Raw genomic sequence first — 230,686 nt, 5'->3', positions numbered from 1 at the left:
TTTAATTGCTTGATAGACCTGAATTTGCGAAGGAGAAGCAAACACATCTCCGCACACTGCCGCATCCAGCATTCCTTTTCCGACTAGACCTGCATGCGCTGGCTCATGACCACTACCGCCGCCACTAATTAACGTTACTTTATTTTCATTCATTTCTTTCTTCTTAATAACTTTATATTTTTTCAAAAGCTCAAGCTCTGGATGAGCCATAACCATTCCGTTGCACATTTCCATTACTAATGTTTCTGGTTTATTTATAATCTTTTTCATTGTGATTCTCCCTCAATTCCTTTAATATATTGTGATATATTTGAAATCTTCTTCTTACTACTCATGTTAAAATGAAAGCGTTTTATAGTAAACGGACAAAATGGACAATTTGTCTAAAGACACTTCTTTCATTTGTAGATAGGATTTTCATATTACTACATTCTAGGGATGATTCAGATGACCTCTTCTATAATTTCTAAAAAGATAATCGCGAACTCATTGAAACATTTAATGGAAACAGAGTCGTTTCATAAAATATCAGTAAGCGATATTATGTTACACTGTCCAATGCGTAGGCAAACTTTTTATTACCATTTTAAAGATAAATTCGAACTATTAAGCTGGATTTATAAAGAAGAAACGAAAGAAAATATTATAGACTTTCTTGATTATGAAACATGGGAAAACATTTTCGATTTATTATTTGATTACTTTTACGAAAATCAAAAATTTTACCGAAATGCATTTAAAGTCATTGAGCAAAACTCGTTTAATCACTATTTATTTGAGCATACGAAAAACTTATATATGAAGATTATTGATGAACTATCGATGAGCTGTGGATTCAGCCTTTCTGATGAGACAAAAAATACGATTGCCTCTTTTTATAGTCACGGCTTCGTTGGGACGATAAAAGATTGGATTGAAAGTAAATGTGAAGTAGATCCATCCATTATGTCTTCTCTCATGAAAAATATGATAAACAATCAATTACTACTTTTACTTGAGCAATCAGCAAAGTAATTAAAGGGTGGCAAAAGCAATGAAAAAGATTATGAATGATGTAGAAAATATTGTTCAAGATATGCTGCATGGCTTTTATTTTGAACATAACGACAAAGTAAATTACGACGAAACACATAACATCATTTATGTAAAAGATATCGCAGAAATGGAGCAAAACGTTGTCATTATAAGCGGCGGTGGTAGCGGACACGAACCAGCTGATATTGGCTATGTAGGAAACGGTATGCTTACGGCGGCAGTAAACGGCAGTATCTTCACTCCCCCTACAGTCGAACAAATTGTGGCGGCAACTCGCTTAATGCCAAAAGATAAAAGTATTTTATTCATCATAAAAAACTTTAAAGATGACGTAGAAAACTTTTTAGCGGCAGAACAAATCGTAAAAGAAGAAGGAAGACAAATTGACCACATCATCGTAAATGACGACGTTTCAATTGAAGATGATGCTTCTTTTAACAAAAGAAGACGCGGCGTTGCTGGCACTGTTTTCATTCAAAAAATAGTAGGCGCGGCCGCTGAGAGCGGTCATTCTTTAGAAGAACTAACAGCACTTGGACAAGCTGTCATCCAAAACTTACACACATTAGGAGTCGCCCTTTCACCTGCAAATGATCCAGTACAAGGAAAAGCTTCCTTCACATTAAACGACGATGAAGTGTTTTACGGCGTCGGCATTCATGGCGAAAAAGGTTACCGTAAAGAAGCACTATCCTCTTCTGAAATATTAGCGATTGAACTAATGAACAAATTAAAAAGCATTTATCGCTGGCGAAAAGGAGACAACTTCTCCATCCTCATTAACGGACTCGGTGCGACACCATTAATGGAACAATACATTTTCGCAAACGATATTCGCCGTTTATGTGAGCTGGAAGGCTTACATGTGAAGTTCGTAAAGGTTGGTACCCTTCTCACTTCTTTAGATATGAAAGGTGTTTCGCTCAGTTTGCTTAAAATAGAAGATTCGGATTGGGTGAAGTGGTTGAAGGCGGATGTTAGAGCGAGTGGTTGGTAACAATAAACTAAACATTATGATGATTGAACGTTTAGTAATCAAAAGTACTGACTTATATGAAGAATGTATAAATCTTAGGTATCTTTAAATAAATAGAAGCATACATACTATTTGCAAGTTATCCACCAGTTTCGAAATGCGGTTATCCAGTCGGAGAAAGGCACCTTAATGTGTCTTTTTTTTATTTTCAAAAGGACCTGCTCAATTATTGCGTAAAAAACATAAAGTAAATTGAATCCGTTAAAATACATGAGTGACCCCTTGTTTTCCCCTCTTATTAAAGGAGGAACTATTATGGGATTTGGTGGTAGTTGTGGCGGCTGTGGATTTTCTGGCGGCTTTGCTTTATTAGTAGTATTGTTTATTTTATTAATCATAGTTGGAGCTTCTTGCTTCTGCTAAACAAACTATCGGAAAAGACACTCTTATATGGGTGTCTTTTCTTTGTAATAAAAAACTCTCCATAAAGGAAAGTTTTTAGGTTTATACATTCAAGTCATCCAAATTAGTTATTTATACAGCACCTTATCACTTTCGGTCTTTAGTGTGACATACAAATAATCCTTCTCCTACACAAAGTTGCTCAACTAACTTTAATTCCTTAGATCCAAAACTTATATAATTAAAACACTCATCACCAATTAATACACCTATTCTTAAATCAGAAAATATTAATATCAGTTTATCAACTTCTCTACTTGGTAAAAACTTTAACACATCATCATTAAATTCATTTTCTTACATCAATAGTTAGCTCATCTGTAATCTGCTCAAGATGAAAAAATCTTTTTATATAATGGATATGTGACCATTTTTCTTCTCCGCCAATAATAAATAATTCTTGCGCATCATACATAAATGAGAAGCTTGGATAGAAACTGTCCGCTTTTATTTCAATCTCACCAGTATGATTACTAATCATCTTACAGTCTGCTGAATAGCTTAATAACGTATAGAGAGAATCTTGTGCTGATTGGAAGAAATACTTCATAAGTGTAGTTATATCATCACTATTGGTAATGCACACTTTAAAAAAGTTCGTATCCTTTTTCTTATTAGTAAAAACTAGCTCAAAATGAAGTTTATTCTCTTCTAAAAACCCTTGAATAAAGTCCCTACGTAAATAAGTTTCCAATAACATATACATAGGAAATTTGTTATTTGCACTTATAAATCCTTTAATGATTTCTTCAAATCCTGTATGCTGATTCCAATTCGTTCCTACTCCTATCATAATAGGGTGATTGAAATAGATAGAATACGGTGAGAACCCTTCATCTTTTAACATATACACTCGTTTTCCATCTGTATGAAGAGCTGTTTGAGACTCTTTTAGTAAGTATTGAAATAATTGAACATTTAACACATTTACACCTACCTATCATGTAATACATAAACTGTATCTATTAAGTTAGAAAAAGGGATGAATCATTCACATTTTACCGTGTTTAAGCGAGGAGAACTAGAATCATTTTATAAACGAGGTCGTATCTCATTGGAGGATTACAGGTCTCCAGGATAATAAATTAACATCGCACCTACAAATGAACACACTAAACAAAAAATAGCCTCGTATTTTATGACTAGAGAAGAATTGTTATCAAGCTTTTCTTCCTCTCTTTTAAATATCATTTTAAATAAAGCTCTATATAATAAATACCCAACAATCGCCCCGAGGGTGTTCGTAAATAAATCATCAATATCTGTAATTCTATTATTTAGTAATTGATTTAACTCAATTGCCAATGAAAAAAAGAATCCCGCACATACGGTGTTTTGCATTTTTCTAAAATGCGGCCAAATAGTCGGTAATAAAAAACCTAACGGCATAAACAGTAAAATGTTCAAAAGATACGTAGTACTACCTGCAGTATCAAATAGAGTCAAGTTGATTTGACTTACACGAATCCACGTTTCATATCTACTTATATCCCATACAGTCGCGATTTGCGTCACCTTATACACTAGCGAAAGGTAGAACAGAAAAACATATACCCATAGAAAATGCCGAATAGATATAGTTCTTTTCGCTTTAAAATAAAATCCAATTTGAAACACAATACAAAAAATAATAGTAAAAAAATAAGTATACAAATAACTAATCCAAACTCCTGTATGCATGTAGAATCCCCTAACTTTACATTTTCATCTATGACTTTTTCGTTTTTAGTCTTCTTCTTGATGTAACTCATTTATAGGATAGGAAAAACTTTTAAAATCAAGAGCGGGGTAAACATTAAATTTTTCTTAAATCTTCACATGCAACTCTTGTAGTATTTTCATCAATACAGTATATAATCATGTGAATCGTTTGTTCAGTTAAAGTCTGACTCAATCAGATATACTTATTCTGACCAGAGGAAAGCAGTAAGCATGAATGAAAAGGTACTTGATGAAATTAGATGCTTCTAATAAAATCGCGAAAGAAACGATTAATGAATTATATTAATTAAGGGATTGCCATATGGCAATCCCTTAATTTTTTTCATACAACACAAAAGCGAGGAAAGTAGCTACTTTCCTCGCTTTTAAAAACGCCGATTGATGTGCGCTGATTAAAGTTTCACTTTATTCCTTCCCATCTCTCATACTGTAATACCCTAAATTAATAATAATCAAGAAATACCCACCCATAATTCCAGCAGCAAATGTCCACATGAATTCATGGTGTTCAATTTCATACATAATAATCGCGCCGAGTATTGCAGCTGCAAACCGATTCATCATTCCAAGCATCGGTGCTTTTTCTTTTTTTACAATGCTATCTCCGAACTTTTCAATACGCCTTCCTAAAATCCAGGCGCAGTACATACTCACTAAAAGGCCAATGCTTATCCCTACAAACTGGGCTGAAAAAGGTGTCAGCAACCATCCTAATAACATCACACCTAGCAAACAATATATTTGTATGTTAAATGATCTTAATGCCATACGAATCATGTTATGCTCCTTATCTTTCTCGATATATTTCCGTATCATCAATCCCATCTTTCGGACTTCAAACTTTCCGATATATCTTTTTTAAAATGGGGGAATTTGATTTTGCTCACCATTAAATAAGCAAGTACGCATGTGCCAAACGCCACGGAAACTGGATTATTCATGAGGCATAAAATGAGGAGGCACATTGCCGCGAATGGAATTGGCATGCCTATAAATGTCGGGAGTTTGCTTTGCTGCGTGTTAAATCTCGCAAGCCGCAGCATTCCACAAACACTGTAAGCAAGCGCACATATCATCCCGATAGACGGCAAATCTTTTAACACGATACTATATGCAAGAATAGAAGGTGCCACACCAAAGGTAACTAAATCCGCAAATGAATCTAGCTCCCCGCCAATTTCCGAAACAGAATCAAGTTTCCGAGCGACCATGCCATCAAAAAAATCAAATAACATACCTGTAATAATAAAAACTGCCCCCAAATACATATCGTGAACGAGGACAGCGTAAATAGCCAAAAGCCCACATACAAAATTTGCTATCGTAATCATATTTGGTATGTAACTCATAACAGGCTTCTCCTCCTTTCTACTAATTGCTTCATCAAGGTTCTTACTCATTACAATCAAGATCCTTCTGTTTTTCTTCCAATATCACTTTATTTATTTTCGTTAACGTATCCGTCATTTGCTCTAAAGCATTTATGTCGATTTTAGAAAAGTATTTCTCAATTAATACATCATCTAACTCAGACAACCGCTCTATATACTTACTACCGTTTGGACCAAGTGTAAGGAAATACTCCCGTTTATTATTAGGGTTTACTTGTTTCGAAATCATCTTCTGTTTTTCCAATTTCGATAAAACTTGGCTCACAGCACTTTTCGATATATTAAAAGTAGTCGCAATGTGATTTGCTGTCGTATTTTCATTTAAATTAATATGAAATAGCATGCTCTCTTGCTGTCCTGTAAGACCGAACTCATCCTTTAACTCCTGAAATAGTAAAATGTAGAATTCATTATAGGCTCGGTTCATTTCATTAATTACTTCTTTATATGATCTAGTCATAGCATTCTTCCTCCAGTTATGCTGTTATTTCGTTTTGTTAAATAGTTAAGTTTACTTAACTTAACTATATTATACCGTTATGTTCGTGTAAAGGAAAATATAGCCCCATACTTTATTCACAATGAAAAAAAAGAAGACATCTTAATTGATGTCTTCTTTTTATACTTAAGATTTCAAACTCTCACCATTCGTCTCAATTACTTCTTTATACCAATTGAAACTGTTCTTCTTCGATCTTTTTAATGAGCCTTTTCCTTCATTATCTTTATCAACGTATATATATCCGTAACGTTTTTTCATTTCTCCAGTAGAGGCACTTACAAGGTCAATCGGGCCCCAGCTTGTATATCCGATAATATCTACTCCATCTTGGATTGCTTCTGACATTTCCGTCATATGTTTTTGCAAGTAATCAATACGGTAGTCATCGTTTACTTCGTCTTCAGCATTTAATTGATCGATTGCGCCAAGACCATTTTCAACGACAAATAAAGGTTTTTGATAGCGATCGTAAAGTTGGTTCGCTGTAATACGGAAGCCTTTCGGATCAATCGTCCATCCCCACTCTGATTTTTCAAGATACGGATTTTCAACAGAACCAAATACATTTCCGCTCGTTATACTTTTTAGCACTTCCGGATCTGTACTTGTTGCTCGGCTTGAATAGTAGCTAAATCCGATATAATCAACTGTATTATCTCTCAAGATTGACTCATCGTCTTTTTCCATTTCAATCGTCAAATTGTTGTCTTTAAAGAAACGTTTCGCATACCCAGGATATGCTCCTCTTGCTTGTACATCAATGAAGAAGAATGATTCACGGTCTTGTTCCATCGCGCGTAAAACATCATCCGGATTGCATGTATATGGATACGTTGCACCAGCAGCAAGCATACAACCGATTTTTGCATCTGGAATAATTTCATGACACGCTTTCACAGCTAACGCACTTGCGACAAGCTGGTGATGCGCTGCTTGATACTGAATTTGTTTTTTATTCTCACCTTCTTTAAATGTTAACCCTGCACCCATGAAAGATAAATGTAAAAGCATATTAATTTCATTAAATGTCATCCAATATTTCACTTTATCTTTATATCTATTAAAAATCGTTTTTGCATACGTCTCAAAGAAATTGACAAGCTTTCTACTTCTCCAGCTTCCGTACTTTTCAACTAAATGAACAGGAACATCAAAATGAGCCATCGTAACTACCGGTTCAATGCCATGCTTCAACAGTTCATCAAATAAATTATCATAAAACTGTAACCCTGCTTCATTCGCCTTTTCATCATCACCATTTGGGAAAATACGTGTCCAAGCAATAGATACGCGTAACGCTTTAAATCCCATTTCTGCAAAAAGAGCAATATCCTCTTTATAACTATGGTAAAAATCAATTGCTTCGTGTGATGGATAAAACTCCCCTTCTACCGGTGTAAAGGAATGAATATTCCCCTTCATAATATCCCAACGCTTTTCACCAGTTGGCAATAGATCAACTATCGTCAATCCTTTTCCATCTTCTAAATATGCTCCTTCAGCTTGATTGGCAGCAATCGCGCCGCCCCATAAAAATCCTTTAGGAAAAATAACTTTAGACATATAGAAAAACTCCTTTATATAAGAATTAACGAGGAAAGGTATTACAATTTTTAAAGAATACCTTTCTTCGTTTGAACCTGTATGAAATGTAACTACTATTTAACTGCTAACTCTAGTAATGAATCTCCTGCTTGAATCTTTTCTACTTCCGTTTTTTTAATGCTATATTTATCATAATTTGTAACAACAACTGGTGTTGTCACAATATAACCCGCCTTTTGAATTTCAAATATATTAAACTCAATAAGTAATTGCCCTTTTTCTACTCTCGCTCCTTGTTCAATATGAGAAGAGAAAAATTCGCCATTTAGTTTCACAGTATCCATCCCAATATGGATTAAAATTTCAGCGCCTGAATCCGCCGTAATTCCTACTGCATGATTCGTCGGGAAAAGCGCAGAAATCGTACCTGATACTGGTGAAAACAACTTTCCTTCTGAAGGCTCAATCGCAACTCCTTCACCTAACGCACCTGATGCAAATGCAGCATCATCAATATGTTCGAGAGGCTTAACTACACCATGAAAAGGACTAAAGATTACTTCATCATCGTTTGATGCAGCAATTTTATTAATTGTTTCAACTGTTTCTGTAGAAGCTTTCTTTTTAGTAAAACCAAATAAGTAAGTAAGAACAAAACCTAATATTAAGGAGACAACCATCGCAATAATCGCTCCCCAAAATCCAGCCGTGATGCCTTCTTTCGGACTAATAAATGTTGGAATCGCAAATATCCCAAGACCACCTGTCATATAAGCTTGCGTACCGAATACGCCAAGTATTCCGCCGCCAATTCCTCCCGCAATACAGCTCATAATAAACGGCTTTTTAAGAGGAAGTGTAATACCATAAATCGCTGGTTCTGTAACCCCGAAAATACCCGAAATAAAAGCTGGAATACTAAGTGTTTTTAATTTCTGGTCTTTCGTTTTCATCCAAACTCCAAGAACAGCCCCAATTTGAGCAAATGAAGTAGCGAATATGAGCGCTAATATAGGATCAATACCGTGCACTGCTAAATTATTATAGCCAATCGGGACAATTCCCCAATGAAGTCCGAAAATAACGAGCACTTGCCAGAAAGCACCAAGTACTATCCCTGCTACTAATGGACTTAAATTATAAACCCAAAGTGTAGCCTGTCCTAAAAATTGACCTGCCCACGTCGCAATCGGGCCAATCACAAGAAATGTAACTGGTACAACGATAAGTAATGTGAAAAATGGTACTACAAATGTTTTAACAACATCTGGAATTACTTTCTTTAAAGTTCTTTCTACTTTCGATCCAAAATAAGTAGCGAGAATAATTGGAATAACTGATGACGCATAATTCATTAAAATAACTGGTATTCCTAAAAACGTAATATGAATTGGTGATTCAAACATCGTTCCAGCAAATAGCGTATATAATGGCTCGCTTGCTTTTAAACCTGATAAAGCTGGATAAACTAAAGCTCCCCCAATTGCCATACCAATGAACGGCGAACCTCCAAATTTCTTACTTGCTGTATATCCTAGGAAGATTGGGAAGAAATAAAATAACGAATCCCCAACCGCGTTTAATATTTGATACGTTCCTGACTCATTACTTAACCAGCCTAACGCTAAAAATAGTGCATTAAATCCTTTAATCATCCCCGTTGCAGCTAACACCCCTAAAATAGGAGTAAAAATGCTAGAAAGAATATCTATAAGACTACTCTTTTTCTTCTCACTCGTAGCTTCCTCTTCTGTTTCTTGAAATCCTCCGGCAACAATAACCGCTTTATACACGTCAGATACATGGTTACCAATAACAACTTGATACTGTCCACCGCTTTTCATAACAGTCACAATATCTTCCATACTTTTCAGTATTTCCGTATTTGCTTTCCCCTCATCCTTTAATTGAAATCTTAAGCGAGTCACACAGTGAACAACACTATGTACATTTTCTTTTCCACCTACGTTTTTCAAAATATCCTTTGCTAATTTTTCATATTTCATAATAGGTTCCCTCCTTATAATCATCCCATTTATCATTTATAAAAGAAAAAACCTAAACTAACTCTAATGACGTGATACATACGAATCACTCCATTAAAAGTCAATTTAGGTTTTGCCTGCCAAACAGTAACAATCCCGTTTATTCAATTACATAGTTCATTGCGTTTCGTTACACGATGAATGTGCAACGTTACATACACTTTTTCATCTTTTGAAAGATGACTATTATGCGCTTTTCGTAAGTATGCTTCAATTTTTTCTGTACAACAATATGCTTCATGATACTTACTTTTCACTTGCTCATATAAAAAATCATCATCTGCCGAATTTAATTCCTTCTGCATTAAACGCTGAGCAAAATATCGTAAATGCGTTACAAACCGACTATAATTAAATGAATTTTCATCTAAGTTCATCTTATAGTGGTACTTAACAACATTTAAAATATCTTGGACGATTTTCGTCATCGCCACCGTTTGCTGCATCGCCGGCTCTCCTTGCTGCGCATTAACGAAATGTAGTGCAATTGACCCTGCTTCATCTTCACAAAGTCTAAACCCAGTCTCTTCTTCAATAATATGTAAAGCTTGTAGACCGATTTCAAACTCTTTCTGATAAAATCTCTTAACTTCCCAAAGCAAAGTATTTTTGAGATCCATTCCTTCTTTATGCCTAGTTAAGGCGAAACTTAAGTGATCAGTTAATGTAAGATAAATATAATCACTTAACTCCCCCGGCAAAACTGTCTTAGCAAACTGAATAATTCTCTCTGTAATTTCTAAATTCTGCACAGGAATTTCAGTTAACAATCTAGCAAGTTTCTCTGATAATTCTTTTGTTTCTAGCACAAAGGTCTTTTCTATCTTAGATTCATCAATGGTATCGCCTACTTTTTTCTGAAATCCTAAACCTCTGCCCATAAGTACAACTTCTGTCTCATTATCCTTCATCGTACAAACAACATTATTATTTAAGATTTTATGGATTCTCATATTGTTCCGCCTTCTTTTTCTACTAAAGTCACAAAGGGTAATAAAAAAACCTAAACTGATTCCAAAAGCCACACTACACCCGTAGCCTCTAGATCAATTTAGGTTTTGCCTGCCGAACAGTAACAATCCTTTTAATTATTAACTTACCTTTATTATACACAAGCAGTAAGCGTTTGCAACAACGAATTATTGAACATTTTTTTACAAGGAAAAACAAAGGCATAATAATCTTTCAGTTTTTTCAAATTCCATATAGACCCATTATTAGTTAAAATGTTGTAATTAAATTACCCTACATAGTTACTCATAGTCAGACTGAGAAACTAGCGTCTTATTAAGCAATGCGCATAACTCAAATAAAAAAGACACTCTTATATAGGTGTCTTTTCTTTATCAATTAAAAAGGATGCGAACCCAAGCCTTTAGCCATAATTACAACTAAGGCTTTTTCTATATAAAAAATAAAACATAGTAAAAATAGAATACTCACTTAAATTGTCTTTCACTTTACAAATTATATCCAAAAAGTTGGATAGCTTCTTTTACTACTCATATTATTAATGAATAAAGCAATAACCACAATAACCACGGAACCAACTAAAACTGGTGTTACTAAATAACTCCAACTGTTTGCCCCTAAAATAACGATAATTGGATCGGCCCCTGCCGGAGGATGCGTTGTTCTCGTTAACATCATAACGGCTATTGCCATCCCCACTGCTAAAGCAATTGTCCAATAATCATTCCCAAACAAATGATATATTGATAGACCAATGAAAGTTGAAATTAAATGTCCTCCAATAATATTACGCGGCTGAGATAGCGGTGCATTCCAAACTCCAAACGCTAATACACAACTCGCTCCAAATGGAGCCATTAGCAATTCTGTAGAGGTTATACTCGTTAAATATGTTAAGGTGAGAATTGTTAAAAATCCCCCCAGTAGTCCCGTTAAAGAATCCTTTATATTTACTTGTAATGGACTTCTCCCTTTCCCTTTCATTTTTGAAAAATATCGTACACTTATTGGCTGAGCCTCTTTCTGCTTAGCTGCTGTTATATTATCCATCGTTTCCTCCTTTATCCCGCTATTCGCGGGGATGGACACCCCACTAATTAAAGTTTCACTTTATTTACCTACAATTATAACCCGAATTAACTAACCTGTAAATATTAATTTTAGGGGTTAGTTTAAAGGTCGAAAAAAAAAAAGAATCAACTGTTATAAGTTGATTCCCTAAACCTCTTCAGATTTTCGATCCTGAAATTTTGCCACCTTTTTCCGGTTTCCACATATTTTCATAGAACACCATTTTCGTTTTCCACTTTTATCTATAAATAATAAAACACAATCAGGGTTTGAACATCTTTTAAGAGAAATAAGCTTATTCTCTGCTATTAACGTTAAAGTATCAAATGCAATTAACGATACGAGAACATCCTCAATTTCTCCAACTGGGATGGGTACGAGACGCTGTTCAATGACTTTATATGTAAATGGCGCCTTCTCAATTTGTTTTTCTAAATACACAATAAAATCATTAGAAATTTCGTGCTGATCAGCAATTGCTTCGAACTGTTTTCTCAGTACCTCTCTTATTTCTAATATGCTAGATGTAACTTGATTCATGCGCTCTTGGAGCACCTTTTCATTGTCAAAAGGAATATTCTCCTTTACTACATGTAGCCATTCTAATACATCTTCATCTGTTATTAATAAATCATAACGTTGTCCACGCCTAACTAACTCTGTATTCACTAAATCTAATGAGAGATTTCCAGATATAAGCGGGAATTGTTTTGTTTCCTGCATGTACTCATCACCTACTCTTTAACCAATCATATTCTAAAGCAATATGACGGTGCAACTTTTTATAAATTCACATCCAGAAAGAAAGCCCCATGGCTAAAGCACCCCATTCACATTTAAAAGGATCACGTATACCTTCTCCCCTAAAATAACCAAAACCCATTTACAAATCTGTAAAAGTAGATATAATATCCTTATGGAACCTTTATTAATTTATAAAGCATTGTCAAATGAAACAAGATGTCAAATTTTATCATGGTTGAAAAATCCGGAAAACCATTTCGATGAAAAACCTTATCTAGAGCAAGGCCTTAACTTTCAAGTTGGAGTGTGCGTAGGAGATATCCAGCTTAAAACTGGCTTAGCCCAATCGGTTATTTCTAGTTATTTATTAACAATGAAAAAGGCAGGATTACTAGACTCTGACCGAATTGGAAAATGGACATACTATCGCCGAAATGAAAAAACAATACGAGAGTTTTCTGAATACGTTCAAAACGAATTATAAAATGAAAGCTAATAATCAATCTACATATCAATTGATTATTAGCTTTCACACATTCTGCTTTTTTACAGGTATCCAATTACTTTTTTATAAAATTGCACTACCTATAAAAGCAAGAAACATAGAAAGGAGAAAATTTTTTAATATATCATATCTAGTTATTTAGATATCTGTTATTGTATTTAAAATTACATAGTCCAGATAAGATTGGCATCCAATCATACTTGTAATAATGCTTCTTTGTTAATGAATTTACTTTCAAAATACTGATACGAATGGAGAGTTTTATAAATGAAAAAAGTAAATCCTTTACTTATTCTGACACTCGCAATAGGTGTGTTCGGAATTATTACTACCGAGATGGGTATTGTCGGCGTATTACCACAAATCACTCAAAAATTCGGAATTTCAACTACACAAGCTGGATTTTTAGTAAGTATATTTGCACTAGTTGTTGCTATTTCTGGTCCGTTTTTAATTCTGCTCGTCTCTAGTATTAATCGCAAAATAATTTTATTAACAGCAATTTTTGCATTTGTTATTTCAAATATAATCTACGCTTATACAACACAATTTGAAATCATGCTTATTTTTCGTATTTTACCGGCAGCACTTCACCCACTCTTCTTTTCAATTGCTCTTGTAACAGCTGCTAAACTTGTCCCTCCAGAAAAGAGCGGTCAAGCGGTTACAAAAGTTTTCATGGGAATTACTGTTGGCTTTGCTTTAGGTGTACCACTAACCTCTTACCTTGCAGACCAATTTTCACTCGAAATTGCTTTCTTATTCGGAGCGCTTGTTAACACTCTTGCATTCATTGGAATACTAATCCTACTTCCTTCTATGCCTGTTAAAGAAAAAATGTCTTTCGGCAAACAAATTCGTATACTCGGCAAACCAGGATTATGGTTGAATATTTTAACCGTCACATTCCTTTTTGCAGCCATGTTTTCCGTATACAGCTACTTCGCTGAGTACCTTGCCAAAGTAACTTCCATGAATGGATCTCTCATCAGTATCATGCTATTCATATTTGGCATAGTTATGATTTTAGGCAATCATTTATTTGGTAGTCTCCTGCAAAAAAGTATAGTAAATACAGTAATATTATTCCCTATCCTATATTCTATTGTTTACATATTGGTTTATTATTTAGGTTCCTACCTTGTTCCAATGATTTTTATCGTATTCATTTGGGGAATCGTACATGCTGGTGGATTAATTGTTGGTCAAACATGGTTAATAAGCGAAGCAAAGGAAGCGCCTGAATTCGGTAATAGCCTATTCGTTTCATTCTCAAATCTCGGAATTACTTTAGGAACAACTATTGGAGGCTGGTTCATTTCAAACTTAGGTATTCACCAGCTTATTTGGAGCGGATTCATTTTCACACTACTCTCATTTCTGTTAATTATAATAAAACTAAAATTTTTCAATTCTAATAGCGAAGCTTCATTATCAAGCTAGTACATTTTCAGTTTCAAATTTTATAAACTAAAAAGTATAATGATCAAAGCCTTTAGCCATAATTACGACTAAAGGCTTTTTTGTATATAAAGTGAAACTTTACTCAGTGGGAGGTTTTGTTCATCCCCCACTGAGTATTAGCCTTCACCAATCGGGCGTTTACGGGCAGCAGGGCTCCCACCTAACTTCTTTGCTCCAGCTGAATTTTGAGGTGGGAGTTTTACTGCCCACAAATAGCGGGATAAAAATAAATCTAAAAGGAGCTAATTTTATGGAACATAATCAAAATGGAGTACTTGCTTTAATTGTTTTGTTTTTAGGATTAGTGTTTTTTGTTAGTGGAATGGTTTATCATTTATGGGGTTCTTATTAATTTCAACTTTTAGAAAGATAAATAATTTAAAAACTAAAACGTATATTGTAATTATCGATATGGCATATTTCCAAAAACAACTTAACATGGTAAAATAATATTCGGACGGGAGTCCAATATTATTAAAATTAAGATGGTTCAAGTCGGAGAAAGGCACCTTAGGGTGTCTTTTCTTTTTTGTTAATTAATAGCTTGTTCTCTTCTAGGTAACTCTTTAAAATATAAATTTTAATAAAAAAGACGCTCATGCAGGATCCTTTCTATCCTCTTCATTATAATCAAGAAGACACTCTTTCATTATTTTCGTATCTCTCGGTAACCTTTTTTCAAACTTTGACCATCCGTCGAAGATCATTTTGTTTGGCAAAGGACACACAAATCCTGTAATACAATCCCAAAAAGCATCCCAGTTTTCCCCGTACAAATTAGGAAACTCAAGCTTCTCTTTAAGAAGTAAATGCAATTCTTTTGCATTATAAATGTTGCTTACATCTATGACAATAATTGATTCATGTTCATTACTCAATTATATATATAAATCATACTTAGTTAAATTGGGTTGATTTTATAAGGAGTCAAAAACCTCTAAATGTTTATTTTATAATTATATAAATAATCCTAACATCTTCAAAAATTGATATAATGATACAGTTATTTATAGCAATCAGGGAGATGTACAGCATGAACTATACACATATGCCAAAAGAAATAGGAATGATTAAGCGGACTCCATTCGCTTCAATACCGAAGAAATTCATCGGTATTGGTAAGATTGTTAAAAAACAAACAAAAGTGGAGCGCCCTACATTAACCCAAGACAAACAAGAAATTATTGAAAACAAGTTACTATGTTCATTTCTTTCTGAAGAGAAGGTATTGATTACTTATTATAGAGATGGTCATTTACTTACTAGATATGTGACTGTAACTGACATAAATCCGATAAAGAATTTAATAACTTGCACTGATGCATCTTATAACAGAGTTTTCCTTAAATTTATAGATGTAATTGATTTGAGATAAAAAACATACAGTTTTTCAAATATATCCAGGAATAAAAATGAAAGAATCTTGTATTCTAGGTTAAATACAGATAGAGAAAAAGTGTAAGTTCTTGTGAGAATTAGCAAGATAAAGGCTGTTTGTTTAGGTTTTGGACTGTCTGTTATGGTTATCGAATTTACAAATACAAAAGAGGAACAGAACACAATAGAGAAAACTAAAGAAGCATTTAGATAATAGTTGAAAACGCCCGATTAAGGAAGGCTTCAACTATTATCTAACTTTGATATATTCATACCACCATTTACCACCTGATCAAGTATCCACCCACCAAGTAATCTTATCTAACTCTGTATTAGGTAGGACATCGGTTTGGATATAACACAGTCCAGAAAGTGAATCAACATTAACGCTACCTTTTATTCCTCGTTCTGCCATAGCTTGAATAGCTTCATCTAAGGAGTTAGTATCGAATCCACCTGACTTAACATATTGATATCCACATTAGAACCGCCGTTTCCTTCACAATTCCCAACAGTTTGTCCCGTTAGAGCGTATAGTCATACCCCCCTCCTTATGGTAATTCCTTTTGTAAATCTTTTTATTTAAATGTATAATTGTATGAAAAGTTCTAAAACTTTGAATCGAGGTGAAAAGCATGAGAAGTTTTGGATCATTAATGATCTCTACTATCTGCTCAATAATCCTTATAATTTGGAATGCCTATTCCTTCTATGATGGATTCACGATGGGACATACGTATTACTGGGTTAATGGCATCGCAGCTGTTATCTTCTTTCTATTCTTTATCGTAAACATGCGAGAGATCTGCAAGAAAAACTATAGAACCTCAGAACAATAGGAGTTGATACATATGTGGAAAAAAATTAAGAATTATAGATTGAGCTTAAAAGATTTAAAGTTCATGTTATGGCTGTTCGGTATTACATGCTTTATATACAGCTACAATTTCATTGTAGGACTTGCTTTTGTCCACAAATTCCAAGTTTATGATTTAGGTGGTGCTATAGCGACATTCGCCGCATTTATGGATACTAGAAATAGGATTAAAAATAAAAATTATAAAGCAGCTTAATATAAAAAGGATCCTTTGCGGTTTCCTTTTTTCTATGTAAAATAAAAAAGCATCGAATTCGCTACTTTAATTGTTTGTTGTTTGCTTCTATTTCTTCTTCATTAAATGATTTTTGTACATTTCTTTTTAAATACAATCCTTTATAAACAAGTTCCTTGAACTCTTTCATAGATAATGGATCATTCAATACTTCCCATAATCCTATCAATTCTGTATATTTAGGTGTCTCCGTAACATACTCGTGTGATTTAACTGTTTCGAAGTGTCTATGGAATTCCCAATGACATTCTTCGCATAAATAGTAGAACCCGGAACACCTGTCATTTACACTCAATCTATTTTCTGTTCTATGGTTTCCTAGCCCCATTGTTATTCCTCGCTTTCTACTTGTAAACTTCTATTTCAATTGAATATGCAATATTTCATATTTTATTATTGTAATATTTCTTTATTAACTATCATTTTCTAGTTCATCATTAATATCCATTGATAAATCAACGTTTGTAATTTAATTCCTTATATTAAACCCCGACAAGATACTTTTAAACACTTTATTCAAATAATTATATTGGAATTTCTTGTTCTACACATCTATACGTATTTTGTGTATTATATAGCAGAAGAGTAAGGTAAGAGTTACTCTTTGCCATTTTAGAAAAGGTTCTGTTGGAGACAACAGGACCTTTTTTGTTCGAATTTCAATAAAACAATTCTTAAATTCCATCTCATTGGAAATAACTATATAATGAAACTGATTAAATATTCGGATTGCTATTAATGTCTGATATAATCCGTCTCTTAATTATCATGATGATTGCAACCTTTTTATTTTCTTCCATAATAATGGAGTTTAAAAAACCTCAAAAAAGCATGTTTTGGTTCTCAATTGAAGTCTTGTCTCTCCTCGGAGTTTTACTGCTAATAAAGGAATTTTTTATCAATCATATAACATAGATCCCTGAATAAAATTCAATATTCCGTCAATACTGAAGACAACCGATTAAGTTACTTTCTCCTTGTTCCCCCTTGGAGAACCGAGCAGTTAGCTTTTGCTGACTGTTCTTTTGTTTGAAATTAAAATAGCGTTTTTGTTCCAAATGATGCCCTCATTAATTCGGACACATTTACCAGTATTTTCACCAAAAAATTCATGATATCGTTAATTAGTCGAGTACGTCATTACTTGACGATTACCCTTAGGAGCCCCGCAGACAATCGGGATTTCTTTTATTTAAAGCTATTTTCTCTTTTAGGGTGATATAGTCCTTAAGATCTTGTTAAACCAGTGTAATTACGGTTGGAACTTCATTCTGTTTGACACATATCCCCAGGCTATCTGGACATGATAAAAGATGAGGTGACTGACATGAAGGATAAAATATTAGAATTAGTACCAGGATCGGTAAAAAAATTACTACAGAAAAAAGTTAAAGATGGAAACCGATGCATCATTGATTTGGTTGTGGATGATGCAACTGCTTATGGATTTGAACCGGAGCAAGTAATCCCCTGTATCATGGCGGGTTATTATGTTTATGAATCTACCACCTATCCCAGTGAAATGGAGGAAGAATTGAAGCTAAACTTGGTTTTTCATGCGGCCAATCGCTCGGCAATGAAGCTTCTGTCTTATGGGAAGTATAAAGCGAAACAATCTGAAAGTGGATGGATGAGATATACAAATCCATAAGGTTTACTTAACATACACTAACTAGCTTGGTGAGCATGAGGCAACGCCACATGCCCATCGACTTGAGATCTTGAAATACCCCAAAGTATTTTGGTGAAAAAAAGCAACATTTAAGTTCCTTATGACATTTTTCTAATATAAGTTGTAACATTGCCTAAACAACAACTACCTTGTGGATTGTTTACTTCACAACCACATCGATTTTCTCTTATGTTTTCGCGAATATGCTCTACTGGATTAGGAGTAAGTCCATTTTCTACATATTGTTTGATTTTTTCTTTTGTCCAATCAAAACAATAGCAAATTGGTGTAGTTGCTGAGTCATCTTTTTGATTTACAGCTACCTTTATGTCAGATACAAAGTATTTTTTATTATTCGTATCAAAATAGACTACATCACAATCTTCGTTTGAACAAAAATAGTGATTTTCTTTAGCATTTAATGTTTCTAATGCCGATGGTTTAAGCAATGATTTTAGTGTAATCAAATTTACATTCTTAGCTTTATTTTTACATGATGGACAATGACCATTATTTTCAATTTTTATTCCTTTAAGGTTACTACAACAATCTTCCATTATTCTCCCACCTTTACAATTTATTATTTTTATAAATATTCTTCTACTTTCTTTTCTGAATCTATTAAAGTTTCGATAATAAGATATTGCATCTGTCTCACCTCATATAAAGTATAAACCCTGTGCCATAGTACAGGGTCAAGGAAAGTATTATTTACTATATTATCGATTTACTTTCTTAAAATAAACTGTCATTATTCAATAAGCCTTTTTCAACAATATACTCCGATTGCGAAATTCTAAAACTACATTTAGGGCGATTAACCTTTATCACCTCGTAACTCTTTACTACAACGTTTCACAAAAAATACTGTTATTAAATATACTCAAAACAAGTAATTGATCGAGTGCAATCACATCACGAAAAATCCAACGAGAAACAAAACCGAAGCTAGACATGCACACACATATAAAACCAAAATAATTTAACCATCTATGTACATTTTTCATTCTTCCCCCTCCTTAAACTTGCATTTTATCATTCCATCCTGTTTTTGGGTGTGAGTGCTGGCTAGTCGTGTGGTGATACCCCTATATAGGGCTTTTTCTTTTTTCTCAATGACCAATATTATTAAAATTAAGATGGTTCAAGTCGGAGAAAGGCACCTTAGGGTGTCTTTTCTTTATTTTCAAAAGGACCTGCTCAATTATTGCGTAAAAAACATAAAGTAAATTGAATCCGTTAAAATACATGAGTGACCCCTTGTTTTCCCCTCTTATTAAAGGAGGAACTATTATGGGATTTGGTGGTAGTTGTAGTAGTTGTGGCGGCGGCTTTGCTTTACTAGTTGTATTGTTTATTTTATTGATCATTGTTGGAGCTTCTTGCTTCTGCTAAAAAACTATTGGAAAAGACACTCTTATATGGGTGTCTTTTCTTTGTAATAAAAAGCTCTTCATAAAGGAAAGTTTTTAGGTTTATACATTCAAGTCATCCAAATTAGTTATTTACGCAACACTTCATCACTTTCGGTCTTTAGTGTGAAATACAAATAATCCAGTTCCCCCAGCGCCCATATTCCACAGCCCCTTCTTTGTGCTTTTCTTTTCATTTATATTTCAATTTCAAATATAGTAGAAACTCATTACAAGGCTAGTTATATATACAATTATTATAGATAATATATACCTTTCACCACATGTATCATTCTGAATAATTAAAAACAACTATTGAGAATTCCATATAGACCCATTACTGGTTAAAATGTTATAATTAAACCACCCTACATAGTTACTCATGTTCAGGATGAGTAACTAACGTCTTATTAAGTAATGCGCATAACTTAAATAAACAAGACACTGCAAAGTGTCTTGTTTATTTGCATCAAGTTTCCTTTTTATTCCAAAAACAATATAATAAGATGTAGCATTTAATACATATAAAGAAAAATATAGATGTACTAAATCATTACAGCACCCATGAAAGTACTTCTATTTTGGAGGAACAAACTATGAACAAAAAGTTATTAACATCATTATTATGTAGCACATTCTTATTTGGATTATCAGCTTGCAGTTCACATGATACATCTAGTAATAACACGAAAAACGAGCATACGGCGCCTAAAGAAACAAAGAATACTGAACTTAGTAACAAGGATTCGCAAGAAAAGCTTTCCACTCAGGGAGTTTCTTCTGATGTATACATATCAATACCCTATGCAGAGTCATTAGATGCTATAGGTAGTGGAGAGGTTACAGCACAAGGTGTATTTAAAGTATTAGACGTCTCAGTTTATAATAGCCAAAAGGAACCCATTACACTACATAGTAACAACTTTAAATTAATTGACGGACTAGGAAGAGAATATTACATTTCTAATGAGTCTCAATTAGTACTTAAAGCTGCAAATACCTCTACATTTAAATTTGGTGTTCTTAATCCTAATGAAAATTCGGAAGGGAAAATTGTATTCGATGTACCGAAAAACACACAAGGATTAACTTTGAAAATTAATGGAGATATGCTGGATAAAGGGATCGAGTTAAAGGTGGAATAGTCAAAGAAAATATAAACCACCTATCACAACTTATACTAACATAACAAAAAGTACAGCCTCTGTATTAACTACAACAGTAGACTGTACTTGTATAACTCACTATAACAGGATTCCTTAGTTCTTTTGAGAAGATGCTCTCCAATCACGAAAAGATGTTGGAAACCCAGAATGTCCACGTTGCTTTGTAACAACTGGTTTCTCTTGAAGAATAGTTGATTTCTCTTCAGGAATAGTTGGTTTTTCTTCAAGAATACTCAAAGCTGTTTGCATTTTCTCCAGCTGTTCTTTTAAAGCTTGCTGCTCAATCTTTAAATCCGTAAGTAAACGTAATATCATCTCAGAATTAGCCATAACGATCTCCTTTCCCCCAATGCACAGAATAAAATACCATATGTAATAAGCGGAATACTCGTGACAAAAATAAGTTCGTCAACTCTTTTAAAATACCGAGTACTTTTATTTTTTCAAAAGGACCTGCTCAAGTTTATCCGTAAAAACATAAAGTGATATAAATCCATTAATATATGGACTTTATGGAAGGAGGAGTTAATATGGGCTATGGTGGTAGTTGTGGAGGCTATGGTGGTAGTTGTGGTGGAGGCTGTGGTTTTGGCGGTGGATTCGCCTTACTTGTTGTGCTCTTTATCTTATTAATCATCGTTGGAGCTAGCTGTTGGGGCGGCGGATTCGGCTGCTAATAAGAGGCACTCTTGAGAGTGTCTTTTTTTTATTTCTCAATATAGGGCTAACATATATGTGTTACTATCAAAAGGCGAGATTCCCTAAGCGTAATATAGTAGTTTACCAACTATGAAAGCCACTGTCACAAGAAAACAGTAGGCTTTTATTTTGTTATTTAACAAGATTAAAACATGAATTGCCATTTCCCCTCAGTAACATTTTAAAATTGACATAGCACTTCATGCACCATATACTGTTAACAACAGTATACTGTCATTAACAGTATATATTCCAATTCATTCTAGGAGGTATATTCATGAAGCATACAGGAAGACATACAGGTGCATTTCTTTTGTTATTTTTAGCAGAAGGCGATAACTATGGCGGGCAGCTACTTCAGAAATGTGACGAAGAACTTCCGGTCAATCCAATCGATAGTGCCATCCTTTACCGCACGCTGAAGAAATTAGAAAACGAAGGTGCTATTGAATCTTATGTAAGTACATCCGTTCCAGATAAGCCGAGAAAGATGTACAAAATTACTACAGCCGGAAAAGAACAATTAGCGGATTTTCAAATGGATATTGAGGAAAAAATGAAAAACTTAACCTTTTTCTTAAACAAATATAAAGACTTAAAGGAATCTAATCATGATTAATGGCGCTATCCTTTACACTTTGGCGATTATTCTTACGGGGATTTCTTTTATGAAAGATCGGAATAAAACGAAAGCTGCCCTATTAAAATCATGGAAAATATTTCGAAACCTCCTCCCTGCCATGCTCTCCATTATGCTTTTCGTTGGACTATCACTTTCTATCTTAACGCCGTCCTTCATCTCTTCCATCATTGGAGAACAGTCCGGATTGTTAGGTATTATTTATTCTGCAATACTCGGATCTGTGGCACTTATCCCAAGCTTTGTCGTCTTTCCTCTTGGTAATACGTTAGTACAGCACGGCGCAGGCCTTCCTCAAGTTGCGGCACTTATGTCTACACTAATGTCAGTAGGAATTACAACCTTGCCGATGGAACAAAAGATATTCGGACGAAGCTTTGCTTACGCTCGTAATGCATCTGCATTACTCATGTCACTCCTATTCTCATATATCATTTGGGTGGTGATGGTATGAATGAACTAAAAAGATATCGCTTCTTTTTCATTTTGCTGATTGGACTTATCATACTAACTTTTATAAACCAATCTTTAGGATGGAGCGCATTACAATTAACGGGGAATAGCATTTTAGATATGTTGTTTCTACTCCCCCCTGTCCTAGTATTTGTAGGGTTACTTGATCAGTGGGTGAAGAAAGAAACACTAATGAAATATATGGGAGAAAAGTCCGGCATATATGGAATATTATTCTCTCTATTATTAGGCGGAATTGCAGCTGGTCCCCTCTATGTTGCCTTTCCGATTGCAGCACTACTATTAAAAAAAGGCGCCAGCATTAGGTACATCGTATTTTTCTTAGGTGTTTGGACAACTGCGAAATTACCGATTATGGTCTATGAATTTTCTTCATTCGGAGCTACCTTCACGCTCATTCACATTTGCTTCGGTCTGTTGTTCTTCTATGTAATGGGCATCGTTTTTGAGAAGTTTTATGATCAACGGCAGTTGTTGCAGTATGATATTACGAAAGAAATGTAAAAAGACATCTTTAATCGTAAAGATGTCTTTTTTATATGAAGCTTAATTCTCATTCTGTAAAACCTGCGTTGCCTTTACTTCCTTTTTCTCTTCTTTTAAGAACAACGATACGATAAAAGCAATAACGATAAAGATTAACCCTAGTGTAAATGCACCTTGGAATCCAGAGGTTAAACCGTTTAACTTCTCTACTGGGTCCATTGGATTTGCTGAGCTTTCCATATACTTAGTTGTTCCTGACGACATTTTCGAAATAAAGATAGCCGTACCAATTGCGCCAGCTACTTGCTGTAACGTATTAAACAGTGCTGTTCCGTGCGGATATAAATCTGGTGTTAATTGATTTAAACCGTATGTTTGTGCTGTCATTACGAACATGAGTCCAACCATTAATACGCTATGCATGACAATAATTTGTACCATTGATGTGTCAGGAGTAATGCCTTTAAATAAGAACATTGCAATCCCTACTAACACAATGCCGGGAACGATAACAACTTTCGGGCTAAATTTATCAAATAGTTTACCTGCGATTGGTCCCATTATGGCGCTAATAATACTTCCCGGAAGCATTATTAGTCCTGATTTAAATGCTGTAACGAGTAAAACTGTTTGCAGGAACATCGGTAATAAAGTCATCGTTGAAAATAACGACATCATCACAATGACGATTAATCCAACTGATATTGTAAACATCGGCACTTTAAATGCACGTAATTCTAAAATTGGATTCTCAATTTTTAATTGTCGCACGACAAAAATACATAGTGATATAAGCCCAACAATTAAAGCGCCGTACACTTTAGCATCGGACCATCCTAAATCACCTGATGCACTAAAGCTATACACAAGCCCGCCGAATCCTAATGTCGATAAAAGAATAGATGGATAATCTACTTTTGGTCTTGTTAACTCCGTAACATTTTGAATGTACTTCATCCCAATCATAATTGAAATAATCACGATAGGAATAACAATGTAGAATAACCAGCGCCAATTCAATGAATCAACGATTACTCCTGATAATGTAGGACCAATTGCTGGAGCTGCCATCATCACAAGTGCGATTAATCCCATCGTGGCACCGCGCTTTTCAGGCGGGCAAATAATTAAAATCGTATTCATTAATAACGGTGAAATTAACCCCGTCGCTACTGCTTGGACGATACGGCCGACTAATAAAACGGAAAATGTCGGTGCAAATCCCGCAATTAATGTACCGACTAAAAACGTTACCATAGCGATCAAAAACATTTGTCTCGTTGTGAGCCATTGCTGAAGTAACGCTGTAATCGGGACTAAAACCCCAACCACCAACATGTATGCTGTAGAAAGCCATTGAATAGTTGAAGCTGTTACGTCAAATTCTTTCATTAATACAGTTAACGCATTACCAAGTAATGTTTCGTTTAATAATGCAACCATTGCCCCTAAAAGTAATGCAATTAAAATCGGGGTATGTTTCATATTAGAAGTATCAACTTTGCCACTTGCAGGGCTCTTAGTTGTTATATTCATTTGCAAATTCTCCTCCTGTTTCTTACTTAAAAAGCTTTAAATACAACGGAACACATGTAATATAATATACATATGTAGATTAAAAAGGGAGAATCAATTTTCAGCCATTGTATATTTAATCTACAAAAAAGGAGAATTGTAGATGAATGATAATGAAAAACAACTTGATTTACGTATTAGACGTACACATAAATTACTATGGGATTCCTTATTTGAATTAATGACGCAATCAAAACAGAAATATAGTACCATCACGATTAACCAAATTTGTGATCGTGCAATGGTACACCGAACAACTTTTTATAAACACTTTGAAGATAAAGATGCTTTATTAACATTTGGATTTAAACGCTATGGCAAGATGATTGCTGAAATACCGGTTTCAGATCGATTAAGTAAACCATTTCAAGTGATGGAACAATTTCTACACCATGAAGAAATCGGTAAAATATTAGAGACGCAAATGTCTGATGAACAATTTATTAGCCGGACACAGTATTTAAGTCACGAAACAAGAAAACAAGAAATAGAAGCGTTAAATCAACTGTGTAAAAACCATACGATGCCAAATGATTTAACCATTGAATTTTATTCAGGGGCAATCACCTCATTAAGTGCGTGGTGGTTTAAAAATGAAAGAAGCGTTTCTGCTGCTGAAATGGACCAATATCTTCACCAACTTATTAACCGGGATATTTTTCAGTTTGAGGAAGAATAACTTCACCATCAAAAAAACGCCTATATGAAATAGGCGTTTTTTACATACTATTACTTACCGATTTTCTTCAAATCCGAACTTTCTATAATTGAACGAGAATATCCATCTTTCCCAACTCGCACCATAGCTCTTCCCAACTGCTCAGAAGTTATAACACTGCCGAATCTCTTCAAAAGAGAGTTCAACGGCTTCATCACATCATACATCAATTGATATGATTTCGTTTTTGATTTCACACCATTTGCCGGAATGATCAATCCTGGTCTAAACATATACGCGGCTTTAAAAGGTAAACGCAACAATTCATTTTCCGTTCTTCCCTTCACTCTCGCCCATATCGTACGTCCTGATTCTGTACTATCTGTGCCGCTACCAGATACGTAAATGAACGTCATGTTTGGATTTAACTTCGCTAATGTTTTTGCGGTAGATAACGTTAATTCGTACGTAACTATAGAATAAAACGTCGATAAATTTTTGTTCCAAATATTCAGAATTAATATTAAAATAAACAATGGGGATAGGGGTATGGAATCATAAATTATACATAACGAGGGCCTAGAAATGAAAATACAATTAAAAGCTGATTTAATGCTACTACTAGTTACATTTTTTTGGGGTGCATCCATCCTACTTACAAAGCTTGGACTTGATGGCATAGAAGAATATAATTTAATCGCATTACGATTTATTATTGCCTTTCTTTTATCAGGTTTAATATTTTACAAACACTTATTCAAAGTCGATTTTAAAACTGTAAAATATGCTTTTATACTAGCTTCCGTTTTATTTATCGTTTACATTTTCGCGACATTCGGTACAAAGTATACTAGTGTCTCTAATGCTGGTTTCTTACTATGTCTCACAGTCATTTTCATTCCGATATTATCAGCTATATTTTTAAAACACATTCCTGAAAAGAAAGTTATATTAGGAATTGTGTTAACGATAATAGGAATTGGCTTATTAACATTAACTAGTGAATTCAAGATCGGTAACGGCGATATATTTTGCATACTATCTGCCTTATTTTATGCGATTCACGTCATCATTACTGGAAACGTAACAAAACATGTGAACTCGATTGCGCTCGGAGTCATACAACTCGGTTTCGTCGGCCTATTTAGTCTTATTTTTTCATTAGTGATGGAAACCCCAAAACTTCCTAGCACGATCAACTCATGGCTAATCATATTAGCCTTAAGCATATTTTGTACCGCAGTCGCTTTCATCGTGCAAGTTATCGCCCAGCAATACACTACGCCCACACATACAGGTCTTATCTTTTCATTAGAACCTGTCTTTTCCGCAGGATTTGCTTTCGTTTTCACAGGCGAAACGCTCACAGGGAAAGGCTACTTAGGGGCGACGCTTATATTGTTAAGTGTGTTGATTGCTGAGGTGGATTTTAAGGGGTTGTTGCGGGTTAGTTTTAAGAGGAATATAGAGTAAACATTTCACTATGATCAATAAACATACCCCAGAAAAATATGAGTTTATATTTTTTTCATTCTCTTCACTTAGATTTTCTTTTAAATGAGACTTTTTTAGATGCTATCTTCGAATAAGGTAGCATCTAAAAAATGTTAAAATAAATTTGCCCCTAGTATCTTCTTATATTTTATGTAGCCTTCATATTTGACCTTTTCTACGTTCTTTGAAGTGAAGATGTTCAAAATTACTTACCGAATATAGTCATACAGATTTTTCGCTAACAATAAACAGGTTACTGTAATGAAAAGGACACGAACATACCCGCTTCCTTTTTTTATAGCAAATTTGGAGCCAACGATCCCTCCAGCAATTTGAGCAATCCCCATTATAAAACCATACGCATAGTTTACTTGCCCTACATACATAAATATCAACAATGCACCAACATTACTTCCTAAATTAAGAAACTTCGCATTACCTGCTGCTTTTAAAAAATCATACCCAATAAATAAAAGAGAAAACATTAAAAACGAACCTGTGCCAGGACCTAGAAATCCATCATAAAAACCAATAGCAAAAACAAAAAAAGTAAAGATAATGACGTGTCGACCAGACAATTTTTTATGAGTGGAAATACTACCCCAATCCTTTTTGAAAATCGTATAAATAGCAACCACACCGAGCATTATTAGCATCAATGGCTTCAATACTTCTGGGTTCATTAAATGAACGGTCCATGCACCTATTATGGAACCTATGAACGTGAGTGGAAATAATTTAAACGCTGATTTCAAATCAAGGTTACCAGAACGATAAAACACAATATTACTAGTTGCACTTCCCATTGTCGATGCTAGTTTATTCGTTGCTACTGCACTTGCTGGATTCAGTCCTGTAAATAATAAAGCGGGTAAGGCAATGAGTCCTCCACCACCTACAACTGAATCAATAAATGCAGCTAAAAATCCAAAAGCAATCAAAATAATTAATACTGATGGGTCTAAATAAAAATCCATACTATTAACCTCCCCTTTAGTCACTATCAGAATAGTAACTAATAATTTGCTAAATGTAAACAGTTATTGTAACGTTGAAATATAAAAGCAAACATCGGAGGACGAAAAAAGTGGACTACATAGTGCAACAGCTTAAAAAAATTGGTTTTAATGAATATGAAGCTAAATCTTATGTATCTCTTGTTAAACAGGGACCTGTCACTGCCTACCAAGTGAGTAAGGATTCGGGTATCCCAAGAGCGCGAATTTATGAGATTTTGGGTAACCTTGTAGAAAAAGGAATTGTCATGAAGGAAGAAATAAATGACACCACTCGCTATTCACCTCTACCTGTTGAAATCTTTTTACAAAAGGCGCAATCAGAATGGCAGTCTACTTATGAAGTAATCAGTGATTCATTAAAAAAACTAGAAACTTTCGAGGAAAAAACGGATAATCGAGTGATTACTTTAAAAGACAATAAAACAATAATTAGCTACTGTCAGGCATTAATAAAAAAAGCCCAAAAACGTATTGTCATTTCTATGTGGGATGAGATGTATGAAGCGTTAAAAGAGGAACTATCTGAGGTAGCTGATACAGTTACAGTACAAGGTATTACCCTGCATGTTGAAAATCCCATTAAAAATCTAGAAGCCCATCGTATAACACCTTATACAGAAACTCTGTCTACAGAACATTGGTTTATTTTATCAATAGATTCTAAAGAGATGATTTATGGACCATCACTTGAGGAGCGTAATGTTGCTTTTTATACAGATGACCCTGTTCATATATACCTATTAGAGGATTATGTGTGGCATGATGTGTTAGTGAATCGACTTGTCCGACGTAGCCAAGACAATTTGGAGCAATGGATTACTACAGAGCGAAAATCCTTCTTTATGGAAAAATAAGAAACATATTGAAAGAATCAAAAAATAAAGCATAAGTTAATGAAATGGAAAACTTATGCTTTATTTTATTTGCAAATTGATACTCCAATCTTTTCACTATTTCCCCTCCACAAACCGCCCAATCTCCTTCAAAAATCTCAGTTTAAAACTACCCACAGGCCCATTACGATGCTTCGCCACATGGATCTCCGTCATCTCTTTCTGCATCGTTTCCTTATCATAATAATCCTCACGATACATAAGCATAATGACATCCGCATCTTGCTCAATTTGTCCTGTCTCTCTTAAATCGGATAAAAGCGGGCGCTTATCTTGACGTGACTCTACTGATCGAGACAATTGTGACAACGCTACTACACAAACATTCAAATCACGCACTAATAACTTAAGCTTACGAGAAATCTCACTAATCTCTTGAAACCGATTACCCTTATGCTTCGGATCGCCCGTAATGAGCTGCAAATAATCTACAATAACTAAAAGCTTTTTATCACTGTGCTTCCTCTTTAACTTACGAGTTTGCATCCAAATATCTTGCACCGTAACACCTGCATTATCGTAAATCTCAAGTGGTAATTCCCCGATCTCCGCAAACGCCTTACTCACCTTTTCCCAGTCTTCCATCGCAAAACGGTGCTTCGGATTTTTCAGCCTGCCTCCTGACACTTCACCTACGCAAGACGCCAGCCTTTTTAGCAATTGCTTACTACTCATCTCTAACGAAAACAATCCAACTGCCGCTCCAGACTTCGCCGCATGCAGCGCGATATTTAACGCAAACGCCGTTTTTCCCATAGAAGGACGCGCACCAAGAACAACAAAATCACCTTCCTGCAATCCGCACGTCATCTTATTTAACGATGTATAACCAGTCTCAATACCAGTATTCTCTTTCGTATCTTGATGAAGCTCTTCATACAAACCAACTAACGCATCCTTCAAATCAAACTCACATACACAGTCCTTTTCCTCTAACTCACAAAGTTCCGTAATCGTCTCACCAATAATTTTCTCATTCTTCTCCGTAATAAGACGCTCTCCCATCTTGTGCCCAAGAACACCAGCCTGATACATCTTCCAGGCACCTCGAACAAGCCCCTCATAATAAGAGAAGTTGCTAGTCGCAGGCACACCATCCATTAACCCTATAAAATACTCCATTCCTCCGATCCCCTTCAAAAAATTCGAATCTATCCTAGAAATGAGCGTCACAAGATCAATCGGTTGCCCCTCCTCTTCCATTTTTCGCATTAACTGAAATATAGACTTATGCACTGGCATAGAAAAATACTGCTCCGTCAAACGGCACTCCTTAATAAGCTCTCCATCAAGTAATAGAGAACCTAACACCGTCTTCTCCGCCTCCACATTTTGAATACTCATGGCCGCCACCCGCGTTCCGCTAAAAAGCGCTGCAACTCTTCCTCTGACAGTGCATTCTTCTCCCACTCCTCGCACCTCGTCAAAAACTCCTCCGTCTCCCCGGTACTAACAGACGACTCCTTCTTCCTAAACTGAGCCGTATCCGCCTCAACCTCAGACACTTTCGTAAATCCTTTCCCGTGCCACCCCCTCAAAATCCCCTTCACATAAGCAACCGTCCGCTTATTATTCTCAAACGCAATTTGAAGAGCCTTCAGCACAAGCTCCTCTGACAAATCTTCCATCCATGCACTCAATTCCTCTACCGCAAACGGAGACAAACTACCAAAATGTTGCTCGTAAAAAGAAAACACGCGACTTCCCGTCTCTTCCTCTATAACCTCTTCTGCCTCTGTCTCCTCGCAAACCGGCTCTACATCATCCACAGCCAAATCACTCGGCATACCGAAATGTGCTAAAAGCATCGGAACACTCAGCTCCTCCTCCGCACACTTCTGAAGAAACATATGTACAAACTCCTTATTCTTCACACCCTTCAGCTCACGAAGCACACACTTCTCCACATTCGTATTCGTCACAGGATTATAGCGAAGCCAATTCAAAACGAATAACTCCCTCGTATCCGCATCATAAAGAATCTTCCCATAATCAACAAAGCGCTGCACAAGCTTATCAACAGTCTCCCTGTTATAACCAGTCTCCATCTCAGCTAACCGCTTCGGAAACGGAAAAATCCCGCACTGCGTTGTCTTCGAACAAGTTAACAAATACACATAAAAATACCGCTCCTCCGGCGTCAAATCCAAAACAAAATCATCCTGCCAAAAATTCACCTGCACATTACGATACACCGCCATCCCAATTCCTCCCGTCCTGATTCAAAAATGAAAAATTCCTCTTTGTACTATATATAGGAAGGAGGGGTGGGTTTTTGGCGTGTTATTTCAAATTTTTTTTGACTACTACTACGGTGTTTGTTGGTGTTTTTGTTTTTGTTATGTTTTTTCTTAGTGATTTATTACTTGGTAGGGGCTTGTAAGGGGCTTAGGAGGGGCTAGTTATCGGTTACTTCGATTAGGAAGACGCGATCTGAAAAGCCACCTCGTTCTTCTGCTTTCTTTTTACGGATGTTGTTTATTTCTTCTAGTGTTGTGCCTTCGTGTTCGGCTAGGGCGTTTATTAGTTCTAGTAGGTCGGATAGTTCTTCGAGTTTATCGGGTTTTGTTTTTGCCTCAATGTATTCTGTTAGTTCTTCTTGTGTTTTTTTGCAGAGTTCCTCTATGTATTCACCTTCGTTTAGGATTCTTGTTGTGGGTATTTTTCCGCTAGTTTTTATTATTTTTGGGATTTTATTTTGGGTTAGTTTGTTGTAGGTTGGCATGGGATTTCCCTCCACTGATTTTTCTTCTATTATAATGGAAAAGCAGTTTAACTAGGTGTTAAACTGCTTCATTGCTTCTTTTATATAGTTTTCTTCTTCGGTTGTGAAGAGGGTTGGGAATTCGGATAGTGGGAGGTTTGATTTTCGGATTATATCCTCTATATCACTTTGAGGTGTATCAAGGTAGTTCATTACTTCTTCTATAACATTGAAAAATTCCTTCAAGGTAACTTGAACATCATAATGACTCGGATCCTTCTCTTCTTCCTTATACTTTTTCAAATTCCCTATCACATCCATAAAACGCCGATCAAACTTTTCTTTTAATTCCTTATTATTATAAAACGATTGGACACTCTCTTTTGAAAAGTGTTCCTCTAACCATTCTTTATTTTCTTTCTCCCATATAAAAGTTTGAAGAAATGAAGAGAACAACGCGACATCCACTCGTTCTTCCTTTTGAAACTTCTTCGTCATCTCATCCATATGCGAAAGTACCTTCGCAATTCTTTCTTGTTCTGCCAAAAGCAATTCCCTTTGAAAATGTATTTTCTTTAAAAACCCTTCGGTCTCAATATCACGCTGCAATATAATATTTTGAATTTCCCCAAGTGAAAAACCGAGATGCTTAAAGGATTGAATTTGCTGCAGCACATACAAATCATCTTTCGTATATAACCGATGCCCACCCTCAGTATAATCGCTCGGTTTTAATAAATTAATCTTGTCATAATAACGAAGCGTCCGCACCGTAACATCCCCAACACTTGCAAACTCACTAATCATCCACGCCATATCATCACCTACTCCGCGAACTTCTCTTTCACATACTGAAGCATATAAGAAAAGCTCATCTCATTCCGCCTACAATATTGAAACAAACCTACAACAAGCAATACAAAAGGAACATTCCTTCTATAACGATGTTCATACTCACTAATACCGTCATAAAAGTACTCATACTTTCTTTTTCGTAAAATAATATAAATCGCAATAAACAACACTGCGGCCATAATAAAAATTCGCTTTCCCCTTATCTCCACTTCTTGTTTCATCACCTATTCTCCTTCCACTATATACTTATCTTCTTTAAATAAAGGAACTCGAATGAAATAACGATATGGCTCGTCGCGTATTACTTTCCACGCAACAATGATCACTTGAACGACCTCTAAGGCAAATACAATCCAAAATAAAACATCACTAATACGCGAACTAATATTAAATAGAAGAAAGATTAAAAAATGAAAGTTGAACGCCTTTCGGCAATGGTATTTGTACACTTCATTTTTACGTGCCAGTGTGATGTACATGAATAGTGGTGAAAAAATTCCTATTGCGGCTGATAGTAGTAACATGATGATGGTATTTCTTTTTTCTTTTGTGGTGGTTTTCATGATTGGTTTGGTCCCCCCTTTTTGATTTGTCTTCTTTAGGTTAGGGGGTGACGTTGGGGGAGGTGCAAGAGGATTATATAGATTAAATTTAGTAACACCAATATAAATAAAATATGACCTTTATCTTGACAGGGTGGAGGTCATCATTTTAATTTTACATCCACTTTATTTACAAATAAAAAGAAGAGCATATACCTCATATGCTCTTCTTCCCATAGCTAACAATACACTTTATCCAACTAATATTTATCTATAATATTTAAATGTTTCTCCACTTCACCTAAAATCATTAGTTCCATGCAAAAATAAATTTGGCCTTTATCCATGACTTAATCACCTTTGTATCTAAGTGCTATTCCTTAACATTTAGCACTTCTAAAACCTCCCTAAACAACACCGAACTCCTACCAACAACCAACTCCAAAGCAACCTCTTTAACTAGCCCATCTCTCCCAACCATAACAACCCCACTCTCATAATCAACCCAAATCTGAACATCCTGCACATAATAACTCTTAATAGAAGAAGCCTCATCTAAGTTGTTATGGTCCAGCTCAACTTTAACTTGCTTCGTAAAACGACGCAGCGTTTTCCAAAGAATTCGTTCTTCTTTTGATTTCATGAAGAGTTCCGGGAGTTCTTGTACTTCTTTTAATAACGACATAGTTGTTATTGTGTATGTTTGAATGCCGTATCCTACTGGGCGGATGAGATGGTCTAGTTTTTTCCATGGCTCTAGTTCGAAATGTATATACTCATCGTTTTGTTGCATTTGAATGTGTTTGATTTTTGCTACGTATTGAATGCCACCATTTTCTCCGTGCCATTTTTTCGGTGCATATAATGCTATGTACTTTGCTTCTTGCCATCCTGGTTTTAGTTGTGTGACTGGTAGCTGATATAAGCCATTCTTTCTATATGTTTCATAGTCATTTTCAGTTTTCACACTGCCTACTAATACTTTTTCTTCTAATGAAGAGTGCCATTCTTCTTTTGTTCCTCTTGGAAGAATGCCTTCTCTTATAATTCCTTCTGGGCTTTTTTCAATGAGATGATCTAGAAATTGTTCGACTAGTCTTGTTGCGTTTGGTAAGAACGGGAAGCCACCGATATTTACTTTTTCTATACTTTTATAAAATGGATGATTCTCATATGCTTCCTCTTGGTTCCATGGGAACAATACGTACGCCCCGTAAGCAGTTCGTTCAAATGGTCCTTCTTGTTCTACTACTAGTGCGTCTCTGTAGCGATGCATTGTATTTATGTCTTCTTCCATTGGACCCGGGGTGCCATACTTCCTTTTGTAATGAGCTTTCTCAGCGAAATCAATTCGATATTTCGCATCAAAAATGTATTGGTATTGATAGCTCTTTCCCTTTTTCTCAATAGCGAGCATCGTATCTGGTTTTTGTGTAACTGTTGGCAGTCTACCGTTTCTTTTCTGGAAATACAGTTCTATTACTTCATCAGTGACTGGATGCTTGAACGTTCTTTTGGCGGTTTTACTTTCATCTAACGTTACGTACAAACCGTCTTGTTTAACTTGAATAACATCTTGATGGAGCGGTATATATTTTTTAGATAAAATTTGTCCGAGCCTTAAATATGTCCAGTATTCGTATAACCTTGCGACATCTTTTACCGACATTTTGAAAATTTGTCCTCGTAATGTTAAACCTCGCGATAACATTAAGAAGATTTGATACGCATCTCTATAGCCTGCCGCCATTTGGATAACGAGTGAAAAGACTGAGCGATCCAATTTTCCGATTCCTCTCCAAAATGGATCGTTCAATTCATTTTTCATTCGATACTTCATATTTTTCACACGTTCTAACAAGTCTTCATCAGTTACACCACGTGTATATCTAGACTTTGGTTCTAGCGCCTTAAGTAAGTCATCTATTTTATGTACGACTCTTTGAATCATCCATTTAACAAATCGATTTTCCAGCGTATCATATGACACTTCCTTGTAAGCTGTAATACCTTTAGTTGGTATATTGTTTTCTCCTTGCAGCAAGTGTGGTCGCTTTCGCAAATAGTTCATTCCGACAGAATCCAATTTACGAATTTTTTCTCCTCGTACAAGTTGATGTCTAGTCATAAGTGTATGATGCGGTTGTCTTTTGATATGAGAGATCGACTTCATAAATCGCTCAAAGGAATCATTTAAAATACGATAAAATTCACTCTTCGATGGATTTGTAGCGTAAATTACAGATGCTCCTAAGTAAGTTCTCTTTAGTAAATGAAACGCTAAATTATAAATTTCATCATTTACCTCATCTAATAAAGCTCTGTAATCATCCTTATAATCAAGCTTTGCCGGGAAAACTTCAAATGTAACAGTTAATAAAGTATCTTTATCATCTTTAATTTCAAACGTTGTATTTCCTACTTCATTCGGAAATGAAAGATTCCCCATTAACACATGAAGTGACCCCATTTGAATAGAACTAACTTGTTTTCGAAAACCCGGATGTTCATGATAAAAAGAAAACTGCCTATTATTTTTCGGAACAACAACAAGCTGATAACTTCTATTCTCAAAAAAGATTGGCGGGTGTTCGTTCCATTCGTCTAGCCTCTGCAATCTCGCATCAAATACAGAAACAGATTCTGCCTTCCCCTCTACATGAAAATACATCATCTCATCTGCGTTCATAGTGTGATATTCTTTTAAACTCTCATATTTCTCATGATAAGGATTTCCTTTAATCGTCAATGATAGCTCCTCTGTTTCAATCTTAACTAGCTCTATCTCATTATTAGATCCAGAAAGAGGTGAAACCATCATACTCGAACCTCCTTAACATATGAGAGAGCTTGTTAGCTGATCGAGGATACTTAGCATATGAAGCATCATTATTGCCGCTATCATATTCTTCATTTGCGCATAATACATACAACTGCTTTAATACCTCTTCTGTTCTTCCATCACTACCTGCAAGACGCGGTAAAATCTTTTGATATATTTGATAATCAAGTGCTTCATCGAATGACAATAACTTTCCTTTTTCGTTGTATGCCATATAGAAGCAAATTTCATCTCGTATACGATATCCAACTTGGGCTCCAACTGATTCAAGGGTTTTATTTATTTCTATTAGAATATTTGATATGTTTCTCACAAGATCTTCGTTTTCTTTAAAACATTCTTTTAAATGAAGATACTCGGTTGCTAAAGAACGATTAGAAACAATTTCAGCCTCTTTCTCTTCTATATCCATTAAGAAATTAAAATAATCTAAGTTAACGGTATTAAATTCAATTGTATTCGCACGATCTAATACTTTTTTACTTAACGGATGTGTCGTTTCATCCATATTTACAGTTCCAATAATATATACATTTGATGGAATCGTAATATGCTTATTCGTAATTGATTCTGGAAGTACTGGTGACGTAATAATTTTTCCATCTTTCCATTTACGACTTTCAATTACACTTAAAAAATCACTAAAGTAGTATTCCACTCGAGCTAAATTCATTTCATCCAACACTACAAAATAAGGTCTGTTTGGATTTGCATCTGCATTTTCAAGAACCTTAATTAACGGTCTTTCTTGAAACTCCCCTTGAAGGTTCACATACCCAAGCAAGTCAGAACTATCACTCCAATCAGGTCGAACCGGAATAAGCGTAAATTGTCCATTCTCTTCCGTTGCTCCTAAGCTCTCCGCAAACCACTGAACAATTTTCGTTTTCCCTGTACCTGAAATACCTGATAAAATCACAAACGGCTTCGTCTTTAATGAAAGGAAGAAATTAATAAGATCCTTTTTCTCATAAAAGAAACCTTTACTTTGAATATAAGAAGACACATGATCGATAATGGATTGTTGATCTAAATACACTTCTTTCCTCTCATAAATCATTTCATATTTCGTTCCTTCCTCTTTGTAAGCAATAAATCCCTCATAATAACGAAGCATTTCTTCTAGATCTTCTACTAACTCTTTTTCACTTGGCATTTTATTAGCATCGTACGCAATATAAGCCGCTGTTGAATTCGCATATCCTTTCGCTTTTGGACTTGTTCCTAGGAAAATCTCATCATCTTTTTTTACCTTTGGGGACATATGTATTTGTTCACGAATCTCTTCTTTAATCTTTTGCATCTCTTCTTTAGACGTTTCCGTCACACCTTGTGCCAACGTTAAATATAATCGCTCCATATCTTCACTAAATAAATAAACGATATAATATCCTCGCTGCGTAGATGTCGTAATATCTTTATTCATAATTGCAAGCCATGGAACAGCAGCCCAGTTTCCTTGTCCAATTGATCCTGTGACAACATACTGATTATGATCAATAAATGGTAACCTCGTTATTTCCGTTGTCATCTCATTCCTAACAACCGATCCCATTTTATGGCCCGCAAATCTTTCTGTCCTTGCCTGTAAATACTCATTCATAACCATTAAAAACTTTTCACGTAAATTACTGTTCATACTACCGCCCTTTTCTCCATCCTTTTTTATGTATTGTTCAGATGGAATCCATTCACTATTAACTAACCCTACTTGTTCAAGCCAATCTAGTAAGTTATTCGTACGCCGCTTCGCTACTGATTCAACCATCAAATTATCCCCTAATGAATTTCGGACAATCGCCATTCCTAAATCTACTAAAGCTTCTTTCTTTTCATCCTTTGAATAGTTCTCTAACACTCCAAGAACAAATAAAGCATGACGGAAATATTCCTGCTTTAAAACTAACTGGACAATGTAGACATTTTTATCTTCCGATTGAACATATTCATTTAATAGAAGCTTATTCATTTCATGGGATTCATTCAAAAAGCCCAGTAACCTTAAATCTTGACGCGCACGAGACTTCCTACTATATAAATTTTCATCCGTTTGTTCACGTAACTTAATCGGATTATATGTATCATTCATTACCTCTTCTAAAAAGAGCATAACTTTATCATATTTTTCACTCGGTAGATTATCAGTTTGGAATTCTTTAAATGTAATAGCTCGCGATCCAGTCACATTCACAAATGGAAACTGAGAAAAAAAAGCCACCAAGAAAGCATTACATTCTCCCGCTTGCCCAAAATCCTCATGCTTTACCTTACGAACATCAATAAGTTTTTCCCAAGCATTCTTAAGAATTTCAAAACTCACTTTAAAATAAGATATTGCTGTCTCGCCCTTTTCATATTGCTCAAGTGAAAGTTTAGTTTCAACGTATAATCCTTCATCATCCTTGTTTATAACCAAATAAGGTTTATTACCTTTTATATCTTCAACCTGCTTCGTTGATTTAGCCAATTCAATTATGAGTTGCTCTAACATTTTCATCCCCACCGTTACAATAAATTACAATTACTACTATTTTACCAAACTATGTGTAAAAGAAAAATCATACGCCATACCGTATGATTTAATAATTTCTATTATTCCCCACTAGCTCCCGATACTCCTGACTACTCTCCTCCAAAAACCTCCTACTCTCCCCACTATCCTTATAAAAACTCTCCCAACCCCGCTCCCTCAAAATCCCCTTCCAACTATCACTCTCCACCATCCTCTTAATCACATCATCCCAATAAGCAACCTCTTCCTCTGTCATATCTTTCGGGCCCATAATCCCTTTCCAGTGCTGGAAGATGACGTCGATTCCTTGTTCTTTCCACGTCGGGATTTCTGGTAGTCGGTCTAGTCGTTTTGGTGCGGATACGGCTAGTATTTTTATTTTGCCGGCTTTGTATTGTTTTTCGGCTTCGGATAGGGTCATTGTTGCGGCGTTAATTTGTTTGTTCGTTAGGGCGTTTATGATTTTTTCTTTGTTTTCGTAGACGAAGAATTGTAGTTCGGCAGGGTTTATGTCGAATGCTTTGCTTACTTGTACGAAGGATAGGTGATCGTCGTTTCCTAGGCCTGGGGCAACGCCGATTTTGAAGTTTTTCTTGTCTTGTTTTAGTTGCTCCATTAGTTCGTTTGCGTTTTCTATGCTTGATTCTTTTGATACGACAACGACTTCCCAGTCAGATGCAAGTAGCGCGAGCGGTGTGAAGTCTTTATATGTTAGTTTACTGTGGCCTAGTAGGTTGTTCGTTATGAGTAAGCTTGAGTTGATCGCCAGTACGTGACCGCCTTTTTGTTTCGTATATTTCCATCCGACGTCACCGCTGCCACCTACTTTGTTTGTGACAGTGATTGGTTTTGTGAAGATTTTTTCTTCCGTTAGTGTTTTTTGCATCGCGCGTGCTGTTAAGTCCCAACCTGCTCCCTGAACATTCGGTGCAACGATTTCTACTTTGTCTATGTTTACTGTATTCGTTTGAGATTTTTCCGTGGAACAACCTGCTATTACTCCTGTCATGATCCATATACATAGTAATAATCGTTTTTTCATAATCCTCGTCCTATTCGATATTTTCGTTCTGGTCGTCCGATGATTCCGTATGTGTACTCTACTGTGCATTCGTTTGTCGCTACTAAGTATTCTAAATATCTTCTTGCGGTTGTTCTGGAAGCCCCCATTTGTTCTCCCATTTCTTCTATTGTAATTCCCTCTTCAAATCCTTTTATAATTCCTTTCACTTTTTGCAGTGTTAGCGGATCAACACCTGTCGGCAAGTTTTTCATATCTTGTATTTGCGAAGTACCGAAGAAGTTATCGATTAGTGCTTGATTCACTTCATTGTTACTATGTAACAGTTGCTTCTTTCTTTTATAGTCTTCAATGGTGCGAACAAATTTTTCTAACGTGACCGGTTTTATAAGATAGTTGCTTACGCCATTTCGAATTGCTTTTTCTAACATATGGTTTTCATTCGCTGCTGTAACCATAATAACGTCAACGTTTGGAAAATCAGCATGAATTTGTGGCAATAAGTCGGTCCCGATTCCATCTGGTAAATAGTTATCTAATAGAAGCAAATCAATTTCTTCCCTTTGTAGTAGTTCCATCGTTTCTTTTGCGTTCAATGCTTTTCCGATCACTTTTACGTCCTTTATTTTTGATAAAAACTCTTCCTGAATTTGCGCGACACGGAAATCATCTTCCGCAATTGCAACCTTCAACATATGCCCATCCCCCTGTTTGTCATGTACTTTCTCTCAATGTTTTTGGAAGGTAAATTGTAAAAATAGCTCCCCCATTTTTCTCGTTTTGAATTTCAATTGTTCCCCCTAGTAGATCTACCATTTCTTTCACGTTTGCTAGCCCGTAACCACGATCGTTTCCTTTCGTTGAAAATCCTTTTTGAAAAATAGTTACGATTTTTTCTGCTGGTACTCCTATCCCGCTATCTATCACTTCAAAAACGATATCGTGCCCAATATCCGTAACAAAGAAGGAAACACTCTTTCCCTCTCGTTCACTCACCGCATCAAATGCATTGTCGATTATGTTTCCAAGGATCGTAATAAGGTGTGAAACTTTTATATGGTCTGGTAACGGTTGAAGCGCACTATCTCCTTCAATATGAAAATCAATTTTCTTCTCAGATGCTGTTCCGATTTTCCCTAATAAAATAGCTTGTACTTTCGCATCATGAATTTGATGGAATAAAATATGGTTTTGGCTTTGATGAATATTAGATTCTTGCTGGATAAATTCAATCGCTTCTTTGTAATGTCCTAACTGAAGTAATCCTGATAAGACAAAAAGCTTATTTGTAAATTCATGTGTTTGGGCGCGTAAGTCCTCTGAATACTTTCTTACTTCAGATATTGTATTAACTAAGTTTTGCAATTCTGTTTTATCTCTAAAACTACATACAACACCTACCGTACTTTTATTTTCAAGTATCGGTGTCATGTTTAAAATAAACACTTTATCTTGAAACGCTATTTCTTGATCGTTTTCTAGTACTCTCTCCATATTAAATTCTGGTAAAACTTTTGAAATGTGCTGCTGCATATAGTCATCACTTACATGCAACATTTCTTCTGCCGACGTGTTCATCATTGTAATAAAACCATTTTGATCAATAGCGATAATCCCTTCTTTTATGGATAGTAGTATCGCACTTCGTTCCCGGTATAACGCTGCAATTTCATTCGGTTCTAAACCGAGTGTATCTTTACGAATGCTACGTGCTAAAAGAATGCCGCCAACAATTCCAACTAGTAACACCGCTAAAGAAAAGAGTATAATTTCTTTCGTTCTGCTCAGTATGTTAGATTCAATACCCTTTATTAAAAACTCTACTGTCACAACGCCTACAACTTGATCGTAGTCTCCGTTATGAACAATAATGGGTGCTTTCGCCATTAAAGCCGGACCACTTACTCCCTTTCCTTCGAGCGTATAATAGCCACCAAAAGTGAGTGCTTCATAGTTATATGGATTGTTATTCTTTGTTCCAATCAACTCAGAATTAGAATGTGAATACATAACTCCATAGCGATCTTCTACAATTACATAATCTGCATCAGCTTGCTCACGAACTTGTTCCGCAATGGATTGAATGGTACTTTTATGCTCGTTATATTGAAAAGCATCTTTTATAGCTGGCATAAAGGAAAGGGATTTAGCTGTTTGCAGTGCTAACTGCTCCACTTGCCGCTTCGTATCAACGGACTGAATGTAAACAAATATTCCTGCTAACAGAAGAACGACAAATAAAATTAATGTAATAATTAAGCTTACTATTTTCGTTTGTAATGACACTTTACGTGATTTCTTCATACTCCATATCCTTTGATAAAATATTCAAAACTATCAATCTCCTTTTTCTATTATTATGACAAAACTAATAATGAAGCAACTATTAAAACTCTCCATGTACATAAAGTACAAAAAGAATAAAATTGTCGTAATATTGAGATTTCAATTAAAGAACAGTACAATTCAACTACATTGAACACGCTTTCATAATTATCATTTTATTTATAAGTAAGAGGAGGAATTAATATGGCTCAAGCAAAATCAAGCCGAGTCGCCGGCAATATCTTCAAAGGTTCAGTCGGCAATTTAATTGAATGGTACGATTGGTACGTTTACTCTGCTTTCGCTGTTTACTTCTCAGCAGAGTTCTTTCCTAAAGGAGATCCAACGAGTCAGTTACTGAACACAGCGGCTATTTTCGCAGTTGGATTTTTAATGCGCCCTATCGGAAGTTTATTAATGGGACGCTATGCAGATCGGCACGGACGCCGAGCAGCATTAACGCTTTCGATTACAGTTATGGCCGGTGGTTCTTTAATTATCGCCTGTACACCTAGTTACGAAAGCATCGGTATTATGGCACCAATTATTTTAGTTCTTGCCCGTTTACTTCAAGGATTATCACTCGGCGGAGAGTATGGAACTTCCGCAACATATTTATCTGAAATGGCTAGTAGTGGACGCCGTGGTTTTTATTCAAGTTTTCAATATGTAACGCTCGTTGCTGGACAGATGGTTGCGTTAGGTGTTCAAATTTTTCTTCAGCAATTACTAAGCGAACCAGATATGAAAGCTTGGGGATGGCGTATTCCATTCATTATTGGTGCGATGGGAGCAGTAGCTGTATTATGGCTTCGCCGCACAATGGATGAATCGGAGCAGTTCTCAAAAATGGAATCTAAAAACCGCGAAAACGCAGGAACCGTTCGCGCTCTTATGAAACACCCGAAAGCAGTATTAACAGTAGTCGGTCTAACACTAGGAGGCACTGTTGCATTCTATACGTACACAACATATTTACAAAAATTCATGGTAAACACAGTCGGTCTCCCGAAAGAAGTTGTAAGCTGGATTAACTTTGTCGCACTACTTATATTCGTTGTACTTCAACCGATTGCAGGGCTATTATCCGATAAAATCGGACGCCGCCCACTATTAATGGCTTTCGGTATTCTCGGAACGTTACTAACAGCACCAATCTTCTTCTTTATGGAAAAAACAACAGAACCAATCGTAGCATTTTTACTCATGATGGTCGGTCTCATTATCGTTACTGGCTACACTTCCATTAACGCAATTGTAAAAGCAGAACTCTTCCCAACTGAAATTCGCGCACTAGGCGTAGGTTTACCATATGCACTAACCGTTGCGATATTCGGTGGAACAGCTGAGTTCATCGCTTTATGGCTAAAAAGTATCGGAATGGAATCACTATTCTACTTCTACGTAGCTGGATGTATCGCAATAAGCTTTATTACGTATTGGCGTATGGATGAGTCATCGAAGACTTCGCAGATTGAGGCGGAGCTTAATGGTGGAGATAAACTAGCTAATAATAAATCTAGTTAAAATTACGTATTCTATGTTCTTCGTTTACCTGAACTCGATTTGCTTTATCTAAAAAAGCATAATTCATTCATATATAATTTAAAAACCTCTACTTATATGTAGAGGTTTTTGTATGACGAAAAAACACGTAGTTCCATTGTTATTTTACAAACCCCAAATTCCCCCTCATCTTAAAGTGGAACAAATTTATTACTTAGAGTGTCTAATAAGTGTATTTCTAATATGAGTTGTCCAGATTGGATACAACATATCCCGTTTGACATCTATTTTTATGTATTACAAAAAAATGAAAGGACTTATTATTCCCAAAAGTAAAAAATATGTATTGTAATACTACGGTTAAGTATTACAAGTTTAATACTTTCACAGGTGAACCATTACAAGTGAAAACAAAAAAGAAATAACCCAAACCGTGACTTATCAATCATATAAACGTTTTGGATGTCCTTTAACCTGTGAAATTTTAGCTGCAGTAGTATTGTTACCCTATGCCATCTTTAATTGCATTGGTATTTAGAATACCTAGACAAAATCCATATATTCTTGAAAGAGGTTGAAAATTTATGTTCGTTTTAAACAAGTTCTTTAACATTTTACATTACAAAAAGATTGTGCCTGTAGTATTACTTTCATGTGTATCACTTATAGGCTGTTCCAATAGTAACACTCAATCTGAACCACCTAAACAAACGAATCAAGCTAATCAAATTAAACAAGAAAATACAGGTAATCAATCTTTCGCTAAACTTGAAAAAGAATATGATGCTAAGCTTGGTATTTATGCACTGGACACAGGTACAAATCAAACTGTTGCTTATCATTCAGATGATCGTTTTGCATTTGCATCTACATCTAAATCATTAGCTGTGGGCGCTCTTTTACGCAAGAACTCATTAGAAGCTCTTGATCAAAGGATTACGTATACTCATGAAGATCTTTCTAATTATAATCCAATTACTGAAAAGCATGTTGATACAGGAATGACGTTAAAAGAACTTGCAGATGCTTCTGTTCGATATAGTGACAGCACAGCACATAATTTGATTCTTAAACAGTTAGGGGGGCCCTCTGAATTTGAAAAAATCTTGAGAGAAATGGGAGATACTGTTACTACTTCAGAACGATTTGAACCTGAATTAAATGAAGTGCATCCAGGAGAAACACATGATACCAGTACACCAGAAGCGATAGCTAAGACACTTCAATCATTTACATTAGGAACTGCACTCCCAATAGAAAAACGTGAACTATTAGTAGATTGGATGAAGAGAAATACAACTGGAGATAAATTGATTCGTGCGGGCGTACCAAAAGGATGGGAAGTAGCTGATAAAACAGGCGCGGGATCTTACGAAACAAGAAATGATATCGCAATTATTTGGCCACCAAATAAAAAGCCGATTGTTCTTGCTATACTTTCTAATCATGATAAAGAAGATGCTAAATACGATGATAAACTTATTGCAGACGCAACCAAAGTCGTGTTAAATACCTTAAAAGCTACGGAATAAAGGATAATAGGTTAAAAGTTTTCTATTTTAGGCGGGTGTTTTTCATCAACTAAAAATTTAATAGTGTCCCAAAAACGAAATTTGGTGCTAACTTGTAATAAAAAGCTCATTTTTATTGTTTGGGGATAAATCGTTCTTTAAGCTTGATGGCGATTTCGTGCTATCCCTAAAACATCTGGACTTTAATAGCCAACTAAAAAATGCAAACAAAAAGACCTTTAATCAGTCGTTTTGTTTGCATTTCCTTTTTCTAAAACTACAGAAAAGATAAGTACTATAGTTAACACCATAATAAACCTTACTTCACTTCCATCACTTACAAAAAATGAATACAAAGTATAAATTAAAATTAGTATTCCATAAATAACTTTGTGCAATGAACTCCCCCCTTTTTGCCGTATATATTTTAGTGTAAAAATTTAATTCAAGCCCTATATCAAAATGAAAATAAAAAGCACCTGTGATATACACAAAGTGCTTTTCTCTTGTCAATTTATCTATTTTCACTATATTTATCTATTTTCTTTTTATAACTCAAATTTCTTCGAATCGTACTTTTCTAGAGTTTGCTGCAATTCATTTTGTTCATATGGAATATGTTTATCTGTCTGTACATCTTCAACATTTTCTCCACCTGTTAATAATCTCCTGTACTTAAAAGAGTGCCCTGTTAATACTGTTGTAATCATTTTGTATTGCCCTCCTTTTGTTTGATTACTTGTATCATAAAACAAGTATCTGAAGTTGATATGTAGTCCATCTAGAGTGTATGTAAATTTAGAAAATCTCTAATAAAATGTTTATGTTGTAACGTTACCACCAAAACTAGTGCTTCCAACACCATGATTTGAAGAGACAGTAACCCCTATTCTAGCTTGAATTCCTCCTATAGTTCTATATTGAGTAAAACTAGTTAATCCCTACAATATAAAAAGAGCACCCCTTTTGGATGCTCTTCGTTATAACTATATATTATTTAATTTCCTTCTTTTGTTGGTACCATTTTTCCTTCTTGAGAGTCTGTACCTTCTGTTCTTTCAACAGTTTTTGCATGTTCTGGTTTTTCAGGGGCTCCCATTTCAAATCCAGATTGAGAATCTGTACCTTCTTTTGCTGGTACCATTTTTCCTTCTTGAGAACCTGTACCTTCTGTTCTTTCAACAGTTTTTGCATGTTCTGGTTTTTCAGGGGCTCCCATTTCAAATCCTGGTTGAGAATCTGTACCTTCTTTTGTTGGTACCATTTTTCCTTCTTGAGAACCTGTACCTTCTGTTCTTTCAACAGTTTTTACATCTCCTTTAGGAGTTGCTGGCACTGCATCTTTAGGTAAATCAAAGTTTTGTGAGAAAGACGTTGTTCCATCTGCACTTTGTGTAATTACTTGATTTGAACTACCTTCATTTGACTTTAAATTGTCCATTTTCGCATCATCTGCACCTACTGCACCTCCCGCTACCAATCCTGTACTTAAAAGTGCTCCTGCTAATAATGTTTTAATCATTTTTCATTACCTCCTGTTTATTTGTAATATTCATCAAAAAAGTATCTAAAGTTAATGCTTTAGTCATTATCTTTATCTACTTGCTTTTTGATTACATTTAGCATAAGACAAGAATCTATAATTGATATGGACTGTATCTGGAGATTATGTAAAGAAAAATAGATGATCAATTGTATATCCTAATGGATGCTTAGACAAGATTGAAACTTTATATGAGTTTGAACAATTGAGTTCCCCTTTGTTTTTGGGTGTGAGGTTTTTAGCTGGAGTGAGGTGAGGGACTAACCTTTTCTAATATGAAAGCAAACTTTTTATTATTAGTTTACTTTCATATTTTCAACTCTTTTATTTTTCTATAATAAAAATAAAAGAGTAATCGCAAAGACTACTCTTGTTTCTTTTCCTTCTCTTCTTTTTCAATTTCAGATACTGATTTTTCAGGTTTTTTTACAAGTTCCCCTAATTTTCCAGAACGTGAAAGTTTATCTTCAAAATTCTTCGTAGTACTAATACTAGCTGAGAAATTCAATTCTTTATCATTATTTATATATCCATCCACAGAAGGAACTCCCATCGGATTTACTTCATGTTTTGTGAAAGTAATCGATTGCACATCTTTAATATTATAACGAATATACTTTTCTACTCGTGCTTCCTGTACTTTCCAAAATTGTTCTTCTTTTTCTTTTTGTTTTAAGTATTCCATAGTAAAATACCCTCCTGCTATGAGCATCACAGCAGATACAATCAAAATCATTATTTTCTTCATTGGAAATCCCCTTATATTCAAAGCTAGTTAACATATACTCTTTCTAAAATAGGGTACAGAAATCAAGAGTAGTTGCAAGAACTACTCTTGATTTTTTGCTTTCTCTTCATTTTCAATTCCAGATACAGATTTTGCAGGTTTTTTTATCATTTTATCTAATTCCCCAGAACAACCAAATTTATCCTCAAAATTATCTGTAGTACTTATACTTGCATCAAACCATAATTCCTTATCATTATTTATATATCCTTCTACAGAAGGAACTCCCATTGGACTTACATCATTTTTTGTGAATTTAATAGATTTTACATCTTTAATATTATAGTGAATATACTTTTCTACTCGTTCTTTTTGTTCATTCCAAAATTTTTCTTCTTTTTCTTTTTGCTTTAAGTATTCAATAGTAAAATATCCTCCTGCTATAAGCATCACAACAGATATAACCAAAATCATTGCTTTCTTCATTGGAAATCCCCTTATATTCAAAGCTAGTTAACATATGCTCTTTCTAAAATAGGGTACAGAAGCCAAGAGTAGTTGCAAGAACTACTCTTGTTTTTTCGCTTTCTCTTCTTTTTCAATTTCGGATACTGATTTTTCAGGTTTTTTTACATAATTATCATATAATTCCCCTGAACACCCAAACTTATCCTCAAAATTATCTGTAGTACTTATACTAGCATCAAACCATAATTCTTTATCATCATTTATATATCCTTCTACAGAAGGAACACCCATCGGACTTATATCATGTTTTGTAAACGTAATAGATTTTACATCTTGAATATTGTAATGAATATACTTTTCTATCCGTGTTTCTTGGTCTTTCCAAAACTTTTCTTCTTTTTCTTTTTGTTTTAAGTATTCCATAGTAAAATACCCTCCTGCTATGAGCATCACAACAGATATAACCAAAATCATTGCTTTCTTCATTGGAAATTCTCCTTATAAAAAACACTTACCAATGCACTTTTCCTAGAATGGGATACAAAAAAAGAGTAGTTCAAAGACTACTCTTGTCTTTTTTCTTTCTCTTCTTTTTCAATTTCAGATACTGATTTTTCAGGTTTTTTTATAAGTTTTCCTAATTCTCCAGAACGTGTAAGTTGTTCTTCAAAATCTTTAGTTGTACTAATACTAGCTATAAACCATAACTTTTCATCTTGATTTATATATCCGTTTATATGCGGAATTCCCATAGGGGTTATCTCCCTTTTTGTAAACGTAATCGATTTCACATCTTTCACGTTATAACGAATATACTTTTCTACTCGTTCTTCCTGTACTTTCCAAAATTGTTCTTCTTTTTCTTTTTGTTTTAAGTATTCCATAGTAAAATACCCTCCTGCTATAAGCATCACAGCAGATACAACCAAAATCATTACTTTCTTCATTGGAAATCCCCTTATATTCAAAGCTAGTTAACATATGCTCCTTCTAAAATAGGGTACAGAAGCCACGAGTAGTTGCAAGAACTATTCTTGTTTTTTTGCTTTCTCCTCTTTTTCAATTTCGGATACTGACTTATCAGGTTTTTTTATCATTTCATCTAATTCTCCAGAACATCCAAAATCATCTTCAAAATTTTCCGTAGTACCTATACCAGCATCAAACCATAATGCCTTATCACCATTTATATACCCTCTTATATGAGGAATACCCATTGGACTTACCTTATGTTCTCTAAATGTAATCGATTTTACATCTTTAATATTATAGTGAATATACTTTTCTACTCGTTCTTTTTGCTCGTTCCAAAACTTTTCTTCAATTTCTTTTTGTTTTAAATATTCCATAGTAAAATATCCTCCTGCTATAATACAAATAATGGATAAAACAATTATCAATTTCTTTTTCATTTAAAATCCCCTTGCATTTGAATATAGTTAAAATATACCATGAAATGAGTTGAGACATATGAGTGAATTTAAAAAGAATCCAATTGCGACAGATGAAGATTATTTCAAACTATCAGATAACGTTTATAATAATGATTTTTTACATGAAAAGGCAAAAATCAAAGGATCTAATGGTCAAGAATGGAAAGTTATAGAAACGTTTAATGCAGATAAAGAAAAGGTAAAAAATGGATTACAAGCAATCGCTGTAGTGCCTGCAGATGAGTATAAACCAAATAAAAAACATTATGACAATGTAATCGTTGCATTCCGTGGTACTGAATTTGATAGATTCGATGGAGATAAAACTACAGATGTAGTTCAAATTACACTTGGACAGAAAAAGAACCTTGGTGTAGCAGGCGGAAAGTTAGCGACATCATTTGATAGTGCATTAGAATTTACAGAAAAAATTAAGAAAACATATAAACCAACTTCTATTCACACTACCGGACATAGTAAGGGAGCTGCGGAGGCTCAATATGTAGCAGCAGAAATGGATTGTTATGCAACAACATATGCTGCACCAAATATTTATAGATTACTAAGTGATAAAGCAAAAAAACGAGTAGATGAAGGCGTAATGGAAAATAAAGTAGTAGATTATACTCATAAAAAAGATGCTGTAGGAAATTTCGATCAATTTGGAGCACCTATGATTGGTAAACAATTTACAACGAAAAGTAATGGAACAGATAGTGTTCTCGCAGCGGTATTTATGGGACAACATCCAATGTCAACTTTTGGAGACATGTTCCACAATAATGGTAGTGTTCGACTAGAATTAGAACCAGATGATATCATTCGTCATGCAAAAGAGATACAAAAAATAAGTGATATATTATCTGATATTATTAGAAATATAGAAAGATTTCAACAACAAGAAGAGGAGGAAGTTGCGAAATTAAAGAGTCAATTGAAGCATGAGACAGGCCCTGGAGGAAAATATCATCTATTAGAAGAACATGAAGTAGATGAGGCAATTAGAGAGGTTGCGAAAATATCCCAAAATGGAAAAGATTATTTTCATGATGTACAACTAGCAGAAGAACTAATTCATCTTTTACGGAAAAAACAAAAAGAATTGATTCATTTTGGAGATGATATTGCTTATGCAGCCAATTCGTTACGAGATAAAGATAATCAATTAGGGACAAATTTTGAAGGGCTGGCGGTGAGATAATACGATGGATTTTATAGGGGAAATTCAAAAAATAGAGAAAGAAATAGAGAAAGCTGCTGTAGGTACAGTTGGAACTATTATGGATGAGTTGCAAGCTGTTAAAAAGCAATTAGAAAAAGAAATGCAACAATCATTTTTAAAAACTGATGTAGCATTCAAAACAAATAGCATAGTAACAAGTCAAAAACATGCCATTCAAAAAAATAAAGAAGCCTTTCATGATGTATGCAAAAGTTTATCTGAACAAGGAATTGAATTAAACAAAAGTTTTGAAAGTAAAACGGGTAATGCAATAAAAGAAACATTACATAAACATCTCGATCAAATTCGGAATGAAATGATTTCTAAACAATATGATTTAATTAATAGTTGTGGAAAGAAATAAAAAAATAAAGAATTGCTATTATTATTTTAATCTATATGCATACAAAAAAGTCTTCTTATGTAGGACTTTTTTGTTATTTCGAATGTAAACTTTTTATTATTAGTTTACATTCAAAACACTGTAAATAAAGATGTTAAAAATCCGTGAACAAAAAACAACATCTCATTGATGTCCAATCCATCCGTAGCAAAAAACAAATCGAAGATATGAAGTGGGCTCTTAAACGTCATTGCTCCAAACGAGATTATATTCTGTTCCTATCTACTCCCTCTCATAATTAAGTATGAGAATTATTCATTTTTAACCATTAAATTTTATAAAAAAATCCTCTATGAATGATAATTCATAGAGGGTAACATAACACACAATTATCAATATTTTTATTTATCTTCTATATTTTTAAGATAATTATCTAAAAACTTTTTATCAACTTCATTATCTGGTAAAATACCTAGGTTTTTATACATCCATATTATTTGTCTATCCATACCTCCTATTTATGAAGATAAAATATCTTCATAATTATATTCTATTTTGAACTTACCAGAATTATCTATTGTTAAAGTCAAATTCGTCCATAATTCCTGTTCGTTTTTTCTAAATTCTTCACGCAATTCTTCAAATTTATCAAATAGCTCAAATAGTAATTCTTTATAAATTTTTCTATCAACATTATAAACTTTTGGGATATCATTTGAATAAATGAATTCTTCTTTAGTAGGGATAGAAAAGTAGAAAAATACTTCTGTTGAGTCATTTAATACTTCTGCATATAGATAAATTTTTTCCCAATCACCTGGGATAATCTCATCAACCCTTGTTCCTATTTCTTGATAGATGATTTCCATTTCTTTTGTTTCCACGGTTTAACCCCCATTTTGATTTTTTATTCGCATTAATTTTTCTATACCATTAATTTCATATTCTATATCAAATGATATTGGCCGTATATTATCCCCTGCATATTTAGGTTCTATTTTTACTTTCACAGTTTTACCATCAGCTAAAGCTTTTGCCCACTCCTGTTCAAGACTATACCATTTACCACCAGAACGATTTATTTGTGAATTCATTGCTACTAAATTATCAATATCACCAGATCCCTCAAACATACTTGCGATTAAATGACCTCCATCATCATCTTGAAATCTATCATTTCTTCCATTTGGTCCATTTTGCCCAGCTTTTCGTTGTGCATAAGGATTTCTTTTAGCATCTCCTGTTTTTAATTCTCCTTCTACACTGGTAATGCGCCTCTCACTATCAGTTTTATAAGTATGACCTGATGATGATGTATACTCTACATCTGGCGCAAGTACTTTTCTGCGTTTAACTCTTTCATAATGATCTCCATCAACTTAAAAATTTAATAGTGTCCTCAAAACGAAATTTTGTGTTAACTTGTAACAAAAAAAAAGAGGAGTCATCTCCTCTTAATAAATAAACACTATTTAATTTGTTCCTTATACTCATGGTTAACAAGTACATACCATTTTCCTGTATCAAATTTTTCTTTATTAATCACGTAAACTTTATTTTGTCTCTTTACCTCCCCTGGTTTTAATTCCTTAGTAATAGTAGAGGTCTCACCTTTTTCAACCTCATAACTACTAGTTGCCCACACATCACTTTGGTAAGCATTATCATTTTCATCCACTAAATCCACTGATGGTAAAACAGCTAATTTCATCGATTCGTTTGTGATGTTTTTCCCTTCTACTTCTACAACAATAAAGACATGTCCATTTTCAGGTTCTTGGATTCCTATACTTTCTTTACCAACCTTATCTCTTTCTACAACTCTTTTTACAGTTACATCAAATTTAGGTGTATGAAAATCCTTGTTTACAGCATACTCTTTTTCTTTTACTTTTGATTTCTCTTTTGTTTGTTCTGTATTTTTCTGCTTTGCATTCTCTTTCGGTTTCGCCTCATCAGTTGTTTGCACTTTCTTTTCTTCTTGTTTAGAATTGGTTTCTTTAGATTCTGAAGAAGTTTTGTCGGATGTGTTGCCGCAACCAGATAAATTGAATACTAAAGCGCCCCCTAAAATACATGTAGTAAATTTTTTCAACATCTCTTTTTATCCCCCAATAACACGATATATAAATTCCTTACTTATCATAGCAAAAAATACGATCTTAAATTGTTGTATTTTGTCGAATGATTAAGAATAATCAATCGTTTTTATTGCATATAAAAAACATGATCTTGATGTAGTACCAAGATCATGTTTTACGTTGATGTTATTTATAAAATACTTTATCCACATTATACTTCGCTTGAAATTCGTTAATCATATATGTTTCGTAAATTTCTCTTTCCATCGGATCTTCTACAATACATACATCAATACAACACACTTCATCACGATGATTTTTAATTGGTGATACATTATCTTCAAAATGCTTTTTAATACGTTGTCTTACTTTACATGCTTTCCCAACAAAAAGAAGTTCGTCATTAAAATCATAGTTAAAAAATAAGGGGAATTATATGATAGGAGATGCAAATATAGACAGTCGCTGACCATTAGTCTACAACTAATCCCACACCCCCACACAAAAGAAAAAAGCACCAGGTCCCCCCAGTGCTTTCCCCAAACTCTAAAACAAATGACAAGCCACCTCATGCCCCTTCGCAATCTCGACCATCTTCGGTACTTCCTGCTCGCATTTTTCAGTGGCGAATTTGCAGCGCGTTCTGAATTTACAGCCGGATGGTGAGTTTAGTGGGCTTGGTACTTCCCCTTGCAGAATGATCCGTTCTTTGCCTGTGTTTGTTGGATCTGGTTCTGGCATGGATGAGAGTAGTGCTTGTGTGTATGGATGTGCCGGTTTTGTGTATAGGTCTTCGCTGTCGGCAATTTCTACTATGTTTCCTAAGTACATGACTCCAATTCGGTCTGATATGTGTCTTACCATGGATAGGTCATGTGCGATGAATAAGTATGTGACGCCTGTTTCTTCTTGGATGTCTTGCAGCATGTTTACGACTTGTGCTTGGACTGAGACGTCTAGTGCTGAGATTGGTTCGTCACATAGGATGAAGTCTGGTTTTACAGATAGTGCGCGCGCTATGCTAATGCGCTGGCGCTGGCCTCCGCTAAATTCGTGCGGGTAGCGATATAGGTGTTCTTCTTTTAGTCCTACTTTTTTGAGCAGGTCTAGAATGATTTCTTTTCTTTCTTCCGCTGTGTAAGAGCCATGAATGTTCATCGGTTCGCTAATAATTTGGAATACGTTCATTGTCGGGTTTAATGATGCGTATGGGTCTTGGAAAATGATTTGCATTCGTTTTCTGTATTCTTTTAGTTCACTTTCCTTTAGGTCCGCGATATCTTTTCCGTCAAATAGGATGTTACCTGACGTTACATCGTGTAAGCGAATGATACTTCTTCCTGTCGTTGATTTCCCGCAGCCTGATTCTCCTACTAGTCCGAATGTTTCACCCTTTTTAATTGTGAAGCTTAGGTCATCGACTGCTTTTAATTGCTCTGTTTTTCTGCCGAATAGTCCTTTTTTAATAGGAAAATACTTTTTTAAGTTCCGAACTTCAATTAAGTTTTCTTCATGCATGGGAATCACCTACTATTTCATCGTTTAACCAGCACATAGAGCGTCTTCCGTTTCCGATTTCAAAATATGGTGGACGTTCTTTTTCACAAATGTCCATTTTATGTGGGCAACGCTCTGCGAATGGGCAACCTTTCGGCGGGTGTAGTAAGTTGGGCGTTACACCTTGAATTGGTGCTAGTCTTTCTTTTACTCCGTTCGATATTTTTGGCAGAGAGTTTAATAGCCCTTTCGTATATGGATGGTTCGGCGATTGGAATATATCAAGTACATGCCCTTCTTCCATAATAAGCCCGCCGTACATAACGATGACGCGTGTACAGTTTTGCGCAACAATTCCAAGATCATGTGTGATAAGAAGTAACGACATATTCGTTTCGTTTTTTAAGTTTTTCATTAAATCTAGTATTTGCGCTTGTATCGTTACATCAAGTGCTGTCGTCGGTTCGTCCGCAATGAGAAGGTCTGGGTTACAAGACATTGCCATTGCGATCATAACCCGCTGCTTCATACCGCCGCTTAGTTCATGCGGATATTGTTTTACCCTTTCTTCCGGTGAAGAAAGACCAACTTGTTTTAGTAAGTTGACCGCGATATTTTGTGCTTCTTTCTTTTTCACTTTTTGATGCCGAATAATTACTTCCGTCATTTGCTTACCAATTTTCACAACTGGGTTTAATGCCGACATTGGATCTTGAGATATGAGTGAAATTTGATTTCCTCTAATAGAACGCAATTCTTTCTCCGATTTAGAAAGCACGTTTTCGTTTTGAAAAAGAATCTCTCCTTCTTTCACTTTCCCTGGCGACGTAACGAGGGCCATAACGGATTTCGCCATAACGCTCTTTCCGCTTCCCGATTCGCCAACAATCCCAACAACTTCACCCTTTTTCAAGCTAAATGAAACGCCGCGAACCGCTTCTACTTCGCCGTCTTCTATGAAAAAAGAAGTCTTTAAGTTTTTCACTTCTAATAGTTTTTCAGACACGCTTTTCACTCCCCCTCACTTAAAGCATTAGTTCTCATGATGAGCCCCTTTTGGCGCGAAAGCTTTTTTCAACGCTTCACCGATTACGTTAAAACTTAGTACAGTTAATAAAATAAGGAACCCCGGGAAGAGTGTTAAATACCAGGCTTCACCTATATATCCTTGCGCATTATTTAGCATGCTGCCCCAAGAAGAATCTGGTTCTCTAATACCTAATCCTAAGAAGCTAAGTGATGATTCCATTAAAATCGATGTCGCAATTGTTAATGTCGCTGCGATTATAATGGTTGATAAAATGTTCGGAATGATGTGTCTTACAATAATCATCAATGATTTTTGTCCCGACACTTTTGCGTATAAAACGTACTCACGCTCTTTTACAGATAACGTTTCTGCCCTTACAATGCGGGCGGTGTCCATCCATGTTAGTAATCCGATAATAAGAACAAGCGTTGTAATTCCTGGTTTTAAGTAAGCATTTAATAGTAGCATTAAGAAGAATGATGGAATCGACATAAGAACTTCAACAATTCGCATTAAGAAGTTGTCTAACTTTCCGCCAAAATATCCGCTAATTGTTCCTACTGCGGTCCCGATTGTAATGGAAACAACCATCGCTAGAAAACCAACCGCAAGGGAAACTCGTCCGCCATATAACGCTCTCGTTAAATAATCCCTTCCGTAATCATCCGTGCCAAACGGATGACTTAAACTCGGTTCTTGTAAACGATCTGGAATCGACATTTTACTAGGATCGTACGGTGATACGAATGCGAAAAGAGACGCGATTGTTAAAACACCCAGTATAATAACTCCCATTACTACAAACTTATTTTTCGTAAAACTATTTTTTATCGTTTGAAATCTCCTATTGTTCATTCCAAATCACCCCCTCATTCGAATGCGCGGATCTACTACGCCATATAAAATATCAGCAATTAAATTACCGAGAATTAACATGAACGATGATAATAATGTGATTGCCATAATAATTGGATAATCAAATCTAAAAATAGCATTTACCCCGAGTGAACCAAGTCCCGGCCATGAGAATACTGTTTCCGTAATGAACGCTCCGCCTACTAAACTTGGAATGGATAATCCGAAGATTGTAATGATCGGTATTAATACGTTTCGAAGTACGTGATTAAATAAAACTGTTTTCTGTGAAGCACCGTACGCATATTGAATTTGTACGTAATCTTCCTCTAATTGCTGAATTGTACTTGAGCGAATATATCTCATATAGACAGAGATGTTTTGGAACGCTAGCACCATGCAAGGTAAAATACCGTGCTGGACAATATCCCAGAAGGAATCTTGACCGACTGTGCGCATACCCATACTCGGAAGCATGTTCAATTTTAAAGAGAATAAATAGATTAATAGTAACGCGAACCAAAAGACTGGCATTGAGATTCCCACATAGGAGATGAAGTTCACAATGCGGTCAAAGAACGAGTTCTTTTTCACACCTGTAAATAATCCAAGCGGTATTGCGATTACAAATGAGACGAGTAAAGATGATCCCATTAACCCGATTGTTGCAGGTAATCTTTCTGTAATAAGTTCTAAAACAGGACGATGGTTTTGAAGTGAGTATCCAAAATTCCCTGTTAAAATATTTTTTAACCATAAAAAATATTGCACGTAAATCGGCTGATCTAGTCCTAAACTTTTGCGAATACGCTCGACATCAATTGGACTCATATTCGGCGTTACAAAGTTTCGAACGGGATCGCCCGGCGCTAGTTTTATTAATAGAAAAGAAATAATAGAAATAACAAATAAAAGCGGAATCGCATTTAAAAGCCTCTTTGCAATTACTTTATACACAAACTTCCCCCCTCAAGATAAAGTGAAACTTTAATCAGTGGGGGTTTTGTCCATCCCCACTGATTATTAGCCCGTTAAAGCGGGATAAAGAAGCTGATTTCCACCAGCTTCTTTACAGTTTCTTATTTCACTTCATAAATTTTCGATAGATTTTCAAACATTGTAACTGGAATTGCTTTTGCTTCTTTTAACCCATCAAACTTTTTATCTACTGCAATAACTGCTTTCGGATATGCGATTGGTAGATAAGGTAAGTCTTCTCTCGCTGTATCTTGGATTTTATGGTATAGCTCTGCGCGTTTTGTTTTATCTGTTTCAACCGCAGCTTCTTCCCATAACTTATCAAAGTCAGCATTTTTATAACGTGCATAATTGTATTCCGCATTGCTTAAGAATAAGCTCTTATATGAATCTGGCTCTGGTCCCATTATGTAACCACCAAATGTAATGTCATATTCTTTATTCTCTTTATCTAAGCCTTTTTCACTTGCTGCACTAGCATCTAATGCATTCAGTTCAACTTGTAAGCCAACTTCTTGTAATTTTTGCTGTGTATAAAGTGCTAGACTTTCCATGATTTTATTATTCGTTACATACATAACGCGGATTTTTTCTTTATCTTTCACACCAGCTTTTGCTAATAAATCTTTCGCTTCTTTTTGATCATACTCATACTCTTTAATATCTTTCGCATAATACATAGCGTCTGGCGTTAAGATTGAATTTGCCGGTTCTGCAAATTGACTAGAAACGAACGCTGAGTTAATCATTTCTTTCTTATCTAATGCATGCGCAATTGCTTGGCGCACTTCTTTTTTCTTCATAAGATCTGTATTAAAGTTATAAGCTAAGTAGAATAATCTACCTTCAGGGAATGTGACCATTGAGAAGTTCCCAGTGCTATCTAATTTCTTAAAGTCTTGCGGTTCGATCATCTTCATATTAATTTGACCATTTTGCAATGAAACGTTTGCTGTATTACGGTCTTTTACAACGCGGTACACGACAGAATCTAATTTCGCTTTACCAGCAAAATAATCATCGAATCGCTCTAACGCAACATATTCATCTGATTTAAACTCTTTTAACTTAAATGGACCTGATCCTACAGGTTGTAGGTTTTTCTTACTCTTCACTAAATCTGCTTCACCTTCAAATACATGTTTCGGAATTGGGAAGAAATCGTTCATAACCCCTTCGAAAGATGCACTTACTTGTGGTAATACAAATTGAGTCGTTAGCTCATCCACTTTTTTCACCTCAAGCGGCTTTCCTTTAAAAATAAAGTTTTCACGGCTTGAACTATTTTGCTTCTCATCTAGAATAGATTTGAATGTAAATACAATATCATCTGATGTAATTTTCTTACCATCATGCCATTTCAAATTATCCTTTAATTTTAAAGTCCATGTTAATTGATCCTCTGAAGGCGTAAAGCTCTCAGCAAGAACAAACTTTTTCTTACCGTCTTCCATATGATACAGCGGTGCATATAAAGCTTGCTGTATCGTTAATGACACTCGATCATTCGCATAAAGCGGGTTCATCGTATCTGGATTATCACTAACACCAACTGTTAACGTTCCTCCATCTTTCGGAGTCCCTGATTTACTAGTTCCTGCTTGCTTCGAAGAATCTTTCTCCCCTGAGCAAGCCGCTAATGCAATAAGTAATAGTAGGACAAATGGTAATGCAAACAACTTCTTCTTCATATTTCGACCCCTCTCGACTATTTACACCTATAAGAAAACTCGGAATTAATACCGAGTTTTCTTATAGGTTTTAAATTACCACTACCCGTATGTATTGTCAAACTTTTTCGCAAAGATAGACAGTTTGAAATCTATTAATGAATTCTTGCGATAAACTATATTTATGCGGGGGGTAAAATAAAAAGACCACGAATAGGTAGCCTCGTAAAATGAGTTGAAAAACTAGCAGTCTACAGAAAGTTTCTCTGAAATCGTTGTTATATATAATTGAAAATGTAGAATGAGATTAAAGATAAAAAAACATTTTTAGGAGGTTATCATGACGTTTGATGAATTGAAAAAAAACAAACCAACAACCCCATGGGTTGAGCATGATGAAGATGGGGAATTTTTCACTGAAGAAAATATAAGTGCAACAAATAAAGTTCTCGACACTTACATTAACAATTTAGAGCTATTGGGAGAGAATCCAACCGAAGTCGAAATAATGCAAGTCGTTAAAGAAGTAGTTGTTAATATAAATGAATTAAATGACGAACATGACTATTTTATCGAAACAATGGAAAGAGAAGATCTCTATGAATTTATCGATACAGCAGCACGAATAGCTGGCTTAGAATCCGAAGAAGACATAACAGAAGAATGGCGAGAATGGTAAAAAAGCTGCATACTTGGTGTCTAAATTGACTCCTTCATAAAACTTTGTCCCTTATTCTCCAATTGGAAAATAAGGGACAAATGAAGACAACTCCAATAGAGTCAAATACTGATATATATTAGAAATTTTATCATATTAATAATATGATTAGATGTTTTTCTAAGTTCTTCTTCTCTAACTAAAATTAACCTATTTCCCAAACTCATTTCTCTAATCAATTACCAAGGCGTTTTGAACATAAATATCTTATATTCTTTAAGCTGTATATCTTTAGAGTATTAAATAAACAGAAAAATAGCCGACTCTTTGTATAAAAATCGGCTACTTTCTTATCATTCAATATCTCTCTTGCGAAGGAGTTCAACAACTGCTTATGAACGTCATTTAACCCCTAGCTTTTGCATTGCATTTGAAGTGCAAAAGCTCATTATAAACAAAAAAACACCACAATCTCAACACACTTTCATATACAAAAATATTTGAATCGCCAAACAGAGTAACTTATCCCCCAAATTAAAAAGACCACCCAAAGGCAGCCTCACAACTGAATCGTAGTACCCACTCCACACTCCACCGCTTTTTCATACAAATACTTCGCAACAATTATATCTACTACTGCTAAACCTACTGATTTGAAAATAGTAATCTCTTCATCATTCTCCCTACCAGCCTTTTCCCCGCTTATAATCTGACCAAGTTCGGCGTGGATGTCGCTCGCTTCAAATAATCCTTCTTTTATAGGAACTTGAAGGTCACCCGTTTCTTCGAGTGCTGCTTCTTTTGATTCGACTACTACTTTGTTTGCGTTAGCGATGGCGTGAGATGGTAGTTCTTGCATGCTCGGTCTGAATGAACCGACGGCGTTTATGTGGACGCCTTTTTGTAGTTTTTCTGAGAAGACTGGTGTGGATGCATTCGTTGTTGTGACGATGATGTCTGCTTCGCTTATTGCTTCATTTGGATCCCTGTAGACGTAAGCCGGTTTATTGAATTTCTCTTGTATATATTGCGCGAATGCATAGGCTTTTTCTTCCGTTCGGTTGTATAAAATTACTTTTTCGATATCTCTAACCGCGAATACAGCTTCTGCAATTCCTTTCGCTTGTTCACCGGTACCGATAATGCATAAGTTTTTTGCGTTATGACGAGCTAAATGTTTTGTCGCTACTCCTGACAAGGCGCCTGTTCGGATCATCGTTAAGTACGATCCTTCTAAAAGTGCGATTGGTTCTCCCGTTTGAAAGTCTGATAGCATAACAATTCCGTTTATCGTTTTCTTTCCTACCTTTTTATTATGAGGAGCTACCGTTACTACTTTTAAACCGAGCGCTTCAAGCCCTTCCGCTACTGAAGGCATAATTAACGCAGTATTTTGCCCGTTCGCAAATGGTAATGAGCCGCGAATTGGTGTGATCGTTCTTTCTGCTGAAAATTCTTTTAAAGCAAGCGCCGCGTATTCAATGACTTCCTTCATATTTACTAAGTTTCGTTGTTCGTTCGCGCTTATGACTAGCATATCTTTCCACCTCCTCCTCTTATCCTAACAAAAATCCCCGATTCAAATCATCCCTCGGATCTACAACGAACTGATGAAATCCTGTAATAAATGCATTCCCCGTTACTTTCGGAACGACAGCTTCATATGTATCTACCGCTGTTACCGACAATACTTCTCCCTCAAATTGGCCGTCAGTAATGCATTCGTGGATGAACATCTCTCTTTTTTGTAAGGCATCTTTTTCAAAAAGAGTTGCGATTCTTGCGGATGTTCCTGTACCGCAAGGGGAACGGTCTACTTGCCCATCAGCAAAGATCGTTACATTTCGTAAAGTAGCGTCTTTTCCTTTCGGTTCATCTGAGAAAATAACGCCGTATATTCCTTTTAAATCTTCTTCAAGTGGATGTTTTACTTCCATTTGACTTTCAATGTAGTGTTTAATTTTACCGCCCCACGTTTGAATTGCAGCTAAATCTTTAAAATCGACTTTCAAACCAAACTCTTTACTATCCACTACAGCGTAGAATGCTCCGCCAAACGCGATATCTACTTGAAATTCATAGTCATCTATTTTGATAGGAACGTCTTTTTTGTATACAAACGAAGGAACGTTTTCAAATGATACTGACTCTACTTCGCTCCCGTCAAATGTTGCGTACGCAATGACTTCCCCAGCAGGGCTATCAATAATGAATTTTTGTTTTTCACCTGTCACTTCAAACATACCAGTTTCAATTCCTACTGTAATAACAGCGATAATTCCGTGACCACACATCGTACTCCAGCCTTCATTGTGCATAAATAATACGCCAAAATCAGCATGAGGACTTGCGGGCGGAGTAATGATACAACCGTACATGCCGTGATGTCCTCTCGGTTCATACATAAGAATTTCGCGAAGATGGTCCAAATGTTCCATACAGTATGCACGTCTTTCTAACTGCGTTTCCCCTTTAATTTCTGGCACTCCGCCCGTAATAATTCGAAGTGGTTCCCCAGCTACGTGCGCATCAATTGTTGTGTATATTTTACTAACCTTCATTCCTATCTCTCCCCTATATGTTAATACTATTTTCATTGCAAGTATCATGCCAACGCATAGAGTATAAAGTGAAACTTTAATCAGTCGGAGGGTCTTCATCCCCCACTGATTATTAGCCCACACCAATCGGGCTTTTACGGGCAGCCCGACCCACACCTAAATCCTTTGCTTTCGCTGAATTTTGAGGTGGGGGTCTTACTGCCCACAAATAGCGGGGTAAATCTGTATACATTTTTTAAAAAATACACACTACTGTCTATTTTTTTATACAGTAGGTGATTATTAACCCCCAAACAAAAAGATCCCCCGAAAACTCAGGGGGTGATTTAAGCCATAGCTTTGCGGGATTTGAGTTGAAAATCGAATTTATTCTTCACTCTCCAAGCTTTCCCACTCACTCAAATACATGACGTCTTGTTTTACTTTTTTCTTTTCAGGAAGTAAACATAGAAATTCTAAAGAATTGCCGTCAGGATCATAAAAATAAAGATTTGCACTAGGTGTCCAAGTTTGAACCATAGGCTCGGAAGGTTCAAGACCGAAAGCAGCCCTTGGGTTTATTCCTTTATTAAGAAGCCATTCTCTTGCATGAATGATTTCTTCATAGTTAACCTTGAATGCGAAGTGACTTGTATGGAATGCTTCTTCCGATACTTCCCAAATGCCCAGCATTTGTTCCTTCTTATTTTCTTTATCAAACCAAAAGAAAGCTACACGGCGTTCTTCAATAGTGCGAGCATGAAATAATCCAAGTTTAGTATAAAACTCTTTTGCCACTTCTAAATTTTTTGTTTTAACATGTGTTTCATATAAAGTACCTGGAAACAAAGCATCTCCCTCCTTTATATTTTTAGAAATCCTTACTATAAAGCCTACTTTAATAAACTAGAAATAGAAGTGATATCGTATTTTCTTTAAATATTTTTCAATTTCGTAGCCCTAATGCTGAAGAAAAACCATCACTGATTAAAGTTTTACTTTATGAGAAGGGGTTCTTCAAATTCATGATTTACGGTAATATTACGCTTCAAAACGAGGCGGATTTATGACTCAAATCACCCTGACCCATCAAACCCTAACCGCCACCACATCTGGCACTTGCTTAGCAATCTCCTCACCAATCTTTATACTAGCCGTTGCGGCCGGGGATGGTGCGTTGCAAATATGCAGAGAGTTTATGCCAGGGATAATACAGAAGTCATCAACCATATTTCCGTTCGATAAGATGGCTTGTGCCCTTACACCTGCATGGGTTGGCACGATATCTTTTTCTGTAAGTTCTGGTATTAGGTGCTGCAAGCTTTTTAGGAATGATTGTTTACTGAATGAGCGCACCATTTCTTTTATGCCTTCTTTCATATTTGGCATCGCCATTTTCCAAAATCCTGTGTATGTCATTGTTTCCATGAAGTCTTTCATATCAAAGTCTGTTTTCGTATAGCCTTCTCGCTTAAAGCTTAATACTGCGTTTGGTCCTGCATGTACGTCTCCGTTTATCATTCTTGTGAAATGAACACCTAGAAACGGGAATTCTGGATTTGGAACTGGATAGATTAAATGTTTTACGAGATGGCGTTTTTCTGGGACAAGTTCGTAATATTCACCACGAAACGGAACGATTTTCATATCCGTTAATATCCCTGTCTTTTTCGCAATGCGATCACTATGTAAGCCGGCGCAGTTAATGAGAAATTTCGTTTTAAATATCCCTTGATTCGTCTCAATTGTTACAGCGTCTTTCTTCTCAGTAATACGCTCTGCGGCTGTTCCTAAATGTACTTCTCCCCCGCTTTCCTGAATCAAACGAGCAAATGCATAACTTACTCCTTTATAATCAGCAATCCCGCAAGATGGAACACGGATTGCGCCAAGTCCCTTTACATGAGGTTCAATTTCAGCTAATTCTTCCTTATCTATTTTTGAAATATGTAAATCGTTTTGTAGGCCTCTTTCATATAAGTTATGTAAAAGAGGAAGTTCGTCCTTTTCTGTAGCGACAATTACTTTTCCGCACATGTCATAAGCGATGTCATTTTCTTTACAAAATTGAACCATAGCTGCGTTTCCTTCTTTGGCAAACTTCGCTTTATAACTCCCTGGTTTATAATAAATTCCAGAGTGAATTACTCCGCTATTATGTCCAGTTTGATGATGTGCAAGTTCCTTTTCTTTTTCAATGATCGCGATTTTCGCACGAGGGAATTTTTTCGTTAACGCCATTCCAGTTGAAAGGCCAACAATTCCTCCGCCAATAATTATAAAGTTATACATCCTACTTCCCCCTTAATATGATGAAAGGCAGGTCTTTTTTAAGACCCGCCGTACAAACTTATTTAGAAAAACAACCACGTTGACGCATTAGTTCTCTATATAAATCTTTATTTTTCTCAAACGCAGCTCTTCCGTGCATCCAAAATAAGTTGTTTAAAAGAACTAAGTCACCAATTGGTAATTTCAATGCATGTGTTGCTGGTGAGTTTTCAACAGAATATGATAAGTCTTTCAGATAGTTTGCTTGTTCAATATTATCTGGATAAGCGAACTGATCAATAAAGCAAATACATGGTGCGTTATTCACATCAAAAAACGTTTCACGATAGACGATTTCTTGCGCATTTTTACTTGGTGGCGCTTTATACGTAACCTTAACAGATGCGAGCGAATGATTTCTAAATTTATGAAGGTCTTCCCAATCGTCTAAATGTAGTAAACGGGATTCCCCTCCTACTGCATTTTGCTCTTCAATTTTCATCATAAGAAGCCAATCTGTCGGCTCATCAACGAATGTACCGTCTGTATGCAGTGTAAACAATCGGTACGCTTGACGAAGGTAAGAATCACTACTATCCGTATCTTTCACATTAAACCTAGCATAATACGTTCCTGTCATTGCATCAAAGTTTGGCTCCCCGATTAAATGTGTTAATGCTGTTGCAAATTTCACGTAGTCTGCTGGATCTGACGTTTCACCTTGTACCCCAATTGTAAATCCGCCCGTTTCACGGTTATGAACAATGCCGCGAATGTTATCCATAAATGATTGCCCAAAAATCTTTCTCATTCCATCCGCAAGATTAAACCGAGAATAAGGAATGTATTGTAATGACTGCTCTGAATGCTCTTTTACCTCTTCAAAAAACTGCTTAAGCAATTGCTGGTTTAGCGTAATATGATATAAACGTTTATGCTCTGGATGAGGAGCAATTTCATACCCCTCATATTTCTTTGCAAATTTTATCTTTGCATTTTTTTCGGTAATAATCGACATTTCAATTCCTCCCTAATTTAAATATGAAGAACGTATTGACGCTTTTTACAGACAGTTTTCCTTATCTTCTTATGCTGAGATTCGGTCTTACTGCCCTAACATCGAAAAAGCCAGTCATACGTATCCACGACATAAAATCGTAGAAACGTACAACTGGCTCATAATTACGAGTGTTCTTTAATCTCTTAAAGTACAATAATAATAGACAGTTTGTATGAAAATATTTGTAAAACAGGAAAGCAAGATCGAATATAGAGAAGGCTAATTTCTCGTATGGATCTTATTAATTAAATAATAATTCAAAATATTCTAACTGTCAATTCGTTTTTTATTATTTTCTCTACATACTTTATACGTTTTAAAAATCCCCTTACTTTCTACGCACCCTCTTTTTTTCATCTCTTGTTTTACAACTTACACTTCATTTAACTTTTTCATAGTTCTTGCCTCCTCAATAAAATAAGCCAGTCATATCTCTTTAAAAGAAATACAACTGGCTCTCGTTTATGGTTGTAAACTAGATAGTTTTTATGGTGTTGTTTCCTCGTACTCTCCCCTGGGCTGTTCATCATTTAAATAACTTACATATTGGCGATGTAAATCTTTCACCGCACTGACGATAGCATTTTGCGCTTTTCCTTGATAATGGTCCGTAATATCTTGAACGATTTCTTCAATACCATCTTGCAAACTATGTCCTCTCAACATTTGAGCGACGAAGTCTCTACCATGCTCTGTCGCAAGCGTACATGACGCTTCAATAATGACATGATATTTATGATCTGCCTCAATTGTAATTGTTAGTGTCTCGTACATACTGCGAACAGCCATCCCTTTCGGAAGTCTCGAATGTCCTGCCATAAAAAAAGTCCCTTTACGCATATTTCATCCTCCATTACTATGTTAAGAGCCAGAAAAACAATGTACACATTTGCATTGAATTTTACTACCCTTATCCTTATAGCTCGTACTTTTGCTAAAGAAGCTCAAGTGGAAAGAAGTTACTCTCTTCATTTTCAAACATAAATCTGGGCTTACAGCGAGGCTAATCACTGTCATCCGATAATAAGTTAATCATAATGAAAATAAACTGAATATTCAATATTAAACTCCGCGAATTTCATGAATAAACAAGAAAATTCTCTCGCCCAGGCACATATACTGTTCAAAAGAAAGAAGGAAGTGGTCTCATGTATTACGGAACGAAAGGCTGGTACGTAGCTGAACTAAAGAAATTAGGTGTTCGCTATCATGAAGGACGAAAACTAGAAAGTTACCGCGGACACGTATTACGCAATTTACTAATTGCACAACAAGAGAAGACGAAAGAAGAGTAATTTACTAACAAAACAACTCTCAAGATATATCGTCTATTCAACAAATCCCGTCAAATCTCCCATCTAAACTACCAACTAATCACACATTGATACAAACCAAAAAAAGGTCACCCACACAGGCATGCCCATCAACTTAAGAATTCAGAATCACCACAAAATGAAAAAATAAGCTTTTTTGTCACAAGTGTAGCTTTGTAAAAAAGATTGATTAAAAACATCAAACCTCTATAGATTTCTTAGAGGTTTGATGTTTTCTTGTTGGATATTTATGTTAATCTAACGATAAACATTGTGAAGAAATGTACTTCAACTAACGGGGCAGGTTAGTTGAAGATTGCTTTGACCTTTGTTCAACAATTGAGCCATTTAGTTGAAGATCTCATCAAATAAGTAATGATATTTAAAGGAATAATTCATTCTGATAAAGAACATTAAAAAACGTGATGATAAGGAGGCGATTGTATGGCAAATCATGTAGAAAATCTATATAACTATCATGTATGGGCAAATCAACGGATTATTGATCATCTTAAGACACTTTCTCCTGAGAAATATCAAAAGGAAATGAAAAGTGTCTTTTCTTCTGTTTCAAAGGTTTTATCTCATCTCTATTTGGTGGAATATGGATGGCTTCATACCCTTGAGGGTCAGAGTATGAATGAAGCAATGCAATCTTCATTTCAAATTCAAGAAAAGATTGAGAAACTGCCCATTGAAGACTTAGAAACGGAATTTCACACTTTAACATCCCGGTTTAAAACCTTTTTGAACAGACAGGAAGATATGGAAAAGAGAATAATGTTGGATAATCCATGGGCAGGATTAAGAGAAACAAGTATATCTGAAATGGTCTTACACGTTGTAAATCACGGAACCTATCACAGAGGGAATATTTCAGCTATGTTACATCAGTTGGGTGATTCTTCAGTTATGACTGATTATGCTTTTTATTGGTATTCTTGAAATGTTATTCATTAAGGCTCAGTAAAATAATCAAACTTTTTTATAAAAATCTCATACTTAGCTAAAAAGGGTAACTCCATTTTGATCAATCTTTATTCAAAATGGAGTTTTTGTATTTGTTGTTAAATAAAAAAGGATAATCAGCCTCATAATGGACTAACTATCCTATAATTTATTAATTTAATAAACGGGTGACCTTTCCTATTCACAAACAAGAATTTGTCTAGAAAATGATCCTTTTCTTGTGATACAGCGGTCTGTAATTTCAAATCCTGCTTCATGGATCATGTCGTCCATTGTTTCCATCGTGACAACGACTACCTTTTTTGCAATGCGGCGCGCACTTGAAAGAATGGAGAACTGGTCTTCTGGTGTTGCATGCGTAAATAAGTCGTAGGGCATATCGATAATTGCAACGTCGTAGTTCTCAGTAATTTCCTCGATTGGACCTTTTGTTACTGTTCCTTCAAACCCGAAATGTGCGATGTTTTTTCTCGTTCCAAGAACCACAAGTGGATTTATATCTCTACCAACGATGTTAATTCCCATAGAAAGTGCTTCTACTACTACTGTTCCAATTCCGCAGCACGGGTCAATCGCTCGTACTCCATCTGGGTTTGGTACAGCGATATTTGCGACAGCTCTAGCAACACGTGTGCTCAGTGATGTCGAATAGCTATGCGGTTTTTTTATGTGATGATACCAAACCGGATCACTTTCTACATAGTGTCCGAAGTACCAGCGTCCTCCAAGTGGAACAATCCCGAATACACGCTCTGGATTACGAACATCCGCTTCTCCTTCAATATGCATACCGAGGTCTCGTTCAATAAGGCGTCTTTCTCCATATTCAATTTTATTTTCTTTACCAAGATCATTGATTTTAACGAAGATAACTTTGAATGTCGCTCCCGCTAAATCAATTTGTTCCACTTGTTTTAAAATGCTTTCTAAGTCGTCCCCTTCATACATAACCTCGACGCGCTCTTTAATAAACGGACTTCTACTCGGAGCAATCTTGACTTCACTTTTTAAAATATTAACGTGAGACTCCATCCCAAAGAACGAGCGCATTTCCAAGTAACATAAAGCACGCTCCTCTTCGCGAAATGCATACGTATATATACATGCAGGTGTTTTACTATGATTACTCAATCTATTATCATCCTTTATCGTTTAAAATTGTTATGATCAAAATTACTCAAATACTTTTTTCATATAAAATTAAATGATATCATATGCCCGAAATAAAGAGAAACCTTTATAATTTGTTTTATAAATAAAAAGAGACTGCCTATGGCAATCTCTTTTATTCATTAACGGAAAGAAGATACGTTGTTACCCATTGCTTCGTAGTAATCTAAAATACCTTGATAAATAGCTTCTGCTGCACTTTGTCTCTGTTCTGGTGTAGCAATTTTATCAGCATCGCTTTTATTATCTACAAATGCTAATTCTGCTAATACAGCTGGCATCGTATTTTCTCTAATTACATATAAATCGCCTTTCTTCACACCGCGATCTTTTGTTCCAAGTGCATCTACAAGACGCTCTTGAATTTTCTCTGCTAATAAACGACTTTCTGATACATTCGGGTTTGTCCCTCTTGCTGTCGCTGATTCATAGTAGAATGTTTCTGTACCTTGTCCTTGTTTACTATCCGTACCATTACCATGAATACTTACAAAAATATCACCTTTATTTGCCTGAGCAAATTCTACACGTTTTTGTAAAGACTCAGCTGCAGTGTTTCCTGGACGTGTATCATTCTCACGAGTTAACAACACAGTAAACGGTGTCTTTTTCTCAAATATTTTCTGTAATCGTAATGATACATCTAATACGGTTTTACTTTCTTTCTCATAATAACCAGGGTTCCCCGAATCAATTCCACCATGACCTGGATCAATAATAATCGCTTTACCTTCTAGGAAGTTACCTTGCTTCACTGGGTTTAATTGATTTTTATCCACCCATTGGAAACCAGCCCCCATACGGATACGAATCCAGCTATCTTTTTCTTCAATAACAGTTACTTGTTGTGCTTTATGTGTGCCTGCCACTGTAGACGTATGTGAAGCTTCTTGATATGTAGTGAATTCTTGATTAATAGACTCTGTTTTTTCTTGTAATGGTGTCCACTTCTCACCTTTACTTGTTACAACCTTCAACCAACCGTCCGTTCTTTGCTCTTTCACTTCAATCATTTGTGGCTTATGTTGAACGTCAGTAATACCAGATGATAACGATGCTTGATGATATGTAATAAAGTTTCTATTCATATACATTCTTTTCGATGTATTTGTTTTATTTTTATCTGCCATCGCGATGAACTGAGCTGCTTCAGCACGACTTACAGTACCATCAGGCTTCCAACCATTTCCTGTACCTATTGAAATCTCTAAAGCTACTAAAATATTAGCTTGTTTCTTACCCCAATGAGGTTCCAAATCTTTAAACTGTGTTGGAAGTTCTCCAATAATTTTCTTATCTAATGAATATGCTTGTACAAGCATAGATGCCATTGATGCACGGTTAATTTGGCTTGATGGATTGAATTTCCCAGTACCATCTCCATTAATTACACCTGCTTTTTCTACCGCAGCAATATATGGTGCTGCCCAATGAGTTTGCGAATCTTTAAAAGATGGTTTCGCTTTTGGATCAATTGGTAAGCCAAGAACTGCTGCTAATATTTTTGCAGCTGATCCTTTATCTACTGCTTCAGATGGAGAAAACGTTCCATCTGGTTTTCCATCAAGCGCTTTTTTCCCTACTAAATAGTCAACCGATTCCTGCGCCCATGTAGGAACATCCGAAAACTTTTTCCCTGCTGCGAAACTACTTACTGGAGATGATAATAAACTTGCGGCTAAAATACCAGCCGCGACTGCACGATACTTCATAAAAAATAATACTCCTCTCAAAAATCATTTATAATAACGCGTAATCTTAATATGCAAATCATAATAAATCCGGACAAAAAAAATTAGTGCGCCTCTATCATTCTATAATACTAGAATTCTGTAGTAAACCTACTTTCTTAATATTGTAAAATAAAATACAATTTAAGTAGTTTTTATACACAAAAAAGTGGCTGATTCATAGAATCAACCACCCTCTCACTATTCTACTATCATTTCTGATAACACATATGCATAAACAAGTGCTTCTGTATGTGCAATTGAGCTTTCATGCGTACGCTCAAATGCGTGAGAAGAATCAATACCAGCTCCAATTAACGCATGTTTCACATCAAATCCGGCGTGAATCGCAGCTGATGCGTCTGATCCGTAGTATGGATAAATATCCACTTTATATTCAATAGCGTTCGCTTTCGCCAGTTCAACTAAATGCTTACGTAAAGCGTAATGGTATGGACCGCTAGAGTCTTTCGCACAAATGGATACTGTATATTCATCAGATGTTTGTCCATCACCTAACGCTCCCATATCAACTGCTAAATATTCTACCGTTTCTTCTGGAATATTTGAGTTTCCACCGTATCCAATTTCTTCATTATTAGAAATTAAGAAATGTGTTGTATATGGCAATGTTACCTTTTCATCTTGCAATCTTTTAATCAATTTTAATAGAATTGCTACACTTACTTTATCGTCTAAATGACGTGATTTTATGTATCCACTCTCTGTAATTTGAACGCGTGGATCAAATGAAACGAAGTCTCCTACTTCAATTCCTAACTCACGTACTGCATCTGCTGAAAAGACACGCTCATCAATACGCACTTCAATATTTTTCTCATCGCGCTTCGCTTCCCCTGCATCTTTGTACACATGGACAGAAGTTTGATGCATTAAAATTGTACCTGTATATTTCTTACCGCTTGACGTTTCAATTTCGCAATATTCCCCTTCTACAGAGTTCCAGCGAAATCCACCAATCATAGATAGACGAAGACGACCGTCAGGCTTAATTTCTTTCACCATCGCACCTAACGTATCAACGTGTGCAGTTAATAAACGATGCTGCTCATCATTCTTTCCTTTAACCGTTAAAATAAGAGCGCCTTTATTATTACGCTTCGTCTCTACATTCCATTCACTTACATAATTTTCAATAAAACTAATAATTTTCGCCGTGTTTCCAGATGGACTTGGAATAGAGACAAGCTCCTTAATAAGTTCCATCGTTTCTTTCGTATGATGTGCCATTGTCGTTTCCTCCTCATTTTCTCTACTATTTAGTATAGCGAAATTACGATAAAACCTCTACTCATATAGTTTAATTTTCTAAATTATAATAAAATTCACTTTATCCTAATCTCAATGACAAAAAAGCACCGCATTATCTCCATTAACACTGTGCTTTTTCTATAAAGTGAAACTTTAATCAGCCCGCATCAATCGGGCTTTTACGGGCAGCCCGACTCCCTCGCATTCGCCGAATTTTGAGTTGGGGGTCTTACTGCCCGCAAATAGCGGGATAAAACTACTCTTCCGAAACGTCCATCAAATAAATCCCTCTTGTAAATCCGCCGCGCTCTTCTTCTTTTTTCTTACGAATAAGCTCTATATCTCCCATTGTTGCACCTTCTGCACGCGCTAATGAAATAATAATTTCAAGTGCATCTGCAAGTGAATCTAGCGCATGTTCACGCTCTTTCATCGAAGCAAATTCACGAATTTCTTCTGTACCAATTTTCGCTAACGCTTGTATGTAAGCTTGTCCTGTTAATTTTTGTGCTGTATATGTTTTTCCAGACATCAAAATTTTCTCTGGGACACGATCTCTTACTAATCTGTTATAAGTTGACATCACTTTTCCTCCCACTTTTAATAACACCCAAGCTCTGCTTTATAGAAAAACCACTCTTTTCTCACACAAGCACTTAACATATCAATTCCTGATCCGTGCGCCTTTACTACCGGAAAGAAGTAATGCTCTGGTTCTTCTTTCTTATCGCCGTATAAGGTTTGGTACTCATCAGGAATCGCCTCTTTTTTCACATCCCGTTCTTTCTTCACTTCACCAGAGAAAGCAACAGTTGGATGTCCCTCAAAGAATAATCCAGTCCGTACCGCAAGAGATGGTGTACTATGCAAAGCATAATATGTAAGTAAAATAATAACGATAACACCGATAATTTTCTTCATTTATTACTCCTAAAAAAAGTGCTAACACAATTATACTAAAATGTGTTAGCACTTTCTTCCCTTTATCTCGAATTAACGGGCAGTAAAATTAATAATCCGCGGGGGATAAACAAATCCCCACGGATTAAAGTTTCACTTTATTCCCCTTTAAATGCTGGTAAACGTTTTTCTAGAAAAGCAGCAATACCTTCTTTATGGTCCGCTGTTTGTCTCATCGCATATTGACCACGCTTTTCGAGCTGAAGCGTTTGTTCTAAATTAGAACGATTTACTTCACATAAAATTTGTTTCGTTTGAATCATCGCCTTGATTGGTTTGTGTAACCATTCATTAATTTTTTGCTTCACAGCCATTTGGAAATCCTCACCGATTACTTCGTCAATTAAACCGATATCTAGCGCTTCTGTCGCTGATAATTTCTTCCCTTCCCAAATGATTTTCTTCGTCATATTTTCACCGACGCGCTTTTGAAGGAAGAAATGGCCGCCACCATCTGGAATTAAAGCGATTCCAATAAAGTTCATCGCAATAACTGATGATATATCTGCCATGACATAATCAGCTGTTAATGCAATACTTAATCCAAGTCCAGCAGTCGGCCCATGAATTGCACTAATAACAAGCTTCGGCATCGTATATAACGTCACAACGATTTCAGAAATTGTATTCATGATGCCTTCAAACTTACTTTCATCATTACTTGAAAGCATTGATTTAATATCTCCACCCGCAGAAAAACCACGGCCACTTCCACACAACACAACAACGTGAACAGAACTTTCCGCCACTTCTTTCAACTTTTGTAATAACTCTTTTAACGTTGGTTCATCTAATGCATTTAAAACCTCTGGACGATTAACCATAACCGTTGCTACGCGCCCTTCATATTTCACAACAACAGATTCCGTTTTACTTGTTACTTCCATTATATATACCCCTCTTTTCTACATAAAGATTATACTTATATAATTATAGAAAGCATGTTAAAAATCCTTCTTTTTTCTTAATTTTCTGTCTAATAACCTCATAATTTGTATATATCTCCGTATAAAACATACAATTTCGTTAAAAAATATAGAAATTAAAGTCGGTTTATCCATGCTTTTCATCTATTTACCATTACAATGAAATGGTGTATTCTTAAGTTTGATGCAAAAAAACAAATATTGAAATTCATTCGCCTTATTATGTAAATAAGGCTTTTATCCCCATCTCTTGGGTATTGAACTAAAGGAATGAAGAAATGGAGGAATATATGGTTAATAAGTTGAAACAAACGGATAACTACTTCCCGCATTTCCTATTGCTATTCATTGTGTTTCAACCAATTTTAGATTTATTAACGTCTTTTTCAATCTATGTATTACACATGAGCGCAACAGTTGGAATCGTAGTCCGTTTCGCCTTTATGCTTCTTGCATTAGGTTATCTACTTCTTCATAGAAATCAACATGGAGCGAAAAAGTACATTCTCTATTTATGCCTACTCGGTATCGTACTAGCAATTGGTCTTGCAAATAATATGATGATTAAATCTCCAATTTCATTTGGCGAAGAAGTGAAATTTATTTTAAAGAGCATATATCCAATTGTGCTACTGTTTGGATATATTATCGCCTTTAAAGAGTTAAAAAATAAAGAATATACATTTCATAAAATCATTACATATTTCTTATATGCAACTTTAATTTTAAGCATCACACTAATTGTTGCAATGCAAACTAGTACAGATTTCCCAAGCTACCCTCACTCAAAGATCGGTTCAAGAGGTTGGTTCTTTGCTGGAAATGATTTAAGTTCTATTTTTGCAATTATGTTCCCAATCGTAGTGTTATATTCGATTTATAAAACAACTTCTTTCTCGAAAATCTATTACTGGATTCCAACAATACTCGCGATGTATGCAAGTATTATGGTCGGAACGAAAGTAGGATATGGTGCAATTGTTCTAACGCTTGGCGTGGCACTTTTATTCTCATTCATTGAATATATGGTTCATCGCAAAAAAGAAGGAAAAGGATTCACATATCTCGTAAATACAGTTGTTGCCGCTATTATACTAGGAGGTTTAATTGCCCTTACACCGCATACTCCTATCGCAAAAAATATGGGCATCCACATGCAAATATACGAATACAAAAAATCAGTACAAGAAGAAAAGGATAGAAAAGAAGGAAAAATAATTAAAGAAGATCCTGACGCAGAGAAAAAACATGCAAAAGGTGAGCTAACAGACTCTGAGGTCAAAAGTTTAATTTACAGTGATCGCGATAAGTTTTTAAAAGTATACAAACAATACTATAAAGACGCACCACTATCACAAAAATTATTCGGAATGGGCTATGCTGGTAACTATACGGTTAAAATTAAATTAATCGAAATGGACTTCCATGACATATTCTTTGCATTCGGAATCATCGGTTCTCTTATTTACTTCATACCATTCCTTTACTTCGGTATTAAATTATTACTCAGCATCATAACAAACTTTAAGAAAATATTAACTGTGAAATATATGCTATTAGCTAGCACCGTTGTACTATCACTTGGAATCGGCTTTATGTCCGGCCACGTATTAACAGCGCCGTCCGTTAGTATTTTCTTCGTCGTAATACTCGCTTACTTAATTGTTGATTTAGAGGCGGAATAACGTGAAACCTTATTCAGTGGGGCTTTTGCTCATCCCCCACCATCGGGATAAATGAATAAAAAAACGCTTAGAGAAATAATTCTCTAAGCGTTTTTTTGTCCTAACACTCCCTTACCGCCTCTAGTATTCAAAGTACTAATTCTTTCTGCTCCAGTAATAAGTGGTTTTGCTCGTTTAATTAAATTTTGCGTAGACTCTAAAGTTAAAGATGCCTGGTGCGCATCTTCGCTATCCCATACCTCAAAAACATATACAGCATTCGGTTCATCATCAGAAGTACTTACACTATACACTTCACAAGTATCCCTAATGACTGCATTGATTCCTTCACCTCTAACAAAATGTCTGCTAATATATCTCGATTACTTTCTTCCACGATAAATTTGCCATACAATCCGAATTTACTCCCTATTCTCCTCCTTAGTTATGTCACTTCTCTTATCTCAAAATTAATAATCCCCATAAATCACTCAAATACCTTCTTTTCCATTAAAAAAAACACTGAATTGCCCACCTTTCTTATGTATTAAATTAGAATCTATTTATATAGAATAATTATTTTAATTGAATTATTAACATGCTAAAATATTAAAGGCACTATTATATAAAAGAATATATAATAGATATGTCGGTTTTTTTTGCACGAAATGTATTTTGAAAAAAGTGAGGAGAGTCCTTTGGTATTTAGTAGTTCTGTTTTCTTATTTATCTTTTTACCTCTCGTATTATTTTTCTATTTTATAGTGCGTGCCGAGCTACGTAATTTCGTATTACTTGCATTTAGTTTAATTTTCTATGCATGGGGAGAACCTCGATTCGTCCTCTTAATGCTCTTTTCTATTCTTTTAAACTACTGCTTCGGCCTACTCGTGCATCATTATGATAAACGAAAAAATATGAAAGTCACATTTTTAATTATGGCTGTGGTCGGAAATATTTTATTACTTTCTTATTTTAAATATATTTCCTTTTTCACAGACATTTTAAATCAAACTTTGCATTTATCTATTCATGTGGAACCTATTCCACTTCCGATTGGAATTTCATTCTATACGTTCCAAGCGATGTCATACGTCATCGATATATACCGTAAAGATGGCGCAGTTCAAAAGAATCCACTTAACTTAGCACTATATATATCAATTTTCCCGCAGCTTATTGCCGGACCAATCGTTCGTTACAATATCGTTGCTGATCAAATTAAAACGCGCATCCATTCTTTTGAACGATTTACAGAAGGTATCCAAATTTTCGTTTTAGGGTTAGCGAAAAAAATGTTAATCGCCAATCAAGTTGGATTTGTCGCAGATAAAATCTTTGCCTTACCACCGTCTGAAATGAGCGCTGGAACGGCTTGGATTGGTATTATCGCCTATACACTTCAAATCTATTTCGATTTCTCAGGATACTCTGATATGGCAATTGGACTTGGAAAAATGTTCGGATTTGATTTCCCGAAAAACTTCAATTATCCGTACATCTCGAAATCCATTTCAGAATTTTGGAGAAGATGGCATATTACACTAGGCTCTTGGTTCCGCGACTATATATACATTCCGCTCGGCGGAAACCGTGTATCCAAACTAGCAAATTACCGTAACCTCTTCATCGTATGGGGATTAACCGGTTTATGGCACGGGGCAAGCTGGACATTTATCGCCTGGGGATTATATTACGGCTTTATTATCTCGATTGAAAAAGCTGGATTCGAAAAAATATTAAACAAACTATGGAAACCGCTGCAACATGCATACGTATTAATAATCGTTATGATCGGTTGGGTCTTCTTCCGAGCTGATAACTTCGCCTACTCGTTCCAATATTTAAAAGCGATGTTTGGCATAGGGAGGCAATCTTTCATCGATGACAACACAATGCTATATATACATGAATACATTGTCATATTTATCATTGCCTTTATCGCAGCGACACCAATTTTAAAACGAATTAAAAACATACTAGAACTTGAGCCAAAAACGTATATGTTCACGATGCAATTTGTACGTCCTATATTATTACTAACATTATTTATGATTTCGGTTATGTACTTGATTAACTCAACATATAATCCATTTATTTATTTCAGGTTTTAACTTATCCCGCTATTTTCCGGGCTGTCCACCTCAAAATTCAGCGAAAGCAAAGAAGTTAAGTTGGGGGTGGGCTGCCCGGAAAAGCCCGATTGGTTAAGGCTGATAATCAGTGGTGGATGAACAAGACCCCCACTGATTAAAGTTTCACTTTATGTAGGAAGGAAAAGTTATTATGAAAAAATTGGGGAACCTCATCCTGTTTATCGGTTTTCTCACCATTATCTTTTCATTTGGCATATTATCGCTTCTCAAAACTGACCGAGCAGTTTCGCCCGTTGAAAATCGTCCGCTCGCTCAAAAACCAGCTCTTACAAAAGAAGTTGCCTTAAATGGTAGTTTCTTTAAAGACTTTGAGACATATACAAACGATCAATTAATCGGAAGAGATGATCTCATAAAAAACTATACACTTACCCAAATTAAAATGGGCAAGTCTCTCATTAACGATATTATTCTAACAGATGATAAATGGCTTCTAAAAAACCCTGCTTGGGCTACAAAATATAATGAGATTGACCAAGCTATGCCAGCTGTAAACGACTTATCTCAGTTTTTAAAAGAACAAAATATTGAGTTTTACTTTGCTTTACCACCGTCCAAAACGAATGCTTTATCATTTAAATTACCTTCTCATATTCACACATATGCACAGGAAAATTTAAATTACTTTCTAAATAAACTTCCTGCGGACGTAAAGCCAATTAAACTCATGGATTATTTTAAGAAAAACTATACAAATGAAGAAATACAAAGTATGTACTTTAAAACAGACCATCACTGGAATATGGATGGTGCCTTCTTAGGCTATCAATATATAATGAACACAATCGCGCAACAATCTTCTATATATAAAGGAAAAGAAATAAAAAAAGAAGATTACACTCGTACGTGTGCTCCAAATACACATCTAGTCGGAAGCTTTAACAACCAGCTTTACCAACTGATCGATGCGACTGGAGAAAAACTATGCTACTACACACCGAAAGACGGTTTCAACTTTACGAGCGTAGCCGCAAAAGATGTAAATGGCACAGTATATCGCACATTAGATGAACTATACGGCGTAGAAAAACAAAATGATACAACATCATACGCAGGTTATTATGCAAATGACTATCCAGAAATCGTCATCGAAAATAACAATGCACCAAATGAAGTACGCGCCTTAGTCCTAAAAGACTCATTCGCAAACGCAATCGTGCCACATTTAGCACAAAGCTTTAAGCATACATCCATCCTCGATCTACGTCACTATCACGAAAAGGATGTATATCAATACATTAAAGACAACAATATTAACATGGTATTGTTCGTGTATAGTGATTCGAATTTGAGTGGGGATATGTTTAAGGTTAAACAATAAAAGAAGCCTCTTGTAAAAATTACAAGAGGCTTCTTTTCGATATTTACGAAAAAAAATCAGTGGGGATAAATCCCCACTGATTTTTCACTCTATCTATAATCAACTTATAGATTTGGGTTGTTAAGCACGTTCACGTGTACAGCTTGTGAACCAATTTCGCTTGTTAGAACATCTTTCTCACCTAATACTTTGAATACTAATGTACCTTTGTCAGTGTACTTAGTAGTTAAAGTATTGTAAATGTCTGGATTGAAGTTTGGAAGTACAGAATCACTTGTTTGAGATACTGTTACATGACCAAGGTCTTGATCGAATAAATCGAAGTGAGCATTACCATTTGTATCAAGATAAAGTTTACCTTGGTTGTCACCAGATTTTACAACACGTACTTTATGTTGTGTTTCTTTCGTTAAGTTAATACCTTTAACGATATCATCAAGGTTACTGCCTTCAAGTTCTAACACAGTACCGATGTTAATTTTCTTCTCAACGAAGTTTTCTGTTTGAACTGGTTTGAAGTTTACAGATTTAATAGCGATTTTCTCTTGAACGATTTCGATTGTCGCTTTACCAGCAGTTGCACCATTTTTCGTTAAGTGGATATCAACTTTACCTGGTTTTAAACCTTTAACAACAACTTTATTTCCAACAATTTTAGCTTCAGCTACAGCTGGATTTTTAGATTCAACTACATAACCTTCTAAGTTTTCAGGATCAGAATATACGCGATCTGAAGTGTACTTAGATAATTGATATGCAACTGTGTTAGAAACATTTAGGTCAAGTTTTGTATCAGGTGATTGGCCATATTGACCTACTTTAGATACAAGCTCGAAGTTTTTGAATGCAACGTTACCTTCTGTTACGTTCACATATAATGAACCTAAAGTATCGCCGTTACCGTTTTGGAAGTGAACTGTACCTTCGCCAACTTCGTTACCTGTAATACCAACAGTTTTTGTACCAATTGAACCAGCATCAGTCGTTACTACATCTAATCCACCTTCTGCAACTACACCAGTTTTCGGAAGAACTTCTTTAATTGCAGCTGTGTTAGCACCAAATGGATCGCCATATTGGTCAGTTGTTACGAATGTAACAGGTAATGTTTTATTTTGAACAACTTGTAATTTGTCTGGGTTAGCTTTTACTGATTTTAATGTACGAGAATCAGTAGTTACTTTAAATTTAACGTCTTTCGTTACATCGCCTACTTTAATAGTAAGTGTAGCTTCACCAGCAGCCTCAGCAGTAATATAGTTGTTTACTACAGAAATAATACCGTGGTTTGAAGATTTAATGCTGATTGAGTTTGGATCAACAACTTTATCTTCTCCAGCAATTGTAGCAACTACGTTATGAATTTGTGCTTTTTCACCAACAACTAAGTTTTGGCTGTTTAGCTTAAAGTCTTTTCCAGTAAGTTTATTACCGTATACTACACCGTTTTTATCTGCATCTACCGCAAATACAGTGTTTTTAATTGCAGAAGCTGGTGTATCAAGGTTTTTCACTGTAATAATACCAGTGTTAGAAACTGTTAAACCACCGCGTTTTGTAACTTGTACTTCTACTTTTTGAGTTGTAACTGCTTTAGCAGATTCAACTGTTACTGCTTCTTTACCGAAATCTTTGTCAGTCTTAGCAATGAATTTAGCAGCTTCTGCACGAGTCACAGATTTATCTGGCTCCCAACCATTTCCAGTACCATTAGTGATATCTAAAGCAACTAGGATGTTAGCAGCTTTTTTACCCCAGTGTTTGTCTAAATCAGGGAATTTAGTTTCTAATTCTCCGCTTACTTTACTTTCTAATTTGTATGCTTTTACGATCATTGTTGCCATAGAAGCACGGTCAATTTGGTTGTTTGGATTAAACTTACCAGATTCATCCCCTTGAACCACACCAGCTTGTTCAACAGCTGCGATATATTTAGCAGCCCATGAATCTTGAGCATCTTTGAAAGATGGTTTTGCACCCTCTTTAACTTCTAAACCTAATGTAATTGCCATAATTTTCGCAGCAGAAGCACGGTCAATTGCTTCAGCTGGAGCGAATGTTCCGTCTGGTTTACCTTCGATTGCTTTTTTTGCTACTAAATAATCAATGTACTCTGCACTCCAAGAACCAGGTTCAACGTCTGGGAATGATTTACCTGCTGCTGCTACTGGAGATACAACACCTGCTACCATTGCTGCTGTCATTGTACCAGCGATTAATTTTTTGTAAGAGTTAGTCTTTGCCATTTTATATATTTCCTCCTTCAGGAATGTAATACTAGTTCCATAATGTTTTAAATAGATATTCTATTTAATGTTGAAACTAGTAAATATAAATGTAGTTAATATCCTACATATAGAAATGATTCCATAATATAGAATAATAAACATATTACACCGTTTTTACCCGAATTTAAATCCTTAAATTCGACAAAAAAGTGAATTTGCGTAATTCTAACGTTCACTTTTTTCGACTTTTAATTCAAATAACCCGATTATAAAATCAGAATATTTTAAATGTACGAAACAATTCGTCAGAACTACATTTGAGCAATATTTGTATAACCATTTACAACTATAGCAGAAAAACGTTTGCAATTTCAATATCTAATTATAAAGATATTACGACGTTAATCGACACGACGTTTTTATAACTTTCGGCATTATTCTTAAATTTATTTTTTTGAACAAAACCCACTTCATTATCCAAGTACTTTTATATAAAACGCTTTATACCAATATTCTTTATATGCTAATGTTAAGATTTTAAGATAAAAACATGCCTATTCCGGAACAACCAAACCTTTAATCTGTTATTTTTTTCGACATTATTCTACATTTTTGTATTTTTTGTCGGCATTTTATTTTTTCTTTCATACGCTTCTCTTTCGAATTCTTACTTACATAGCAAAAAAGAACAGGTGATCCCTGTTCTTTTTTCTACTCAATTATTGAATAAAAAGAGGAATGGCCTCTATTCCATTCCTCTTTTTATAGACTCTTTTGCATGTAAGTCATTAATAATATATTTGGACGCTATGGAAATTTGCTCTCGCAATTCCTCTACCCTTTGTCCTAACGTTTCCTGTACATATTCTGTCTGCTCTAATTGTTTAATCGCCATACTATGTAATGTTGCTGTCGTCCAGTCTCCATCCACATTCCCAATAATCGGCTGATTTACTTGTTGTAAAAACGAATCGATCTTTGGATCATATGAAATTCCAATCATAGGCGTGTTTGCAACTGCCGATAATATAAGAGCATGCAGTCTCATTCCTATTAAAAGAGAGCATTCTGATAAAATAGAGATTTTCTCATGAATATCCATTTTATAAGGGAGCATGTGCGCTTCTTCTCCCATCAAATTAATGATATCCCTTGATGCATTTTGATCAAATGGTCCATGCATCGGTACAAATAAAATATGGTATCCCTCTTGCTTAAGCTTTTTCAGCGTATCTGCTAACTTCTTCATATAATCTTCTTTTGCATCCCAGTACCTTACACTAACCGCAACGACCTTTCCTTGCAGCGCATGTTTTTGAAGCCAATCGGATTTCTTTTCTTCTGGCTGACAAGCTAATACTGGATCTGGAACAAGTTCGATGTCTTTCTTAATACCAATTTCTTTTAAGTACAAAAAAGAGTCTTCATCACGTACTGATATATATTCAGCCTTTGATACATGCCATTTCACTAATAAACGATTTTGCTTCTTCGTAATAGGTCCGATTCCTTGGGCGTAAATATAATACGGCTTTTTCAAAAAACGGGCAAGCCGCATAATACCCGTATAGTATAAAATACTCTTAATACTCGTCTTATCTTGTAAGAGACTTCCGCCTCCGCTAATTAAACCATTACTTCTCTTTATTTCTCGGTAAATCGCTCTTATATCCCATCGGTTTACTGCTTCTACACCGTACATTTTTCTTGTATAGTCGGGGTCATTTGAAAGTACAACAAGCTCAAGAGTAGGATCCTCTTCATGTAGCGCTTTAATAATTGATTGCAAAATTGCTTCGTCCCCAACATTATAAAAACCATAATATCCTGATAAAACTAACCGCACTCTTAATCTCCTCCAACATTTCGCAATCAACTCTTTTTGTAATTAAACAAATTGTTATCCATTCCTTGCCGAGAAAGGTTTGATAACTTCAAATTGATTTCTTTCACAAACATCTAACAAGTCATACCCATGTATAATATTGTTCATTTTCTATAATCAACGATTTTATTTACGTAAAAATGGAATTTGTTCTTTCGATATCCAGTTTAGTTTCAATGCACATATGCCATATAACACTGAAGCTATACTTAGCGCTACAGCACTATATATCATTGCTAAAATCCTGGAATCTGTCACATTGATTAATGTAGACCCAAAGTATAATGCTATACCTAAAATACTAGATACTCCAATCACAGCCAAAAATTTCCCTATAGCTATTGGATAGGAAAGATCTTTTCTAATATAAATATGATTTGCGATACAAATCATTATATAAATAATTAGAGTACTATACGCTGCTCCATTTATACCGAATTGGTTTACTAGCGCTATATTTAATACAATTTTTACAAAACTTACACCGATGACAATCCATGCTGCTTGCATCGAACGATTAATCCCTTGCAAGATTCCTATTGATAATACCATAAGTGATGTGAAATACGAGCTACCAATTAAAATAGCTAACATGCCACTTCCTTTTGTATCTGTAAATAATGCAACATTAAGCGGTACTGCAAGCGCCATAAGCCATATCGTTATCGGCATTGTTAAAACGTGCGCAAATTCATTTGTACGTTTTACTGTCAGTTTAGCTAAAGCTATATCTTTTTTTGTTAAAGCAGCTGTTAATAATGGAATTAACGGAAATACTATCGCACTTGCAAATACAACAATTAATTGCGTAAATGCAAAACCACGGCTATATATACCAAATTGTTCCTGAATAGTTGTAGAAGATTCATGTAGCACATGTGGAATTGTTACAGAATCAACTAAATTTAAAACAGGCATCGATAACGCTCCGATTGCAATTGGAATTGAAACACGAAGTATGTTTTTCGCATTTGTCTTAAAATCTTGTAATGAATATGTTTCGCTCTTATAGCGATACGTGCTTTTCACATATTTCATTCGCAAATATATGAGTGACGTAATAACACCAAAACAAGAACCAATCATTGCTCCGCCTGTTATGATATCACTACCTTTATTCCAATATACAAATATATAGGCTATTGTTAGCATAAAGAATACGCGTATCAACTGTTCAATTACTTGTGATACACCAGTAGGTATCATATCTCCGAACCCTTGGAAATATCCACGGTACACTGCCATATACGGTGCGATTAATAAAGCAAACGAAGTAACAATTAATGCTAGCCTCGTCTCTTGCCCACCAAGCATATTTGCAATGCCACTCGATCCAATGATAATAATTAAAAATCCGAGCACCCCAAATATAACACCGATAATAGATGCGGACGTAAACAATTTAGCTATTCCGTCACGATCATTCTTTTCATGAAGATCAGCTATTAACTGGGATATTGCTAGCGGGACTCCCGCTACTGATAAAGTTAAGGCTATCATATATACAGGAAAAACAAGGCGAAAAATTCCAAGTACTTCATCCCCTGCTATATTTTGCAATGGAATTTGAAAAAAACTCCCCACTACTTTCGATATAAACGTTGTAACGGTTAAAATCGCAGCGCCTTTTACAAACTTTTTATTCATCTTCTATCTCTTTTCTTTCAATATATAATCTACATAAAATATTAAATCCATATTATTCATTCATCTTGAGAATCATCACTTTATCTCATTTAGTTATCATACCAAATTTCTTATATATTGAATACTCTCTTTCTTTTTATGTTTTAAATATAATATGTGCCATATATATGTTTTTTTATCCAGTATTTTCTTCAATTTACTACTTCTACTTGTTCAAGATAAACATGTGCTATAATGTAGCTATTGTCAGTAAGAGGAGTGTTTACAACATGCTGAATTCGGTAAAGAAATTGTTAGGAGATTCTCAAAAAAGAAAGCTAAAAAAATATGAACAACTCGTTCAAGATATTAATGATTTGGAAAAACAAATGGCTGATTTACCTGACGAAGAATTACGTCACAAAACTGTCACATTCAAAAGTATGCTTAAGGATGGTAAAACAGTTGATGACATAAAAGTAGAAGCATTCGCTGTTGTACGCGAAGCCGCAAAACGCGTGCTTGGATTACGCCATTACGATGTACAGTTAATCGGAGGACTTGTATTACTAGAAGGTAATATTGCGGAGATGCCAACTGGTGAAGGAAAAACATTAGTCTCCTCTCTCCCAACATATGTACGTGCCCTTGAAGGAAAAGGCGTTCATGTTATTACTGTAAACGATTACTTAGCGAAGCGTGATAAAGAGTTAATTGGCCAAGTTCATGAATTTCTAGGCTTACAAGTTGGATTAAATATTCCTCAAATCGATCCTTCTGAAAAGAAACTTGCGTACAAAGCTGATATTACATACGGTATTGGAACAGAGTTTGGCTTTGACTATCTTCGCGATAATATGGCTGCTTCACAAAATGATCAAGTTCAGCGCCCCTATCACTTTGCTATTATCGATGAGATTGATAGCGTTTTAATTGATGAGGCGAAAACGCCACTTATCATTGCTGGGAAGAAATCAGGTAGCTCTGATTTGCATTATTTATGTGCAAAAGTTATTAAATCATTCCAAGATACCCTTCACTATACATATGATGCAGAATCGAAATCAGCTAGTTTTACAGAAGACGGTATTACAAAAATAGAAGATTTATTTGACATCGATAACTTATATGATTTAGAGCATCAAACTCTATACCATTATATGATTCAATCATTACGTGCCAATGTCGCTTTCCAGCTTGACGTTGACTATATTGTGCATGATGAAAAAATACTACTTGTAGATATTTTCACAGGACGTGTTATGGATGGTCGCTCTTTAAGTGACGGCTTACATCAAGCACTAGAAGCAAAAGAAGGTTTAGAAATTACAGAAGAAAACCAAACACAAGCTTCTATTACAATTCAAAACTTCTTCCGTATGTATCCGGCATTATCAGGTATGACAGGTACCGCAAAAACGGAAGAAAAAGAATTCAACCGTGTATATAATATGGAAGTTATTCCAATTCCAACGAACCGTCCTATTCTTCGTGAAGATAAAAATGACGTAGTATATGTAACAGCTGATGATAAATATAAAGCTGTGCGTGAAGAAGTTCTAAAACAGCATAAGCAAGGGCGCCCTATTTTAATTGGGACGATGTCTATCTTGCAATCTGAAACTGTTGCTCGTTATTTAGATGAAGCAAACATAAAGTATCAATTATTAAACGCTAAAAGTGCAGAGCAAGAAGCAGACTTAATTGCAACTGCTGGGCAAAAAGGTCAAATTACAATCGCTACAAATATGGCAGGCCGAGGTACTGATATTTTACTAGGAGAAGGTGTCCACGCCCTTGGTGGATTACATGTAATTGGAACAGAACGTCATGAATCTCGCCGCGTTGATAACCAGCTTAAAGGACGAGCTGGTCGCCAAGGTGATCCGGGAAGCTCTCAATTTTTCCTATCTTTAGAAGATGAGATGCTAAAGCGCTTTGCTCACGAAGAAGTAGAAAAGTTGGAAAAATCACTGAAACCTGACAAAACGGGACTTATTAATACATCTAAAGTTCATGATTTCATTAACCGTACACAATTAATTTGTGAAGGTGGTCATTTCTCAATGCGTGAATATAATTTAAAATTAGATGACGTAATTAATGATCAACGTAATGTTATATACACACTACGTAACAACCTTCTAAAAGAAGAAACAAATATGATAGAACTTGTTATTCCAATGATTGAACACTCTGTGGATGCAATTGCTAAGCAGCACCTTTTCGAAGGAATGCTTCCTGAAGAATGGGATTTCACTAGTTTAACAGCATCTATTAAAGAAGTTTTAGCGGTTGAAACTTTGCCGCCATTATCTGCGAACGACGTACATTCGCCTGAGGATTTACAAATCGTTTTAAAAGATACAATTTCTAGTTATATCGAACGTGTACAAGAATTAAATGACCATGTGGATTTACAACAATCACTGCGCTACGTTGGTTTACACTTCCTAGATCAAAACTGGGTAAATCACTTAGATGCAATGACTCACTTGAAAGAAGGTATTGGCTTAAGACAATATCAACAAGAAGATCCAACTCGCCTTTACCAAAAAGAAGGTTTGGATATTTTCTTATACACTTACGGTAATTTTGAAAAAGAAATGTGCCGATATATCGCGAGACATTTAGCAGTTCCAGAAAACGTACAATCATGAGGTGAAAATTTATGTTATCATTCCTGAAAAAGGCAAAGAAAAAAGGAAAAGATACTACTGTTTCTAGTAATCAATTATTTGGACAAGAAGAAACTACTTCTCAAAATAAAACGGTAAAGCCAGTTCTTTACTTCCATCCTAGCTGGGGTAACGTAGCACAAGAACAAAAATACATTTATCAATTTTTACATAAAGAATTACCACGTTTACAAGAATATCAAATTTCTTTATCAGGAATTGAAATTGAAAAACGTGATGGCGCATACGATGTAGCTGCATTCATTCGCAGCAGTGTCCCAAAACCAATTTCTTTCGAAGAAGTTACATTACTTCTATTAAACAAAGATAAAAAGCTGTGCGCACGTAAAACATTTAACCTATCTGCACTTGGCGATATTCCTGAAAACGTGAATATGCCTTTCGTATTTACATTTGAGCAAGAAACAATAACGGAAGCTGAACTATCTCAATCAGATTGGGAATTAGCTTTCGAACTTGAAAGTAAGCATCAACTAGATTTAGATCCATCTTGGGAATCTCAGTTACCTGAAGCAAGCAAAGATGCTTTACGTAATTTTGTAGACAATTTAACACCTCCAAATGAAGGTGAAATTAACTTCCTAGGTTTACAAGCCGCACTGAAAGAGAACGGTGATTTACATACAACACTTCTAATTCGTAACGGCTGTAAAGATAACATTCAACTAGAACAACTTCCTCTTCATATTGAAGATGCTTCTGGAGAAGTCGTTGTTAAAGGTGCTTTCACGTTACCGAATCTTGAAATTAAAGCGAATACTACAAAACCGTGGTCATTTGTTTTCCCTGCTTCATCCATCTTGAAACAAAATATGGATTTATCTAGCTGGAAAGCATTTGTACCACAAGACTAATATACAAAAAAGCCTATCCTAAAAGATGGTCATCACACCTTTAGGATAGGCTCTATTTTTTATGTAAAATCTACTTCGTTACTAATAAACGTTCAATATGATACTCAGCTTCTAGTTTACACATTTCATCTACATGCTTTACTTCGCTCTTGTTTAACAGCTCTAATTGTTCTTCGCTCGGCTGCTCACTAATAAGCTCATTAATTTTTTCATTTACTTTCATCGCTAATGCTTGATGGAAATCTGGATGTCCTTTCAACTCGTCATCTACTTTATTAATCCAAGTTGATTTTGTGTATAAATATTGTTTCCACTGTTCAACAAATTGCTGCATATCAAATTTTTCTTCATTCCATTCAATTTCTTTCATATATCTCTCAAAAGAAACAACAATTGATCGTGTAATCCCGATCTTCACTCCATGTGGTAACTGTTTGTACATCAAATATTCCCTCCAGCTTAAAGCTCTTCCTTCTGAATATAAAGGAATCTCAAAATTCATATACCTTCTTATAATAGCACATTGCTAATCTAAGATGTTACTATACTGTGTAGAAAATCAATTGTCAACAAACGTATAACATTTAGATATAATGATTTTATACATAGTAAGCACATATACAAATAATAAGAACCTTCACACTCTATAACGCAATTCATGTGAAGGTTCTTATTGTTATATTGCCTTAACTTTTAAAAACTGCAGTTTCTCTTTTTGCTCATCATTCGCCATCATTACTATCGTCTTTTTAACATGCGGATGTACATGTTCAAGTGTCACACGCACTCCTGCTTTATCCGATTGCTCAACAAAGTTTAATAACGCCATAGCTCCTGATACATCCATATAACGTACATCTTTCATACGCAAACTAACTGGTGACTTCACATCTTGTAAAGAAGCAAAAATACGATCTACTGATAGAAATGAAAGTGGTCCCTGAATCGTATACGTCGCTTCTTTTTCTTTTATAATAGAAGCTTTACGTTCTTTACACTTCACCATGTATATAATGAAGGAAAGAATAATGCCAAACGCAACAGCAACCATTAAATCGAATTTCACTGTCACAACCATCGTCACGAACATAACAATCACATCACCTCTTGGCGCTACATGTGCTTTCTTCATGCTTTCCCAATCAAACATCCCGATGCCAGTTAAAATTAAAATACCTGATAATACAGCAAGCGGAATATATTGTACCACTGAACCGAGTCCCATAATGAAAATAAATAATATGACACTATGCATACAAGCCGACAGTGCCGTCTTCCCCCCGCTTCTTATATTGACGATAGATCTAACAGTTGCACCTGCTCCTGCTAATCCACCGAACAAACCACTCGCAATATTGCCAATACCTTGTCCGATTAACTCTTTATTACTTTTATGACGTGTCCCCGTCACATTATCCATTACGACAGACGTTAATAACGAGTCAATTGATCCTAGTAAAGCAATACTAAGTGCTGGTAATACAAGTGCTAACATGCCATTTGCGTCTAAATTCGGTACGTGAAGAGATGGCATCGCCTCTGGAATTGCACCTATTTTTTCAATCATCTTATTTAAAGAAAGAGTTCCTACAACTGGTAAGTTTACCGTAATTCCTTGTAGCATAGAAGAAAATAACGGCAACGTTACTGTAACACCCACTAATGCTACTAAACTTGATGGAATGGCCTTAATCCATTTTCCAGAAACAATCATTACAATGATCGTTAATAACACAAGCAGAAAGCTATTTTGTACGTGCTTCATTTCACCTAAAATAATAATCAGTGCAATCCCATTCATAAACCCTGAAACAACAGGATACGGAATGTAACGAACGTAAGAGCCGAGCTTACATACACCAAATAAAATTTGAAATAACCCCGCCATCATAAATGCAATAAAACTTGCTTCTAATCCGTGAGTTGCAATAACGCCCGTTGCAATAACTGTAATCGGCCCAGTAGGACCCGTTACTTGCCCCGGTGTACCGCCAAATAACGCCGCAAACAAACCTGCAAAAATTGCACCATACAATCCGACAAGTGCTCCCTCAGACGTTCCCGTTGCAGCAATACCAAATGCAATCGCTAGCGGCAAAGCAACAATCGCAACAGTAAACCCTGCTAAACATTCCTTTGCTATTTTTTGAAACATATAAATAACCACCTTCTTATAAAGTCCACGTTCCATTGTACATCTAAAACAAATCATTCGTTAGCGTATTTATAAAAAACTCTTTACAGTCTCGTGAAGTAAGCGTCTACATTTACAAATAGCCTTCCCAAGTCAAACTAAAAAACAGCAATATGACGAATCTACCTTTGGAAACAAACTTGACTATGCTATAATGAACAAATTAAATCTTTTACTATATACTTGGAGGCACTATGCTAACTTTTGAAGAAAAATTATCGATTATTGAATCTTTCCCGGAATTAGAAAGAAAGAACGTATCATTAAAACGCGTAAACTTTCACTTTGAAGAAAGTCGTTTAGATAAAAAGAACGTTGTATATCATTTACACCCAAATGGAAACGGATTTGTATATGCAAACTTCATTAAAGGTTATAGAACAGATGATAAAGGCATGATTAACATCCGCGAGTTTTCAGAAGAAGAACTGCGTTCATTAATTGAAAAAGTAATTGAACGTCTATCACAGGAGCAAGAGGAAATTGTAGCACCAATGGAACCTGCTGCCGAAGAAGAATGGCGTAACGAAGACGGACATATCCTAACTCTTATTCAAGAGGATGACATGTGGAACGTTTACGCTGGCGTAAACTTAGACGGTACATTCAACTCTTATCCAGAAGCTGCGGAATACCTTGATGAAGAAGGTTTCTCACGCAAATAATACGTTCCTTACTACTAAAGAGGGCCGTCCCAGTTTTTTTGGGGATGGCCCTCTTTTTATTAATAGGTAGGCTATCATTGTCTTATTTTGTAGTTAAGCCGATATCCTTTGTCGAAACGTCGATATATGTAGGGTTGCGTTCGATATAATTTCATGCACTGTTGCAATTTAACCCAATAAGAACATAAATCCATTTTGAAATTAAGCTTTTTGGACAGTCCCATCCATAAAATTATAGAATCAAAATTTCTTATTTTCACTATCCCCTATAAAAATTTGAATTTGACAACTATAAGACTCCGTATTAAAAAAATCATTAACTAACTCTACTTCAATAAAACTCTCCACTTCTATATTATTTTCTTTTGTATATTTAATTAGCGTATTTCGGCGTTCTTCTTCATTTTCTTTACTATACGCTAATGTTACATATTTCCCGCCCGGTAATACTTTTATATTTGGCATCTCTTCCATATGTACATGATCTTGTACTTTATTAAAAACATACTTTGGTTCTACATCCCACTTTTCATTGACATTATATAGAATACCCATTTCCATTGACATCTTATCTTCATACTCTTGAATGATTTTCTCTAAATTAGAATAATACAGTAACTCTTGTAAACTCCCCACTTCTTTGCATGGCGCTACAATCACATTCCGCTGCTCAAAGAACTGAATACACACTTCATCACCTTTTAATATTTCCTGTGAACTCCCTACTTTCTCATTTAACCCATCAATCGTTTCAATTACCTCTTTCATTTTCTTTATATGCTCTTCCGCTTCCGCCCTCTTTAATTGTAAAAATTGCAACAATTTATCCATATCACATTCCTTAAAAATCTCTTGAAGTTCTACTATACTGGTATTCAACTCTCTACAGCTTTTTATAATATCAATGTGAATGAATTGATCTATAGAATAATATCTATATCCTGTTGATTCATCAACATGTTTTGGAATAAGAATCCCCATCTTATGATAGTACCTTAACGCTTTTATCGTAATATCCTTTATTTTTGCAACTTCTCCAATAGAAAATAATGTTTTCACCTGAATCTCTTCCTTTTTATTTTTTCGCATGCAACTATTGACTCTCCCCTTAGAGGAGACATTACTATTTATAATAAGTCATTTACATTAATAAAGGGAGTATACGATTATGAACACAGTAAAATATAGAAATCTTGTCAAAGAAGACTATGAGCCTATAAAACATTTAATTGGTGAGGCATTTGGATTTAATGAATTCATTACAGATAAAAAATTTTTAAATTCAATATTAAACTTCTACCTACACAGTTGCATTTTAGGAAGCTCCTTTAGTAAGGTAGCTGAAAACGATAATAAAATTATCGGTGTCATTTTAGGCGATTCCGAAAAAGATAAAAACCGTTTAAAGAGATTCCATAATACTGTTAGCTTTGCCTTTAACACGCTGAAACTATTCATGACGAATAAAGAGAATAGAGAGTTTTTAAAAGCATTTATAAAAGTTCAAAAAACATATAAAGAACTAATTCAAGGAAAAGAAGATCATTTTCAAGGCTGTATACAATTATTCATCGTATCCGAAGAATCTAGAGGTCTTGGAGTTGGGAAATCTTTATTAAATCACTTATTCCAATACATGACAAAAGAAGAAGTGACATCTTTATATTTATATACAGATAATGAATGCAACTATGAATTTTATGACAGACAAAACTTCCAACGTATACAAGAAAAAGCAGTGAATTTTGGACCAAAAGAAGAAGATTTCAACATATTTTTATACCGCTATGACTTTAACTAATAGTAACATTTACACTTCGATGCTCTTTGCTACTTAGCAAAGAGCTATATTAAGTATGATATCACTCGCGAGTGGTTGTCAAAAAGTCATACTAGCTTAAATCCTCCAGCCAAACTCTTCTACTACTATTGTTTCAGTTCGATTAGCGTGAAAAAGAGGAAGATGTGTAACAACTTCAATTTAAAAAGGAGCGCACAACATGGAATGGATTCAAGAATTATTTCAGCAATATGGGTATTATGTAGTACTTATTGGATTACTTTTAGAATATATTGCTCTTCCGTTTCCAGGAGAGCCAACATTAGCCTATGCAGGATTTTTATCACATCAAGGTGATTTGAGTTTACCAATTTTAATTATTTTATCCTTTATTGGGACAAGTGTAGGTATGACATTCCAATACTTTTTAGGAAATAAACTTGGCATGCCTTTCATTCAGAAATACGGGAAATATGTATTTTTAACAGAACGAAAAATTAATTTAACGAAAATGTGGTTTGATAAATACGGATATTTTCTAATCTTTATCGCCTTTTTCATTCCAGGCGTCCGCCACTTTACAGGATACTTTGCAGGAATTATCAACTTACCGTTTCGCCGCTTTGCGATGACAATTTATTCAGGTGCCCTATTTTGGGTATCCTTCTTCCTAATCGGTGGTTACTGGTTAGGGGAAAACTTAGAAGATATATTCATCGTACTTGAACAACACATTTGGAAAATTATCTTCGGTATTATTATCATTACGCTAATCACCCGATTTCGCAAAAAAATAAAACATGTGATTTTAAAAGGTATAAATTAAATCTTTCATCAACAAACTTATATGCGTACAAGAATAATAAAAAGCGGGGACACATAGTCTCCACTTTTTATATACAGCCCGTTCTCAAACTAAAAACACAAGAGCTTGACACTATTTCCTTATTAAAAAAGATAATCTTATTTGTAAAGATAGCTCCCTATTTTTTCGCGCCTTTCAACGACTCTCTCAACACAAATTTTTGTAATTTTCCGCTCGCATTACGAGGAAGTTCATCTACAAATAAGTAATGACGCGGACGTTTATAATCTGCTAATTCATCACTTTCTTTACAATACGTTTCTAAATCGACTTCTGAAATATTTTCATCTTTCTTTACAACGACCGCAACGACACGCTCTCCCCACAGTTCATCTGGCTCACCAAGTACTGCAACATCTAATACACCAGGGTGACTATGAAGGAAATCTTCAATTTCGCGAGGATAAATATTTACGCCACCGCTAATTACCATATCGTCAACGCGATCTGCAACGAATAAATAACCGTCTTTATCGAAGTAGCCTAAATCACCAGAATGATACCAGCCTTTATACATCGATTTTGCATTTGCTTCTTCTCGGTTATGATAACCAGCCATCATAGTTGGACCGCGCAAAATAATTTCCCCTACTTCATAAGGAGGCAACGTATCATCTGGCTCTGCTGGTCCATCTTCGTTCGGTTTCACAATTCGAATTTCATGGCTAAAGCACGGTGTTCCTGCTGAACCAGCTTTCGTAATTTGATCCTCTTCTACGAGAAACGCAACAACTGGTCCCATTTCTGTCATTCCGTAAATTTGAACAAGATCAATATAAAGGCGCTCTTTACATTCCTTCACTAGCGCCGGTGCCATTGCAGCCCCGCCGTATACACCGATTTTCATTGAAGTTAAATCATACTTAGTTAGATCTTTTTGCAGTAACATATTCCACATCGTCGGTGCTGCAAAAAACGTCGTAATCTTCTCTTCTTGAATGGTATGTAATACTCTATCCGTATCAAAATGATGTAAAATAACATTCTTTCCGCCAACTTGAATGCGCGGTATGATTCCAGCATTTAACTCGCCGCAATGATATAAAGGTGCTACCACAAGCCCGGCGCTATCCCTGTTATATTTTATGAAATACGTACAAATCATACTATGCTCAGCCATATCACGATGGCGATGTAGTACACCTTTTGGATGACCAGTCGTACCGCTCGTATAAAGCATAGAACAATAATCCATTTCATCGACTACAATATCTAATTTTTCAGCTGATGCTTCATTTACTTTTTCATGGTAAGAACTCGCATAGGAAGGTGTATCGTCTTCCACGTACCAAAAAGACGAATTTGGAAAATCTCGTTCAATCATAGCAACAGTTGATTCGACTGCTTTTTCAAAGACAACTACTTTCGAGGCTGCATCTTGGAGGATATACGATAATTCTTTTGCTTTTAAGCGGAAATTAATTGGATTGAAGATCGCGCCAATTTTCGCACAGGCTAAGTAAACGTTTACAAATTCACGACAGTTATATAGGTAAACAGATACACAATCTCCCTTTCTTACTCCTTCTTTCAATAGAGCTTGCGCCGTTTTATTTATTTGCTCATCCCACTGTTTATATGTCCAACGAATATTTTTTTCTGGTTCTACTAACGCCTCTTTATTCGGATACTTGCCAACTGTCAAATCAAAAATTCTCCCTATCGTCATGTACATGCCAACAATTTCCCCCTTTTCTCTTTCATAAATCTATCATTTCGTCTATAAGTAGACATTGTCCTCTAATAATATGACTAATTTTTCTGATTATTATCGACATAGTTTTACAAATGGACCGTTTGATGGTAAATGAAATTATATCGGCGATTTTTGAATATATCGAACGCAACTCAATTTATATCAGCTATTTTTCGAATATATCGACTTACCGACAAAAACTGACAATATAAAAAGAGGCTGTTCCAAATCGGAACAACCCCCTTCTTCTTACACGAATAGCTCTTCTAAAATTTTCAGTTTATCTTCTGTATATTTCACGAAGCCATCGTTATATGATTTTGGATCTTTCGGATTCGCAAAGTGTGTAATTGCTCCTGTTTGTGGGTGAACAAATTTACTTGATGCCCCGCAACCAAGTCCGATAATCGATTGTACTTCTTCCATAATAACAATATTGTAGATACTTTCTTGCGTCGGTATTGCATACCCAACGTTTTCTAAGTTACCTAAAATATTTTTTTGACGATATAAATAGTATGGCACGTAATTATGGTTCTTCGTCCACTCTTCCGCCTCATGCATCATCGCAGTAATTTCTTCGCGACCTGCTACTTTATATTTACGTTTGTTTTGCGTCATTTCAGAAGCACGTTTAAATGATAACGTATGAACTGTTAACGATTCTGGCATTAACTTTTCTGTTTCATCTAACGTATGCTTAAAGATGTCTAATCCTTCACCAGGAAGACCAATAATTAAATCCATATTAATATTGTTCATTCCCATTTCACGTGCTAAATGATACTTCTCAATCGTTTCTTCTACAGTGTGATGACGTCCAATTGCTTTTAGTGTTTCTTGGTGGTATGACTGCGGATTAATACTAATACGGTCAATATTCCATTTATTTAACACTTCTAGCTTTGCTGGTGTGATCGTATCTGGGCGACCTGCCTCAACTGTTACTTCACGTACATCTTTCACATCAGGGAAAGCTTGGTACATTTCTTCATACAACATATCCATCTCTTCTGCTGTAATACTCGTCGGTGTACCGCCGCCGTAATAAATCGTCGTAACTGTAACACCTTTTTCTTTTAAAAACTTACCAATTTCACGAACTTCATAATGTAACCCGCCTAAGAACGAATCAACTGATCCTTGGCGTCCGTTAATTGCATAAGCCGGGAACGTACAGTACGCACATTTTGTAGGACAAAACGGAATACCGATGTAAATACTTACTTCTTCTTTCAAACGGTATAAATCCGGAACAACCGCTAATTGGCAATCAACAATACGCTGAAGAAGTTCAATTTTCTCTTCATGAATTAAATAACTTTCACGAAGTTCTTTATGCGCTTCTTCTTTTGACATACCATTTTGAAGCAGTTTGTGAAGAAGTTTCGTTGGGCGTACCCCAGTTAATATTCCCCAGCTCTGTTCAAGTCCAGTTAGCTGTTGAAGTACAGAAAGATATACGTAAGAAACAACATGTTTCACTTGCTTCATACGTTCTTTTTCTTCTGTGAAAGCAGATAAATCTTTTGCGAATGTTTCTTCATATACATTTCCGGTTGCAACATCTGTTAAACGAGCCGATGCTGTCACATTACCTTCTATCTGTATATCAACGATAAGATTTGCTTCTTCTTTCTCAAACCCTATCGTGCTCTCTTCAAAAAATAAACCGCCAATATTTTGTAGCGGACGTAAAAAACGATCATCTTGTAACGTTTTAATTGAAATTAACAACATTATCACCTTTTCATTTGCAAACTCTCTTTAGTTTACTTGAAGGGCGTTTGAAGGTCAATACAGAAGGTTTTACCTTATTTCTTCTATAAAAACTTAAAGGCATAAGAGATAACATTTCTCTTATGCCTTTTATAAACCTATTAGCTATTTTTAATCATAAATCTTAAACGTATTCCTAATAACACCAGAATTACACCTATAAATGGAAGGTAATCCGTATTATGCCCTGTAGCTGGAAGTTTTTGATTGTTAGAACCGCCTTGTTCTTTTTCTGGTAAGTTAGGCTTTTCTACTTCTTCGCCTGGGCTTTCTGTTCCTTCACCTGGCTTTTCTATTCCTTCACCTGGTGTTCCTGTTTCCCCACCTGGTGTTTCTGTCTCTCCACCTGGTGTTTCTGTCTCTCCACCTGGTGTTTCTGTCTCTCCACCTGGTGTTTCTGTCTCTCCACCTGGTGTTTCTGTCTCTCCACCTGGTTTCTCTGGACCTTTTCCTGTTTCTTTTTCATTGGTAATTTGAAGCTTTATAACTTCTACTTTCTCATTAGAAATCGTAAATTCAATTCCCTTATCAGATAAATTATATCCTTCTGGAGCCTGGACTTCTTTTAAAACGTAATCTCCTGGTTCCAGTTTCTTCGAAGTTGCTTTACCATTTTTATCTGATGTTAATGTGTCTATTTTTATTCCATCTTTCAGAATTTCAAACACTGCACCTTCTAATTTTTTATCTGTATCATTAGCATCTATCTTTGTAATTTCTACTTGACCTGTGATTTTTTCTTTCACTTTTTCATTCAATACTTCTTGTTTTGCTACTTCATTTGCTACAACATTTACTTTTACTGTAACTTCTACCGCTTTGTAGCCTTCTGGCGCTTTCGTTTCTTCTAACGTATACTTACCTGGCACTAAGTTTTCGAATGTCACAACACCATCTTTATTTGTTGTTTTCGCCTCTCCAACTACTTGACCATTTTCATTCTTTAATTTAAATTCTGCATCTTCTAGAACTTTTCCACTCTCTGCATCCTTTTTGATTACTTGTAAGCTTCCTAGTTCTTTCGCATTTTCTACTTGTACTTGTACTACTTTGTTTGCTTCCACAACGACTTCAATTTCTTCTTTTAGTAATTTATATCCTTTTGGTGCTTTCGTTTCTTTTAACGTGTATTTTCCTGGTTCTAATTTTCCAGAGATGACTTTACCTGTTTTATCTGTTTGTAACATCTCTACTTTCTTACCATCTTTATACACTTCAAATTCTGCGTCTGATAAAAGCTTCGTTTTATCGTTTGCATCTACTTTTACGATTTCAAATTGACCAAGGCTCTTACTATTCGTTACTTTTACATCAACAACTTTTTCACCGTCGACTGTTACATGAATTACTTGTTTTGTTAACTCATAACCTTCTGGTGCTTTTGTTTCTTCTAACGTATACTCACCCGGTACTAGTCCTTCTACTTTAACCGTTCCAGACTTATCTGTTGTAATTTTTTCTTTTACAACATTTCCTTTAGCATCTTTCAATGTAAATACTGCGCCTGCTAAACGTTTCGCTTGATCTTTGTCATCTGTTTTAATAATTTGTAGAGAGCCCAAGAGTTTTTCATTTTCTGCCTCTACTTTTACTACTTCTTTCTCATTTTGAATTGTTACTTTCCATTCTTTATTTGAAATCTTGTAACCTGCTGGTGCTTTCGTTTCTTTCACTGTGTATTCACCTAATGGTAATTTCGGTGACATCGCTTTTCCACTCTCATCAGTTTTCAACTCTGCTACCTTTTTACCATCTTTATACACAGTAAATTCTGCATCTGATAATAGCTTCGTTTTATCATTCGCATCTACTTTTACGATTTCAAATTGACCCAGAACTTTTTCGTTCATTACTTCCTGTTTTACTACTTCATTTGCTACAACATTTACTTCCACTTTTAATTCTACCGCTTTGTAGCCTTCCGGCGCTTTCGTTTCTTCTAACGTGTACTTTCCTGGCACTAAGTTTTCGAATGTCACAACACCATCTTTATTCGTTGTTTTCGCTTCCCCAACTACTTGACCATTTTCGTTTTTCAGTCTAAATTCTGCGCCTTCTAGAACTTTTCCACTCTCTGCATCCTTTTTGATTACTTGTAAGCTTCCTAGTTCTTTCGCATTTTCTACTTGTACTTGTACTACTTTGTTTGCTTCCACAACGACTTCAATTTCTTCTTTTAGTAATTTATATACTTTTGGTGCTTTCGTTTCTTTTAACGTGTATTTTCCTGGTTCTAATTTCTTAGAGATTACTTTACCTGTTTTATCTGTTCGTAATGTATCTATTTTTTTACCATCTTTATACACTTCAAACTCTGCGTCCGATAATAGCTTCGTTTTATCATTCGCATCTACTTTTACGATTTCAAATTGACCTGTTACTTTTTCAACGATCTTTTTATTCAACACATCTACAGTAACTACTTTATTAGCCTCTACATCAACACGAACTGAGCTAGATGATAGTTCATAACCTTTTGGTGCTTCAACTTCTTTTAATGTATATGTTCCAACTGGAAGTTGTTTTGATAAAGCTGCACCTTTACCGTCTGTAATAATTGTTTCAACAACATTTCCATCTTTATCTATAACATCAAATTTTGCACCTGGTAGAAGTTGACCAGATTCACTATCTTTTTTCAACAATTTAAATTGACCATTCTCTACTTTTTTCGTATTCTTCATAACAATTTCAATTACGTTTGTACTATTAATTGTTACTTTTACTGGTGTATCAACTTTTATATATCCTTCTGGTGCACTTATTTCTTTTACAAAATAGTCACCAAGTGGTAAATCCTTGACTTCAGCAATACCCTTTTCATTCGTTGTAACACTAGCCTCAACATTATTGTCTTTGTCTATAACATCAAATTTCGCATCTTTTAAAACAATGTTTTCATCGTTTGCATCAACTTTTTTAATTTGTAAATTTCCTTTTTCAACTGATGGATTTTTCCATTTCGGCCAGTTAAATTTAAAATTGTGAACCTCAAACCCATCTCTTTGGTGTAATCCCCCAACATAGGCTTGTCCATTAATAGAACCACCCTTTGTCTCTACAACAGCATTTGGAGCAAATACACTTCCTACTACGCCATATCCTTTTGTTGATATTTTTGTAGCATTCGGAAACGCCCAAATTACTTTACTAGCTAACTCAGTAAAAGGTGAATTAGGATCATATGCTTGTGATGTATTAATTAAGTCTGTTGCCATCCCAGTATTTTTCGTATCGTACAAAATTGCACCGCTACCAAAATTCACTTCTTCTGCGTCTGAATAAATAACAATAAAGTCTTTGTTATTTACATTCGGAAGATAAACATCTCTTACATCAAATGTTTTCTTTCCTGTTAAGCCTGAAGAAACATAAATATTAGGATTGTTTACATCCTCTCCGATGCCAAAACTCATATTAGGTTTTGGTTTATCAGTATGTAATTGACTCGCATCTCCAATTACACCATCAACGTCTTTTCTAAATTCTTTGAACTTGGCATCAATCTCTGCTTGCTCTTTATAAGAGATACGGTCATAAGATGACTTCATTGCACCTTCTGGGTCACCATCTTTTGTCATCGCCACTGTTCCATCTTGAATGATTACTTGTCCTGCTCCCGCTTTCGTAAATTGACCACCTAGTAATAATGATGGATATCCTTCATCTTTCCATGTTGCTCCAGCTAAGTTGTTTGCTCCAGTTGCAGCCGCTACGACTGTATAACTTGATGCGTTCATATTTTTTTGAACAGCCATCGCACCCTCAATATCCGCACTCGTTGCACTATGATCTCCAAAAATGATGGCGTTGTAATAAGATACATCACCTAAACCTTTTAATTCTGTTGTAGCTGCCTCTGCTTTAAATGGTAAATGGATTAAAAAATTCATACATATTAGTAATACAACTATAAAACTACTACTTATTTTTTTTACTTTTTGATTAAATGATTTCCTCAAGAAATTCATTCCCCCTTTTAAACTTCCTAAACCCACAAAAGAAGTACATTTCATATGTACCAAGTCTTACTCACATTAATTTAAAATAATCCATTTAAATAAAACAAAGAAACTCTACAACTAATTAATAAAATTACTACAATTCATTTTTGAGATAATACGTGAACTAAACTATCACGCGGAAATGTTTTTACGTACGGGAGCTCAATAAAATTAATCTGAAGAATATTTCATGTGGTGTAACTATTTCGGCAACATCATCCACTCTACAGTAGTTTCCTAGAGTATTCAAGTGAATTGTATAGATTCCAGACACAATTTATCCCCTGAAACGCTTTCATTTCTTATTGGAATATTGATTTAAACTTTTCAAATAAAGTCGACAAAAAAACGTAGCCAAAATGCTACGTTTCTTTTTTCATCGTTTCGGTGTATGTTTATGATTCTTTAAAAAAGGAAGCGGGAATTGCTTACGAAAATGCTCTTTAATCATGTACTCTACGCCGTTCTCAGTATTAGAACGTGTAATCCAGTCCGCCGCTTGCTTTAATTCTACAGGAGCGTTCCCCATCGCTACCCCAAGCCCAACATTTTCAATTACCTCTAAGTCTTCTACGCTATCTCCAATCGCAACCATTTCACTAAGGTTAATATTTAAATGCTCCCCAAGTAATTGTAAACCACGTAGTTTTGATACATTTTGAGGGAGAATTTCTATATGTCTTTCATCACACTCGACGTACTCTACATCTTGAAATGCCTTTTTTAACGTATTCATCCCTCTTTCTTTTTCACCTTTCGTATGGAAAACAATATCAATTTTTGGCGCAGCTACTGGATGATCACGCAGTGCATCCCCTAGCGAATCTACAAATTGGACTGGATAAAATAACGGATCTGCGCTTGATAATACAGTACGCGCAATTAAGTTTGGTGTATTTCTCTCACGATTCCCAATTGAATATCGTTCATGAGAAATGCGAACATTACAATCAAAATGCTCTAACACTTGCACAATATTAAAGGTTTTCTCTTCAGATAATCTCCTTTGAGCGAACGGCTTATCTAACGATGCTGAAACGAAAGCACCGCCATGCGTAACTAATATAGAATCTAATTTTAACGCCTTCGCTATTTTATGAGCAGATTGAAAATTACGATTCGTAAATAATGTAACGTATACATCTTTTCTTTTCACAAAGTCAATTGTTTCTCGTATCCCTTTTGCGATTTTTCCGTTGTTGTATAGTAGTGTCCCATCTATATTAAGAGCTAGTAAGCGATAAATCATGTCGCACTCCCCCTCTTCGCTGTTGTACTCTATCCATAATTTATGAAATAAATGTAGTAAATAGAACGAGTTAGAATTACTACTGAAAATTTGGTTTACTATATACATATACAACTGGCAAAGGAGATAGTACAATGCAGGCACCTTCTTCTTTTTATGAAGGCGATACGTTAGAGGTCGCAAAGAAGTTACTCGGACATAAACTCGTTCATATTGTAGACGGCATAAAGCGGAGCGGAATTATTGTAGAAGTAGAAGCATACAAAGGTCCAGATGATAAGGCCGCTCATAGTTACGGAGGCAGACGGACTGATCGAACAGAAGTAATGTTCGGTGCACCCGGACATGCTTACGTATATTTAATTTACGGCATGTATCATTGCTTTAACGTAATTACAGCACCAATCGGCACCCCGCAAGGAGTTCTCATTCGTGCTCTTGAACCTGTAGATGGAATCGAAGACATGAAACTAGCGCGCTACAACAAAACCGACATTACGAAAGCTCAGTATAAAAACTTAACAAATGGCCCCGGAAAACTATGCCGCGCGCTCGGAATCACTTTAGAAGAGCGCGGCGTATCACTTCAAAGTGATACGTTACATATTGAATTAGTTCCTGAAGAAGACCATTTATCATCCACACATAACATAATAGCTGGCCCTCGTATTAATATTGATTATGCAGAAGAAGCCGTTCACTATCCATGGCGGTTTTATTATGAAAAGCATCCGTTTGTTTCAAAATAAAGAAGCTATCCTATAAGTCAGTGAAACCAACTTATAGGATAGCTCTTTTTTCGTAATTCATCACACGTCGAAAAGCCGAAATCCGGGCTCGGATTTCGGTTTTGTTTCTATAAAAGAAACCGTTGTTCCTCCAACATTGCCAAATACAGCTCATCTCCAAAGAGAAAATCTTAAAAGCATTATTTTTTTAATGCATAATAATTATCTAAATTGAATTTCGACATAATGAAAGTTCCTGTTGGCGTTAAAAGTTGTGACATAGATTGTATGACCTGCGGTAATTTCGCTGGCTCAATAGGATGTGATAACAAAATGTACTGGAATTTTTCATCTGTAAATACCTCATGTAACTTGTCATACTCAGCAGAAGTTGTAGGAGCTACCCTATTTGCAAGAGCTGCTGCTTTTTCATTAATTTCTGCTCCAAATATGGAAACTGCTCGATAACGCCTTTTCATTTCTAATAAAGTTGCACCACATCCAGCTCCTATATGAAGAATATTCACTTGATCAGGCGCAAATCGATCTACAATTGCTAGTAAATCATAATGAATGTATAAACTTTCACCATAAAATCCCCATTTTTCATACAATTTTATATTATTTGCATGTAAAACTACAGAAAATTTCATACTATCTTCTTTCCATGAGACACTTCCGTAGTGATGAATAAATGTATCTTTACATAAATACAGTTTATATCCTTTTTCAAACATTCTTAGTGACAAATCATCATCTTCATAATTCCCCGGTGTAAATCGTTCATCTAATAATCCAACTTCATCTAACACTGATTTTTTTATAAGCATACAGAATCCGATTAATTTCATACGTTCTTCCCATTTATTTTTATCACTTTGATTATATAAAGTTGCAAACTTCTGCATTCCTTCAATATCTTTATAAAAAGTTTGTATAGCAGTATAGTAAGCGGCATTATTAGTTATGGGCCCTACCGCTCCAGTATCCTTACTTTCATATAAACACCGAATTAAGTTGCTTAGCCAATTTTCAGTTACGACCACATCATTATTTAATAATAGAATATTATCACCTTTTGCCTCTTTAATCCCCTGATTGCATCCCTTTGGAAACCCCATATTCTCCGCATTTTTCACTAGCATAATATCCGATTGTTTTTGTAACCATTCTACAGTACCATCTGTTGACGCATTGTCCACAACTATTAACTCATACTCTTGTTCCACTGTATACGTTCTAATACTTTGGATGCATTCTTTTGTATATTGTAATTGATTATGAGTCAATATAATTATACTTGTGAGCATGAATCAAACTCCTCTCAGCAGCCAAAATGATTATCTAGTATTATTAAATATTATTTTTCCGATAAACTATCAAAATATTTTCTATTATATTCAATGCTTGGATTATTAGGTATGAACTGTGCAGCTTGTTCGTTATGATAAATTGCCTTTTCATATTCTTTTATTCGATCATAACAAATACATAGTTGAATATGCGGCAACCATGTATGACACTCTTCTCGGACAAACGGAGAATCCTTTGGTCGTGGCCCGTCAATTGCTGCATGGTACCAATATATCGCTTTGGAATATTCGTTTTGTTGCAAAAATACACGTCCTAAGTGGCAACAAAGTTCTCCTCTAGGCGTGTCATACGTAAATGATTGTAAACAAGACTGTATAGATTTTTTTAAGTCTCCCAATTCTAAATAACATTCGGCTCTTTTTAAACAAGCTTGAATATTATCTTCAACCCAACCCTTTTCTTCATCTAAAAATTTAGAATACCCCTTAACAGCCTTATCAAATAATCTGTGATCCTTACATTCATTTGCATAATAGTACACATCACGGGGACTAAATTCTTTTCCACTCTCAAGATGTTTTTCATATATTTTCAAATTACGATTAGTATATGCTTTTTCTTTTTTATGACTTACCCCTACGTCACTATTTATAAGATTTCCATACACCTCTAAATATTCATGAACAAATCCATACCATTGAAAATTTTTACTTCTGTTGACTAATCGATATCTCCTTAAAGAATGTGTTGGATTTCCTTCTATATCAAAAGTTAAATAATATTTCATAGATACTGCATCCGTACTACGATCTAACGTATGTTTTAACTGCAACAATTTCTTTATATCTTCCGTATCTATTATGTCATCTGCGTCTAGCCAAAGAATATATTCTTTTGTAGCTTTAGAAAACGCAAAATTTCGTGCCGCTGAAAAATCTTCAATCCATTGAAAATCATAAACTTTCGCGTCGTACTTCTTCACAATTTCTTTTGTAGCATCTGTTGAACCTGTATCTACAATAATAATTTCATCCACAACACTTTTAACCGATTCTAAGCATTTTGATATAGTTTGTTCTTCATCTTTTACAATCATGCATAAACTAATAGTAATGGAGTTTTCCATCATATCCCCCCTATCCTTTTGATGTATATGTTTGAAGAGAAATTTATATTTCTTTTGCTTCAAAATTGAGTTTTCATTTTACAAAAGAAACATAATGAGGCGGTGCAGTGAAATTGGATAGGGGAATTTCACTCGAAGATTGCAAATCAATGAAAAAAACCGAAGCCTGAACAAGACTTCGGTTCTTTATATAGAGAATACATAATTTCGATTCCTTTTTACTCCGCACCTTCCGCGGTCGCAATATCATTCTCTAAGTTTTCTCTTGATAATTCAGCTGCCATAAAATCAGCTGTTTCAGGAAGTGCTAAATGCATATGAGCTTTTTGACAAATTTGGATCGTACAGTTTTCTACAACATAGTCGAAAACATGTCCGCCACCGCTTCTTTCATCATCAATGTAATGTAAGTGGAAACCAGCTACACCAATACCTTGCGCGTAATCTGGTGTCCAAAATCCAGCTAGCGTACCTTCTGTATCTTTAAACGAAAAAATCGGTTGTGATTTCGTCACTTCAACGAGCGGCGTATACGGTTTTTCTTGTCTTGGAACAGTTCTCGTTCTAACTTCACGGAACGTACCGTCCATTCGAATACCATAAAATAAATTTTTACTTGGCATTAACTCATGTAATAATGCTTCCACTTCTTCACGATTCATCGGACGCTCTATCTTATAACTCATTTCTTTTTCAAAAAACGTTACAGTCGCAAACGGTGTTGTTTCTTCCAGGTCTACTTTTTCTGCTGAACCGTCTGAACGTAAATGATAAAACTCATTATCAAATGCAATCATTTCACCATCTAATTGATCAAATGTGCCGATGCCGAAATCACCACGTTCTTTCAATTCCTCAAAGTTAATAACACCATCATATATACCATCTAATAGCGCAAGCATTGTAGATGTTTGATATACTTCATTATTCGTTTTCGTTCTTTTTGCATCAATATCAATTAATTGCGCAACTGTCATCTCACTCATGCCCCCATCAGTTTAATTGGTTTGGTAATAGTTTTTCGCTTAATTTAATGTTGTCACGGTAATCGATTGGAATATCAATAATGACAGGACCGTCTGCTTCTAATGCCGTTTTCAATACATCTTCTAATTCATCTGGTGTATTGACACGAAGACCTAACGCCCCGAAACTTTCCGCATATTTCACAAGATCGACATCGCCAAACTCTGTAGCTGATGTTCTGCCGTATTTCATCATTTGTTGGAACGCAACCATATCGTACGTACCGTCTCTCCATACAAGATGGACAACCGGAGCATTTAAACGTACCGCTGTTTCTAACTCCATCGAAGAGAATAAGAAACCACCATCACCTGACACTGAAACAACTTTTTTACCCGGCTCAACTAAAGTAGCGGCAATTGCCCAAGGAAGTGCAACACCTAACGTTTGCATACCGTTACTAAATAATAGTCTACGTGGTTCATAAGAACGGAAACATCTTGCCATCCAAATAGAATGGGAACCGATGTCACATGTAACGGTTGTATCGTCACTAATTAAAGAACGAAGTGTACGAATGACTTGAAGTGGATGCGTAACACCTTCTGAAGCACGATTTGGAACTTCTGCTTGCTCTGATAATTTCGAGCGTAATCGTTCTAAAACTGCTTCTGATTTCGTATTTAATACAAGCTTCGGTAATTTCTCCGCAATGCTATTTACAGTTAAAGCGATATCGCCAATTAATTCACGCTCTGGTTGGTAATCATGATCGATATCCGCTTGGTGGTCATCAAGATGAATAATCGTTCTGTCTCCAAGTTTATTCCAAAATTTCGGATCATACTCAATTGGGTCATAGCCGATAGATAAAACAAAATCCGCTTCTTCTAGTAAAATATCACCTGGTTGGTTACGGAATAATCCAACGCGGCCGAAGAAATGATCTTCTAACTCACGTGAAATTGCACCAGCTGCTTGATATGTTTCAACGACAGGAAGTTCTGTATCCGCAATTAATTCACGAACCGCTTTCGTCACTTCATTTGTGCTCGCTCTCATACCGAGTAAAATAACTGGTAATTTCGCTGATTTTATTTTTTCTACTACGTATTCAATATGACTTGTGGGAGCGATTCCAAGCTGTGGCTTAGAAAGCGCACCGATAGATTCTACTGTCGTTTCCGCAGTCATAACGTCTTGCGGAAGACTTACAAGTGTTGCTCCTGGATTTGTAGAAGTAGCACTTCGAAATGCATTAGTAAGTGCTTCTGGTACATTATCAGGATGCTCGACTTCTACGCTATATTTAGTGATTGGTTCGAATAATGCAGCATTATCCATAGATTGATGCGTACGTTTTAATCGATCTGTACGCGGAACTGCACCAGCTAAAGCAACAACGGGATCACTCTCCGCATTCGCAGTAACAAGACCTGTCGCTAAATTTGATGTCCCTGGTCCTGAAGTTACAAGACATACGCCCGGTTTCCCTGTTAATCTACCAATAGCAGCTGCCATAAATGCTGCATTTTGTTCATGACGACAAACAATTAACTCTGGTCCTCTTTCTTGCAGTACATCAAATACAGAGTCAATCTTCGCTCCTGGAATACCGAAAACATGTGTAACACCTTGTTTAATTAAACAATCAACAACAAGATCTGCTCCTTTTGTTTTTGTTTTCACGTCGTTTGCTTTTACACCTGTACTCAAACTAATCATCCCTTTATTTCATAATGTGTGTAATAAAGATTTTAATTTTATATACTTCACCACATTAATTAACATAGTGTAATATATCTTGTTTATCATTATAGTACAAATGCATTATTTTTCCAACGATATGAATTTGACAGTTTTTTGACAACCTCTAAGGAATACGCTTACAAACCTTTGTTTATCCTAAAATAATATTTTTATATCTCCTCTAAAAATGCACGAAAAAATTCCATCTAATCACAGTATTAATAAGATTATAGTACCTTGCAAAGAACACTACTAAATGATATATTTGTAAATATTGGAATACCCAACATTTGGAACGCACCTTATAATTCGTATCCCCCTTTTCAAAAGATAGGATTCTCAGCTGTAATTCATCATTTTATAAAGGAAAGTGATTGTTATGAACAAAAGTGAATTTTTGGAACAACTTAGTTCTTCCCTGCGGAATATGCCTAATGTAGAAAAGAAAGATATTATCTCAGAGTACGAAACTCATTTTATCAGTGGTAAACAAGATGGGAAATCTGAAGAAGAAATTGCTAGAAAACTAGGAAACCCTAAAACGATCGCGAAAGAGCTTAATGTTTCCTATGCAATACATAACGCTGATAATAAACGAAGCTTTAAAAATATGATAACCGCACTATTTTCTGTTATGAGTTTAAGTGTTTTAAACTTTACCTTTATCATTATCGCCTTTTTCGTACTACTCTTTTTATTACCGATTCTTCTAGCACTTATCATTGCTACTCCATTTTTAATCATTTCACCTATTTTATTAATAGCGTTAGGATTTTTTAAAGGGTTTCATCAAATCAGTTATTCCGATGTTTACAATGTGTTCATCGCTTTTTGCAGCGGTTTACTCATATCCGTCATATCTTACCAAATGGTAAAACATCTATACGCAACTTTAGTAAAGTATTTGAAATGGAATATAGCTATTTTACAAAGATAATAATGAATATAAAAGGAGATTAAAATGAAGAAGTATACTTTATATCTACTCATGTTACTTACAATTTTATTTCTATCAGCTTGTTCAAACAGTGCACAACCTAAGGCAGAAAACGATGTGCAATCTATTAAAGATGTAACGATAAAAATTCCAGAAACTATATTCACTTCCTCAAAAAAGAATGAAACGATTAACGAAGACGAAATGAAACAAAATATAAAAATTTATTTAGATTATAGCGGAGAGTTAGACGAAAACATCGTTCCACTTTCATCATCTATGTCTGACGAGAATGTCACGGAATCCGACCGAGAGAAATTAAAGCAACTAGTAGATTTAGCGCAACAAAATGATGCGAATTTCCATGATTTTATTAGTAACAATACGATCCCTGATGATTACAAAAAACCTTCGAAAGAAATCTATGAATTTATTTCATCGTCTACAGCACTTTCAGTAGAACTAGATCAAGAAATAGAAAAAATCGCTCAAGATGGTAACTTATTCAAGACCGATTTTTCTTTTACAAAGCGCTTTGAGAAAGTTAATGGTAGAAAGCAAAAAGAGATTGAAAAGTTTTTGAAAGAAAAAAATATTAGAACTGAGTATTTCAACAAGTAATTATATATATAAAAGAGAAATTGAAAGATACATCATATATTCCCGTCAAAAATAGTCACTAACACATGGCTATTTCGGCGGGGATTTTTTTGTGGAAGGACTATCAAATTCCCCACAAAAAAAACGCCCCCATACTAGGAGCGTCTTCCATCATTACGCTTGTTGCGCGCTATATAATTCTTCAAGTGGCTTCATGATGATTTTGTTAACGTCAGTGATAACGATGTTTAAACGTTGCTCAGTTTCCATTAACTTTGTGATTTTTGCATCTTGTTGAATACGAGTTACAACTTCTTGTGCTTTTTGGTTATCTTCTTCAGTGATTTCTTGGCCTTGCATCATTTTTTGTTGTAAGCCAAGTTGCATCGCGCGGAACTCTTCGAATAAGTTCTTTGACTCTGCATCTCCTTGTACTGCTGCGTAGCTTGCTTTTAATGTTTGGAAATCTTCGTTTTCAGCGATTGTTTTTTGTAATTCATATGCAACATCATGAATGTTTTTTGTCATTTTATTTTTCCTCCTTTAGAAGGCTAGCGCTTTTCGCTCGCACTGCCTTTTAAGTGCATTTACATACGCACCTCTTCTTACCATATCAAACTATGCAAGAGATGTGAAGAAATTTCACTTTTATTTCTATGTATTCCCTTTTATTACCTAAGGAACAGAAGTAACACCCCTTGCACGAGTCCGATCATTCCTCCTAATAATGCCCCTAAATACGTAATCATTTTCAATTCATTTTTCGTTATGGACAGAACTAGGTCTTCTAATCTCTCCGTTGAAAATGTAGAAACTTCTTGCTGGACAATTTCCGCAAGGTGTAGATTGTTTAGTATGCTCTCTACATTTTCTGTTCCCCACTTCAAGCCTTTCGTTACTGCACTTGGGACGATTTTTTCTATGATTGTTTCTCGGACCGGTTCACATACTTGCTGAACAGACTGATTTAAAAATTTACTCACTGTTTCCTCTACTTTAACTGCTGACAGTATGGATTTCACAATCATTTCTTTCTCTACAAACGTCTCTAATTCTTTTACATCTCTTCCTTTTAACTTTTCCCACTCTTTTTGCAGTACATCAGTTAAAAGCTTTTTCGTGCCATCTTGTCCTAAAAACTTAATGACTTCTGGCTGTACTCGATCCACTAAACTGACATTCCCTAAAAACATTCCGACTAAGTTAAGTAGCGTTCCCCTAGAAGCAAAGAAATCATCAATCATTTTTGAAAGACGACCTTTCCCTTCTTCACTTTCAAAAAAGCGAATTCCTCGATCTAAAATAAACGCCGATACATTCGGAATCGCATTCTCTACTTTTTCATGAACAGAATGAGGTAACGCCTGTTCCCATGTATATGTATAGTACTCTGCTAAAAATGCATGAATTTTTTCTGTAATAACATGTTCGATTTTTTGAGTCGCCTCTTCTTCTACATGTTCTAAATTCCATTTTTCTAACATATCCCGTAACGACTGTTCATTTGTAATTACTTTATCAACTTCCACTTGTGTCCAGCGAATTAAACTGGTTTGAAACTCTTTATTTGTTAGTTTTTTTCCGATTCCTTCTGGTGTTAACAAATGGTCTACAACCATTTTACCTAATTGAACAGCAAGCTCATCGCGGCGCTTCGGAATTAATCCTGGCGTAAATGGAACCTGAAACTTCCCAATATAAATCGGACGATGAGGACGAAATAACATTTTTATCGCTAAATGATTTGTGTATCCTCCAATAATTGCCCCGAGCCCTGTCGTTATTAACATATTTAACCATATATTCATCACAATCAACCTTTCACTTCTCCAAAACTATAGCATATCATCATACGGACAAAAGTATAATGGTATAAAAACGTATTTGCAATATATAGCTTCGCCTATAATGCAAACATCTTATTACTAAAGGAGTGATTTCGTTGGTTCTTGGTCTTTTAACTTCCGGGCTCCATCACGAGCAAACGTATTACACCGAAATCGCTAAGCGAGCTCGTCTTTATCATAACGTCGTTGCCCAATTCACACCGTTTAGCATTGATTCAAAGACAGATCTTGTTTCTGGTCTTATTTACGATACAGATACAGGAAATTGGATAGATCAAACCTTTCCCATTCCTTCATATATATATGATCGTTGTCATTTCAAAGAGGATGAGGAATTCCAACAAGCAAATGCGATTATTCATTCATTACACAAACGTTCTTCCACTACTTTTTTAAACAACACACTTATTAACCCAAGCGATTTACACAATCTTTTTCTTACTAATAAACGTCTTTCCCCTTACGTACCAAAAATAATAAAAGGAACAGTACAAGGAATTTTTAAATTACTACTAGAAACAAGAGATATTATTATAAGACCAATCAATATACACTCCAATGAAAATTTATATCGGGCCACTTACAAAAATAAAACATTTCATATCGATACAATAAATGAACAACATCATACTTCTACTCAATTCAAACGAACAGATAAATTTATATCATGGTGCAAATCGAACATACACTCATTCCGTTATATGATTCATCCAATGTTACAACCTCCAAATCAACTATCATATCCGATTCATATTCGAACCATTATGCAAAAAAATAAAGAACAGCATTGGAAAGTGCTCGGTCAATTTATACAAAAATCTTCATTCCCAGCACAATTTTTACTTTCAGCAACAGAACGTTCTATGTTACATCCATTTTCTAAAATTAAATATTTACTTTCTCCAACTGGCGTTCAATTATTAAAAGATGCTTTACATGATGTTGTAAATGAAGTGTTTAAAACACTCGATCAGTCCTATTCTTCATTATTTGAACTAGAGCTTTCTACCATTATGGATCAAAAAGGTGCCATTTGGCTTATGTACGTCAATACGATGCCATCTTACGATGTTTATACTAGGTACAACGACGAACTGGCTGAACAAATTTTTCATGGTCCATTAAAGTTTAGCCGATTTACACCATAACGAAAGGAGGAAATCCCTGTTGAAAGAGCACATATATACATTAAGTATTTCAGATGAGCATCCAAATAGTATTACTTTACCTTACGTTTTTTCTATTACACCACCAATTACATCCTTTTTCTTTGGCTTACGTTATATTACATGTGAGAATATTAAAATTCATTATTCATTCACGCGAGAAATTATTATTGGCGAACAGATTGCAGCCGATCTTTTACTACCGCATTCAGCAACAATCCATGCCTTCTTACACAATCAAACCATTGTTTTCGGCCCATTAATCGGGATTTTTACAACTGGCTTTAACGATGATTCTAATTCTCCTTTAGGAAGTCGTTCCATCTCTCTCAGTGAGTTATTAACACCACCATTCACATTGCAGCCATTTGTATTTGTCTTTGGCATTCAACATATAAACTGGGAAGAGGAAACAATTGAAGGGTACTTCTTTCAAGAAGGAAAATGGGTAAAAAACAAAGTCCCTTTACCAAATGTCATTTACGACCGATTACCAAATCGGCAAGCAGAAAATTACAAACCTATCGTAAGAGCAAAAAAACGTTTAGAAAGCGACTATGGGATTCCGTGGTTTAATCCGGGATTTTTCAATAAATGGGAAGTGCATCAACTTTTAATGAAAGAAGATTCAATTAAACCATTCTTACCAAATACAGAAGTATTTCAACATTTTGAACAAGTAGAACGACTTCTCGGTACGTATAAGTACATTTATATGAAACCAATACACGGTAGCTTCGGAAGAAATATTCATCAAATACTCTATTCTCAAACTGATAATTGCTACTATTGTCGTTACCGTGAAAATGAACAAAACAAACTAAGAAAGTATCAATCATTAGAAGCCCTTCTTAACCATGTGTTAAAAGGACATGATTTAAAAAAGTTTATCGTACAACAAGGTATCTCACTGCTCCGCTTCGAAGGGCAACCCGTCGATTTTCGCATTCATACAAATAAAAACCATTTTGGTAATTGGGTAGTCAGTGCAATCGTCGCAAAAATCGCCGGCAAAGGTAGCTTAACAACTCATGTAAATAGCGGCGGTGATACGAAATTACTTCAGGAACTATTTCCTGATTCAACAAAGCAAGTTCAAATTGAAAATAAACTAAAACAAACAGCCTTACAAATCAGTTATGCACTTGATGGGCAAGTAACCGGGAACATTGGAGAGATTGGTTTCGATATCGGTTTAGACACCACGGAAAACCCGTGGCTATTTGAAGCAAATTCTAAACCGGGGCGAACTGTATTCCAAGATGAAAAGTTAAAAGAACAAAGTGAACTTACGCGCCAATTATTTTATGAATATGCCATCTATTTAACTGAACACTCTTTGCGCGACACGAAAGAAAAAATGTCACAAATAAAATCAGGTCCTTCGTCACATACCGAAAACATCCCTTCCCCTATGATTAACTCACAAATACAAAAACAAAAACTTCCACCTCCTTCATAAGGTGGAAGTTTTTTATTTAAACGAGCTTCACTACAACTTCTGTTTCCACATTACATACTCCGCAATAAAAAACATGATTGCAATACTCCTGTGAATTATTATGTGTTAAACCGTCTACTGCACTTAATAATTCTTGATCCATATATGCACTGTAATCGTCTATGTAATCTACAGTTTTCCCATAATCTTGGAGTATACCTTGGCAATTTTGACAAGAATATGTTTGTGATTCTAGCGCGTTGCAAAGCGGGCAAATTCCCATCATGATTCCTCCATACGTTATCGTTTAAAAACAATTAAAAAACCCTTTTTTTAGATTAAAGAGAGCATCTAGCCGTGCATAGACGCGGTCAGTTCCTTTTTCTGCCCCATCCTGGGTTAAAACAGAACTATGCTGTTGCTCCCGATTTAATTTTCATTTTACTAAACTGGAATTTGTCTCACTTTAACAAATCATAAGTTAAGTAAGCTAAGCTGGTTATACAAAGAAAAAAACGCATATGATTTCGCTCTTAGTTTAGCCTTCTTTCTTAAAAATACAACGATTACTCTTATTTCATAATTTACGAAATGATGAAATATTTTTTACAAAATTTACAAATTATTTTTTTGTATATCTTTCTAGGTAACATCCATACTATGAGTACAAACTTAATTACCGATGGATTAGCGCCAAACGGGGCGATAATCTGGTTCAAATCCAGCTAGTCCAACCAAAAAAATTTTTATAACTCTAAGGAGGATATATTCCTATGGCAAACCAAAGTTCTTACAATCAATTAGTAGTACCAGGTGCAACAGCAGCAATCGATCAAATGAAGTACGAAATCGCTCAAGAATTTGGTGTACAATTAGGAGCAGATTCTACGGCTCGCGCTAACGGTTCTGTTGGTGGAGAAATTACAAAACGTTTAGTTGCAATGGCTGAGCAAAGCCTTGGCGGATTCCAAAAATAAATATATATGGCAAAAAGGTCTCAAGGCATATGCCTTGAGACCTTCCTTAATTTATTGCAACATTTGTAAAAACTTCTTCGTTCGTTCTTCTTTTGGATTTGTAAATACATCTTCCGGTGTACCTTGTTCGACAACGACACCGCCATCCATGAAAATAACACGGTTCGCAATTTGATGAGCAAAGCGCATTTCATGCGTTACAATGACCATCGTCATTCCTTCTTTAGCAAGTTCTTTCATAACCTTTAAAACTTCTTGAACTAGCTCAGGATCAAGTGCTGACGTTGGCTCATCAAATAGTAAAACTTCCGGCTCCATCGCAAGCGCACGAGCGATTCCAACGCGCTGTTGTTGTCCACCTGATAATTGGAACGGATATAAGTCTACTTTATCCGCAAGACCAACTTTTTCAAGGAAATAGTTTGCTTTTTTCTTCGCTTCTTCTTTCCCCATCTTTTTCACTGTAACGAGCCCTTCCATTACATTGTGAATTGCTGTTAAATGAGGAAATAGATTATGGTGTTGGAATACCATACCTGTTTGCGTACGAAGATTTACAATATCTTTCTTCGATACTTTTTGAGAGAAATCGAGCTCTTTATTGCCGATGCGAATGTTACCAGCGTTCGGCGTTTCTAACACGTTGAGACAACGCAAGAATGTCGTTTTACCAGATCCAGATGGCCCGATAATAACAACCACTTCGCCCTTCTCAACTGATAAGTCTATATGTTTTAATACGGTATTATCTCCGAAACTTTTTTGTAAATGTTGAATTGAAATCATAAAAACAAAAACTCCTTTTATGAAAGGGTTATTTTAGAGTATAACGTTCTGAACGTTTTTCTAATATTTGTTGCACGATAGATAATAAGAAGCAAATTACCCAATAAATTAGACCTGCTTCAAAATAAACAATTAAAAACTCATAGTTCATTGCTGCAATTTCCTGCGCTTTTCGGAACATTTCTGTTACTAAAATTAACGACGCTAATGACGTATCCTTCACTAAACTAATAAATGTATTCGAAAGCGGCGGAATTGATACGCGTGTTGCTTGTGGTAAAATAACACGTTTTAATGCTTGCGGGTATGTCATCCCAATTGTGTAAGCTGCTTCCCACTGTCCTTTCGGGATTGAAAGGATAGAAGCACGAATAATTTCAGATGCATATGCACCTACATTTAATGAAAATCCAATAACTGCTGCTGTATATGGCTCAACCTCAATATTAAGAGTTGGAAGACCATAGAAAATAATAAATAACTGTACAAGAAGTGGCGTTCCGCGAATGATAGATACATAGATGCGAGCAATCCATTGTAAAATACGACTACCTGAAATACGTGCGAGCGCTGTTAACGTCGCAAGTATAATACCGATAATAAATGTAATAAGCGTTAACGGAATTGTCGTAAAGACAGCTTCCTTCAGCATAGGCGCGAAGGAAGTCTGCATAATATCTATCCAAGTAGACAATCGATCTGACATCAATGCGCTACTTAGATACATTTTCACCGAACCATTTTTTCGTTATTTTATCGTACGTACCATCTTTTTTCATATCTTCTAACGCTTTATTTACTTCTTGTACAAGTTTGTCGCTACCTTTACGGAATAAGAATCCACTTTGTGACGCTTCTTTTTCTGTATCTACAATTTTAATTTTTGCATCTTTTTTCGTTTCTAAATAGTTTAACACTGATAATTTATCATTGATTGTGAAATCAACGCGGCCAGAACTTAATAATTCTGCTGCTTGGCTAAATCCTTCTACACCTGTGATTTCCGCACCATTTTTCTTAGCAATATCTGCGTAGTTACTTGTTAAAGATTGTGCTGCTTTTAATCCTTTTACGTCAGCAAATGTAGCAGGTTTATCTTTATCTTTCGCAATAACTAATGCTGCTGAAGAAGAAATATATGGACTAGAGAAGTCATATTTTTTTTGGCGATCTTCACGAATACCAACTTCATTCGCAACCATGTCGAAACGTTTTGCATCTATTCCTGCAAGTAAGCTATCCCATTGTGTTTCTTTAAATACAGGCTTTACACCTAAACGTTTTGCAACTTCTTCTGCTAATTCAACGTCAAACCCAGTTAATTTATCGTTTGTATCGTGGAACGTAAATGGTGGATATGTACCTTCTGTACCAATTACAAGCTCACCGCTTTGTTTTATCTTCTGTAATGCATCTTGATTAGCTGTATCTTTTTTCTCTTCTTTACCGCAGCCCGCTACAATCCCAATCGCTAATGTAGTTACTGCAAGCACTGAAAATAATTTTTTCATGATAGTAGTCCTCCAAGTATTCTGATAGGAATTTAAAAACTATATTGATTGTATGCAATTTCGAACAATTTTTCAATGAAAATGTTCTTATTTAGTTTAACCTTTTTCTTCATAATCAAACAAAATGGAAAAATAACGCTACATACAAAAAATAAGTAACATTTTTTAATATAGCATTTATAAAGAAAAAGGTAAAACAATACCTACTTATTTATAAGTTTTTCAGCCGGTGAAATACATTAACTTCTAAGCGGACAATCCGATCAAAAAAGAACTTGCGAAAATCGCAAGTTCTTCTAAAAATTAAGCACTCTGGTTTCCTTCCATTTGCGTTTTATACATATCGTAATAACGCCCGCGCTTTTTCATTAATTCATCATGGGAGCCTTTTTCCAAAATCGTTCCTCTATCAAGCACAATAATTTGATCAGCGCTCTTAATTGTTGAAAGACGATGAGCGATAATAAACGTCGTTCGTCCTTTCTTCACAACTTCTAGCGCTTGTTGAATCATCGCTTCTGTTTCTGTATCAATACTGGAAGTCGCTTCATCTAAAATTAAAATAGCAGGATCAAAAGCAAGTGCCCTAGCAAACGATATAAGCTGACGTTCTCCGGTTGAAAGTGTACTTCCTTTCTCCGTAATTTTTTCATCTATATTGTTCGCAAACCTTTCCGCACCAACATCACGTAACGCCTTTACGATGCGATCTTTTGAAATTTTTTCATTTTCTAAGCTTACATTGGATGCCACTGTCCCGCTAAATAAAAACGGATCTTGCAATACAATTCCCATATGTTCACGTGTTGCTTGTTTCGGCATCTCTGTTACATCGTGACCATCAATCGTAAGCTTCCCTTTTTGAAATTCATAAAACTGAAAGAGCACATTCATAATGGAACTTTTTCCTGATCCAGTATGCCCGACAAGTGCCACTGTCTCCCCTTGTTTCGCTTCAAAAGAAATATTTTTTAATACTTCATCTTTTCCATTGTAAGAAAACGAAACATTATCGAATTTCACATTTCCGGTTAAGCGAGGCATACGTTCTTCTTCTACTGCCTCTCCCTTTTCCTCTAGCAATTCAAAGACGCGCTCTGATGCAACACGCGATTGCTCTAAGTTAGCCAGTTGGTTCACCATGTTCGTAATTGGCGAGAACAATCTCGTTAAATAATCGACGAAAGCATACAGTATCCCTAGAGAAAGGAGGCCAGAAGCACTTAATGAAGCACCACCGAAATACCAAATTACACCTGTAAAAGCGATGTTTCTTAATACAGACACTAAATTATGCGAAGTTGCTGCATTTAAATTTAAAATTTTATTTTGATATTTAAAATAATCACCATTTAACTCTTCAAATTCCTTCTTCGTTTCATGTTCTTGACGAAATGCTTGAATAATTGGCATCCCTTGAATTGATTCATTCACTGTTCCGTTAATATCCGATAAACGCGAACGCATTTTATGATTGTATACAGACGCATACTTTCTATACATAATCGCCCAAACAATTAAAATTGGGATGATGAGTAAGCATAGTGCCGCCAGTTTTACATCAAGTAAAAATAGCGCAGCGAAAATCCCGATAATATAGATGATACTAGAGACGAATGTCGCAAGCACTGTTACATATAAATCACGAATCGCTTCTGTATCATTCGTTACACGCGATACAATTTTCCCTGCTGGTAAATGGTCAAAATAACGAATTGGCAACGTTTGAATATGGGAAAAGACGTCTTCCCTCATAATTTGAATAATTTTGTTTGCCGCCTTCTGTAAGAAGAACTGCTTTCCGTATGCAAATAATGATACGACTACTAATAAAGCGAAATATCCACCGCCAAGTAGTAATAACCTATTTATTTCTGGTTTATAAAACGCAAATACTTCTTCTTTCGTTAAGGCTTTCGATTTATACACTTGCACTGCCTTACCACTTTGTACTGTAAGCACATCACCCTTAACAGAACGAGTTCCTTCAAGCGTTATTTTATTCGGTACAAAATAGTACTGAAAACCAACTTGAATCACTCGGACTTCTTTCCCTTTTTGCTCACCTTGTTCAAAGCGATCACTTCGCTTATAAAAGGCACCATTATATGAAACAGCATCCTCACTCTTTTCTGTTTCATACCAGGGTCTCTCTATTCCAACGATATGCTCATCGATCATCGTTTTTGCGACGAAAGGACCCGCGAGTTCTGCAATAACGAAAACAAATAGCATCGCCATCGCTGCAAAAATCGGCCCTTTTACTTTCATCGCGTATTGAAACAATCGTTTTGAAACACTCATATTTTCACCCCACTATCCGTACTTTCACTTTCACCTTGTTGTCTTTCGAACTGCTCTGCATACCAGCCCCCATTTCGAACGAGCGCTTCATGCGAACCTTCTTCAATAACCTCACCGTTATCCATAACGAGAATCCAATCAGCATGCTGCACTGCTGACAAACGATGCGTTGTTATAATCGTCGTCTTCCCGCTTCTTTCTGTTCGTATGTTTTCAATAATTGCCGCTTCAGTACGAGCATCAACAGCTGATAAAGAATCGTCCAAAATTAAAATTTCCGGATTTTGAATAACAGCCCTCGCAATCGAAATCCTTTGCTTTTGCCCACCTGATAAAGAAACACCTTTCTCTCCAACGAGCGTTTCTAAACCTTCCGGTAAAAACTCTAAATCCTTTTTAAACGCAGCTATTTCAATCGCTTTTTCAAGTTCTTCTTCAGTCGCTTCTCTATTTCCGAATAAAATATTTTCCTTCGCTGTTTTTGAGAACAAAATGTGTTCCTGAGGTACATACCCAATCCAGCCAAGTACGTTATCATTCGTAATTTTATCTAGCTTCACATCAGAAACCGCAATATCCCCTTCCCCGAGTGGATATTGACGAAGAAGCTGACGAACGAGCGTCGTTTTCCCGCTTCCTGTTTTCCCAACAACTCCAAGTGTCTCTCCTTGTTTTAATGAGAACGAAACATTTTTTAAATTTGTTTCAATTGATGAAGGATATGAAAAAGTAACATTATCAAATTCAATGTAATCTGGCTCTTGTACAACCTTTGGATCTTTCGGATTCTTTACATCCGGTTCATAAGCTAACGTTTCATTTACACGGTCGAGCGACGCATTTCCTCTTTGCATAACATTAATCAATTCACCAATTGCAAACATCGGCCAAATCATCATCCCTAAATAGACGTTAAAAGAAACGAGCTCACCAAGTGTCACCTTTGATTGGAATACGAGATATGCACCGTACACTAAACCAATTAAATAGCTAAGACCGACGAGCATTTTTACAGTTGGCTGGAATAATGCATCGATTCTTGCTACTCTCATATTTTTCTCGTATACGTCATCTCCTAAATGATGAAACCTTCCTTGATCAGCGCTCTCCTGTACATACGCACGAATAACGCGTACACCCGCAATTGATTCAAGTACTTTATCGTTCATATCCCCGAACGCATCTTGCGCGACTGTAAATCTTTCATGCAACTTCTTTCCGTATCTATTCATCGCATACGCCATAATCGGAAGGGGTATAAGCGCAGCAAATGTTAACTGCCAACTAATTGAAAAGCCCATCATACAAACGATTGTAAGCATATATAGACTAGAATCAACGAGCGTTAATATACCAAAACCAGCTGTCATGGAGATTGCTTTTAAATCATTTGTCGCTCTCGCCATTAAATCGCCAGTACGATTTTTTTGATAAAACGTCGGTGTCATCTTAAGTAAATGCCCCATAAATTTTGAACGCATCGTTTTCTCAAGTACGAACGCACCGCCAAATAGTTGGTGCTGCCAAATGAAAGTAAGCACATACCCACCAATCGTTACCCCAAGTAAAATAAAAATATATTGCATAATCGCCTCACTCGTTAAGGCTCCCGTTTTAATATTATCAATTGTAATTCCTAACACTTTCGGTGGAATTACCTCTATCACGTTTACAATTAAAAGTACCCCAATTGCGATACTATACCTTTTCCAATGCTCTCTAAAAAACCAGCTTAACTTTAGTAATACTGAAAACAATATAACCTCCCCTTTCTCGTTCCCGTTTGATTCACATTTCTTTACCCGCTATCCAAACCCATCACATTTACATTTCGTAAGCCATACAATTTCATCACATTTTTCACCTTCCAAATTCTGATTTTTTATAGTAACCACGCAAACAAGGAAAATAAAGTGAAACTTTAATCAGTGGGGGTTTTGTTCATTCCCCACTGATTATTAGCCCGCAAATAGCGGGATAAACAAAAAAAAGCATACCGCCGCTTGACGATATGCAAAGAATGCATAAAAGCGTACGTTACGATATACGCAACGTACGCTTCTCATAAGACGCAAAGGTCCTATATATCCGCACGGGTTGCGTAATGATATGAATGTTTTCCGCCATTTAACAGAGCTAAGCCCATTACATTTACGATTACAATCATTACGCACACCCCCTTCATTTATTTTCCATTTATAATCTTACAACTTTATTGAGTATTCTGTCAATTGTTTTTTTCGCTTTAGAATAAAATAATCTTTTATCACAAAAAATGAAAGTGATGCATTCTACTTATAATTCAGTTTGAAATAAGGGAATCTTCTGTAAGAAAGGGCATACAAAACAAAAAAATAGTAAGAAATCGTTTTCACAAACATTTCATTTGAAAAATATTATCAAACCACCTACAATCACCTTATACTCACTCTTACAAGTTGCTATTTTAGGAGGACTAATCATGACAACTAGCAATACGTACAAATTTTATTTAAACGGAGAATGGAGAGAAAGCTCTTCAGGTCAAACAATCGACATTCCATCTCCATACTTACACGAAGTAATTGGGCAAGTACAAGCAATTACTCAAGGAGAAGTAGATGAAGCAATTGCATCTGCAAAAGAAGCTCAAAAATCATGGGCTGAAGCTTCTCTACAAGATCGCGCAAAATATTTATATAAATGGGCTGATGAGCTCGTAAATATGCAAGATGAAATTGCCGATATCATTATGAAAGAAGTCGGTAAAGGCTATAAAGATGCGCAAAAAGAAGTCGTTCGTACAGCTGACTTAATTCGTTACACAGTTGACGAAGCACTTCACATGCACGGTGAAAGCATGATGGGTGATAGCTTCCCTGGTGGATCTAAATCTAAACTTGCGATTATTCAGCGCGCACCACTTGGTGTTGTATTAGCAATTGCACCATTTAACTACCCAGTAAACTTATCTGCTGCAAAACTTGCACCAGCACTTATTATGGGTAACGCTGTTATCTTCAAACCAGCAACTCAAGGTGCAATTAGCGGTGTTAAAATGGTTGAAGCACTTCATAAAGCTGGCCTTCCAAAAGGTCTTGTAAACGTAGCTACAGGACGCGGTTCTGTAATTGGTGACTACTTAGTAGAACATCCTGGCGTAAATATGGTATCGTTCACAGGTGGTACAAATACAGGTAAACATTTAGCGAAAAAAGCTGCGATGATTCCACTTGTATTAGAACTTGGTGGTAAAGATCCTGGTATCGTTTGTGAAGATGCAGACTTACAAGAAGCTGCAAAGCATATCGTAAGCGGTGCATTCTCTTACTCAGGTCAACGTTGTACAGCTATTAAGCGTGTACTTGTACATGAAAATGTAGCAGACGAACTAGCTGGCTTATTAAAAGAGCAAGTAGCTGAACTATCAGTTGGATCTCCAGAACAAAACAGCACAATCGTTCCATTAATCGACGACAAATCTGCTGACTTCGTTCAAGGTTTAATTGACGATGCTGCTGAAAAAGGTGCAACAATCGTTATCGGTAACAAACGTGAGCGCAACCTAATTTATCCAACGTTAATCGACAACGTAACAGAAGAAATGAAAGTTGCTTGGGAAGAGCCATTTGGCCCAATCCTTCCAATCATCCGTGTTTCTTCTGACGAACAAGCGATTGAAATTGCTAACAAATCAGAGTTCGGTCTGCAAGCAAGTGTCTTCACAAAAGACATTAACAAAGCATTTGCAATTGCTAACAAAATCGACACTGGTTCTGTTCAAATTAACGGACGCACAGAGCGCGGCCCTGACCACTTCCCATTCATCGGTGTAAAAGGTTCAGGTATGGGCGCACAAGGTATTCGTAAGAGCCTTGAGTCTATGACTCGTCAAAAAGTAACTGTATTAAACTTAGTTTAATCTTATATGTAGCAGCTGATCTAATATTTAGGTCAGCTGCTTTTTAGTTAAAACCCTCCGGGACCTAATAACAAATTCTTCTCTATAATCTGATTATTACTATATCCATTGACGTATAAAAATACATTTGTTACTCTTAAACATGTTAATTTAATACATAAATCCTCATTCGTATCTCGGTGAGGTAGAGGTTGCAGTCATTAAGAGTATCATTTCAGGAGATGTAGTGGCATTGATGAAGAAATGAGAAAGGAATGATTGCCGAAGTAAGTCGTGTCCACCATGCACGCTTGCTGGGTCTGCATTTAATAAGTGCAGAACTGTCACAAACGTTTCGTTTGTGGAGAGCTATCGAGAGGTATGTCGTGGGTTTCTTATAAGATAGAAAGCATGTAGCGGCAAATTACGTGCTTTTTTTGTTTTGTTTGGACCTTCTCTTCCTTATCAGGAAGACATACATATCTCCTCGCTTGACTTGGTTATACTAACTTTGGAGGTATTTTCTATGCAACAAAAAAAATGGGGCTTTTGGGTACTAACAGCTTTCGTTGTCGGTAACATGGTTGGCGCTGGTATTTTCATGGTGCCAAGTACGTTAGCACAAACAGCAAGCCCACTCGGTGTCACTTTAGCTTGGTTAACAACAGGGTTTGGTGTTTTAATGCTAGCTCTTGTTTTCGGTAATTTAGCAATTCGTCGTCCTGATTTAACGACAGGACCACAAAGTCATGCATATGCTTTATTCTCAACACCAAAAAGAAAGAAAATGGCTGGTTTCAGCATGGTATGGGGATATTGGGTTGCAAACTGGGCAAGTAACGTTGCCATTATTACATCTTTCGCGGGATATTTATCGCTCTTCTTCCCAATTATGAAAGATACACGACTACTATTTTCAATTGGCTCTTTCAATATAGAAGTTGGAAAACTAATTACATTTACTATTTGTTCCATCTTACTTTGGGGAACACATTTAATTTTAACAAACGGTGTAAGCGGAGCTGGGAAGCTAAACTTCTTAGCGACAACAACGAAAGTAACTGGATTCCTTCTATTCATTGTCGTTACGTTATTTGCGTTCGAAGCTTCAAAGTTTGGACAATGGTACACACCGATGATCGATAAAGAAGGCGTATCACACGGTCTCCTTTCACAAGTAAATTTAGCGGCTCTTACAACGCTTTGGGCATTTATCGGCATTGAATCAGCCGTTCTTTTATCAAACCGAGCTACTTCTCCCAAAACGGTAAAACGTGCGACTGTTGCCGGTTTACTAATAACAGTTGCAATTTATTTAGGAATTACAATTTTAACAATGGGTGTACTTCACGTTGATAAATTACAAGCTTCTGAACGTCCATTAGCAGATGCATTAAACGCTGCAATGGGTCATGGCGGCGGGAAACTTATGGCATTACTTGCTCTTACTTCCCTATTCGGTTCAATATTAGGCTGGATTTTATTAAGCTCAGAAGTACCTTATCAAGCAGCAAAAGAAGGTTTCTTCCCTTCCTTCTTCGCAAAAACGAATAAAAAAGGAAGTCCAATTCATTCACTACGATTAACAAACATTATGTCGCAAGTGTTCTTATTCTCAACATTATCAGGAACAATTGCGGAAGCTTATACATTCGTTATTACCGTATCAACACTGGCCTACCTCATTCCATATCTCGTTTCACCAATCTTCCAGTTAAAACTAGTCGCAACTGGTGAAACATATAAGAATGAAATGGGTTCAAGAATTATGGATGGTGTAGTTGCAGTTATCGCACTTTGCTATGCACTATGGGTTATTAAAACCGGCGCATCCGATATAAAAACATTTCTTCTCGGAATTGGTTTATTCGGGATTGGCTTTGCCTTCTATCCATTAATGAATCGTGATCAGAAAAAAAATAAAGAAAAGAAAAACGAGCAAGTTGCGTAACGCAATTTGCTCGTTTTTTACTTTATAAAACATATATAATAGAAAAAAGAGGTGAAAAACATGTCAATCGAATCACTATGGAGCTCTCGTTTTCAACAACATATTCAAAATGCCATCACATACTTTGCACGTATGATTAACGGTTTACTATATAGCTTCATCTTCGTCTCATGTGTAGGTGCATATTATTACGCTAAGTTTCTTAAAACGGATCCTTCTAAAGGAATATCTTTATTACTCATCACGATCGTACTTACACTCATTATAACGAGATGCCAAGTTCGCACATTTATTCAAAAACCGGACGCTGTCTATTTACTCGCATTAGAAGAGAAATTAATATCTTATTTTAAAAAATCTCTTCTATATAATTACATCATTCAGCTTTTCCCATTATTATTTACGTTCCTTATTCTCGTACCGCTTGCCATGCAATCATTACAATTAACCGTACCTTTTTTATGTACAATCTTTATAATTTTAATGATTCTAAAGGGCTGGAACATATACATACATTGGATGTGGCGTGATAGTTATGAAAAAAGCATATGGTTTATCATTCGTATTGCTTGTAACGCCCTGATCATTTACATGCTGTTTTATGCTGCAAATGTAATTGTATTAGGCGGATTACTCTTACTTCTCGCTTTCCTACTTCTATATACGAAGAAACAGCCCACAAAGCGAATACCATGGGAATACATAATTGAGCAAGAAGAAAAAATGGACATACGCTTTTATCAATTCGCTAGCATCTTTACCGATGTTCCGCAGCTAAAAAAACAAGTAAACGGCAGAAAATGGCTTACAAATTGGATCGAACCTTTACTACATAAAAAACGAGCTACTTTCTTTTATTTACATACACTTGCATTTTTACGTGGTAATGATTATTTCGGTATATATATTCGCTTGGGGGTAATCGGTGCTTTCATCCTATATTTTGTTCCGAATATATACGTAAAAGGTGCTATCGCTTATATCATCCTATATATGATTTCTATGCAGCTTCGTTCTCTGTGGAAATATTTTTCGGGAAATATTATCGTAGCATTATATCCAATTGATACTGAAAAACGAATGAATCAATTTCTCCGCTTAATCTTTATATTGCTAAGCATTCAACTCATTGTATTTTCAAGTATTATACTCATTGCTACAGGGCAATTCTCACATAGTCTTATCATTATGATTATCGGGTTAATCTGGATCAAATTTATTATTGTACCAAAAACGAAGCAACGCGTTTCTTCGTTTTAACGAAAAGAATTATCTTAAAAGCCAAGGAGAAAATAAATTATCTCCTTGGCTTTTTTATTTTTCTTCCTCAAACAAGAATCACTGAAACAACCGATATTTTATGATTTTTACATACAAAAACGATAATACATGTTTACGTCCTAATAAAAAGGGTAGTTATTAAATTAACAGGGCAAAGGAACTGGAGGGAATGAAAAAATATGAATTAAGGTTTCACTTTATAAAAGACGTTGCCCAAGGACGATTCTGGAACCGATTATATAATATAAGGAGCTGATTGCAATGAGTAAAAAAATTGCTATTTTAATAACGGATTATTTCGAGGACACAGAATACACAGAGCCAGTAGAATCTTTTAATCAAAAGGGATACGAATTAACAACTATTGAAATGGAAAAAGGTAAAACGGTACACGGTAAACAAGGAAAAAGTGAAGTCGTAATTGATAAAAGTATTGATGATGTTTCTCCAGAGAACTTTGATGCCCTCTTTATACCAGGCGGATTTTCCCCAGATATACTTCGTGCAGATGAACGTTTTGTTCGCTTTAGCAAAGCATTTATGGATGCGAAAAAGCCTGTTTTTGCTATTTGTCACGGCCCCCAATTACTCATCACTGCACAAACACTTGAAGGACGCGATGTGACTGGATATAAATCCATTGCGGTCGATTTGAAAAATGCCGGTGGAAATTTTCATGATAAAGAAGTGGTTGTATGCCAAAATCAGCTAGTAACAAGTAGACAACCAGAGGACATCCCAGTGTTTATTGAAGAATCATTGCGTATATTAGGATAGTTATTATAGGTTAACCAAAGTAGCTAAATAACTACTTTGGTTAACCTTTTTATTTGTAAAAAACAAAATTAACACCATATGAAACATTTCTTCATCTTTAATGATTTTTTGAGACAGCCTCTTTTCTCGTCCCAAAATTTCTAATCACTTTTCATAGGCATTTCTCATATAGTGAAAATGACTATACGATTCCTATCCATAAGTTAATAATGATTTCGCACATATAAATAAAAAAGATAGGAGCTCTATTATGAACAACAATCCACCTGCAACGCCCCAAAACAACTCAGAAAAAAATAGCCGTGACATTAAATTGCAAACATTACGAGTCATCGGACTCATCGTCCTTATTAGTGGTTATATTCTCGTCGCTCTCTCAGAAGTAGGTGAGCTGAAAACCTTATTAACAAACCCTAACGCCAATCCTGATTTAGCTGAAGTTGATCCGTTTTAAAAATTATATAAAAAGCGAGTCCCAGTATAACTGGTTCGCTTTTTATATAGTTTCATCCAATCTGAGAAACATTTCCTTCATTCTGATACTTCTCTTTCCCTATCGCCTTCATAAATAATAAAATACTGCTCATACCAACGATGAAATATAGAGCGCTCATGCCCCAAGATGCAATAAATGAACCTCTTACTTCATTTGGTACCATATGTGCCAGAATAGATTGACATACTGGCACATACATCATCTCTCCTACAGTTTAGAAAAGCCCTGCGATTAATAAGATCCATAAACTATAGCTCACTCCGAGTATTGTAAATCCAATTATATAAATGAATAAGCCTACATATTATGACTGTAATTATTGAATGACTTCTTCTAAATGGTTCTTCAAGTTCTCTAAATACTTCTCAACAGTAGGATTTTTCACCACATCATAACAAGCAAAACTCTTTAACGGACTCATCCCAAGAAACTTCTGCACACGATGTAAATGACTAAGTGCTGATTCTAAACTTTCTCCTTCAAAGAACTTCGTCTTATCTCCGAATGCTTTTTCAGGTGCGTTCCAAGTTGTAGAAAACATATACTGCTTCTCTTTTAATAAACCGCCTGTTCCATATTCATCTGCACCTTTAAAGAACAAGCCATATTCATATACTTCATCCATATAAGTTTTAAATAATCCAGGAACACTAAACCAATAAATTGGTGTTTGATAAATTACAACATCAGCCCATAAAAACTTTTCTTGCTCTTCCTTAATACTGTATCCATCTTGAATCGTTGTTGTTTTCACATGATGATTCTCGCTTAATACAGTTACCATATAATCTACTAACGTTCTATTTAATCGTCCTTCTTTCGTACCATATTTTTCATGTCCATTTATAATCAATATATTTTTCATCACTTTTCTCTCCCCTATATGATCTACTCTTCAGCTATTAAACCGAGTTGCTGCTGTAGTGTAAGATTATCTTCTAAATGCCAATCTTCCGTTATCTTTCCGTCTTTCACATGTAAAATATCCATCGCAAAAAAATTGATTTTCTTACCATTATTCGTTCCTGTAAAAGAAAGACGGGCTGTTACTTTATCACCAACAACCAATAAATCTTCAATCTCACAATGTATATCAGGAACGACTTTATGAAAATTTTGCGCTGCAAATTTTAATCCTTCAACACCTTGTGGACGGCCTTTTGGCAACGTATTATCAAAGAAATTATCAGTCACAGTCTGCAGAATAAGCTCCTCTTTACCTGTATCCCAAAATTCGTAAAAGCGCTGCGCTGCATGAACCATTTCTGTCGCTTCCTTTTTACTTAGTGAAGAATCAATTGTCATTGCTTTTGGCTTTGGCATTTCTTTTAATAACTGGACTTCAGTTTTTCCCTCCACACCGCATGCTACAAGCACAATACAAATAACAAACAAACTAAGAAATCCAAATAACTTTTTTATCCCCATGGAAATCACCACCTCCTCATATAAATTCTTTCTGTTTCGTATTGCTATTGTATACGCACTAACTTCCTTTATGGAAGTAGTGATATTTTTTTCATATAGTTACGAAATAGATAGTTTTGTGATACGATAAGGCAAATTCATTCAAAAAATTTTTATGGAGGCTATTTCCATGAGCAATATAGATCCAGTTGTATTAACGAAAGGTTTACCTGGTATACCTTGTCCTATCGCTAAAACGCTTGACGTAATTAGTACAAAATGGACATTTTTAATTATTCGAGACCTTCTTATCGAAGGAACGTTACGATTTAGTGATTTACAAAAATCAATGGATGGGATTAGTCCGAAAACATTATCGCTTCGACTAAAAGAATTAGAAGCACAAGGGATTATAACGAGAAAAGTATATCCAGAAGTTCCGCCTCGTGTAGAGTACACGTTAACGGATAAAGGAAAGCAATTAGAGGGAATTTTCATTGAATTAAAGCGGTTTGGATTAAGTTTATAAAACAAAAACCCCTTACCATCGTAAGGGGTTTTATTACTTCGCAAAACTTTGAGCTAGCTGTTTCTCTCTCCACATAAATGTAATGCCGAGACCAACGATTAAAACAACACCTGAAAATGCATATGGATAATTAATGTTTATATCAAATAATATTCCGCCCATCGCTGGTCCTGCGATATTTCCTAAACTCGTATACGTTGAGTTCATACCAGCAACGAATCCTTGCTCTTTTCCAGCTGCTTTTGATAAAAACGTCGTTAAAGCTGGACGAAGTAAATCAAATGCTAGGAAAATAAAGCAAGTAACGAGAAGTACACTCCAATAATTAAAGACTACAGTTGAGACGAATGCTAATACTGCACCTACAATTAAACATATTTGAATTAATACTTTCTCACCGAACATGTCAACCAATTTGCCAAACATAAATACTTGCACAACTACCCCAAAGATGGAGCTAATCGTAATAATTGCAGCAATATCTTTCGGTGTGAAACCAAACTTATGATCAGAGAACAGGCTAAACACAGTTTCATATGCTGATAATCCAAATGCGAGTACAAATACAATAATAAATGCGATTGCATACATTGGATTTAATGATTTCTTTAAATCTCCGATAAAGCTGGATTCTTTCGTATTAGCTGCAATCTCTGCAAGTTCTTCTTTCGTTAACGGCTCTTTCAAAATAAATATAGAAATCACGCATGCAACAAAGGCAATCACTGCTGCCACAAAGAACGGCACACGTATACCGTATTCTGCAATAAACCCGCCGATTCCAGGCCCTATAATAAATCCGGTGCTGATAGCTGCTGAAAGATAGCCCATCGCCTTTGGACGTTCTTGAATAGAAGTAATATCAGCAACATATGCCGTAACACCCGGCATAATAAACGCGGCACTAATTCCGCCTAACACCCTCGCTGCATAAAGCATCCACACATCTGTACCTAATCCAAAAAGAAGCTCTGAAACACCAAAAATAAATAATCCAATGATTATCATTTTCTTCCTACCGTAAATGTCGACCCAACGACCCGTAATAGGTGAAGTAATAAGCTGCGCCATCGCAAACACTGCAACGAGATAACCCATCGTCTTTCCTGTTAAATTCATATCATTCATAAAGGACGGCATAACCGGAATGATTAATCCAATCCCTAAAAAAGCGATAAATATATTACTCAAAAGAATGATCAATACCATCTTTTGTTCTTTTATCGGTTTCTTCAATTTTTAACACCTCTTCCCGTAGTTCCTCTCAAAAATAATGCCCAAGAAGTTTTTTCTTTATCCTGCTATTTGTGGGCTCATACTGAGTAAAGATGTCCCCACTCATTAGAATTTCACTCTATCCTTCCACACATACATAAACACAGGGTGAATGACTATCATTCAGTTTCCCGCAGAAATGAACCTACCTTTTCAGACAGGTTCATCTTACTACTTCTTTATCCCGCATTAACGGGCAGTAAGACTCCCACCTCAAAATTCAGCGAATGCGAGGAAGTTAGGTGGGAGATAACTGCCCTTAAATGCCCGATTGGTGAAGGCTAATAAACAGTGGGGATGAACCCTCCCACTGTTTAAAGTTTCACTTTATATGTAGTGCATGTGTTAAAAAATCTAGTACTTCTGCCTTTTGTAGCTCGACTTGCTCATCATCTTTATGATCATATAAATAAACTTGTTCCGCTGCTGATTCAACAAGAGCGATAAATAACTTCGCTGTTCGCTCTGCGTGAACCGAATCACGAATTTCACCTGATTCTTTTGCCTCACTTAAAAAGTCACTTAGCCATATATAAAGAGGCTCATATACAGCTTCCCATTCTTTTATATGTTCAGTTGATGCAAGGCCCGCATACATTAATGCTTGTATTTCACGATATTCAGCTATAAAGGTAAATACTGCATCTATTACTTGCTCAACTTTACTTGAAAAAGGTGAATCGTTCTGTACTTTTTCTTTCACTGCAAGTATCATCTTCCCAACCATCACTTCTGCTATTGCAGGCATAACAGATAACTTAGAAGGAAAATATAAATAGAAAGTTCCTTGTGCAATGCCAGCCAATTTCACGATATCAGAAATCTTCGTTTTTTCAACGCCCTTTTCCTGAAACACTTCAATAGCTGCATAGACAATTTTTTCTTTTTTATTCATCATCTAAACCCTTTCACACGCGTATTAAATGACTGTCACTCATTTTATAAAATAACTAGCTGTACTGTCAATCATCGTGCACTTTTCATAATAAAAATCTCCCAACAAATCGTTAGGAGATTTAACTTTAATATCCTTTTCTTATGAAAGAGCTTTTAACCCCGTAACTCCACATACAATAAGAGCTACACTAATCAAACGTGCCTTACTTTTCGATTCACCAAACAGAAACATATTTAATAAAACAGCTCCTGCTGTTCCAATGCCAATCCAAACCGCATAAGCTACACTTACTTGTAAGAACAAGAAAGATGTGTATAAGAATGCAAAGGAAGTTGCAAATCCACCTATATAAATCGCTCCATTTGCTAACGTCTTATCTTTACTATACATTTTAAGGCCTATCACACCGACTATTTCACTAATTGCAGCACAAAATACGAAAAACCAACCCATTTTAAGCAGCTCCTTTCACAATTTCTTCCGCGGTTTCTTCTTTATTATCAGCTAATTTTAAACCGATAACGCCCGCTACGACCATTACGATAAAGAATAGCTTTCCTAAACTGAAACTGCCGCCGAAAAGGAATACATCCATTAGGAAAGTACCAACCGTACCAGCTCCGGCAAACACAGCATATACAGTCCCTGTTGCAAGATGTTCGCACGCTTTCGATAGGAAGTAAAAATCAACAGCGATAACTCCTACAATAATGACCCAATGCCACCAAGTATGAGCTGTATTAAAACCAAACACCCAAAAAATTTCAAAGATACATGTTAATATGACATATAACCAAGCTTTATTTTTCATATCTCTCACCTTCTATTATTTACTGACTGACCGTCAGTCATTTTTGATTTAAAAAATATAATCTCACTCTAACTACTATTTAAAAAACCAATATCATCCTCATTTATCCTTATATTTGTTCCGTTATTAAGCTAACTACATATAAAAGTTGCTTATCTACACCCTTCCACAGAAAAAATGACTGAATGTCATTCATAAACATTCTACATGACCAATTGATAAAGTGTCAACACCCGGATTCTATTAACTAAAAAATATTTTAAATTTCTTAAATCCACATGTATATTTCTTAATAATCTGTCAATAATGGTAGTAACATAATATTTTCTCCATTCCCCCCTTGGAGATCCCTTTGAATCGAGCAGTTGCTTTTAGCTAACTCCTCTTTTTTAATTTATCGGCACATTATAATTAAATACTCATAGATAAATTCCAAAACAAAGACCTGTACTCCCTTTTCAACATGCAACAAAGAACGAAATATTTTGTACGCTATTTACTTTTCAACGAGTCTTTGTATGCAATAATTTTATTTTCGAGCATCTTCTCTGTAACTTCTAAATTTTCTCTTTGAATCTGAATAGATTTCCTATGATCTTCTAAGAGCTGTAAACGAGCTTCGGTTGTATGCTCCCCTTCTAAATATAATCTAGCATATTCTCTTATTTTCGCTATCGGCATTTGTGTTTGTTTTAATTTCATTACAAACTGCAACCACTTTATATGTGACTCTTCATACAATCTATTCCCATTTGCATCGCGATTTGCAATTAATATGTTCTCCTTTTCATAATAACGTAATGTATGTGTGCTCACTCCTAATAATTTAGCTACCTCGCTAATTGTGTACATAACCATTCTCCCTCCGCACGCCATTTACTCTCATATATTTTACTGCCTTATCCAAATTATAAAAAACATTTGACTTAGAGTATACTCTAACAAATACAATCTAACCATGATAAATTAATTTGAATTTAGGAGGCTTTTATATGAAATATACTGTTATTACTGGTGCTAGTTCAGGAATTGGCTATGAATCCGCTTTAGCCTTTGCATCTCGCGGAAAAAACTTAATACTTGTAGCTCGAAGACAAGCAGAATTAGAAGAATTAAAATTGAAAATTAACGAAATGCATCCGGAATTGGATGTTGTCATTCGAAGAACTGATTTATCAGTCACTGAAGAAGTTTATAAATTTTATGAAAGTCTACAAAGTTTTCAAATTGAAACGTGGATTAACAACGCAGGTTTTGGTAATTTCGCCTCAATTGCTGAACAAAATTTAAACAAGATAGAAACGATGTTGCATGTAAATATAGAAGCACTAACAATACTATCTTCCCTTTTCGTTCGAGATTATTCAATGACCGAAGGAACACAGCTTATTAACGTTTCATCAGGCGGTGGATATACGATTGTTGCCAATGCTGTTACGTATTGCGCTACGAAATTTTATGTAAGTGCATTTACTGAAGGACTATCTCACGAACTGAAAGAACAAGGTGCAAAACTACAAGCAAAAGTTTTAGCTCCTGGTGCAACTGAAACAGAATTCGCAAAACGTTCATTTGATATTGATGAGTTCCAATACGATAATGTTGTACCGAAATTCCACACTGCAAAACAAATGGCACAATTTATGCTCGACCTTTATGATAGCGATAAAGTTGTAGGACTTGTCGATGGTTCTACTTATAACTATGAGCTTAAAAATCCCATTTTTAATTTTGCAGTAAGACAAACGAATTCAAATTCTTAACAACATCTCATTTCTAATTAAAATATAGATACCCACTATTTCTTAAATAATAGTGGGCCTTTTTTCTCTCTAAAAATTTCATCCAACATGCCGAATCATCGCCACTTCATCACAATAATTGACTTTTGGACAATGTCTACAATCAACCCATACTTTCTCTGGCAGCAATTCTTTATTTACAAAATCAAATCCACACTTTTGAAAAAAATCCGTTTCATATGTTAAAGAAATTACTCTATTCACTTTTATTTTTGCTGCCTCATTCATTACATGATTCACTAACATACGCCCTATCCCTTTTCCTGCATATGTATGCGAAACTACTAACGATCGTACTTCTGCAAGATCCTCTCCTAACACATGTAAACCAGCAACTCCAATAACATTCTCTTCTTCTTTCATGACATATAAACATTGTAAATATTGATAAAGAGACAAGAGAGAACGTGGCAAAACAACTCCCTCTTTCGCGTACACTTCAATTAAGTTATAAATCTCTTTCACATCACTTGTAACCGCATTACAAATTTCCATATTATATCCCCTTACCCAGCACATTAATATTTATAAAAAATGAATATTAATTCGTAATTTTATATAATAATACATCCCTCTTTTCTCCTCGTCAATTATTTTTCTGAATTTTATCCCGCATTAACGGGCAGTAAGACTCCCACCTCAAAATTCGGCTGAAGCAAAGAAGGTAGATGGGAGATCAACTGCCCCTAAACGCCCGATTGGTTCAACTAATAATCAGTGGTGGATGAACAAAACCCCCACTGATTAAAGTTTCACTTTACACAAACAAAAAACCAAGCAACTTAATCGATGCTTGGTTCTTCATTTCGTATCGGTAATACCGTTGAATATTTAATTTCACGAAGTGCTAAACTCGTCTGTATACGTGTAATACCAAGCTTATTCAGCTTTCTAATAAAATGCTCCAGTTCCTTACGATCACGATTTGCAACTTTTAATAAATAATCATACTCTCCTGTTAAACAGTGACATTCTAACACTTCAGGCATAGATTCTAATTCTCGTTCTAACACTTCAAGCTTTTCATACTGATGAATATTCGTGCTCATAAAAATGAAACATAATAAATCAAATCCAAGCTTTTCTTGATTTAAAATTGCTACTTGCTTATCAATGAATCCTTCCCCGTCTAATCTTTTTATTCTTGCATGCATAGCAGCTGGTGATAAATTAACGCGGCGTGCTAGTTCTGCATTACTTACTTGTGACTCCTTCTGCAATATATCTAAAATTTGTACATCTAAATCATCTAACACTTTAATAACAGATGACTCCATCAAAATCCCTCCTTTTTTCTTACCGATGATTATTCGAAGAAACATCTCATAACTTATATAAAACTGAATATTTTTCTGCAAAATAGATTTCTAACGAAACATTTTATCGAGTTTTCACCATTATACAAAAGAATATATTAGATAATAAAGAAAAATGCTAAAATTATTTACAGTTCATTCTTATTTCAACAAAGGGGTTTTTAGCATGCCTTATTTTTATGTCTTTTTACTATTATTAACAAGCTTATTATGGGGAGGAAATTTCGTCGTTGGGAAATCACTCGTCGATCATGCATCTCCGATGACACTGACAAGTTTAAGATGGCTAATTGCGATCATTTGTTTATTACCAATGGTATGGTTTAAAGAGAAGAAAATCATTCCACCACGCTCTGCAATACTTCCGTTAATACTTATGGGAATTTCAGGAGTCGTTCTTTTTAACATTTTTCAATTTTTAGCACTAGAAAAAACATCCGCAACGAATGTAGGTCTTATTTCTACATTGAACGCTATTTCAATTGCATTATTTTCTGTGCTATTTCTAAAAGAAAAAGTAAATACACTTCAAATTCTTTCTATGATTCTTTCATTTTTCGGGGTTATGCTCGTCCTTTTAAAAGGAAATTTCGCTCTTTTATTTTCACTACATTTTAATAGCGGAGATTTATGGATGATTGCGGCTGTTTGTATTTGGGGAATCTATTCTGTTTGTAGTAAATGGGCTACAAAAACAACTACACCACTCATGGCAACATTATATTCTGGTATTTTCGGCGTTATTTTATTACTACCATTTAACATAGGAAGCTTCACTGTTTCCAATATTAATTCTTCTTTCATTACATCACTTTTATATACAGGACTCATTTCAACGGTACTTTGTATGGTGTTTTGGAATATTGGTGTACAGAAATTAGGCGCTACTACATCGGGGGTTTTTCTAAATTTCAATCCAATTTTCACAGCTATTTTAGCATTTATTTTCCTTGGAGAAGAACTAACATGGATTCAAATTTTCGGGACAATTATCGTCGTTACAGGGTGCTATTTATTCTCTCATTTTAAAACTGTTTCTCCTCAGACGACTAGAGCTTTAGTACGAAAGCATTCTTAATGAAAAAGCATCACCACCTTGAATTTCCCACAAAAAGTTATGCTCCTCAACCGTCTGTGAAAAATCCCCTTTCTCCCAGCGCTCTAAAGTAGAAAGTAGCTTTGATTTATATTTAAAATTAGTACTGCTTTCTACTGCGTTCTTCGCACTACTAATTTCCTTATTTGTCATTTCGATAAATCCCCATTTCTCAGAGGATTTCACTTTTTGATGTACCATCCTATGCATTGTAGAAATAATTTCATCTTCACTAACTTGTGGCTTCTCTTCCTTTACTTTCTTCTCCTGTTGATCCATTACTTTTTGTACTTTAAGGCTCTTCTCCTCCTCCTCTATATAATTAAGAAGTTTAGTAACACCGAATACAGCTCCTACCGCAATTACAATCATTGTAATTGTCCCTATTATCCATTTTTTCATATTATGTACTCCCCATTCCCCCTAATAATTACATAAACAAATGGAATCGCCTGCACATAGTCGATTCCATTTGTTTCCTTATTTTATTTTAAGCCTTCATCGCTTCTCGTACAATGTAACTGTCCACATATTGCTTAAATTTCACGATTTTTCCATTTTTAAGCTGCCATACATGAACAAATTCCGCCTCAAATGATTTTCCCGTCTCTTTATAAACTCCTGAATAAACACCTTCAGCAATAATTACATCTTTTCCGTTTACTTCATGGTACGTCTTTACACTCGCTTTATAATCATCCCATTCTGATCCTAAACGACTAAATACATTTTCCATTATAGCTTCTGTACCTATATACGTTCCGCCGTACGGAAAACCTGCTGCCTCTGTCCACTCTACTTTTTCAGAGAGAGCTTCCGCTAAATGTTTTGCATTTGAAGAAGATGGTCCTTCATATGTGCTTTGAATAATTTCTAAATTTGTTTTTTGCTTCATTATTTTTTCACCCCAAACGTGTTTGCCGCTAAAACAAGTCCAATTTCTAACGCTTTAACGTGCGGGAACCGCTCCTTTATTGCCGTTTGAATTTCTTCACTTGAAGGATTTCCTGCAAGAACTTCGTCAAATGCAACTAAATATTTACGAGTATGTTTAATCGCGTCTGCTGTATTTGGTACGTCATAATCACGATGACCCGCTACAACAATTTCAGGATGAAGATTTTCAAGTTCACTTAATGTTTCTAACCATTTATGACGAGCTTCAGCATCTGTTTCTAACGTCCATACGAAAGTATTGTTATAAACGATATCGCCTGTAACAACGGCTTTTAATGATGGAATCCATACATAACTATTATTCGGTGTATCACCTTGCAAACCACCTTTAATGATTAAATCATTTCCCTCTAAAATCAATTTCTCTTCTGTTAATTCCTCTGGAACAATTGGTTGATGCGGAACATTATGCCCAATAGATGGTTTCCACTGTTCCACTTTCTTCTCAAATGTGTTACGAATATCTTCAACAGTATTCCGTAATGCAACAATCTTCGCTTCTGGAAATGCTTCATGTAATACATTTAATCCAAAATAGTGATCTGGATGGAAATGAGTCACATAAATATGAGTTAAATTCTTTCCTGTTTCAATAATTTGAGCTGCTAAACGGTGCGCATCACTTAATAAAAATTGTGCATCGATAAGAATTGCATCTTTTTCTCCGTATACAATTGTGGATGTAACTTGAAATGCTTGCTCAGATCCTGTAAAAACCTCTAAATGTAATTTTGACATGTTATTTCCTCCACTTTTTATTTACTCTTTTATATTCCTTTATTCTTTAAGCTTCATTCTAGTTGTAACTAATTTAGTCACAACTAGAATGAAAAAATATATGAATCATTTTATTACTAATCGACTTGATGTAATCATTATAGTTACATCAAGTCGTCAAGTCAACACTTAAAAAATGAAATTTACTTCGTCTTCATTACTTTCTCTTTTAAGAAACGATCTACATATCCTTCTGCTTTTACAACGAATAAATACGCACCCATTGATAATAATGCAAGATCTAATTCATATCCCGGATTCTTTCCATCTCCTAATAAGCCTGCTGCTCCATTTACCTTTACGATAGCTCCAGCCAAAATAAGAGCGAATAACAATCCTACATACCTCACGCCTAAACCGATAATCAATAATATACCACCAACTAATTCAACTGTTGCTACGCCGTATGCAAGACCACCTGGTAAACCGATGCTTGTAAACCATCCTGCTACGTTATCAATACCTGATTGAAACTTTGCTAAACCGTGTGCAAAAAAAGTAACTCCTAATACGATACGAATAATTAAATTCCCAATATATTGATTCATTCTGAACTCTCCTTTTTTGTTTTGTTATGGTGAACATTTATTCACAAGACAAAACAATACGGTATTTCTTTTCATTCGTCAAATACTTTTTTAAAGAAACCAAAAAACATTATCCTTTTTGCAGATAATGTTTTTTATAAAATAGTGCTAATTCAAGCTTTCGCTCTATTACTTAGAAAAAAGTTGAAAATTTTTCCCAGCACCTATATAAGACAATAAAGACACATCTTCTTCCATCACCATTCCAACAACATTCACTTTCCTATCTTCAGGTAAATCATTTATAACTATTTGCATTTCACCAGCATATCTACCATACAATTCATTATCAATTGTAATACTGCCTCGTTTTCTTGAAATTGTATTCATCGGTTGTAATGCAACTTTATTTTCTTCGCGCGATTCTACAGAACGAATTACATCACGAGCCGGATCTAACCTATTTGTATGCACTTGCTCTACCACTTTTAATACTTCACTTGCATTTATAAATGACTCATATCGCACTGGAATAATCCCACCACTCGCACTCGAGATTTCTTGTACACTTTCTAGGCTCCCGCTTATGTCTCCAATTAACACTTTATCAATGTCACACTCTTGAACAAGTTCTAAATACGCTTCAAGTGACCGCATATAGCGGTGCTTTTCTAAAGTTGGTAAACCCTCATATAACGGACCACGTTTTTCACCATCTCCTGAAATAAATGCCATCGTTTTTATTCCGCACTCATGTAAGTATTCGTTTTGTTTTTGTAAGAAGGACTTTGCTAATCCTGTTTCTGGACGCGGATAAAAATTATGCCACGCTTCTACATTCTCTACTTTTATATTTTCTATGATTAACTCTGTCCAAAATGAATCTGTAATCGTACTCGCATTTAAAGCTACCTTCATCTTATGAGATACACGTGCGATTTCTTTTGGCGTAATACCGTAATCCATTCGTAAACCAGTAATGCCAAAGTCTAATAACTCTTCCACATTTTCATACGTCATCCCTAAATGGTTTAACGATTTTGGAGAGACATCAACCATTAATTCCATTTCATTTTCGAGAGCTTGTTTCCCAAGTATTTGAATTAACTCCTTATACGTATTCGGATCATCTTCTGGAATGTGAAGAGATGTAAAAATAGATGAAAATCCGTTTTCTTTCGCTAGTTTTAACCATGCTTCTTGTTTCTCTACGCGCTCTTTTGAAAGATAAATTGAAACTCCTATCATATGAATCTCTCCTTCTATTAATATAAAAAAAGAGAAAGGAATCCCTTTCTCTATATGTTTTCTGCCATTTCTTCTTTAAAGCCGAAGAAGTACGTAAAGATGAATCCGAACGTATATGCAACTACTAATCCAAGGAAATATAATAAATATTTATTATCAGCAATTAACGGAATTAATGATAATCCTGATACACCTATTCCGAGTGAAGCCGTTTTCATAACAGCTTGGAATGCACCACCGACAGCCGCTCCTAAACAAGCAGTAATAAACGGTTTCCCAAGTGGCAATGTAACCCCGTATAATAGCGGTTCGCCAATTCCTAAAAATCCTACTGGTAATCCACCTTTAATCACATTACGAAGGCGTTTATTTTTTGTTTTCACATAAATTGCAATTGCTGCTCCTACTTGCCCAGCGCCAGCCATTGCTAATACTGGTAATAAAGGCGTTACGTGCGTTTGATTAATAAATTCCATATGAATCGGTGTTAAACCGTGATGTAATCCGACCATTACGAGAGGTAAAAATGTTCCGGCAAGCACAGCTCCAGCAAATGCTCCGCCAACATTTAAAATTGCATTAATACCGCTTGTAATACCATCAGATAAGAAGCCTGCTACTGGCTGAATCGCTAACATCGTTACTATACTTACAGCTAATACAGTAATGAGTGGTGTCACAATAATATCAACTGCATTTGGTACAGCTTTTCGCACTCGTCTCTCAACTACAACCATAAGCCATGCTGCAAAAATAACTGCAAATAATCCGCCCCGTCCGGGTACGAGCGCTTCACCAAATAATTTTACGTTCGCCATCGCTGGGTTAAAAATTAAAATACCTGCAATTGCCCCAAGAACTGGTGTCCCGCCAAATTCTTTCGCTGTATTCCAACCGACTAAAATTCCTAAGAATGTAAAGATACCGCCGCCAATAAGTAGTAGCATTTGTAGCCACGTTGCATTCGGGTCAGCACCTGCGTTTTTCGCAAAGTTAGCGACCCCATTTATAATTCCTGACGCAACAAGCCCCGGAATTAGCGGAATGAAAATACTTCCTATTTTTCTTAAAAAGTTTTTCACTGGTGTATTATTTTTCTTCTTAATCTCTGACTTCATCTCTTGCCCAAGATCTTCAAGGTGGTGATCTGCCACCTCACCAATTCGCAGTCCCGTTAAACCTTCCATCTCAGCTGCTACTTTATTTACTGTCCCTGGTCCAACAACAACTTGAAGCGTCTCATCTTCAATAACGCCCATAACCCCTTCAACCTTTTTCAAAAGGTCCATATTCACTTTACTTTCATCATGAAGCGTTAATCGCAGTCTCGTCATACAATGAGCAATGCCATGAATATTTTTTACTCCCCCAAGTTGCTCTGAAATCTCTTTGGCCATTCTCTCTTCTTTCTTCATAATAGAATCCCCCTCCCCAAAGTTTAAAGTGCTTTCTTCACAAATCCTTTCGCACCTTTTAATTTTTCTAGTGCTTCCCCATATTCACACTGTAGTAATATCATAACGATTGCAGCTTTCACATTTCGATCTGCTTTCTCATAACACTCTGTAGCTACTTTATAACTAGCGCCTGTCGCTTCAACAATAATTCGTTTTGAGCGTTCTACCAATTTTTCATTTGTAGATTGAACATCTACCATTAAGTTTTTATATACTTTCCCTACACCAATCATAGACGCTGTAGAAATCATATTGAGTACTAACTTTTGCGCTGTGCCTGCCTTCAACCGTGTTGAGCCTGTTAATATTTCTGCGCCTGTTTCCACTTCCACATTTAGTTTTACATATTTACTTATTTCAGCATTTTTATTACAGGAAATACTAGCTGTACTTGCTCCCACGCTACTTGCATATTTCAATCCGCCAATTACATAGGGTGTTCTACCACTTGCTGCAATTCCAATAACCGTATCTTTCTCGTTTAATCCAATACTTTTTAAATCTTCTTTTGCTAACTCTTCACGATCTTCGGCACCTTCCACCGCCTTAGTAAGCGCTTTCAATCCACCTGCTATAAATCCTTGAACCATTTTATCATCTGTTCCAAATGTCGGGGGACATTCTACTGCGTCTAAAATGCCTAAACGGCCACTCGTACCAGCCCCAATATAAATTAAACGGCCTTCTTCTTCAAAAGACTTAGTAACAATTTGTACAACCTTTTCAATTTCTTCTATTTCATTTTCAACTGCTAACGCAACAGTTCGATCTTCTTCATTCATACTTTGTAACACTTCTTTTATACTCATCTCATCTAAATTCATCGTCTTCTCATTGCGATGTTCTGTAGATAAATTTTCTAACATATTGTCACCCTCTTCGAAATTATATTTCACACTTTTATTATAACTTCAAGAAACTAAAAATCAATAACTCTTTCTTATTTTATGAAATAAAATTTCACAACATGACATATTTGTGTCAAAGATAATAAAAAAGATGAGTCTCCCCATCTTTTCTTCTACTTCAATTTCCGTAACCGTAATGCTTCTTCTCTCGTCTCCATAAATTGATCTAATACTTTATTACCAATTCGATTGAAAGTAATCACATATAAAGCATCAATCATATTCAGTTGCGTCATTCTCGAAGCAATACTCGCAATGCGATGGTCTTGCTCTACATCTGGCATACAAAGGCGAATGTCTGCCGCTTTATATAACGGAGATGATTGGTCTAGCTTCGTAATCGCAATAACTGTAGCCCCTCGCTTCTTCGCATATTGCGCCATTTCAAGTACATCTTTCGTACGACCAGAAGTTGAAATCGCAACAAATATATCTCCCTCTTTTAAATTCGTGACGAGTGGCAACATCATATGAAAATCAGATAGCATCATTGCAGTAAATCCAAGCCTTGTAAATTTATAAGCCCCGTCCATCGCCGGAGTAGCCGATCCGCCTACTCCGTAAAATATAATTTTATCCGCATTTACAATACGATCTGCAGCTTTCTCAAGTTCCTTTTTATCTATCGCAGTAACGCTCGCCTCAATTGCAGCTTTATTCACATATGTAACTTTATTAAACAAATCGTACGGTCCATCTTCCGTATTCATCACTGAAAAATCATTAATATTATAATCAGCAATCGTTAATTCACGAACGAGCGCTATCTTAAATGCTTTAAAGCTTCCGATTCCAATCGATTTACAAAAGCGAACAACACTCGCCTCACTTGCACCTGCATTCGTTGACACTTCTTTCGTCGTTAAATTCGGAACAATCTCAGCATTCTCCATTATGTACATGGCAACCTTCTTTTCAGCTGGTGAAAATTGATCCATATTACTTTCAATTTTAAATAGTAGTGTTGAAGCTTTCACTATTTAACCTCCACTTCTTACGGTTGCGTATATTCTCTAATATCATTTGTATCATATAGATAAAAACCATCATTGCCAGGTGGATGGTGAACAATTACAGTTCGATCCCCTTTTTTATATGACGTTATTTCACCTTCAGATCGCTGTTTTTCCCATCCATGTATCCAAATTGCAAAGTCAGGTACAAAAGCAGTGTACTTATAGTCTTTCGGGTTTTCGTCTTCTACATAGGAAGAAAAAATAGAAACTGGAAAATTTTTCACTTTTGACTCTTTCCATGCAGTAAATGGTATACATAGTGCAATAAGTATGATTACACCTATAACTTTCCCCTTTGTAATCTTCACACTTCCCTCTCCTTGTCATATCACATACATAGATTTTATCATAATTACAATCCATTCATGCTACATGACCACTGCATTTTGCAATAAAAAAAGAGCTTACCTACATCAGATAAGCCCTTCCTCTCTATACAAAATACTTCTTCAAAAGCGGCGGCGTAATAATTGTCGTCAATATAACAACAATGACAATCGCTGTGAAATTTTCTTTCGCTAACAAATTCGCCGCAAGTCCATTTGCTGCAATGATAAGCGCTACTTCCCCGCGCGACACCATTCCCGCACCAATACTAATAGAAGATTGTAAGTTAAATCCTGTTAGTCTTGCTCCTAAACCTGATCCGATTAACTTTGTGAAAATTGCGATGAGCGTCATAATGATAATGAACCAAAGTTGGCTTCCGATACCTTGAAATGTAATTTCCATTCCAATACTTACGAAGAAAACCGGTACGAATATCGCGTAAGCAATCGGTTCAATTTTATGTTCCACTTCATGCTTATACTCTGTTTGCGAAATCGCAATTCCTGCTGCAAATGCCCCAATAATACCTGCGATTCCCATCATTTCACTGTAATACGAAAAAGAGAAACAAATAATAAGTGCAGCACTAATTAACGCTTCTGTTACGCGAAGTGGTACGAGCATTTTCATAATCCACGGAACAACTTTCCAAGCGATGAAAACAATACTTACAAAAAAGATGATTTTCTTTGCAATGACTAGCGTTACATTTACATCTTGTGTGCCTAAAAAACTCATGACAAACGCTAATAAAATAACGACAATTACATCATCAAATACAGCTGCACCTAAAATCGTCGTACTTTCTCTCGTATTCATTTTCCCTAAATCTCTTAGCGTTTGAACAGAAATACTAACCGATGTGGCACAAAGTAATAACCCTAAAAAGATCGCATGCGACTGTAACATTCCAAAAGCAAGCCCTGCTAAATACCCACCAAGGAATGGGAAAATAATTCCTCCCATCGCTACTGCGAATGCAGATTTTAAATTACGATTTAACTCTTCTAAATCAGTTTCGAGTCCTGCCATAAACATAAGTAGCAAAACACCGATTTCGCTAAGCTCATCAATAAGTTCTGAACTATTAATAATACCTAGCACAGCAGGACCGATAATAATACCAACGATTAATTTACCAAGTACAGAGGGCTGGCCGAGTCTTACGCTAATATCACCAGCTAATTTCGTACAAAGTAAAATGACGACAAGTTCAAAATAAAATAACATAACATCTTCTCCTACTTTATAAAGTGAAACTTTAATCAGTGGGGAATTTCCCCATCCTCACTGATTATTAGTTAAACCAATCGGGCATTTACGGCAGTTAATGCGGGATAAAGTGAGACTTTAATGAGTGGTTTTGTCACTCTGTTAACCCTCGTCCATTCCTGCAAGTAGTTTCCCCTATTCATTCGCATTTTATTTGTCACATTTTTATTTGACAAAATATTCTGAATTGTAATAAAATTAATCCAGAAATTTCAAAAAACTACATACCATAACTGTACCTTTATTCACTTACGTACTCTTTTCCAATAGATTCACACTATTCGCAGTTATGGAGATGAAAAATGGGAGGAGAGTCCAAAGTGAAGTCATTATTACGAAAAAAAGCGCTTAGTACTGAATCACCACGACAGCTAGATAGAACATTAACGGCACTCGATTTAACGTTTTTAGGAATCGGCGCCGTAATTGGGACAGGGATTTTTGTATTAACAGGTATCGTAGCGGCAAAACATTCTGGCCCTGGTATTATGTTATCATTCCTTATTGCTGCATTTACTTGTGCTTGTGTAGCCTTTTGTTATGCTGAATTCGCGTCTTCTATACCAGTCTCAGGCAGTGTTTACACTTATGCATACATGACTGTCGGAGAAGTTGTCGCCTTTATCGTTGGTTGGTGTTTAATGCTCGAATATTTACTTGCCGTCGCCGCAGTAGCTGTCGGTTGGTCTGGTTATTTACAATCTTTACTACAAGGATTTAACATCCATCTGCCCGCCATAATAGCCTCGGCCCCTGGTACAGGAAAAGGTGGTCTCATTGATTTACCAGCTGCTTGTATTTTACTTCTCATTACTGGGCTTTTAAGTTTTGGTATACGCGAAAGCGCACGCATTAATAATGTTATGGTCCTTATAAAATTAGCAGTTATTATCGCCTTTATCGTAGCAGGTGCAAAATATGTAAAGCCTGAAAATTGGACACCGTTCATTCCATTCGGGTACGACGGTATTATTACCGGAGCTGCCACTGTCTTCTTCGCCTTTTTAGGTTTTGATGCAATCGCAACCGCGGCAGAAGAAACGAAAAAACCGCAGCGTGATTTACCAATTGGCATTATCGGTTCCCTTCTTATTTGTACAGTTTTATACATGATCGTATCTTTCGTTTTAACAGGCATGGTTCCTTATACGCAATTAGACGTTTCTGATCCAGTTGCATTTGCACTACATTTCGTTGGTGAAGATACTATTGCGGGGCTACTTGCAGTTGGTGCGATGACAGGAATGACAACCGTTCTTTTAGTCGTTATGTATGGACAAGTTCGTGTTTCTTATGCAATGAGCCGAGACGGCTTACTCCCAAAAGCTTTATCACGCGTAAATAAAAAAGTAAAAATCCCTTTATTAAACACATGGATTACTGGAGTATTTGCAGCTTTATTAGCAGGACTTTTAGACCTACATTTACTAGCGAATTTAGTAAACATCGGTACGTTAACAGCCTTCACATTCGTTTGCTTTGCTGTACTTATTTTACGGAAAACTCATCCTGATTTAAAACGAGGCTTTCGTACACCTCTCGTACCTGCACTACCGGTTGTCGCTATTCTTTGTTGTTTATATTTAATGACTAATTTGTCCAAAACAACATGGATCAGCTTTGCAATTTGGCTTATAGTCGGTTTATGCGTCTACTTCTTCTACTCTAGAAAACATAGTCATCTAGCTAATGAAAAAACAAATGATGAGACGAAAGAAGCATAACAAAATAGCTCGCCGGTAAAACGGCGAGCTATTTTCATGTTCTATTATGTTTTTTCGTTAACGTTTGTAAAATGATAAATATACCGATGCAAGTGAGTACATAACCTGCAACTTTTGCATACTTATCTCCCCTTACTTCGTCTCTTTCTTTTTCTTTCTCCACGCGTTTACACTATCAAAGAAAAAGTTAATAAATAGCGTTCCTAATCCCGCTAATAAAAATGTCATTAAAAATAGAATCCATATACTTTTATCTTTTAATAAATAATATCCTACAAGGAGCACAACGGCGATCCATACATATTCAAGAATTCTTTTTAGCTTTTTCTCTTCCAAATTATTCGCTCCCTTTTTCTATACTACTTTTAGTATAACAAAAAAAAAGCCTATCATGATAAGCTTCTTTTTCTTATACCTTATTTGTTGATGCTTTTTTCAACCAGTGAAATAGCGTACTCTAACGTACGATTCATCGTTTCTACCTGTACATCTTTTACTTTCACATCTTTTAATACAGCTTCTGCAACTGTAATTTTTCGACTCAATGATCTCACTGAACCGTCCGTTACATTTGCAGCTTGTGCTTTTTTCACTACTGCTTTTGCAGATTCAATATTCACTTGTAATTTTTCTTTCGGTGTTTTTGGCTGTTCTTCTGCTACCTTTGATTGGACAAATGTTTGGTTTGCTGTTTTTAATTCATTATATGTTTGAACAATTTGTTCTCCTGTACTCGCTATATTCTCAAACACTTTCTTTGCATTGTCATAGCTTCTTTGTAATTCGTTAAAAGCTGCTTGTGAATACTGACCTGGCTTTTCACCAAATTCATAAGTACCTGCCAATACTTCTTTCACTTTTCCGATTTCTTCATATAACGTATTTACTTGCTCTAATTTTGTACGAGTAGAAAACTCGTTATATGCCGCTACTACTTCTGAAGAACTTAATGCTTTACTATATAATTTTGCTAATGCAATTTGTCCATTTAACGGAATACCGCCATTTCCGTTGCTATCAGGATCTGCACCAAGTGCGAATGGTACGTTCGGGTGATATACTTTCCCTTGAGCTGGCTGACTATTTACTTTTTTACCATCTACATAAATTGCTACTTCACTTCCATTATACGTTCCTGTTAAATGATACGTTTTGTTTGCTTCTAATTGAACACCTACACGTTTATAACTTCCGCCAATATGAGCCCATAATTCTACATATCCAATTCCTGTAGACTCAAAACCAATTCCACCGCTCTCTGTATTTTGCAAAATACCTTGTCCGCGAATTTCATTCATTGAAAATACAGTTTCTAACGTAAATGAATTTGCTACTTTTTCTTTTTGTGTTGCTGAAAATGGAAGGTACCCAAATGTATTTGCTTTTCCATTTAATTTCATTACATTTGTTTTCAACGCTTTATCATATTCAATAGATACATTTCCTTTCACATCACCTTTTGTTCCAAACGGTGAGTTATCTTTAAATGTACCATCTAAGAAATTCACATCAAAAACGTCTGCCTTTGGTACTTTCACATTCGGATCAATATTATCTTTTTTCGTTATGATTTCTGCAGTTAACGGTTGCGCACTTTCATTGCCAAACGAATCAATTGCAACCACTTCAAGTGTATATGATTTCCCACCATCTAATCCAGCAAGCGTAAATGTAAGTTCTTTTGGCACTGGATCACGATAAAACTCAGAGAATGCTAACAATTTATTCTTTATTTCTCCAGTTTGCTTATCTCTAGCTTGTACACGATAAGAGTGAACAAGAAGGTTATCCAACGCTTGCTGGAATGTTACTGTTGCTGCATTTTCTGTTACATTTGATACAGCAAGCTTTGCATCTTTTGCAAAGTATGGTTTTTCTTTATCACGATCTTCTACATGAGTAAATGTTTCTTTCTTTGATGGTAATTTAATTTTCCAAGGTTCACCTGTCCAAGAATTCGTATGGAAATCACGGCGATTAATCGTTACTTCTTTATCATCCACTTCTACTAATAAACCTTGGCTTAATGTACTAGCTCCTGGCGGGATATTTCCTTGTACTTTACCACCTTCAACTTCCATATAACTTACAGAAGATGTACCAACTGATGTAAAATCTTTTTGATGAATCGATCTTGGATCATCTAATGGATAATGTGAATGACCTGAAAATGTAATGACTTGTGGGTACTCTTTTAACACTGCATTAATTTTCGCACTATCTTTCGTTCCCCATTCTTGACTACCGTACACTGTATCTTTAATATGTTGATGTAAAAACACAAAAATCGGTTTTTCCGGATCATCCTTTTGTGCCTTTGCCATTTCTTCTTTTAACCAATTAATTTGCTTGTCCGAATAATAGCCATGCGTTGTTCCATCCTCTGGTGACATTACGATAAAGTGATACCCTTTTACTATATTATGATAATAAACCGATTTCATTCCTGTTTTGTCTAAAAAACGCTTCTGTGCTCCATCTACAGATAAACCGTTCCAATAATCATGATTACCAAGAGAATTCATTCGTACCGCATCTTTATTTGCATTTTCATTATAAACTTGCATAAAACGGTCGTATTGCTGCACTGTTCCCGAATCTGTAAAATCACCTACAATAACAAATGCATCCTGCTTCGGTGCAAGCGTATTAAATTGCTCAATCGCTCTTTTCCAGCGGAACTTATCATCTGTTCCACTATCTTTAATATGCACATCACTTACAACTGGAAAAACTATCTTCTTCTCACTTGGTGCCTTTTCTTGCTTTTTCTCTTCCGCTTTAACCGACGTACTCCACGGTAATGATACAAATGCCAATACAAACACCATTAATAATCCAATAAGACCTTTTACTTTTCGTAAAGCAGTTCTTTCCACGTGAATCCTCCTCATAATAATTGATTCATTACAAGGGCTATTTTATCTTAAACATATTAATATCGTTTAAATAACAAATGAATTTTATTAGATTTTTGTAAATATACAGTTAATTAGGTGTTAAGTCCAACATTACTCGTACTATTGTATACAACCACCTTTTGTCTAAAAGAGTCTGATCATTCTTTTCCCATGTCTATTCACATATAATCTTTTCTATAACATTAATGATAAGTTAAGCTGTAAGCCTATTAGACAATCTTAATTTTAAAAATTTTCTTCTTTTCTTAACACATCGGCCATGCTTCTACATTTAATAGTAGTAAAAGACAACTTAAAAAGGAGGGGTTGTATTGAAGAACAAAAAAAATATTGGCTGTTTCGCTCCTTTATCTATCATTTGTCCAGACCCCTGTCCACCGCCCCCTCCTCCAAATCCAAGTTGTGAGCGAGTAACAAATGAATTTGCAGGGAATTTCCTCATAACTAACAACACCATTCCCTCTACCAAAGATGCACTACAATCAATGATACTGTGGCAAAGTGATGGGATACTGCTTATATCAGGTACTGTCTCGGTTTACAATAGTACTAGCAGCACTGAAGCAATTACAATTCAAATCATTGGAGCAGTAACCAATATTTTCACTGTGTTTCCTGGCAATACAATATCTTACACAGGTAAAGATTTAAAATCCGTTAGTATTATTAATATACAAAATAATCCTTCACTATATTTAGAAGGCAAGTACTGTTGCCAATTTACATGTTGCTTATAGAATACCAATTTTATTACTTCCTCAATTTAAAAAAAGCATAACATTTACGGTATGCTTTTTTTATGAAATTGGATAACGTACTGTAATACAAAACTCGCCTTGATTAACAGTTGTTCCTGTCGTAGTAATTCGGACAGTAGTAAAATATCGTACAGTGAACGTACCACTACTTTGTGGTTGTACAGTAATTGTATCAACTACTGTAGCACCGACTAAAAAATCAACTGTAATGGGATTCGCGCCTACATCATATTTCACATAACCTGAACCATATACTTCTTGTGTAATATTATTCGTATATACAATTTGAGTACCAGCACCTGTAATAGACCAGTCTGTACATACTTGATCTTGCACAAGTGTTTTATTAGAACAACAAGACAAACCGGAACTTCTCATTCCCATTTCGATCCTCTCCTATTCTACTATGAAAGTGGATAACGTGTTGTAATACAAAATTCTCCCTGATACGTTCCACCAGGTGTTGCAGGTAACACAACTTGTATACTAGCAAAGCGGCGATACGTAAAAGCGATACTCGTTCCTGGGTTTAATGTTTGTGTATCAATTGTAGCCCCAGCAGAATCAAGCGCTTCTACAGTAATTGGACCTGGACCAACATCATATTTAACAAAACCAGTACCAACTACATTTTGGTTAATATTATTTGTATAAAGAACATTATCAATTGCTGTTGCAACTACAGTAGCAGACCACGGACTACACACTTTATCTTGCACATAATTTTTATCTGGACAGCAAGTTAATGCTGCCCCTGAGCACTCACAAGACATAGTTGTTTCCCCTCTCTCTTTTATATTCCCTATATGTGTATGTCCCTCAGAGTCTTTTGCCTGTACTATTCATCTATTTTCAAAAAATATGCAAATTCCATTACCAATGACTAGATAGATTCCGATCTGTTTCGTTTTTTCATAAATTTATAGATTAAAATACCACCTACAATAATAAGAACGACGGCTAATATCGGTAGCATATATTGTCCAACAACACCCGCTGCTTTTTCCCAATGCGGACCTAATTTCATTCCAAAATAAATATACAAAGTCGTTAACGGGAACATTGCTACAAATGTATATATGCTAAATTTCCATATGTTCATTTTCGCCATACCACATGGAACGGAAATAAGCGTTCGAACTCCCGGGATGAAGCGTCCTAAAAATGCTACAACCGGCCCATATTTCTCAAAGAAATCATCTGCTTTTTGAATTTGTTCTTCTTTAATAAAGAAGTATTTCCCGTATTTTATTAATAGAGGACGACCACCGTAATAACCTAGTGCGTATAACGTTAATGGTCCTGTCGTTCCCCCTAGTGTTCCAGCTAATACAGCTAGCCAAAAATTCATATCACCCTCGTATACCCAATATCCAACCATAGGCAAAACTACCTCTGCTGGAATAAACTCAAAAGTTAAAGCTAACACAACTCCAAAATAAGAAAACTGCTTTAAAAACTCGATTATATCTAAAATAATTTGCTCCATATTTTCAACTCCTATCCTACGTTTACGTTATGCTTTTCTTGCAATTGCACTGGCGCCATTTTTACAATTCGATTTAAAATAAATAACACAATTCCAATATCATCTAAAATACCGATAAACGGTAAGAAGTCTGGAATTAAATCGAGCGGCATCGCTACATAACCAACTAAAAAAGCAATAGATAAGATTTTCTTCTTTATGGAAACCTCTTTTGAAGTAAAAAAGTCAAATAGAAATGGAACAAAACGGCGGACATGAAATACAACTCTTAATCTACTAATAAGTTTTTTCATTTTCTAGCTCCTCTCTTTGTATACAAAAAGGACCCTACCAAATATGGTAAGGGTCCTAAAAAGACAATAAGGGGCCTTTACCATTGCTGGTAAAGGTCTCACTAACAACGAAACGTTGCCAATAAAGCCGAGGGTTTCTCCCTGTAATGACGACTTTACTGTAATAAGTTACTCCCCTTTAGATACACAATTTTATACAATCACATTAAGATATTTGGAGGGGCTTGTCAATATTTTTTTCATAATGAAACCTGTTCACATACTTCTATCACTGTTACAATTTGTCTGCTTAATCTTCCCTACAATCTATTTTTAAAGCGGATTACATTTCGGTATCTCTAACCCTGAGGATTGTGCTAACTTCAATAAATAGTAACACTCCTCCCTCGCCATATGATCCGCCATCCTGGCTGATAATGAACTTAATATTTGCTCAGACAACTCTAATTCTTCTACTTCTCGAAGGAAATGCGAGAATAACTTTAGCTCTAGTGAAACGTCTTTTGTAAACTTCTTCAAAGCTGGAAAATGTTTCAGTTCTGACCGTAAATAACCTGTCATTTCAACTGCTTTTAAATAAAATTGTTCAAAATGTTTAGCAAACAAATCACTTTTCTCCTTCAATCTTTTTTCCACAACATCTAATCCGCCTGAAATAGAACCAGCATGCCCTGCTGCATCCGTTAACCACGCGAGATGATAGTGTAGTTCATGAAAAACGGGCGGGACTTCTCCCCTCCCTAAGTATTCTAATACTGTTATATATTCCTCCACTTCATTTACCATATGATTAATAAAAGTCGGAGTAAAATGAATCACAATTTTACCTTCCAATTGCTTTTGTATAATATTTAATTTAAATGCTCGAATCTCCTCTGCAGCTTGTTCTGCATCTTTTGAAAATGCAATAAAATTTACAGTATGAATTTCATTTAAAAAGTTCGTGAATTTTTCTACAAAATAGGTGGCTTTCTGTATATCTTCTTTCTCCTGTGGAGCTAAAGCATCTAGTAAAAACTGAGCATGATCCCCAAGAACTTTGAGCCAAAATTTATGTTCAAACAGTGCGCTTTCTTCATACATTCTATCCACACTATCCCCCCTATGGTTACTCATGCCTCTGATGAAATTTGAAGCTTATAGCAATCTGGATCATAAAGAGTAATTACCACCCCATCCGCATGCTGTTCTTCCGCAAAAGATATTTTGTAAAACTGTAATTTTCTCTTTACTTTTTCCATATCAGAAATTGAAAAGGTTATTAATTCACACGAAGAATTAGCAACCTTCTCTCGCCCTCGTAAATTCCGATTTACCACAAAACAAATTCTCGTTAAACCAACGTCATACCAAACACCTGTTACATGTAGTTGAGGTCTCTCCTTGCTTGGTTTAAAGCCTAAAATCCCTTCATAAAAATACAATGTTTCCTTTAAATTTTTTGATTCTAATACGATGCATGTTGTAATGCCTTCCATCCTCAACTCCCCCTGTCTCTATTAGTTTTTTATATGAGTCATAAATGACAATTATGTACGAATACAATACATAGTAATGGATATTTCATTTATAAAGGAGGCGTGTAACATGGATAAATTCATGAAATCCTTCATACCTTATCATGGTCCAAACGATCCTTGTCCTCCAATTGGAAAGAAATATTATTCAACTCCCCCGCACTTATATATGGGTTTTCAACCAACTAATTTACCCCAATTCACACCAAAAGAAGCTTTAAGAAAAGGGACTTTATGGCCTGCTTTTTATGATTATTATGAAAACCCTTACAAAAAAGGACGGTGAATAAAGACGTGACACAAACATTGCCTGATGAATATTACAAATGGATTGAAGAACTTCAAGAATTAGACTTTGTATTAGTTGAACTTACTCTCTATTTAGATACGCATCCCGACGATACTGCAGCTATAAATCAATTCAACGATTTTTCTTATAAACGAAGAGTATTAAAACAAAAAATTGAAGAAAAATACGGACCACTTCAGCAGTTTGGAAATAGTTATTCTAACGCTCCATGGGAATGGAGCAAAGGACCGTGGCCATGGCAAATATGAAGGAGAGAAACTATGTGGATTTATGAAAAAAAATTACAATATCCTGTTAAGGTGAGTACTTGTAATCCAGCACTCGCAAGATTATTAGTTGAACAGTACGGTGGTGCGGACGGCGAACTAGCTGCTGCTCTGCGCTACTTAAATCAGCGTTATACTATTCCTGATAAAGTCGTTGGCTTACTAACCGATATTGGTACAGAAGAGTTCGCACATTTAGAAATGATTGCTACAATGATTTATAAATTAACAAAAGATGCAACACCTGAACAAATGAAAGCTGCCGGATTAGACGCGCATTATGCGAATCATGATAGCGCCTTGTTTTACCATAATGCAGGTGGTGTTCCTTTTACTGCCACTTACATTCAAGCGAAAGGAGATCCTATCGCAGATTTATACGAGGATATTGCAGCTGAAGAAAAAGCACGAGCGACTTATCAATGGCTAATTGATTTATCAGACGATCCCGATATAAATGATAGCTTACGCTTTTTACGCGAACGAGAAATTGTCCATTCTCAACGTTTCCGAGAGGCTGTAGAAATTTTAAAAGAAGAACGTGATAGGCAAATTTATTTTTAATACACATATCCTAGCGATATGTGTTTTTTTACGTTAAAAGTGAAATTCTTCCTGCATTAACATATAAATAGTATATTTATTCAATTTTACGCATTATTTTAAAATATTTTTAAAATTCCCTCTTGCTTTCTAGTCATCAGACCTTTAAAATAATAACAGTTAATCGACAAATTATTTGAATTTTCGACAAAAAAACGCTCATTAGGAGGCTTTTCTTTATATGCGTACAACTTTAAAACCAGCGCAAATACTTTCGATTAGTTTATTACTATTCGCAGTTTTCTTCGGTGCTGGTAATATGATTTTCCCGCCTCTTCTCGGTCTTTCTTCCGGAGAAAATATGTGGGTTTCCATTACAGGATTTATTATTACAGATGTCGGTTTATCTTTACTAGCTATCGTCGCTGTTGCCCTTGCTGGTGGTAGTTTTAATACTTTAGCGAGCCGTGTTCACCCAAAATTCGCAGCAGTATTCGCTATCATTATTTATCTTTCCATCGGCCCACTATTTGTTATTCCACGAACTGGAACTGTATCTTATGAAATTGGGATTGCACCACTTTTCCCAGATCAATGGTACTCTATGTTAGTTTTTAGTGCGATTTTCTTTATAGTCGTCTACTTCTTATCGTTAAATCCATCCAAATTAGTAGATCATATCGGAAAAATATTAACGCCAATTTTGCTTGGAATTATTGCAATTATGGCAACAAAGGCGATTCTTTCACCAGTATCGTTCGCAGAACCTGTTGGTGACTATAAAGAAATCCCATTTTTCAAAGGATTTCTCGAAGGCTTTTTAACATTAGATGCAATCGGAGCTCTCGTATTATCAACAATTGTTGTAAATGCAATTCGCCAAAACGGTATACAAGATAAGAAATCCATTGCGAAATATACAATTATTTGCGGAAGCATTGCGGCTCTTTTCTTAACAATTGTTTACTTCTTACTAGGTTATATCGGCGCTTCAAACGGAAACTTAGGACAATTTGAAAATGGCGGTCAACTATTAGCAACTATTATGTATCAATTCTTTGGGACAAGCGGTAATGTTTTATTAAGTATCGCAATTATAGCTGCTTGTTTAACGACTGCAATCGGTGTTGTAAGTGCATTCGCCAACTATTTCACAACAGTATTAACAAATGTTTCATATAAGAAGCTTGTACTATACGTTTGTATTTTTAGCTTCGTTATTTCAAACTTAGGATTAAGTTTATTAATCAAAATTACATTACCCGTATTAATTATTTTATATCCAATTACAATCATTTTAATTTTCGTATCATTTATCGATAAATATACGAAACGTAAACCTTCTGTCTATATCGGAGCGATGATCGCAGCATTCATTATTAGCTGTATTCATGCACTTGATAATGTGGGAATGATACCCAGTTTTATCGCTAATATCGTACACGCAATTCCTTTTTATAACTTAGGAATCGGCTGGATCGTTCCAGCAATAATCGGTGGTATAATCGGATACTGTATTCCACAAACAGAAGCTACAGGTGAAGTTTCTACAAAATAAAGAAAAGAAGCAAGCATGAAATCCATGCTTGCTTCTTTTTATTTTCTATCGCTGAATACAGTATTTGTATATGAGCGAACAGTTAACATATAGTAGCCTAAGTAAATCATGATATACACTCCTATACTACCTAGTAAAGGAAGACTATATTCAAACATTCCTGTAAAGCCCATCAAACTTAAAAATGCAAAGAATGTATGACAAATCGCAAGCAGTAATGGTACTACGAAAATCGCTCCTACTTGTTTTCTTACAGACTCTGTTGCTTCTCTTTTCGTTAGTCCGATTTTCTTTAACATTCCGTATGCTGGTCGCTCTGCCAGCGCTTCTGTTATTTGTTTAAAGTATAAAATACAGCCAGTAGCCAGAATAAAAACAATCCCTAAAAATACACTTGCAAATAACAACACTGCACCATCTTGCAACTCAGCTTGACTCGCCTGTTCAAATGATTGGAACTTCGCTTCCTTAAAAAGAATAGTCTCTAGCTCTTTCGTTAGCTCTCTACTACCGTTTCCTTCAACGATAAATCCACTTACCTTTGAAACAGCATTTCCTTGCTGCAACTTATTAAATAACGAGTCTTGAACAACAAGTCCAACTGGCGCAAGTTTCGCACTAACAATTGTTTCCTCACGATGCTCAACAATTGTTATACCATTCTTCATCCCTTCAAAGGACACGTTGTTTCCTTCAAGCGAATTCTTTTCAATGTTATATGATTTATACGGATCTAATAAAATAACTTCTTTTTCAGAACCCAGAACAGCTTTTTTATTCCCTAACATAGAAGCTACTTTATTATAATCCGACTCTTTTATAACTTGTACATTACCATTACCTATTAAATACCCAGTTAATATTTGTTCTCCATCTATCTTCCCTTGCGTAGAAAGTAAAGCTACGGACGTTTCATTTTTTATTCCTAACTCATGTTTTTGAATTTCTTTTCTAACTTTCTTATCTAATTCCTTTCCAGTTGTTACATACTCATAACTAACTGGATTCATTAATGTCGCCGTTTTCTGAGCCCCATAATACATACTAGAACTAATTCCAATTGTACATAGCGTCACTGCACTTAATAAAGATACTAACGCAAGCATCTTTACGTTCCCTTTTATTCTAAAGAACAATGAAGAAATCGATAAAATGTTCGTTCCATTCCAATATTTCGTTTTATCTCCCTTTATTTTATGGAGTGATTTCACTGTATATTGTTCAAATAGTAAAAACGTACCTTTTACAATACACCCAAAAATAAGTAGACCTGTAATAAAAATTGCTCCAAACCCAAAAACTTGTGTGAGTAACGCAATTATATAACCTGTAATTAATAAAATAATTGCTCGTTTTGCCTTCTTACTTGAATAAGTAGGTACCTCTTCTTTCTGATTTTCACCATATAATAATTCAACTAAACGATGCTCATAAATTAACTTTTTACTTTTCCATGATGCAATAAAGAAAATCGCACCTATCGTTATAAGAACTTCTACTATAGATAACAATGAAATCGTAAATGTAAAAGTAAACGCACTTCCCATTAACTTCACAAGAAGCCCTGCACATATATTCGCTATAAATAAACCAGAAATAATACCTAATACACTTGCCGCAGCACCAACTAGTAATGTTTCATAAAAGAGTAACTTTGCAATTTCTTCTTTACGAATTCCTAATAAACTATACAATGCAATTTCTTTCTTCTTCTTTCGTAAAAAGAAGCTATTACAATAAAAAAATAAAAATCGTTAAAAAGATAATTAATAAAATTTGTGCAAACGTAAATGTCGTTTCTACTTTATCCGATTCTTTCAAAAGCGCTACTACACTTTCATTTCGTTTAATCGATACGAATGTAAAATAAATAATAATGCTGCCTACTAATGAAATAAAGTATAGAAAATAATCTTTAATATTTCGTTTTATACTACGTTTTGATACTTCTAAAAAATCCATCGTATACCTTCACCTGCTCTCGCGTTTCTCTATACATGAAGTGTATACGAAATTGTATTTCTTCCCTATCGATTTTCATTACACCTCTCTTACGATATTGTAATATAACAAAATAAAAGAACCTAGTTTCCTAGGCTCTTCACATCGTATGTTTAAACGTAAATAACTCTTCTTTTGACTGCACAGCAGATTGTTCCTCTTCTACATCCGTCTTCTTTATATCTCCCCCTAATCGAACTTTTGTCATCGCCTCTTCTATACTTTTTACAATCATATTTCCCGAAAAGATAGTAAGTCCAAAAAATGTAATTGGAACGAGAGGAATCCACGGATGCACTGTTAATGATCTAAAATAGACTCCGATTAAACCTGACCATTCATGTGTGTAAGAGTCTATTTCTTCTATCGGTCCTAAAAACTTAACCGTTCCGCCAAAGAATATTTCCAGTAATCCTAAGTGTAGTAAAATAGTAAGAGTCTGCGTAAACTGCTGAAAAAATACAAGTATAAACGTCATATAAAGATGTGGAAAAATATGTTTTATAACAATGTGCCTTCTTGATCCACCTAATATGCACGCAGCTTCAATAAATTCTTCGGTTCTCAATTTACGAACTTCCTTCGCAACATACAGTGCAATAACTGGCATCACAAGCATTACAAGTAATAAAACTTGAAACGAAGCCCTTTCAAAAAAGGTTGTTGTTTCCTCTCCACTCCCAAATGCATTTGCAAAGTGAAGAAAAAAGTACGCAATCATAACTGTTGGAATAACTGTAAAACTATCAAAAAAAGCCTCGATTTTTGAAAACCCTCTTTTTACATATGTTCCGATTACAACACCGAAAAACACACCTATTACCATTCTAAGTGCCGCAATTAAAATAGATATACCAATCGTCCACTTTGCGCCTTCAATGACTAAATGTAACAGATCGTATCCTTTCCGGTCTGTCCCAAGTAAAAATTGTAATGAAGGTGAAAACGGTGGTACTTGTGGATTTTCATCCGCATCATATTGCAACGTAACTTGTCTAATATGTCCATCATTCCATATCGTATTTCCGATGCTCAAAAGAACTAATATGAGAAGAAACCCAATGCTTATCCAAAATCTTTTATCGCGTTTTATATACGTCCACATATTATAGTCTCTCCTTCATCGCAGCTGGAATGAGATAATGAAACAATTTAAACAAAATAAAAATCGGAATATAAATAAGTAGCACACTAACGATGAAAACCTCCACCCTAATACCTTCATAAGATTTCAAAAACATAAAAATACCACCCGTATTAAAAATCCATTCTATAATATATAAATTAGATAACATAAAAAAGATATTTGTTTTCGCAAAGAAAAGTGTACTAAGCAACACATTTCGTAAAACATGACGATTTAAAATATGAATACGATTTAGCCCTTTCGCCTTAGCAAATAGTACATAATCTTTTTCTAGCTCATTTTCAAAACGAAGCACTAACATTTTTACAAACAGAATCGTAGTCGGTATACTCAAACAAAATATTGGCAATCCTCTAATCGACTCGCCTCCAATTGACGCAATTTGAAAAGGTAAAAACCTGTTTGTTTAAAAAACCATATAACTAAAATTTGTGATCCTAAAATAAGAAGAATGTCTGGAATGGATTCTAGGAAGATGAGAAATGATTTAATTCGATGTTGTATACGCGGTGAACTACTCATAATCATATAAACAATACAAAATGCTACAAATAATGAAATGAAAAAAGCAGCCAAAAAAATAACAATCGTTTCTTTATAATGGACGAACAACTGCGGAAATAAAAATTTACCTCTCACATATTGCAAATTGGAGATATCCATTAAGTTCACAAACACTTCTTTTAAACTCTGTATGTACTTTGATGCATGCAGCTCAAATCCATAAAATAATTTCGGCAGTGCTCCTATACAAATAATGCCCAAAATCGAAATAATAAATTGAATTGTCACTTCCATCCCATTCAGAAAAACTTTTTTGACCACGTTTTCCCTTCTCTCTATATATAATTTACCCTCTAATTTTATTCTTAATTTTCTGAATTGTAAATATTTATAAAGAAAAATCACTAGGTTATGACCCTAGTGATTCTTTATGCGCATGCCCTTCTCTTTTCGCAAACGGTATATACAAAATGAAACATCCCATAAGCGCAGCTATTTCTAATGAAATAATATAGTAAGGATGCGGCCCTAACATATCGAGTAATGAAGCAGTTTCTGGCTTATGAGCTAAAAACATATAATTGCCACCCGTTTTATAATTAACAAATGAAACGATTGGAATTACTATGTTTAAAAATATCATCGTACGCTTAATCGATTGCAAGGTAGGTCTATATCCTTCTACCCACGTCATAAAGAGCGGTGCCCAAATGAGTAATACATGTGCAATGAAGAATTCTATAAAGCGAAAATGCGGAAAAGCGTATTGCACGTTCGGCGTTAAAATGGCTTGTGATGCACCGATAATCCCTGTAAAAAACACAATCTCATATATTCGATAACTTTTCGTTACAATCATAATCGACGCTAACAACAAACTTATCGTACATAACTCAAATGGTAATGAAGTGCCTAGCTCAAAAATCCCCGCTTTCCATTCCCACATATGAAGCCCAATTTCGCTTCCAATAAATAAAAATGCAATCGCATATCGAACCGTTATATTCCACTCACTTTGACGTAATACATCTTGGTATTGATATAGAAAAACTATCCCCACCAACATAATAAATAATATAATAGCATGTTGCCTTGAGTATGGAATAAACGGTTTTAATGGATGCGTACTAAAATAAACTTCCATCTTCCTTCCTCCTCTCCTTCACACAATATTATTGTAAGAAAAAAACAACGAGTCAACTCATTTGCTTAGGCTGGGACAACCTCTACCTTACATTTACATATCGATACCTTACAAAACTGTAAGGTTATTGTAAGCTAAAACGATTTGTCAGATTCTTCACCTCTTTTATACTTAATGTAGATACTAAAACGAACGAAAAGGTGATAAATAGATGAAGAAGAAAAATAAAGTGTTAATTACTAGTGTAGTAGCGATCGGAATTGCAGCTGGATCATATTTTGCATTTGCTGGCGGTAGTTCAGAAGTAGCAATGGCATATAGCGGTTATAAAATTACGGAAAAACAAATTGAAAATGCACAAAAATTTGGCGGCGAAGTTATTCCAAATGGTATTGAAACAATTTCATTCGATCCAACAAAAGGTACGTATGAATTAGCTGTTAAAAAAGGTGATGAAGTGAAAAAAGGTCAGCTTCTATTTAAATATAATGACCCTACTGCTAAACAAGGTGTAACAGAAGCAGAAATGCAAAAGAAAATCGCACAAAAAGAAGTAACATTGTTCCAAAAACAAATTGATGCAGCGAAACAAAAATTACAAAAAGATAAAAATGCAGGCCTTCCCGCTGAAGCATTAAAAGCATCAGAAATTGAAGTACAACAATTAGAATCACAACTTGAAATGAAGAAGTTTGAAGTAGAAAAAGCTGATGAAATGATTAAAGTAGCAAAAGAGAAAGTAAACACACTTTCTGTAACGAGTCCAGCCGACGGTGTAATTGATGATATCGTAAAAACTGCTGATGAAAAAACAAGTATGAGTGGCATTACACTTCGTCACGCTGGTCAATTTAAAGTAAAAGGTCAACTTTCTGAATATGAACTTGCTAGTATGAAAGTTGGGCAAGAAGTAACTGTTTCATCAAAAACTGTCGCTGGTAAGACTTGGACAGGAAAAGTAACAGAAATCGGTTCTACACCATTAAAGAGCATGGACGAAAATAAAACTGTTTCTAATTATCAATTCACTGTCACATTAGATAATAGTGAAGAATTACAAAACGGCTTCCATGTTTACGTAACAAGTAAATCCGGCGAAGCAACTGGTACAATTGTTCCGAAAAGCAGCATTGTGAAAAAAGGTGACAAAAGTGTTGTCTTCGTTGTAAAAGACGGTAAAGCGAAAGAACAAGCAGTTACTGTTGAATTCGAGACAGATAGCGAAGCAAAAGTTTCTGGAGTGAAAAAAGGAGAGGAAATTATCTCTAAACCTGAAAAAGACTTAAAAGACGGTATGGAGGTTGTCACTCAATGATTAACTTAAAAGGCATCACGAAATCTTTCCAAAATGGTGCAGAGTCCGTTCAAATATTACACGGAATTGATGTAACACTAAACCAAGGAGAATTCACTTCTATTATGGGACCATCTGGTTCTGGTAAATCAACATTAATGAACATTATCGGTTGCTTAGATAAACCAACGACAGGTGCGTACGAACTAGCTGGTCAAAACATTTCAAACATGTCTGAAACAGAACTTGCACATGTTCGTAATAAAGAGATCGGATTCATATTCCAAAACTTTATGTTATTACCGAGACTTACAGCACTTCAAAATGTAGAACTACCTCTTATTTACGCTGGAGTCGATAAAAAAGAAAGACGTGAGCGCTCATTAGCAGCTTTAACAAAAGTCAGTTTAGCTGATCGTGCTACTCACTTACCAAATGAATTGTCAGGTGGACAAAAGCAGCGTGTCGCAGTCGCACGTGCAATCGTAAATAACCCGAAATTTCTCTTAGCAGATGAACCGACGGGTGCACTTGATACGAAAACAAGTACACAAATTATGGATCTCTTTTACGAATTAAACAAACAAGGCTCAACAATCATTATGATTACCCACGATCGTGAAATTGGGGAAGCGGCAGCACGTCAAATTGTAATTCGTGACGGAAATATCGTCCAAGATTGGAGAGGTTAATTTTGAACACGAGTGAAAATATACGCATGGCCCTTTCCTCTATCTTTGCTCATAAAATGCGTTCTATATTAACAATGCTAGGTATTATTATCGGTATTAGCGCCATTATTACTATCATTTCAATGGGTGATGGTACAAATGCAAAGTTTAAAAAAGAGTTAGGCCAAGGAAAAGATACTGAAGTAACGATTTACTACAACAACCCTGATTATGGAACTGATAGTGCCAAAATCACACCTGATATGCTAAAACGTCTTCAAACTGTACCAGGCGTTAAAGATGTTTATCCAGATGTAAGTATGAAAGTAAAAGCATCTTCTGGTTCAAAAGATGTCTCTCTTGATTTAAAAGGTGGAACAGGCGCCTTTATGACAGATTCGAAAATAAAATTAGTTCACGGTCGTGAATTAAACGACAGCGAATTAAACCAAGCAATTCCTGCTGTTATATTAAATGAAGAAGCTTTCAACAAATTATTTAGTGGTTGGGAATCAAATTTATACACTGATATAAAAGGAAAGCCGTATAAAATAGTCGGTGTATACGAAACGAAAAACGAATTTGGAATGGCTATGCCTGAAGGTTATACATCTCTTGAAAACGCGCCTGTCATTTCAGGAGTAAATGAGTATGACTCTGTAAAATTAACAATGACCTCTCCAACAGAACGTAAAAGTGTAGAAAAACAAGCTGTTTCTGTTTTAAACGACATGAAAGCTCCTAAATTCGAGCACAAATTCGAAGCACAGGACTTAGGTGAATTTACGAAGCAATTAGACGAATCCATCGGTATGATGAAAATGGTATTCGGTGGCATTGCCGCTATCTCCTTACTTGTTGGTGGTATCGGTGTAATGAACATCATGCTTGTATCTGTAACAGAACGTACACGTGAGATCGGTATTCGTAAAGCACTTGGTGCAACGCGCGGTAAAGTATTAACACAATTCTTAATTGAATCTTGTATTTTAACAGGACTCGGTGGTTTCATCGGATTCATGCTCGGTATCTTCTTCGCTTGGATCGTCTCAATCTTTGCCGGATGGCCACTCGTTATCTCAAAAGAACTTGGACTTCTTTCAGTAGGTATCTCAATGCTAATCGGTATTGCATTCGGTTTACTACCAGCAAACAAAGCTGCTAAACTTGATCCAATTGAATGTTTACGATATGAGTAAATAAAAAACGTAGGAGTTTACACTCCTACGTTTTTTATTTTGTTGAAGGCAAATGTAATTTCATCGACGTTTTGACAAAAATAAGAACCTCTAACTTCTATTATATAAAGTGAAACTATAATCAGTGGGGGTTTTGTTCATCCCCCACTGATTATTAGCCTTCACCAATCGGGCTTTTACGGGCAGTTAATCTCCCACCTAACTTCTTTGCTTCAGCCGAATTTTGAGGTGAGGGTTTTACTGCCCACAAATAGCGGGATAATTCTACTGCAACTCGCGAACCAACTCATAACGATATCATCCCTTTAAATCATGTTTCTTCTATTATATATGTTTCATGTTGCGATTATCTTTTTATCCTTGCAACTTTCATTTCGCATTACCACTATCCTACAATCCTATTATTGCAAAAATAATATGTAAAAGAACAAATTCAAGGCGTAATTTTTTCCATACTACAACTTATTTTGTAACAATTATATCTCTATTTCATTAAAATCCCCCCTATATATACGACTTCACACACAAGAAGATTATATTTTCATAACTACATTACGATTCAAATAGTTAAATACCCCTTTTTTGTAACGTTACAGAAACATTCGAGTAACACTACTGATACATTATTAATCTATTAGTAATTAAAAAAGTGTTGATTTTATGAATCGTATGTTCTAATCCCCTCGAAAACGCAAAGAAAACGCTATCAGGATGTTAATGGAATTATTACAGAATATTAATGCCTCGTTACGAATGCTTTGTAGTTTTGTGTTTTCCGCAAATAAGAAAATAATGGTTGCTATAATGAGGTCAACGAAAACAAATGCAATGGAGGCTATTATGAAAAAATTTATGGGTATAGCAACAGCAGCGGTTTTTGGTCTTGGGATTTTCACAACATCTGCTAAAGCAGAAACAATCGTAACGACTGATGTACTAAATGTACGAGAAAACCCAACTACTGAATCACAAGTTGTCGGAAAGTTATTAGATGGATATAAAGTTAACGTTTTACATACAGAAAACGGATGGTCAAAAGTTAAATTAAATAGTGGTAAAGAGGCTTTCATAAGCGCTGACTACACAAAAGATACTTACTACGTAACAGCAAACGTATTAAACGTACGTGCTGGAGCGAATACAGATTCAGCGATTCTTGGTAAATTGAAAAAAGATGATGTAATCGAAACAACACACCAAGTACAAAATGATTGGATTCAATTTGAATATAACGGCCAAACAGCTTATGTGCACATTCCTTACTTAACAGGAAAAGCACCAGTTAAAGTTCAGCCAGTAGTTAAAGCTGAAAAAGTAACTAACGTTCAAGATACAGCTAAAGTTCGTGAAGCAGTTAAAGCCGGGGAAGTAGCTGAAACTCAAGCAAAAGCTAAGGCTCAAGAAGCAACTAAAGCTCGTGAAGCAGCTGAAACTCAAGCAGAAGCTAAGGCTCAAGAAGCGGCTAAAGCTCGTGAAGCAGCTAAAGCTCAAGAAGCAACTGAAGCAGCTAAAGCTCAAGCAGAAGCTAAGGCTCAAGAAGCAGCTAAAGCTCGTGAAGCAGCTAAAGCTCAGGCAGAAGCTGAAGCTCAAGCAGAAGCTAAGGCTCAAGAGGCAGCTAAAGCTCGTGAAGCGGCTAAAGCTCAAGAAGCAGCTGAAGCTCGTGAAGCGGCGGCTAAAGCTCAAGAGGCAGCTGAAGCTCGTGAAGCGGCTAAAGCCGGGGAGGCAGCTGAAGCTCGTGAAGCAGCTAAGGCTCAAGAGGCAGATAAAGCTCGTGAAGCGGCTAAAGCTCAAAAACCAGCTACACAACAACCTGTTGCGAAAGAAACTGAAACAAGTGCACCATCTTCTTCTCGTGAATTAAGAGTTCAAGCAACAGCTTACACAGCGGATCCACTTGAAAATGGTTACAAAGCAGGAGACCAAGTAAAATCAGCTATGGGTCATAACTTAACAGCTAATCCAAACATGAAACTAATTGCAGTTGATCCAAGTGTCATTCCATTAGGTTCAAAAGTATGGGTTGAAGGTTACGGAGTGGCAATCGCTGGTGATACTGGTGGAGCTATTAAAGGAAATAAAATCGATGTTTTAATGCCAGATAAAGGTACATCAAGTAACTGGGGACGTAAAACAGTTACAGTGAAAATTTTAAACTAATTACTATATAAAAAAGAGTCAGTCTCAACGTTGAGACTGACTCTTTTTTATGATTCTTACATTCTTTCTCCTTCTCCCCCGTCCGAGTTAAATCTATCCCTTTGAATTCTATATACGATAGACTACTATTTCAACAGAAAAAAGAGTATGCTATAGCATACTCTCTTACCTTCCCTATTCCACACAAGTAAACTGTGTCCAAGCTCCTACATAATCTAGTAAGAATAACTCTTCTTCTGCAATTGTACCGACAATATTTTTCCGTTCATCTATTGGCATTTCTTTCAAGATGATTTGTAGTTCACCTTTATACTTACCAAATGAGTTATTACCTATTACAACTTGCCCTCTTTCCTGTCCTACACTTTCGCGCACTGGGAAGTCAGAGTCTTTGTACTTTTTACGTACTTCTGTAGAACGTACCATATATTCTGTTATGTCGCCGCGTCTTACGTGTAATTCTTGCAGTGTTGCTTTCTTCTCTACTTCAGTCGCTTCGTCTACAAAGTGTACCTTTAGCTGTAACATGTAACGATTTAAGTTTCCTAGTTTCTCTAACTCTTCTTCACTCGCATAAGCATTTCCGATAATAACATCATCAATAAGCCCTGTTGCCCATAAATGTTTCGCTTGTACTTCAATTGGTAAGTTACGATGTTGTTCTAACGTACATAATCCGTCATTAATATCCCATGGACCGATGTCAGCTGCATGCGATGTAATAAAGGCTGCACTGCGAATACCATGCTTTTTGAAGCGTTCACTACAGCGAATGAAATAATCATACGGAAGACCAGTGAATTTTTGCGGATAAAAATTGTGACGACCAATTAAAGCTGATTTATTCGCTTGATGCGAAAGGATATTTTCTAAATAGGCAATATCATTACTTACATTCAGCTCAATTTTTAAACCATATGGATTATTCGTCATTTTCGCTTCTGTTAACCCGTCAAACCCTACATCTAAACGAATTCCATCTGCACCTAACTCTGCGAAGAATGCTAGATCACTATAGCTAATACCAAGTTGATCGAATACTGCTGGAGCTACATCTAAAATAACTTCCATATTGTACTCTTTTGCATGATTAATAATTTCTTTAAATTCAGCCACAATTTCTTCTTTCGGACGATTCACAGATAATAGACATGTAAATATTCTTGAAAAACCGTGGCGTGCCGCTGCCGAAATGTATGCCATATCTTGTTCTTTCGTTGAATGCTCTGGATAAAGTGAAATTCCTAATTTACGCTCCATGCTTTTGCATCTCCTTCACACGTTGTATTAATGCCATGCTTGTAAATCTATATTTTGCAGATAAACATGTCGCACATAAAATCGTTGGTACGATGATAAAGTACGGTGATTCTAAACTAAATGCCACATAAGCTCCCATTGAACATCCGATAAATAATATCGACACAAGTAGTAAAACTAATAGCGATTTACTTTGTACCCATTTTGAATAATGTGCAATACACTGCCCCGCCACGAATGTAATTAAGATGATAATTGCTCCGAGCATTCTGTTTTCTCCTCTCCTGCTAATTGTTGCTTCTCATACATTTTGAAGAATGGATAGTAAATAACGAATGAGATAACAAAGTTAACAAGTACAAGTACACCAGCCATAATTGTCCAGTCCGTACTAATAATCGCTGCAATCGGCGCTAACATCGTAAATGGCAGCTTCGCCATCATGAGCGGAATCATACCTGAAACAACTGCGAAATATGATACCGTCGTTGTAACTAACGGTGTAATAACGAACGGAATAATTAAGATTGGATTCATTACAATTGGTGCCCCGAAAATAATTGGCTCGTTAATATTGAATAAACCTGGTACGAATGATAATCTACCTAACTCTTTTAAGAACTTAGATTTAGAGAACATAAACATAATTACTAAAGCTAACGTTGAGCCTGATCCACCAATCCATACGAACCATTGAATAAATTGCTCTGTAAATAAGTTTGGTAACTGATGTGCATTTCCTGTAGCCGTGAATACTTCCATATTTTCAAGAATTGCTGAATCCCACATCGGACGGATGATTGGTCCTAAAATCGCTGGGCCATGTATACCGAACGACCAGAAGAACACGATTAAGAATACTGTTAATAAACCGCCGAATAAATTATTTCCTACTAATACTGATTTTAATGGTGCGATTAAATATGTGATTGTTGTGTTTACATCAAATTTCAAACCGTAACGAATACCCCAGAATAAAAGAATAACTACTAAAGTTGGAATTAATGCTGCAAACGAGTTTGCAACTGCTGGTGGTACACTATCTGGTAATTTAATCGAAATATTATGCTTAATCATAAAGTGATAAATTTCTACTGCAATTAATGCTGTCACAATAGCTCCAAATAAAGACGTAGCACTTAATGTCCCTACTGAAATATATCTTCCTGCATCAATAACACCTGGTACAGCTTTTGTTATTTGAATTGGTTCAACTGATGCTAGTAAAAAGGCGAGTACAGATAATAATCCTGCACTTAATTGATTGAGCTGATAAAAGTTCGCGAGTGAAGCCCCTATCCCAAATGCTGCGTATAAAGCCATTAAGCCTACTGTAAATCGGAATGGAATATCTAAAATATGACGAAACGGTGCAATCCACTCCATATATGCATCAATTGGTAAGTTTAAAAAGATAACGAAAAATGACCCGACAATCGTTAACGGTAATGTAGAAATAACTCCATTTCGAATTGCTAATAAATGTCGTTGCCCCGCAATCTTTTGCGTTGTTGGCATAATCTTCTGTTCCATAAAACTCATAAAACCATTCATCGATAACCCTCTCTATGTTCAATCTGACAAAAGTAAAAGTTATAACATTATAATGTTTATATTTAAAAAAATATAATTACGCTAAAACTAATTGTTCAGCTTGCTTAAGTACTTTCAAACCATCACACATACCATAATCTCGCTGCTCTATAATTGCAACTGGTATATCGTATGACTTTGCAAGAAACTCTACCGCTGGAAACAAATACTTCACCTGTGGTCCAATTAAAACAACATCAGCATTTTTTATTTCCAGTTTCACAAGTTCCGAATCAACTGCTTTAATTTTATAATCCTTCCCTTGTTTCTTTGCCTCTTCTTGCATTTTTCTTACAACCATACTCGTTGACATGCCTGCTGCACAACATAATAAAATGTACATATTATACTGTCACTTTCTCTTCCACTCGTTTATGAAGAGTGATAAATTCCTCAGCAAGTTCTTTCACTGTAATGGCATTCATTAAATGATCTTGTGCATGCACTAATAATAAACTTATTTCTGCATGATTGCCTCTTGCTTCCTCTTGAATTAAATCGGTTTGAATACGATGAGCGGATGATATTTCCTCACTAGCAAGTTCCATCTTTTCACTCGCATTCTGAAAATCTCCTTGTCTTGCAAAAGCAATTGCTTCAAGTGCCGCGCTTCTCGCGTTACCACCATGTAAAATTAACGCAAATGGAGTTTGCATATCAGTCATTTTAAATTCCTCCAAGCTATGTTTTTTCTATATTTTCATCTTATTATGAAAACGCATACAATTAAACATAAAAAACTTCCGTTATGTAACGGAAGTTTTAATATACTTTTTCATAATGATAGTAAGATTTCTTGAAAATCATCAACAGCTTGAGCCTGATGCAATTTTTCTATTATAGTTTGATTAGACATAATATCATATAAAAAATCATAAAGCTTTTGTAAATCTTCATTATTATTGCGCTTCACACTAAATAAAATAATAACTTGTACTTTTTTATCTCCCCAGTCAATCGCCTTATCGAGTGTACAAAACATCAAAAATGTCGTATCGCTTAATAATTGCATCGGATGCGGAATTGCCACTAAGTTTCCAACCGCTGTAGGAGATGTGTTCTCTCTCTCCATAACAGAAGCATAAAAGTTTGCGGGTACATAGTTTTTCTCAGCAGCTTTCTCACATAAAAACTGAATAACCTCTTCTTTCGTAGAAGCACTACGATTTAAGAAGATCAAATCTTCCTTAATGTATTGCTGCATACTATCATTCACATGTGTAAATAACTGCTTACCAATTGATTTAATCTCTTTATCATCAAATATTGAGTTTACCTTTATAACCGGAACAGGCAAACCACTCGGTATATGAATCGTACTAATAATACAATCTATTTTATCTTTATAAAGATCTTCCACTTTCAATTGATAGTACCCTGTAATACCTACAATCTCTAGTTTATCTCGGAAATGTGATAGAATTTTATATTTCAGTAGTTGTGCACTCCCTTGACCAGTTGCACAAACTAATAAACATCTTTTCTTTTGATTATTTTCCTGCAAGCGGCTCATCGCCCCACCAAAGTGAATGGCAATATAACCAATCTCACTCTCTGGAATGGATTCACCCGTATATTCACCAATTATATCTCCAACGAGAACTGCAATTTCAAAAGCATATGGATAATTTTTTTTCACTTCTGCCAAAAGAGGATTTCTCGTATTTAACTTATATCTCAAACGATTTAATAACGTTTTTAAATGAACACCAAAACCAAATAATAATTCTTCATCGTAATAAAAAGTAAGATTCCGTTCTTCCGCTACTTTGAAAAGAATATGCTGCATGAATGCATATATGTCTTTCCCTAATAGCTCTTCTACATTTTCATAGCGATCTCTCGCTGTAACAGCAGTACTTAATAAATGCATCGTCACATATAAATTTTCTTCTTCTGGAAATTGAAGTTTTAGCTCTTCCCCTAAATTCCCTAAAATCTGTTTCGCAATTTTATATTCTTTCTTTATTATAAGTTCAGATTCCTCTACATGCAGTGCTTGAATGTAATGATCATCCCTGCATCTCTTTAAAGCAATCGCAATATGAATTGATAAATTATCAATTTCTATATCTGATAAATATATCGTTCCTCCCTCGATATACTTTAGTATAACTGAGCGGATGAGAGAAATATGGGGTAACGATAAATATGTGTCCGTCTGCTCATAGTTCTCATGAAACGGAGTATGTTCATACCGCGGTAAACCATATTGTGATAAACAAGAACGAATATTAAATTCTTCTCCTACAATACGTATACCATAATATGGTCTTTTTTCAATTTGTAACTCATAGCGACTACAAATATCCGTAACATCTTTCATAATTAAGTTTACAGTAGATTTACTCACATAAATCTCTTCCGCTAGCTGTGAAAGCTTCACATACCCATCTGTCGTTAAAATACGGTGTAAAATATAAGCTACTCTTTCTTCATAAGAAGTTGGAATCTTTTCTGTCTGTTTTTGAAATACATTTACGCAAAAATCTTCAAACTTCTTAGTTTGTATAATTTCTAGTTCGTACCCATTCCCTCTTTGTGATTCAATTTTCGCTCCGTGTTCTTCCAATATATCATTTAATAATTTTATATCCTTTTGAATCGTCTTCGTTGATACGTGTAAACGGCTCGCTAAAAAAGCTCGATTTAACATCGATTTCTCTTCTAAAAACTCCTCTAAAATGGAAATTAATCGCTGATGCACTTTTGTCATAGCTCTTCCTCTCGCTCTTTATATAAAAGGGAAAAAGCCACTGAAATCAGTAGTTTTTTCCCTTTTATCCCGCGTTCATTATTTCTTTAGCGTAAATCCAAACTTATCCCAAGCTTGTAAATAATCTAATAAGAAGATTTCTTCCTCTATAATTCGGCCAACTACATTTGTTTTTCCTGTATTCACCATATCTTTTAAAGCAATTTGCAATTCACCTTTATATTGGCCATATTGCTCATTATCAATTAAAAGATCGCCACGCTTAATTTCACGCGTATTATGCGGTTTAAACGCTTCTTTTTTATATTTCACACGACTTTGTGTAGAACGAATCATATATTCAGATACATCCCCGCGATAAAAATGAGGTTCTTCTAATACGATAATTCTTTCTAAATCTGTTGTTGTATCGTATAGTTCTATATCAAATGTTTGTTTCTCTTTATTTAACGCACCTAGTGCTTGTAATTCTTCTTCTGAAGCATAAGCATTCGCAATAATAACATCATCAATTAATTCTGTTGCAAACAAATGCTTCGCCTGTGTTGTCATCGGTAATTCGCGATGCTGCTCTAACGTACATAACCCTTCTGTTACTGGCCAAGGTCCATATGTTGCATCGAATGATGAAATAAAAGCAGCTGTTCTCATACCGTAATCTTTAAATTGTTTCGAGCATTTAATGAAATGATCGTATGATAATCCTGAATAACGATGCGGATAGAAATTATGACAGCCAATTAAATTTTCACGATTTGGTCTATGACTCATAATGTTATCTACATACTTCGTACCGTTACTCATATTAATCTCAATTTTTAAACCGTATGGATTGTACGTCATAATCGATTCTTCTAAACCAGAGAATCCAACATCTAAACGGATACCGTACGCTCCTAAATCATGGAAGAACGATAAATCATTATATGAAATACCTAATTGTGTAAAGACAGACGGACTAATATCAACTAATACTTGGAACCCTAATGCATTTGCATGAGAGATCGTTTCTTTAAACTCTTCTATAATTTTCTCTTTTTCGCCATCTACAGATAATAAACATGTGAATACACGTGTAAATCCGTATTTACTCGCTAATGTTACATACTCTTTATCTTTCTCTACTGTCGAATGTTCTGGATAAATAGAAATACCTAATCGTCTCATATGTACACGCCTCTTTCTTCATCATATTGTAAACCTTTTCAAATATATGTAGCGAAAAAGTATGTATCCCCTTTTCTTCCACTACAATTTGAATCCGCTTTCTTTAAAGAAAAAACAATTTCTATCATTCATAACAACTACTAGTCTATACATCTATACTTTACATCTTTTTTTCATAGTTGTGTAGCTTTTACACAAATTTGTCAGTTTTTTTGCCTCGAAAATTGTTATACGTTTTCAAGGCACCTTCCTTGACTGTTACGTTGACCAATACATATACTCGAAAGAATAGAGAAAACTTTTATATAGGGGATGAATATATGGGAGAGGCAGTACTCGTAAAACGAGAACCGTTATGGACAAAAGAGTTTATTGCGCTAATTCTAGCAAACTTATGTATGTTTTTAGGATTTCAAATGTTAATTCCAACTTTACCTGTTTATGTGAAAGAAATTGGGGGCACAAGTTCAAATATCGGATTCGTTGTCGGCATGTTTACCGTTGCAGCACTTTTTATTAGGCCGCTAACTGGAAATGCCTTGCAGAAATTCAACAAAAAAATCATTTTAATGATCGGTACCGCTATTTGTTTACTCGCTATGGGCAGTTATCTTTTCGCTTCAACCGTTTTCCTATTGCTTGCCGTTCGAATTTTACACGGAGCTGGTTTTGGTATTACAACGACTACATACGGAACTGTCGTTTCAGATTTAATTCCGCAAGCTCGCCGCGGTGAAGGCATGGGGTATTTCGGTCTTTCTGGAACTATCGCCATGGCGCTCGGTCCGCTTATCGGACTTTGGCTTATGCAAGCATATAACTTCACGATTCTTTTTTTATGTGCACTTTCATGCACAATAGTTTCATTAATATTAACGAAACTACTTCAAATCAAAAAATCGCCGCAACCACCACAGCAAACATCTGGTACCTTTCTCGATGGATTTATTGAGCGTAAAGCTTTACTTCCTTCATTATTAATATTATGTATTACATTAATGTACGGGGGAATTGGGAGCTTTATCACATTATTTGCTACGGAAGTCGGGATTGCTGATATCAGTCTCTTCTTTTTATTTAACGCACTTGCAATCGCTGTAACTCGCCCGTTTTCTGGAAGATTATATGATACGAAAGGCCATACATTCGTCATCATTCCAGGAGTTATTATTACGTTTACAGGTATTATCTTGCTGTCGTATACAACTACAATTCCGAGTTTAATTATTGCCGCAGCGTGCTACGGCAGTGGTTTCGGAGCAATTCAACCGGCACTACAAGCATGGATGATTGACCGAGTAGCACCGCACCGGAGAGGAGTAGCAACAGCAACATTCTTCTCAGCATTTGATCTTGGAATTGGTGCTGGAGCGATTATTTTTGGATTCATTGCACACTTTACCAACTATGCAACTGTATATCGATATTCCTCTCTATTACTTATCGCTTTTCTTTTCATTTACATCACAAGCTTACGGAAGCAAAAACAGGGGGATAAAACAAAAGAAAAAGCCGTTGGGTAATGCTAATTGGTTCTTTTTCGAAGTACTTAGACCAAAAAATCATGTATACACATTTGTAAAAAGCAGTGGATTCCTAAAAAAATCACACTGCTTTTTGCATTGTATTGAAGAGTGAACCGCTGTTCTATTTATTCATGTTGTTCGTATGATATTAATATATAGAACGAATTGGAGGAAATATTAATGAAAGCAATAGTGTATACAAAATACGGTCTCCCCGACGTTCTTCAACTGAAAGAGATAGAAAAACCTGCTCCTAAGGACAATGAAATACTAGTAAAAATAAAAGCGACAACCGTAACAGCAGGAGATATTCGCTCACGAAGTTTTACGGTTCCCTCTTCTGTTTGGCTACCCGCTCGAATCGCACTTGGCTTTAAGCAACCGAAAAAACAAATACTCGGAATGGAATTGGCTGGTGAAGTTGAATCGGTAGGAAAAGACGTCACACGATTAAAAAAAGGAGACCAAGTTTTTGCAGCTACCCAAGTAAATTTTGGTTCTTATGCTGAGTATATTTGTCTACCTGAAGGTGGAGCAGTGTGCATGAAGCCCTCCAATATATCCTATGAAGAAGCCGCAGCCATCCCAATTGGAGCACGTACAGCTTTGTTTTTCCTTAGGAAAGCTAACGTTCAAAGCGGTCAAAACATTCTTATTTACGGAGCTTCTGGAAGTGTCGGAAGTTATGCAGTACAAATTTCCAAGTATTTCGGCGCAACAGTTACAGGTGTGTGCAGTAGCTCCAATTTAGAATTGGTCAAATCTCTAGGAGCTGACGAAGTAATTGATTACACCACAAAAAATTTTTCTACTACAGACGAAACTTATGATGTTATCTTTGAAGCGGTAAACAGGAGCTCCTTTTCAGAGTGTATTAAAATGTTAAAAGAAGATGGTACCTATATAAATATCGTTGAACCGTTACCAAGTGCTCAAATGCTCTGGACTAAATTGACAAGTCGCGTGAAACTCATATTAAGTCAAAACGCACCTGAAACTTCCGAAGCATTAAATTTCCTTAAAGAACTTGTTGAGGATGGTAAAATAAAAGTGGTCATTGATAGGCAATACACTTTTGAGGAAATTATTGAAGCTCACATATATGTTGAAAAAGGACATAAGAAGGGAAATGTCGTCATCACTATGGAGCATAATGACGATTCTAAATAAAGAAAAAACACTTTGCATAATTGTTAAAATGCAAAGCACCGAAAGTTTTTAACATAAAAAGGCAGAGCAAATTCATATGCGAATTGCTCTTTTTTATTGTTGCGAGCATCTCAAAAGAAAACAGTTTAAAATAATTTAATCGTTTTTTACTTTCATTAAATAAATCCATTTCAAACCTCCCCCGTTTCCCTACATATTTTTCTAACTTTAATCAAAAAATATGCAAAGAACCATCATCATAACAAAATAAAATTCCAATCCACATACCCAGTTGGGTAGTTTCCCTTCACCTATTTTTACTATCCACAAATAGTGTAATAAATGTGACTTCTTTACAAACCGATCAGATATATCATCTAAAAAACCAATTAAATCCAGGTGTTTCTTTAAAGATTTGTAAACTTTTTATCCCTTTGTAAATTTAGTGTAAATTTTACTGATAAACCGTTTACAGTGCCTCAAGGTTTAGTTAATAATTACATCGTACATGAAATTTAAGGAGTGGAATGCGTGGAATACAATATTCAAGATATGATTTTCCAGTTCATTGGTGGATTAGGTATTTTCTTATTCGGGATTAAATACATGGGCGATGGACTGCAACAAGCAGCTGGAGATCGTCTTCGCGATATTCTAGATCGTTTTACAACAAACCCTCTTATGGGTGTACTAGCAGGTATGTTAGTTACAGTATTAATTCAATCAAGTTCAGGAACAACCGCTTTAACAGTCGGACTTGTAAGTGCCGGATTTATGACATTAAGACAAGCAATTGGTGTTATTATGGGTGCGAACATCGGTACGACAGTTACTGCATTCATTATCGGGATTAAAATCGGAGAATACGCTCTCCCAATTATGGCAGTTGGAGCAATCTTACTATTCTTCTTTAAAAATAAAAAAGTACATTCTGTAGGTCAAGTTGTATTCGGTTTTGGTATGTTATTCTTCGGTTTAGAATTAATGAGCGCAGGTATGAAACCTCTTCGTTCTTTAGAGTCATTCCAAGAGTTAATGGTTAGCATGAGTGATAATCCAATTTTAGGAATTGTTGTTGGTACAGTCTTCACTTTAATTGTACAAAGTTCAAGTGCGACAATCGGTATTTTGCAAGAACTATTCGGTCAAGGTGCAATCGATTTGCAAGCTGCTCTTCCTGTATTGTTCGGTGATAACATCGGTACGACAATTACAGCCGTATTAGCAGCAATCGGTACTTCAATTGCAGCAAGACGTGCAGCATTAGTTCACGTTATCTTTAATATTATCGGTACCATTATCTTTACGATTATATTAATACCATTTACAAGTTTAATTCAATATTTCCAAACGTCATTAAACTTAAATCCAGAAATGACAATTGCATTTGCACACGGGACGTTTAACGTAACGAATACAATCATTCAGTTCCCATTCATTGCAGTATTAGCCTGGATTGTAACAAAAATTATTCGTGGTGAAGATGCATCTATTAACTTCAAACCGCAACATTTAAATCCAATCTTTATTGAGCAATCTCCAGCTATCGCTTTAACAGAAGCTCAAAAAGAAATCATTCGTATGGCTGAGTTTTCATTACATGGATTAAAAGAAGCAAACCAATTTTTAAATACACAAGATAAAAAACATGCTGACATGGCTACTCAATTAGAAGGAGCTATTAACAATTTAGATAAAAAAATTATTGAGTATTTAGTTTTACTATCAGAAAAACCACTTTCACCAACAGACTCTGAAAAACATTCAGTTTTAGCAGGTGTTGTTGGAGATATTGAACGTGTCGGTGATCATGTAGAAAACCTGGTAGAACTTGTAGATTTCCAAATTTCAAACCGCGTTTCACTATCAGATGAAGCACTAGCTGAATTAAATGAAATGCTTGAATTAACAATTTCAACATTACAAGATGCAATCAATGCTTTAACAAACTTTGACACTGAACTAGCTCAAACTGTTATTGCAAAAGAACGTAAAATTGACCAAATGGAACGTGTTTTACGTAAACGCCATGTGTTACGTCTGAACGAACGTAGCTGTTCAGGTGATGCAAGCATCATCTACGTTGATATGGTAAGTAACTTAGAGCGTATCGGTGATCACGCTGTAAATATCGCTGATGGTGTTTTAGGTGAACAAGGAAAAGTAAATTTAAAACAATCATTATAATAGGAAAGAGACGCTAATTTAAGCGTCTCTTTTTTCATTTCATCTTTACAACCGTTCTTCCTTTTAACTTTCCTTGCAGTATAAGTGTAAACTTCTCATCTAATTCTTTTAATGTACATTCTTCTGTATAAGATAATAGCTCTGAATTTTTCCACTCACCTGCTAGCAATGCCCACACGTCTCTTCTCACATCTACTGGACATTGAACTGAATCTATTCCTAAAAGGCTAATCCCTCGTAATATGAATGGGTATACAGTTGTATTTAATTCATGCCCTGCTACGTTACCACACGTTGTTACACAGCCTCCATACTTAACTACCTTTAAAGAACTTTCTAACATGCTTCCGCCTACGGTATCGACAACCCCAGCGTATATTCCTTTAAGCATCGGTCTTCCTGATTCATCACTCAACTCCGCGCGATGAATCATCTTTTTTGCACCTAAACGTAGCAGCATCTGTTCCTCTTCCATTTTCCCAGTCGATCCTACTACGTTATATCCTAGCTTCGCTAAAATGCTAACTGCTACACTGCCTACTCCGCCCGTAGCACCCGTTACTAAAACATCTCCCATACTAGGCATAATTCCCGCTCTAATAAGCTTATATACCGATAGGGCAGCTGTAAAACCTGCTGTCCCGTACATCATACTTTCCTTCAAAGTCATTTCTTTTGGTAAAGGAACAACCCAAGATGATGGCACGCGAATATATTCCCCGAAACCACCAGAAGTATTCATACCTAAATCATATCCAGTTACAATAACTTGATCGCCTTCCTGAAAGGCGTTATTTCCACTACTAACAACCTCTCCTGCTGCATCTATGCCAGGTGTATGAGGATATGTTCTCGTTACACCTTTATTACCAGTAGCTGAAAGGGCATCTTTATAATTTAATGAAGAATAATGAACACGTATTAATACGTCTCCTTCAGGTAAACTATTTACTTCTCTCTCAACAAGCTTTCTTTCAAATTGATTATTTTCCTTTTCTTTCACGACAATTGCTCGGAATGGTGTATGATTCATTACGCTCTCTCCTTCATCCGTAAAATCCTTCTTTATTATATAAGAAATGCTTTTAAAGCTAACCGCTTCTTCTTGGCTATATTTCAACAAATCTTACTTCTCTATCACTTTCTCACAATACATATTTTCATTTCTACTAAAACACATTATACTTGTTCTACATCTTAAAAATAAAATATAGAAAATCTGACTTTTTATAAATAAATTGAATTTTTACGAAATGTAAATGATTTGTAATGTTTTTTTTCGCTAAATTTCATTATAATAAGTGGATATGAGTGTCGTATTTCAATTCAAATGAAGGAGTACAAGAAATGGAGCAAAACCCATCTTTGCAAGAAAATACACGCAATAAACCGAAAAAAGGTAAGAAAAAAACAAAAATTATTATAAGCGTTATTCTATTAGTTTTAATAATAGGTGGCGGTTATACATGGTTTTTAGTAAATAAAGCATCTTCTGCTGTTCGAAATGCCGCTCACGATTTAGCGCGCGGTGATAAATCTGATTTACGTGATAAAGCTGTAAAACCTATTACAAATAACGTCTCTGTCTTAATAATGGGTGTTGATGAAAGCGATGTCCGTGGGAAAGAATATGGTGAAGCTATAAGAACGGATGCACTATTACTTGCAACATTTAATAAAGATAGCAAAACTGTAAAACTATTAAGTATTCCACGAGACACATATACTTATATTCCAGTAGAAAAGAAAAAAGATAAAATTACACACGCTCATGCATTTGGTTCTACTAAAAACGGAAAAGATGGTGGACCACAAGCTAGTATTGATGCAGTTGAAAAATTAATGAATGTTCCCGTCGATTACTTTGTAAAATTCAACTTTAAATCATTCATGAAAATCGTTGATGATTTAGGCGGCATTGAAGTTGACGTACCAGTTGAATTTACTGAACAAGATAGTAATGATAACGCCGATGCAATTCACCTGAAAAAAGGTGTTCAAAAGTTAAATAGTGAAGAAGCTCTTGCTCTTGCTAGAACACGACACGTTGATAGTGATGCGATGCGTGGACAACGTCAGCAACTCGTTATTGAAGCAATTTTAAAGAAACTAACAAGCGTTGGATCCGTAACAAAAGTTGGTAACATCATTGATGATATTAACGGACAATTCGTTACAAACTTAACATTCGATGATATGCTTTCATTCTATAAATATGGAGCAGATTCTTCAATTGAGAAATTACAAATTGAAGGTGAAGATTGTTACATGGCAAAAGGTGATGATACATGTAGTAAGTCATCTGGTGGTGGCCGAACTTACTACTACAATCCAGATAAAAAAGAATTAGCTAATGTTACAAACGAACTTCGTAGTCACCTTGGACTACCTGCCTATACAAAATCTGATTCTGATTCGAAAAAAACAAGCTCAGAGAAAACAAAAGAATCTAAGTCTGAAAATACGAGTGAACGCGAATCAAGTAACGATGAAACTCAAAATAAGAATAACAGTGAAGATACAGAAACATCGTCTAATGACAATGAATAAAGTGAAGCAGTGCTCTATGGAGGTAGAGCACTGCTTCTTTTTAATGCTTTCAAAATAAAAAATCAGAACTTTCCAACTATCTTTTTTAATATTTTTAAATTATAATAAATAATAGTAATCTATTCCAATTATCAGGGGGCCCACGCATATGAAAGCTGCAGTAAAACATAACATTTCAGATTTTAAAGAGTACTTAAAATCAAACGATATATACATGGAAGAAAATATAGATGAAAATGATGGTTCGGTACATTTTTCAGTAGGATTAGAAACAGAAGCTGGCGCAAAAATTCAACTTATCGCTGCTTTCCAAAGCGAACATCCTGCTGTGGATATATACTGCTTCAATGTTGCTCTTGTACCTGATTCAACATCAACAAATGATATTTTACATGTCATCAATGAATTAAACACATCTTATCGATTTGCAAAATTCACGCTAAACAAACAAAATGCAATTGATATTTCAACATCTCTTGCATTCTCAGAACCAAACTTTAATCCCGCACTTGTCTTTGAACATACGAGAATGCTATATAAACTGGCAAACGATGAATATAAGAACTTAATGAAAGTTATTTGGGCGTAAATAAAAAGATGGTGCTACAAGAGCACCATCTTTTTATTTCGATATCATATCAACCCACATCTTTATCGCAGTTCCTACAATTAAAGTAGACAATACGTATTGCAAAACTTTTTGATTCACTCTCTTCCCTACTCTCACTCCAAGAGGAGCGGCAAATAAACTTGCTATCGCAACGATAAGAGCCGGAATAACAACTATTTGTCCAGTAATCACTTTCCCCGTCGTAATCCCTACCGAGGAAATAAACGTAATAGCGATAGATGTTGCTATTGTTGTACGTATCGGTAGTTTTAAAACAACTAGCATAATCGGTACTAAAAGAAATGCACCACCAGCCCCAATAATGCCGGAAACACTTCCTACAATAAACGCTAGCAAACTAGCGAGCCACTTATTGTACGTAATTCCTTCTGTCCCCTTACGATTGCTTCGCTTCGGTATAAACATCATAATAGCCGCAATAGTAGCTAGTAATGTGTAAACAACGTTTACAGCATGCTCATTTAATAGATTCGCACTAAAGCTACCTACAAAGCTTCCTATTAATATACTAGCTCCCATATACACAACTAAAGTTTTATCCATATCGTTACTTTTCCTGTACGCCCACGCGCCTGCAAAAGTTGCAAAGAATACTTGAATCGCTGTAATACCGCTCACTTCATGTGATGTATATCCAGCAAATCCTAGCAATACTGGAATGTATAAGATCATCGGATAATTAATAATTGCACCGCCAATACCAACCATTCCTGAAATAAACGAGCCTATAAACCCAATAATAAAAAGTAGTACTGTTAAACTCATATTGTATCCCCTGCCTTCTAAAAAGAAGGTGATTTAAATAAATAAATTCACATTCCCATCCGAAGCATCTGCTAAATATGCACCTACTCCTGCAAACTCTACCCCTTCCATAATCTCTTCCTCTTTTAACCCTAATAAATCTACTGTCATTTGACAAGCTACAAGTTTAACTCCCTGTTCTTTCGCCAAATCAATTAAATCTGGTAAAGGCATCGCATTATGTTTTTTCATAATACCTTTAATCATCTTTGGTCCCATACCGGCAAAATTCATTTTTGATAATCCCATCTTATCCGCACCACGCGGCATCATTTTTCCAAATACTTTTTCTATGAACGTTTTCTTTACCTTCACATGTTCATCTTTCCTTAAAGCATTTAATCCCCAAAAAGTATGAAAAATAGTTACCTCTTGATCATACGCCGCTGCACCATTTGCAATAATATAAGCAGCCATCGCTTTATCATAATCTCCGCTAAATAAAACAATTGTTGTTTTCTTCTGTTGTTCCATGTTGTTCTCCTCCTAATTACCCGTAGGGGTATTTTAAAAATTGTAAAAAGACTCAAATTATCTAGCTACACCTGATACTACTTTCTCCTTACAAAACGTTCATACCGCCTGAAACATTTATAATACGCTGAAATCCTAATTTCTTTAATACTTTTGCTGCGTGCTTACTTCTCATCCCGCTCTGACAAATAACGATTATTTCCTTATTTTTATCTAATTGATTTGCTCTACTAGCTAACTCATTTAGCGGGATATTCTGAAATCCCTTCATATGATTTCCTCTATATTCACCTACTGTACGAACATCGATAAACTGCTTTCCCTGTTTTCCCACTATACTCTTTAATTCTTTTCCATTTATATTTTGAACACCTTTCACCGGTAAAACACGTGAAATAACAAACCATACAGCAATTAAAATGAAAAGCGTACTTAATATTGTATTCATATAAACAACCTCTACGCCTTCTTAATCCAAAACTTCAGCACATCGTCTTCTATATTATGCTTTACTATTTCATGACCGCCTGTTTTTGACCATGCTGGAATATCTTTTACTGATCCTTTATCCGTTACATGTACTTCTAACACTTCTCCAGTTTGTAAAGCATCCATCGCTCTCTTCGTTCTTACAATCGGCATTGGACATGCTAAACCTTTCGCATCTAATACTTGTTTTACATTCATCATCTATTCCTCCAGTTTGTTATTTTATAATGAATCATGAACTGCACAACGATTTGGGCCAATCTCCATTTCACGCTCTTCTTCCACACTCGGATAAATCTTACCCATATTCGTTTGACGAATTTCTTCATATGCATTTGGCTGAGGCGGTAAATTCTCTGTCACCGTTTTACGAAACTCTACCTCATCGGCAATATTTAATCCTACATTCTCCTTGAATAGATTTTGTAGGTTCGCACGCACAATACCTTTCTCATCCATTTCACTTATTTTTGAATAATGAGCTGGTAAAACAATTAAATCTTGAGACAGTTCCTTATAAAGTTTATATAACGTATTTCGTAAATCACTCACCCAATCTTCAGCCTTTCCAGCAAGATCCGGGCGGCCAATTGAATCTACAAATAATATGTCCCCTGATAATAAATACGTCTCATCAATAATAAATGATGTACTTCCAATCGTATGCCCTGGTGAGTATAGCGCATCAATATGAATTAGGGTACCCCCCACCGTAATAACAGTACCTTCTACAAGCGGTTCGTAAGAAAAAACGACTTCCTCCGCATCTTTTGGAGGTAACCAATACGTACCGCCTACTTTTTCAGCTAACTTACGCCCACCAGAAATATGATCTGCATGTAGATGTGTATCCATTACATTAGTAATAGTAGCTCCGTGCTCTTTTGCAAAATCTTCGTATACTTCAATCGTTCTCACCGCATCAATGACTGCTGCTTCACCCTTTGAAACTACCATATAAGATAAGCATCCTTTTCCAAGACGATTAAATTGATATATACTTCCCCCGCCCTGTATATCCCCTACCTTTACCGGCTTCACATACTCACTCCAAGCTTTCATACCGCCAGCTAAATAATAAACATTATTGAAACCAGCATGTAACAATTGCTCTGCAACAAACTGCGAAGAACCTTCTTTCGCACATACGACTAAAATTTCTTTCTCCCTCGGCAATTCATCTACGACATGATCTACACCATCTAATAAGTCAAAATACGGTTTATTTATAGAAGAAACTTGTTTTCCTTCAATTTTCCAATCTTCATAGTCCGTTTCATTACGAACATCTAAAATAAACAATTCTCCGAATAAAACTTTCTCTGCGACATCTTTTGCTTGTAACGGTTTAACACTCATTCAATTACCCCCTGAGGTATATTTATATTTAAAAAATTTTATTTTTCTATATTTCCTTGCCACTCTAACATACCTGGAATGACATTTTTCACGTTTGAAAAACCTCTCTCTTTCAACACTTGGCAAGCTACATCACTACGGTTACCAGTTCGGCAAACGACATAAATTGGTTTCGCACTGTCTAACATAGCCCTATCTAATTCACCTAACGGCACCGAAATTGCGGATGGAATATGACCAAAAACGAATTCCGCTTCTTCACGAACATCTAATACAGTGCACTCTTCACCACTTAATAATATATTTTGCAATTCCCCATTCGTAATTGTATGAGGATACTTCACAACTTCATTTACTTCATGTTCATGGGCTTTTCGTACATAATGCTTTAATATATCTCCCTCTTGTTTCGTTCCAATATATTGATGCCCTACTTTATTTGACCAACTTTGTATATCTAACGTCGATCCTTTATCCGTCGCCTCTATTTCAATAACTTGTCCTGATGCCAATCCTTCCATCGCCTTTTTTGTCTTCACAATTGGCATCGGACAAGCCAAGCCTTTACAGTCTAAATTCATATCAACTTTTATACTCATAATCATTTCCTCCCTAACTATTATACATATACCTGTAGGGGTATAATAAAATGTTTTTGAAAATCTGTCAACACATACGTTTGACAGATTATCGGCTTTTTACAAGTAATTGAACAGCTTCTTTAATTAACTCTTCATTTGAGCCATTACCTGTCTCAAACTGCTCGCGCAAACATTGCTCTAAATTTGTTCCAACAACGAGTCCAATTGTACGATCAAGTGCAGAACGGGATGCAGTTAACTGTGTAATAACATCTCGGCAATCTTTTCCCTCTTCCATCATGCGAAGCACACCACGAACTTGACCTTCAATACGTTTCAATCTATTTTTCATATCTTGATTATATTCCACTGTAGATCACCTCCGTAATTATAACTATATTATACATTACTTTGTAACTTTGTATAATATCATATACCCTTAAGGGTATATTGTAAGTGGTTTATTTTTTTGAAATCTCCTAGAGTATAGTAAAAATGCAAAAGCCACTGATTTTATTGGCTTTTGCATTTCTCAACTACACTGCTTGGTAGTCCAACTAATTCATTTCATTTACGAATCAAGGAATCAACCGTTTTATTATCCTACTTCTTATAACCTCTTTGTAAAACTATAATCCATTTCTCCGCCTAATGCTGCAGCTGTATCACCAGTTTCTCTAAAATCATGTGTATGGATTTGTTCAAATGAACCGAAATCTACTTGCTTATAAAATTCGAAACAAGGGAATCCATCATGTTCTCCTTGAATATCGATACTACCATCCTTGTTCACACATACAGTTAATAAATAGTCCACAGGAGGGGCATACACATTTAACGGATTACTAGCGCTTGCACTCATTTTGAATTGCACACCATCAGAATTCCATGAAATATCCGTACACACAATATTTTCAGTACTCGCTTTTCCTGTTCTTTTATTCACAGAACCATCGGGATTTGTAACCTTCTCTGTCGTAATACCTGTGTTTGCATATGAAAACACTTCTTCTTTATAAAAGTCCACTACTACCTCTTGCTCAACTCTAGAGCGCATAGTATTTACCGCATGTGGTGTAAATTCACGTGAATCACCTTCGAACTGGATTACTTTTCCGGTTTGTACATCCTTCTGTGGTTCTGTCCAAGACATTGGAATAAATACACTGGCTCTAATTTTAACGATATTCTTCATAAGAAACACCCCTGTAATTCTAATTTTATATACTGCATACTATTGAATAAAATAGACCACAATTTCAATCCTAGAACCAATAGCTTTCTCTTTTACGTTTGCTACTTCCTTCTAAAAAATAGCGCTATATTTATATCTAGATTTTCGTTTTAAAGCTATATTCCATTTCTCCAGCTAGTGCTGCTGGGGTATCATCCGTTTTCCTGAAATCATGTGTATATATTAATTCAAATGAACCAAAGTCGATTTGTTTATAAAATTCATAGCAAGGAAAACCATCATGTAAACCTTCAACATGCACAGTACCACTTTCATTAACTCGTATAGTCAAAAAATAATCAGCTGCAGGTGCTGCCGCGTTTAACGGATTACTTGCACTTGCTCTCATTTCAAATGAAACTTCATCTTCACTCCATACAATATTTGTACATACAATGTTTTCTGTACTTGTTTCTCCTTTTTGATACTCAATTGAGCCATCTGGATTTGTAATTTTCACAGTAACGATACAAGCATCTGCATATGTGAAAATTTCTCTTTTATAAAAATCAACAACCACTTCTTGTTCTAATCTTGAACGCTTTGTGTTCACAGCGTATGGTGTAAATTCACGTGCATCTCCGGCATATTCAAACACTCTTCCCGTCGCAGGATCCTGAATAGGTTTCAGCAAAGCATACGGTGCAAATACACTCCCTCTAATTTTAACGATATTAACCATGTGAAACCTCCATAATTCATTGATATTATTTATATAAATCATTATTTGTTCTATTACTATTATATAGTCAATTCGATTGACTATATCCTGTATAGTACAATAGATTCTACTTATAGTCAATTTAATTGACTATAAGTAAGGAGGTTATATACATGACTCATCAAACACTTAACGAACTAGATCTTACATCACTTTTATCACTATCTTTCAGCACATTAATTACTGAACTACATGACAAATTAAGTGAATTAGGATTTGAAGATATTAGGCCAGCGCATGGTTTTATGTTCAAACGCATCCTTCCTAATGGAGCAACCGGTATAGAACTAGCTGAATCTTTAGGGGTTTCAAAACAAGCCATAAGTAAAATGGTAGATTCTCTTGAGAACAGTGGTTATGTCACGCGCCAAACGCATCCTACTGATAAAAGAGGTAAAATTATTGTTTTAACCGAGCGTGGTTTAGCAGTAATGAAAGCAAAAGAAGAAATAGTAGCTGAAATAGAACAACGATGGATTGCAAACATAGGTGCAGAACGAATGCAAATGCTTAAAGAGGATTTAACAACATTCGTTACTAAAGAAAATACAGGAAAATTATCATCGAGCATACGACCTGTTTGGTAAACAAAAACTCCATATAAAAAACGAATCCACTTTGATTATTCTTTTTCAAAATGGATTCGTTTTTTACAGCTTTATTAAAATCATTGATTCCTTTAAATTTTATTTTAAATATATGGGATACCCATATTTTATACATTATATAATTCCGTAACTCTCTGCACGATCAGCTCTGCCGTATTCTCCTCTGGCGGCATCAACAAGTTTGTAACCGGCCCATACACAACAGGATTTAATTCCACTTCATACCCACCATATGCATACTCCTCTTTTGTCGGTAAGTAACCAATATATCCATTCGTATAGCCACCAAAGAAAGCTAGTTCATTTTGAACACTCTCTTTCATTTCTAAAGCGGTTTCTGAAAAAGGTTCCATCGGTATTCCAGAGAATATCCCATCATTAATTTGAAACAATTGAATTTCTAAATCAATACTTACTTGCTGAATGTTTCTCCTATGCTTTTCTAAAACGATAGTAAGCCATTCTTCAGTATTCACACCCCACTGCTTCTCAGCTAATTGGGCCATTCTTTTTATCTCTTCAATTTCTGGAATATCCTTTAATTTCATTTGCATCATCGTCGAAATAGTTCTTAGATTTACAATTGGTCTATATGTAACTGTTGGTAATATCGTTAACACATGTCCACTGAGTACGTAAGCCATTTGTTTTAATGCTTCCTGTGAACCACGATACTTCGCATTCACGTTTCCAGCAGCACCTTGAACAATAATAACAGGACAGTTTACTATTTTCTCCAGAATCTCTCGCGTCATTCCAGGATAATCTGCTGATAATACATCGCTATCCCCTTTTAAAACATTCGGATGAGCAGTACAAAATACAATGACCCCAGCTAACTCCTTTGACTCAGCATTTCTCATTGCTAAAACACCAATTCTTTTATCTACAATACCCTCTATATTTATGCCCATCTTTGCTTTTCCATCAGGTGTCCTCTCTCTTCGGTTTACTCCAATATCACCTGTCGTAACATCCCACCCAACTTCACATGACCGCATATTATTATTCGCAGTAATAGCACCCTGCACTACATTATTTAGTAAAATCGTTTTATACGACTTTATTAAAGGATGATCACCGACTGTTTCCGGACCAGAATGAGTATGTGTATAAACGACAGTTATTTGCTGCAACGGCTCATTCAGCTCACTAGCTACTCGTTCACGAATCATCGTCGTATCTTCTACTAACATTCCGATATTATCAATACTTATAAACACAGTTTTCATTTCATCTTTTTCAAATACAAAAATTGTCCCATAAATGTGATCTTCAATATTATTAATCCCTGTATCTCTATGATATCCGATAAAATCAATACCTATAGGCGGCGTAATATCCACCTTGCACACCCCTACTTTGCTCATTTGAATCGCTCCATTTCTCTATGTAACTCCCTCTCTTCAAGAATAGCATATTTACCATTTTCAAAATAAAAAGAACGGACAAGAAATTCTATGTCCGTTCTTTTCATCACACATACTTCCGATGCACCATCTTCCCATCATAAGAAAACACAACGCCCTTACTCTCCACAATCGATTCCATATGCACTGTTCTTCCCCATAGCTGATGAAGATACGGTAATACTTTTTCTAAGTATTTTAAATCTAACTCAATTCCTTCATAGCTATGTTTAATGTACAATTCCCCATTCTTTAAGTAGTCTCCATCTTCTACTACTAAGTACGGGAAACCTCCATTTGTGCGCATATTTACGAGTTGATCGCGTACATGCTCCCATTCTTTATCAATTACTTTATATTCTTTTCCTTGGCGCTGGAATAAGTACATATCTTCTCTCATTACAAGTTTTTTATTTAAATAGTTTCTTAGGAACGATACATCCCATTCAATTTCCCGTACTTCAAAGATTTTGTCACGACCAGAACCAGGTTTCACACCGCGTCGTTTCATTTCTTCTGTCGGGTTGTTATAGCGCTCTTCAATATCTTCGAACATTTTAATACCGAGGTAGTATGGATTAATACTTGTTTTTGATGGCTGTACGACACCTGCATTTAATTTCGCAAATTCAATTGCTTCACCAGATGTTAAATCCATTTCACGAAGTATGCGTTGATGCCAGAAGGAAGCCCAACCTTCATTCATAATCTTCGTTTCAAGCTGTGGCCAGAAGTATAACATTTCTTCACGCATCATCGTTAATATGTCGCGCTGCCACTCTTCTAGCTCACGGCTATATTCTTCAATAAAGAGGAGTAAATCTTTTTCTGGCTGCGGTGGGATTTTCTTCTTTTTATGCATATTAGGTCGTTCTCTCTTTTTGTTTCGATCATCTAAATTCCATAAATCATCGTACTGTGATATCTTTTTCTTTTCTACATCCTCTTCTAAATCTTCAATACTCCATGCAAGTTTCGGACGCATAAGCGATGGATCAATATGTTCTTGAATGGCAAGTACGGCATCTAAAAATGTTTCTACCTCTTCTCTTCCATACTTATGTTCATACGCCTTCACACGATCTGCTGTCGCTGCCATACTCTCCACCATATCGCGTTTCGTATTAGAAAAACGAATATTATTTTTGAAGAAATCACAATGTGCTAAAACGTGCGCCACGATTAATTTATTTTGAATTAAAGAATTCGTATCTAATAAAAAGGCGTAACATGGATCAGAGTTAATAACGAGTTCATAAATTTTACTAAGTCCTAAATCATATTGTAATTTCATTCTGAAAAATTGCTTTCCAAAACTCCAATGCGAAAACCTCGTCGGCATCCCATATGCACCAAATGTATAGATAATTTCCGCTGGACATACTTCATAGCGCATCGGATAAAAATCAAGACCAAATCCAGTCGCAATTTCCGTAATTTCAGCAATCGCATATTGTAGTGCTTTATCATCACTTGCTCTCATTATTTTCCCTCCTTACACTTTCCCTTAAGAAAGTGTATGATGAGGAACAAGCTTTCATGAGGATTGATTGCATAATAAAAAGACACCCTCTAAAAAAACGAGAATGCCTCTTTCTAATTAACCTTCAATGATCTCCATCTTCTCCGTAATCGGTGTACGAGCTTTTCCTTCTGGTGCTTTATCGAAATAGCCGATATGAAGAATTCCAATGATGCGTTGGCCTCGTGTTAAACCAATTCCTTCTATAAATAGTGGATTGTAGTTTAATCCACCTGATTTCCAAACACAGCCTAATCCGCGTTCCCAAGCAAGTAATTGGAAGTTTTGCATAAATGCACATGTTGCAGCGTAATCTTCATCACGTTGAATTTGACGCGGATCTTCATTAATGTAAACAACGATTTGTGCAGGTGTGCTTAAGAAACGATCAGATAAAATCTTGCCGCGTTTCGCTCTTTCTTCTTCTGTGAAAGAGTTTAATACTGCGTCTACTAATTTCTGACGGCCTTCTCCAATGTATAATTTACAATTCCATGGTTCACGGTGTTTATGATTCGGTGCCCATGTTGCGTCGTTTAATAGTTCAATTAATAGCTCTTTTTCTACTGCTTTATTTGTAAATGTACGAACAGAGCGTCTTTCTTTAATAACATTTGCGATGGAAGTATATGTAGTCATATTTTTCTCTCCCTTATTTTTATCTATATGTATAATTCCGTTATTGATATTGATTTTCAATTTCGATTATAACCTAGTTTTTCACTATTAATCAATGTTTTATGTTGGAAAACAGCTAAAAAATTAATTTCTCGTTGTGAATAAAAAAACTTGGTGTGTTCACAAGTTTTTCACATTTTATGGAAATGATATGTGTAAGTTTTCCACATTACCCATCTAGGAGGAGTTTATATGTACAAGAAAATCGCAGTAAGTATGACTATGGCAGCATTATTGTGCGGGATATCTGTCTTTCCTGCTTCCGCTGCCACGCCAAAAGAAGTAACAATGCACCATCATAAGCCTATTTCAGAAGAAGAAATGCAGTCGCTCGAAAAACTCGGCTATAATAAACATGAAATTTGGAAAGCTGCCCACATTGCAAGAATAAGTAAAAAAGAAATTAAGGACGTTTTAGCTTACTATAAGCAAAATAAATCTTGGGAGAAAACAGCCGAGCATTTCGGTGTAGACCCAAGTAAATTGAAAAAGCATCATATGAATAAAGAAACGAAAAAAGCACTACTGCAAAAATTAGCAAATATGCAAAAGTCCACACCAGATGGACTGAAACAAAAAATGAAAGAATATAACATCGGCTTACGCCAACTTACCGTGTTAACAATCATCTCTCAAAAAAGTAATACCCCTCTTGACGATGTACTAAAAATGAAAAAAGATGGGATGGATATTAAACAAATTGCGGAAAAATTAAATGTTAAAAAAGAAGATATACGGGCAGAAATGATTAAATTAGTGAAGCCTATTAAAGAAAAGAAAACAAATTAGCCTGTCAAAAAGGAAGAGATATTCAATACTCTTCCTTTTCTTTATCCCGCTATTTGTGGGTAGTAAAACTCCTACCTCAAAATTCGGCTGGAGCAAAGAAGTTAGGTGGGAGTCGTGCTGCCCGTAAAATCCAGATTATTAGCCTTCACTTTATGAACTTTCAATTTTCAAGTATAAATTCCCGTCTTTCCCAAAAACTAACACAAGTAAATGATGTGTGTAAGGGGTGAGGAAATGTTCCGTGTATCATCTAAAAAGAAGAAAAAAGCACTCTGTTCTATTCCGGAGTTTATCCACACTATGAAAGAATCCAGTGATTTCGTGTCTTATAACGTAGTAGACGATGGAACATTGTGTTTGTTTTATTATAAATCTACAGCTGAATCACTCCTCATTAATCGATTCATTTTAACACCTATTAAAAGAGAATTAGATCACATTGAAAATATAAGTGATATAGCAAATATCGTAACACTCGAGGACATCATCACCAACCCTTCTATTGATGATATTCGTGAAAAATTATTAAGTGGGTATGTACTTATTCAGCTAAAAAATGATTCTCACTCAGCAGAATATGCACTTATTCGTGCTGAAAGTTCGGTTTTAGGTACACGGTTATATAACGATACAGAGAATGAATATAGTGTCATCGGTCCAAAAGTCGGCTTCGTTGAGAATATCGATACAAATATACACTTACTTCGGCGAAATATCGTAACAGAACAATTAGTTTTCAAAGAAGTTATAGTTGGTTCTATATCAAAAACAAAGGTCGTAGTTGCTTACATCGAAGGCATTACAAATGATCAGCACGTCAATACTGCAATGCAGCGCCTACAAGGCATTGACTTTGATGTTCCTTTCGATGCGACTATGATCGAACAATTTATTAGCGATAATAGTAACTCTCCCTTCCCTGTTTTACTACCTACAGAGCGCTTAGATCGTTCTGTTTATGCACTCATTAATGGTGGTGTTGTCATTTTAACAGATGGTTCACCATACGCATTAGCTGGACCGGCGACATTACTCGATTTCTTCGTATCTCCAGAAGATTATTATTTACCATGGATAGCAGGCTCATTTCTTCGAATGGTTCGCTTTTTCGGAGCAGCATTCTCTCTATTTTCATCAGCTATTTATACAGCTGTATTAACGTATCACTATCAAATGATTCCTGCGGATTTACTAGGTCCGATTATTTTTTCAAGAGCTAATGTACCCTTTCCGCCCATTTTAGAAGCACTTTTTTTAGAAATCACAATCGAATTGCTCCGTGAAGCTGGAGCACGATTACCTACAAAAGTTGGACAAACAATCGGCATCGTTGGCGGGATTGTAATTGGCCAAGCATCTGTTCAGGCTGCTTTAACGAGTACCATTTTATTAATTGCGGTTGCCTTATCAGCACTCGCTTCTTTTACAACACCAACTGTAAAAATGTCTTCTACTATCCGGATACTACGATTTCCACTTATTCTTTTAGCTGGTGCATTTGGGGGCTTAGGTCTCATTGTAGGATTCGTATTCATATTAGCTCATTTAATTCGCTTAAAATCACTTGGATCACCTTATTTATTACCTTTATATCCATTTCGCGGTTTAGGGACAGCAGAAGGTCTCCTGCGCTTACCATTTAGTCAAACTGCAGGGCGCGCCTCTTTTCTGAGACCAAAAAAGAAATGGCGCTATGATCCAAACAAAGCGAAAGAAAAACGCGATGGTGAGAAAAAATGAAAAATATTTTACTATGCTTTTCCATTATCATTTTAATTTTCCAATCCGGCTGTACACAAACGAATATAGTTGATACGCAGCGAATTATTCATGTGGGTGGATTCGATATAACGAAAGATAAAAAATTCCGTGGGACGATTTTATATCCGGATTACACAAAAGGAGTGCAATCCAAACCAGAAACTCAGTCAACTACCGCTGGTACCATTGAAACAATCTCTTCACTCCTAAACGCCAAATCGCCACATACTATCGCTGTAGGTCAAATGCGTGTTGTCCTATTTGGAAAATCATTTGGCGAACGTGGAATTGGGGATGTTATTAACAACTTGCAACGTGATCCTAACATTGGCCGAGATGTGCAGCTAGCACTTGTAGATGGTTCAACAGAAAAACTACTTAAACATGTCAAAACAAATGGATCGCTATATCTGTCTGATTTACTGGAGCAAAATATAGAAACCGAGACAATCCCTCGGACAGCTTTAAATATTTTCTTATATAACTTTTATTCATCAGGTTCCGATCCATTTCTTCCTTACATTCAAGTTGCAGAAGACAAGTCTGCTTCCATTAAAGGACTCGCTTTTTTAAAAAAGGATAAAGTAGCTATGTATACAGATAAAACAGGATCTTTTTTATTTAAATTACTCATTAATCCAACTAACAATGGACGTTACGAAGTTCCGATACGTCAAGGTAAACATAAAGGATTAATCGCAACTCAAAACTTATCTGGAAAAAGTTTTTGTTCCCTTTCCCAAAACGGTGACATTCCGAAAGTTAACATCCACTTAAAATTAAATGGACTCATAAAAAACGCTCCCGACTGGCTTGATTTATCAAAAAATAAAAACATAACTTATGTAAAAAAACATGTGGAGAACACACTTGAAAAACATTTAAATGAATTAATAAAACAATTTCAAGAAAAAGAAATCGATCCAATCGGGATACGTGAAGAAATTCGTAGCCACTCAAGAAAATGGAGTATAAAACAAATTCAAGAAATGTATCCTAGCGTAGAGGTTGCTGTTCATGTGCAAATCAATGTCGTGCAATCTGGTATCGGAGAATAGTGAGGTGCTATAATGGCTGAACAAAATAAAACAAATACTGTTTCCCCTTATTTCGCATTTCTTCTATTACACTCCCTTCAAATCGGAGTAGGTGTGTTAGGATACCAAAGAGTTATTGCGCAATATGCCGGTTATGATTCTTGGATTTCCCTTATTGTCGCTGGTATTGCAACTCATATCGTGCTCTTTTGCATGCTTAAAATGTTAGAAAAAGATAATGATTTAATGAATATTCATACGACATGTTTTGGAAAGTGGATTGGAACATTTTTTTCCGTGTGCTTTGCTGCATATCTTCTATTATTTTGCCTTACTGTTCTTCGTACATATATTGAAGTCATTCAAGTTTGGGTCTTTCCTACAATTAAACCGTGGAAATTAACGTTATTATTTTTACTCGTAACATATTACGTAATAAAAGGTGGATTCCGCTCTGTAACAGGAATCTGTTTTTGGGGCGTCATAATACCGATTTTCGTACTATTTTTCTTAGTTTTCCCGATGAAATACGCACATGTCCGTAACATTTTCCCAATTCTCACTCATTCACCTTTAGACATTCTAACTGCAACTAAAGCATCTGCATTAGAATTTCTTGGATTTGAAGCAATCCTTATTTTTTATCCATTTATAAAAGAAGGAAAATCGTTAAATAAATGGGCACATAGCGGTATTGCTTTTACAACCATTCTATACGTAATATTAGCGCTTGTTTCCCTTATGTACTATAGCCAAGGACAACTACATCATACAATTTGGCCAACATTAACGATGCTAAAAATTATTAAGATTCCCTTTATCCAAAGGTTTGAGTACATTATTATTTTCTTATGGTTTCTTATTATTTTACCTAACCTTTGTTTAACGATTTGGTCTTCTTGTTGCATTAGTAAGAAATCTTTTCACATACCATTTAAAATTACACTGCCATTTTTTATCGCAGCTATATTTATTTCATCCTTGTTTTTCACAAACCGGGAAAGTATCAATACATTAAATACGGTACTATCTCAAGCTGGCTTATATATTGTATACGCTTATATTCCAGTTTTATTTCTATTCCATTCACTACGATGGCGCTTCAAAAATAAGTCGAAAAAATCTTCTCCCGACACCCCATGATATTTGATACAATTTGATTAATACATTTGTAAAGGGGACAAGCGAATGAAAAGGTATATATTTTCTTTACTTGTAGTACTGAGCTTAATTCTTACTGGATGCGGGAGTACTGGTACAGATGAAAAAAAATCTTCTGAATCAAAAGAAGAACATGACCACGCATCACATACTCAGCAAGCTGACATTCAAGAAAAGACAAAAGGGGTCGACACACTTCCGGCCTTCCTAGACAAGCTTGATCCACAAATGAAAGACATCTATACTGTCGCTGGACAAAATGCTGAATTATTAGATTGGATTCCTTGTTACTGCGGGTGTGGTGAAAGTGTAGGGCATAAAAATAATAAAAATTGCTTTATTCGTGAAATCAAAAAGAATGGTGAAGTTGTTTGGGATTCCCATGCAATAACTTGTGTAAATTGCTTAGAAATCGCGGTTGAATCGGCTTCCATGAAACAAAAAGGAAAATCAACGCTCGAAATTCGTAACTATATCGACAATAAATACAAAGAAGGGTATGGCAAGCCAACACCTACGCCAATGCCAAAAGCATAAAAACGAGGAAATCCCTCGTTTTTCTCTTTTCATTCACCTTTTTTCTTAACAAATTCTTTCAAGTGTATTTCTCCTTACTTGTCACACACTATATATAACTCCTCGGTAAGGAGGGTACACAGTGCAAACATATAACGACTATGATAAAGCTCTCTATTACACGTATTGCTGTAATTGGGATAAATTACTCGTTCTCATGGTTCAAACGAACGATCAATTATTTTCTAAGCGTATTGAGCATTTTTTACACGCTTATCAATACAGTAAAGAACTACCAGAAGTTGATAAACAATTGCAGCTCCTATTTCAATATATTGACCACGCATCCCAAAAGTCACATGTAGAAGAAGTAGAGCAAATTCAAATGTAAAATATAGCGCTATTCTCTTTATGAGAATGGCGCTTTTTAAAATGTTCATATCAATAAATGTTTCCCCTCATAAAACTTTTATTGATAAACATATTTTTTCTTTCTTTTCCCTACTACTTCATACTATAATTTAGTATGTAACTATTATAAGTGAGGTATAAAATATGGGACGAGAAAAAAAGCAAGAATATGCTTTACTTACTGCATGGGGAGCTTCGTTTATTGCTACATTAGGAAGTCTATACTTTTCCGAAATTATGAAATTTGAGCCTTGTGTCCTTTGTTGGTATCAACGTATTTTTATGTATCCATTTGTTTTATGGCTCGGTATCGCTGTAGTAAAGAAAGACTATCGCATTGCAAGTTATTCTTTACCAATCGCAAGTATTGGTGCTTGTATTTCTTTATATCACTATGCAATTCAAAAAATCGCAGCATTTTCAGCTGCTGGAGCAGCTTGCGGCCGCGTACCTTGTACGGGAGAATACATAAACTGGTTCGGCTTTGTAACAATCCCGTTTTTAGCTCTTATTGGCTTTATCACAATCGCTATTTGCAGCTTTATTGTAATTAAAAACAAATAAGGAGATGAAAGAATGAAAAAAATGCTTATATTTGGTGGTATTATTATCGCCTTGTTTGCAGCAATTTTCGCTGTAACACAAATGGAAGAAAAAAATGCTTCAACAAGCCAAAAAATTGATAATGCTACTAGTCAATCAGATGGTCCTGACTACTACACAAACAAAATTTCTCTTTCAGATCTCCAAAAGAATTTAAAAGAGAAAAAAGAAGAAACAGTATACTTTTATCAAACATCTTGCGTTCATTGCCAAAAATTATCTCCTATCGTAGTACCAATGGCTAAAGACTTGAATGTTGATATGAAAGTTATGGATATTGAAAAATTAGATGCTCCTTGGGATGAATATAAAATTAAAGGAACTCCAACAATCATTCATTTTAAAGATGGTAAAGAAGTGAGCCGTATTAGCGGAGAACAACCGGAAGACAAATTAAAAGAGTGGCTTGAGCAAACGAAAAAATAATAAGAAAAGGAAACTCCTTCTATACATGAAATGGGCGTAAAATCCCACACTAATGTATGAGGAGGGGGTTTTATGCCAGAAGTGAAATGCTCTGTTTCCAATTGCTCATTTTGGGGACAAGGTAACCTTTGTCAAGCAAGTGCAATCGTTGTTCAACCTGATGCACAAGAAGCAGGTCAAATTGAAAACAGTTCATATACAAACGCTACTTTAACAAACGAGACGCTTGAAAGTTCTGTAACAACGAGTGTAGAAACGTGTTGTCATACATTTAAACCGAAATATTAAACGTAAAAGCATACGATTGTCGTATGCTTTTTTACATTCCTCTCCAAACATCATGCATCATAAAAAAGTACAAAATAACGAGAAGGACCGTCCCGCATAAAGTAATGCGCCGATATACACTCTTCTCCCCTTCCCTCGCTTTAACAAATGCCCAAATAAATCCAACGAACAATATTAAATCAATATATGGAACATAAAAGGAGAAGACGAGTAACGCATATAAATACACGATAAATAAACAAGTCGTGATTAAGAAAATTTTAAATGCAAATTCACTTTTCATAATGTGACCGCCCCCCAGTCTGTACTGTATTATATTCAGCAAAACATAATAGTTGCTGTTTCAATTTTTTTATCTCACTATTTACAGGCGCGCGATTGGTATGAAATCATTAAAACCAACTAAACTTCATCACAAATAAGCTACCGCCTATACACGGTAGCTATTATGGAACATTATATTTCCTTTTATATATGTTACTTAAAATCGAATAAGGTAATTGCTCATAACGAATTTTTTCTCCCGTTACATCTACAATATACAAATTGTTTCCTATATAATAGGTTCCATCTTTTCGTTTTGAATACACTGTATATTTTTCATTTGGCAATACCGTTTTTACTTTCGTCAATTGTCCATTTGGTTCTTGCCAATATATATTTACACGATCTACTAACGTAAGCATTCCAATTTGTTCTTCTTCTACTTTACGACCATTCCAACTCACAACCCGATAACCAAGCTTATACGCTTCATATTCGGGACTCGTATGAAAACGAGAAATAATTACTTTCGTCTGTAATTGTACCCGGTCGTATAACCATTGTATGTCCCGATCGTGCATGCGAATACAACCATTCGACTCCCTGCTTCCAATCGTCCATTCCCGATTTGTTCCATGAATTGCATATTCCTTTTTATCTAGACCTAACCACCTCGTACCGAGAGGGTTATTCGGAGCACCCCCAGCTATTTTTTTACGATGGTATTCTTTATTTTTATATTTAGTTATAATACAAAAATTACCCTCAGGCGTCGGGGTCCTGTCTTTTCCTGTCGTTATCGGAAATGTCTTAGTATAGTTTCCATCTTCAAAAAAAGACAGCTGATTCGTCGTAAGGTTAACTAATATTAAATGATCTGTATTAGCAAAAACGCTAGCTGGCAGGCAGAAAAATAGGATTACGATAAACCATACTTTCTTCATCTAAATCCTCCCTAGCACTAACATCATAATAAAGTAAAACTTTACTCGTTGGGGGATTTTGTCCATCCCCACTGAGGATTAGCCTTCACCAATCGAGCATTTACGGACATTTATCTCCCACCTAACTTCCTTGTATTCACCGAATTGTTAGGTAGGAGTCTTACTGCCCGCAAATAGCGGGATAAATACAATTAACTTTACTTTGCTCTTATAAATGAAAACTATCCATTCACAATTACTCCACCATTTACATGCATCATCTGTCCCGTTACATATGCCGAATCACTAGACGCTAAATATACATATGCAGGCGCTAATTCATACGGCTGACCAGGCCTTTGCATAGGAACATTACTCCCAAACTGTGATACTTTTTTCTCATCAAAACTGGATGGAATAAGCGGTGTCCAAATTGGGCCTGGTGCAACACCATTTACACGAATTCCCTTTTGTACTAACGACTGAGATAGCGATCTTGTAAAAGCGACAATCGCTCCTTTCGTTGCAGAATAATCAATCAACTTTTCATTTCCTTCATACGCAACGATAGATGCCGTGTTTATAATTACATCCCCTTGCTTTAAATGAGAGAGGGCTGCTTTTGTAACATGAAAATAAGAAAAAATATTAATACGGAACGTTTTTTCTAACTGTTCCGCTGTAATATACTCTAGCCCTTGCTGTGGATATTGCTGTGCGACGTTATTCACAAGAACATTTAAACTCCCCAGCTGCCGGGCGGTCTCTTCCACAATATCTTTACAATGTTGCTCATTACTTAAATCCCCCGGCAGCAATACACAATTCACGCCTTCTTTCTCAACAAGTTGTTTCGTCTCATTCGCATCTTCGTCCTCATCTAAATAAGCAATCGCAATATTTGCTCCCTCTTTTGCAAAAGCGATGGACACAGCTCTCCCAATCCCACTATCTCCCCCTGTAATTAATACATTCTTTCCTTTTAACTTTTCGCTTCCTTTATAATTAGGATCTTCAAACTTTGGAAGAGGATTCATTAACGATTCAATACCAGGCTGTTTATTTTGATGCTGCGCTGGCATCGTTAAAAAGTTTTTTTGCTGTGGCATAACTTCCTTCAACTCCTTTCCCCTTATAATGTGCACAATAATAAAAACTACTTACACATTAAAAAACCGCAATTTACACGCAATTTTACGGTTAACATTCGAATTTAAGACATAAAATATGAGTTGTTCTAAAGTTTTTATGCAAAACTATTGCAAAATAGATAAAAAACGAATATTATATATAACTGTTGTGGAAATTATTCGTAAAAAGAAAGGATGTTTATATGTTTAACCTTTCAAAACATAAAACTTCTATTAAAACTGAAATCATGGCAGGTATTATTACCTTTTTAACAATGGCATATATCATTGTCGTAAACCCTGTCATCCTTGGGGATGCAGGCGTTCCGTTTGAACAAGCATTTACAGCTACAATTATCGCTGCTGTTGTCGGAACATTATTTATGGCAATCTTTACAAACTTACCAATCGCAATTGCACCGGGTATGGGATTAAATGCTTACTTCTCTTATTCTGTTGTAAAAGCTCATGAAGGCATGACTTTCGCGATTGCATTCTCTGCTGTATTCGTAGCAGGTATGATTTTAATTTTGTTATCATTCACATCATTCCGTACAAAATTAATGGAAGTAATTCCTGAAAACTTAAAACATGCACTTACTGCTGGTATCGGTCTTTTTATTGCTTTTATCGGTTTGCGCTTAACGGGAATTGTTACAAAAAATGATGCAAACTTAGTTGGGCTTGGCGATCTTCACTCTGCTCCAGTTCTACTAGCATTAGCTGGCCTTGGAATTACAATTATCCTTATGTCTTTAAATATAAACGGGGCACTATTTATCGGAATGTTATTAACTGGTATTATTGCTTACTTCACAGGTCAATTAACATTCTCAAGCGGCGTTACATCAATGCCTGGATTACCAGAAGGAATTATCGTTTCAAATCCAATTACTGCTGTATCTGATGTAATTAACTACGGATTATACGGCGTTGTGTTCTCATTCTTCCTTGTTACACTATTTGATACAACTGGAACATTACTTGGTGTAGCACAACAAGGTGGATTTATGAAAGATGGAAAGCTTCCAAAAGCAGGACGAGCTCTTCTATCTGACTCATTCTCAGCAACAATTGGAGCTATGTTCGGAACAACACCATCAACAGCTTACATTGAATCATCTGCTGGTGTTGCAGCTGGTGGTCGTACTGGTTTAACAACTGTTACAGTAGCTGTTCTATTTGCATTAGCAGCATTCTTCGGACCGTTAGTGAGCGCTGTTTCTGGCGTTTCAGCTATTACAGCACCATCACTAATTATCGTTGGTAGTCTTATGATGGGCTCAGTTCGCCACATCGATTGGGATACATTCGATGAAGCATTCCCAGCATTTTTAGTAATCTTAAGCATGCCACTTACATCAAGTATCTCAACAGGTATTGCACTTGGATTTATTTCATACCCACTTATGAAAGTGGCAAAAGGACAATTCCGTGCTGTTCACCCACTTGTGTATTTATTCGGGATCTTGTTCGCTTATCAATTAGTTTTCTTACCACATTAAAATCCCTCGTAAAGAGGGATTTTTTATTTACAAAAAAACATTTGACAACAGCATACACTTATGGAATAATTCGAAATAGTTAAATATTCGATGTCTTATCAAGAGCAGGTGGAGGGATGAGCCCTACGAAGCCCGGCAACCGACCCATTTATGGGCACGGTGCTAATTCTTACAACACATTGTGTTGAAAGATAAGAGTAATATGATAAGACGTCTTTTCTATATGAAAAGACGTTTTTATTTTCACTCCCTCCTCTCTTTTCTTAATTTAGGAGGGATTTTTTTATGAAAAAATTATGTTCCACCGTACTCATTATTCTCTTACTCGCATTAACAGCTTGCACAAATGAACAAGATGCTATCTCTTCACAAAAGCAACAAACGGTGAAGAAAGAAACTACTACAGCAGCAAATCATTTACAAACAGAAATTCCAAGCCAAGTAAAAAAGCCATTAAAAATCGCATTAATTATGCAAATGTCCATCGGAACTTTTTCCTCTCAATATATTGAGGGTGTCAAAAAACAAGTCGAGCTATTCGGCGGCAGTGTGCAAGTCTACAATTCTGATAATGATTTAGCAAAAATGGCAGCAAATCTAGATACTGCTATTAATTCAAAAGTTGATGGTATTTTAATTGATCACGGTCGCTCTGAAGCACTAAAACCCGGAGTAGAAAAAGCATTACAAGCGAATATTCCTGTAGTTGCATTTGATAACGACCTACGCTTACCAGGCGTAACGATTATTGATCAAGATGACTATAGTCTTGCATGGAAATCATTAAAAACGTTAGCGGAAGATTTGAATGGACAAGGGAATATCGCCGTCGTATGGGTTGGCGGATTTGCCCCAATGGAACGTCGCAATATTATCATTGATGCTTTTTATAAACGTTATCCAAATATAAAAGAAGTTGCACGCTTTGGTACCGCTAGTAATAACACACCACTTGATACGCAAACACAAGTAGAGGCTTTACTAAAAAAATATCCGAAAAAAGGTGATTTACAAGCTATTTTCGCTTCGTGGGATGAGTTTGCTAAGGGGGCCGTCAAAGCACTCGAACAAGCTGGTCGTACAGATATAAAAGTATACAGCATTGACTTAAGTAATGAAGATTTACAACTCATGCAAAAAGAAAATTCACCTTGGACTGCTACGGCTGCAACCGATCCAGCTGAAGTCGGTAAAGTTCAAGTGCGTTTCTTATACAAGAAAATCGCTGGTGAACAAACGCCAGATATTTATTCACTAGAACCTTATTTAGTAAAAAAAAATAGTTTGCCACAAGAAAATATAACGATGGATCAATTATCAAAACATATAAACGGTTGGGGAGACTCGAAAGATGCATATTCACCTTGGATGAAAAAATTAGAGAAGGAGAAAAAATGATGACATTCTCTCTTCAAAACATTACACATTCTTATCACATCTCTACCCCTGTACTAGAAAATGTTTCTATTAACATACAAAAAGGAAAAGTTCACGCTTTACTAGGAATGAATGGTGCAGGAAAAAGTACTTTACTAAAAATAGCAACTGGTGAAATTCAACCAGTTGCTGGGAATATAAAAATTGATAATCAGTCTATTTCCTTTACTTCACCACGCGATGCAAAAAAGCATGGTATTTCTTTCGTAACACAAGAAGTGGATCACGGACTTATTCCTGGATTATCTGTATTAGAAAATGTACTAATCGATCATTTAGCAATGCAAAATAAAGTACTATTTTCAAAGTCAAAATTAGTCTCACTCGCTAAACAACATTTGCAAACTGTACAGGCTGATTTAAATGTTTCGGAAGATGTTTCAAACTGCTCATTACATGAAAAACAATTACTTCTTATCGCAAGAGCTTTATCCAACAATACAAATTATCTTTTATTAGATGAGCCTACTTCTTCTCTTGGACCGAAAGAAGTTGAAACCTTCGGGCAACTATTAAAAGATTTAACATTGAAAGGAATTGGCATCATCTTAATTTCTCATCGTTTATCAGAGATTCGAAATTTCGCGGATGATGTAACCGTATTACATAACGGTAAAGTTGCACTTTCTGAAGCGATTACAAAGGTTACAGATCAACAAATTGTGGAAGCGATGACTGGAAAACAACTTACACTTCCTATTAATACAGCGCCAAAACGAGGGAACGAAGAATTATTTAAAGTACAAGAACTTCCATTACACAAAGACCATTCTCCCCTTTCTCTCACCGTACGGAAAGGTGAAACTGTTGTGATATACGGATTAATTGGCAGTGGCAAAACAACACTTGCTGAAACGTTATTTGGTACTCGTCATACTTATCACGCAGAAATAGATGGTCAAACAATAACAATTAAAACACCGCGAGATGCGATTAAAGCAAAGATCGCACTTGTACCAGAGGAAAGAAGAAAACAAGGCGTATTTCTTTCGGAAGATATTATAAGCCACACTAATTTACACCAATCAGGTTGGAGACGAAAGCAAACCGAAGTAAATAATGCTACTACAGCAATTTCTTCTTTCAGCATTTCACCCAATGACCCAAAAGCATTTATTCATTCACTTAGCGGTGGAAACCAGCAAAAAGTCTCCATTGCAAAGTGGCATGGATTCAAACCGAATCTATTTCTTTTGGACGAGCCAACTAAAGGTGTAGACATAGCTGCAAAACAAGACATTTTTCAATTCATTCGTAACATTACTGAAAACGGAAGTTCCGTAATTTACTTCACAGGAGAACAAGATGAAGCACTACATATCGCTGATCGCATTCTTATACTCGCAAACGGAGAATTTGTAGGTGAATACTTACCAGACGAACTATCTCCTGAACAGCTTTTACATTTATCTGAAGGGAGTTATTCCATTGAATCTCGTTCATAAAACAAAAACTAAGAAACTATATTTACCTACTCATCTTTTTTATCAATTTAGTACGATTGCTATCATTATAGGTGTTACAATTTTCTTCTCTATCGTCAACGATTCTTTTTTAACATACAACAATATTAGTGATATTTTACGTTCCATTTCTATCGTAACGTTACTTGCAATTGGTGTTACCTTTACATTAATTGTAGATGGATTTGATTTATCAGTCGGCTCTACCGCTAGTTTAGCAACCATTGCCGCTGCTTCCTGTCTCGTTTTGTATCGACAAGAACTATTAGTCACACTCCTTGTTCCTATTCTTTGTGGGCTATTAGTTGGATTATTAAATGCACTACTCGTTATCCGAATTAAACTACCAGATTTACTAGCTACATTAAGTATCATGTATATCGTGAATGGACTACACTTAACATTTTCAAAAGGATCTTCTATTTATGAAGGAATGTCTGGTGCCAAAGGACATTTTATTCCATCCTTTTTATTTATCGGTCAAGGTTCTGTGTTAGGAATTCCAGTCCCTGTCATTATCATGCTTATCGTCGTTTTAATTGCATATGTATTTTTAGAAAAAACAACGTACGGTCGTTTCTTTTATATGACAGGTGGGAATCGAGAAGCTGCTAGACTAGCTGGTATTCCTACTGATCGTTACCGTGTATATGCTTATATGATTAGCGGTTTACTTGCCTCTATTGGCGGTATTATTCTATGTAGCCGCGTTGGAACAGGACAAGTTTCAGCTGGCGCCCCATTATTAATGGATGCAGTTGCAGCTGCCTATATCGGTTATGCAATGTTCGGTGCTAAGAAACCAAATGTCATCGGAACATTTCTTGGTTCCGTATTAATTGGAATCATATTAAACGGCCTTACAATGATGAACGTTCCTTATTATGCGCAAGATATCATTAAAGGCAGTATTTTAATTGCAGCTTTAGCCTTTTCATTTATTAAAAAGAAGCGTAAATAAAAAAGTAGCGCATCGAATTCCGATGCGCTACTTTCCTTTTGCAACAATCACACGAACTACTTTCAACGCAAAAAGCAAAAGACCGTTCGCTATTGCTGTAACACCTAAGAAGATTGCTATCATAAGCTCTCCCATTCCGTTATTAAATATAAAAATAATAGAAGAAATGAAAGCCAAAATAAACAATATGAACGCTGGTATATATTTAATAAAAGGCTTCTCAAATGATCTTTTAGAAAGAAGAAATGTAATTAACAATGTCATAATAAAAACAAAATATACCGCAAATAAAAAAGTCATATGAAAGCCTCCTCTACGACCAAACTACTTAAAAGAGGTTAGAAACCTTTAATATTTCTCATTTACCTGCAATTCTTTACTATACTTTTGAATGAACACTGATGAAATAACCATTACCATTCCTATACTAAAACCAATAAGCTGATCTAATAACATTTCATCATGAATGAACCAGCGCAGTAGAAATACGCCACCAAAAATAAGCAACATAGTAAATCCAGTATGTCTAAGCCCTTTATATACATTTTCCATATGTATCACCTCTCTACATACTTTTATCCATATTATACCATAACCCAAAAATGTATATAACCAACATTCGGTATTGAAACCAATAATAAAAAAGGCTGCAGAGAACTCCTTCTCCACAGCCTAATTATTATTTTTGCAAAAACGCCTGTAAATCTGCAAATTGTCTCTTTGCATCTTCATAGCCTTGCTCATATAAACTTTGTAATTTAGCCGTATCCTTTTCCATACGATCTACTTGAAGCGGCACTTCTGGGCGAATAACAAATAAATTACCCGCTTGCTCTTCTTTTTCAATGTAGTGAAGTGTTTCATTATACACTTCATAACGATTCAGCATCGTATTTACAAGGTTTGGATACTTCTTATAAGCCTTTGCTGCAATCCAACCAAATTTTGATTTTTTCTTCGCGTAACCATGATTTCTCGTCAAAATAACGACTAATTTTTTAAATCCATCTTCCTGTGCTTTACGAACTGGAATCGGATCTGAAATCCCGCCATCTAACAATTGCTTACCTCGGTAGTTTACTGCCGGTGCAATGAAAGGTAATGAACTAGATGCTTGCAATAAATTTAGTGCATCATCATTCGTTCCCTCTTTTTCAAAATAAACAGACTGTCCTGTTTCACAATCAGTTGTTCCTACAAGGAAACGCTCTGGACTATTAAAGTATGTTTCAAAATCAAACGGTACATGCTTTTCTGGAATTTCATGAAAAATGAATTCCATATCAAATAGCTGACGTTTTTTCCACAAGTTTTTATACGATAAATACTGCGGATGTGATGCGTAATCAATATTTACTGTTTTATTTCTATTTCTTTGTCTGGAAAGATACGACGCTGCATGACAAGCACCAGCTGATACACCAATTACATATGGAAAATATAAATCTTGTTCCATAAAATATTCTAATATCCCGCCCGTATATACACCACGCATACCGCCGCCTTCTAATACTAACCCCGTATTTTCAAGCATGTTACTCTCTCCTCTATATATATTGACTCTTTAATTATTCACTATGTTAAGTATCTTTTTCTATTATATATGAGTTCTTTCAGAAATTATATTCAAAAGGCTTGAGAAAAAGGTATTTTTTCTTCCAATTATATTTCCAAATGACCGGTGACATCCTTTATAAACCTTTGAATACAATCTTGCTCTTCTTTCGTATATCCATCTAAAAGTAACAGCCACTTTTCTTCAGCTTGTTTATGCAACTTTTCATGAGCCTTATATATTTCAGCTCCGCTTTCTGTTAGACGGAAGAAAATTTCCTTTTGATTATCTAACATTTTCATCTTCTCAACAAATTGTTTTTGGAACAACTTTGTACAAATTTTAGAGATTGCTCCCTTCGTCATCCCCATCTCTGCCGTAATTGCAGTTACATTCATCAATCCTGTCTTTCCGATGCACTCGATAACATGTAACTCAGATAAAGACAAACCACTTACACCTGTCTCAAGAAGAAACTTCTCATTATTTTCTTTCAAATGCTCTTCTTTTTTATGCACAAGTGTACGAATATCCGAAAGTATTTCCATTTGTTTCGTTGTACGTTCCAATCCGTTCGCCTCCTAAGTTTCCAAAGAAACAATTTAACTATATACCATTTTAAAATCATTTTTCCATCTTTACAAGTGAGAAAATCATGTTAAAATAAATTTAGTTTCCAAGGAAACTAAATAACAAGGAGGTTAACACTATGGAAAAAACCAAACTGAATTTCATTTTATATGTTGTCTGTATGAGTGCCTTACTCGGTTCCTTCGCTCAAAATATTTATACACCTATCTTGCCGATGATTCAAAATTCGTTTCATACTTCTCTTTATCTTGTAAATTTAACCGTTTCACTTTTCACATTCGTTCTTGCGGTTATGCAGCTCATATACGGACCTTTAATTGATACAAAGGGAAGAAAATTTGTCCTTATCCCTAGTTTAATCATTAGTACAATCGGCTCAATTGGTTGTGCTTTCTCACCAAACATTTACTTATTTCTATTTTTTAGAGCTGTTCAAGCTATAGGAATAGCGGCTATACCTGTAGTTGCAGCAACGATTATCGGTGATTTATTTGAAGGAAAAGAACGCGGAGAAGCGATGAGCCTTTATCAAATGTTACTTGCTCTCGCACCTGCAATCGGTCCTCTCATAGGTGGCTATCTCGGCAGTATAAATGGCCACTTATCTGTATTTCTTTTTTTATCTACAATTGGCATCATCTTATTAATTATAAACATTTCACTACTTCCAGAAACAAAACCAAATGTAATTGAGAAACCTAAAGCAAAAAAGAATTACTGGCTTATCTTAAAAAATAAAACTGGATTTTCCATTACACTTATTGGCTTTATTCAATTTTGTATATATTTCTGTTTCCTCGTTTTTTTACCTAGCATATTAACAAATATATTTCATCTAAGCGCAAGCGAAATTGGTCTTATGTTTGTACCGATGTCCCTTTCTCTTATGTTAGGAAGCTATTGCTACAAATTTTTGCAAAAACATTTCACAACAAGGCAGGCTTTATTCATCACTAGTTTCTTCAACATTATATGTGTCACTTTATTCTCTTTCACATATAGCATCAATATCCCATCCGTAATTATCGTTACCTCTTTATACGGTTTTAGTATGGGACTTTCTATGCCGACTCACACTACTTTATTAACGGAAGAATTCGTACAAGAACGCGCAACTGCCATCGGTATGTACAACTTCATTCGCTATCTTGGTATGGGTACAGGGCCTATTGTAGGTGGGTTTCTTTTATTTAATCAAAATTACTTTTGGATTTTCTTCCTAGGGGCAATTATATTTCTACTTATAGTTTTACACGCAATGAAAATGCTACATTCCCATGCTGCACAAAGAGCTTAAGAGACCTATAGATGGTCTCTTAAGCTCTTTGATCAGCAACGATATGAATATCAATATACTTCGTTTGTCTCATAATTTCATTTACAATAGAACCTTTTCGTATTTCTTCCCACCGTGTTCTCGCCGATTGCCCAAGTAAAACTTGTGTCACCTGTAGTCTTTTTGCAACTTCAATAATAACATCAGCGGGCTTTCTTCCCTTTGCTTCTTCTAATACAAAGCTCGCATCAAATTGATTCGTTAGCGATTTCCATTCTTCAATCGTTTGCTTTTTGCCTGCTGAAATAGAATCTATATTTTCTCTTTCAACGTTTAACACATACAATTCAGCATTTAGCCGATCAGCCATGCGCCAACCTCTCCGTATTAATTTCTCTGCTGTTGAACTGTATTGTACACAAACGAGAATTTTTTCTTTCACACCGATCGGTTCTATTACTGTTTGGCTAATTTTCTCATCCATATCATCTGCAACTTCTCGAAGTGATAACTCTCTTAATGCCCCTAAATTATTTATCGTAAAGAAGTTTTGTAAGCTTTGTTGAATTTTTTCTTCCTTATATATCTTTCCATCTATTAATCTCTTCCGGAGTACCTCAGGTGTTGCATCAACAAGCTGAATTTCATTTGCTTTTTGTAAAATAAAGTCTGGAATACGCTCTCGTACTTTGACATTCGTAATTTGAGCTACAATATCATGAACACTTTCTAAATGTTGAATATTAAATGCTGATAATACAGATATACCGGCATCTAACAATTCCTGCACATCCATGTAACGTTTCTTATTTTTCGACCCGGGAATATTACTATGCGCAAGTTCATCCACAACAACAATTTGTGGTGCCCGCTTTATAATTCCTTCCACATCAAGCTCATAAAATCCCTTTCCTTTATAATCTATTTCTTTTAAAGGGACTTTTTCTAAATCAGCAATCGCTTCTTCTGTCTCTTCCCTACCATGTGTTTCAATTAAACCAATTACAATATCAATACCGTCTTTTTTCATCTCTCTTGCATCAAATAGCATTTTATAACTTTTCCCAACTCCAGGTGCAGCCCCTACGTATAGCTTTAACTTTCCGCGATTTTGCTGCCGAATATATTCTAAATACTCTTCTGGCGTTCGCCTTTGAAACGTCGGTTTATAGTCATCCGCATACAAAACACTCACAACCTTTCTTTCGAAACAACGCTACCTCAATCCGTTAGATTGAGGTAGCACTGTTACTATTTCATTAATTTCTGCAATTCTAAATTTAGCTTTAAGACGTTTACACGATCCTCTCCAAATAAACCGAGTGCAGCTCCTTCTGTTTGATCCTTAATCAATTGATCTAGCTTTTCTTTCGGAATATTCGTTAATTTCGAGATGCGATCTACCTGTACGGAAGCCGCCTTCGGACTAATGTCAGGATCAAGCCCTGAACCTGAATTCGTCACTAAATCTATCGGTACTTCTGTAACTGGAACGGCCCGGTTTTGTTTCTTCCAGTCATCAATACTTTTCTCAACTCGTTTTGCTAAATCTGGATTAGACGGTGCATAGTTATTTGAACCAGATGCTTCTGCTTTATATTCTATACTAGAGACACGTCCATGAAAATAACGTGGATCTGTGAAATTTTGACCGATTAATTTTGAACCAACTACTTCATCTTTATCATTATATATAAGACTTCCATCCGCATTATCCTTCATTACCGCTTGCGCAATACCAGTTACAATAAGCGGGTATACGAGGCCGCACAAAACTAGAAATGTAAAAGTAATACGAATAATTGGTGAAAGTATACTTTGTTTTTTCGCCATCTTTTTCCCCTCTTCCTTATATGAACAAGCCGACAATTATATCAATTACTTTAATTCCAATGAATGGAACGATAACTCCACCAAGCCCATAAATGAGTAAGTTTCGGCTAAGCAATGCATTAGAACTCATCGGTTTATATGCAATACCTTTCATCGCTAACGGAATTAGTAGTGGAATAATAACTGCATTAAATATTAATGCTGATAAAATCGCTGAAAGTGGCGATGTTAATTTCATAATGTTCAATGCTTCCATTTGCGGAATTGCTAATGTAAACATCGCTGGAATGATTGCAAAGTATTTTGCTATATCGTTTGCAATACTAAACGTCGTTAACGCACCTCGTGTCATTAACAATTGCTTACCGATTCCTACAACCTCAATAATTTTAGTTGGATTCGAATCTAAATCGATCATATTTGCTGCTTCTTTCGCAGCTGTCGTACCACTATTCATCGCTAACCCAACGTCAGCTTGCGCTAATGCCGGGGCATCATTTGTACCATCACCTGTCATCGCTACAAGTTTCCCTTTGTCTTGTTCTGCTTTAATAACCGCAATTTTATCTTCTGGTTTACACTCAGCAACGAATTCATCTACTCCTGCTTCCTTTGCAATTGTTGCTGCTGTTAACGGATTATCACCTGTACACATAACCGTTTTAATCCCCATTTGGCGCAATTGTTCAAAACGTTCACGCATACCAGGTTTCACTGTATCCTTTAAATATATTAAACCGTAAATACGATTGTCTACTGCAACTACAAGTGGTGTTCCGCCTTCTTTTGAAATTAAATCTGCTTTTTGATTCACATCTTTTGGAATCATCCCGCCTTGCGATTGAACCCATTCAATCACGGCACCAACAGCACCTTTTCTCACTTTCGTTCCATCCTGTAAATCAACACCGCTCATTCTTGTTTCTGCTTTAAATGGAACAAATTCACCTTGTTCTGCAATTTCTCTATTATATGATATAGATTTCGTTTGTACATATTCTATAACAGATCGACCTTCTGGTGTTTCATCTAAAACTGAGCTAATCGCAGCCCATTTTCCTACTTGCTCAATCGTTTCATTTCCTACTGGTAGCAGTGTATGTGCCATCCGGTTCCCGAAAGTAATCGTACCTGTTTTATCTAAAATAATCGTATTAATATCGCCCGCAGCTTCTACTGCTTTCCCTGACATCGCTAATACATTAAACTTTGTTACGCGGTCCATCCCAGCAATACCAATCGCTGATAATAACCCACCAATTGTCGTTGGAATTAAACAAACTAACAATGCTACAAGTACAGCTGTATCAATTTGAAACCCTAAATAGTTTGTAAAAATCGGCAACGTCACAACGACGATTAAGAAAATTAGAGTTAAACTCGTTAATACTGTATTTAAGGCAATTTCATTCGGCGTTTTTTGACGCGCAGCTCCTTCTACTAAAGAAATCATTTTATCAATAAATGATTCGCCAGGGTTACTCGTAATTACAATCGTAATCTCATCACTTACGACCATCGTACCGCCTGTTACTGAACAAAAATCACCACCTGCTTCTTTTATAACAGGAGCTGATTCCCCTGTAATTGCAGATTCATCGACAGACGCTAAACCTTTAATTACTTCACCATCATTTGGAATCATTTCTCCTTGTTTTACAATAACAACGTCACCTTTTCTCAGATCAGTTGCTGAAACTTGAACAATATCTCCATTTTCTTTTACAACATTTGCAAATACATCTTTCTTCGATTGTTTTAAAGAATCAGCTTGCGCTTTACCACGCCCTTCAGCTAAAGCTTCTGCAAAGTTAGCAAATAAAACTGTAAATAATAGAATGAGAGAAACTGTTATATTAAACCACCCTGGTACACTACTAGAACTACTTGGAAGAAAGGATAAAATTAACGTAATGATAAATCCAATTTCCACAACGAACATAATCGGATTCTTTATCATTACTTTCGGATTCAATTTCGCAAAGGATTGTTTCATCGCATGTGTCACGATATCACGATCCATCGTTTTTGCTTGTCTAACCTCATCTTCTACAGCATGTATTTGTGATTCATTTACTCTTTTTTCTTTTACTACTACCGGTCTCATCATTTACCCTCCATTACTTCAATGTAAGAAATTCTGCAATTGGGCCAAGTACTAACATCGGGAAGAATGTTAACGCACCAACAATTACAATTGTTCCGATAAAGATCCCTCCAAATAAACCATTATCCGTACGGAATGTCCCGACTGTTTCTGGTACTACCATCTTCTCTTTCAGTGAAGCTGCAACAGCTAGCATCGTAATTAAACTGAAATAGCGTCCTAAAAACATAACTAAACCAGTCGTAATATTCCAAAACGGTGTATTATCCCCCAATCCTTCAAATCCAGATCCGTTATTCGCAGCTGATGATGTATACTCATAAACAACTTGCGTTAAACCGTGGAAACCTGAATGAGAAATTGCATCCGTTCCTAAGCTTGTTGAAAGAGCTAATGCTGAAAACCCTAAAATAAGCAATGGATGAAATAAAATCGTTACCGCAATCAATTTCATTTCCTTACCTTCAATTTTCTTACCTAAAAACTCCGGTGTCCGTCCAACCATTAAACCAGATATAAAGACTGCAATAATTGCATACATAATAATGTTCACAAAACCTGCTCCAACACCGCCGTATACTGTATTTAACATCATATTTACGAGTGGAACTAGACCACCAATTGGTGTTAACGTATCATGCATCGTATTAACGGCCCCTGTTTCCGCAGCTGTCGTTACTGTCGCATAAAGGGAAGAAAATACTGTTCCAAATCGGACTTCTTTTCCTTCTGTACTTCCTTGTACATGTTCGATACCCATTCCATTTAACACTGGATTTCCATGTAATTCAGATGTCGTAATCGTTATAAATCCTAGTAAAAACACCATGAATAGTGACACGAAAAGGATACGACCTTGTTTTTTATTTCCTACCATTCGTCCGTACGTAAATGGAAGTGCTGTTGGCAATAACATCATAAGCATCATTTGCAAAATATTACTCATTTGCCCTGGATTTTCAAAAGGATGTGTAGAGTTTGCCCCGAAAAATCCACCGCCGTTATTTCCAAGTTCCTTAATTGAAACGAATGATGCAACTGGACCACGTAAAATACTTTGCTTCGCACCATCAATTGTTTGTGCCGTAACTGCCCCGTCTAACGTTTGTGGTACACCAAGTGCGACAAAGACCAACGCCGCAATAAATGCGATAGGAAGAAAAACTCTCGTTAATGCTCTCGTAAAATCAACGAAAAAATTACCAAGTTCTTTTCCAGCGAGCCCTCTTATAAATGCCATAACGAGCGCTAACGTCGTTGCTGGTGCCGCAAACATTAAAAATGTAATCCCGATTAATTGTGATAAATAAGATAAGCCATTTTCACCGCTATAATGCTGTAAGTTTGTATCAGCCATAAAACTAATTGCTGTATTAAAAGCGAGCGTAGGCTCCATCCCTTCAATATGCGCTGGATTTAATGGCAATACGCCTTGTAATCTGAAAATGAAATATACGACAACAATCATAAATCCATTGAGTAAAACTAATGATAATGCGTACTGTTTCCACGTTTGATTGTATGCTTTTACACCCGTAATTTTAAAAATAAGTTTTTCAAAAGGCCCGAATACTTTATCTAGCGTTTTACTACCTTGAAAGGCTTTCTCTAAATAAATTCCCGTTGGCTTTGCTACTAAAATAAACAAGAGCATTGTAATAACGACTGCAACCCAAATCATAATGAATGATTCCCCCTAATTAAAACTTTTCTGGATTTAATAATGCGTACACTAAGTACACCGTAATCGCTGCAACAATAACCGATAAGGCAATCATCATGATTGCTTCCCTTCTTTCACAACTTTATCTGACCAACTTGCAAGACTTGCCATCGATGCGACTAACCCAACAAAAATACCGATCATTACAACATCTAACATAACTACCCCTCACCTTTGTTAAAATTTACCATCTAGTTATCAAAAAAAGAACACTAAGCTCTACTTAGTGTTCGAAACGAACAACACAAAGTAAACCTCCTCTCTAAACGCTTACGAGGTTAGCTGTCGGATTCGGGCCTAAAGAGTAGCCCTACTTTCAAAATTGAAAGATTCACCCCAAGTGACAATGCACAAAATTGGTTCCCCCGCTCCATTTCTGGAACTCAGCGATTTTAGGTTTTTTTTGGAAATTTCATGAATGATTTATGAGAGTAAATATACTCCTCTATATTTAACTTGTAAAGAGGAGAATTTCTTAAAATACGAAAATATTCCGTCATTTAAACGTTTACATTGAGTGTTATTAATATTTTTTCATCTGTTTTCTTGTCTTTTCTTTCTTTTTCATAAAAATGATCCTTTAAATATGAAATAAAAAGAGCGAATTACATGAAGTGCATAGCTTGTTGCACTCAGCATTCGCTCTTTTTTCATTCAACCTTTATTCTCCACGCAAAAAAGCACGCAAATTTCTCCCTCGAATATAAACTTGTGATAATTCTGCATGTAACTGCTCATATTCGGTAATATCCGTCTCTAAATACAAAACATCTTTTGATGGTAATATAATATATGGCCCTGGAAAAAGAGGATCGAGCACTACCAATTCGTGAACTCTCTCTACCGATATCGCCCAACGATTCGCTATATCTCCTAGTAACAACACTTTCATCTTCATTTCCCCCACCTTATTCAAAAAATAAAAAAGAAATATTATCACAGTTCGTAAACACTACAAATTTAGCTCCAATTGTTTCATAGAGCCTGGCCGGATATCGTTTATTCCTTGTAACAACAGTAATAGGCGCTTGAAAAGAAAAACGAATGCGTTCTGTGAAGAAACTAACTATCGGAAGCTCATCTCCTAGTAAAATCACCTTCTTAATATGCTCGCAAATACTAGTAAAATCCTGCTCCTTAGTACAGCTATAAGTCCAATCAAATCCACAATTTCTAACTTGATCTGCTATCTCTTCATTTGCTGTAAAAATAATTAACTCATGCTGAAATGCTGCTAGCTCTCTTAAACTCTTTACCTTATTTTCTTCTCCAACGCAAATAAGCGTTAATTCCATGTACCTCATCCTCCTTAGCATAAAAGAACTCAAACATAGATTGATATTCTCCTATACTAATCAGACCGACGAAGTGATATATCCATCATGGCACCGCCCTCTCTCAAGACGCTTACGAAGTTAGCTGTCGGATTCGGGCTTTGAGAGTAGCCCTACTTTCAACATTGAAAGATTCACCCCTAGTGACGACGCACAAATTGGTTCCTCCGCTCCATAAATTTGAATTCAGCGTATTACAAAATAATCTATTTCCCCCATATAATACGGAATGAAAAACAGATTCTGGCTGATATATTACTCCTGAATTTGGAAAAAGTAAACACAAAAAAAGCCAGTTAACAAACTGGCTTCTCGTATCTTTATACATGCGTCTTATTCAATTTATATGCAAAATGATTCGTCGGCCCATGACCACTTCCAATATTCAATGGCTCTTTAATTGCTATACTAATAAATCGTTTTGCTTCTTGAACTGCCTCTTCCATCAAGTAGCCTTTCGCAAGTCCTGCTGTAACCGCTGAAGCAAATGTACACCCACTTCCGTGCGTTTGCTTCGAAGGAATTCGTTCACTTCTAAATTCAATAAACTGCTCACCATCAAAGAGTAAATCAATTACTTCATTACCTTGATATTCTGCATGTCCGCCCTTCATAAGCACATATTTAGCTCCTAATTCATGCAATACTTTTGCAGCTTCCTTACTATCTTCTACATTATGAATCTCCATTCCAGTTAACACTTCTGCTTCAGGAACATTCGGTGTTACAACAGTTGCTACTGGCAATAAATATTCTTTTAATGCTTGTACTGCTTCTTGTTGTAATAATGATGCCCCGCCTTTTGCAATCATAACAGGATCTAGCACAATATTATTCCAACCAAATTTCTTAATATGCTCTGCCACAATTTGAATAATTTCACTACTAAATAACATTCCCAGTTTTACAGCATCTGGCGTTAAATCCGTACCAATTGAATTCAGCTGCTCCGTAATCCCTTCTAAAGAAATAGGATATACCCCTTGAACGCCAAGCGTATTTTGAGCAGTAATTGCTGTAATAGCCGTCATTCCATACACACCAAGCTCTTGGAAAGTTTTTAAATCTGCTTGAATTCCAGCGCCGCCTCCGCTATCAGACCCTGCAATTGTTAAAGCTTTATTCACTTTCATCCCACTCATCCTTTTCTACCCAAAATAGCGATGATAAATTGTTTTCGCTTCGCTTATATCTTTCGTTCCATGCACAAGTACACGACCATCTTTGAAGGCAACTAATCTCTTTTCTCCAACAGAAAAGGATAATAAATATGGATTTATATTTAAATCAGTCACACGATCATTCAGCAATTTTTTATATTGTTCAAAATCCATTTCCTCTTTATGAGGTGGTCTAATTTGAACTGTATTTCTCCCGCATAACACTGCTGTTTTTGAAGTGTTTTCCTTATTTAAATACGGATATACTGCCCGTTCACCACACGATAGACAATTATGTTTACGAAGCTTTCGCACATTCATACATGAATACTCATTTTTCCATACATCAAATGACACAAGCCCATCTCGAAGCGAGTCATAATCTTCTACTAACAGTTTAAGCGTTTCCGTTACTTGATGAGAAACGACGAGAGATACAGCAGGTGATATAATCCCCGCTGTGTCACATGTCGCTCCGCCAAGTGGAATCGATTGTAATAAACAAGATAAACATGGCGTTTTTCCTGGAAGAATAGTATAAGAAAGACCGTAACTCCCTACACATGCCCCATAAACCCATGGAATAGAATATTTTTGCGATATATCATTCACAATGAAACGTGTTTCGAAATTGTCAGTCGCATCGATGATTACATCAACATTTGTAACGAGTTCTTCCAACTCTTCAGCCGTTACATCCTGAACGAGAGCTTCTACTCTTACTTCACTATTAACCTCTTCTAGACGTTTTTTTGCCGCTACAGCCTTCGGAAGATTATTCTCTACATCACTCTCTGCATACAATTGTTGTCTTTGCAAATTACTCCAATCTACATAATCGCGGTCAACAATTGTTACCTTACCAACGCCTGCCCTTACAAACATCTCTGCATTTGCACTACCTAATGCACCTGCACCGATAATAAGTACATGCTTTTCTCCTAGCTTTTGTTGCCCTTCTTCCCCAATTGGAGAAAATAGTTCTTGGCGAGAATATCGATTATTCAACTACGCTCATTCCTTCTAAAGGACTACTTGCTGTCGCGCAGCGCTTGCGTGCAATACGACCTGCTTCAAACCCTAAACGACCTGCCTCAATACTTAATTTCATTGCTTGTGCCATCTTAATAGGATCTTTTGCTCCCGACACAGCTGTATTCAATAACACACCATCCGCTCCTAATTCCATCGCAAATGCCGCATCAGCTGGGCTACCAATACCTGCGTCAACGATAACTGGTACTGTCGCTTGTTCAATAATGAAGCTTAAATTTAATGGATTTACAATACCAAGTCCTGATCCGATGGGTGATGCTCCTGGCATAATCGCATGCACGCCAAGTTCTTGTAGTTTGCGTGCTAATACAACATCATCAGATGTGTAAGGAAGAACGATAAATCCTTCTTCTAGTAACATTTCAGATGCCTTTAACGTTTCTACTGGATCAGGTAATAACGTTCTATCATCACCAATAACTTCTACTTTTATCATGTCACAAAGTCCAGAAGCTTTTGCTAATTTTGCAATACGAACAGCTTCTTCAGCATTTTTTGCTCCTGCTGTATTCGGTAGTAACGTATATTTTTTTATATCAAGTTTCTCTAATAAATTAGGCTGCTTCGCATCAAATATATCCATACGACGTACTGCGAATGTTAAAATCTCAGCCTCAGAAACATCAATTGCCTTTTGCTGCACATCAAAATCAGGGAATTTCCCTGTTCCTAATAAAAGTCTAGAATGAAATGAAAATTGTCCAATGTTTAACATAATCAACCGCCTCCTACGAAAGTTACAATCTCAATTTGGTCCCCATCAAAAACAGATGTATCGTTATGATCATCTTTTTGTAAAATATCTTTATTACGTTCTACTACAACAATTCTGTTATCTAACTCTAAATGTGTAAGTAGCCCAGCTACTGTTTTTATACTCTCTGGTACTTCAATTTGCTTACCATTAATTTTTAAATTCAAACTTCCATCCCCTTTCTAAACCGTTTTAGAAAGCAATGAATCTAGCAAGTGATTCTCCTGCTTTCCTTCTATTAAATCAGCCATATACTGACCAGAAACAGGACTTAATAAAATGCCGTTTCGATAATGGCCCGTACAAGCATATAAACCTTTTATTTCTTCATGCTCTCCCATATAAGGAGCTTCATGATTAGACTGCGGTCTTAACCCAGCCCACGTACTTTCCCATTCTGCTTCTTTTAAAGCAGGCAATATTGTGTAGGCACGCTCTAATATGGAAGTAATACTTTCTGGTTGTACAGACTTATTAAACGTATGAGGCTTCATTGTTGCCCCAATTACGTAACGGCCACCACGTTTCGGCGTAATATAAAAACGTTCTTGGAAAATAGGAGCTTTCAAGAGCGGTTTCTTGCTTCTTACTGCAACAACTTCACCCTTCACAGGATACGTGCCCCAATCACTATGGAAATAATGTAGCAATTTCGTACTCCATGATCCTCCGGCGATAACGACTTTTTCACATGTGATTACACCTTCGCTTGTCACAATTCCAGTCACTTTATTATTTTCAATACGAATATCAACCACTTCTGTTTGTTCATATATATCAGCTCCGGAAATTGCTGCAGAATGTGCGAATGCTTTCGTAAGCTCTGGTGCAATAACGTGACCATCTTTCGGATAATATACCGCTCCTATAATTGACTCGGAAAGAAACGGTTCTTTTTCCCGTAAATGGTCCCCCGTTAGAAATCGGGAATCTTCACCTGTTTTCTGCTGCCAATCCATAATATGAAGAATTCTTTTCTTCTCATCTTCATTTTGAGCGATGCGATAAATGCCCTTTTCTTCATACCCAATATCGATGCCTGTTTTTTCACGTAAAACTGCTGCAAGTTGTGGAAATATAGCACGGCTTTCTCTAGCAAGCTCAAACAACGGATCATATGCATCCCATTCTGCCTGAACACCGAGCAAACCAGCAGCTGCTTTCGAAGCTTCAGATGCGATTCTTTGCTTCTCTACAATCGCTACTTTATGCCCTCTTTCTGCTAGAAAGTGTGCAACTGAACTACCAATTACACCTCCGCCAATAATCGCTACATCATACTTCTTACACATGTTTTTCCGCCCACTTTCTTATTGATTCCTTATAAGATTTCGCCTTGCTATACGGATTACTACTGCTTATAATCCCGGACATAACAGCAATGCCACTTACACCATTTGCAAGAACATCACCTGTATTTTCAGGGGTAATCCCACCAATTGCAGTTATTGGTATGGATAAACAACTTGCCATATGAGCAATTTCTTCTAATCCTCTCGCTGGCACACCTTTTTTACAATCTGTCGGAAATACATGACCATAAACGAGTGAATCTGCTCCATTTTTAAATGCTACTATCGCTTCATCTAACGAATGTACTGAATAACCGACATGCAAATAAGAAAATTTTTCTTTCACTAACCTTACATCTGCGCTTCTGTATCCTAGTTGAACACGAGGAATATTTAATAGAATGGCGATATCAATTCGATCATTTATAACAAGCTTAGATGGCGGAAAGCCTTTTTTTAAAAGACTTTCCACACCTTCATACAATTCCTTCGTACTCTTCTCACGCTCACGAATATGCAAATAATCAATCTCGCTCTCAATTTGCATCGCTACATTCACTAATTCTTCAAATGGCATATGGCCATTTGAGATTACATGGAGCTCATTTTTCATATTCATTCGCCTACTTTAAAATGTTTTCAAATAATTCATCGGCTGGTACGATTTCTTTCGTCATTCCTTTGTCTTTCAACCATTTGTTTTGTTTCTCCCATGACTCTTTTGAATCTGATAAGAATGGCTCATCTTTCGTTTCCATCTTCTCTAATAAAATTTTCATACTTTCTTTTTCAACTTCTGGTACAAGCGGGAAGTTTTCTTTTTCTTGATGATCTAATAAAATATTTAATGCTTCATCGGGTTTTTTCTTCATAAAGTCATACCCTTTTTGTGCCCCACGTAAAAAGGCTTGCAATGCTTCTTTATCTTTTTTCAACGTTTTATCACCCGTTACAAACACAAGCTCATGATAGTTCGGTACACCATAATCTGCTGGATTAAAGTATGCTGGTTCATGACCTTCATGACGCATAACAGGTACTTCATGGTTAATGTATGCCCCTGTTACCGCATCCACTTTTTTCGTAATTAATGCTGGTACTAAATCAAAGCCAACATCGACTACTTTCACTGTATCTGGATTACCACCAGCTTCTTTTACCATCGTTTTTAAATACATCTCACTTAAAGGTGTTCCAGAATATCCAACTGTTTTCCCCTCTAAATCTTTTGGCGATTGAATGCCTGCTGATTTCAGTGATACAACATGATTTAACGGTGAACGTACGACAGCTCCAATTGATTTCACTGGAATTTGTTCATTTGCTTTTGCCATGACAACATCTGGTTGATAATACAAACCAACTGTCACTTTCCCTGCTGCCGCTAGCGTTAATGGATCAGTCGGATTAGAAGGGAATTTAATATTCACCTTGACTCCTTCTTCTTTAAAGTATCCTTTTTCAATTGCCGTATAAATAAAGCTATGTACCGCATTCGGGTACCAATCAAGCATTACTGTTATTTCTTTTTCTGATTTATTCTTATCTGATGCCGAGTTACTCGAACATCCTGCAATCATTGCAACTAATAATGTAAACACAAAGATGCGTTTTAATAATTTCATGAATGTTTCCTCCAACTAATAAATTTCTTTTCTAATATGGAAATAAGTATGACGAAGAAAATAGCTAATAATGATAACAATACAATGGGTGCAAATACACCAGCTCCGTCTAACTGCGTCATCATTCTTTTACTGAAATATCCAAGCCCAGCTTGTGCACCGAGCCATTCTCCAATTGCTGCACCAATCACACTAAGCGGAACTGCAATTTTTAACGCTGAGAAAAAGTAAGGAAGAGCAGATGGCAACTTTAGCTTTAGAAAAATATCTTTTTTCGTTGCACCATATGTAACTAATAGCTCCTCCCATTCTTTTTTCGTACTGCGCAGTCCATCATATGTATTGACCGCAATTGGGAAAAACGTAATTAAAACGGTAACAACAACCTTACTCCAGATGGTATATCCAAACCATAAAACGAAGAGCGGTGCAAGCGCAGTAATCGGGATTGTTTGTGAAGCAACTAATAACGGATAAAATGCTCTTTCCATCCACGTACTCGCATTCATTAACATTGCTAGCCCTACGCCCAGTACGATAGAAATAACAACGCCTATTAAAACGACGTACAACGTTGCAGGTAAATGAACCGTAAATAATATATCTTTCAGCGCCCATATCTTCATTACAATTGCAGAAGGTGATGGCAAAATGTACATCTCATCTACAATTCTTGCTCCTACTTCCCACAGAGCAAGTAAAATTCCACTTAATATAAGGGCAGGTAATAACTCCTTCAAGCGATTCATCATACGAGTACCTGCCTTTGTAACATACTAAGGAGCTCTTCTTTAAGCGCTAACACTTCAGGCTTATATAAATCTTTTCTTGTTCGGTTACGATCAAGCGGCACAATTCGCTCAGTTAAAGTTGCTATCGGTTGATTTTCTACAACCAAAATTCGATTAGAAAGAAACAATGCTTCTTCAACATCATGAGTGATAAATAAAATTGTTTTTTCCCACTCTTTCCATTGTTCAAACAACCATTCTTGCAAAGATGCCTTCGTTAAAGCGTCCAATGCGCTAAACGGTTCATCTAACAATAATATCTCCCCGCCTGTTAATAAAGTTCGGATAAAAGATACGCGTTGCCTCATACCACCAGATAAATCTTTCGGATATTTTTTCTCGTACCCTTGTAAACCAAATTTATGTAACAGTTCTTTCGCTTTTACTTGCGCTTCTTTCTTCTGCACACCTTGGCACTCTAGCGGCAGGGCCGCATTCTCAATAATCGTCCTCCACGGCAAGAGCATATCTTTTTGGGGCATATACCCTACAGAATGACTCTTTGTTTCTGTCAGCTCTATCTGTCCAGTACCTGCCTCTTCTAAGCCTGTAATAAGGCGAAATAAAGTACTTTTCCCGCATCCACTCGGTCCGATAATACTTACAAACTCTTTATCTTGTATAGAAGCATTTAATTCATTGATGATTGGTTTCTCATCATAATGAAAGGAAACATTATGAAACTGTAGTATGTTCTTGCTCCTCAAAACCCCACATCTCCTTACGATAAGCCATATCCCAGAATAAATATTCAAATCGGCTGGAATATAAGAAAATCTCCTCTAATCGGTCTAGCTCTTTCTCTGACTTTCCAACTGCTATTTCATTTAATAAATCTATTAACCAAATACAAAGGTTACCGTATTCTTCAGAACTATATCCTTGAATCCACTCTCCAAAGAACTCATGATCTCTTGCTCCAGGAATATCATTTAAACGCTTTCCAATCTCCCAATAACTCCACATACATGGAAGTAAAGCTGATATTAATTCAGCAATTGTGCCATTTTGAGATACAGACATCATGTAATTTGTATAGGCTAAATTTTTAGCAGATGGTTTCGCAGATTCTATCTCCTCTACAGTAATGCCAAGTTTATTTGCATACTGTTTATGGATCGTCATTTCTCCATTTAAAATCCCATCAATTTGCTCTGCAAATTTTGCCATAACTTGTGGATTCGTTGCCTTTACAACCCCAATTGCATATAGCTTTGCATAATCTAACAAATATAAATAATCTTGAATAATATAGTACTGGAATTTGTCTTTTTCCAACGTACCATCCCCCATACCTACTACAAACGGATGATTATGACTTTTCTCCCAAACAGGCTGCACCGTATCAAATAATCTTTCACAAAATTTCATTAATAATTCCCCTTCCTATATATCTATTTATCTCAATAAAAAAACCACTTCTGTATATAAGAAGTGGTTACAGCAAATAAAATTATAATTTATTCGTTGTTCCACTTCCCTTCGCTAGTATTATCTAGATCAGGTGTTGTAAGGGTTAAGGATTATTCCTCTCTCAGCACGAAAAGCACCCCTAGTGGTGTTAATATGAAATTTTCAAATAAAAAAGCCCCGTTTCTATACGCAAAGAAACGGGGACTCATTGTTAATGTCCGAATTGCTTCCCTACGCTAGCATAATCTAGATCAGGTAATAAAAAGGATCAAAGGCTTACGGCCCTACTCTCAGCTGGCAACACCAGCCCTCCTAGCAAACTATAAAATTATCACTGTCAGTATAACACCGCCATAAGACATCATCAACTGTTTTAATTTTCTTAATTGAGAATTAATTCTTAACATGTTAAACAAATATAAATGCGACCTCACAAATGATATATACAATATTTATATACGAATCTCTCTTCTGACATTATTTTTATTGATTTCATATTACATTTATGTGAATACGACCAATATATTATATCTTTATACTATAATAAAATTACAACTATACAACTAGAGGAGGTCTTTATTACATGAATATGAAAGCCACAGCTTTAACAGCAACTACTATCGCAATTGCTTCTTTACTTCCTTCTATGGGAGAATCCGATATACAAACAGCGGCTGCTAAGCAACCATCTACAGTAAAAACTGGATATGTAAAAATTGACAACGTTGCACTACATCAAAATAGCCATACAGACAGTGCAATAATTGATACCATTCGATTTAATAGCCCGGTTACTATTCTTGAAACAGTTCAAGATTGGTATAAAGTATCTGTTAACAACAAAACAGGCTATATGAAAAAAGATGCAATTCTATTCAAAAAAAATTTTCAACCAAAGTCTCAATATATCGTAAATGCAAACGCATTAAACGTTCGTTCTGAACCTAATACAGAGTCTTCTATTCTAGATATATTACCAAATGGTCAATTCATTACCATTCAAGGTGAACAAGGAGATTGGTACAAAATATTACATAACGGTCAAATTGGTTACGTACAAAAAACATTTGTATCTAATGGATCCACACCTCTAGTAAAAGGTGTAACAGTACAAGGTTCTCCTTCGTATACTGTTGCAACACCAAAATTAAATGTACGTAGCAATGCTAGCACAAGTGGCACTCTACTTGGCTCATTACAAAATGGTACACAAGTACAAGTAGTAGAAACGGTAGGTACTTGGTATAAAATTCGTTTTGGCACAGGATACGGATATGTAGCAAAACACTATGTAGTGCAAAATCAACCACAAGCTAAAACAGCTCAACCTGCATCAATTCCAGCAGTTTTCAAATTCCCTACTCAAGGGAAAATCAGCTCCACTTTTGATATGCGCTGGGAGCAAATGCATTATGGTATAGATATAGCAGCACAAGGAAATGTCTCTATTCAAGCTGCTGCTGTAGGTAAGGTTGTGAAATCTTATTATTCGGCTAGCTACGGCAATGTCGTGTTCATCGCCCATCAAATAAATGGGAAATTATATACAACAGTTTATGCTCATATGAAGGATCGCACTGTACAAGCTGGTGATCAAGTACAAACTGGACAATTAGTAGGTCATATGGGAAACACAGGTCATTCATACGGGCAACATCTCCATTTTGAATTACATAATGGGGAATGGAATTTTGAAAAAACAAATGCAGTAAACCCACTGCCATATTTAGTTAGGTAAATTATATGCCACGCAATATACCTCTCTTTATTGAATACCTGGCCTTTTTAGGTTTAATCTGTTGTTTAATCATTTATAATACGAACACTGTATTTTTATCTATTATTATTGCTTTTGTTGCTTTAGAAATCATTATGGAAGCATTACAAATGCGGCTAAAACAAAAAATTGCCCATATTTATAATGTAATTTTTCTTTTAAGTGCTCTTATAACAAATATAATTAGTAATGGTTTTTATTTATCTACCGTACTTCCTGTATTCTTTATAGGTGTTTTATTATTCATAGCTAGATACGTTCATGTTCCTAATAACCAAAAACATGAACAAGAAGCTTAGAAAGAGGAGACACTGTGTACCAATCTTTCAAAGATAATCCAATGAAATATATATTGAATTTATATGAAAAAATGAATACTTTTTTTGGTATACAAGGAAGTTATACTGCACAATTTCTCCTTTATGGAATGTTATTTCTTATCTTAGTTACTTTCTCCTTACTTTACTAACAAAAAAAGGATCTCACATAAACTTGAGATCCTTTTTAATTTATATTAATTTTTAATATGTAAAATATGGTTTATCCACAAGCATATTTTTCATAAATGAAACTAAGATTATATTTTTTCTCTAAGCTCATTCTTTGTTCATCGTCGCACCAATAGAAAAGAATATCATGAATCGTTGCATAACGCTTATTTTTAAGAAATAGTTTAAAGAATGATGGTAAACAATCATGTAATTGTATAAATATATAATTGCGTAGTATTTCTTCTTTGTATTCAATTCCCTTACAAATATACAGTAATTCTTCACAGTAATATGCATGCTGTGGAACTTGGATCATTTCGAAAAATGGTACATATGATAGTAGCTTTCCAATAAAATGACCATACCGATCCATTACCCCTATCGTCATATGCTCCATCATTTCTTTCATCACATATAAATAATCATCTACATGAGTTGTCTTTAAAGGGTCTAATCGATCGGAAATTTGTGAAAGTACAGCTCTTTGACAAGCTAAAACCGCTTGACTAGGTCCATAATATGATAGGAAGTCTGTACACTTACGATACTTTCGTAATAAGTCATGTGTATATAAATCATACACAAAAGTATTACAATACATTGCCAGACTCATCATATCACTATTTAATTGCTCTTTTGACAGTAGCTTAGCTCGCTTACACATATAAAAGAATGTAAATTCCAATACTTCTTTATGAGATAATAGATGTTTGCAATCTGTTATACATTTCTCATTAAATTTAACTCGATCCCAAATTTCTACATCCTCAGCTGTTAATTCACCAATACGATATTTAATAATTAAATAGTTTAAAGCAACTGCCTTCGTCAAAAGATCCCATGTTTCATACTCCAATGAAGTTCGGACAAATTCATCTAGCCCTTGGGTTATCATAAAAGCATTTGCCTCTTCATACCAACCAATCTCTTGACATAAACGAAGAATACGTACTAGAGTTGGAATTTCATCTTTATGAAACTGCGGTAAATTCTTTACTTTATTCATGCCATATACGATAAATGGCGCTAAATTTTCTTCTTTATAAAATTCTTTTTCTTTCCATACTAATATAGTTCGCTCTTTCCCTTCACCTTTTGGATGACAAGGTACAAGCAAAGAAAATAACTCAGCGAAATCATTTGGTTCTATATATGTATCTGTAACCAAATTCCAATTTGGATCGCCCTGTACAGCCCTCATATAATTCCCCTTCCCTTTTTATCCCGCTATTTGCGGGCAGTAAGACTCCCACCTCAAAATTCTGCGAATGCGAGGAAGTTAGGTAGGAGATAAAACTGCCCATAAAAGCCCGATTGGTTCAACTAATAATTATTTTGGGATGGACACCCCCCAATAATTAAAGTTTCACTTTATCTATGTAGGAAATATTAATTCATTATTACATCATTAACAATGAATATTGTTATATTCAAAATCTATCATAATACTTATATCTCTCAGTATATCATTTTTTCTCTTATTAAAAATCAGGAATGACAAATTTAAAAAAACTTTCAAAAATATTGACGCTATACTTATTATATAATGTCTCAGATACATCACGCTAACATATTAGTTTAATCCGTATATACTAGAATGATGTATCTGATCTTTATAAATAGTTTATTCCGTATGCTCTGAGATTTCACTTAAAGCAAACCCTGCTTGATCATCTGCTGATTTTCTTATAGCTAAATCACCTAGTGCTAGCATCCCAACAAGTTGACCGCTCTCAACAACCGGTAACCGTCTAATTTGATATTGTGCCATTAATTCTGTAGCTTTTTCAATAGAATCATCTGGAGAAACTGAAACAATGTTTGTTGTCATTACATTTGTAATTTGATTAGATCCAGGATGTTTTTCAGCAATCCCACGAACAACTAAGTCTCGATCAGTAACAAGCCCAACAACTTGTTTATTTTCAATAACAGGAATCAATCCAACCGATTCTTCCTTCATTTTTACAGCTGCCTCATATACATTGTCTAATGGTGTACAATGTACGATATGAGTACTCATAAGTTCTCTAACTTGTGTCATTTTTCATCTCCTCCTTTTAATACATACCATAGCTTTTCCTAAATCGCTTTATTTATTTCAGGAAAATAAGGTGATAAAAAGAGGCTTATACATAATAAAAAAGAGTCAGCAATATGCTGACTCTTTTTTTATGACCCGTACGGGATTCGAACCCGTGTTACCGCCGTGAAAGGGCGGTGTCTTAACCACTTGACCAACGGGCCATGGCTCCGCAGGTAGGACTCGAACCTACGACCGATCGGTTAACAGCCGATAGCTCTACCACTGAGCTACTGCGGAATATATATGGTGGGCCTAAATGGACTCGAACCATCGACCTCACGCTTATCAGGCGTGCGCTCTAACCAGCTGAGCTATAGGCCCATACTTTACAGGGGCAGTAGGAATTGAACCCACACTGGAGGTTTTGGAGACCTCAGTTCTACCTTTAAACTATGCCCCTAAATGATGCCGGCTAGAGGACTTGAACCCCCAACCTACTGATTACAAGTCAGTTGCTCTACCAATTGAGCTAAGCCGGCATAAAAAAAAACAAAAAAATGGTGGCTCGGGACGGAATCGAACCGCCGACACGAGGATTTTCAGTCCTCTGCTCTACCGACTGAGCTACCGAGCCAACATAAAATGGCGGTCCCGACCGGGGTCGAACCGGCGATCTCCTGCGTGACAGGCAGGCATGTTAACCACTACACCACGGGACCATTGGTTGCGGGGACAGGATTTGAACCTGCGACCTTCGGATTATGAGCCCGACGAGCTACCGTACTGCTCCACCCCGCGACGATATTATGTTTTAAAAATAAATGGAGGAGGTAGAGGGATTCGAACCCCCGCGCGACTCTCGCCGCCTGTCGGTTTTCAAGACCGATCCCTTCAGCCGAACTTGGGTATACCTCCATGAAGGAAAAATTAATATCTTATTCATTTTTATATGTAACTAAACCACTTTTTAAAAAAATGGAGGAGGTAGAGGGATTCGAACCCCCGCGCGACTCTCGCCGCCTGTCGGTTTTCAAGACCGATCCCTTCAGCCGAACTTGGGTATACCTCCGACATATAAAAAATAAAGTGGAGCCTAGCGGGATCGAACCGCTGACCTCCTGCGTGCAAGGCAGGCGCTCTCCCAGCTGAGCTAAGGCCCCATGTTTTTGGGAAAATCGGGAAGACAGGATTTGAACCTGCGACCCCCTGGTCCCAAACCAGGTGCTCTACCAAGCTGAGCCACTTCCCGTTAATAAAAGCGCGCCCGAGAGGAGTCGAAC

General features: G+C 35.7%; 232 protein-coding genes, 12 tRNA genes, 10 pseudogenes and 6 riboswitches (1 of these 260 cut by a window edge). Of the genes and pseudogenes, 80 read left to right on the top strand and 174 right to left on the bottom strand.

The genetic code is table 11. From position 1 onward, the window contains the following. A protein-coding gene (gene dhaK, locus B5P42_RS01290) for a dihydroxyacetone kinase subunit DhaK (RefSeq protein WP_113733445.1) crosses the window boundary here: on the bottom strand, positions 1–270 show its 5' end (the start). 1,482 nt of this gene lie to the left of the window's left edge; the window shows 270 of its 1,752 coding nt (coding positions 1–270); its start codon is at positions 268–270; the stop codon falls past the left edge of the window. Positions 271–447: 177 nt separating this feature from the next. Here dhaK and dhaS point away from each other — a divergent pair, with 177 nt between their 5' ends. The 3 genes from dhaS to B5P42_RS01270 all read left to right on the top strand — a co-directional run bounded on the left by dhaS (position 448) and on the right by B5P42_RS01270 (position 2,434). Then, entirely contained in the window at positions 448–1,014 is a 567-nt protein-coding gene (dhaS, locus tag B5P42_RS01280; protein ID WP_113733444.1) for a dihydroxyacetone kinase transcriptional activator DhaS, read from the top strand. Positions 1,015–1,033: 19 nt separating this feature from the next. Next, positions 1,034–2,032: a DhaKLM operon coactivator DhaQ gene (gene dhaQ / locus B5P42_RS01275; protein WP_113733443.1), complete on the top strand. Its 999-nt coding sequence runs from the start codon at positions 1,034–1,036 to the stop codon at positions 2,030–2,032. Between the two features lie 294 nt (positions 2,033–2,326). After that, positions 2,327–2,434: a YjcZ family sporulation protein gene (locus B5P42_RS01270; RefSeq protein ID WP_000505673.1), complete on the top strand. Its 108-nt coding sequence runs from the start codon at positions 2,327–2,329 to the stop codon at positions 2,432–2,434. 328 nt (positions 2,435–2,762) lie between these two features. Here B5P42_RS01270 and B5P42_RS01260 read toward each other — a convergent pair whose 3' ends face one another. The 10 genes from B5P42_RS01260 to B5P42_RS01215 all read right to left on the bottom strand — a co-directional run bounded on the left by B5P42_RS01260 (position 2,763) and on the right by B5P42_RS01215 (position 12,444). Next, the gene (locus B5P42_RS01260; RefSeq protein WP_113733442.1) at positions 2,763–3,398 is read right to left on the bottom strand and encodes a hypothetical protein; all 636 of its coding nucleotides are present in this window, start codon (positions 3,396–3,398) and stop codon (positions 2,763–2,765) included. 137 nt (positions 3,399–3,535) lie between these two features. Continuing rightward, positions 3,536–4,153 (bottom strand): VanZ family protein, encoded by a 618-nt coding sequence (locus B5P42_RS01255; RefSeq protein ID WP_113733441.1) that lies wholly within the window; start codon positions 4,151–4,153, stop codon positions 3,536–3,538. A 447-nt stretch (positions 4,154–4,600) separates the two neighbouring features. Then, a complete protein-coding gene (locus tag B5P42_RS01250) occupies positions 4,601–4,972 on the bottom strand; it encodes an ATP synthase subunit I (RefSeq protein WP_033708849.1) in 372 nt (123 codons plus the stop codon). Positions 4,973–5,010: 38 nt separating this feature from the next. Beyond that, positions 5,011–5,595, bottom strand: coding sequence for a CDP-diacylglycerol--serine O-phosphatidyltransferase (gene pssA / locus B5P42_RS01245; RefSeq protein WP_113733440.1), 585 nt, complete (start codon positions 5,593–5,595; stop codon positions 5,011–5,013). Further along, the gene (locus B5P42_RS01240; protein WP_002030118.1) at positions 5,588–6,046 is read right to left on the bottom strand and encodes a MarR family winged helix-turn-helix transcriptional regulator; all 459 of its coding nucleotides are present in this window, start codon (positions 6,044–6,046) and stop codon (positions 5,588–5,590) included. Before B5P42_RS01240 ends, pssA begins: the two co-directional genes overlap by 8 nt. 165 nt (positions 6,047–6,211) lie before the next feature. Further along, positions 6,212–7,651 carry a 6-phospho-beta-glucosidase gene (locus B5P42_RS01235; RefSeq protein WP_113733439.1) on the bottom strand — a complete coding sequence of 480 codons (1,440 nt, stop codon included), beginning with the start codon at positions 7,649–7,651 and terminating at the stop codon, positions 6,212–6,214. A 95-nt stretch (positions 7,652–7,746) separates the two neighbouring features. Continuing rightward, positions 7,747–9,639, bottom strand: a complete 1,893-nt coding sequence (locus tag B5P42_RS01230) for a beta-glucoside-specific PTS transporter subunit IIABC (protein WP_113733438.1) — start codon at positions 9,637–9,639, stop codon at positions 7,747–7,749. A gap of 143 nt (positions 9,640–9,782) precedes the next feature. Next, the gene (gene licT, locus B5P42_RS01225; protein WP_060750938.1) at positions 9,783–10,631 is read right to left on the bottom strand and encodes a BglG family transcription antiterminator LicT; all 849 of its coding nucleotides are present in this window, start codon (positions 10,629–10,631) and stop codon (positions 9,783–9,785) included. 514 nt (positions 10,632–11,145) lie between these two features. After that, positions 11,146–11,700, bottom strand: a complete 555-nt coding sequence (locus B5P42_RS01220) for an HPP family protein (RefSeq protein WP_088031144.1) — start codon at positions 11,698–11,700, stop codon at positions 11,146–11,148. A gap of 168 nt (positions 11,701–11,868) precedes the next feature. Further along, positions 11,869–12,444, bottom strand: a complete 576-nt coding sequence (locus B5P42_RS01215; RefSeq protein WP_002140624.1) for a CGNR zinc finger domain-containing protein — start codon at positions 12,442–12,444, stop codon at positions 11,869–11,871. Positions 12,445–12,637: 193 nt separating this feature from the next. Here B5P42_RS01215 and B5P42_RS01210 point away from each other — a divergent pair, with 193 nt between their 5' ends. Both B5P42_RS01210 and B5P42_RS01205 read left to right on the top strand, forming a co-directional pair. Next, complete coding sequence (locus B5P42_RS01210; protein WP_002011018.1) at positions 12,638–12,949, top strand: ArsR/SmtB family transcription factor; 312 nt, start codon at positions 12,638–12,640, stop codon at positions 12,947–12,949. A gap of 288 nt (positions 12,950–13,237) precedes the next feature. Next, positions 13,238–14,413 carry an MFS transporter gene (locus tag B5P42_RS01205; protein ID WP_113733437.1) on the top strand — a complete coding sequence of 392 codons (1,176 nt, stop codon included), beginning with the start codon at positions 13,238–13,240 and terminating at the stop codon, positions 14,411–14,413. A gap of 617 nt (positions 14,414–15,030) precedes the next feature. Here B5P42_RS01205 and B5P42_RS01200 read toward each other — a convergent pair. Beyond that, positions 15,031–15,312: a barstar family protein gene (locus tag B5P42_RS01200; protein WP_060750936.1), complete on the bottom strand. Its 282-nt coding sequence runs from the start codon at positions 15,310–15,312 to the stop codon at positions 15,031–15,033. 155 nt (positions 15,313–15,467) lie between these two features. Here B5P42_RS01200 and B5P42_RS01195 point away from each other — a divergent pair, with 155 nt between their 5' ends. Continuing rightward, positions 15,468–15,809 carry a YolD-like family protein gene (locus B5P42_RS01195; protein ID WP_002035052.1) on the top strand — a complete coding sequence of 114 codons (342 nt, stop codon included), beginning with the start codon at positions 15,468–15,470 and terminating at the stop codon, positions 15,807–15,809. Positions 15,810–16,103: 294 nt separating this feature from the next. On the opposite strand, the pseudogene B5P42_RS33055 reads toward B5P42_RS01195, so the two are convergent. Next, positions 16,104–16,348: pseudogene (locus tag B5P42_RS33055) on the bottom strand (N-acetylmuramoyl-L-alanine amidase C-terminal domain-containing protein); the annotation flags it as partial. A gap of 98 nt (positions 16,349–16,446) precedes the next feature. Here B5P42_RS33055 and B5P42_RS32445 point away from each other — a divergent pair. Beyond that, positions 16,447–16,650, top strand: a complete 204-nt coding sequence (locus tag B5P42_RS32445) for a hypothetical protein (protein WP_078176431.1) — start codon at positions 16,447–16,449, stop codon at positions 16,648–16,650. A 12-nt stretch (positions 16,651–16,662) separates the two neighbouring features. Next, the gene (locus B5P42_RS01180; protein ID WP_002125677.1) at positions 16,663–16,884 is read left to right on the top strand and encodes a hypothetical protein; all 222 of its coding nucleotides are present in this window, start codon (positions 16,663–16,665) and stop codon (positions 16,882–16,884) included. A gap of 61 nt (positions 16,885–16,945) precedes the next feature. On the opposite strand, the gene B5P42_RS01175 is transcribed toward B5P42_RS01180, so the two are convergent. Beyond that, the gene (locus tag B5P42_RS01175; protein ID WP_113733436.1) at positions 16,946–17,251 is read right to left on the bottom strand and encodes a hypothetical protein; all 306 of its coding nucleotides are present in this window, start codon (positions 17,249–17,251) and stop codon (positions 16,946–16,948) included. A gap of 999 nt (positions 17,252–18,250) precedes the next feature. Here B5P42_RS01175 and B5P42_RS01170 point away from each other — a divergent pair. Continuing rightward, the gene (locus B5P42_RS01170) at positions 18,251–18,574 is read left to right on the top strand and encodes a hypothetical protein (protein WP_002064068.1); all 324 of its coding nucleotides are present in this window, start codon (positions 18,251–18,253) and stop codon (positions 18,572–18,574) included. A 119-nt stretch (positions 18,575–18,693) separates the two neighbouring features. Here B5P42_RS01170 and B5P42_RS01165 read toward each other — a convergent pair whose 3' ends face one another. Further along, complete coding sequence (locus B5P42_RS01165; RefSeq protein ID WP_061690013.1) at positions 18,694–19,152, bottom strand: putative iron-sulfur cluster-binding metallochaperone; 459 nt, start codon at positions 19,150–19,152, stop codon at positions 18,694–18,696. Between the two features lie 260 nt (positions 19,153–19,412). Then, positions 19,413–19,602: pseudogene (locus tag B5P42_RS01160) on the bottom strand (hypothetical protein). 286 nt (positions 19,603–19,888) lie between these two features. Here B5P42_RS01160 and B5P42_RS01155 point away from each other — a divergent pair. Together B5P42_RS01155 and B5P42_RS01150 are read left to right on the top strand one after the other, a co-directional pair. Beyond that, positions 19,889–19,990 (top strand): YjcZ family sporulation protein, encoded by a 102-nt coding sequence (locus tag B5P42_RS01155; RefSeq protein WP_000505688.1) that lies wholly within the window; start codon positions 19,889–19,891, stop codon positions 19,988–19,990. A 613-nt stretch (positions 19,991–20,603) separates the two neighbouring features. After that, positions 20,604–21,152, top strand: coding sequence for a DUF4352 domain-containing protein (locus tag B5P42_RS01150; protein WP_113733435.1), 549 nt, complete (start codon positions 20,604–20,606; stop codon positions 21,150–21,152). Positions 21,153–21,266: 114 nt separating this feature from the next. Here B5P42_RS01150 and B5P42_RS01145 read toward each other — a convergent pair whose 3' ends face one another. Next, complete coding sequence (locus B5P42_RS01145) at positions 21,267–21,503, bottom strand: preprotein translocase (protein ID WP_113733434.1); 237 nt, start codon at positions 21,501–21,503, stop codon at positions 21,267–21,269. A 200-nt stretch (positions 21,504–21,703) separates the two neighbouring features. Between B5P42_RS01145 and B5P42_RS01140 the strand changes: the two genes are divergently transcribed. From B5P42_RS01140 to B5P42_RS01125, 4 genes are all read left to right on the top strand, one after another. Continuing rightward, entirely contained in the window at positions 21,704–21,850 is a 147-nt protein-coding gene (locus B5P42_RS01140; RefSeq protein WP_000540380.1) for a YjcZ family sporulation protein, read from the top strand. Between the two features lie 299 nt (positions 21,851–22,149). Continuing rightward, complete coding sequence (locus B5P42_RS01135) at positions 22,150–22,491, top strand: PadR family transcriptional regulator (protein WP_113733433.1); 342 nt, start codon at positions 22,150–22,152, stop codon at positions 22,489–22,491. After that, positions 22,484–22,966, top strand: coding sequence for a hypothetical protein (locus B5P42_RS01130; protein ID WP_113733432.1), 483 nt, complete (start codon positions 22,484–22,486; stop codon positions 22,964–22,966). The genes B5P42_RS01135 and B5P42_RS01130 overlap by 8 nt, the downstream gene beginning before the upstream one ends. Then, entirely contained in the window at positions 22,963–23,490 is a 528-nt protein-coding gene (locus B5P42_RS01125; protein WP_113733431.1) for a permease, read from the top strand. Before B5P42_RS01130 ends, B5P42_RS01125 begins: the two co-directional genes overlap by 4 nt. Before the next feature lie 42 nt (positions 23,491–23,532). On the opposite strand, the gene B5P42_RS01120 is transcribed toward B5P42_RS01125, so the two are convergent. After that, the gene (locus B5P42_RS01120; RefSeq protein ID WP_113733430.1) at positions 23,533–25,008 is read right to left on the bottom strand and encodes an MDR family MFS transporter; all 1,476 of its coding nucleotides are present in this window, start codon (positions 25,006–25,008) and stop codon (positions 23,533–23,535) included. 142 nt (positions 25,009–25,150) lie between these two features. Between B5P42_RS01120 and B5P42_RS01115 the strand changes: the two genes are divergently transcribed. Continuing rightward, the gene (locus tag B5P42_RS01115; protein WP_113733429.1) at positions 25,151–25,726 is read left to right on the top strand and encodes a TetR/AcrR family transcriptional regulator; all 576 of its coding nucleotides are present in this window, start codon (positions 25,151–25,153) and stop codon (positions 25,724–25,726) included. Positions 25,727–25,776: 50 nt separating this feature from the next. On the opposite strand, the gene B5P42_RS01110 is transcribed toward B5P42_RS01115, so the two are convergent. Continuing rightward, the gene (locus tag B5P42_RS01110; protein WP_233147363.1) at positions 25,777–26,121 is read right to left on the bottom strand and encodes a Rossmann-fold NAD(P)-binding domain-containing protein; all 345 of its coding nucleotides are present in this window, start codon (positions 26,119–26,121) and stop codon (positions 25,777–25,779) included. 169 nt (positions 26,122–26,290) lie between these two features. On the opposite strand from B5P42_RS01110, the gene B5P42_RS01105 reads away from it, so the two are divergent. Beyond that, complete coding sequence (locus B5P42_RS01105) at positions 26,291–27,178, top strand: DMT family transporter (protein ID WP_113733428.1); 888 nt, start codon at positions 26,291–26,293, stop codon at positions 27,176–27,178. A 230-nt stretch (positions 27,179–27,408) separates the two neighbouring features. On the opposite strand, the gene B5P42_RS01100 is transcribed toward B5P42_RS01105, so the two are convergent. Then, positions 27,409–28,176 carry a TSUP family transporter gene (locus B5P42_RS01100; protein WP_113733427.1) on the bottom strand — a complete coding sequence of 256 codons (768 nt, stop codon included), beginning with the start codon at positions 28,174–28,176 and terminating at the stop codon, positions 27,409–27,411. 110 nt (positions 28,177–28,286) lie between these two features. Between B5P42_RS01100 and B5P42_RS01095 the strand changes: the two genes are divergently transcribed. Further along, the gene (locus B5P42_RS01095) at positions 28,287–29,072 is read left to right on the top strand and encodes a TrmB family transcriptional regulator (protein ID WP_113733426.1); all 786 of its coding nucleotides are present in this window, start codon (positions 28,287–28,289) and stop codon (positions 29,070–29,072) included. 96 nt (positions 29,073–29,168) lie between these two features. On the opposite strand, the gene dnaB is transcribed toward B5P42_RS01095, so the two are convergent. The 11 genes from dnaB to B5P42_RS01040 all read right to left on the bottom strand — a co-directional run bounded on the left by dnaB (position 29,169) and on the right by B5P42_RS01040 (position 41,891). After that, entirely contained in the window at positions 29,169–30,455 is a 1,287-nt protein-coding gene (gene dnaB / locus B5P42_RS01090; protein WP_113733425.1) for a replicative DNA helicase, read from the bottom strand. After that, positions 30,452–31,312, bottom strand: coding sequence for a DnaD domain-containing protein (locus B5P42_RS01085; RefSeq protein ID WP_113733424.1), 861 nt, complete (start codon positions 31,310–31,312; stop codon positions 30,452–30,454). The genes dnaB and B5P42_RS01085 overlap by 4 nt, the downstream gene beginning before the upstream one ends. A 197-nt stretch (positions 31,313–31,509) precedes the next feature. Next, complete coding sequence (locus tag B5P42_RS01080; protein ID WP_113733423.1) at positions 31,510–31,836, bottom strand: nucleoside triphosphate pyrophosphohydrolase; 327 nt, start codon at positions 31,834–31,836, stop codon at positions 31,510–31,512. Positions 31,837–31,887: 51 nt separating this feature from the next. Beyond that, positions 31,888–32,631 (bottom strand): MerR family transcriptional regulator, encoded by a 744-nt coding sequence (locus B5P42_RS01075; RefSeq protein ID WP_113733422.1) that lies wholly within the window; start codon positions 32,629–32,631, stop codon positions 31,888–31,890. A gap of 8 nt (positions 32,632–32,639) precedes the next feature. Then, positions 32,640–32,891, bottom strand: coding sequence for a hypothetical protein (locus B5P42_RS01070; protein ID WP_113733421.1), 252 nt, complete (start codon positions 32,889–32,891; stop codon positions 32,640–32,642). A gap of 3 nt (positions 32,892–32,894) precedes the next feature. Next, positions 32,895–33,233: a magnetosome magnetite crystal formation protein family gene (locus B5P42_RS01065; protein ID WP_113733420.1), complete on the bottom strand. Its 339-nt coding sequence runs from the start codon at positions 33,231–33,233 to the stop codon at positions 32,895–32,897. A 352-nt stretch (positions 33,234–33,585) separates the two neighbouring features. Next, positions 33,586–36,030 carry a restriction endonuclease-like protein gene (locus tag B5P42_RS01060; RefSeq protein WP_113733463.1) on the bottom strand — a complete coding sequence of 815 codons (2,445 nt, stop codon included), beginning with the start codon at positions 36,028–36,030 and terminating at the stop codon, positions 33,586–33,588. Beyond that, the gene (locus tag B5P42_RS01055; RefSeq protein ID WP_113733419.1) at positions 36,005–38,545 is read right to left on the bottom strand and encodes an MrcB family domain-containing protein; all 2,541 of its coding nucleotides are present in this window, start codon (positions 38,543–38,545) and stop codon (positions 36,005–36,007) included. The genes B5P42_RS01060 and B5P42_RS01055 overlap by 26 nt, the downstream gene beginning before the upstream one ends. An 88-nt stretch (positions 38,546–38,633) precedes the next feature. Next, positions 38,634–39,608, bottom strand: a complete 975-nt coding sequence (locus B5P42_RS01050) for a tripartite tricarboxylate transporter substrate binding protein (RefSeq protein ID WP_113733418.1) — start codon at positions 39,606–39,608, stop codon at positions 38,634–38,636. Beyond that, the gene (locus tag B5P42_RS01045) at positions 39,605–40,282 is read right to left on the bottom strand and encodes a response regulator (RefSeq protein ID WP_090814017.1); all 678 of its coding nucleotides are present in this window, start codon (positions 40,280–40,282) and stop codon (positions 39,605–39,607) included. Before B5P42_RS01045 ends, B5P42_RS01050 begins: the two co-directional genes overlap by 4 nt. 19 nt (positions 40,283–40,301) lie before the next feature. Beyond that, positions 40,302–41,891 carry an ATP-binding protein gene (locus B5P42_RS01040; RefSeq protein WP_113733417.1) on the bottom strand — a complete coding sequence of 530 codons (1,590 nt, stop codon included), beginning with the start codon at positions 41,889–41,891 and terminating at the stop codon, positions 40,302–40,304. A 225-nt stretch (positions 41,892–42,116) separates the two neighbouring features. Between B5P42_RS01040 and B5P42_RS01035 the strand changes: the two genes are divergently transcribed. Continuing rightward, complete coding sequence (locus tag B5P42_RS01035; protein WP_113733416.1) at positions 42,117–43,439, top strand: MFS transporter; 1,323 nt, start codon at positions 42,117–42,119, stop codon at positions 43,437–43,439. A gap of 563 nt (positions 43,440–44,002) precedes the next feature. Continuing rightward, positions 44,003–44,950: a class A beta-lactamase BlaIII gene (gene blaIII, locus B5P42_RS01025; RefSeq protein WP_113733415.1), complete on the top strand. Its 948-nt coding sequence runs from the start codon at positions 44,003–44,005 to the stop codon at positions 44,948–44,950. Between the two features lie 218 nt (positions 44,951–45,168). Here blaIII and B5P42_RS31830 read toward each other — a convergent pair whose 3' ends face one another. The 8 genes from B5P42_RS31830 to B5P42_RS00995 form a co-directional block, all read right to left on the bottom strand. Further along, a complete protein-coding gene (locus tag B5P42_RS31830) occupies positions 45,169–45,327 on the bottom strand; it encodes a hypothetical protein (RefSeq protein WP_002087303.1) in 159 nt (52 codons plus the stop codon). A gap of 150 nt (positions 45,328–45,477) precedes the next feature. Further along, the gene (locus tag B5P42_RS31825; RefSeq protein WP_002150223.1) at positions 45,478–45,639 is read right to left on the bottom strand and encodes a hypothetical protein; all 162 of its coding nucleotides are present in this window, start codon (positions 45,637–45,639) and stop codon (positions 45,478–45,480) included. Between the two features lie 287 nt (positions 45,640–45,926). After that, positions 45,927–46,451: a hypothetical protein gene (locus B5P42_RS01020; protein ID WP_113733414.1), complete on the bottom strand. Its 525-nt coding sequence runs from the start codon at positions 46,449–46,451 to the stop codon at positions 45,927–45,929. Between the two features lie 385 nt (positions 46,452–46,836). Further along, the gene (locus B5P42_RS01015; RefSeq protein WP_113733413.1) at positions 46,837–47,220 is read right to left on the bottom strand and encodes a DUF1433 domain-containing protein; all 384 of its coding nucleotides are present in this window, start codon (positions 47,218–47,220) and stop codon (positions 46,837–46,839) included. Positions 47,221–47,301: 81 nt separating this feature from the next. Then, positions 47,302–47,685 carry a DUF1433 domain-containing protein gene (locus tag B5P42_RS01010; protein WP_113733412.1) on the bottom strand — a complete coding sequence of 128 codons (384 nt, stop codon included), beginning with the start codon at positions 47,683–47,685 and terminating at the stop codon, positions 47,302–47,304. Between the two features lie 81 nt (positions 47,686–47,766). Next, entirely contained in the window at positions 47,767–48,153 is a 387-nt protein-coding gene (locus tag B5P42_RS01005; RefSeq protein ID WP_113733411.1) for a DUF1433 domain-containing protein, read from the bottom strand. Between the two features lie 77 nt (positions 48,154–48,230). Then, on the bottom strand, positions 48,231–48,614 hold the full coding sequence (locus tag B5P42_RS01000) for a DUF1433 domain-containing protein (RefSeq protein ID WP_113733410.1): 384 nt from the start codon (positions 48,612–48,614) through the stop codon (positions 48,231–48,233). Between the two features lie 81 nt (positions 48,615–48,695). Then, positions 48,696–49,079 (bottom strand): DUF1433 domain-containing protein, encoded by a 384-nt coding sequence (locus B5P42_RS00995; protein ID WP_113733409.1) that lies wholly within the window; start codon positions 49,077–49,079, stop codon positions 48,696–48,698. A 58-nt stretch (positions 49,080–49,137) separates the two neighbouring features. On the opposite strand from B5P42_RS00995, the gene B5P42_RS00990 reads away from it, so the two are divergent. The 3 genes and pseudogenes from B5P42_RS00990 to B5P42_RS00980 all read left to right on the top strand — a co-directional run. After that, on the top strand, positions 49,138–50,301 hold the full coding sequence (locus B5P42_RS00990; RefSeq protein WP_113733408.1) for an alpha/beta hydrolase family protein: 1,164 nt from the start codon (positions 49,138–49,140) through the stop codon (positions 50,299–50,301). Positions 50,302–50,305: 4 nt separating this feature from the next. Next, positions 50,306–50,686, top strand: coding sequence for a hypothetical protein (locus B5P42_RS00985; protein WP_002169044.1), 381 nt, complete (start codon positions 50,306–50,308; stop codon positions 50,684–50,686). Between the two features lie 143 nt (positions 50,687–50,829). After that, positions 50,830–50,946, top strand: a pseudogene (locus tag B5P42_RS00980) (tyrosine-type recombinase/integrase); the annotation flags it as partial. 120 nt (positions 50,947–51,066) lie between these two features. On the opposite strand, the pseudogene B5P42_RS00975 reads toward B5P42_RS00980, so the two are convergent. The 9 genes and pseudogenes from B5P42_RS00975 to B5P42_RS00935 form a co-directional block, all read right to left on the bottom strand. After that, positions 51,067–51,549 (bottom strand): annotated as a pseudogene (locus tag B5P42_RS00975) (antitoxin YezG family protein). A 3-nt stretch (positions 51,550–51,552) separates the two neighbouring features. Continuing rightward, positions 51,553–51,978: pseudogene (locus B5P42_RS00970) on the bottom strand (DNA/RNA non-specific endonuclease); the annotation flags it as partial. Positions 51,979–52,133: 155 nt separating this feature from the next. Further along, a complete protein-coding gene (locus B5P42_RS00965; protein WP_002188507.1) occupies positions 52,134–52,763 on the bottom strand; it encodes a DUF4352 domain-containing protein in 630 nt (209 codons plus the stop codon). Positions 52,764–52,932: 169 nt separating this feature from the next. Beyond that, positions 52,933–53,154 (bottom strand): annotated as a pseudogene (locus B5P42_RS00960) (nucleotide excision repair endonuclease); the annotation flags it as partial. Between the two features lie 138 nt (positions 53,155–53,292). Next, the gene (locus tag B5P42_RS00955) at positions 53,293–54,264 is read right to left on the bottom strand and encodes an ABC transporter ATP-binding protein (RefSeq protein WP_113733407.1); all 972 of its coding nucleotides are present in this window, start codon (positions 54,262–54,264) and stop codon (positions 53,293–53,295) included. Then, a complete protein-coding gene (locus B5P42_RS00950) occupies positions 54,257–55,249 on the bottom strand; it encodes an ABC transporter ATP-binding protein (RefSeq protein ID WP_001291125.1) in 993 nt (330 codons plus the stop codon). Before B5P42_RS00950 ends, B5P42_RS00955 begins: the two co-directional genes overlap by 8 nt. Positions 55,250–55,276: 27 nt before the next feature. Beyond that, positions 55,277–56,128, bottom strand: a complete 852-nt coding sequence (locus B5P42_RS00945; RefSeq protein ID WP_002186601.1) for an ABC transporter permease — start codon at positions 56,126–56,128, stop codon at positions 55,277–55,279. A gap of 6 nt (positions 56,129–56,134) precedes the next feature. Continuing rightward, positions 56,135–57,085: an ABC transporter permease gene (locus B5P42_RS00940; RefSeq protein ID WP_002035186.1), complete on the bottom strand. Its 951-nt coding sequence runs from the start codon at positions 57,083–57,085 to the stop codon at positions 56,135–56,137. Positions 57,086–57,207: 122 nt separating this feature from the next. Next, on the bottom strand, positions 57,208–58,797 hold the full coding sequence (locus tag B5P42_RS00935) for an ABC transporter substrate-binding protein (protein WP_113733406.1): 1,590 nt from the start codon (positions 58,795–58,797) through the stop codon (positions 57,208–57,210). Between the two features lie 319 nt (positions 58,798–59,116). On the opposite strand from B5P42_RS00935, the gene B5P42_RS00930 reads away from it, so the two are divergent. Next, entirely contained in the window at positions 59,117–59,455 is a 339-nt protein-coding gene (locus B5P42_RS00930) for a hypothetical protein (protein ID WP_113733405.1), read from the top strand. A 538-nt stretch (positions 59,456–59,993) separates the two neighbouring features. Here B5P42_RS00930 and B5P42_RS00925 read toward each other — a convergent pair. The 6 genes from B5P42_RS00925 to B5P42_RS00900 all read right to left on the bottom strand — a co-directional run bounded on the left by B5P42_RS00925 (position 59,994) and on the right by B5P42_RS00900 (position 66,145). Continuing rightward, positions 59,994–60,971 (bottom strand): ornithine cyclodeaminase family protein, encoded by a 978-nt coding sequence (locus tag B5P42_RS00925; protein ID WP_113733404.1) that lies wholly within the window; start codon positions 60,969–60,971, stop codon positions 59,994–59,996. Positions 60,972–60,990: 19 nt separating this feature from the next. Next, positions 60,991–62,043, bottom strand: coding sequence for a proline racemase family protein (locus B5P42_RS00920; RefSeq protein WP_113733462.1), 1,053 nt, complete (start codon positions 62,041–62,043; stop codon positions 60,991–60,993). 318 nt (positions 62,044–62,361) lie between these two features. Next, positions 62,362–62,823: a VOC family protein gene (locus tag B5P42_RS00915; RefSeq protein ID WP_002125581.1), complete on the bottom strand. Its 462-nt coding sequence runs from the start codon at positions 62,821–62,823 to the stop codon at positions 62,362–62,364. 240 nt (positions 62,824–63,063) lie between these two features. Beyond that, complete coding sequence (gene lhgO / locus B5P42_RS00910) at positions 63,064–64,266, bottom strand: L-2-hydroxyglutarate oxidase (RefSeq protein ID WP_113733403.1); 1,203 nt, start codon at positions 64,264–64,266, stop codon at positions 63,064–63,066. A 58-nt stretch (positions 64,267–64,324) separates the two neighbouring features. Then, positions 64,325–65,263, bottom strand: coding sequence for a glutarate dioxygenase GlaH (glaH, locus tag B5P42_RS00905; protein WP_113733402.1), 939 nt, complete (start codon positions 65,261–65,263; stop codon positions 64,325–64,327). Positions 65,264–65,791: 528 nt separating this feature from the next. Continuing rightward, a complete protein-coding gene (locus B5P42_RS00900; protein WP_001225455.1) occupies positions 65,792–66,145 on the bottom strand; it encodes a DUF3870 domain-containing protein in 354 nt (117 codons plus the stop codon). A gap of 308 nt (positions 66,146–66,453) precedes the next feature. Between B5P42_RS00900 and B5P42_RS00895 the strand changes: the two genes are divergently transcribed. After that, the gene (locus B5P42_RS00895; protein WP_000291372.1) at positions 66,454–66,600 is read left to right on the top strand and encodes a YflJ family protein; all 147 of its coding nucleotides are present in this window, start codon (positions 66,454–66,456) and stop codon (positions 66,598–66,600) included. A 462-nt stretch (positions 66,601–67,062) separates the two neighbouring features. Continuing rightward, the gene (locus B5P42_RS00890) at positions 67,063–67,563 is read left to right on the top strand and encodes a DinB family protein (protein ID WP_001273686.1); all 501 of its coding nucleotides are present in this window, start codon (positions 67,063–67,065) and stop codon (positions 67,561–67,563) included. Between the two features lie 201 nt (positions 67,564–67,764). Here B5P42_RS00890 and B5P42_RS00885 read toward each other — a convergent pair whose 3' ends face one another. From B5P42_RS00885 to B5P42_RS00860, 6 genes are all read right to left on the bottom strand, one after another. Next, a complete protein-coding gene (locus B5P42_RS00885) occupies positions 67,765–68,718 on the bottom strand; it encodes a TRM11 family SAM-dependent methyltransferase (protein ID WP_098318929.1) in 954 nt (317 codons plus the stop codon). A 161-nt stretch (positions 68,719–68,879) separates the two neighbouring features. Continuing rightward, positions 68,880–70,469: an N-acetylmuramoyl-L-alanine amidase gene (locus tag B5P42_RS00880; protein ID WP_113733401.1), complete on the bottom strand. Its 1,590-nt coding sequence runs from the start codon at positions 70,467–70,469 to the stop codon at positions 68,880–68,882. Positions 70,470–70,688: 219 nt separating this feature from the next. Then, the gene (locus tag B5P42_RS00875) at positions 70,689–71,738 is read right to left on the bottom strand and encodes a M42 family metallopeptidase (RefSeq protein ID WP_044438509.1); all 1,050 of its coding nucleotides are present in this window, start codon (positions 71,736–71,738) and stop codon (positions 70,689–70,691) included. Between the two features lie 277 nt (positions 71,739–72,015). Beyond that, complete coding sequence (locus B5P42_RS00870) at positions 72,016–72,342, bottom strand: nucleoside triphosphate pyrophosphohydrolase (RefSeq protein WP_113733400.1); 327 nt, start codon at positions 72,340–72,342, stop codon at positions 72,016–72,018. A gap of 17 nt (positions 72,343–72,359) precedes the next feature. Further along, positions 72,360–72,680, bottom strand: a complete 321-nt coding sequence (locus B5P42_RS00865; protein ID WP_113733399.1) for a hypothetical protein — start codon at positions 72,678–72,680, stop codon at positions 72,360–72,362. Between the two features lie 137 nt (positions 72,681–72,817). Next, positions 72,818–73,606 carry an enoyl-CoA hydratase gene (locus B5P42_RS00860; protein ID WP_113733398.1) on the bottom strand — a complete coding sequence of 263 codons (789 nt, stop codon included), beginning with the start codon at positions 73,604–73,606 and terminating at the stop codon, positions 72,818–72,820. A gap of 329 nt (positions 73,607–73,935) precedes the next feature. Between B5P42_RS00860 and B5P42_RS00855 the strand changes: the two genes are divergently transcribed. Continuing rightward, complete coding sequence (locus B5P42_RS00855) at positions 73,936–75,330, top strand: O-antigen ligase family protein (RefSeq protein ID WP_113733397.1); 1,395 nt, start codon at positions 73,936–73,938, stop codon at positions 75,328–75,330. Positions 75,331–75,413: 83 nt separating this feature from the next. On the opposite strand, the gene B5P42_RS00850 is transcribed toward B5P42_RS00855, so the two are convergent. Then, positions 75,414–75,623, bottom strand: a complete 210-nt coding sequence (locus tag B5P42_RS00850; RefSeq protein WP_002035192.1) for a putative quinol monooxygenase — start codon at positions 75,621–75,623, stop codon at positions 75,414–75,416. 384 nt (positions 75,624–76,007) lie between these two features. Here B5P42_RS00850 and B5P42_RS00845 point away from each other — a divergent pair, with 384 nt between their 5' ends. Further along, on the top strand, positions 76,008–77,423 hold the full coding sequence (locus B5P42_RS00845) for an MBOAT family O-acyltransferase (RefSeq protein ID WP_113733396.1): 1,416 nt from the start codon (positions 76,008–76,010) through the stop codon (positions 77,421–77,423). Between the two features lie 172 nt (positions 77,424–77,595). Further along, positions 77,596–78,786, top strand: coding sequence for a secondary cell wall polysaccharide O-acetyltransferase PatB1 (gene patB1, locus B5P42_RS00840; RefSeq protein WP_033730866.1), 1,191 nt, complete (start codon positions 77,596–77,598; stop codon positions 78,784–78,786). A 104-nt stretch (positions 78,787–78,890) separates the two neighbouring features. On the opposite strand, the gene B5P42_RS00835 is transcribed toward patB1, so the two are convergent. The 3 genes from B5P42_RS00835 to B5P42_RS00825 all read right to left on the bottom strand — a co-directional run bounded on the left by B5P42_RS00835 (position 78,891) and on the right by B5P42_RS00825 (position 84,546). Continuing rightward, positions 78,891–81,032, bottom strand: a complete 2,142-nt coding sequence (locus tag B5P42_RS00835) for an S-layer homology domain-containing protein (RefSeq protein WP_113733395.1) — start codon at positions 81,030–81,032, stop codon at positions 78,891–78,893. 727 nt (positions 81,033–81,759) lie between these two features. Beyond that, on the bottom strand, positions 81,760–82,860 hold the full coding sequence (gene csaB / locus B5P42_RS00830) for a polysaccharide pyruvyl transferase CsaB (protein ID WP_002010918.1): 1,101 nt from the start codon (positions 82,858–82,860) through the stop codon (positions 81,760–81,762). A 165-nt stretch (positions 82,861–83,025) separates the two neighbouring features. Further along, positions 83,026–84,546 (bottom strand): putative polysaccharide biosynthesis protein, encoded by a 1,521-nt coding sequence (locus B5P42_RS00825; RefSeq protein WP_078203454.1) that lies wholly within the window; start codon positions 84,544–84,546, stop codon positions 83,026–83,028. 269 nt (positions 84,547–84,815) lie between these two features. On the opposite strand from B5P42_RS00825, the gene secA2 reads away from it, so the two are divergent. Together secA2 and B5P42_RS00815 are read left to right on the top strand one after the other, a co-directional pair. Further along, complete coding sequence (gene secA2, locus B5P42_RS00820; protein ID WP_113733394.1) at positions 84,816–87,185, top strand: accessory Sec system translocase SecA2; 2,370 nt, start codon at positions 84,816–84,818, stop codon at positions 87,183–87,185. Between the two features lie 11 nt (positions 87,186–87,196). Then, positions 87,197–88,078: an accessory Sec system S-layer assembly protein gene (locus tag B5P42_RS00815; protein WP_113733393.1), complete on the top strand. Its 882-nt coding sequence runs from the start codon at positions 87,197–87,199 to the stop codon at positions 88,076–88,078. A 70-nt stretch (positions 88,079–88,148) separates the two neighbouring features. Here B5P42_RS00815 and B5P42_RS00810 read toward each other — a convergent pair whose 3' ends face one another. Both B5P42_RS00810 and B5P42_RS00805 read right to left on the bottom strand, forming a co-directional pair. Next, positions 88,149–88,520: a hypothetical protein gene (locus B5P42_RS00810; RefSeq protein ID WP_002125538.1), complete on the bottom strand. Its 372-nt coding sequence runs from the start codon at positions 88,518–88,520 to the stop codon at positions 88,149–88,151. A gap of 234 nt (positions 88,521–88,754) precedes the next feature. Next, positions 88,755–90,233, bottom strand: a complete 1,479-nt coding sequence (locus tag B5P42_RS00805) for a SulP family inorganic anion transporter (RefSeq protein WP_113733392.1) — start codon at positions 90,231–90,233, stop codon at positions 88,755–88,757. Between the two features lie 233 nt (positions 90,234–90,466). On the opposite strand from B5P42_RS00805, the gene B5P42_RS00800 reads away from it, so the two are divergent. Beyond that, the gene (locus B5P42_RS00800; protein ID WP_002010927.1) at positions 90,467–90,937 is read left to right on the top strand and encodes a hypothetical protein; all 471 of its coding nucleotides are present in this window, start codon (positions 90,467–90,469) and stop codon (positions 90,935–90,937) included. Between the two features lie 240 nt (positions 90,938–91,177). Here the strand turns inward: B5P42_RS00800 and B5P42_RS00795 are convergent, their stop codons facing one another. Beyond that, positions 91,178–92,026 (bottom strand): MerR family transcriptional regulator, encoded by an 849-nt coding sequence (locus tag B5P42_RS00795; protein WP_113733391.1) that lies wholly within the window; start codon positions 92,024–92,026, stop codon positions 91,178–91,180. 79 nt (positions 92,027–92,105) lie between these two features. On the opposite strand from B5P42_RS00795, the gene B5P42_RS00790 reads away from it, so the two are divergent. Further along, positions 92,106–92,738 carry a GNAT family N-acetyltransferase gene (locus B5P42_RS00790; RefSeq protein ID WP_113733390.1) on the top strand — a complete coding sequence of 211 codons (633 nt, stop codon included), beginning with the start codon at positions 92,106–92,108 and terminating at the stop codon, positions 92,736–92,738. A gap of 199 nt (positions 92,739–92,937) precedes the next feature. Then, the gene (locus B5P42_RS00785; RefSeq protein ID WP_044444670.1) at positions 92,938–93,543 is read left to right on the top strand and encodes a DedA family protein; all 606 of its coding nucleotides are present in this window, start codon (positions 92,938–92,940) and stop codon (positions 93,541–93,543) included. A 157-nt stretch (positions 93,544–93,700) separates the two neighbouring features. Here B5P42_RS00785 and B5P42_RS00780 read toward each other — a convergent pair whose 3' ends face one another. The 4 genes from B5P42_RS00780 to B5P42_RS00765 all read right to left on the bottom strand — a co-directional run bounded on the left by B5P42_RS00780 (position 93,701) and on the right by B5P42_RS00765 (position 102,310). Then, positions 93,701–95,257, bottom strand: a complete 1,557-nt coding sequence (locus B5P42_RS00780) for a fatty acid--CoA ligase (RefSeq protein ID WP_113733389.1) — start codon at positions 95,255–95,257, stop codon at positions 93,701–93,703. A gap of 270 nt (positions 95,258–95,527) precedes the next feature. Continuing rightward, complete coding sequence (locus tag B5P42_RS00775) at positions 95,528–97,018, bottom strand: coproporphyrinogen III oxidase (RefSeq protein ID WP_002010930.1); 1,491 nt, start codon at positions 97,016–97,018, stop codon at positions 95,528–95,530. Positions 97,019–97,158: 140 nt separating this feature from the next. Beyond that, a complete protein-coding gene (locus B5P42_RS00770; RefSeq protein WP_181458768.1) occupies positions 97,159–101,019 on the bottom strand; it encodes an MSCRAMM family protein in 3,861 nt (1,286 codons plus the stop codon). A gap of 418 nt (positions 101,020–101,437) precedes the next feature. Beyond that, entirely contained in the window at positions 101,438–102,310 is an 873-nt protein-coding gene (locus B5P42_RS00765; RefSeq protein WP_000640394.1) for a Cof-type HAD-IIB family hydrolase, read from the bottom strand. Between the two features lie 134 nt (positions 102,311–102,444). Here B5P42_RS00765 and B5P42_RS00760 point away from each other — a divergent pair, with 134 nt between their 5' ends. Then, on the top strand, positions 102,445–103,059 hold the full coding sequence (locus tag B5P42_RS00760; RefSeq protein ID WP_044444668.1) for a DNA-3-methyladenine glycosylase: 615 nt from the start codon (positions 102,445–102,447) through the stop codon (positions 103,057–103,059). Between the two features lie 179 nt (positions 103,060–103,238). Here B5P42_RS00760 and B5P42_RS00755 read toward each other — a convergent pair whose 3' ends face one another. The 4 genes from B5P42_RS00755 to alsS form a co-directional block, all read right to left on the bottom strand. Beyond that, a complete protein-coding gene (locus B5P42_RS00755) occupies positions 103,239–104,348 on the bottom strand; it encodes a glycosyltransferase (protein ID WP_113733388.1) in 1,110 nt (369 codons plus the stop codon). Positions 104,349–104,398: 50 nt separating this feature from the next. Beyond that, on the bottom strand, positions 104,399–105,478 hold the full coding sequence (locus B5P42_RS00750) for a tetratricopeptide repeat-containing glycosyltransferase family 2 protein (protein WP_113733387.1): 1,080 nt from the start codon (positions 105,476–105,478) through the stop codon (positions 104,399–104,401). 218 nt (positions 105,479–105,696) lie between these two features. Continuing rightward, positions 105,697–106,455 (bottom strand): alpha-acetolactate decarboxylase, encoded by a 759-nt coding sequence (alsD, locus tag B5P42_RS00745; protein WP_113733386.1) that lies wholly within the window; start codon positions 106,453–106,455, stop codon positions 105,697–105,699. A 16-nt stretch (positions 106,456–106,471) separates the two neighbouring features. Then, positions 106,472–108,160: an acetolactate synthase AlsS gene (alsS, locus tag B5P42_RS00740; RefSeq protein WP_113733385.1), complete on the bottom strand. Its 1,689-nt coding sequence runs from the start codon at positions 108,158–108,160 to the stop codon at positions 106,472–106,474. Positions 108,161–108,572: 412 nt separating this feature from the next. Between alsS and B5P42_RS00735 the strand changes: the two genes are divergently transcribed. Together B5P42_RS00735 and B5P42_RS00730 are read left to right on the top strand one after the other, a co-directional pair. Next, positions 108,573–109,130 (top strand): DUF1700 domain-containing protein, encoded by a 558-nt coding sequence (locus tag B5P42_RS00735; protein ID WP_088035254.1) that lies wholly within the window; start codon positions 108,573–108,575, stop codon positions 109,128–109,130. A gap of 24 nt (positions 109,131–109,154) precedes the next feature. Next, a complete protein-coding gene (locus B5P42_RS00730; protein WP_113733384.1) occupies positions 109,155–109,751 on the top strand; it encodes an NDxxF motif lipoprotein in 597 nt (198 codons plus the stop codon). A gap of 153 nt (positions 109,752–109,904) precedes the next feature. Here the strand turns inward: B5P42_RS00730 and B5P42_RS00725 are convergent, their stop codons facing one another. Beyond that, positions 109,905–110,258 (bottom strand): YlbF/YmcA family competence regulator, encoded by a 354-nt coding sequence (locus B5P42_RS00725; RefSeq protein ID WP_088035249.1) that lies wholly within the window; start codon positions 110,256–110,258, stop codon positions 109,905–109,907. A 143-nt stretch (positions 110,259–110,401) separates the two neighbouring features. Further along, on the bottom strand, positions 110,402–111,547 hold the full coding sequence (locus B5P42_RS00720; RefSeq protein WP_113733383.1) for a DUF445 domain-containing protein: 1,146 nt from the start codon (positions 111,545–111,547) through the stop codon (positions 110,402–110,404). Positions 111,548–111,672: 125 nt separating this feature from the next. Between B5P42_RS00720 and B5P42_RS00715 the strand changes: the two genes are divergently transcribed. Together B5P42_RS00715 and B5P42_RS00710 are read left to right on the top strand one after the other, a co-directional pair. After that, positions 111,673–112,725, top strand: coding sequence for a YheC/YheD family protein (locus B5P42_RS00715; protein ID WP_113733382.1), 1,053 nt, complete (start codon positions 111,673–111,675; stop codon positions 112,723–112,725). A 19-nt stretch (positions 112,726–112,744) separates the two neighbouring features. Continuing rightward, positions 112,745–114,205 (top strand): YheC/YheD family endospore coat-associated protein, encoded by a 1,461-nt coding sequence (locus B5P42_RS00710; protein WP_003187554.1) that lies wholly within the window; start codon positions 112,745–112,747, stop codon positions 114,203–114,205. 16 nt (positions 114,206–114,221) lie between these two features. Here B5P42_RS00710 and B5P42_RS00705 read toward each other — a convergent pair whose 3' ends face one another. Then, positions 114,222–114,467: a hypothetical protein gene (locus B5P42_RS00705; protein ID WP_002087367.1), complete on the bottom strand. Its 246-nt coding sequence runs from the start codon at positions 114,465–114,467 to the stop codon at positions 114,222–114,224. 490 nt (positions 114,468–114,957) lie between these two features. Between B5P42_RS00705 and sasP the strand changes: the two genes are divergently transcribed. Continuing rightward, entirely contained in the window at positions 114,958–115,161 is a 204-nt protein-coding gene (sasP, locus tag B5P42_RS00700) for a small acid-soluble spore protein, SasP family (protein ID WP_000013349.1), read from the top strand. Positions 115,162–115,212: 51 nt separating this feature from the next. Here the strand turns inward: sasP and B5P42_RS00695 are convergent, their stop codons facing one another. From B5P42_RS00695 to B5P42_RS00675, 5 genes are all read right to left on the bottom strand, one after another. Beyond that, complete coding sequence (locus B5P42_RS00695) at positions 115,213–115,947, bottom strand: amino acid ABC transporter ATP-binding protein (RefSeq protein WP_002010843.1); 735 nt, start codon at positions 115,945–115,947, stop codon at positions 115,213–115,215. Positions 115,948–115,975: 28 nt separating this feature from the next. Continuing rightward, positions 115,976–116,674 (bottom strand): amino acid ABC transporter permease, encoded by a 699-nt coding sequence (locus B5P42_RS00690; RefSeq protein WP_033706449.1) that lies wholly within the window; start codon positions 116,672–116,674, stop codon positions 115,976–115,978. Next, positions 116,661–117,458 carry an amino acid ABC transporter substrate-binding protein gene (locus tag B5P42_RS00685; RefSeq protein WP_002030008.1) on the bottom strand — a complete coding sequence of 266 codons (798 nt, stop codon included), beginning with the start codon at positions 117,456–117,458 and terminating at the stop codon, positions 116,661–116,663. The genes B5P42_RS00690 and B5P42_RS00685 overlap by 14 nt, the downstream gene beginning before the upstream one ends. A 303-nt stretch (positions 117,459–117,761) precedes the next feature. Continuing rightward, positions 117,762–119,762, bottom strand: a complete 2,001-nt coding sequence (locus tag B5P42_RS00680; protein WP_002140515.1) for an ABC transporter ATP-binding protein — start codon at positions 119,760–119,762, stop codon at positions 117,762–117,764. After that, on the bottom strand, positions 119,759–121,519 hold the full coding sequence (locus tag B5P42_RS00675; protein ID WP_113733381.1) for an ABC transporter ATP-binding protein: 1,761 nt from the start codon (positions 121,517–121,519) through the stop codon (positions 119,759–119,761). The genes B5P42_RS00680 and B5P42_RS00675 overlap by 4 nt, the downstream gene beginning before the upstream one ends. Before the next feature lie 704 nt (positions 121,520–122,223). Here B5P42_RS00675 and gapN point away from each other — a divergent pair. The 5 genes from gapN to B5P42_RS00640 all read left to right on the top strand — a co-directional run bounded on the left by gapN (position 122,224) and on the right by B5P42_RS00640 (position 128,105). Next, entirely contained in the window at positions 122,224–123,663 is a 1,440-nt protein-coding gene (gene gapN, locus B5P42_RS00660) for an NADP-dependent glyceraldehyde-3-phosphate dehydrogenase (RefSeq protein ID WP_002010835.1), read from the top strand. Between the two features lie 177 nt (positions 123,664–123,840). Next, positions 123,841–124,022: riboswitch (Lysine riboswitch) on the top strand. Between the two features lie 146 nt (positions 124,023–124,168). After that, a complete protein-coding gene (locus B5P42_RS00655; RefSeq protein ID WP_002010833.1) occupies positions 124,169–125,593 on the top strand; it encodes an amino acid permease in 1,425 nt (474 codons plus the stop codon). 60 nt (positions 125,594–125,653) lie between these two features. Beyond that, complete coding sequence (locus B5P42_RS00650) at positions 125,654–126,853, top strand: ABC transporter permease (RefSeq protein WP_113733380.1); 1,200 nt, start codon at positions 125,654–125,656, stop codon at positions 126,851–126,853. Between the two features lie 282 nt (positions 126,854–127,135). After that, on the top strand, positions 127,136–127,651 hold the full coding sequence (locus tag B5P42_RS00645; protein WP_113733379.1) for a type 1 glutamine amidotransferase domain-containing protein: 516 nt from the start codon (positions 127,136–127,138) through the stop codon (positions 127,649–127,651). Between the two features lie 250 nt (positions 127,652–127,901). Continuing rightward, positions 127,902–128,105: a hypothetical protein gene (locus B5P42_RS00640; protein WP_044444657.1), complete on the top strand. Its 204-nt coding sequence runs from the start codon at positions 127,902–127,904 to the stop codon at positions 128,103–128,105. 52 nt (positions 128,106–128,157) lie between these two features. On the opposite strand, the pseudogene B5P42_RS00635 reads toward B5P42_RS00640, so the two are convergent. The 3 genes and pseudogenes from B5P42_RS00635 to B5P42_RS00625 form a co-directional block, all read right to left on the bottom strand. Further along, a pseudogene (locus B5P42_RS00635) lies at positions 128,158–128,451 on the bottom strand (MDR family MFS transporter); the annotation flags it as partial. A gap of 12 nt (positions 128,452–128,463) precedes the next feature. Beyond that, on the bottom strand, positions 128,464–129,012 hold the full coding sequence (locus tag B5P42_RS00630; protein WP_088035328.1) for an NAD(P)H-dependent oxidoreductase: 549 nt from the start codon (positions 129,010–129,012) through the stop codon (positions 128,464–128,466). A 23-nt stretch (positions 129,013–129,035) separates the two neighbouring features. Continuing rightward, positions 129,036–129,575 (bottom strand): ester cyclase, encoded by a 540-nt coding sequence (locus B5P42_RS00625; RefSeq protein WP_113733378.1) that lies wholly within the window; start codon positions 129,573–129,575, stop codon positions 129,036–129,038. A gap of 169 nt (positions 129,576–129,744) precedes the next feature. Here B5P42_RS00625 and B5P42_RS00620 point away from each other — a divergent pair, with 169 nt between their 5' ends. Further along, positions 129,745–130,083 carry a winged helix-turn-helix transcriptional regulator gene (locus tag B5P42_RS00620; RefSeq protein ID WP_002166316.1) on the top strand — a complete coding sequence of 113 codons (339 nt, stop codon included), beginning with the start codon at positions 129,745–129,747 and terminating at the stop codon, positions 130,081–130,083. A gap of 33 nt (positions 130,084–130,116) precedes the next feature. Here the strand turns inward: B5P42_RS00620 and B5P42_RS00615 are convergent, their stop codons facing one another. The 5 genes from B5P42_RS00615 to B5P42_RS00595 all read right to left on the bottom strand — a co-directional run bounded on the left by B5P42_RS00615 (position 130,117) and on the right by B5P42_RS00595 (position 133,919). Further along, the gene (locus tag B5P42_RS00615; protein WP_088035229.1) at positions 130,117–131,319 is read right to left on the bottom strand and encodes an MFS transporter; all 1,203 of its coding nucleotides are present in this window, start codon (positions 131,317–131,319) and stop codon (positions 130,117–130,119) included. 361 nt (positions 131,320–131,680) lie between these two features. Next, positions 131,681–132,256, bottom strand: coding sequence for a TetR/AcrR family transcriptional regulator (locus B5P42_RS00610; protein WP_113733377.1), 576 nt, complete (start codon positions 132,254–132,256; stop codon positions 131,681–131,683). Between the two features lie 138 nt (positions 132,257–132,394). Next, complete coding sequence (locus B5P42_RS00605; protein WP_000539672.1) at positions 132,395–132,709, bottom strand: DMT family transporter; 315 nt, start codon at positions 132,707–132,709, stop codon at positions 132,395–132,397. 1 nt (position 132,710) lies between these two features. Beyond that, positions 132,711–133,067, bottom strand: a complete 357-nt coding sequence (locus B5P42_RS00600) for a DMT family transporter (protein WP_002125474.1) — start codon at positions 133,065–133,067, stop codon at positions 132,711–132,713. 492 nt (positions 133,068–133,559) lie between these two features. Then, a complete protein-coding gene (locus tag B5P42_RS00595; protein WP_002188427.1) occupies positions 133,560–133,919 on the bottom strand; it encodes a MerR family transcriptional regulator in 360 nt (119 codons plus the stop codon). 140 nt (positions 133,920–134,059) lie between these two features. Between B5P42_RS00595 and B5P42_RS00590 the strand changes: the two genes are divergently transcribed. Next, positions 134,060–134,830, top strand: a complete 771-nt coding sequence (locus B5P42_RS00590; RefSeq protein ID WP_002087389.1) for an SDR family NAD(P)-dependent oxidoreductase — start codon at positions 134,060–134,062, stop codon at positions 134,828–134,830. 78 nt (positions 134,831–134,908) lie between these two features. Here the strand turns inward: B5P42_RS00590 and B5P42_RS00585 are convergent, their stop codons facing one another. Both B5P42_RS00585 and B5P42_RS00580 read right to left on the bottom strand, forming a co-directional pair. Then, a complete protein-coding gene (locus tag B5P42_RS00585; protein ID WP_113733376.1) occupies positions 134,909–135,364 on the bottom strand; it encodes an N-acetyltransferase in 456 nt (151 codons plus the stop codon). A 287-nt stretch (positions 135,365–135,651) separates the two neighbouring features. Then, the gene (locus B5P42_RS00580; RefSeq protein WP_002140498.1) at positions 135,652–136,146 is read right to left on the bottom strand and encodes an Lrp/AsnC family transcriptional regulator; all 495 of its coding nucleotides are present in this window, start codon (positions 136,144–136,146) and stop codon (positions 135,652–135,654) included. Between the two features lie 205 nt (positions 136,147–136,351). Between B5P42_RS00580 and B5P42_RS00575 the strand changes: the two genes are divergently transcribed. Next, the gene (locus B5P42_RS00575; protein WP_113733375.1) at positions 136,352–137,263 is read left to right on the top strand and encodes a DMT family transporter; all 912 of its coding nucleotides are present in this window, start codon (positions 136,352–136,354) and stop codon (positions 137,261–137,263) included. Between the two features lie 9 nt (positions 137,264–137,272). Here B5P42_RS00575 and B5P42_RS00570 read toward each other — a convergent pair. From B5P42_RS00570 to B5P42_RS00525, 10 genes and pseudogenes are all read right to left on the bottom strand, one after another. Next, positions 137,273–137,683 (bottom strand): annotated as a pseudogene (locus B5P42_RS00570) (DUF6241 domain-containing protein); the annotation flags it as partial. A gap of 88 nt (positions 137,684–137,771) precedes the next feature. Continuing rightward, on the bottom strand, positions 137,772–138,176 hold the full coding sequence (locus tag B5P42_RS00565; RefSeq protein ID WP_113733373.1) for a nuclear transport factor 2 family protein: 405 nt from the start codon (positions 138,174–138,176) through the stop codon (positions 137,772–137,774). Beyond that, entirely contained in the window at positions 138,176–138,976 is an 801-nt protein-coding gene (locus B5P42_RS00560; RefSeq protein WP_113733372.1) for an MBL fold metallo-hydrolase, read from the bottom strand. The genes B5P42_RS00565 and B5P42_RS00560 overlap by 1 nt, the downstream gene beginning before the upstream one ends. Before the next feature lie 182 nt (positions 138,977–139,158). After that, entirely contained in the window at positions 139,159–139,563 is a 405-nt protein-coding gene (locus B5P42_RS00555) for a DoxX family protein (RefSeq protein ID WP_001077751.1), read from the bottom strand. A gap of 168 nt (positions 139,564–139,731) precedes the next feature. Then, positions 139,732–140,790 carry a DUF871 domain-containing protein gene (locus tag B5P42_RS00550; RefSeq protein ID WP_113733371.1) on the bottom strand — a complete coding sequence of 353 codons (1,059 nt, stop codon included), beginning with the start codon at positions 140,788–140,790 and terminating at the stop codon, positions 139,732–139,734. Between the two features lie 50 nt (positions 140,791–140,840). After that, the gene (locus tag B5P42_RS00545) at positions 140,841–142,205 is read right to left on the bottom strand and encodes a PTS transporter subunit EIIC (protein ID WP_113733370.1); all 1,365 of its coding nucleotides are present in this window, start codon (positions 142,203–142,205) and stop codon (positions 140,841–140,843) included. Between the two features lie 23 nt (positions 142,206–142,228). After that, the gene (gene murQ, locus B5P42_RS00540) at positions 142,229–143,113 is read right to left on the bottom strand and encodes an N-acetylmuramic acid 6-phosphate etherase (RefSeq protein ID WP_113733369.1); all 885 of its coding nucleotides are present in this window, start codon (positions 143,111–143,113) and stop codon (positions 142,229–142,231) included. A 155-nt stretch (positions 143,114–143,268) separates the two neighbouring features. Continuing rightward, positions 143,269–144,132, bottom strand: a complete 864-nt coding sequence (locus tag B5P42_RS00535; RefSeq protein ID WP_002029960.1) for a MurR/RpiR family transcriptional regulator — start codon at positions 144,130–144,132, stop codon at positions 143,269–143,271. Between the two features lie 17 nt (positions 144,133–144,149). Further along, complete coding sequence (locus tag B5P42_RS00530; RefSeq protein ID WP_000704964.1) at positions 144,150–144,479, bottom strand: hypothetical protein; 330 nt, start codon at positions 144,477–144,479, stop codon at positions 144,150–144,152. A 124-nt stretch (positions 144,480–144,603) separates the two neighbouring features. Then, positions 144,604–145,731, bottom strand: coding sequence for a cation:proton antiporter (locus B5P42_RS00525; RefSeq protein WP_002010790.1), 1,128 nt, complete (start codon positions 145,729–145,731; stop codon positions 144,604–144,606). A gap of 362 nt (positions 145,732–146,093) precedes the next feature. On the opposite strand from B5P42_RS00525, the gene bcaP reads away from it, so the two are divergent. Next, a complete protein-coding gene (gene bcaP, locus B5P42_RS00520; RefSeq protein ID WP_113733460.1) occupies positions 146,094–147,497 on the top strand; it encodes a branched-chain amino acid transporter BcaP in 1,404 nt (467 codons plus the stop codon). Between the two features lie 132 nt (positions 147,498–147,629). Here bcaP and B5P42_RS00515 read toward each other — a convergent pair whose 3' ends face one another. Continuing rightward, on the bottom strand, positions 147,630–147,833 hold the full coding sequence (locus tag B5P42_RS00515; protein WP_000391506.1) for a hypothetical protein: 204 nt from the start codon (positions 147,831–147,833) through the stop codon (positions 147,630–147,632). A gap of 80 nt (positions 147,834–147,913) precedes the next feature. After that, positions 147,914–150,376 carry a LamG-like jellyroll fold domain-containing protein gene (locus B5P42_RS00510; protein WP_113733368.1) on the bottom strand — a complete coding sequence of 821 codons (2,463 nt, stop codon included), beginning with the start codon at positions 150,374–150,376 and terminating at the stop codon, positions 147,914–147,916. A 353-nt stretch (positions 150,377–150,729) separates the two neighbouring features. Between B5P42_RS00510 and B5P42_RS00505 the strand changes: the two genes are divergently transcribed. Then, a complete protein-coding gene (locus B5P42_RS00505; protein ID WP_002087412.1) occupies positions 150,730–151,155 on the top strand; it encodes an S-Ena type endospore appendage in 426 nt (141 codons plus the stop codon). 60 nt (positions 151,156–151,215) lie between these two features. Here B5P42_RS00505 and B5P42_RS00500 read toward each other — a convergent pair whose 3' ends face one another. From B5P42_RS00500 to B5P42_RS00475, 6 genes are all read right to left on the bottom strand, one after another. Continuing rightward, on the bottom strand, positions 151,216–151,560 hold the full coding sequence (locus B5P42_RS00500) for a DUF3992 domain-containing protein (protein ID WP_000525803.1): 345 nt from the start codon (positions 151,558–151,560) through the stop codon (positions 151,216–151,218). 20 nt (positions 151,561–151,580) lie between these two features. Further along, the gene (locus B5P42_RS00495) at positions 151,581–151,949 is read right to left on the bottom strand and encodes a DUF3992 domain-containing protein (RefSeq protein ID WP_113733367.1); all 369 of its coding nucleotides are present in this window, start codon (positions 151,947–151,949) and stop codon (positions 151,581–151,583) included. A 110-nt stretch (positions 151,950–152,059) separates the two neighbouring features. After that, complete coding sequence (locus B5P42_RS00490) at positions 152,060–152,665, bottom strand: DedA family protein (protein ID WP_002134575.1); 606 nt, start codon at positions 152,663–152,665, stop codon at positions 152,060–152,062. An 11-nt stretch (positions 152,666–152,676) separates the two neighbouring features. Then, positions 152,677–152,958: a YkvA family protein gene (locus B5P42_RS00485; protein WP_000733844.1), complete on the bottom strand. Its 282-nt coding sequence runs from the start codon at positions 152,956–152,958 to the stop codon at positions 152,677–152,679. A 312-nt stretch (positions 152,959–153,270) separates the two neighbouring features. Next, positions 153,271–154,050, bottom strand: a complete 780-nt coding sequence (locus B5P42_RS00480; protein WP_043331297.1) for a DUF2935 domain-containing protein — start codon at positions 154,048–154,050, stop codon at positions 153,271–153,273. Between the two features lie 20 nt (positions 154,051–154,070). Further along, a complete protein-coding gene (locus tag B5P42_RS00475; protein WP_000398543.1) occupies positions 154,071–154,436 on the bottom strand; it encodes a VOC family protein in 366 nt (121 codons plus the stop codon). Positions 154,437–154,545: 109 nt separating this feature from the next. Here B5P42_RS00475 and B5P42_RS00470 point away from each other — a divergent pair, with 109 nt between their 5' ends. From B5P42_RS00470 to brnQ2, 4 genes are all read left to right on the top strand, one after another. Next, a complete protein-coding gene (locus tag B5P42_RS00470) occupies positions 154,546–154,761 on the top strand; it encodes a spore coat associated protein CotJA (RefSeq protein WP_002140483.1) in 216 nt (71 codons plus the stop codon). Positions 154,762–154,769: 8 nt separating this feature from the next. Further along, positions 154,770–155,033: a spore coat protein CotJB gene (locus B5P42_RS00465; RefSeq protein ID WP_002140482.1), complete on the top strand. Its 264-nt coding sequence runs from the start codon at positions 154,770–154,772 to the stop codon at positions 155,031–155,033. A 12-nt stretch (positions 155,034–155,045) separates the two neighbouring features. Continuing rightward, on the top strand, positions 155,046–155,615 hold the full coding sequence (gene cotJC, locus B5P42_RS00460; RefSeq protein ID WP_002140479.1) for a spore coat protein CotJC: 570 nt from the start codon (positions 155,046–155,048) through the stop codon (positions 155,613–155,615). A 220-nt stretch (positions 155,616–155,835) separates the two neighbouring features. After that, complete coding sequence (gene brnQ2 / locus B5P42_RS00455) at positions 155,836–157,152, top strand: branched-chain amino acid transport system II carrier protein BrnQ2 (protein ID WP_113733366.1); 1,317 nt, start codon at positions 155,836–155,838, stop codon at positions 157,150–157,152. Positions 157,153–157,190: 38 nt separating this feature from the next. Here the strand turns inward: brnQ2 and B5P42_RS00450 are convergent. From B5P42_RS00450 to B5P42_RS00435, 4 genes and pseudogenes are all read right to left on the bottom strand, one after another. Then, positions 157,191–159,114, bottom strand: a pseudogene (locus B5P42_RS00450) (FtsX-like permease family protein). Between the two features lie 139 nt (positions 159,115–159,253). Then, on the bottom strand, positions 159,254–160,258 hold the full coding sequence (locus tag B5P42_RS00445; protein WP_113733365.1) for an ABC transporter permease: 1,005 nt from the start codon (positions 160,256–160,258) through the stop codon (positions 159,254–159,256). Between the two features lies 1 nt (position 160,259). Further along, positions 160,260–161,125: pseudogene (locus B5P42_RS00440) on the bottom strand (ABC transporter permease subunit). 88 nt (positions 161,126–161,213) lie between these two features. Then, a complete protein-coding gene (locus tag B5P42_RS00435) occupies positions 161,214–161,948 on the bottom strand; it encodes a YwaF family protein (RefSeq protein ID WP_113733364.1) in 735 nt (244 codons plus the stop codon). A gap of 211 nt (positions 161,949–162,159) precedes the next feature. Between B5P42_RS00435 and B5P42_RS00430 the strand changes: the two genes are divergently transcribed. The 4 genes from B5P42_RS00430 (at position 162,160) to entC (ending at position 167,269) form a co-directional block, all read left to right on the top strand. Beyond that, on the top strand, positions 162,160–163,263 hold the full coding sequence (locus B5P42_RS00430; RefSeq protein ID WP_113733363.1) for an efflux RND transporter periplasmic adaptor subunit: 1,104 nt from the start codon (positions 162,160–162,162) through the stop codon (positions 163,261–163,263). After that, positions 163,260–163,934 (top strand): ABC transporter ATP-binding protein, encoded by a 675-nt coding sequence (locus B5P42_RS00425; protein ID WP_002087431.1) that lies wholly within the window; start codon positions 163,260–163,262, stop codon positions 163,932–163,934. Before B5P42_RS00430 ends, B5P42_RS00425 begins: the two co-directional genes overlap by 4 nt. Before the next feature lie 26 nt (positions 163,935–163,960). Beyond that, positions 163,961–165,112, top strand: a complete 1,152-nt coding sequence (locus tag B5P42_RS00420) for an ABC transporter permease (RefSeq protein WP_412675708.1) — start codon at positions 163,961–163,963, stop codon at positions 165,110–165,112. Positions 165,113–165,829: 717 nt separating this feature from the next. Beyond that, positions 165,830–167,269: a cell wall-binding protein EntC gene (gene entC, locus B5P42_RS00415; protein WP_113733362.1), complete on the top strand. Its 1,440-nt coding sequence runs from the start codon at positions 165,830–165,832 to the stop codon at positions 167,267–167,269. A 174-nt stretch (positions 167,270–167,443) separates the two neighbouring features. Here entC and B5P42_RS00410 read toward each other — a convergent pair whose 3' ends face one another. From B5P42_RS00410 to B5P42_RS00380, 7 genes are all read right to left on the bottom strand, one after another. Further along, positions 167,444–168,529, bottom strand: a complete 1,086-nt coding sequence (locus tag B5P42_RS00410; RefSeq protein ID WP_113733361.1) for a DUF871 domain-containing protein — start codon at positions 168,527–168,529, stop codon at positions 167,444–167,446. Beyond that, a complete protein-coding gene (locus B5P42_RS00405; protein ID WP_002087437.1) occupies positions 168,519–168,797 on the bottom strand; it encodes a hypothetical protein in 279 nt (92 codons plus the stop codon). Before B5P42_RS00405 ends, B5P42_RS00410 begins: the two co-directional genes overlap by 11 nt. Then, entirely contained in the window at positions 168,773–170,083 is a 1,311-nt protein-coding gene (locus B5P42_RS00400; protein WP_113733360.1) for a PTS sugar transporter subunit IIC, read from the bottom strand. The genes B5P42_RS00405 and B5P42_RS00400 overlap by 25 nt, the downstream gene beginning before the upstream one ends. Before the next feature lie 76 nt (positions 170,084–170,159). Further along, positions 170,160–170,465 carry a PTS sugar transporter subunit IIB gene (locus B5P42_RS00395; RefSeq protein WP_002087440.1) on the bottom strand — a complete coding sequence of 102 codons (306 nt, stop codon included), beginning with the start codon at positions 170,463–170,465 and terminating at the stop codon, positions 170,160–170,162. A 1-nt stretch (position 170,466) separates the two neighbouring features. Further along, positions 170,467–170,787: a PTS lactose/cellobiose transporter subunit IIA gene (locus B5P42_RS00390; protein ID WP_002125414.1), complete on the bottom strand. Its 321-nt coding sequence runs from the start codon at positions 170,785–170,787 to the stop codon at positions 170,467–170,469. Positions 170,788–170,897: 110 nt separating this feature from the next. Further along, entirely contained in the window at positions 170,898–172,838 is a 1,941-nt protein-coding gene (locus tag B5P42_RS00385; RefSeq protein WP_113733359.1) for a BglG family transcription antiterminator, read from the bottom strand. Positions 172,839–172,916: 78 nt separating this feature from the next. Then, complete coding sequence (locus B5P42_RS00380; protein ID WP_113733358.1) at positions 172,917–174,005, bottom strand: DUF871 domain-containing protein; 1,089 nt, start codon at positions 174,003–174,005, stop codon at positions 172,917–172,919. A 320-nt stretch (positions 174,006–174,325) separates the two neighbouring features. Here B5P42_RS00380 and B5P42_RS00370 point away from each other — a divergent pair, with 320 nt between their 5' ends. From B5P42_RS00370 to B5P42_RS00360, 3 genes are all read left to right on the top strand, one after another. Next, positions 174,326–175,528 (top strand): MFS transporter, encoded by a 1,203-nt coding sequence (locus tag B5P42_RS00370; RefSeq protein ID WP_002029919.1) that lies wholly within the window; start codon positions 174,326–174,328, stop codon positions 175,526–175,528. Between the two features lie 183 nt (positions 175,529–175,711). Continuing rightward, positions 175,712–176,701, top strand: a complete 990-nt coding sequence (locus B5P42_RS00365) for an NAD(P)-dependent alcohol dehydrogenase (RefSeq protein ID WP_113733357.1) — start codon at positions 175,712–175,714, stop codon at positions 176,699–176,701. Positions 176,702–177,211: 510 nt separating this feature from the next. After that, positions 177,212–178,867: a Na/Pi cotransporter family protein gene (locus B5P42_RS00360; RefSeq protein WP_002010739.1), complete on the top strand. Its 1,656-nt coding sequence runs from the start codon at positions 177,212–177,214 to the stop codon at positions 178,865–178,867. A 34-nt stretch (positions 178,868–178,901) separates the two neighbouring features. On the opposite strand, the gene B5P42_RS00355 is transcribed toward B5P42_RS00360, so the two are convergent. After that, positions 178,902–179,900 (bottom strand): YhdH/YhfP family quinone oxidoreductase, encoded by a 999-nt coding sequence (locus B5P42_RS00355; RefSeq protein WP_113733459.1) that lies wholly within the window; start codon positions 179,898–179,900, stop codon positions 178,902–178,904. A 314-nt stretch (positions 179,901–180,214) separates the two neighbouring features. Between B5P42_RS00355 and B5P42_RS00350 the strand changes: the two genes are divergently transcribed. Together B5P42_RS00350 and B5P42_RS00345 are read left to right on the top strand one after the other, a co-directional pair. Further along, the gene (locus tag B5P42_RS00350; RefSeq protein WP_113733356.1) at positions 180,215–181,417 is read left to right on the top strand and encodes an LCP family protein; all 1,203 of its coding nucleotides are present in this window, start codon (positions 180,215–180,217) and stop codon (positions 181,415–181,417) included. A gap of 148 nt (positions 181,418–181,565) precedes the next feature. Beyond that, a complete protein-coding gene (locus B5P42_RS00345; protein WP_002029912.1) occupies positions 181,566–182,006 on the top strand; it encodes a hypothetical protein in 441 nt (146 codons plus the stop codon). 33 nt (positions 182,007–182,039) lie between these two features. On the opposite strand, the gene B5P42_RS00340 is transcribed toward B5P42_RS00345, so the two are convergent. The 9 genes from B5P42_RS00340 to B5P42_RS00300 all read right to left on the bottom strand — a co-directional run bounded on the left by B5P42_RS00340 (position 182,040) and on the right by B5P42_RS00300 (position 187,671). Further along, positions 182,040–182,813: a sulfite exporter TauE/SafE family protein gene (locus B5P42_RS00340; RefSeq protein ID WP_113733355.1), complete on the bottom strand. Its 774-nt coding sequence runs from the start codon at positions 182,811–182,813 to the stop codon at positions 182,040–182,042. A gap of 33 nt (positions 182,814–182,846) precedes the next feature. Further along, complete coding sequence (locus B5P42_RS00335; protein WP_002029908.1) at positions 182,847–183,326, bottom strand: DsrE/DsrF/DrsH-like family protein; 480 nt, start codon at positions 183,324–183,326, stop codon at positions 182,847–182,849. Between the two features lie 88 nt (positions 183,327–183,414). Next, complete coding sequence (locus B5P42_RS00330) at positions 183,415–183,774, bottom strand: rhodanese-like domain-containing protein (RefSeq protein ID WP_088035178.1); 360 nt, start codon at positions 183,772–183,774, stop codon at positions 183,415–183,417. A gap of 11 nt (positions 183,775–183,785) precedes the next feature. Then, on the bottom strand, positions 183,786–184,016 hold the full coding sequence (locus tag B5P42_RS00325) for a sulfurtransferase TusA family protein (RefSeq protein ID WP_002125390.1): 231 nt from the start codon (positions 184,014–184,016) through the stop codon (positions 183,786–183,788). Between the two features lie 21 nt (positions 184,017–184,037). Then, a complete protein-coding gene (locus B5P42_RS00320) occupies positions 184,038–185,174 on the bottom strand; it encodes an MBL fold metallo-hydrolase (RefSeq protein WP_088035176.1) in 1,137 nt (378 codons plus the stop codon). Between the two features lie 38 nt (positions 185,175–185,212). Beyond that, the gene (locus tag B5P42_RS00315) at positions 185,213–185,773 is read right to left on the bottom strand and encodes a sulfurtransferase TusA family protein (RefSeq protein ID WP_113733354.1); all 561 of its coding nucleotides are present in this window, start codon (positions 185,771–185,773) and stop codon (positions 185,213–185,215) included. 88 nt (positions 185,774–185,861) lie between these two features. After that, entirely contained in the window at positions 185,862–186,125 is a 264-nt protein-coding gene (locus B5P42_RS00310; protein WP_000456201.1) for a metal-sensitive transcriptional regulator, read from the bottom strand. 240 nt (positions 186,126–186,365) lie between these two features. Then, positions 186,366–186,950, bottom strand: a complete 585-nt coding sequence (locus B5P42_RS00305; RefSeq protein WP_113733353.1) for a DUF3238 domain-containing protein — start codon at positions 186,948–186,950, stop codon at positions 186,366–186,368. A gap of 136 nt (positions 186,951–187,086) precedes the next feature. Continuing rightward, entirely contained in the window at positions 187,087–187,671 is a 585-nt protein-coding gene (locus B5P42_RS00300) for a DUF3238 domain-containing protein (RefSeq protein ID WP_088035170.1), read from the bottom strand. A gap of 152 nt (positions 187,672–187,823) precedes the next feature. Here B5P42_RS00300 and B5P42_RS00295 point away from each other — a divergent pair, with 152 nt between their 5' ends. After that, a complete protein-coding gene (locus B5P42_RS00295; protein ID WP_012260356.1) occupies positions 187,824–188,297 on the top strand; it encodes a MarR family winged helix-turn-helix transcriptional regulator in 474 nt (157 codons plus the stop codon). Between the two features lie 128 nt (positions 188,298–188,425). Here B5P42_RS00295 and B5P42_RS00290 read toward each other — a convergent pair whose 3' ends face one another. The 3 genes from B5P42_RS00290 to B5P42_RS00280 all read right to left on the bottom strand — a co-directional run bounded on the left by B5P42_RS00290 (position 188,426) and on the right by B5P42_RS00280 (position 191,888). Further along, the gene (locus tag B5P42_RS00290) at positions 188,426–189,688 is read right to left on the bottom strand and encodes a neutral/alkaline non-lysosomal ceramidase N-terminal domain-containing protein (RefSeq protein ID WP_113733352.1); all 1,263 of its coding nucleotides are present in this window, start codon (positions 189,686–189,688) and stop codon (positions 188,426–188,428) included. Between the two features lie 106 nt (positions 189,689–189,794). Next, the gene (gene spoVR, locus B5P42_RS00285; protein ID WP_044444616.1) at positions 189,795–191,210 is read right to left on the bottom strand and encodes a stage V sporulation protein SpoVR; all 1,416 of its coding nucleotides are present in this window, start codon (positions 191,208–191,210) and stop codon (positions 189,795–189,797) included. Between the two features lie 117 nt (positions 191,211–191,327). Further along, entirely contained in the window at positions 191,328–191,888 is a 561-nt protein-coding gene (locus B5P42_RS00280) for a nitroreductase family protein (protein ID WP_044444615.1), read from the bottom strand. Positions 191,889–192,119: 231 nt separating this feature from the next. On the opposite strand from B5P42_RS00280, the gene B5P42_RS00275 reads away from it, so the two are divergent. The 9 genes from B5P42_RS00275 to B5P42_RS00235 all read left to right on the top strand — a co-directional run bounded on the left by B5P42_RS00275 (position 192,120) and on the right by B5P42_RS00235 (position 198,919). After that, positions 192,120–192,716 (top strand): hypothetical protein, encoded by a 597-nt coding sequence (locus tag B5P42_RS00275; RefSeq protein WP_113733351.1) that lies wholly within the window; start codon positions 192,120–192,122, stop codon positions 192,714–192,716. 234 nt (positions 192,717–192,950) lie between these two features. Then, on the top strand, positions 192,951–194,456 hold the full coding sequence (locus B5P42_RS00270; RefSeq protein ID WP_088033964.1) for a spore germination protein: 1,506 nt from the start codon (positions 192,951–192,953) through the stop codon (positions 194,454–194,456). Next, positions 194,453–195,535 (top strand): spore germination protein GerYC, encoded by a 1,083-nt coding sequence (gerYC, locus tag B5P42_RS00265; RefSeq protein WP_088033967.1) that lies wholly within the window; start codon positions 194,453–194,455, stop codon positions 195,533–195,535. The genes B5P42_RS00270 and gerYC overlap by 4 nt, the downstream gene beginning before the upstream one ends. A 12-nt stretch (positions 195,536–195,547) precedes the next feature. Then, complete coding sequence (locus B5P42_RS00260; RefSeq protein WP_088033970.1) at positions 195,548–196,657, top strand: GerAB/ArcD/ProY family transporter; 1,110 nt, start codon at positions 195,548–195,550, stop codon at positions 196,655–196,657. Positions 196,658–196,702: 45 nt separating this feature from the next. Next, positions 196,703–197,212 (top strand): PCYCGC motif-containing (lipo)protein, encoded by a 510-nt coding sequence (locus tag B5P42_RS00255; RefSeq protein ID WP_113733350.1) that lies wholly within the window; start codon positions 196,703–196,705, stop codon positions 197,210–197,212. Between the two features lie 121 nt (positions 197,213–197,333). Beyond that, positions 197,334–197,582 (top strand): YhdB family protein, encoded by a 249-nt coding sequence (locus B5P42_RS00250; RefSeq protein WP_001195459.1) that lies wholly within the window; start codon positions 197,334–197,336, stop codon positions 197,580–197,582. Between the two features lie 164 nt (positions 197,583–197,746). Further along, positions 197,747–198,166 (top strand): disulfide formation protein C, encoded by a 420-nt coding sequence (locus tag B5P42_RS00245; protein ID WP_002140448.1) that lies wholly within the window; start codon positions 197,747–197,749, stop codon positions 198,164–198,166. A gap of 12 nt (positions 198,167–198,178) precedes the next feature. Further along, on the top strand, positions 198,179–198,631 hold the full coding sequence (locus B5P42_RS00240; RefSeq protein WP_002201704.1) for a thioredoxin family protein: 453 nt from the start codon (positions 198,179–198,181) through the stop codon (positions 198,629–198,631). A 72-nt stretch (positions 198,632–198,703) separates the two neighbouring features. Then, positions 198,704–198,919 carry a DUF1540 domain-containing protein gene (locus B5P42_RS00235; protein ID WP_002029883.1) on the top strand — a complete coding sequence of 72 codons (216 nt, stop codon included), beginning with the start codon at positions 198,704–198,706 and terminating at the stop codon, positions 198,917–198,919. A gap of 31 nt (positions 198,920–198,950) precedes the next feature. Here the strand turns inward: B5P42_RS00235 and B5P42_RS00230 are convergent, their stop codons facing one another. The 3 genes from B5P42_RS00230 to B5P42_RS00220 all read right to left on the bottom strand — a co-directional run bounded on the left by B5P42_RS00230 (position 198,951) and on the right by B5P42_RS00220 (position 201,215). Then, on the bottom strand, positions 198,951–199,202 hold the full coding sequence (locus B5P42_RS00230; protein ID WP_002029881.1) for a hypothetical protein: 252 nt from the start codon (positions 199,200–199,202) through the stop codon (positions 198,951–198,953). Between the two features lie 163 nt (positions 199,203–199,365). Then, positions 199,366–200,127: a L,D-transpeptidase gene (locus tag B5P42_RS00225; protein ID WP_002029880.1), complete on the bottom strand. Its 762-nt coding sequence runs from the start codon at positions 200,125–200,127 to the stop codon at positions 199,366–199,368. Between the two features lie 221 nt (positions 200,128–200,348). Further along, positions 200,349–201,215 carry an SDR family oxidoreductase gene (locus B5P42_RS00220; RefSeq protein ID WP_113733458.1) on the bottom strand — a complete coding sequence of 289 codons (867 nt, stop codon included), beginning with the start codon at positions 201,213–201,215 and terminating at the stop codon, positions 200,349–200,351. Between the two features lie 224 nt (positions 201,216–201,439). On the opposite strand from B5P42_RS00220, the gene B5P42_RS00215 reads away from it, so the two are divergent. The 4 genes from B5P42_RS00215 to B5P42_RS00200 all read left to right on the top strand — a co-directional run bounded on the left by B5P42_RS00215 (position 201,440) and on the right by B5P42_RS00200 (position 206,602). Beyond that, on the top strand, positions 201,440–202,741 hold the full coding sequence (locus B5P42_RS00215; protein WP_002029878.1) for an NCS2 family permease: 1,302 nt from the start codon (positions 201,440–201,442) through the stop codon (positions 202,739–202,741). Positions 202,742–202,833: 92 nt separating this feature from the next. After that, positions 202,834–202,939, top strand: a riboswitch (SAM riboswitch). Between the two features lie 87 nt (positions 202,940–203,026). Then, positions 203,027–204,139, top strand: a complete 1,113-nt coding sequence (locus B5P42_RS00210) for a sugar ABC transporter substrate-binding protein (RefSeq protein WP_113733349.1) — start codon at positions 203,027–203,029, stop codon at positions 204,137–204,139. Next, on the top strand, positions 204,136–205,623 hold the full coding sequence (locus B5P42_RS00205; protein WP_107887915.1) for a sugar ABC transporter ATP-binding protein: 1,488 nt from the start codon (positions 204,136–204,138) through the stop codon (positions 205,621–205,623). The genes B5P42_RS00210 and B5P42_RS00205 overlap by 4 nt, the downstream gene beginning before the upstream one ends. Continuing rightward, positions 205,607–206,602: an ABC transporter permease gene (locus tag B5P42_RS00200; RefSeq protein WP_001054978.1), complete on the top strand. Its 996-nt coding sequence runs from the start codon at positions 205,607–205,609 to the stop codon at positions 206,600–206,602. The genes B5P42_RS00205 and B5P42_RS00200 overlap by 17 nt, the downstream gene beginning before the upstream one ends. A gap of 27 nt (positions 206,603–206,629) precedes the next feature. On the opposite strand, the gene B5P42_RS00195 is transcribed toward B5P42_RS00200, so the two are convergent. The 4 genes from B5P42_RS00195 to B5P42_RS00180 form a co-directional block, all read right to left on the bottom strand. Next, positions 206,630–206,902, bottom strand: coding sequence for a hypothetical protein (locus B5P42_RS00195; RefSeq protein ID WP_000143386.1), 273 nt, complete (start codon positions 206,900–206,902; stop codon positions 206,630–206,632). A 48-nt stretch (positions 206,903–206,950) separates the two neighbouring features. Next, entirely contained in the window at positions 206,951–207,154 is a 204-nt protein-coding gene (locus B5P42_RS00190) for a hypothetical protein (RefSeq protein WP_000432819.1), read from the bottom strand. A 127-nt stretch (positions 207,155–207,281) separates the two neighbouring features. Beyond that, positions 207,282–208,136, bottom strand: a complete 855-nt coding sequence (locus B5P42_RS00185; protein ID WP_113733348.1) for a patatin-like phospholipase family protein — start codon at positions 208,134–208,136, stop codon at positions 207,282–207,284. Positions 208,137–208,264: 128 nt separating this feature from the next. Further along, positions 208,265–208,726 (bottom strand): MarR family transcriptional regulator, encoded by a 462-nt coding sequence (locus B5P42_RS00180; protein WP_113733347.1) that lies wholly within the window; start codon positions 208,724–208,726, stop codon positions 208,265–208,267. Positions 208,727–208,866: 140 nt separating this feature from the next. Here B5P42_RS00180 and B5P42_RS00175 point away from each other — a divergent pair, with 140 nt between their 5' ends. Then, positions 208,867–210,045: an MFS transporter gene (locus B5P42_RS00175; RefSeq protein ID WP_113733346.1), complete on the top strand. Its 1,179-nt coding sequence runs from the start codon at positions 208,867–208,869 to the stop codon at positions 210,043–210,045. 19 nt (positions 210,046–210,064) lie between these two features. Here the strand turns inward: B5P42_RS00175 and kdpDN are convergent, their stop codons facing one another. The 18 genes from kdpDN to tenA all read right to left on the bottom strand — a co-directional run bounded on the left by kdpDN (position 210,065) and on the right by tenA (position 225,070). Further along, complete coding sequence (kdpDN, locus tag B5P42_RS00170) at positions 210,065–211,219, bottom strand: KdpD-like non-kinase potassium sensor (protein ID WP_131247276.1); 1,155 nt, start codon at positions 211,217–211,219, stop codon at positions 210,065–210,067. A gap of 56 nt (positions 211,220–211,275) precedes the next feature. After that, on the bottom strand, positions 211,276–211,857 hold the full coding sequence (kdpC, locus tag B5P42_RS00165) for a K(+)-transporting ATPase subunit C (RefSeq protein ID WP_016101775.1): 582 nt from the start codon (positions 211,855–211,857) through the stop codon (positions 211,276–211,278). 16 nt (positions 211,858–211,873) lie between these two features. Continuing rightward, positions 211,874–213,964 (bottom strand): potassium-transporting ATPase subunit KdpB, encoded by a 2,091-nt coding sequence (gene kdpB / locus B5P42_RS00160; RefSeq protein ID WP_113733344.1) that lies wholly within the window; start codon positions 213,962–213,964, stop codon positions 211,874–211,876. Between the two features lie 13 nt (positions 213,965–213,977). Next, positions 213,978–215,645 (bottom strand): potassium-transporting ATPase subunit KdpA, encoded by a 1,668-nt coding sequence (gene kdpA / locus B5P42_RS00155; RefSeq protein ID WP_113733343.1) that lies wholly within the window; start codon positions 215,643–215,645, stop codon positions 213,978–213,980. A 19-nt stretch (positions 215,646–215,664) separates the two neighbouring features. Continuing rightward, positions 215,665–215,745, bottom strand: a complete 81-nt coding sequence (kdpF, locus tag B5P42_RS00150) for a K(+)-transporting ATPase subunit F (protein ID WP_000972378.1) — start codon at positions 215,743–215,745, stop codon at positions 215,665–215,667. Further along, positions 215,742–215,846 carry a SipW-dependent-type signal peptide-containing protein gene (locus tag B5P42_RS00145; RefSeq protein WP_000887888.1) on the bottom strand — a complete coding sequence of 35 codons (105 nt, stop codon included), beginning with the start codon at positions 215,844–215,846 and terminating at the stop codon, positions 215,742–215,744. The genes kdpF and B5P42_RS00145 overlap by 4 nt, the downstream gene beginning before the upstream one ends. Before the next feature lie 94 nt (positions 215,847–215,940). Beyond that, a riboswitch (cyclic di-AMP (ydaO/yuaA leader) is annotated at positions 215,941–216,086 on the bottom strand. Between the two features lie 262 nt (positions 216,087–216,348). Beyond that, entirely contained in the window at positions 216,349–216,579 is a 231-nt protein-coding gene (locus B5P42_RS00140; RefSeq protein WP_061675212.1) for a hypothetical protein, read from the bottom strand. A gap of 16 nt (positions 216,580–216,595) precedes the next feature. Next, the gene (locus tag B5P42_RS00135) at positions 216,596–216,982 is read right to left on the bottom strand and encodes a hypothetical protein (RefSeq protein ID WP_060749973.1); all 387 of its coding nucleotides are present in this window, start codon (positions 216,980–216,982) and stop codon (positions 216,596–216,598) included. Between the two features lie 93 nt (positions 216,983–217,075). Further along, positions 217,076–217,223, bottom strand: a riboswitch (cyclic di-AMP (ydaO/yuaA leader). A 118-nt stretch (positions 217,224–217,341) separates the two neighbouring features. After that, positions 217,342–218,154: a bifunctional hydroxymethylpyrimidine kinase/phosphomethylpyrimidine kinase gene (thiD, locus tag B5P42_RS00130; protein WP_060749972.1), complete on the bottom strand. Its 813-nt coding sequence runs from the start codon at positions 218,152–218,154 to the stop codon at positions 217,342–217,344. A gap of 15 nt (positions 218,155–218,169) precedes the next feature. Then, positions 218,170–219,189 carry a thiazole biosynthesis adenylyltransferase ThiF gene (locus tag B5P42_RS00125; protein WP_113733342.1) on the bottom strand — a complete coding sequence of 340 codons (1,020 nt, stop codon included), beginning with the start codon at positions 219,187–219,189 and terminating at the stop codon, positions 218,170–218,172. Then, positions 219,182–219,952 (bottom strand): thiazole synthase, encoded by a 771-nt coding sequence (gene thiG, locus B5P42_RS00120; RefSeq protein WP_113733341.1) that lies wholly within the window; start codon positions 219,950–219,952, stop codon positions 219,182–219,184. Before thiG ends, B5P42_RS00125 begins: the two co-directional genes overlap by 8 nt. Positions 219,953–219,954: 2 nt before the next feature. Beyond that, positions 219,955–220,158 carry a sulfur carrier protein ThiS gene (gene thiS / locus B5P42_RS00115; protein WP_113733340.1) on the bottom strand — a complete coding sequence of 68 codons (204 nt, stop codon included), beginning with the start codon at positions 220,156–220,158 and terminating at the stop codon, positions 219,955–219,957. Positions 220,159–220,173: 15 nt separating this feature from the next. Then, positions 220,174–221,283: a glycine oxidase ThiO gene (thiO, locus tag B5P42_RS00110; protein WP_113733339.1), complete on the bottom strand. Its 1,110-nt coding sequence runs from the start codon at positions 221,281–221,283 to the stop codon at positions 220,174–220,176. Beyond that, positions 221,276–221,896 (bottom strand): thiazole tautomerase TenI, encoded by a 621-nt coding sequence (gene tenI / locus B5P42_RS00105; RefSeq protein ID WP_061675217.1) that lies wholly within the window; start codon positions 221,894–221,896, stop codon positions 221,276–221,278. Before tenI ends, thiO begins: the two co-directional genes overlap by 8 nt. A gap of 10 nt (positions 221,897–221,906) precedes the next feature. After that, the gene (locus B5P42_RS00100; protein ID WP_002140427.1) at positions 221,907–222,908 is read right to left on the bottom strand and encodes an ABC transporter substrate-binding protein; all 1,002 of its coding nucleotides are present in this window, start codon (positions 222,906–222,908) and stop codon (positions 221,907–221,909) included. Next, the gene (locus B5P42_RS00095) at positions 222,905–223,657 is read right to left on the bottom strand and encodes an ABC transporter permease (protein WP_033708337.1); all 753 of its coding nucleotides are present in this window, start codon (positions 223,655–223,657) and stop codon (positions 222,905–222,907) included. The genes B5P42_RS00100 and B5P42_RS00095 overlap by 4 nt, the downstream gene beginning before the upstream one ends. Next, complete coding sequence (locus B5P42_RS00090; protein WP_113733338.1) at positions 223,657–224,406, bottom strand: ABC transporter ATP-binding protein; 750 nt, start codon at positions 224,404–224,406, stop codon at positions 223,657–223,659. The genes B5P42_RS00095 and B5P42_RS00090 overlap by 1 nt, the downstream gene beginning before the upstream one ends. Further along, on the bottom strand, positions 224,375–225,070 hold the full coding sequence (gene tenA, locus B5P42_RS00085; protein ID WP_113733337.1) for a thiaminase II: 696 nt from the start codon (positions 225,068–225,070) through the stop codon (positions 224,375–224,377). Before tenA ends, B5P42_RS00090 begins: the two co-directional genes overlap by 32 nt. An 89-nt stretch (positions 225,071–225,159) precedes the next feature. Then, positions 225,160–225,263: riboswitch (TPP riboswitch) on the bottom strand. 60 nt (positions 225,264–225,323) lie between these two features. Continuing rightward, positions 225,324–225,436: riboswitch (TPP riboswitch) on the bottom strand. Positions 225,437–225,695: 259 nt separating this feature from the next. Here tenA and B5P42_RS00080 point away from each other — a divergent pair. Together B5P42_RS00080 and B5P42_RS00075 are read left to right on the top strand one after the other, a co-directional pair. Then, positions 225,696–226,850 carry an SH3 domain-containing protein gene (locus B5P42_RS00080; RefSeq protein ID WP_113733336.1) on the top strand — a complete coding sequence of 385 codons (1,155 nt, stop codon included), beginning with the start codon at positions 225,696–225,698 and terminating at the stop codon, positions 226,848–226,850. Positions 226,851–226,855: 5 nt separating this feature from the next. Next, entirely contained in the window at positions 226,856–227,188 is a 333-nt protein-coding gene (locus B5P42_RS00075; protein WP_002010638.1) for a hypothetical protein, read from the top strand. A 241-nt stretch (positions 227,189–227,429) separates the two neighbouring features. Here B5P42_RS00075 and B5P42_RS00070 read toward each other — a convergent pair whose 3' ends face one another. From B5P42_RS00070 to B5P42_RS00005, 14 genes are all read right to left on the bottom strand, one after another. Next, complete coding sequence (locus tag B5P42_RS00070; RefSeq protein WP_002125318.1) at positions 227,430–228,581, bottom strand: DUF3965 domain-containing protein; 1,152 nt, start codon at positions 228,579–228,581, stop codon at positions 227,430–227,432. 423 nt (positions 228,582–229,004) lie between these two features. Next, complete coding sequence (locus tag B5P42_RS00065; RefSeq protein ID WP_002125317.1) at positions 229,005–229,424, bottom strand: CBS domain-containing protein; 420 nt, start codon at positions 229,422–229,424, stop codon at positions 229,005–229,007. Between the two features lie 131 nt (positions 229,425–229,555). Next, positions 229,556–229,627, bottom strand: a tRNA-Glu gene (locus B5P42_RS00060). 1 nt (position 229,628) lies between these two features. Beyond that, positions 229,629–229,703 (bottom strand) — tRNA-Asn (locus B5P42_RS00055). A gap of 7 nt (positions 229,704–229,710) precedes the next feature. Beyond that, positions 229,711–229,787: transfer RNA gene (locus B5P42_RS00050), tRNA-Ile, on the bottom strand. A gap of 8 nt (positions 229,788–229,795) precedes the next feature. Then, positions 229,796–229,866: transfer RNA gene (locus B5P42_RS00045), tRNA-Trp, on the bottom strand. 6 nt (positions 229,867–229,872) lie between these two features. Beyond that, positions 229,873–229,945 (bottom strand) — tRNA-Thr (locus B5P42_RS00040). A gap of 19 nt (positions 229,946–229,964) precedes the next feature. Beyond that, positions 229,965–230,040: transfer RNA gene (locus B5P42_RS00035), tRNA-Phe, on the bottom strand. A gap of 9 nt (positions 230,041–230,049) precedes the next feature. Next, positions 230,050–230,125 (bottom strand) — tRNA-Asp (locus B5P42_RS00030). 2 nt (positions 230,126–230,127) lie between these two features. Further along, positions 230,128–230,204 (bottom strand) — tRNA-Met (locus B5P42_RS00025). Between the two features lie 24 nt (positions 230,205–230,228). Continuing rightward, positions 230,229–230,321 (bottom strand) — tRNA-Ser (locus tag B5P42_RS00020). A gap of 61 nt (positions 230,322–230,382) precedes the next feature. Further along, positions 230,383–230,475, bottom strand: a tRNA-Ser gene (locus B5P42_RS00015). 18 nt (positions 230,476–230,493) lie between these two features. Beyond that, a tRNA-Ala gene (locus B5P42_RS00010) sits at positions 230,494–230,566 on the bottom strand. Between the two features lie 15 nt (positions 230,567–230,581). Continuing rightward, positions 230,582–230,655, bottom strand: a tRNA-Pro gene (locus tag B5P42_RS00005). Positions 230,656–230,686: the final 31 nt, after the last annotated feature.

It is taken from the genome of Bacillus sp. SRB_331, from assembly GCF_003264175.1.
In the GTDB taxonomy this organism is placed as follows: domain Bacteria; phylum Bacillota; class Bacilli; order Bacillales; family Bacillaceae_G; genus Bacillus_A; species Bacillus_A mycoides.
The sequence above is the reverse complement of the archived record's forward strand: the minus strand, read 5'-3'. Positions and strand labels throughout refer to the sequence as shown.

Excerpts from the sequence above, each read along its gene's own strand:
- dhaS (WP_113733444.1), top strand. The coding sequence starts at position 448 with ATGACCTCTTCTATAATTTCTAAAAAGATAATCGCGAACTCATTGAAA.
- dhaQ (WP_113733443.1), top strand. The coding sequence starts at position 1,034 with ATGAAAAAGATTATGAATGATGTAGAAAATATTGTTCAAGATATGCTG.
- B5P42_RS01270 (WP_000505673.1), top strand. The coding sequence starts at position 2,327 with ATGGGATTTGGTGGTAGTTGTGGCGGCTGTGGATTTTCTGGCGGCTTT.
- B5P42_RS01255 (WP_113733441.1), bottom strand. The coding sequence starts at position 4,153 with ATGCATACAGGAGTTTGGATTAGTTATTTGTATACTTATTTTTTTACT.
- B5P42_RS01250 (WP_033708849.1), bottom strand. The coding sequence starts at position 4,972 with ATGATTCGTATGGCATTAAGATCATTTAACATACAAATATATTGTTTG.
- pssA (WP_113733440.1), bottom strand. The coding sequence starts at position 5,595 with ATGAGTAAGAACCTTGATGAAGCAATTAGTAGAAAGGAGGAGAAGCCT.
- B5P42_RS01240 (WP_002030118.1), bottom strand. The coding sequence starts at position 6,046 with ATGACTAGATCATATAAAGAAGTAATTAATGAAATGAACCGAGCCTAT.
- B5P42_RS01235 (WP_113733439.1), bottom strand. The coding sequence starts at position 7,651 with ATGTCTAAAGTTATTTTTCCTAAAGGATTTTTATGGGGCGGCGCGATT.
- B5P42_RS01230 (WP_113733438.1), bottom strand. The coding sequence starts at position 9,639 with ATGAAATATGAAAAATTAGCAAAGGATATTTTGAAAAACGTAGGTGGA.
- licT (WP_060750938.1), bottom strand. The coding sequence starts at position 10,631 with ATGAGAATCCATAAAATCTTAAATAATAATGTTGTTTGTACGATGAAG.
- B5P42_RS01220 (WP_088031144.1), bottom strand. The coding sequence starts at position 11,700 with ATGGATAATATAACAGCAGCTAAGCAGAAAGAGGCTCAGCCAATAAGT.
- B5P42_RS01215 (WP_002140624.1), bottom strand. The coding sequence starts at position 12,444 with ATGCAGGAAACAAAACAATTCCCGCTTATATCTGGAAATCTCTCATTA.
- B5P42_RS01210 (WP_002011018.1), top strand. The coding sequence starts at position 12,638 with ATGGAACCTTTATTAATTTATAAAGCATTGTCAAATGAAACAAGATGT.
- B5P42_RS01205 (WP_113733437.1), top strand. The coding sequence starts at position 13,238 with ATGAAAAAAGTAAATCCTTTACTTATTCTGACACTCGCAATAGGTGTG.
- B5P42_RS01195 (WP_002035052.1), top strand. The coding sequence starts at position 15,468 with ATGAACTATACACATATGCCAAAAGAAATAGGAATGATTAAGCGGACT.
- B5P42_RS32445 (WP_078176431.1), top strand. The coding sequence starts at position 16,447 with ATGAGAAGTTTTGGATCATTAATGATCTCTACTATCTGCTCAATAATC.
- B5P42_RS01180 (WP_002125677.1), top strand. The coding sequence starts at position 16,663 with ATGTGGAAAAAAATTAAGAATTATAGATTGAGCTTAAAAGATTTAAAG.
- B5P42_RS01175 (WP_113733436.1), bottom strand. The coding sequence starts at position 17,251 with ATGGGGCTAGGAAACCATAGAACAGAAAATAGATTGAGTGTAAATGAC.
- B5P42_RS01170 (WP_002064068.1), top strand. The coding sequence starts at position 18,251 with ATGAAGGATAAAATATTAGAATTAGTACCAGGATCGGTAAAAAAATTA.
- B5P42_RS01165 (WP_061690013.1), bottom strand. The coding sequence starts at position 19,152 with ATGGAAGATTGTTGTAGTAACCTTAAAGGAATAAAAATTGAAAATAAT.
- B5P42_RS01155 (WP_000505688.1), top strand. The coding sequence starts at position 19,889 with ATGGGATTTGGTGGTAGTTGTAGTAGTTGTGGCGGCGGCTTTGCTTTA.
- B5P42_RS01150 (WP_113733435.1), top strand. The coding sequence starts at position 20,604 with ATGAACAAAAAGTTATTAACATCATTATTATGTAGCACATTCTTATTT.
- B5P42_RS01145 (WP_113733434.1), bottom strand. The coding sequence starts at position 21,503 with ATGGCTAATTCTGAGATGATATTACGTTTACTTACGGATTTAAAGATT.
- B5P42_RS01140 (WP_000540380.1), top strand. The coding sequence starts at position 21,704 with ATGGGCTATGGTGGTAGTTGTGGAGGCTATGGTGGTAGTTGTGGTGGA.
- B5P42_RS01135 (WP_113733433.1), top strand. The coding sequence starts at position 22,150 with ATGAAGCATACAGGAAGACATACAGGTGCATTTCTTTTGTTATTTTTA.
- B5P42_RS01130 (WP_113733432.1), top strand. The coding sequence starts at position 22,484 with ATGATTAATGGCGCTATCCTTTACACTTTGGCGATTATTCTTACGGGG.
- B5P42_RS01125 (WP_113733431.1), top strand. The coding sequence starts at position 22,963 with ATGAATGAACTAAAAAGATATCGCTTCTTTTTCATTTTGCTGATTGGA.
- B5P42_RS01120 (WP_113733430.1), bottom strand. The coding sequence starts at position 25,008 with ATGAATATAACAACTAAGAGCCCTGCAAGTGGCAAAGTTGATACTTCT.
- B5P42_RS01115 (WP_113733429.1), top strand. The coding sequence starts at position 25,151 with ATGAATGATAATGAAAAACAACTTGATTTACGTATTAGACGTACACAT.
- B5P42_RS01110 (WP_233147363.1), bottom strand. The coding sequence starts at position 26,121 with ATGACGTTCATTTACGTATCTGGTAGCGGCACAGATAGTACAGAATCA.
- B5P42_RS01105 (WP_113733428.1), top strand. The coding sequence starts at position 26,291 with ATGAAAATACAATTAAAAGCTGATTTAATGCTACTACTAGTTACATTT.
- B5P42_RS01100 (WP_113733427.1), bottom strand. The coding sequence starts at position 28,176 with ATGGATTTTTATTTAGACCCATCAGTATTAATTATTTTGATTGCTTTT.
- dnaB (WP_113733425.1), bottom strand. The coding sequence starts at position 30,455 with ATGAGTATTCAAAATGTGGAGGCGGAGAAGACGGTGTTAGGTTCTCTA.
- B5P42_RS01085 (WP_113733424.1), bottom strand. The coding sequence starts at position 31,312 with ATGGCGGTGTATCGTAATGTGCAGGTGAATTTTTGGCAGGATGATTTT.
- B5P42_RS01080 (WP_113733423.1), bottom strand. The coding sequence starts at position 31,836 with ATGCCAACCTACAACAAACTAACCCAAAATAAAATCCCAAAAATAATA.
- B5P42_RS01075 (WP_113733422.1), bottom strand. The coding sequence starts at position 32,631 with ATGGCGTGGATGATTAGTGAGTTTGCAAGTGTTGGGGATGTTACGGTG.
- B5P42_RS01070 (WP_113733421.1), bottom strand. The coding sequence starts at position 32,891 with ATGAAACAAGAAGTGGAGATAAGGGGAAAGCGAATTTTTATTATGGCC.
- B5P42_RS01065 (WP_113733420.1), bottom strand. The coding sequence starts at position 33,233 with ATGAAAACCACCACAAAAGAAAAAAGAAATACCATCATCATGTTACTA.
- B5P42_RS01060 (WP_113733463.1), bottom strand. The coding sequence starts at position 36,030 with ATGGTTTCACCTCTTTCTGGATCTAATAATGAGATAGAGCTAGTTAAG.
- B5P42_RS01055 (WP_113733419.1), bottom strand. The coding sequence starts at position 38,545 with ATGTTAGAGCAACTCATAATTGAATTGGCTAAATCAACGAAGCAGGTT.
- B5P42_RS01050 (WP_113733418.1), bottom strand. The coding sequence starts at position 39,608 with ATGAAAAAACGATTATTACTATGTATATGGATCATGACAGGAGTAATA.
- B5P42_RS01045 (WP_090814017.1), bottom strand. The coding sequence starts at position 40,282 with ATGTTGAAGGTTGCAATTGCGGAAGATGATTTCCGTGTCGCGCAAATT.
- B5P42_RS01040 (WP_113733417.1), bottom strand. The coding sequence starts at position 41,891 with ATGAAGAAATCACGTAAAGTGTCATTACAAACGAAAATAGTAAGCTTA.
- B5P42_RS01035 (WP_113733416.1), top strand. The coding sequence starts at position 42,117 with ATGGCTCAAGCAAAATCAAGCCGAGTCGCCGGCAATATCTTCAAAGGT.
- blaIII (WP_113733415.1), top strand. The coding sequence starts at position 44,003 with ATGTTCGTTTTAAACAAGTTCTTTAACATTTTACATTACAAAAAGATT.
- B5P42_RS31825 (WP_002150223.1), bottom strand. The coding sequence starts at position 45,639 with ATGATTACAACAGTATTAACAGGGCACTCTTTTAAGTACAGGAGATTA.
- B5P42_RS01020 (WP_113733414.1), bottom strand. The coding sequence starts at position 46,451 with ATGATTAAAACATTATTAGCAGGAGCACTTTTAAGTACAGGATTGGTA.
- B5P42_RS01015 (WP_113733413.1), bottom strand. The coding sequence starts at position 47,220 with ATGAAGAAAATAATGATTTTGATTGTATCTGCTGTGATGCTCATAGCA.
- B5P42_RS01010 (WP_113733412.1), bottom strand. The coding sequence starts at position 47,685 with ATGAAGAAAGCAATGATTTTGGTTATATCTGTTGTGATGCTTATAGCA.
- B5P42_RS01005 (WP_113733411.1), bottom strand. The coding sequence starts at position 48,153 with ATGAAGAAAGCAATGATTTTGGTTATATCTGTTGTGATGCTCATAGCA.
- B5P42_RS01000 (WP_113733410.1), bottom strand. The coding sequence starts at position 48,614 with ATGAAGAAAGTAATGATTTTGGTTGTATCTGCTGTGATGCTTATAGCA.
- B5P42_RS00995 (WP_113733409.1), bottom strand. The coding sequence starts at position 49,079 with ATGAAAAAGAAATTGATAATTGTTTTATCCATTATTTGTATTATAGCA.
- B5P42_RS00990 (WP_113733408.1), top strand. The coding sequence starts at position 49,138 with ATGAGTGAATTTAAAAAGAATCCAATTGCGACAGATGAAGATTATTTC.
- B5P42_RS00985 (WP_002169044.1), top strand. The coding sequence starts at position 50,306 with ATGGATTTTATAGGGGAAATTCAAAAAATAGAGAAAGAAATAGAGAAA.
- B5P42_RS00965 (WP_002188507.1), bottom strand. The coding sequence starts at position 52,763 with ATGTTGAAAAAATTTACTACATGTATTTTAGGGGGCGCTTTAGTATTC.
- B5P42_RS00955 (WP_113733407.1), bottom strand. The coding sequence starts at position 54,264 with ATGCATGAAGAAAACTTAATTGAAGTTCGGAACTTAAAAAAGTATTTT.
- B5P42_RS00945 (WP_002186601.1), bottom strand. The coding sequence starts at position 56,128 with ATGAACAATAGGAGATTTCAAACGATAAAAAATAGTTTTACGAAAAAT.
- B5P42_RS00935 (WP_113733406.1), bottom strand. The coding sequence starts at position 58,797 with ATGAAGAAGAAGTTGTTTGCATTACCATTTGTCCTACTATTACTTATT.
- B5P42_RS00930 (WP_113733405.1), top strand. The coding sequence starts at position 59,117 with ATGACGTTTGATGAATTGAAAAAAAACAAACCAACAACCCCATGGGTT.
- B5P42_RS00925 (WP_113733404.1), bottom strand. The coding sequence starts at position 60,971 with ATGCTAGTCATAAGCGCGAACGAACAACGAAACTTAGTAAATATGAAG.
- B5P42_RS00920 (WP_113733462.1), bottom strand. The coding sequence starts at position 62,043 with ATGATACTTGCAATGAAAATAGTATTAACATATAGGGGAGAGATAGGA.
- lhgO (WP_113733403.1), bottom strand. The coding sequence starts at position 64,266 with ATGTATAACTTTATAATTATTGGCGGAGGAATTGTTGGCCTTTCAACT.
- glaH (WP_113733402.1), bottom strand. The coding sequence starts at position 65,263 with ATGTCGATTATTACCGAAAAAAATGCAAAGATAAAATTTGCAAAGAAA.
- B5P42_RS00900 (WP_001225455.1), bottom strand. The coding sequence starts at position 66,145 with ATGCGTAAAGGGACTTTTTTTATGGCAGGACATTCGAGACTTCCGAAA.
- B5P42_RS00895 (WP_000291372.1), top strand. The coding sequence starts at position 66,454 with ATGTATTACGGAACGAAAGGCTGGTACGTAGCTGAACTAAAGAAATTA.
- B5P42_RS00890 (WP_001273686.1), top strand. The coding sequence starts at position 67,063 with ATGGCAAATCATGTAGAAAATCTATATAACTATCATGTATGGGCAAAT.
- B5P42_RS00880 (WP_113733401.1), bottom strand. The coding sequence starts at position 70,469 with ATGAAGTATCGTGCAGTCGCGGCTGGTATTTTAGCCGCAAGTTTATTA.
- B5P42_RS00875 (WP_044438509.1), bottom strand. The coding sequence starts at position 71,738 with ATGGCACATCATACGAAAGAAACGATGGAACTTATTAAGGAGCTTGTC.
- B5P42_RS00870 (WP_113733400.1), bottom strand. The coding sequence starts at position 72,342 with ATGTCAACTTATAACAGATTAGTAAGAGATCGTGTCCCAGAGAAAATT.
- B5P42_RS00865 (WP_113733399.1), bottom strand. The coding sequence starts at position 72,680 with ATGAAGAAAATTATCGGTGTTATCGTTATTATTTTACTTACATATTAT.
- B5P42_RS00860 (WP_113733398.1), bottom strand. The coding sequence starts at position 73,606 with ATGGAAGTAACAAGTAAAACGGAATCTGTTGTTGTGAAATATGAAGGG.
- B5P42_RS00855 (WP_113733397.1), top strand. The coding sequence starts at position 73,936 with ATGGTTAATAAGTTGAAACAAACGGATAACTACTTCCCGCATTTCCTA.
- patB1 (WP_033730866.1), top strand. The coding sequence starts at position 77,596 with ATGAAAAAATTGGGGAACCTCATCCTGTTTATCGGTTTTCTCACCATT.
- B5P42_RS00835 (WP_113733395.1), bottom strand. The coding sequence starts at position 81,032 with ATGGCAAAGACTAACTCTTACAAAAAATTAATCGCTGGTACAATGACA.
- B5P42_RS00825 (WP_078203454.1), bottom strand. The coding sequence starts at position 84,546 with ATGAATAAAAAGTTTGTAAAAGGCGCTGCGATTTTAACCGTTACAACG.
- secA2 (WP_113733394.1), top strand. The coding sequence starts at position 84,816 with ATGCTGAATTCGGTAAAGAAATTGTTAGGAGATTCTCAAAAAAGAAAG.
- B5P42_RS00815 (WP_113733393.1), top strand. The coding sequence starts at position 87,197 with ATGTTATCATTCCTGAAAAAGGCAAAGAAAAAAGGAAAAGATACTACT.
- B5P42_RS00810 (WP_002125538.1), bottom strand. The coding sequence starts at position 88,520 with ATGTACAAACAGTTACCACATGGAGTGAAGATCGGGATTACACGATCA.
- B5P42_RS00805 (WP_113733392.1), bottom strand. The coding sequence starts at position 90,233 with ATGTTTCAAAAAATAGCAAAGGAATGTTTAGCAGGGTTTACTGTTGCG.
- B5P42_RS00800 (WP_002010927.1), top strand. The coding sequence starts at position 90,467 with ATGCTAACTTTTGAAGAAAAATTATCGATTATTGAATCTTTCCCGGAA.
- B5P42_RS00795 (WP_113733391.1), bottom strand. The coding sequence starts at position 92,026 with ATGCGAAAAAATAAAAAGGAAGAGATTCAGGTGAAAACATTATTTTCT.
- B5P42_RS00790 (WP_113733390.1), top strand. The coding sequence starts at position 92,106 with ATGAACACAGTAAAATATAGAAATCTTGTCAAAGAAGACTATGAGCCT.
- B5P42_RS00785 (WP_044444670.1), top strand. The coding sequence starts at position 92,938 with ATGGAATGGATTCAAGAATTATTTCAGCAATATGGGTATTATGTAGTA.
- B5P42_RS00780 (WP_113733389.1), bottom strand. The coding sequence starts at position 95,257 with ATGTACATGACGATAGGGAGAATTTTTGATTTGACAGTTGGCAAGTAT.
- B5P42_RS00775 (WP_002010930.1), bottom strand. The coding sequence starts at position 97,018 with ATGTTGTTAATTTCAATTAAAACGTTACAAGATGATCGTTTTTTACGT.
- B5P42_RS00765 (WP_000640394.1), bottom strand. The coding sequence starts at position 102,310 with ATGATTTATCGCTTACTAGCTCTTAATATAGATGGGACACTACTATAC.
- B5P42_RS00760 (WP_044444668.1), top strand. The coding sequence starts at position 102,445 with ATGCAGGCACCTTCTTCTTTTTATGAAGGCGATACGTTAGAGGTCGCA.
- B5P42_RS00755 (WP_113733388.1), bottom strand. The coding sequence starts at position 104,348 with ATGCTCACAAGTATAATTATATTGACTCATAATCAATTACAATATACA.
- B5P42_RS00750 (WP_113733387.1), bottom strand. The coding sequence starts at position 105,478 with ATGGAAAACTCCATTACTATTAGTTTATGCATGATTGTAAAAGATGAA.
- alsD (WP_113733386.1), bottom strand. The coding sequence starts at position 106,455 with ATGACAGTTGCGCAATTAATTGATATTGATGCAAAAAGAACGAAAACG.
- B5P42_RS00735 (WP_088035254.1), top strand. The coding sequence starts at position 108,573 with ATGAACAAAAGTGAATTTTTGGAACAACTTAGTTCTTCCCTGCGGAAT.
- B5P42_RS00730 (WP_113733384.1), top strand. The coding sequence starts at position 109,155 with ATGAAGAAGTATACTTTATATCTACTCATGTTACTTACAATTTTATTT.
- B5P42_RS00725 (WP_088035249.1), bottom strand. The coding sequence starts at position 110,258 with ATGACAAAAAACATTCATGATGTTGCATATGAATTACAAAAAACAATC.
- B5P42_RS00705 (WP_002087367.1), bottom strand. The coding sequence starts at position 114,467 with ATGGGAATTTGCCCGCTTTGCAACGCGCTAGAATCACAAACATATTCT.
- sasP (WP_000013349.1), top strand. The coding sequence starts at position 114,958 with ATGGCAAACCAAAGTTCTTACAATCAATTAGTAGTACCAGGTGCAACA.
- B5P42_RS00695 (WP_002010843.1), bottom strand. The coding sequence starts at position 115,947 with ATGATTTCAATTCAACATTTACAAAAAAGTTTCGGAGATAATACCGTA.
- B5P42_RS00690 (WP_033706449.1), bottom strand. The coding sequence starts at position 116,674 with ATGTATCTAAGTAGCGCATTGATGTCAGATCGATTGTCTACTTGGATA.
- B5P42_RS00685 (WP_002030008.1), bottom strand. The coding sequence starts at position 117,458 with ATGAAAAAATTATTTTCAGTGCTTGCAGTAACTACATTAGCGATTGGG.
- B5P42_RS00680 (WP_002140515.1), bottom strand. The coding sequence starts at position 119,762 with ATGAGTGTTTCAAAACGATTGTTTCAATACGCGATGAAAGTAAAAGGG.
- gapN (WP_002010835.1), top strand. The coding sequence starts at position 122,224 with ATGACAACTAGCAATACGTACAAATTTTATTTAAACGGAGAATGGAGA.
- B5P42_RS00655 (WP_002010833.1), top strand. The coding sequence starts at position 124,169 with ATGCAACAAAAAAAATGGGGCTTTTGGGTACTAACAGCTTTCGTTGTC.
- B5P42_RS00650 (WP_113733380.1), top strand. The coding sequence starts at position 125,654 with ATGTCAATCGAATCACTATGGAGCTCTCGTTTTCAACAACATATTCAA.
- B5P42_RS00645 (WP_113733379.1), top strand. The coding sequence starts at position 127,136 with ATGAGTAAAAAAATTGCTATTTTAATAACGGATTATTTCGAGGACACA.
- B5P42_RS00640 (WP_044444657.1), top strand. The coding sequence starts at position 127,902 with ATGAACAACAATCCACCTGCAACGCCCCAAAACAACTCAGAAAAAAAT.
- B5P42_RS00630 (WP_088035328.1), bottom strand. The coding sequence starts at position 129,012 with ATGAAAAATATATTGATTATAAATGGACATGAAAAATATGGTACGAAA.
- B5P42_RS00625 (WP_113733378.1), bottom strand. The coding sequence starts at position 129,575 with ATGGGGATAAAAAAGTTATTTGGATTTCTTAGTTTGTTTGTTATTTGT.
- B5P42_RS00620 (WP_002166316.1), top strand. The coding sequence starts at position 129,745 with ATGAGCAATATAGATCCAGTTGTATTAACGAAAGGTTTACCTGGTATA.
- B5P42_RS00610 (WP_113733377.1), bottom strand. The coding sequence starts at position 132,256 with ATGATGAATAAAAAAGAAAAAATTGTCTATGCAGCTATTGAAGTGTTT.
- B5P42_RS00605 (WP_000539672.1), bottom strand. The coding sequence starts at position 132,709 with ATGGGTTGGTTTTTCGTATTTTGTGCTGCAATTAGTGAAATAGTCGGT.
- B5P42_RS00600 (WP_002125474.1), bottom strand. The coding sequence starts at position 133,067 with ATGAAAAATAAAGCTTGGTTATATGTCATATTAACATGTATCTTTGAA.
- B5P42_RS00595 (WP_002188427.1), bottom strand. The coding sequence starts at position 133,919 with ATGTACACAATTAGCGAGGTAGCTAAATTATTAGGAGTGAGCACACAT.
- B5P42_RS00590 (WP_002087389.1), top strand. The coding sequence starts at position 134,060 with ATGAAATATACTGTTATTACTGGTGCTAGTTCAGGAATTGGCTATGAA.
- B5P42_RS00585 (WP_113733376.1), bottom strand. The coding sequence starts at position 135,364 with ATGGAAATTTGTAATGCGGTTACAAGTGATGTGAAAGAGATTTATAAC.
- B5P42_RS00580 (WP_002140498.1), bottom strand. The coding sequence starts at position 136,146 with ATGGAGTCATCTGTTATTAAAGTGTTAGATGATTTAGATGTACAAATT.
- B5P42_RS00575 (WP_113733375.1), top strand. The coding sequence starts at position 136,352 with ATGCCTTATTTTTATGTCTTTTTACTATTATTAACAAGCTTATTATGG.
- B5P42_RS00565 (WP_113733373.1), bottom strand. The coding sequence starts at position 138,176 with ATGAAGCAAAAAACAAATTTAGAAATTATTCAAAGCACATATGAAGGA.
- B5P42_RS00560 (WP_113733372.1), bottom strand. The coding sequence starts at position 138,976 with ATGTCAAAATTACATTTAGAGGTTTTTACAGGATCTGAGCAAGCATTT.
- B5P42_RS00555 (WP_001077751.1), bottom strand. The coding sequence starts at position 139,563 with ATGAATCAATATATTGGGAATTTAATTATTCGTATCGTATTAGGAGTT.
- B5P42_RS00550 (WP_113733371.1), bottom strand. The coding sequence starts at position 140,790 with ATGATAGGAGTTTCAATTTATCTTTCAAAAGAGCGCGTAGAGAAACAA.
- B5P42_RS00545 (WP_113733370.1), bottom strand. The coding sequence starts at position 142,205 with ATGAAGAAAGAAGAGAGAATGGCCAAAGAGATTTCAGAGCAACTTGGG.
- murQ (WP_113733369.1), bottom strand. The coding sequence starts at position 143,113 with ATGTTAGAAAATTTATCTACAGAACATCGCAATGAGAAGACGATGAAT.
- B5P42_RS00525 (WP_002010790.1), bottom strand. The coding sequence starts at position 145,731 with ATGTTATTTTATTTTGAACTTGTCGTCATTTTACTTTGTACGAAATTA.
- B5P42_RS00500 (WP_000525803.1), bottom strand. The coding sequence starts at position 151,560 with ATGGGAATGAGAAGTTCCGGTTTGTCTTGTTGTTCTAATAAAACACTT.
- B5P42_RS00495 (WP_113733367.1), bottom strand. The coding sequence starts at position 151,949 with ATGTCTTGTGAGTGCTCAGGGGCAGCATTAACTTGCTGTCCAGATAAA.
- B5P42_RS00490 (WP_002134575.1), bottom strand. The coding sequence starts at position 152,665 with ATGGAGCAAATTATTTTAGATATAATCGAGTTTTTAAAGCAGTTTTCT.
- B5P42_RS00485 (WP_000733844.1), bottom strand. The coding sequence starts at position 152,958 with ATGAAAAAACTTATTAGTAGATTAAGAGTTGTATTTCATGTCCGCCGT.
- B5P42_RS00475 (WP_000398543.1), bottom strand. The coding sequence starts at position 154,436 with ATGGAAGGCATTACAACATGCATCGTATTAGAATCAAAAAATTTAAAG.
- B5P42_RS00470 (WP_002140483.1), top strand. The coding sequence starts at position 154,546 with ATGGATAAATTCATGAAATCCTTCATACCTTATCATGGTCCAAACGAT.
- cotJC (WP_002140479.1), top strand. The coding sequence starts at position 155,046 with ATGTGGATTTATGAAAAAAAATTACAATATCCTGTTAAGGTGAGTACT.
- brnQ2 (WP_113733366.1), top strand. The coding sequence starts at position 155,836 with ATGCGTACAACTTTAAAACCAGCGCAAATACTTTCGATTAGTTTATTA.
- B5P42_RS00445 (WP_113733365.1), bottom strand. The coding sequence starts at position 160,258 with ATGTGGACGTATATAAAACGCGATAAAAGATTTTGGATAAGCATTGGG.
- B5P42_RS00435 (WP_113733364.1), bottom strand. The coding sequence starts at position 161,948 with ATGGAAGTTTATTTTAGTACGCATCCATTAAAACCGTTTATTCCATAC.
- B5P42_RS00430 (WP_113733363.1), top strand. The coding sequence starts at position 162,160 with ATGAAGAAGAAAAATAAAGTGTTAATTACTAGTGTAGTAGCGATCGGA.
- B5P42_RS00425 (WP_002087431.1), top strand. The coding sequence starts at position 163,260 with ATGATTAACTTAAAAGGCATCACGAAATCTTTCCAAAATGGTGCAGAG.
- B5P42_RS00420 (WP_412675708.1), top strand. The coding sequence starts at position 163,961 with ATGGCCCTTTCCTCTATCTTTGCTCATAAAATGCGTTCTATATTAACA.
- entC (WP_113733362.1), top strand. The coding sequence starts at position 165,830 with ATGGAATTATTACAGAATATTAATGCCTCGTTACGAATGCTTTGTAGT.
- B5P42_RS00410 (WP_113733361.1), bottom strand. The coding sequence starts at position 168,529 with ATGGAGCGTAAATTAGGAATTTCACTTTATCCAGAGCATTCAACGAAA.
- B5P42_RS00405 (WP_002087437.1), bottom strand. The coding sequence starts at position 168,797 with ATGCTCGGAGCAATTATCATCTTAATTACATTCGTGGCGGGGCAGTGT.
- B5P42_RS00400 (WP_113733360.1), bottom strand. The coding sequence starts at position 170,083 with ATGAATGGTTTTATGAGTTTTATGGAACAGAAGATTATGCCAACAACG.
- B5P42_RS00395 (WP_002087440.1), bottom strand. The coding sequence starts at position 170,465 with ATGTACATTTTATTATGTTGTGCAGCAGGCATGTCAACGAGTATGGTT.
- B5P42_RS00390 (WP_002125414.1), bottom strand. The coding sequence starts at position 170,787 with ATGACTGATATGCAAACTCCATTTGCGTTAATTTTACATGGTGGTAAC.
- B5P42_RS00385 (WP_113733359.1), bottom strand. The coding sequence starts at position 172,838 with ATGACAAAAGTGCATCAGCGATTAATTTCCATTTTAGAGGAGTTTTTA.
- B5P42_RS00380 (WP_113733358.1), bottom strand. The coding sequence starts at position 174,005 with ATGAGACGATTAGGTATTTCTATTTATCCAGAACATTCGACAGTAGAG.
- B5P42_RS00370 (WP_002029919.1), top strand. The coding sequence starts at position 174,326 with ATGGGAGAGGCAGTACTCGTAAAACGAGAACCGTTATGGACAAAAGAG.
- B5P42_RS00365 (WP_113733357.1), top strand. The coding sequence starts at position 175,712 with ATGAAAGCAATAGTGTATACAAAATACGGTCTCCCCGACGTTCTTCAA.
- B5P42_RS00355 (WP_113733459.1), bottom strand. The coding sequence starts at position 179,900 with ATGAATCATACACCATTCCGAGCAATTGTCGTGAAAGAAAAGGAAAAT.
- B5P42_RS00350 (WP_113733356.1), top strand. The coding sequence starts at position 180,215 with ATGGAGCAAAACCCATCTTTGCAAGAAAATACACGCAATAAACCGAAA.
- B5P42_RS00345 (WP_002029912.1), top strand. The coding sequence starts at position 181,566 with ATGAAAGCTGCAGTAAAACATAACATTTCAGATTTTAAAGAGTACTTA.
- B5P42_RS00340 (WP_113733355.1), bottom strand. The coding sequence starts at position 182,813 with ATGAGTTTAACAGTACTACTTTTTATTATTGGGTTTATAGGCTCGTTT.
- B5P42_RS00335 (WP_002029908.1), bottom strand. The coding sequence starts at position 183,326 with ATGGAACAACAGAAGAAAACAACAATTGTTTTATTTAGCGGAGATTAT.
- B5P42_RS00330 (WP_088035178.1), bottom strand. The coding sequence starts at position 183,774 with ATGAATACAATATTAAGTACGCTTTTCATTTTAATTGCTGTATGGTTT.
- B5P42_RS00325 (WP_002125390.1), bottom strand. The coding sequence starts at position 184,016 with ATGATGAATGTAAAACAAGTATTAGATGCGAAAGGTTTAGCATGTCCA.
- B5P42_RS00320 (WP_088035176.1), bottom strand. The coding sequence starts at position 185,174 with ATGAGTGTTAAACCGTTACAAGCAAAAGATGTCGCAGAGAAAGTTTTA.
- B5P42_RS00315 (WP_113733354.1), bottom strand. The coding sequence starts at position 185,773 with ATGAGTATAAAAGTTGATATGAATTTAGACTGTAAAGGCTTGGCTTGT.
- B5P42_RS00305 (WP_113733353.1), bottom strand. The coding sequence starts at position 186,950 with ATGAAGAATATCGTTAAAATTAGAGCCAGTGTATTTATTCCAATGTCT.
- B5P42_RS00300 (WP_088035170.1), bottom strand. The coding sequence starts at position 187,671 with ATGGTTAATATCGTTAAAATTAGAGGGAGTGTATTTGCACCGTATGCT.
- B5P42_RS00295 (WP_012260356.1), top strand. The coding sequence starts at position 187,824 with ATGACTCATCAAACACTTAACGAACTAGATCTTACATCACTTTTATCA.
- B5P42_RS00290 (WP_113733352.1), bottom strand. The coding sequence starts at position 189,688 with ATGAGCAAAGTAGGGGTGTGCAAGGTGGATATTACGCCGCCTATAGGT.
- spoVR (WP_044444616.1), bottom strand. The coding sequence starts at position 191,210 with ATGAGAGCAAGTGATGATAAAGCACTACAATATGCGATTGCTGAAATT.
- B5P42_RS00280 (WP_044444615.1), bottom strand. The coding sequence starts at position 191,888 with ATGACTACATATACTTCCATCGCAAATGTTATTAAAGAAAGACGCTCT.
- B5P42_RS00275 (WP_113733351.1), top strand. The coding sequence starts at position 192,120 with ATGTACAAGAAAATCGCAGTAAGTATGACTATGGCAGCATTATTGTGC.
- B5P42_RS00270 (WP_088033964.1), top strand. The coding sequence starts at position 192,951 with ATGTTCCGTGTATCATCTAAAAAGAAGAAAAAAGCACTCTGTTCTATT.
- gerYC (WP_088033967.1), top strand. The coding sequence starts at position 194,453 with ATGAAAAATATTTTACTATGCTTTTCCATTATCATTTTAATTTTCCAA.
- B5P42_RS00260 (WP_088033970.1), top strand. The coding sequence starts at position 195,548 with ATGGCTGAACAAAATAAAACAAATACTGTTTCCCCTTATTTCGCATTT.
- B5P42_RS00255 (WP_113733350.1), top strand. The coding sequence starts at position 196,703 with ATGAAAAGGTATATATTTTCTTTACTTGTAGTACTGAGCTTAATTCTT.
- B5P42_RS00245 (WP_002140448.1), top strand. The coding sequence starts at position 197,747 with ATGGGACGAGAAAAAAAGCAAGAATATGCTTTACTTACTGCATGGGGA.
- B5P42_RS00240 (WP_002201704.1), top strand. The coding sequence starts at position 198,179 with ATGAAAAAAATGCTTATATTTGGTGGTATTATTATCGCCTTGTTTGCA.
- B5P42_RS00235 (WP_002029883.1), top strand. The coding sequence starts at position 198,704 with ATGCCAGAAGTGAAATGCTCTGTTTCCAATTGCTCATTTTGGGGACAA.
- B5P42_RS00230 (WP_002029881.1), bottom strand. The coding sequence starts at position 199,202 with ATGAAAAGTGAATTTGCATTTAAAATTTTCTTAATCACGACTTGTTTA.
- B5P42_RS00225 (WP_002029880.1), bottom strand. The coding sequence starts at position 200,127 with ATGAAGAAAGTATGGTTTATCGTAATCCTATTTTTCTGCCTGCCAGCT.
- B5P42_RS00220 (WP_113733458.1), bottom strand. The coding sequence starts at position 201,215 with ATGCCACAGCAAAAAAACTTTTTAACGATGCCAGCGCAGCATCAAAAT.
- B5P42_RS00215 (WP_002029878.1), top strand. The coding sequence starts at position 201,440 with ATGTTTAACCTTTCAAAACATAAAACTTCTATTAAAACTGAAATCATG.
- B5P42_RS00210 (WP_113733349.1), top strand. The coding sequence starts at position 203,027 with ATGAAAAAATTATGTTCCACCGTACTCATTATTCTCTTACTCGCATTA.
- B5P42_RS00205 (WP_107887915.1), top strand. The coding sequence starts at position 204,136 with ATGATGACATTCTCTCTTCAAAACATTACACATTCTTATCACATCTCT.
- B5P42_RS00195 (WP_000143386.1), bottom strand. The coding sequence starts at position 206,902 with ATGACTTTTTTATTTGCGGTATATTTTGTTTTTATTATGACATTGTTA.
- B5P42_RS00190 (WP_000432819.1), bottom strand. The coding sequence starts at position 207,154 with ATGGAAAATGTATATAAAGGGCTTAGACATACTGGATTTACTATGTTG.
- B5P42_RS00185 (WP_113733348.1), bottom strand. The coding sequence starts at position 208,136 with ATGCTTGAAAATACGGGGTTAGTATTAGAAGGCGGCGGTATGCGTGGT.
- B5P42_RS00175 (WP_113733346.1), top strand. The coding sequence starts at position 208,867 with ATGGAAAAAACCAAACTGAATTTCATTTTATATGTTGTCTGTATGAGT.
- kdpC (WP_016101775.1), bottom strand. The coding sequence starts at position 211,857 with ATGGCGAAAAAACAAAGTATACTTTCACCAATTATTCGTATTACTTTT.
- kdpB (WP_113733344.1), bottom strand. The coding sequence starts at position 213,964 with ATGAGACCGGTAGTAGTAAAAGAAAAAAGAGTAAATGAATCACAAATA.
- kdpA (WP_113733343.1), bottom strand. The coding sequence starts at position 215,645 with ATGATTTGGGTTGCAGTCGTTATTACAATGCTCTTGTTTATTTTAGTA.
- kdpF (WP_000972378.1), bottom strand. The coding sequence starts at position 215,745 with ATGATGATTGCCTTATCGGTTATTGTTGCAGCGATTACGGTGTACTTA.
- B5P42_RS00145 (WP_000887888.1), bottom strand. The coding sequence starts at position 215,846 with ATGTTAGATGTTGTAATGATCGGTATTTTTGTTGGGTTAGTCGCATCG.
- B5P42_RS00140 (WP_061675212.1), bottom strand. The coding sequence starts at position 216,579 with ATGAAAGTGTTGTTACTAGGAGATATAGCGAATCGTTGGGCGATATCG.
- B5P42_RS00135 (WP_060749973.1), bottom strand. The coding sequence starts at position 216,982 with ATGGAATTAACGCTTATTTGCGTTGGAGAAGAAAATAAGGTAAAGAGT.
- thiD (WP_060749972.1), bottom strand. The coding sequence starts at position 218,154 with ATGAAAGTGAATAAAGCTTTAACAATTGCAGGGTCTGATAGCGGAGGC.
- thiG (WP_113733341.1), bottom strand. The coding sequence starts at position 219,952 with ATGTTAAACATTGGACAATTTTCATTTCATTCTAGACTTTTATTAGGA.
- thiO (WP_113733339.1), bottom strand. The coding sequence starts at position 221,283 with ATGTGTAAGAAGTATGATGTAGCGATTATTGGCGGAGGTGTAATTGGT.
- tenI (WP_061675217.1), bottom strand. The coding sequence starts at position 221,896 with ATGAAAAATGAGCTCCATGTAATCTCAAATGGCCATATGCCATTTGAA.
- B5P42_RS00100 (WP_002140427.1), bottom strand. The coding sequence starts at position 222,908 with ATGAAATTATTAAAACGCATCTTTGTGTTTACATTATTAGTTGCAATG.
- B5P42_RS00095 (WP_033708337.1), bottom strand. The coding sequence starts at position 223,657 with ATGAATCGCTTGAAGGAGTTATTACCTGCCCTTATATTAAGTGGAATT.
- tenA (WP_113733337.1), bottom strand. The coding sequence starts at position 225,070 with ATGAAATTTTGTGAAAGATTATTTGATACGGTGCAGCCTGTTTGGGAG.
- B5P42_RS00080 (WP_113733336.1), top strand. The coding sequence starts at position 225,696 with ATGAATATGAAAGCCACAGCTTTAACAGCAACTACTATCGCAATTGCT.
- B5P42_RS00075 (WP_002010638.1), top strand. The coding sequence starts at position 226,856 with ATGCCACGCAATATACCTCTCTTTATTGAATACCTGGCCTTTTTAGGT.
- B5P42_RS00070 (WP_002125318.1), bottom strand. The coding sequence starts at position 228,581 with ATGAGGGCTGTACAGGGCGATCCAAATTGGAATTTGGTTACAGATACA.
- B5P42_RS00065 (WP_002125317.1), bottom strand. The coding sequence starts at position 229,424 with ATGACACAAGTTAGAGAACTTATGAGTACTCATATCGTACATTGTACA.